This is a genomic window from Streptacidiphilus alkalitolerans, from assembly GCF_042511045.1.
Lineage (GTDB): Bacteria > Actinomycetota > Actinomycetes > Streptomycetales > Streptomycetaceae > Streptacidiphilus > Streptacidiphilus alkalitolerans.
Genome location: NZ_JBHEZX010000007.1, coordinates 108,463 through 334,288 on the forward strand (window position 1 = coordinate 108,463; position 225,826 = coordinate 334,288).

Here is a 225,826-nt window from a genome sequence, read left to right on the forward strand (position 1 = left end):
ATCCGCGCGGCCACCGGGATGACCGTGCTGGTCACCACCCACTACATGGACGAGGCCGAGCAGTACTGCGACCGGGTCGCGCTGATGCACAAGGGGCGGATCCGCGCCCTCGGCACTCCCGAACGACTCAAGGCGGACCTGGCCGACGTGCTGGAGTCGCCGACCCTCGAGGACGTGTTCCGCCACCACGCGGGCAGCGGCCTCCAGGGCAGCTCGTCCGACAACGCCGACGGAGAGGATTTCCGCGATGTCCGCCGCACCCGCCGCACCGCTACCCGTGTCGGCTGAGGCCGTGCCCGTGCCCGCATCGACCGCGACCGGCTCGCTGGCGCTGCTGCTCGCCCCGCCCAGGGCCCGTACCGGCTGGCGGATCGTCCCGGCCCGGGTCGGCGCGATGTGCATCGTGGAGCTGCAGAAGCTGCGCCACGACCGTACCGAGCTCTACACCCGGGCGGTGCAGCCGGCCCTGTGGCTGCTGATCTTCGGTGAGACCTTCAACCGGATCCATGCCATTCCCACCGGCAGCGTCCCCTATCTGGACTTCCTCGCGCCGGGGATCATCGCCCAGTCCGCGATGTTCATCGCCATCTTCTACGGCATCATGATCATCTGGGAACGGGACGCCGGAGTCCTCACCAAACTGCTGGTCACCCCCACCCCCAGGGCTGCCCTGGTCACCGGAAAGGCCTTCGCGGCCGGGGTGAAGGCGGTGATCCAGGCGCTGGTCGTGGTGGTGTTCGCGGCGATCCTCGGGGTCGGGATGACCTGGAACCCGCTGAAGCTGATCGGGGTGGCGGCCATCGTCATCCTCGGCGGGGCGTTCTTCTCCTGCCTCTCGATGACCATCGCCGGGGTCGTCCTGACCCGGGACCGGCTGATGGGCATCGGCCAGGCCATCACCATGCCGCTGTTCTTCAGCTCAAGCGCGCTCTACCCGGTCAGCATCATGCCCGGCTGGCTGCAGGCGATCAGCAAGGTCAACCCGCTCAGCTACCAGGTCGACGCCCTGCGCGGCCTGCTCCTGGGCACCCCGGCCCATCTGCTGACCGACTTCAGCGTCCTGGTGGTGGCCGCCGGCTGCGGCATCGCGGCGGCCTCGGCGCTGCTGGGACGCCTGGCGAAGTAGCCCGCACGGCGCGTCCGAGGACGCGCGGGGGTGCCCCGACGTACGGTTGCCCGCAGCAGGCGAACGGGCGATCGAGGACGGGGTACCCCAGGCGTGTCGCAGAAGCGGACGAAGCAGGAGAAGTCGGAGAAGCAGGGCAAGCCGGAGAAGCCAGTGGAACCGGCGAAGCTGGAGAAGCTGCCCAGGAAGCCCTACGAGGCTGAACTCGTCCGGCTGCAGGCCGAACTGGTGGTCCTTCAGGAGTGGGTGCGCAGCACCGGGGCCCGGGTGGTCGTGGTCTTCGAGGGGCGCGACGCCGCGGGCAAGGGCGGCGCGATCAAGCGGGTCACCGAGCACCTCAGCCCGCGGGTCGCCCGGGTCGCCGCACTGCCCGCGCCGACCGAGCGGCAGCGCAGCCAGTGGTACTTCCAGCGCTATGTCGAGCACCTGCCGGCGGCGGGGGAGGTGGTCCTGTTCGACCGCAGTTGGTACAACCGCGCCGGGGTCGAGCGGGTGATGGGCTTCTGCACCCAGGACGAGTACCACCGCTTCCTGCACCAGTGCCCGCTGTTCGAGCGGATGCTGGTCGAGGACGGGATCCATCTGCTGAAGTACTGGTTCTCCGTCAGCGACCATGAGCAGGAACGCCGGTTCCGGGCCCGCCGGGACGATCCGATGCGGCGCTGGAAGCTCTCGCCGATGGACCTGGAATCGATCACCCGCTGGGAGGACTACTCCCGGGCCAAGGACGAGATGTTCGTCCACACCGACATCCCCGAGGCCCGCTGGAACGTGGTCGAGAGCGAGGACAAGCGCCGGGCCCGGATCAATATGATCGCGCATCTGCTGTCGGCCGTCCCGTACCACGAGATCCCCACCATGGAGCTGGACTTTCCGAAGCGGCCGCCGTCCCGCGGCTACCAGCGCACCCCGCGCGAGGAGCAGCACTACGTCCCCGATCACGCAGGGACGCTCTCCACCCAGTAGAGCTGCTTGTGGCCGCGGGCCTCGAAGGCCTCGGCGGCGGCCGTCGCGTCGGCGTGCTCGGCGTAGCGGGCGACGACGTAGCGGTTGCCGTTGTCGTCCTGACGCATCAGCACAAAACCCGTCGCGGGCGCGGCGGCAGGCTTGGTTTCAGCATGGTCGGCGATGTCCGTGAGGTGGCGGATGTTGCGCTGGTCGTCGGCGTCCTCGCTCGGTGCGCCGGCGAACCAGGCGTCCAGGATCTCGACGAGCAGCGCCGCAGAGGTCAGCCGCAGGCTGAGGGCCAGCACATTGGCATCGTTCCAGCGGCGTGCCCCGTCGGCCGTGTACGCGTCGCCGCACAGCGCGGCCCGCGCGCCGGGGACCTTGTTGGCGGCGATGGACGCGCCCGTCCCGGTCCAGCAGCAGACCACGGCCTGGTCGGCCCGTCCCTCCAGCACGTCGCGGACGGCGGCCTCGGTGCAGTAGGCCCAGTCGTCGGTGCCCTCCTGCCCGGACGGTCGCAGCGCACCGTGGGCAAGTACCGAGTGGCCCCGGCGCCGCAGCTCTTCCGCGAGCAGCGGGGCCACACCCTCGTCCATGTCGGAGGAGATCGAGATACGCATGCGTCGAGCGTAGCGACGATCAGTCCGTGACCGTCAGTCCATGACCGTGCGGTAGTGGGTGGTCAGCCTGTTGTCCTCATCCAGGACGTGGAAGGCCACCGTCGGCGGATGGGAGGGGTCGAGCATGAACTCGGCGCCCTGCTCCCAGGGCAGGCGGAGGGTGCTCACCACGCCGGGGGCGACCAGCAGCGGGCGTCCGGCGAAGGTGGTCGCGGCGGCGGTGTGGGCGTGGCCGCAGAGCAGCCCGACCACATTGGGGTGCGCGGCGACCAGCGCGGCCAGCGGCTCGGTGTCGAACTGCCGGATGCCGTCGATGAACGGGTGGTGCAGCGTGGCCGGCGGATGGTGGAAGGCGATCAGGACCGGGGTGTCGGCGGGGGTCTCGTCCAGGACGTCGGCCAGCCAGGCGCAGGTGTCCTGGTCCAACCGGCCGGGGGAGGTCCCGGGCACGGTGGAGTCGCACAGCGCGATCACCGCCCTGCCGATCCGCCGGACCCGGTTGACCGGCGCGGCCGGGTCCTCGGCGGCGGGTTCGCCCAGCAGCACCTCGCGGTAGGCGGCGCGGTCGTCGTGGTTGCCGGGGCAGGTCAGCACCGGATGCCGGGAGGTCAGGATCCTCCGGGCCAGCTCGTACTCGCGCGGCAGCCCGTGGTCCGTGATGTCGCCGGTCACCAGCACCGCGTCCAGGTCGAACGGCAGTGCCTCCAGGTAGCGCAGCACCGACCGGGCCCGGGCCGCGCTGCGCGGCGAGTCGTCGATGTGGATGTCACTGAGATGAGCGAGCACCAGCACAGGTCACATCCGTTCGGGAGTGGAAAGGGATGTGGGCCCCTCCGCCAGGCGGAGGGGCCCACACGTCCGTGTCGTCGCCGTGCCGGACCGGTCGGTCAGATCGCGGCGGTCGTGGTGGCGCCGGAGGAGCTGCCGGCCAGCCACTGCGACCAGCTCAGGTCGAAGGAGGCGTAGCCGTTGTCACCGGCGGCCTTGCCGCGGGGGGAACCGGTGATGGTGATCGGGTCACCCTGCTTGACGTAGTTGTAGTACCACTTGGAGTCCGCCAGCGACAGGTGCACGCAGCCGTGCGAGCCGTAGCTGTGGCCCGGGTACGGGTCACCCGTGGAGTAGTGCACATAGGTGCCGGAGAAGGTGAGCTGGACGTCCCACGGCAGGGTGATGTCGTAGTAGTTGGGGTCGTTCTTGTCGCAGGCGATGCCGACGCTGCAGGAGCGCATCCGCACCTCGGGCGCCTTGCCGACGACCGCCATGGTGCCGTCCCAGGACGGGAAGCTCGGGCTGCCGGCGTCGATCGGCATGCTCTTCACGAGCTTTCCGTCGTTGTAGACCTTCATGGAGTGGCCGGGCACCGAGATCTTGGTCTCGATGTCGGAGCCGACGGTGAAGCTGTGCGTGTAGCTGTGGGTGCCGTAGCGGCCGTTGCCGTCGCCCACGTCGGTGAGGTCCGCGACGACCTTCACCTTGGTGCCGGGCGTCCAGTAGTTCTGCGGACGCCAGTCGACCCGCTGGCTGCTGAACCAGTGCCACGCGCCGGTGACCGGCGTCGAGGTGGTCACCTCGAGGTGCTGCTCGATCGCCTTGCGGGCGGACGTGGCCACGGCCTTGGTGAAGACGATGGAGATCGGCATCGCCACGCCGACCGTGCCACCGGTGGCCGGGGTGATCGAGTCCAGCAGCACCGGCGGCCCGGCCGGGTGCGTCGGCGTCGGGCTCGCAGTCGGACTCGGGCTGGAACTGGCGCTCGCGCTGCTGCCCGCACTGGAGCCGCTGCTCGAGCCTCCGCTCGCGCTGACGACGGGGGAGGTGTTCTGGCCCGAGGCCGAGGCATTGCCGCCACAGGCGCTCGCAGTCGCCAGAACGGCACCCGCCAGCAGTGCTATCCCGATGTTGTTCTTGATCCGACCCACGCGCCTGCTCCACTCACGTCACGTCATGCCATCCGAGGTCCGACGCCTCTAGGACTCGTCACCCCGTCCCGGCGGTTGCAGGGAGCATATAATTTAAAGGTCAAGATTCGGACTCGAAGAGCCCTGAGCAGCCCAGGACCCAGGGAGTTCCCAGAAACCTCGGGGCCTCAGGCGTCGAAACCTCGGGCCTCAGGCGTCCCATGCGGCGCCGAGCGCCAGCAGCCGTCCACGATACTCGATCACCTCGGTCCAGGCGTCCGGCCAGGCGTCCGCGCCCAGGTGCGCCCCGGCGAAGGCGCCGGCCAGGGCCGCGATCGAGTCCGAGTCCCCGGAGGAGAAGGCGCCCCGGCGGACCGCGTCCTGCGGGTCGTCCGGCAGCAGCAGGAAGCAGTAGAGGGCTGTGGCGAACGCCTCCTCGGCGATCCAGCCCGCCCCGGTGGCCAGGCAGGGGTCCGCGTCCAGGTCCGGCGCCGACGAGCCGGGGGTCCGGCCGAGCGCGGACTCCAGCCGGTCCAGCACCGCCAGGCACTCGTCCCAGCCGCGGGCGGAGAACCCGGCCCGGTCGGGGTCCTGCGCCTGTTCGGCCAGGTCACCGAGCCAGTCCTCTCGGTAGATCCCGCGGTTCTCCCGCGCGTGGTCACGCAGCAGCGGCAGCAGTTCGGACGGGGCGGTGCCCTGGGCGAGCAGCCAGACCGTGTGCGCGGTGAGGTCGCTGGCGGCCAGCGCGGTGGGGTGGCCGTGGGTCAGCGCGGACTGGAACTGCGCCGCCCCGGAGCGCTGCTCGGCGGTCAGGCCGGGGACCAGCCCGATCGGGGCGACCCGCATATTGGCGCCGCAGCCCTTGGAGCCGACCTGGCTGGCGGCCTGCCAGCGACCGCCCCGGCTCAGCAGCTCGCAGGCAGTGAGGCAGGTCATACCGGGAGCACGGTTGTTCTCGGGGGACCGCCACCAGTCGATGAACTCCGCGCGCACCGGGGCCTCCATCCGCTCGGCGGTCAGCGGTCCGGCCGCCAGCGCGGCGGCCAGGCCCTCGCCGAGGGCCAGCGTCATCTGGGTGTCGTCCGTCACATACGCCGTTCCGGACGAGACCGGGAAGGGGAGTCCGCGCCAGGTGCCGGCCCTCGCGGTGAGCTGCTCGATGGTGTTGAACTCGGTGGGGAAGCCCATCGCGTCCCCGATCGCCAGCCCCAGCAGCGACCCTGTCGCCGCCTGCCTGCCCGTCCCCGCGCCCGTCGTGGTCATCACGGCCCCCGTTCGTCGTTGTCGCGGATCCAATCATGACGCGCCGGGAATTCACCTGATCGGGCGGCCTGTCCCGGAGTCCATGGCCTGCCCCGGAACAGCGTCCTAGGGTCGGAGCCGATGTAGGACGAACGAAAGGCCAGACCGCAGACATGGCACAGCCGTTCACGCTCCCCGACTTCTACATGCCGTATCCGGCACGGATCAACCCCCATGTCGAGGAGGCCCGCGAGCACTCCAAGGCCTGGGCCCGTGAGATGACCATGATCGAGGGCTCCGGCATCTGGGACGAGGCCACCTTCGACGCCCACGACTACGCGCTGCTCTGCGCCTACACCCACCCCGACGCCGACGCGGCCGAACTCGCCCTGGTGACCGACTGGTACGTGTGGGTCTTCTTCTTCGACGACCACTTCCTGGACATCTTCAAACGCACCCAGGACATGGCCGGCGCCAAGGCCTACCTGGACCGGCTGCCGCTGTTCATGGCCGCGACCGGGACCCCGGAGCCGACCAACGCGGTCGAGCAGGGCCTGGCCGACCTGTGGGCCCGCACGGTCCCGGCCATGTCCGCGGACTGGGCCGCGCGCTTCCGGGAGAGCACCCGCGCGCTGCTGGAGGAGTCGCTCTGGGAGCTCAACAACATCAACGAGGGCCGGCTCTCCAACCCGGTCGAGTACATCGAGATGCGGCGCAAGGTCGGTGGCGCGCCCTGGTCGGCCGACCTGGTGGAGCACGCGGTGGGGGCCGAGGTCCCGGCGGCGATCGCCGCCAGCAGGCCGATGCAGGTGCTGAAGGACACCTTCGCCGACGGGGTGCACCTGCGCAACGACCTGTTCTCCTACCAGCGCGAGGTGGAGGACGAGGGCGAACTCGCCAACTGCGTCCTGGTGCTGGAGCAGTTCCTGGGCTGCGACACCCAGCAGGCCGCCGAATTGACCAACGACCTGCTGACCTCCCGGCTGCAGCAGTTCGAGCACACGGCGCTGACGGAGGTGCCGCCGCTGCTGCTGGAGAGCGGCCTCGACCCCAAGTCCTGCCTGGACGTGGGGCTGTATGTGAAGGGGCTGCAGGACTGGCAGTCCGGCGGCCACGAGTGGCACATGCGATCGAGCCGCTACATGAACGGCGCGGGCAGTGCGGGCAGTGCGGTTGGCGCGGGCGGCGCCGGGGCCCCGGCCGACCGCACGCCGGCGCAGCTGCTCGGCGGCCCGGTCGGGATCGGCACGTCCGCCGCCCGGCTGCTCGGCTCGCTGGTCGGCTCACTGCCGCGACGGGCCAGGCAGCACGGCAACGTCCCGCACCGGCCGGTCGGCCATCTCCCGCTGCCCGAGTTCCTGATGCCCTTCCCGCTCCGGCTCAGTCCGCACCTGGACGTCGCCCGCGAGCACCTGGTGGAGTGGGCGCGGCGGATGGGCATCCTGGACGTGGTTCCCGGCGTCCCCGGCTCGGGGGTGTGGAGCGAGGAGAAGATCCGCGACTACGACCTCCCGCTGTGCTCGGCCGGGATCCATCCGGACGCGAGCGTCGAGGAGTTGGACCTCACCAGCGGCTGGCTCGCCTGGGGCACCTACGGCGACGACCTCTACCCGGTGATCTTCGGCCGCACCCCGGACCTGGCCGCCGCGAAGGCCAGTACCGAACGGCTGTCCCTGTTCATGCCGCTGGACCCGGCGGATCCGGCGCCGCCGCCGAGCAGTCCGCTGGAACGCGCGCTGTCGGACCTCTGGACCCGGACCGCGGCGCCGCTGACCCCGGCCGACCGGCGCACCTTCAGGACCGCGATCGAGGACATGGCCGACAGCTGGCTCTGGGAACTGGCCAACCAGAGGCAGAACCGCATCCCGGATCCGGTCGACTATGTCGAGATGCGCCGCAAGACCTTCGGCTCGGACCTGACCATGAGCCTGTCCCGGCTGTCGCACGGCCTCAGCGTGCCGCCGGAGGTCTACCGCTCCCGGCCGATCCGCAACATGGAGAACTCGGCCGCCGACTACGCCTGTCTGCTCAACGACGTCTTCTCCTACCAGAAGGAGATCCAGTTCGAGGGGGAGATCCACAACGCGGTGCTGGTGGTCCAGAACTTCCTGGACTGCGAGCCGCCGGAGGCCCTGGTGGTCGTCAACAATCTGATGACGGCGAGGATGCAGCAGTTCCAGCACATCGTCGACCTGGAACTCCCGGCCCTCTACGACGACTTCGCCCTCCCGGAGCAGGCCAGGCGGGCCCTGGACGGCTACGCCGCCGAGCTGAAGGACTGGATGTCCGGCATCCTCAACTGGCACCGCGGCTGCTTCCGCTACGACGAGGCGAGCCTGATGCGGCACCACGGCTTCCTGCCGGTCGCCGACATCTGGCGGCCCGCCGCCCCGTCCGGCCTCGGCACCTCCGCGGCGCGGCTCGCCGAGGTGTTCAGCGGGGGCGGCGGCGGGAGCGGCGGAGGCGGCGGGGTGGGCGCCCCGGCGGGGATCCGGCTGCCCGCGCAGCGGACGCTGCCCCGCAGCAGCTCATCCCACTGAGAACGAGGAGGTCACGGCCAGCGTGCTTCCGCTGCCTGCGGATTGAGCGAGGAGAGAACATCCAGGACCCGGTCGGCGTCGGCGGAGGTGTTGTAGAGGTGGAAGGAGACCCGGAGGTTTCCGGCCCGGTTGGACACCACCACCTCGGCCTTGGCCAGCTCCGCCGCCGCCGTTCCCAGCCCGGGGACCGAGACGATGGCCGAGGTGCGCCCGGGCGTCGCGGCGTGCCCGAGCGCGGCCAGGCCGTCGCGGAAGCGGTCGGCCAGGGCCAGGTTGTGTGCGCCGATCCGCTCCGGGGTCAGTTCCTCCACCAGTGCCAGCGAGGCCGCCGCCCCCACGAACGGGGACCAGGCGGGGGAGGTGTCGAAGCGGCGGGCGGAGGCGGCGAACCCGACCGAGTCGTAGCAGTTCGCCCACGGGTCCTCGCCCGCGTACCAGCCGGGGGCGAGCGGGCGCAGCGTCGCCGCCGCCTCCGGGCCGACCGCGAGGAAGGAGGTGCCGCGCGGCGAGAGCAGCCACTTGTAGGGGGCGCAGACCAGGAAGTCGGCGTTGTCGGCGCGCACCGGGAGCCAGCCCGCGGACTGGGTGGCGTCCGCCAGCAGCCGTGCCCCGTGGACGGCGGTGGCGGCCCGCAGCGCGGCCAGGTCGGTGACCCGGCCGTCGGCCGACTGCACCACGCTGACCGCGACCAGCGCCGTGGCCGGGCCGACCGCCTCGGCCAGCCGCTCCAGCGGGACGGTCCTGACCACCAGGTCGTCCCGGCTCCGGAACGGCTGGGTCAGCGAGGTGAACTCGCCCTCGGCGAGCAGCACCTCGGCCCCACCGGGCAGTGCCGCCGCCACCAGCCCGACCAGGGCGGAGACCTGCCCGCCGATCGCCACCCGCTCCGGCACGGTGCCCACCAGCCGGGCGAACGAGGCCCTGGCCGCGCCGACCGGCACGTCGTAGCCGACCGGGTCGCAGCGGCCTGCCGCCCATTCCGCCAGATCGGCGCCGAGGGCCGCCCGGGTGCGGCCTGGAAGAAGTCCCATCGACGCGGTGTTGAGGTAGACGGTCTCGGGCGTGAACTCGGCGGGGGCGAGCGAGGGAATCAGGTCGGTGGTCATGGTGACCAGCATTCCTGTCGCCCTTCGGTAAGTCCACGGCGAATTGTGCGTCCGAAATCAAAGCAATGCTTATGAGTCAGTGCTCATGAGCCTTCTGCCACTGGAGAATCACCACCGATGACCACCACCATTGCCGCGTACGCAGCCCCCGCCGCGAAGGCCCCGCTGGAGCGCACCACCGTGCCGCGCCGCGAGGTCGGCCGGAACGACGTCCTCATCGACATCAAGTTCGCCGGGATCTGCCACTCGGACATCCACCAGGCGCGCGACGAGTGGGGCGAGGGCAACTTCCCGATGGTGCCCGGTCATGAGATCGCCGGCGTCGTGGCCGAGGTCGGCCCCGGCGTCACCCGCTACGCGGTCGGCGACCGGGTCGGCGTCGGCTGTTTTGTCGACTCCTGTCGTGAGTGCGCCAACTGCCTGGCCGGCGAGGAGCAGTACTGCCTCAACGGCATGGTCGGCACCTACAACTCCGTCGGCCGCGACGGCACCCCCACCTACGGCGGCTACAGCACCCAGGTCGTCGTGGACGAGAACTACGTCCTGGGCATCCCCGAGGGCCTCGGCCTCGACGCCGCTGCGCCGCTGCTCTGCGCCGGGATCACCCTCTTCTCGCCGCTGAAGCACTGGAACGCCGGGCCGGGCAAGAAGGTCGCCATCGTCGGCATGGGCGGCCTCGGCCACATGGGCGTCAAGATCGCCGCCGCCCTCGGCGCGGACGTCACCGTGCTCAGCCAGACCCTCGGCAAGCAGGCGGACGCGGAGCGGTTCGGCGCCCGGCACTACTACGCCACCCGCGAGGCCGGCACCTTCGAGGAGCTGGCGAACAGCTTCGACCTGATCATCAACACCGTCTCGGCCAACCTCGACCTGGACTCCTACCTCGGGCTGCTCGCCGTGGACGGCACCCTGGTCAACGTCGGCGCCCCGGAGCATCCGGTCTCGCTGAGCGTCTTCTCGCTCATCGGCTCGCGCCGCAGCCTGGCCGGTTCCATGATCGGCGGCATCCGGCAGACCCAGGAGATGCTGGACTTCTGCGCCGAGCACAACCTCGGCGCGGAGATCGAGGTGATCCCGGCCGACCGGATCAACGAGGCCTACGACCGCGTCGTCGCCAGCGACGTCCGCTACCGCTTCGTGATCGACACCTCCACCATCAACTAGCCCGCCACCGCTGCGGGGAGCCCCCGCCCACCCGGGCGGGGGCTTCCTGCTGTGGTCACAACCCCAGCAGCGCTGCTTCCTCGGGGTTTCGCGACCGCCAGGTCGCCGCATCGCGGTTGTCCCGGAACCAGCGCTCGCAGACCGCCCACTCGATGTGATTGCTGCCCGCGTCCTCCAACACCACGTCCGCGACCAGTGCCCCGCACTCTGCGGCGGCGCCGTGGGCGCTGCACACCGTCCTGGCGTTGGTATGCCGCGCAATGGTGGTGATCCGAGACGCCATCGCCCGGGGCTCCTCGACGTAGGTGCGGTCGAACCAGTCGATGAACTGGTGGACCGTGCCGACCTTGGCGACGCGGTCGTGCAGGGCCTTCTGGTCGTGGCCGGTCAGGAACCAGCCGAGAGTGACGGGGGCTCCGCACCCGCATCCGCACGTCCGTGCGGCATGGGGGGAGTCGAAATAGGTCACGGGATTGCGGACCGGTGCGATCGGCTGGGGCTTTCCGACGTAGGCGTCGTAGACCGGGTGTCCTGCTTCCAGGTACCGCCCCTCGATCGCCCGGCGCCCGCCCGGCACCTGGACCAGGCGATCGATCTCGATCGCCTGGCGCACAGTGCCCTCGGCGGACAGCAGGGCGTACTGCTCCCGGTCGGCCCGCTCGCCGAGTACCCAGCAGCCGCGGTTGGCGCGGAACAGCGCCGCGTCGTCCATGTGGGGGTCCCAGCCGACGTGGTCGCGGCCCAGTCCGTCCTGGTCGGGCTTGATGTAGCGCATCTTTCCGAGCGTGATGTGAATCATGCGTGCCCCCATAGCTAGATAGTCGGGTCGCCTTGCCCTGCGACTATCCACAGCCTGGCCTACGGGCTCGATACTTTCAACCCCTGGTCCCCCATGACTATCGGTCAAAAGTAAACTGGGGCAGGGGCCGCGCGGCCCCTGCCCCAGATGCTCGCTCGCTCCGCCCCGGGCTACTGCTTCAGGGCTTCGAGTTGGGCGGTGAGGGTGGGGACGTCGCGGAAGGTGAGGCCGAGGGCGGCCACGTGCTTCCAGCGGAGGGTGCCCTCGGCGTCGACGATGAAGACCGCGCGGCGCAGCATGCTGCCCAGGCCGATGCCGTAGGCGGCGACGGCCTCGCGCTCGGTGTCGGCGAGCAGCGGCATCCGCAGCTGGAACTTGCGGGCGAAGCTCTCATGGCTCTCGATGCCCTGCGGGCTGATCCCCCACACGGTCGCGCCGAGGTCGGTGAACGCCTCGAAGCCGGAGGAGTACGAGCACAGCTGCTTGGTGCAGACGGAGGTCTCGTCCCCGGGGTAGAAGGCGAGGACCACCGGGTGGCCGCGCTCCTCCGACAGGGTCAGGTCGGACCGGACCAGCTCGCCGTCGACGAGTTGGACGGCGGGCAGGGTGAAGTCGGGGGCGGCTTGGCCGACCTCGGGGGTTTTGGCCATCGGGGGGTCTCCTGGGCTGTGGGCGGCATCGGCATCGGTGGGGGACTGCGACGTGTGCCCACTATGCTCCCAGCCCGAAGGCGGTCCCGTACCCGGCCCCCGGTGCCGCGGAGGTGTCTCAGAGGTGTCTCAACGGCCGAAGGGGAGGTACAGGGCGAAGGACAGCACCGTGCCCACGACCGCTGCCAGCCCTGCCATCAGCCACGGCCGGAGCCGCCCGGACCCCTGGTCTTGATCTTCCATCCGAACCCCTGTGTGTGTCCGGCGCCGGCGCGCCCGCCTGGCCCCCGCCACTCAGGAGACGTCGGCCGTCCCGGCGGACAACAGAAATCCGCGCACAGGAGCCGGAAGTTTCTGTGATCCTGCGTGGACCGCACCGTCTCCTGTACAGAGCAACGCGGTACGGCAAGCGAGAGGATCCACGGCGAGATGCGCGCAACCGGTCGGAGCACAGCGGCCCGCAGGACCGCACTGAGCGGGGCGAACGCGGGGACGGTCCTGGCCGCCCGGGAGGGCGACCCCGAGGCCCTGGACGCACTGGTGGCCGCCTCGCTGCCGCTGGTCTACAACATCGTCGGACGGGCCCTCAACGGGCACCCCGATGTGGACGACGTGGTCCAGGAGACCCTGCTGCGGGTGGTCAGGGGCCTCGGCGAGCTGCGGCAGCCGGAGTCCTTCCGGTCCTGGCTGGTGGCCATCGCCGTCCGCCAGGTGCACGACCGGGAGCGGGAGCGGCAGAGTTCGCACACCCACCGCACCGACCTGGACGCCGCCGAGGAGATACCCGACCCGGCCTCCGACTTCGCCGGGCTCACCATCCTCCGGCTCGGGCTCACCGACCAGCGCCGCGAGCTGGCCGAGGCGACCCGCTGGCTGGACGAGGACGACCGGGCGCTGCTCGCGCTCTGGTGGCTGGAGGAGACCGGGGAGCTGCAGCGGGCCGAACTCGCCGACGCGCTCGGCCTCTCCGGACGCCATGCCGCGGTCCGGGTGCAGCGGATGAAGGAGCAGCTGGAGACGGCGCGCACCATCGTCCGCGCGCTCCAGCTGCAGTTCCGGGGCGAACAGCAGTGCGCCGACCTGGCGGAGCTGACCCGCGGCTGGGACGGTGTGCCCAGCCCGCTCTGGCGCAAGCGGCTGGCCCGGCATATCCGGGACTGCGGGCAGTGCGGCGAGCGCGGCGGGCTGCTCTACCCGATGGGGCAGCTGCTGGGCGGGCTGCCGCTGCTGGTCCCGCCGCCGCACCTGTTCCAGGCCGGGGCGAGCGTGATGTCCCTGGCCGGGGGCGGCGCCGGTGCCGGGGCCGGAGCGGCCAAGCACGCGGTGCACGCCCACCGGGCGGTCAAGGGCGGCCTCCGGCTCGCGCTGCACGGCGGGAAGGTGCTGCCGGTCTCGGCCGCCGCCGCTGCGGTGGCGACCGTCGCCGCCGCCGCGGTACTGGTGTCCGGTCTCGGCGGAAGCCCGCCGAAGCCGCGGCCGGCCGCCGCCGCTGCGGTCACCGGGCCCGCGCTGCCGAGCCCCACCGCCTCGCCCACCCCGACCCCCTCGCACAGCCCCTCCGCCACGCCCTCGCACAGCCCGAAGCCCACGCCCACGCACCCGGCGGTGCCGCCGCCGGCGCATGTGGCCACGGTGTCCTCGGCCAAGAAGGGGGTCAGCGTCTGGAGCTTCTCCGGCGTCAACACGGCCCTGACCGAGTCCGGGGCGAGCTGGTACTACACCTGGTCCACCACCCACTCCGGCATCAGCGCGCCGTCCCGGATCGGCTTCGTCCCGATGATCTGGGGCGCGGCCTCGGTCACCCCGACGGCGCTGGCGCAGGCCAAGGCCGCGGGCCCGTACCTGCTCGGGTTCAACGAGCCGGACATGTCGGCGCAGTCCAATATGACGGTCGATCAGGCCCTGTCGCTGTGGCCGAAGTTGATGGCCACGGGCAGCAAGCTCGGCAGCCCCGCCGTGGCCTACGGCGGTGACACCGCGGGCGGCTGGCTGGACCGCTTCATGAGCGGCGCCAAGGCCAAGGGCTACCGCGTCGACTTCATCACCCTGCACTGGTACGGCGGGGACTTCACCACCCCGGACGCGGTGAACCAGCTGCGCTCCTACATCCAGGCCGTCTACAACCGCTACCACCTGCCGATCTGGCTCACCGAGTACGCCCTGATCGACTTCTCCAACGGCACCCGATTCCCCACCGGGCCGCAGCAGGCGGCGTTCGTCACCGCCTCGACCAAGATGCTGCAGGGGCTGTCGTATGTGCAGCGCTACGCCTGGTTCGCGCTTCCGGCCTCGGACACGGCGGCCAGTACCGGCCTGTTCCGCAGCGGACCGGTGGCGACCGACGCGGGCAAGGCCTTCGAGGCCGCGGGCGGCTGAGACCATCGACTGACTCTTCGTCAACAACCTTTCACCGTACGAACGATCGGGCCCGGCCCTCCGCGCAGGAGGGCCGGGCCCGTTGCTTCTGCGACGGGGATCCCGTGCTGGATACCGGGCGGGATACCAGTAATCCGTTCGTCACACCGGTGACTCACGGCGGCAAACAGCGTCCCCGACAGTCTTCGCAACAGCACAGCGCAGTACCGCGCGACAGCGACGCACCGTTTGGCCCTATGCACCTCCCGTCCTTCACCGGAGGAGCCCCATGTCGGACCCGGTCAGCATTCCCGCGAACCCCGCACCCTTCCCGCTCGACCCGGGCGGCTTCGCCCTGGTCATCATCGATATGCAGCGCGACTTCCTGGAGCCCGGCGGCTTCGGTGAGAGCCTCGGCAATGACGTGGGCCAACTGCGGCGCACCATCCAGCCGTTGCGCGCCGTCCTGGACGCGACCCGGGCCCTCGGGCTGCCGGTCGTCCACACCAGGGAGGGCCATCTGCCCGACCTCTCCGACTGCCCGCCCAGCAAGCTCAACCGCGGCCTGCCCTCCCGGCGGATCGGCGATCCGGGGCCCAACGGCCGGATCCTGATCCGCGGCGAGTACGGCCACGACATCATCGACGAACTCGCGCCGGTCGCCGGCGAGGCCGTCGTCGACAAGCCCGGCAAGGGCGCCTTCTACGGCACCGGATTCGGCGACCTGCTGGTCGCGGCCGGGGTGAGCCAGCTCGTCGTCACCGGCGTCACCACCGAGGTGTGCGTGCACACCACGGTCCGTGAGGCCAACGACCGGGGCTACGACTGCCTGGTCCTGGAGGACTGCGTCGGCTCCTACTTCCCCGAGTTCCAGGCCGCCGGCCTGGCGATGATCGCCGCCCAGGGCGGCATCTTCGGCTGGACCGCGACCTCGGCCGACTACCTCAAGGCCCTCTCGGCGATCTGACCCGCGGTCGGCCCGGAGTCCGAACCACCATCTGACGTTCAGTCATGCACCGTCGGCACCACACCCCCACGGAGCCCGCCATGTCCCTCACCGCGCCGCCGCCATCGGCGGCCACCGCCGACACCGAAGCGCCGGTCACCATCCCCTGGTGGTCGCCCGGCGACACCAACGCCTTCTTCGGCCTCGGCTTCAACGTCCTGGTCAACGTCCTGGTCCTGACCGGTCTGGTGATCGGGGTGGTCAACATCCCCAGCCACGACGTCTACCACACCATCCTGCCCGCGCTCGGCGTCGAGCTGCTGATCGGCAACGTCTACTACACCTACCTGGCCCGGCGGTTGGCGCGCCGGGAGAACCGCACCGATGTCGCGGCGATGCCGTACGGCCCGTCCGTCCCGCACATGTTCATCGTCACCTTCGTCATCATGCTGCCGACCTACCTGGCCACCAAGGACCCGATCCGGGCCTGGGAAGCGGGCCTGGCCTGGGCGTTCGTGATCGGCTGCATCGTCATCGTCGGCGCCTTCGTCGGCCCGTACATCCGCCGCTGGACGCCGCGCGCGGCGCTGCTCGGCACCCTGGCGGGCATCTCGGTGGCGTTCATCTCGATGCGGCCCGCCGGGCAGATGTTCGAGGCGGCCTGGATCGCGCTGCCGGTGCTGGCGATCATCCTGATCGGCTTCTTCACCAACCTCAAACTGCCGTTCAACATCCCGATCGGGCTGGCCGCGCTGCTGGTCGGCACCGCCATCGGCTGGATCGGCGGCTACATGTCCGCGCCGGACGTCACCACGGCCGCCAAGGACATCGCCATCGCGCTACCCACGCTGCAGTTCCACCTGCTGTTCACCGGCATCAGCCACATCGGGCCGCTGCTCTCCACCGCCATCCCGCTCGGCATCTACAACTTCACCGAGGGCATGACCAACGTGGAGAGCGCCTCCGTCGCCGGTGACAGCTACAGCCTGCGCTCGGTGCTGCTCGCGGACGGCACCGGCGCGATCGTCGGGGCCGCGCTCGGCTCGCCGTTCCCGCCCGCCGTCTACATCGGCCACCCCGGCTGGAAGAAGGCCGGCGGCCGGACCGGCTACTCCATGGCCACCGGGGTGGTCATCGCGGTGCTGTGCTTCGCCGGGGTGTTCGGACTGCTCGGCGCGCTGCTGCCGATCCCGGCGATCGTGCCGATCCTGCTCTACATCGGCCTGCTGATCGGGGCTCAGGCCTTCCAGGCGGTGCCACGGGCGCACGCCGCGGCGGTGATGATCGCCATCATCCCCAATGTCGCCTCCTGGGCCCAGGGGCAGATGGCGGACGTGCTGTCCGCGGTCGGCTACCAGACCGTCGACTTCTCCAGCGGCGGGAAACTCATCCCGCCGGTCGGCGGGGCGCCGGGGACGGTGCCGGAGAGCGCGCTGGTCAACGCGGGGGTGATCTACAAGGGGCTGATGCTGCTCGGGGACGGCGCGGTGCTGGCCGGGCTGATCCTGGGCGCGATCGTGGTGTTCCTGATCGACCGCGACTTCAAGAAGGCCGCGATCTACTGCGCGGCCGGCGCGGTGCTGTCCTTCGTCGGGCTGATCCACGGCGCCAAGGTCGGCTGGGACGTGGACGGGCAGGTCGCGCTGGGGTACCTGCTGGCGGCGGTGGTCTGCGCGCTGTTCATGCTGAAGAAGGTGCCGCCGAGGGAACCCGACCCGGACGAGCAGTTCCTGGTCCCCGAGGGCGGTGAAGCGGCCCCGCGGGCCGTGGCGGTCGAGCCTGCTCCGGCGCCGGTGCCGGTCGCGTCGGTGGCCGCTGCCGCTGTCACCGCCGACGGCTGACCGGTCAGCCGCGGCCGGGCGCCGCCGACGCTCCGTCGGCCTCCGCGGCGGAGCGGTCGGCGGCCACCGCCCGGACCACCGCGGCGAGGGCCTCCGGCCGCTCCAGGTGCACGGCGTGGCCGCAGCCCTCCAGCACCCGGTAGGGCAGGCCGGTGAGGCCGCGCAGGGCCCGCGCCGCCGCGTGGCGGGCCGGCGGGGACTGCGCGCCGACCGTGGTCAGCAGCCGGGCCCCGGAGGTCCCGGACGCGGAGGTCCCGGAGGTCCGGGACTCGGGAGCGGGCAGCGGCGTGGGTTCGAAGGCCCGGAACATGGCGAAGTCCCTGCGCACCGCGTCCTCCTCGGCGGGGGCCATCGCCGGATCCCAGGCCGGTCCGTACAGCGCCGTCCCGAACCCGGGCACCCCGTGGGCCGCGTAGCCCTCGGCCACGTGGGCCAGCAGCCCGGGGACCAGGCTGCCCACGGCCGGCTCGTGCAGCACCGCCCCCGCCACCGGGACCCCGGCCGCCAGCAGCGCCAGGCCCAGCGTCGCCCCACCGCTCACACCCACCACGACCGCGCCCTCGGCCGGACCCGCCAGCGCGGCCAACTCGACCGCCAGCTCCCCGCTGTACGCACGCTGCGGCGCCACCACCTCCAGTCCCGGAAGGAGCCTGATGACACCCGACCAGACCGCGGCCGTCGTAGCCGCACCGTGGATGAGCAGAACACGCGTCGCAGCCATGCGCACCAGCCTAGAGGGGGTTCCATCGGGCCCGTAACGTCGGTGGAACAGGCGCGACTTGAGCGTGACACGACGGCTTCGGAGGATGGCCCCATGGATTCCGTACTGGATACGGCACCGGATCCCGCAGCGGATCCCGCGCCGCAGGCCGTGGCGAAGTCCTCGCCCAGCGAGGACGCGTACCGGCATTTGCGGGACCGGCTGCTGTCCGGATCGTTCCCGCTGACCCGGCGGCTCGCCGAGGGACGGTTGGCCGATCTGGTCGGCGTCTCCCGCACCCCGGTGCGGCACGCGCTGATCCGGCTGCACGGGGAGGGCCTGGTCAGCCGGCACCGGGACGGCGGCTACCGCCCCGCGGTGCCCGACCCCAACGACATCACCTGCCTCTACGAGACCCGGCGGACCCTGGAGATCGGCGCGCTGTGGCGTCCCGCCGAGATCGGCGCCACCCACCACCGCCCCACCCTGGACGCCCTGCGCGAGGACTGGGAGTCGCTGCGCCGGGAGCAGCCGCCCGCCGACGCCGGCTTCGTCGCCCTGGACGAGGACTTCCACGTCCGGCTCGCGCAGTCGGCCGGCAACGAGGTGATGGTGGACCTGCTGCGGTCCGTCAACGCCAGGATCCGGGTGATCAGGATCCATGACTTCCTCAGCGACGACCGGATCGAACAGACCATCAGCGAGCACCTGGAGATCCTCGGCGCGGTGCTGGTCGACGATCCGTCGACCGCCGAGCGGATCTTCCGGGCACATCTCGCCAAGTCCAAGGAAGTGGCCGAGGAACGCGCCCTGCGGGCCATCGCCCGGATGGCCACCCTCGACTGACGTTTCGTCATCCAGCGAGAGGCAGAACCGAGATGACCACGACCGCGACACCGACCGACACCGCGACACCGACCGACACCGCCGCCCCGCCTGCCGCCCCGACCGCCTTCGGCACCGTCGCCGCCGAGCCGTACCCCTGGCCCTACGACGGCGTGCTCGCCCCCGCCACCACCGCCCTGCTCTGCATCGACTGGCAGACCGACTTCTGCGGCCCCGGCGGTTACGTCGACACCATGGGCTACGACCTCGCGCTGACCCGGGCCCCGCTCGCCCCCACCGCCCGGGTGCTGGCCGCGGCCCGCGCGGTCGGGATGACGGTGATCCACACCCGGGAGGGCCACCGCGCGGACCTCGCCGACTGCCCGCCCAACAAGCTCTGGCGTTCCCGCCGGATCGGCGCCGGCATCGGCGACGCCGGGCCCTGCGGCCGGATCCTGGTCCGCGGCGAGCCGGGCTGGGAGATCGTCCCGGAGGCCGCGCCGCTGCCCGGGGAGCTGATCGTCGACAAGCCGGGCAAGGGCGCCTTCTACGCCACCGACCTGGACCTGCTGCTGCGCACTCGGGGGATCACCCATCTGATCCTCACCGGCATCACCACCGACGTCTGCGTCCACACCACCATGCGCGAGGCCAACGACCGCGGCTACGAGTGCCTGCTGCTCACCGACTGCACCGGCGCCACCGACCCGGCCAACCACGACGCGGCGGTCCGCATGGTCACCATGCAGGGCGGGGTCTTCGGCGCGGTCGCCCCGTCGTCGGCGCTGCTGGAGACCCTGACGTTCTGAGCCTTCCGAGCCGAGTTGCGATTCTCGCAACTGCGCGGTAGCGTGTGGTTATGGACGAGACCGTCACCGGCCGTGTCCGCGCGGTCATTCAAGCGGCCTCCCTCAGTCAGGCCGCCTTCGCGGACCACATCGAACTCACTCCCGACAAACTGTCCAAATCCCTCAGCGGCGTCCGCAGGTTCACCTCGCTCGAACTGGCCCTCATCGCCGAGGTGGGCCAGGTATCCGTCGACTGGCTGCTCAGCGGGCGCGAGCCGCTGCGGCCCGCGCTGGCCGCGCGGGCCAGGGCGGCCACCCTGGCCGGCTCCGCGCGCGAGAGCGTGGAGGAGTTGACCGAGCGCTTCACCTCGGCCTACGACGTCCTCGATCTGCTCGGGCGCAGCCCCGAACTGCCCGAACTGCCCGAGCTCCCCACGGTTCCCGCGTCGGCCTCCCCGGCCGACGCCGCCTCCGCCGGGCTGCCGCAGGCCGCCGAGCAGGGCGCCGCGCTGGCCGAGGCCGCCCGCGCGCTGCTGGTCGCGGGCGGTGCCGCGGCCGTCGACGCGCAGTCGGCCGACGATCTGCTGGCCTCCTGGGAACGCGCCTTCGGCGTGGACATCGCGGTCACCCGGCTGCCCTCGGGGGTGGACGGCCTGGCCTGGCAGAGCGACCACTTCCGGCTGATCCTGGTCAACCGCACCGACCGCTGGACCAGACAGCGCTTCACCATCGCCCATGAGCTGGGCCACATCCTGGCCAGGGACGCCCAGGACCTGCTGCTCGAAGCCGAGGTCGAGCCCGCCCGCCAGCACGAGGCCGACGAGATCCGCGCCAACTCCTTCGCCGCCCATCTGCTGCTCCCCGAGGACGAGGTACGCGCCGCCTGTCCCGACGGGCCGCCGACCGACGAGGCCTTCCGCATACTCGTCGTCAGGTTCCGGGTGTCGCCCAGCGCGCTGGCCGCCAGGCTCAGGGCCCTCGACCTGATGGACCGGCCGACCAGGGACCGGCTGCGCCGCCTCACCACCGCCGACTGCCATGCCGCGGTGGGGGCGATGCGCGGCTATCTGCAGCAGGCGACCAGGGCCGAGGCGGCCCGGCATCCGCTGCGGCTGGCCGGCGGCCTCTACGCCGGCTACCGCGACGGTGACACCACGCTGCGTCCGCTCGCAGCCCTGCTGGAGACGGACGTCGACGACCTGCACGACCTGTTGGAACCACCCACGCCCGACAGCGCCCTGGAAGGGGACCTGGTCTTTCAGCCATGAGCACCTGGTGGTTCCCCGACAACACCGTCCTGTGCAACTTCGCCGCCGTCGACCGCCTCGTGCTGCTCAGGGACGTCCTGGACGGGCGGGGGCGCTGGACCGAGGCCGTCGCCCGCGAGGCCCGGCTGTCGGCCCGTCACCTGCCGCGACTGGCCGTGCTGCCCGCCGAGGGCTGGCTGGGCGAGCCGATCGGGATCGACGACGAGGCGGAGCGCCAGGCCGTCGAGCGGCTGCGTCGCGCGGTCTTCAACGGCGACCGGCGGCATCCCACCCAGCACCTGGGCGAGGCCCAGTCCTGCGTGCTGATCACCACCCGCCGCGAGTTCCGCGGCGCGGTCTGGATCACCGACGACCGCTCCGCCGCCGCCTTCGCCAGACGCCGGGGCATACGCACCCTGGAGACCATGGACCTGGTGGCCGCGGCCGTCCGCCAGGGCCTGCTCACCCCGGCGGACGGCCACCGCCTGCTGCAGGCGATGACCGCCGCGGGCCGCCATCTGCACCGCACCAGTACCGGACCGGCGGACCTCAGCCGCTGATGCTGTCGTCACCGTCCTCGACGTGCCCGGTGAAGCGCTGCGACCAGGACGGGTCGAGGTCGCAGGTGGCGGTCACGTCGTACCAGCCGTGCGCCGAGCCGTTGACGGCGACGCTGTAGGAGGAACTGGTGCCCGGCTCCACCTTGTGGGTGTCCGGGTCGCCGGTGCGGTAGTTGTTCGCGGTGATGGTGAACACCGCCCGCTGCGTGCCGCTGTTGCCGAAGGAGAGGTAGAGGCCGCTGCCGGCGCTGCCCGCGCGCCGGTAGGACGCGGTGACCGAGAGCGTGGCGCCGATCGTGTCGGCGTTGCCCTGGAAGCGGCGCAGGAAGCGGTTGGGGCCGACCACGGTGAGGTCGTAGGCGCCGTCGCCGTAGCCGGCGCCGCAGTTGAAGAAGTCGCTGACCGTGCCGCCGGCCGGGACGGTGTACTGCCAGGGGCCGCCGCTGCGGTGGGCGTTGGCGTAGATGGAGAAGTGCGCGGCCCGGGTGGCCTGCGGGCCGGTGTTGTCCATGGCGATCCACACCTTGGCGACGCCGCCGGAGCCGAAGGTGTACTCGCTGACGTTGCCGTTCGGCTGGTACGGCAGGGCGCGGGCCGGACGGGTGCCGGGCTCCTGCGCCGGCAGCGCGTTGTCCACCGGCGCCGGGTTGGGCAGCGGGGCGCAGGCGGCGAGCCCGATGGTGGAGCCGGTGTCCGGCAGCGCGGGCATGCCGAAGACCGGCTTGGTGAAGTCCAGGGTGCTGGTGAGGTCGCCGCAGACGGCGCGGCGCCAGGCGCTGATGCTGGGACAGGTGGCGGGGGTGCCGATGGCCGCGGTCCACTGCTCCAGGAAGCGCAGCACCGAGGTGTGGTCGAACACCTCCGAGTTGACCCAGCCGCCGCGGCTCCAGGGCGAGATGACGGTCATCGGCACCCGGAAGCCGAGGCCGATGTTGGTTCCGCTGTAGAACTCGTCGGCCGTTCCGGCCGGCGCGGCCGGCGGCGGCACATGGTCGAAGAAGCCGTCGTTCTCGTCGTAGTTCAGAAAGAGGATGGTGGAGTTGAAGACGTCGGGGTCCGCGTTCAGGGCGTCCAGGACCAGGTGCACGAAGTGAGCGCCGTCCTGCGGGGTGGCGTAGGGGTGCTCGGAACTGGCCTGGTCCGAGACCACCCAGGAGACCTGCGGCAGGCTGCCGGCCAGCACGTCGGCGCGGATGGCGGCGGCGATGTCGTCCGGGGTGCGGCCGGTGGCGGGCGGCACGCTGCCCATGCCGAGCGAGCCCAGCGGGCTGCTGGCGGGGGCGGTGGTGAACTGCTTGAAGTAGGCCAGACCGTTGTCGCCGAAGTTGTCCTGGGCGTTCTGGTAGACCTTCCAGGTCACCCCGGCGTTCTGCAGCGACTCGGCGTAGGTCTGCCAGCGCAGGCCCGACTCGCTGCCGCCGTTGTAGGCGGGCCCGCCGGCCTTCCCGGCCGGGTCGATCATGCCGCTCCACAGATAGGTGCGGTTGGGGCCGGTCGCGCTGAGGATCGAGCAGTGGTACGCGTCGCAGATGGTCCAGTTGTCGGCCAGCGCGAAGTGGAACGGGATGTCCTCGCGCTTGAGGTGGCCGAGGGTGCGGACGTTCCCCTTGGCGGACACCCAGGAGTCGAGCTTGCCGTTGTTCCAGGCCGCGTGCTGGTCGGACCAGGAGTGCGCGAGGTCGCCGTTGCACTGGGCCAGCCGCTCCGGGTCCGCGCCCCCGGCCGCTTCGGTGGAGCTGAAGGCCCACGGGTACTGCCGCCCGCTCCCGTTGGGCTGCTCGAAGACGCTGTGGCCCCCGGCCAGCTGGATGGTGGCCCGGTCGCCGAAGCCGCGCACCCCGCGCAGTGTCCCGTAGTAGTGGTCGAAGCTGCGGTTCTCCTGCATCAGCACCACGATGTGCTTGGCGTCCTGCAGGGTGTGGGTGAGGCCCTTCTTCGAGGTCGCGGAGGTCGCGGAGGACACCGCGGCCGCGGCGGCCTGCGCCGGGAGCGGCGCCGCCTGCGCGTCGGACGCGGCCGCGACCACCCCGGCCCCGGCTGCCCCGACCACGGCGGCGGCACTGGCCGAGGCCGCGATGAAGGTGCGCCGGCTCCACCTGGGCTCGTCGGCACCGGGATTCTGGGCGGACGGTTGCTGCGACTGCTGGTCCATGCTGCCCACTGCTTTCTCCGATGGTGGCTCAGCTCAAGTTCGGCGGGAACTTGTCTGAACAAGTCGGAGCTCAGTAAGCCGGAATCCCATGGCCGCCCGATGAACGCGGAGCGACCGGTCAGCGGTCTCCGAACGAATCCCGGACGAGCGCCGGGCGCGGTCCGACCAGGGGCGCAGCGCTAGAATGCGGCCTCTGCTCCGCGAGCTCTGCCGCCCGAGACGAAGGTTCCGGAACCATGCGCTGGTCCCAGCTGTACGTGCCCACCCTCCGCCAGGATCCCGCCGACGCGGACGCGGTCAGCCACCGGCTGCTGCTGCGCGGCGGCTACATCCGCCAGCTGATGGCCGGTCACTACTCGCTGCTGCCGCTCGCGGTCCGCACCCGGGCGAAGATCATCGAGATCGTCCGCGAGGAACTGGCGGCGATCGGCGCGCAGGAGTTCATCCTGCCGACATTGCATCCCGCCGAGATCTGGCACAAGTCCGGCCGCTGGGAGGTCATGGGCGAGGAGATGTTCCGGCTCAAGGACCGCAAGGGCGCCGACCTCGCGCTGGGCATGACCCATGAGGAGATCTTCACGACGCTGGCCCAGGAGCTGCGCTCCTACCGGGACCTGCCGCAGATCTGGTACCAGTTCCAGACCAAGTACCGGGACGAGCCCCGCCCCAAGAGCGGGCTGATCCGGGTGCGCGAGTTCACCATGAAGGACTCCTACAGCTTCGACCTCGACCAGGCCGGCCTCGACGACGCCTTCGACCGCCACCATGCCGCCTACACCCGGATCTTCGCCCGCCTCGGCATCCCGGCGATCCCGGTGCAGGCGTCCAGCGGCAGCATGGGCGGCAGCGCCTCGATGGAGTTCATGTGCCCCTCCGACGCGGGCGAGGATCTGATCGTCCGCTGCACCGGCTGCGGCTACGCGGCCAATGTGGAGAAGGCCACCTCCCGGCCGGCCCCGGTCGCCGACCGGCCCGGCCTCGACGCCCCCGAGCCCTTCGACACCCCGGACGCCCGCACCATCGAGGAGCTGGCCCGGCAGCACGGCGTCCCGGCCGAACACCAGGTCAAGACCCTGGTCCAGGTGGTGGACGAGCAGTTGACGCTCATTCTGCTGCGCGGCGACCACGCCCTGGTCGAGCAGAAGCTGATCGACACCCTCGGCGCGAAGACCGTCCGCCCGGCGACCGTCGAGGAGATCCGGGCCGCGCTCGGCGCCTCTCCCGGCAGCCTGGGCGCGGTCGGGGTCCCCGCGGACCTGCCGGTGCTCGCCGACGACGCGTTGCGCGGACGCACCGGGATGACCACCGGCGCCAACCGCGACGGTGTGCACCTGCGCGGGGTGGACCTGGACCGCGACCTCTCCGTCGGCCGTTGGGCCGACCTGCGCGAGGTCACCGCGGGCGAGCCCTGCCCGAACTGCGGCACCGCGCTGGAGGTGGTGCGCACCGTGGAGATCGGCCACATCTTCAAGCTGGGCCGCAAGTACACCGAGACCCTGGGCGTGTCCGTGCTCGGCGCGGACGGCGACCGGGTGGTGCCGATCATGGGCAGCTACGGCATCGGCATCGAGCGGGCGCTGGCCTGCGTGGTCGAGTCGCACCACGACGACCGGGGCATCGTCTGGCCCACCGCGGTCGCCCCGTTCGAGGTCGCCCTGGTCACCCTGGGCAAGGGCGACCAGGCCGTCCTGGACGCCGGTCAGGAGCTCTACGACCGGCTCCGCCAGGAGCGGGTCGAGGTGCTCTGGGACGACCGTGACGAGCGCCCGGGCGTCAAGTTCAGCGACGTCGAGCTGATCGGCGTCCCGTACCGGATCACCGTCGGCGCGCGGGGCCTGGCGGCCGGCACGGTCGAGGTCACCGTCCGCGCCACCGGTGCGAGCAGCACCGTCCCGCTGGACGAGGCGGTGCAGCACATCCGTGCCCTGGTCGTAGGCCAGGCTCAGAGGTAGAGCCCGTCGCTGGGGGCGGACGGGGTCGGGAGCAGGATGCCCGGGCCCTGGCGGAGGGCGTAGAGCTCGGCCAGGGTGGCACCGCCGACCGGCGGGGCCACCGGGGTGTCCGCGAGCCAGCGGGCCGACTCCGGCTCGCTGAGCGGGCCGACCTCGACCCGGGACAGGCAGCGGCCGGGGCGGACCACCGCGGGGTGCAGCCGTTCCAGGTCCTCGTTGGTGGTGACCGCGACCAGCACCTTGCGGCCCTGCCCGAGCAGGCCGTCGGTCAGGTTGAGCAGCCGGGACAGGGCCTGTCCGGCCGCCCGCTTGGCGCCGCCGCGGATCAGCTCGTCGCAGTCCTCCAGCAGCAGCAGCCGCCACTGCTCCTCCGAGGCTTCCTCCTGCGGGTTGTGGTGCTGCCGCTGCGGACCGAGGGCCACCTCGATCAGGTAGCCGGGATCCGCGAACAGCCGCTCGGGATCGAGCACGCACTCCACGGTGCACCACTCCCGCCAGGCCCGGGCCAGGGTGCGCAGCGCGGTGGTCTTGCCGGTGCCGGGCGGGCCGTGCATCAGCAGCAGCCGACCGGTGACCTGGTCCGGCTTGAGGCTCATCAGCCCGTCGAAGGCGTCGACCACGGTGCGGGTGTAGTTGCCGCGCACCGACTCCCAGCCGGGGGCCTCGATCCGGCGCCGGGCCCGGACCGGCCCGCGGCCCGCGGCGAAGTGCCAGAAGCCCATGGCCACCACGTCCTCCTCGGTGGGCTTCTCCTCCTCCGCGCCGTCCACGGCCTGGGCCAGCACCCGCTTGGCGAGTTCGTCGTCGGCGGCGGTCACGGTGACGTCGGCGTTGACCGTGCCGCCGTTGCGCCACCAGGACGCCTTGAGGGTCCAGCCGGGGCCGTCGGCGAGCAGCACGGTGCGGTTGTCCGCCTCGCTGCGGCGGACCACCCTGGCGCCGGGCGGCAGCAGGGTCGCGTCCGGACGCGCCGGGCTGACCGAGGCCGACCGGGCCCAGGGCTGTGCCCCGGTGGTGAAGGAGGCCAGTGCCAGCGCGTCGACGACGTCGCCGGGGCCGTCGCCGTCGTCGAGGCTGATACGCAGCGGCAGCAGATCTGCGGGCTCGACCGAGGGGGCCGCCCCGTCGCCCGGTCCGGCCTGGTGCAGAAGAGTCATATCGGAGATGATCCGCTACGGAACGCGTCCGGCACAGCTTTTTTTGCGGGGACCGGGGTTGACACCCGCTCAGCCGGCGCTTCGAACAGCACGGGGGCGGCGCTTCGAGGGGCACGAAAAAGTGGTCCCCCCGCCCCTCAACGGGGGGACCGACGTGGGCGCCGAGGGGTGGCTCGGCTCACCGCGGTCCTTCAGGGCTTGGAGCCATGAGCGGGCAGCGGCGTTGGTACACATCAAGCCAGCCAGGTGACGTGGCGTCAAGAGCTGGGATACATTCAAAAGTTGAAGACAACATGGCCGATCTTCAGGCCATGGCGACACGTTCTGTCGCAAGCATCCGGTCCACCGCGACCGCCGCCGCGCGGCCGGCCCGGTTGGCGCCGACAGTGCTGGCAGAGGGCCCGTAGCCGACCAGATGGACCCGCCGGTCGGCCACCGCGGCGGTGCCGTCGAGCTGGATGCCCCCGCCCGGGGCGCGCAGGCCCAGCGGGGCGAGGTGCGCGATTTCCGGGCGGAAGCCGGTGGCCCAGACGACGGCGTCGAGCTGCTCGACGTGTCCGTCCGGCCAGACCGCGCCGTCCGCCGTCAGCCGTTCGAACATCGGCAGCCGTTCCAGCGCGCCCAGTTCGTGGGCCCGCAGCAGGGCGGGGGTGGGCGGCAGGCCGGTCACCGAGACCACGCTCGCCGGCGGCAGCCCGGCGCGCACCCGGCGGGCGACCATGGCGACGGCCTCCCGGCCGATCTCGGGGGTGAAGGCGGCCTCGCGGAACCGCGGCGGGCGCCGGGTCGCCCACAGCGTCCTGGCCACCTCGGCGGTCTCGGCCAGGATCTGGATCGCGGACGCCCCGCCGCCGACCACCAGCACCCGCTGCCCGGCGAACGCGGCCGGCCCGCCGTACTCGGAGCTGTGCAGCTGCCGGCCCCGGAACAGCTCCGCGCCGGGGTAGTAGGGGAGGAACGGCCGGGTCCAGGTGCCGGTGGCGTTGATCAGCGCCCTGGCGGTCCAGCGGCCCGCGTCCGACTCGACCAGCAGCCGTCCGTCGCCCGCCTCGCGCACCGCCCGGACGTGCACCGGCCGTCGCACCCTCAGGTCGTGGGTCCGCTCATAGGCGGCGAAGTACTCCGGCAGCGCGTCCCTGGCCGGGCGCTGCGCCGCGAACGGCGGCAGCGGCATCCCCGGCAGCTCGTGGAAGCCGTGCACGGCGGCCATGGTCAGCGTGGGCGGACGGTGCGCCCAGGCGCCGCCGGGGGAGTCGTCCGCGTCCAGGACGACAAAGCCCTCGCCGGGCTCGAACCCGCGCCGGCGGAGGTGGAACGCGGCCGAGAGCCCGGCCTGGCCGGCTCCGACCACCACCACGTCCACCTCCACCACGTCCACGTCGGCCGCCGGCACCGGGGCCGTCGGCACAGCTTCCGTTGCCTGTTCAACCATCACGGTCATGGAACACCGGGGGGTGACCCTGAGATTCCTGGGGGTCGGGGTGGCACCCAGGGCTGATCCCAGACATTGGACCGACTCCTACCTTGGTAGCCATGGATCAAGCAAGCATCGACCGACGAGTCCTGGCCCAGCGCGACGCGGACGGCTGGCTGTTTCTGACCGAGGCGGCGCAGAACGGTCTGTCCCTGCTGCGCACCGCCTGGCGCTCCCTCGTGCACGGGGACCAGCGACCTCCGCTGCCCGACGGCGAGCCGCGATGAACTGGATCCAGCACCTGCTGCTGCAACTGCCGCCGCCCGCCGTGTACGGGACGGTGGCCGCAGTGGTGCTGGCCGAGTCGGTGCTGCTGCTGGGGGCCCTGGCGCCGTCGCTGACCACGCTGCTCGCCGCGGGCTTTCTGGCGCGGACCGGCAGCGGCTCGGCGACGGTGCGGCTGCCGGTGGTGATCGCCGCCGCGGTCTGCGCGGTGGTGCTGGGCGACCTGCTGGCCCAGCGCACCGGACGCCGGCTGGGCCCCCGGCTCGGCACCGGTCTGATCGGGCGCAGGATCCCGCCCACACTGCTGCAGCGCACCTACCGGATCCTCGCCCGGCGCGGCGGGGCGGCGGTGTTCCTCTGCCGCTTCCTGCCGGTGCTGCGGACGCTGGCCCCGCACCTGGCCGGCGCCGCCGGGCTGCGCTACCGCAGGATCGCGCCCTACAGCCTGGCGGCGGCGCTGCTGTGGGCTTCGGCGGAGTCGGGCGCGGGCTATGCCCTGGGCGCCTCGTACACCGGACTCGCCTCGCAGGCCGGACCGGTGCTGGGCGGCGCGGCGGCGGTGGCGCTGCTGGCCGCCGCGGTGGTGCTGCGCCGCAGGGCGGCGACCCGCGAGCGCGGGGTGGCCACCGCCGTCCAGCTGCGGGAGACCGACGTCACGGTCGACCGCGAGTCCTGCCTCCGACACTGACGCACCATCAGATCAGTTCACTGACACGGAAGATGGGTACGACCCGGCCGACGGCTCCCCCTCAAGAGCCGTCGGCCGAGTCGAGTTCGGCGGGTGGTGCGGTCCAGCGGTGCGCCGGTGCTCCGGGTCTCAGGGACGCCGGAGCACCGGGTCTCAGGGACGCCGGGTCTCAGGCCCCGGGGTGCAGCCAGCAGGCGACCGAGCGCTCCTGCTCCGGGTGGTCGGCCGGGACCACCAGCGGCGGCAGGTCGGTCCGGCAGGGGTCGAACGCCTTGGGGCAGCGCGGGTGGAAGGCGCAGCCGGTGGGCATCGCGCGCAGGTCCGGCGGGGAGCCGGGGATGCCGCTGAGCTCCCGGCGCTCCCCGCGCAGCGGCGGGAAGGCGTTGAGCAGGCCGTCGCTGTACGGGTGCAGCGAGTCGCGGTAGAGCTTGGCCGAGGGGGCCTCCTCCACGATCCGGCCGCCGTACATGATGGCGATCCGGTCCGAGAACTCGACCAGCAGCGACAGGTCGTGGGTGATGAACACCACCGAGAAGCCCAGCCGCTCGCGCAGGTCCACCAGCTGGCGCAGGATCTGACGCTGCATCACCACGTCGAGCGCGGTGGTGGGTTCGTCCATGATGACGACCTGCGGCTCCAGTGCCAGGGCCATGCCGATCATGACCCGCTGGCGCATCCCGCCGGACAGCTGGTGCGGGTAGCTGTCGAGCCGGTCGGGGGCGATCCCGACCAGCCGCAGCAGTTCCCTGGCCCGGTCCTTCCTGGCCTCCCGGCTCATGTTCGGCTCGTGCGCGGCCAGCACGTCCATCAGCTGGGTGGCGACGGTGTGCACCGGGTTGAGCGAGTTCATCGCGCCCTGGAACACGATGGAGGTCTCGGCCCAGCGGAACCTGCGCAGGGCGGCGTTGTCCATCTGCAGCACGTCCACCGGCGGCTCGCCCGGCGGGTGGTAGATGACCTTGCCGCCGGTGATCACACCGGGCGGCGGCAGCAGCCGGGTCAGGCCGTAGGCCAGGGTGGACTTCCCGCTGCCGCTCTCCCCGGCCAGGCCGAGCACCTCGCCGCGGTGCAGGGTCAGGTTGACGTCGCGGACCGCCTGCACGGACTGCTCGCCGAGGCCGTAGTCGACGCAGAGGCCCTTGATCTCGAGTACCGGCTCCTTGCTCACTGCGACTCTTCCTTACTCGTGGACTCGACCAGGTCGGACTCCTCCACCGGCGAGATCCGGACCGGGGTGAAATCGGCCGGCTCGGGCTGCTCGGAGCGGGGGATGACCACCGGGGTGAAGCCGACCCGCATCTTCACCGGACGGCCGTCGGAGGACTTCGCCCCGCGCTCGCCGTTGTTGCGCAGCCGGGGGTTGACGAACTCGTCGATGCCGAAGTTCACCAGCGCCAGCGAGGTGCCGAGGATGGCGATCGCCAGACCGGCCGGGACGAACCACCACCAGGCGCCCTGGGCCAGCGCCTGCTGGCTCTGCGCCCAGTAGAGGATGGTGCCCCAGTTCCAGGCGGAGAGCCCGGGGACGCCGATGAAGGCCAGGGTGATCTCGCTCATCACCGCGTAGATCACGGTGCCGATGAAGCCGGAGATGATCACCGCACTGAGGTTGGGCAGCAGTTCGAAGATGATGATGCGCCAGGTCGACTCGCCGGTCGCCCGGGCCGCCTCGATGAAGTCCCGCCGTCGCAGCGACAGGGTCTGCGCCCGGACCACCCGGGCGCCCCAGGCCCACGAGGTGAAGCCGATGACCAGGGCGACCAGGGTCTCGCCGCCGCTGGGCAGGCTGGAGGTGATGATGATGATCAGCAGCAGCGCCGGGATCACCAGGAAGACGTTGGTGAGCGCCGAGAGCAGGTCCGAGGCGACCCCGCTGAGGTAGCCGGAAGTCACCCCGATCAGCACCGCGAGGGCGGTGGCGACCGCCCCGGCGATCAGGCCGACGTACATCACGCTGCGGGTGCCGACGATGACCTGGCTGAAGATGTCCTGGCCCAGGTGGGTGGTGCCGAACCAGTGCTTGGCCGAGGGGCCCTGCAGCAGGTCGCTGGTGCGCGCGGTCGGGTCGTGCGGGGCGATGAAGGTGCCGAAGATCGCCAGCAGCCCGAAGAAGATCAGGATGAAGCTGCCGGTGGCGGCCTTGGGGCTGGACAGGAAGCGCAGGTGCTGGCGCTTGGGCTTGCCCGACTCGGGTGCCGTGGCCTGCGGATCGGACGGAGCGATCGAGGTGATGTTGGATGCCGCGGTGGCCATCGCTCAGCCCTCCTTGCGCGTACGCGGGTCGAGGATCAGGTACGCGATGTCGGCCAGCAGGTTCGCCAGCAGCACCGCCAGCGTGATGAACAGGAAGATTCCCTGCATCAGCGGGTAGTCGGTCGATCCCACGGCCTGCAGCATCTCGAAGCCGATGCCCGGGTAGTTGAAGACGATCTCGACCAGCAGGGTGGAACCGAGGATCTGCCCCAGGGCCAGCGAGAGCCCGGAGACATTGGGCAGCAGCGCGTTGCGGGCCGCGTAGCTCAGCATCACCCGGCGGTCGCTCAGGCCCTTGGCGTGGGCCACGGTGATGTAGTCCTCGGCGCCGACGGTGACCATCATGTTGCGCATGCTGAGGATCCAGCCGCTCATGGTGGTGACCACCAGCACCGCCAGCGGCAGCCAGCTGTGCTTGAGCGCGCTGCTGATGAACTCGGTGTCGGTGCCCGGGATCAGCCCCGGGTCGTAGCCGCCGGAGACCGGGAACTGGCTGCCGACCGCGATCAGTCCGGCGATGGCCAGCAGGCCCAGCCAGAAGGCCGGGATGGAGGAGACGAAGGTGGTGCCCGGCAGCAGGAAGTCCAGCCGGGAGCCGCGCAGCCAGCCGGACAGCACACCCAGGAAGGTGCCGGTGGCGAAGCTGATGATGGTGGCCACGCCGGCCAGCGCCACCGTCCACGGCAGGCTCTGCACCAGGATGCTGGAGACCGGGGTCGGGAAGTTGGAGAAGGAGATCCCGAGGTCGCCGTGGGCCAGCTGGCTGAGGTAGGTGGTGTACTGCGACCACAGGCTCTGGTGCTTGTTGAGCCCGAACAGCACGTAGAGCGAGGCGATCGCCTTGGTGTCGATCTGGCCCCGGTTCTTGTTGATCAGGGCCATCACCGGGTCGCCCGGGATCAGCCGGGGGATGAAGAAGTTGACGGTGATCGCGGCCCACGCGGTGAGGAGGTAGAAGCCGAGCCGCTGCAGGAAGTACTTCACTGGGATGCCTCCGTCCCGGCCGGCGCGGTGCTGCCGCTGGTCCCGGTGCCGCCGTGGTTCTCGTCGAACAACCAGCAGGCTGCCCAGTGCGGGGATTCGCCGTCAATGGTTCCGGCCAGCACCGTCGCGCTCAGCTCGACCGGGACCGGTACGTCGAAGCGGGGCGGCAGCTCGCTGCGGCAGATGTCCATCGCGGACGGGCAGCGCGGGTTGAACCGGCAGCCGGCCGGCGGTTCGATCAGGCTGGGTGGCTCGCCGCCGCTGGTGTCCTCGGTGTCGTCCGGGGTGCCCAGGCCGAGGATCCGGTCCGGGTCCGGCGCCGAGCTGATCAGCAGCTGGGTGTAGGGGTGGGCCGGGTGCTGGGTTACGGCCTCGCTGGAACCGCCCTCCACCATCCGCCCGGCGTACATCACCATGGTGTCGTCCGCGAAGTAGCGGGCCGAGGCGATGTCGTGGGTGATGTAGAGGATGGCCAGGCTCAGCCGCTCCTTGAGGTCGCGCAGCAGGTTGAGCACACCGAGCCGGATCGACACGTCCAGCATGGAGACCGGCTCGTCGGCGAGCAGGGCGTCGGGATCGGCCGCGAGGGCACGGGCGATCGCTACGCGCTGGCGCTGTCCGCCGGAGAGCTCGTGCGGGAACTTGTCGAGGTAGCGGGCCGCCGGAGTGAGCTGCACCCGCTCCAGCAGCTGCTCCAGGGCCTGCTGCAGTTCGGCCGCGCCGGTCTTGCCGTGGCCGCTGCCGCCGTTGCCGTGGATCCGCAGCGCCCGGGTGAGGTGGTAGCGGATGGTGTGGACCGGGTTCAGTGAGGCGAACGGGTCCTGGAAGATCATCTGGACCTTGCGGTTGTACGCCCGGAAGCGCCGTCCCCCCTTGACCGTCACCGACTCCCCGTGCAGCCGGATGTCGCCGCCGGTGCGCGGGTACAGCTGCGCGAGCAGCCGTGCCACGGTGGACTTCCCGGAGCCCGACTCACCGACGAGAGCCGTGACACGTCCTCTGCGGAGCCTCAGGGTGACGTCGTCGACGGCGTGCACGACGCGTGGAGTACGCGTCAGCGCCTGCCGTCCGCTCTTGCGCACCGCGAAGTGCTTGGTGAGGCCGTCCGCCTCGAGAACCGTCTCGCTGTCCGGTGGCGCCGGTGGAGAGGACGTTTGGCTCAACGTCATGCCCGGTATCCCATCGTGATGTCAGTGCCCCCGGTCCTCCGCCCGGGTACGGGGCGGAGGACCGGGAAGCGGGGGGTGAGTGCTGTGGTGCGGTTACTTCCCGGATGCGGCTGTCGTGCGGGGTGCTACTTGGCCGACTTCAGGTGCAGCACCACGTTCAGCGCCTCGGGGATGGTCGGCTGGGCGCCGGCGTAGTTGTTGCTGTCGTCCGGCCATCCCACCCAGTTCTTGGTGGAGTACTCGGCGCCGTAGTTGCCGGCCGAGGTCGGGATCATCGGGGTCTGCTCGACCATGATGGTCTCGAGGGTGGTCAGCGCGGCGGTGCGGCTGGCGTCGTCGGGCGCGTTCGCGTAGTCCTTCAGCGCCTGGGTGGCCTGCGGGCTGGTGAAGCGGCCGTAGTTGCCGTTGGGGGAGTCGGTGCCGATCGGCTTCAGGTTGTCGCCGTTCATGATGTTCTCGTAGAAGTCGTACGGGGTGGCCCCGCCGTTGGTCCAGTGCATCGCGGCCTGGAAGTTGCCGGCGCCGATGTTCTTGGTCCAGGCGTTCTCGTCGGCCTTGTCGACCGTGGCCTTGATGCCGATCTTGGAGAAGTTGTCGGCGATGATGGTCAGGTCGGTCTGGTAGTCGGACCAGCCGGCCGGGTCGGTCAGGGTGATGGTGACCGGCTTGCCGGTCTTGTCCTTGAGCACGTTGTTGGCGTAGGTGTAGCCGGCCGCCTTGAGCTTGGCGAGCGCGCCTGCCACGTCGACCTTGGCGGTCTGGCCCTTGTACTTGTCGACGATGAAGGGGTCGCCGGCCGGGGTGGGCAGGCCGGTGACGCTGTCGACCAGCGGCTTGAAGTAGCCGGACTCACCCTGGTTGAAGATGTCGTCGCGGTTGATGACCATGGCCATCGCGCCACGCAGGGCCGGGTCGTCGAACGGCTTGACGGTGGTGTTGATCCACAGGCCGTCCGCGCTCAGGCTCGGCGGGAACCAGAGCTTGAAGTGGGCCGGGTCCTTGGCCACGAAGACCTGCTTGGCCTGCGGGATGAAGACGTAGCTCCACTCGGCCGCACCGCTGGTGAGCGCGGTGGTCATCGAGTCGTTGCCGGTGTACGAGGTGTAGAGCAGGGTCTGCACCTTGGGCAGCGCCTGCCAGTAGTCGCTGGTCCGGGCCTGCAGGGTGACGTTCTGGGTGGTGATCGACTTCAGCGTGTACGGGCCGGTGCCGACCGGGTTCGCCACGATGTCCTTGGTCGGGTCGACCATCTTCGACCAGATCGCCTTCGGGATGACGAAGGTCCGCAGCACCTTGGACTGGGTGACGAACTGCGAGTTGGTGAAGTTGACGGTGACCGTGTTGCCGCTGCTGCTGGTGCTGTCGATGGCCAGCGCGTTGTAGTTGAGGGCCGGCTGGTCCTTCAGGATCTGGAAGGAGTACGCCACGTCGGCCGCCGTCATCGCGGAGCCGTCGGAGAACTTGACGCCGTCACGCACGGTGAAGGTGACGGTCTTGTAGTTGTTGGTCCAGTCCCACTTGGTGGCGAGCCACGGCTGGGCCGGGTCGGCCGGCTTGGCCTCGTTCACCATGGCGAGGGGCTCGTAGATCATGAAGCGGTAGCCGAGGGCGGCGGCGGCCGAGGAGTTCAGGTACGGGTTGTTGTTCTTGGTGATCGCACCGTCGGGCATGCCGATCTTCAGTGCGGTGACCCCGGAGCCGCCCGAGCCGGTGGCCTTGTGACCCGCGTTGGTGCTGCTGCAGGCGGCGAGGCAGGTTATCGCCAGGCTGCCGGCGAACACTGCGGTGATGGTGCGATTGAGGCGCATGATTCCCCACTTCAGAGGTGTCAAGACGAGGATGTGGCTGGGTGGAGCCGGGTTCGATCGGGTGGTGCGGCTTCTTTCCGGGTGGTGCGGGGTGGTGCGGGTGGAGCTGTTGTGGTGCGGGTGGTGCGGCTTCGGGTGTGGTGCAGCGCGGCAGGGCGCGTACGCGCTCTGCCAGCGGCCGCCCCGGGGCGGCGGGGGAGGTGGTGCTCCGGGCCTACCGGGGGTCGGGCTGGAGCTGGGTCCGGATCAGGGAGGAGTCCCGGACGACCAGGTGGGTGGGGAGGACGCTGGCCGCGTTCGGCAGCGGGACCCCCTTGAAGTGCGCGAGCAGCATCCGGGCGGCTGCGTCGCCCATCTCGCGCAGCGGCTGGTGCACGGTGGTCAGCGCCGGGTCGCTGTAGGAGGCGAGCGGGACGTCGTCGAAACCGACCACGGCCACCTCCTCCGGCACACGGATCCCGGCCTCGCGCAGGGCGAGCAGCACGCCTGTCGCGGAGAGGTCGTTCTGGGCGAACACGGCGTCGAAGGTCATTCCCGTGCTCAGCATGGCGGTGACGGCGGCCCTCCCCTGTTCGAAGGTGAAGTCGCCGACCACGATCTGGTCGGGGAACAGCGGGTGCCCGTTCGCCGCGTAGGTGTCGGCGAATCCGGCCAGCCGTTCCTGGGTGCAGCCGAAGCTCTCCGGGCCGGTGATCACCACCGGGCGGTGCCTGCCGAGCTCCAGCAGGTGCTGGGCTGCCGACTCGCCGCCGCTCCGGTCGGTGGTGGCGACGGAGGGGAACAGCGGGCGGTGGCCGCGGTCGTCGATCAGGACGACCGGGAGGCCGGCTTCGTGCAGTTCGGTGATGTAGTCGAGGGTGCCCTCGGGTTCGATCACCAGGAGTCCGTCGAAGGACTTGGCGGACACCTGCTTGGCGAAGCGCCGCAGCGACTCCTCGCCGCGGTCGCAGGTGAAGAGCAGCAGCCCGAACCCCTCCGCCTCCACGACGTCGATCACGCCCTGGAGCACCTGGCCTATCCACGGCCAGGTCAGTGAGGGGACGAGCATCCCGACGATCTGGGTGCGCCCCCGGGCCAGGCCGACCGCTCCGGCGCTGGGGACGTAACCGAGCTCGGCGATCACCTGGCGGACCCGTGCGGCGGTGGCCGCGTTGAGCTCGCCCTTGCCGTTGAGGACCCGCGAGACCGTGGTCTTGCTCACCCCGGCATGTGCTGCCACATCGGCGATGGTGATCGGCACGTCCGCCTCCGTTCGTCATTGATCGGTGGTCGCTTTTGGGGTGTTTCAGTGGTACTTGCGGTTGTCTTGCGTTGTCTTGGATCTCAGTTCGGGAACCGGTTCCGCAACCGGTTCCGCCGCAGAGTCAACCAAGGTAATCTCCGTCACGTCAATCACGTTCCGGCAACAAAGAGTTAACTTGAGTCCAGAGCCTGGAGAGCGCTCTCTGCCTGCCGGGAGCTTGCCTCGGGGTGCGGTTGCTGTCAAGACTCGAAGTCAGCGACGTTGCAGGGATGTGACCTGTCTTCATCTCTCGCATGCAAACGACTGGTTCGACCGGGGCTCTTGACGCTCATGGAGGACTGGCGCGACACTCCACTGAGTGAGAGAGCGCTCTCTCTTGATCACTTGATCACTTCCGAAACCCAGCCCAGCCCAGCAGTCAGCGCAGCATCAGCCCGCCAACCGCCGTACCCCACTGGAGAACCATGACGACCAGCCTCGACCGTTCGTCCGCGCCCGAGCCGCGCGCCGACGTCGGCTCCCGCTTCCCCACGGACTTCCTGTGGGGCGTCGCCACCTCCGCGTACCAGATCGAGGGCGCCGCGTTCGAGGACGGCCGCACGGCCTCCATCTGGGACACCTTCAGCCGGGTCCCCGGTGCCACTTTCGGCGGCCACAACGGCGACACCGCCTGCGACCACTACCACCGGATGCCCGAGGACGTCGACCTGATCGCCGGCCTCGGGGTCGACTCGTACCGCTTCTCGCTGTCCTGGCCGCGGATCCAGCCGGGCGGGAAGGGCGCCGCCAACGCTCGCGGCCTGGCCTTCTACGACCGCCTGGTGGACCGGCTGCTGGCCCGCGGCGTGCTGCCCTGGGTCACCCTGTACCACTGGGACCTGCCGCAGGAGCTGGAGGACGCCGGCGGCTGGCCCGCCCGCGACACCGCGCACCGCTTCGCCGACTACGCCGAGATCGCGATGAACGCCCTCGGCGACCGGGTCAGCTGGTGGACCACCCTGAACGAGCCCTGGTGCTCCGCGGTGCTCGGCTACGAGACCGGCCGGCACGCGCCGGGCCGGCAGGACTTCGGCGACTCCATGTCCGCCGTGCACCACCTGCTGCTGGGCCACGGCCTGGCCTCGCAGCGGCTCAGGGAGACCGCCCCCGGGCCGATCCAGGTCGGCATCACCCTGAACACCGCGCACGCCGTGCCAGCCACCGAATCGGCCGCCGACCGGGCCGCCGCGCGCCGGGCCGACGGCCTCGGCACCCGGGTCTACACCGACCCGCTGGTCCACGGCAGCTACCCGCTCGACGTGGTCGACGACCTGGCCGCCCGCGGGGTGCACCTGCCGGTGCAGGACGGCGACCTCGCGGTGATCGCCCAGCCGCTGGACTTCCTCGGCGTCAACTACTACACCAGCCACTACTTCTCCGGCACCGACGAGGACGGCCGCGAGGAGGTGGACGGGCTGCCGGTGGTCCGCCAGGTGTTCCAGGGCCTCCCGGTCACCGCGATGGACTGGGAGATCACCCCCTACGGCTTCACCGAGCTGCTGGTCCGGCTGGGTCGCGACTACCCGGGCGTCCCGCTCTACGTCACCGAGAACGGCGCCGCCTTCGACGACGAGGTCGGCCCGGACGGCGAGGTCGACGACGCCGACCGCACCGCGTACTTCACCGAGCACCTGGCCGCCGTCGCCGACGCGCGCGAGGCGGGGGCGGACATCAGGGGCTACTTCGCCTGGTCGCTGATGGACAACTTCGAGTGGAGCTACGGCTACGACAAGCGCTTCGGTATCGTCCACGTCGACTACGAGACGCAGGCGCGGACGGTCAAGCGCAGCGGGCGCTGGTTCGCGGACGCGATCCTCCGCAACCGCGAGGCGCAGGGCGACTAGGAGGGGGACGGGACGGGTGGTGGCGGCTCTGACGCCACCACCCGTCCCTGGCCTGTTTTCCGGCCCCGGCGCCCGAGCCCCCCCGCGCGCCGGCGGCGCACACCGCACGTCACTTCCTGACTGAGCATCAGTCCCCCGCCCGAGAGGACCACCCCGTGCGCATCGAGCTCCGAGACGGCGTACTGCACACCGACGGCGCCCCCGGCCTGCTCGCCACCGCCGACTACCCGTACTACCGGGACGACCCGACGGTGTGGCGGGACCGGCTGCGCACCCTGCGCGACGAGACCGGCATCCGGGTCGTCACCAGCTACTTCCCCTGGCGGCACCACCAGCCCGACGCCGACTCACCGCCGGACTTCACCGGGGCCACCAGGCCGGACCGCGACCTGGTCGGCTACCTGCGGATCTGCGCCGAGCTCGGGCTCAGCGTGATCGCCAAGCCGGGCCCGTTCATCCACGCCGAGACCAACTACGGCGGCCTGCCGGACTGGATCTGCCCCGCGGTCAACCCGGAGGTCGAGGCCACCCTGGACGCCGAGGGCAACCCGGTGCTCTGGTCGGGATCCGTGCGCGGCCCGGACGGCCGGGTCGAGCGCCGGCCGCTGCCGGCCCCGCTGGGCGCCCACTTCGCGGTCCGGGTCGGCGACTGGATGCGCGCGGTCGACAAGGAGGTGCTGTCGGCCGCCACCACCCCGGACGGGCCGGTGGTGCTGGTCCAGATCGCCAACGAGGGACTGTTCACCGACGGCGCCCTGCCGCTCTGGGCCTATGACTACAGCGCCCCCGGGCTGGCCTTCTTCCGCGGCAAGCTGGCCGAGTACTACGGCAGCCTGGACGCCTACAACGAGGTCCACGGCACCGGCCACGGCGACTGGGCCGAGGTCGAGCCGCCGCGCGAGCGCCGGGTCGCCGAGAGCGTCCAGGAGCAGCTGGCCCGCGCCGACTGGGGCCGCTACCACTCCGACCTGCTGACCGAGGCGTACCACACCTGGACCGCGGCGCTGGCGCCCGGCGTCCCGGTGCTGGTCAACCTCAACCCGCCGGCCGAGCACCCGCACTCCTTCGACGGCTGGCTGGCCCGGGTCCGGCCCGAGCGCTGGGACGGCATCCACTACGGCTTCACCAACTGGATGGGCGTGGTCTCCACCGACCACACCTCGCACGCCCGCTACGTCGTCGCCGCCAAGCGGGCCCCGGGCCCCAACCTGGAGGAGAACTGGGGCTTCTCCGAGCTGTACGACCGGGCCTACGCGGCCGGGGCGACCAGCTTCCACCAGAGCCTGCTGGCGCTGGCCGCGGGCGCGACCGGGATCAACGTCTACACCGGCGTCGCCACCTCGGGCTGGGGCGACGACCTGGACGTCATGCACGCCCCGCCGTACCCGGACTGCCCCCCGATCGACGCGCAGGGCAACCCCACCGACAAGGCCGGCACGGTCCGGATGCTGGCGGACTTCTTCGAGGCCCACGGCGCCGAGTTCCTGGCGGCCACCCCGGCCGCGGGCTCCAGCTGGGGCCTCTACGCCCCGTACGCGGCGGTGGCGGCCTGGGCGCCGGACGACGACGACAGCGGCGCCGGCTGCGGGCGTCCGCTGCGCGACTTCCACGAGCGGATCCGGGCCGAGGGCGGCGACTACCGGATCGTCGACCTGGAGAGCGCGACCGCCGAGACCCTGGCCGGGCACCCCGACCTGGTACTGCACGGCGGCCCGTTCATGCACGAACGGGTGCAGCGGCTGCTCGCCGGGCACCTGGCGGCCGGGCACTCGGTGCGGCTCGGCGGGGAGGTGCCGCGGCTGGACGAACTGCTGCGACCGTGCACGGTGCTGGCCGAGGCGCTGGCGGCCGGGCCGGTCCCGGCGCCGGCCCGGGTGCTCACCCCGACGGTGGTCTCCGGCCACGCCGACGCCTACTGGCGCAGCGTCAGCCCGGACACCGGCTACCTCACCGTGCTGGTGCAGAGCGACAACGAGGGACCGGTCACGGTCTCCGTCCCGCTCGGCGGCGAGCAGGTGGCGACGGTGACCGTGGTGAGCGCCAAGGGCGGCGCGGCCCTGGTCCGCATCGTCGGCGGCGAGCTGGACGACTTCCTGGTCACCGGCCTGAACTCGTACCTGGACTCGGCGGTCACCCCGGTGGTCGGACTCGGCGAGGAGTCGGTCCGCGCGGACGGCGCCTCCGACCTGGCCCGGGTGAAGGGGGAGCTGCGCACACTGCGGCACTGACGCCGTGCCGGCTGTCGCCCCCACGGCCCCCGGTGCCGCGGTACCCGCACCGGGGGTGGCAGTGGGCTGCCGCCGGGCTACCAGCCGGCGCCCGGCACCAGTTCCCGTACGGCGGGGAGGGCGGCGTCCAGGACGGTGCCGAACCAGACCGAGAACGCCGTGGAGGCCCGCAGCTCGGCCAGCTCGGCCGCGGTGACCAGGCGGACCGCGGCGACCTCGTCGGGGTCCGGGGCCTGGTCGGCGGCGGCGAAACCGACGAAGAGGTGGTTGTACTCCTTCTCGACCAGCCCGGTGGCCTCGTCGGGGTGGTTGTAGGTGACCGTCCCGGCGGCCTGGAGCCGGACCGGGGCGGCGCCCAGCTCCTCCGCGGTGCGCCGGGCCGCCGCGGCGAAGGGGGTCTCACCGGGGTAGGGGTGCCCGCAGCAGGTGTTCGACCAGACGCCGGGGGAGTGGTACTTGCCCAGGGCCCGCTGCTGCAGCAGCATCCGGCCCTCGGTGTCGAAGAGGAACACGGAGAAGGCGCGGTGCAGCCGTCCGGGGGCCTGGTGGGCGGACAGCTTTTCCGCCGTCCCGATGGTCCGGCCCTGCTCGTCGACCAGTTCCAGCAGGATCTCGGTCGCGGTCAGGGGGGTCGCATCGTGGGTAATCGCAGCACTGGTCGAGGTCGACAAAATGCAGGACCTTTCGGGTGGTGTGGCGAACGCGGTCGGGGTCGCTGCCCCCGGCACGGTCGGCGGAGACCGCCAGCCCACAGTCTGCCGTATGGGACCCGTGGGAACTGCGAGAAGGACCCCATCGGGTGGCGGCGGACCCGCTCACCGGGCGGGCGCCGGGTCCGCGGGACCGGCGCGGCTTGTGGCCCGGCGTCACTGTCCGCAATGATGATCGTCCGACGACCACCAGTTCGTGCCGGGGAACGGCGTACCGGCCTCCGCGTGTCACCGGGCACCCGCAGTCGCCTACGATCGCCAGGGCAGCCCGCCTTTTTCCGGGACGCCCTGGCACGCCACGCACGCTAAAAAGAATCCGGAGAACCACATGATCGGCCTCGTTCTGGCCGCAGGCGCCGGACGCCGTCTGCGCCCGTACACCGACACCCTTCCCAAGGCCCTGGTGCCGGTGGACGGCGAGCGGACCATCCTCGACCTCACTCTGGGCAACTTCGCCGAGGTCGGCATCAAGGACGTCGCCATCGTGGTCGGCTACCGGGCCGAGGCCGTGTACGAGCGCCGGGCCGCGCTGGAGCAGAAGTACGGCCTCACCCTCACCCTGGTCGACAACGACAAGGCCGAGGTGTGGAACAACGCCTACTCCCTCTGGTGCGCCCGCGCCCTCTTCGCCGAGGGCCTGCTGCTGGCCAACGGCGACACCGTGCACCCGGCCTCGGTGCAGCGCACCATGCTGGACGCGAACGCCCGGCTGACCGCCGAGGGCAGCGCCCCCGGCATCCTGCTGGCGCTGGACACGGTGAAGAAGCTCGCCGACGAGGAGATGAAGGTCGTCGTCGACCCGGCCCTGGGCATGCGCCGGATCACCAAGCTGATGGACCCGGCCGAGGCGACCGGCGAGTACATCGGCCTGACCGTGATCAACCCCTCGGCCGCCGAGGACCTCGCCTCCGCGCTGCAGGCCACCTTCGAGCGCGACCCCGACCTGTACTACGAGGACGGCTACCAGGAGATGGTGAACCGGGGGCAGCGGGTGGACGTGCAGCCCATCGGCGAGGTCTCCTGGGTCGAGATCGACAACCACGAGGACCTGGCCAGGGGACGGGAGATCGCGTGCCGGTACTGACCCGACTCGTTCCCTCGCCGCTGGTCGTCGACATCCGCTCCGGCGCGCTGGAGGACCTCGGCGCCATCCTCGCCGACCAGCGGATCTCCGCCTCCGGGCGGCTCGCGGTCGCGGTCAGCGGGGGCTCCGGCGCGGCGCTGCGGGAGCGGCTGGCGCCGCAGCTGCCCGGCGCCGACTGGTACCCGGTGGCCGGCGGCACCCTGGACGCGGCCGTCACCCTGGCCGACCAGATGCGGGCGGGCCACTACGACGCGGTGGTCGGCCTCGGCGGCGGCAAGATCCTGGACGCCGCCAAGTACGCCGCGGCGCGGGTCGGACTGCCGATGGTCGCGGTGGCCACCAACCTGGCCCACGACGGGCTCTGCTCCCCGGTCTCCACCCTGGACAACGACGCGGGACGGGGCTCCTACGGGGTGCCCAGTCCGATCGGCATCATCGTGGACCTGGACGTGATCCGGCAGGCGCCGCCGCGCTTCGTCGCGGCCGGCATCGGCGACGTCATCTCCAACATCTCCGCCTGCGCCGACTGGGAGCTCTCCAAGCGCGAGACCGGTGAGCAGGTGGACGGCCTGGCCGTGGCGATGGCCCGCAGCGCCGGGGAACTGATGCTGCGCCACCCGGGCACCATCGCCGACGACACCCTGCTGATCGCGCTCGCCGAGTCCCTGGTACTGTCCGGCATCGCCATGAACATCAGCGGCAGCACCCGCCCCTCCAGCGGCGGCTGCCACGAGATCAGCCACGCCCTGGACATCCTGCACCCGGCCCGCGCCGCCCAGCACGGCGAGCAGTGCGGACTGGGCGCGGCGTTCGCCACGTACCTGCGCGGCGACATCGCGCTGTCCCAGCAGATGGCCGACGTCCTCCGCCGCCACGGCCTGCCCGTGACGGCAGCTCAGATCGGGTTCAGCGACGAGGAGTTCGTCGCCGCGGTGCACTACGCTCCGCAGACCCGACCAGGACGGTTCACCATCCTGGAACACCTCGACCTAGACCCCACAGCCATCCGGGACGCGTACACCGACTATGTCAAACACGTCAGCTCCTGAACGTACCCCTGCCAAGGGCGGCAAGCCCACGATCGCGGAGTTCCGCGCCGTGGCCCACCCCGAGGGCATGCTCGAACGGCGGTCCGGCGAGCACTGGGCCGGCCGGCTCTACATGCGGAAGATCTCGTCCCGGGTCACCCGGCACCTGATCGACGCGCCGGTCAGCCCCAACCAGCTGACCTGGCTGATGATGCTCACCGGCGTGCTCGGCGGCGCCGCGCTGCTGATCCCCGGCCTGACCGGGGCGGTGCTCGCGGCCCTGCTGATCCAGGCGTACCTGGGCCTGGACTGCGTCGACGGCGAACTGGCCCGCTGGCGCAAGCAGACCTCGACCACCGGGGTCTACCTGGACCGGGTGGGCCACTACCTGTCCGAGGCCGCGCTGCTCACCGGGGCCGGCCTGCGCGCCGCCGACCTGTTCAAGCACGGCGGCGGCACCAACTGGATGTGGGCCTTCCTCGGCACCGTCGCCGCCCTCGGCGCGATCCTGATCAAGGCCGAGACCGACCTGGTCGACGTGGCCCGGATCCGCCGCGGGCTGACCGCGGTGGAGGACTCCGCCTCGGTGCCGCGCGCCTCCGGGGTGGCCCTGGCCCGCAAGCTGGTGGCCTCGCTGAAGTTCCACCGGCTGATCGGCGGGGTCGAGGCCTCGCTGGTGCTGCTGGCGGCCGGGATCGCCGACTTCGCCCACGGCGACCTGTTCTTCACCCGGCTGGCGGTCGCGGTCCTGGCCGGCATCGCGGTGCTGCAGACCGTGCTGCACCTGGTCAGCATCGTCATGTCGAGCAGGCTGCGATGAGCGGTCGGACGGACGGTCAGGAGCTGCGGCTCGGCGCGGTGGTGCTCACCCAGGGCACCCGCCCGGTCGAGCTCAAGGCGCTGCTGGACTCGGTCGCGGTCCAGCGCGGCCCCGCCGTCGAGGTCGTGGTGGTGGCCAACGGCGTGCCGCTGCCGTCGCTGCCCGACGGCGTGCGCGGGGTCGAGACCCCGGAGAACCTCGGCATCCCCGGCGGTCGCAACGTCGGCATCGAGGCCTTCGGCAAGGACGGCTCGGACGTCGACGTGGTGCTCTTCCTCGACGACGACGGGCTGCTGCCGCAGGACGAGGACGCCGAGCGGATCCGCGCGGCGTTCGCCGCCGAGCCGCGCCTCGGCATCGTCAGCTTCCGGATCGCCGACCCGGAGACCGGCGAGACCCAGCGGCGCCACGTCCCCCGGCTCCGGGCCGCCGACCCGCTGCACTCGTCCAAGGTCACCACCTTCCTGGGCGGCGCCAGCGCGGTCCGCAGCGAGGTCTTCGCCACGGCCGGGCAGCTCCCCGCGGACTTCTTCTACGGCCACGAGGAGACCGACCTGGCCTGGCGGGCGCTGGACGCCGGCTGGGACATCGAGTACCGCGCGGACATCCTGCTGAACCACCCGAAGACCCCGCCGAGCAGGCACGCGGTCTACAACCACAACATCGCCAGGAACCGGGTCTGGCTGGCCCGGCGCAATCTGCCGGCCGTCGTCGTCCCGGTCTACCTGGGCGTCTGGATGCTGCTCACCCTGGCCCGGCGCCCGTCCGGACCGGCGCTCAAGGCCTGGTTCGCGGGCTTCGCCGACGGCTGGCGCACCCCCTGCGGGCCGCGCCGTCCGATCCGCTGGCGCACGGTGTGGCGGATGACCAGACTGGGGCGCCCGCCGGTGATCTGACGCTCTGCCGCGCCCGTTTTGGCGGTATATGTACTGCCGGGTCGCCGGGTTCGTGAGAACGTCGGTAAGTGACCCAGTACAGCGGTGGTGTTCCGGCTTCCGGGCTCGCGGAGCCGGGCCCCGTGCTCAGCCCCGCCGAGTTGGCGGCGAAGTACGGCCTCACGGTCAGCGGGCGCCGGCCGAGCCTCACCGAGTACACCCGGGACCTGTGGTCGCGGCGCCACTTCATCCTGGCGTACGCGACCGCACGGGTCGCCGCCCTCTACACCACGGCGCGGCTGGGCTCGGCCTGGCAGGTGGTGACCCCGCTGCTCAACGCGGCCGTCTACTACCTGATCTTCGGTGTGCTGCTGGGCACCAACAAGGGCATCCCCAACTTCATCGCGTACCTGTGCACCGGTGTCTTCGTGTTCCAGTTCACCCAGTCCGCGGTCATGGCCGGGACCCGGGCCATCGCCGACAACCTGAGCCTGGTGCGGGCGCTGCACTTCCCCCGGGCCTGCCTGCCGATCGCCACCACGGTGATCCAGCTGCAGCAGCTGCTGTTCTCCATGATCGTGCTCGGAGTGATCATCCTGGCCACCGGCGAGCCGCTCACCCTCCGCTGGCTCCTGGTCGTCCCGATCCTGCTGCTGCAGACGCTGTTCAACACCGGTCTCGCGCTGGTCCTGGCCAGGATCGGGTCCAGGACCACCGACCTGTCGCAGCTGATGCCGTTCATCATCCGCACCTGGATGTACAGCTCCGGCATCTTCTGGAGCGTCGGCAACATCACCGCCGGGCACGCGTCCTGGATCGCCACGCTGCTCAACCTCAACCCGGCGCTGCTGTTCAACGAACTGATGCGGTTCGCCCTGATGGACTCGGTGCCGGCCAGCGCCATCCCGCACCACTCCTGGATCGCCGTCCTCGGCTGGGCCCTGCTGGCCTCGATCGGCGGATTCGTCTTCTTCTGGAAGGCCGAGGCGGAGTACGGCCGTGGCTGACACCGGGCCGGGTGGGCGGACGCCCACGGTCGTCGTGGACGACGTCCACATCATCTACAAGATCTACGGCGCGGGCGCAGGCAAGGGCTCGGCCACCTCCGCGCTGTCCCGGATCGCCAACCGCAGGACCTCCCCGGCGCTGCGGGAGGTGCACGCGGTCAGAGGCATCAGCTTCACCGCGTACAAGGGGGAGGCGATCGGCCTGATCGGTTCCAACGGCTCGGGCAAGTCGACCACCCTGTCGGCGGTGGCCGGGCTGCTGCCGACCGCCTCCGGGGCGATCTACACCGACGGGCAGCCCTCGCTGCTGGGGGTGAACGCGGCGATGATGAGCGATCTGACCGGGGAGCGCAATGTGGTGCTCGGCTGCCTGGCGATGGGCATGTCCTACGCCGAGGTCCGGGCCAAGTACCAGGAGATCGTGGACTTCTCCGGGATCAACGCGCGCGGCGACTTCATCTCGCTGCCGATGCGGACCTACTCCTCGGGCATGGGGGCGCGGCTGCGGTTCTCGATCGCGGCGGCCAAGACCCACGACGTGCTGCTGATCGACGAGGCGCTGTCGACCGGCGACGCCTCGTTCCAGCGGCGCAGCGAAGCCCGGATCAAGGAGCTGCGCCGGGAGGCCGGGACGGTCTTCCTGGTCTCCCACAACAACGCGGCGATCAGGGACACCTGTGACCGCACGATCTGGCTGGAGCACGGCGTCATCCGGGCCGACGGTCCGACCGAGGACGTCGTGGACCTGTACGAGGACTTCATGAAGGGCCGGAACTAGGACCGTAGCGGTGGGCCAGGTTCGGGTCGTCCAGCCACCAGGGCCGCATGCCCTCCTCGGGCTCCAGCGCCGCGGGCTCGGCGGTCCGCGCCGTGCCGGTCTTGGCGGCTGCCGTCTCCTGGTCCAGCTGGAGGTCCACCTCGATGGTGCGGGCCCGCTCCTCGCGGATCACCCGGACGATCAGGGCGACCAGGAAGGGCACCCCGGCGATGTCGCCGAGCCCCCAGAGCACCGCGCCGCCCCAGGACTGGTCGGTCCGCGGGGACATGCCCCAGGGACGGCCCAGCTCGGCCCAGTAGTGCGGGACCAGCAGGGTGGAGCCGAACACCAGCACGAAGCCCAGGGCGGCGTCGAAGATCACCTCGGCCACCGTGATCGCCACCCCGAGCAGCGGGTGGTAGTGCCGGGCCACCGGGTCGATCTGCAGCCGGGGCCAGAAGTAGGCCAGCCCCAGCAGTACGAAGGCCACATGGAACAGGATGTTGAAACCGGTGCTGGTCAGCGACAGCCGGTACCAGGGGCTGAAGTACAGCAGCCACGGCGGCACGATCAGCAGCACCGTCGACACCAGCGGGAACATCAGCACCTGCGCGGCCCGGCCGCGCACCGCCGCGCGCAGCCGCTCCCGGCGGCCCTCGGGGGCGGCCTCGACCAGCACGGTCACCGGGGCGCCCATGGCCAGCAGCAGCGGGACGACCATCAGCAGCAGCACCGACTGCACCGCCCGGTCGGTGAACAGGACCTTCTCGTAGACGCCGAGTCCGGCGCAGGTGGTGAACACCCAGAGCGCCATGCCGAGCAGGAACGCCGCGGTACGGCCGACCGGCCAGGCGGTGCCCGCCCGGCGCAGCCGGGACACCCCGAACAGATAGCCGACGGTGCCGAGCAGCGCGATCGCCAGCACCACCGGCTCCAGCTGCCAGGAGCTGAAGACCCGGCCGAAGGTCCAGGCCGGGGGCCCGGAGTAGGCCGCTGCCAGCTGCGTGTGGATCATGCCGCAACTCTCTCTTGTCGTGCCGTGCCTGCCGTGCCGAGTCCGCCGTCCGATTGTGCTCCTGGGCGTGGAGCGATCTTCACGCGGGGCCGTTGTCGGTGCCGGGCGGTAGGTTATTGGTGTCCTAACGTCACCGCACGGAAGCAGTCGTCTGATGACCGTTCGCGTCGCTACCTGGAACATCAACTCGGTCAACGCCCGGCTGCCGAAGCTGGTCGAGTGGCTGGGCTCGGCCGCCCCCGACGTGCTGTGCCTGCAGGAGCTGAAGTGCGCCACCGACGCCTTCCCCTTCGACGCGGTGCGCGAGCTCGGCTACGAGACCGCCGCGCACGGCAACGGCCGCTGGAACGGTGTGGCGATCCTGTCGAAGATCGGCCTGGAGGACGTGGTGCGCGGCCTGCCGGACCAGCCCGGCTACCTCGCCGAGGCGACCGGCGCCGAGGACGCGCTGATCGCCCCCGAGCCGGAGCAGGAGGCCAGGGCCGTCGCCGCGACCTGCGGCCCGGTCCGGGTCTGGTCGGTGTACGTGCCCAACGGGCGCGAGGTCGACCACGCCCACTACGCCTACAAGCTGGAGTGGCTGGCCGCGCTGCGCGAGGCCGTCCGCGAGGACACCGCGGGCGGGCGCCCGTTCGCCGTCCTCGGCGACTTCAACGTGGCCCCGACCGACGAGGACGTCTGGGACGTCGCCAAGTTCGAGGGCCTCACCCATGTCACCCCCGCCGAGCGGGCCGCCCTGGCCGACCTGCGCGCGGTCGGCCTGGCCGACGTGTTCCCGCGGGCGCTGAAGTACGACCACCCCTACACCTTCTGGGACTACCGGGCGCTGGCCTTCCCCAAGAACTACGGCATGCGGATCGACCTGACCTACGCCAACAAGCCCTTCGTCGAGGCCGTCAGCGACTCCTACGTGGACCGCGAGGCCCGCAAGGGCAAGGGCACCTCGGACCACGCCCCGGTGGTCGTCGACCTGGCGCTCTGACCGCCGTCCCGGCTCCGCCGGACGATGCCGGTGGCCAACAGGTACTGGGCCGTCAGATAACTGGCCATCACCCAGAAGCCGGCCGCCGGCAGCTGCGGCCAGTCGGCCAGGTCGCTGGCGATCAGGCTGTCCGAGAGCAGGAAGAGGCCGCCGCCGATCCCGGTGCGCAGCCCCGCGCAGGCGGAGCTGACGGCGGTCGCGGTCAGCAGCAGGCTGTAGACCGCGAGCGGGATCCGCAGCCCGGCGTCCAGGTCCGGCCAGAGCATGGTGATCAGCACCGCCCAGACCACCGCGTACGGGGCCGCCGTCCGCAGCAGCCGGGCCCGGTTCCGCAGCGCGCCGGTGCGGACGAACCGCGTCACGTAGCAGGCATGGGCCACGGCGAAACCGCCCATGCCGACCAGGAACCAGCTGCCGCCGAAGATCAGGAACAGGTCCCCGGCGCAGGACGCCAGCAGCGCGCCGAGCAGCAGCCGCGGCGCGGCCGTCCCGACCGAGGCCGCCAGCACGAGCATCAGCAGCGGCTTGGTCAGATCCGCGCCCAGCGACAGCCCGGTCAGCAGGAAGACCAGGTGCAGCACGGACAGGGCCGCGTAGCCGACTGTCGTCGTACGGGCCGTCGGACGGGCCGTGGGACGGGACGGGGTCACGCGGCGACCTGCGCGTCCGCCCGCTGCGGCGTACCGGCCGCGGCCAGGTCGGCGGGGCGCCAGCCAGGGCCCCGGAACAGGTAGCCGGCCCGCTCGCGCCAGTTCCTGGCGGCGGCGAGGTCGCGGCCGATCGCGGCGTACTCGTGGGTGGCCACCCGCAGCGGGTTGTAGGTGGTGATGTTCTTGGTGAGGCCGTAGACCGGCCGGTCGGTCTCGGCGGTGAAGGAGCCGAACAGCCGGTCCCAGACGATGAGGATCCCGCCGAAGTTGCGGTCCAGGTAGCCGCCCTGCGAGGCGTGGTGCACCCGGTGGTGCGAGGGGGTGTTGAACAGCAACTCGAACGGCCGGGGCAGGGTGCCGATCCGCTCGGTGTGGATCCAGAACTGGTAGACCAGGTTGACGGAGGAGCAGAAGGCCACGGCGGCGGGGGAGACCCCGAGCAGGACCAGCGGCAGGTAGAAGACACCGAAGGTCAGATCGGTCCAGGGCTGCCGCAGCGCGGTGGAGAGGTTGTAGTGCCGGCTGGAGTGGTGCACCACGTGCTGCGCCCAGAGCAGCCGGATCCGGTGGGTCGAGCGGTGCGCCCAGTAGTAGCAGAGGTCCTGGCCGAGCAGCATCAGCGGCACCGTGGTCCACCAGTGCAGCGGCACCCGCAGCGGGGTGGCCGCGTAGAGCAGGTTGTAGAGCGCGAACGCCGGAAGCTTCCAGCCGAGGTTGGTCACCAGGCTTCCGAGCCCCATGCTGAGGCTGGTCGCGGTGTCCTTCTTCGCGTACCCCTGCTCGTCCTCGTCGGGGTGCACGAAGAAGGAGACGATCTCCACGATCGTCAACAGCACAAAGGCGGGGACGGACCACAGCACGGCATCGGGCAGGTTCGGCATGCTGGGGAGCGTAGAACGGGGAGACTTCCCTGCATAGAGGTTGTTACTCACCCGTAGGAAAATCTCCCCGTTCTGTGCTCCACCGCCCCGCCGCTACCAGACCCGCACCGAGCCGCCGGTGGCGAAGGCTGGGCTGGTGGCGCCCGGAGGGGGAGTGGGTAGGGGTTGGGCGACGTCGGAGACCAGGGGGCCGGTCTTGGCGGCCAGGGCGTCCAGGGCGGGGAGGTCGAAGCCGTAGACCCGGGCGGCGTTGCCGCCGACCATGGCCGCGACCTCGGCGTACGGCAGGCCGGCGTAGGCGGTGCGCAGTGCCTCGGTGGTGTAGGGGAAGGTGCCCTCGTCGTGGGGGAAGTCGCTGCCCCACATGATCTTGTCCAGGCCGATCCGCTCGCGCAGCGGCACCTCGTGCGCCCGCATGAAGCTGGCGCCGACGAAGCAGTTGCGCTCCCAGACCGCGCGCGGCCCCGCGCCCATCGCCTCGGCCAGCCCCGCGCCGAACTTGGACTCCGCGGTGGACGCCCTGGTGGCCGCGCCGACCAGCCGCTGATGGTAGTAGTCCAGCATGTCCAGCACGCCCGGGATCCAGCCCGAGCCCTGCTCGGTCAGCACCAGCCGGAGCCCGGGGAAGCGCCGGAACGCCCCGCCGAACACCAGGTGCCACAGCGCCCGGTGCGAGAACCAGGTGGTCTCCACCATGAACACCGCCCGCGCGGCCGGCTCCTCGCCCAGCACCGGGCCGGCCGAGCCGCCGTGGTGGTTCACCGGCACGTCCAGCTCCGCGCACACCGCCCACAGCGGGTCGTACGCCGCCGAGTAGAGCTCGGGGACCGGCGACCCCGGCGGGACGCCCGGCAGCACCACCCCGCCGGTCAGCCCGGCCGCCCGGCAGCGGCGGATCTCGGCGACCGCCGCGTCCAGGTCGCCCAGCAGGATCTGGATCGTCCCGGCCCGGCGGCCCGGGGCGAGCGAGCAGAAGTCCGCCATCCAGCGGTTGTGCGCCTGCAGCCCGGCCCAGCGCAGCTCGTACTCCTCGGCGGTGGGCTGGGCCGCCGTCAGCGAGGTGCTGGGGTAGAACGGCGGGACGGTGTTGGGGAACACCACCTCGGCGACGATGCCGTCCTGCTCCAGCTCGGCGAGCCGACGGCCGCTGTCCCAGTTGCGGTCGGCCTCGGGGGCCTGCAGGTCGGCGAAGGGGTTGGTGTAGGCGGCGGCCCAGGCGTCGAAGGCCCCGTGGTGGCGCGAGGCCAGGTAGGGGCGGTAGTCCCGCAGGTCCGCCCCGGCGTGGCAGTCGGCGGAGACGACGGTGTACCGCTCAGGTTCTTGACGGGGTGTCACAACGTGCTCCCTTCCGTGGGCGCGGCCGTGCCGATGAGGGGGAAGTCGTGGCCGGTCAGCCAGTGCCGTCCGACCTCGCGGGCGGGGGCCCAGGCCGCCTCGACCGCCGACTGGTCCTCCGGCTGGCCCAGTTCGGCCGGGGTCGGGCCGATCCTGCGGGCCACCGGTGCGAGCTTCGCCAGGTCGAAGCCGAACACCTCGGCGCAGGACAGCCCCAGCATCTGCCGGGTCTCGGCCACCGGCACGTCGTGGAAGGTGGTCCGCATCCACTGCCGGGTGTTCGGCCAGGTCCCCTCCGGGTGCGGGAAGTCGCTGCCCCAGCAGATGTTGCCGACGCCGATCTCGTAGCGCTGCGCCAGTTCGCGCCGCTTGGTATTGGTCGCGGCGATGAAGCAGTTGCGGTCGACGTAGGCGCTCGGGGCCATGGTCAGCTCCGAGAACGGCGAGAGCTTCTTGCCGCCGTGCGCGCCGAGGTAGAGCCGGTCCATGAACCACAGCAGGTTGGGCAGCCACCAGCAGCCCGACTCGGCCACCCCGAACCGCAGCCCGGGGAAGCGCTCGAACACCCCGGACCAGAGCAGGAACCAGAGCGGACGGGAGGGCCAGAAGGTGACCTCGGTGACGTAGATCCCCAGGTGGTCGCCGTACTCATGGCGCGGGGCCGCGCCGGAGTGGGTGAGCACCGGCATCCGCAGCTCCTGGCAGACCGCCCAGACCGGGTCGTAGCGGCGGTGGTGATAAGGCTCTTTGTCGACCCACATGGACGGGATCATCACGGCGCGCAGCCCCGAGGCGTGCGCCCGGCGCACCTCGGCGACGACCAGCTCCACCTCGCCGGTGATCGGCAGCAGCGCCACCCCGGCGTGCCGCTCGGGGGCGGCGCTGTCCGCGATGAACTCCGCCAGCCAGCGGTTGTGCGCCTTGGCCCCGGCCATGCCCAGCACCGGGTCCTGGTCCCCGCTCAGCCCGAGGCCGACGCCGAAGGGGGCGGCGGTGGTGCTGTCCACGGCGTCGGCGTCCGGGAACACCACCTCGCCGGCCACGCCGTCGCCGTCCAGCTCCTTGTCGCGCTGCGCCGCGTCCCAGCCGCCGCGCAGGCCCTCCTCGTGGTCCTCGAACCACTTCTGCGCGAAGGCCTCGTTGCGCACCCCGAGCCTGGTCGCCTGCTCGCGCCGCGCGGACGCCTCGGCGAGGAAGCCGTCGAAGGCGGCGTGGTGCGCCGACTCCAGGTAGGGCCGGTACTGCTCGGTCGGCAGCCCGGCATGGCAGTCTGACGAGATGATCAGATAGGGGTCCTGCTGCTGACTGCTGGTCATCACTCCTCCTCGAGGATGAAGTGTTCGAGGTAGGCCGGGTTGCCGCGGTCCAGCATCGACTGGGACCTGGCCCGGATCTGCCGGTCGCTGTGCTCGCTCGCGGGCAGCATCCAGAACCGGTCCGCGCGGATGCCGTCCACCACCGTCCCGGCCACGTCCTCGACCGGGGTGAACTCGATCTGCTGCCCCGCGGCCTCCATCGCCGCCTCCCACTGCGCCAGGCTGCGGTAGGGGGTGCGCCGGGGCTTCTCCTTGGCGAAGCGGTCCGGCCGGTTGCGGTGCGACTCCCACAGGCCGGTGCGCAGCATGTGCGGGCCGGGGAACAGCACGGACGCGCCGATCGGCGCCCCCTCGGCGCGCAGATGCGCGTACAGCGACTCGGTCATGGTGACCACGGCGGCCTTGGTCACCGCGTAGACCGAGGCGGTGGGCAGCGGCGCGATCCCGCCGTCCGCGGAGGAGGTGTTGACGATGTGTCCGGGCGCCCCGGCCGCCAGCATCCGCGGCACGAACGCCTGGATGCCGTGGAACACGCCCCAGACGTTGACCGCGAAGGCCCACTTCCAGTCGTTGGGCTCGTGCTCCCACATCCGGCCCTCGGCCCCGGAACCGACCCCGGCGTTGTTGCACAGCACGTGCACCGCGCCGAAGGCTCCGTACGCCGCGTCCGCCAGGGCGTCCACACCGGCCCGCTCGGAGACGTCCGTCAGTACGCCCACCGCGGCCGCGCCGCGCTCGCGCAGGCCGGCCACGGCCTTGTCCAGCGCGGGCTCCTCTACATCGGCGAGCACCACCTTCAGGCCCTCGGCGGCGAAGCGCTCGGCCATGGCCAGGCCGATCCCGCTCGCCGCCCCGGTGACCACGGCGACCTGTCCGGGCAGCAGCTCCATCACTCGCCCCCGGTCGGGACGGCGGGCGAGGCCGGCGCCGGCGGTGCGTCCAGCACCTGCATCGGGTCGTCGTAGCGCTGGTGGACGTACGGCAGCAGCGCCCGCGGGCTCACCCGCTCCACCACCCGGCCGCGCTGGTCGGAGGTCTTCTCACCGATGGTGATCTCCAGCAGCCGGTGCACCGGCAGGTCCGCCACCGGGTCGAACGGCGACTCGCGCAGCAGCACCTCGCCCTCGATCCGCTCCAGCCGCCGGACCCGCTCGTTCCGGGTGCAGTGCACCAGCACCGGGTCCAGGTCGAAGCCCTCGCCGTCCACGGCGGGCAGGAACTTGAAGTAGAAGTCCAGCTTCTCGACCGGCGCGGGCGGTGGCAGTTCGCCGGTGACCCGGCCGCCGACCTCGACGAAGGTGATGCCGTGCCGGGTCAGCGTGGCGCGCACCCGGTCGCCCTCCCGCTCGACCGCGACCTCGCCCAGCTTCTTGGGCTCGCCGAAGACCTCGCGTCCGCCGATCAGCGCCCGCTCGGTGCTCATCGGCATCACCAGCGGGTACCAGCCGGTGTGCGCGCCGTGCTGCGCGCCGACCGCGAAGGAGCCCGCGCCCAGCGGTGAGCCGAACAGGTCGACCTGGCTGATGTTCACCCGGACCAGCGCCTGCTCGGCCGGCTTCAGCGGCGGCGGCAGCACCTGGGCGACCGCGTCCGGGTCGGTGGTCCACACCGCGACCACGCCGGTCGACCAGATGTCGGGCAGCACCGCGCGGCTGCTCTTCGCCGCCGCGATGTCGGCCTCGGAGCGCGGGCCGTAACGTACTCGTGCCATGGCAGAACCACCCTCTCGTCGCTTCGGTCTGTAACACTGTTACTCCGAACAGCGCGAAGGGTAAAGAGAAGTGACAACCCATCAGCAGTTCAGTCGGGAGGCGGTGCTGACCGCCGCCGAGGAACTGGTCCGGACCCGGGGTCCGCAGGCGCTGACCATGCGCAGGCTCGCCGCCGAACTCGGCGCGGCCGTGACCGCGATCTACTGGCACGTCGGCAACCGCGAGGCGCTGCTGGACGAACTGGTGCAGCGCACGGTCCGGGAGATGGGGCAGATCCGGGCGCGCGGGGCGACTCCGGCGGCGCGCGCCGAGTCGGTCGCGCTGGCGCTGCGGCGCAAGCTCCGGGAGCGCCCGCACCTGATCGCGCTGGTGCACGAACGCGGCCTGACTGAGCTGATGATGCTGCCGGCCCAGCGCGCCCTGGTCCACGAGGCGCATGCGGCGGGGCTGCGCGGCGAGGCGGCGGCGCAGGCGGTGCGGGCGGTGCAGTTCCAGGTCGTCGGCTTCGTCCTGGTGGAGCGCAACCGCGAACGCGCGCCCCGCCAGCAGCCCGGCGAACCGGACCTCTGGGACGTGGAGACCGCGGAGCAGGACCCGGCCCTGGCCGCCGCCCTGGCCCGCACCCCCGACCCAGAACGCCTCTTCGCCGCCTCGATCCGCGCCCTGGTGGGCTCGCTCTGGGGAGCCGAGGCCGGCGGCTAGGACCCGCTGGGGAGCAGACCGGAGGGGATGATGTCGGTCGGGATCGCCGTCGGCAGCTCATTGGTCGGCAGGTCGGTCGGGAAATCGCTGGGCAGGTTGGTGGGCAGGCCACTGGGCAGCCCGGTGGGGAGCCCGGTCGGCAGTCCGCTGGGCAGCGCGGGGGTGGTGGCCGGCGACGTCGAACCACCGCCGCTGCTACCGGACTTGCACGCGCTGACGCCACCCAGCACGGCGACCGCCCCGAGCGTCGCGGTCAAGGCCAGCGCGACTCTGCGGGACATGCGGGATGGAGCGGGGTGCGGCATGGTGTGTCCTCCTCGGACGGACGTTTCGGACGGCGGGTTCGAACGGCTGGTTCGAACGGGGGGCGCGTCGGACCGGGACCCCCATCCGTGCGGATGGCCTTTCCGCCCGTGCTGGTTCCGGGCCCGGTGGGTTTCCGGGTTCATTCTGCCTCGAAGATCCGCCGGAGGGGTCCCGATCCCGAGAGGCCGGGCTGTTCCGGGGCCGCGCGTTGACGTGATCGGAGTGTGCCGAGCGCCTATTCTCGAAACGGCTGCCCATGGGGGCCCGCGCGGCTCCGACCTGCCCGGGCACGGGCGGGAAACATGAACGTCTTCGCCGTGTTACGACCGACGTATTGTCAGCCCGCCGCTGGTGGTCCTAGGTTCTACGCACGTAGACAGAAGCGGGAGCCACTGCTCTGCCGACAGTAGAAGGTGAGGGTGTGTCATGTCTCAACCCGCCAACTCCGCCGAACTCAACAGCTCCGCCGAGCCGACCCAGGTGGTCCGCGCCGCCCTCGTCCAGACCAAGTGGACCGGCGACAGCGCCTCCATGATCGACCTGCATGAGCAGTACGCCCGCGAGGCCGCCGCGCAGGGAGCGAAGATCATCGGCTTCCAGGAGGTGTTCAACGCCCCCTACTTCTGCCAGGTGCAGGAGGAGGAGCACTACCGCTGGGCCGAGGCCGTCCCGGACGGGCCCACCGTCACCCGGATGCGGGCCCTCGCCGCCGAGCTGGGCATGGTCATCGTCGTCCCGGTGTACGAGGTCGAGCAGCCCGGCGTGTACTACAACACCGCCGCCGTGATCGACGCCGACGGCAGCTACCTGGGCAAGTACCGCAAGCACCACATTCCGCAGGTCAAGGGCTTCTGGGAGAAGTTCTACTTCAAGCCGGGCAACCTGGGCTGGCCGGTCTTCGACACCGCGGTCGGCCGGGTCGGCGTCTACATCTGCTACGACCGGCACTTCCCCGAGGGCTGGCGGGCACTGGGCCTGGCCGGCGCGCAGATCGTCTACAACCCCTCCGCCACCAGCCGCGGCCTCTCCGCCTACCTCTGGCAGCTGGAGCAGCCGGCCGCCGCCGTCGCCAACGAGTACTTCGTCGCCGCGATCAACCGGGTCGGGGTCGAGGAGTACGGCGACAACGACTTCTACGGCACCAGCTACTTCGTGGACCCGCGCGGCCGGTTCGTCGGCGAGCCCGCCTCCGACAAGGAGGAGGAGCTGGTGGTCCGGGATCTGGACCTGGGCCTGATCGAGGAGGTACGCCACCAGTGGGCGTTCTACCGCGACCGCCGTCCGGACGCCTACGGCCCGCTCACCGAGGCCTGAGCCGGGGTAGTAAGCGGAGACAGGAGCTACGAGGGGAATGAGCCGCACATGAGCAACCCGTCCGAGCCGAGCAACCCGTCCGGGCCGTCCGAGCCGAGCAACCCGTCCGAGCTGATCCACCGTCACCGGGCGGTCACCCCGTCCTGGCTGGCCGTCTACTACGCCGAGCCGATCGAGCTGACCCACGGCGAGGGGCGCCACGTCTGGGACTCGCAGGGCCGCCGCTACCTGGACTTCTTCGGCGGCATCCTGACCACCATGACCGCCCACGCGCTGCCCGAGGTCACCAAGGCCGTGGCCGAGCAGGCGTCCCGCATCCTGCACAGCTCCACGCTCTACCTCTCCAGCTCCATGGTCGAGCTGGCCGAGCAGATCGCCGAGCTGTCCGGCATCCCCGACGCCAAGGTCTTCTTCACCACCTCCGGCACCGAGGCCAATGACGCCGCCCTGCTGCTCGCCACCAGCTACCGCCGGTCCAACCAGGTGCTGGCGATGCGCAACAGCTACCACGGGCGCTCGTTCACCACCATCGGCATCACCGGCAACAGCTCCTGGTCGCCCACCAGCCTCTCCCCGCTGCAGACCCTCTACGTCCACGGCGGGGTCCGCACCCGGGGCCCGTTCGCGGAGCTGTCCGACGCCGAGTTCATCGCCGCCTGCACCGCCGACCTGGAGGACCTGTTGGGCCAGGTCGGCGGGAACGTCGCCGCGCTGATCGCCGAGCCGATCCAGGGCGTCGGCGGATTCACCAGCGGTCCTGACGGACTGTTCGCCGCCTTCAAGCGGGTGCTCGACCGGCACGGCATCCTCTGGATCAGCGACGAGGTGCAGACCGGCTGGGGCCGCACCGGCGACCACTTCTGGGGCTGGCAGGCCCACGCCGAGGCCGGTCCGCCGGACATCCTGACCTTCGCCAAGGGCATCGGCAACGGCCTGTCCATGGGCGGAGTGGTGGCCCGCGCCGAGGTGATGGACTGCCTCGGCGCCAACTCCATCTCCACCTTCGGCGGCAGCCCGGTCACCACGGCCGGTGCCCTGGCCAATCTGCGCCACCTGCTCGACCACGACCTGCAGGGCAACTCCCGCAGGATCGGCGCGCTGCTCAGCGGTCTGCTGCGGGCCGCCGACCTGCCGATGGTGCGCGAGGTGCGCGGACGCGGGCTGATGATCGGCGTCGAGCTGGTCGACAGCAGCGGCGAGCCCTCGGCCGCCGCCGCGGCGTCCACGCTGGAGCACGCCCGGGAACTCGGCCTGCTGATCGGCAAGGGCGGCCTGGCCGGCAACGTCCTGCGGATCGCGCCGCCGCTGTCGCTCACCGCGGAGGAGGCGGCCGAGGGCGCCGAGCTGCTGATCGAGGCGCTGCGCCGGGCGCAGGCCGAATCCACCGACCGGGCCACCACTGATCCGAGCACCACTGATCCGAGCACGACCGACCGGAGCACCGCTGACCGGAGCCAGGAGCGCGATCCCGTATGACACTTCCCCGTACCGTCATCCGCAACGGCCTCGTCGTCACCGCCGCGGAGGAGGTGCACGCCGACGTCCTGATCGAGGGCGAGCGGATCGTCGCCCTGGCCGCGACCGGCAGCTCCGCCGCCCAGGCCTGGACCGCCGAGACCGAGTACGACGCCACCGGGCGCTATGTCGTCCCCGGCGGCGTCGACGCCCACACCCATATGGAGATGCCGTTCGGCGGCACCTACGCCGCCGACACCTTCGAGACCGGCACCCGCGCCGCCGCCTGGGGCGGCACCACCACCATCGTCGACTTCGCGATCCAGTCGGTGGGCGGCAGCCTGCGGGACGGCCTGGACGCCTGGCACGCCAAGGCCGAGGGCAACTGCGCCATCGACTACGGCCTGCACATGATCATGTCGGACGTCACCGAGTCCAGCCTCAAGGAGATGGACCTGCTGATCGAGGAGGGGGTGACCTCCTTCAAGCTGTTCATGGCCTACCCCGGCGTCTTCTACAGCGACGACGGCCGGATCCTGCGCGCCATGCAGCGGGCCGGGAGCAACGGCGGCCTGATCATGATGCACGCCGAGAACGGCATCGCCATCGACGTACTGGTGGAACAGGCGCTGGCGGCGGGCCGCACCGACCCCCGCTACCACGGCGAGGTCCGCCGCGAACTGCTGGAGGCCGAGGCCACCCACCGGGCCATCCAGCTCGCCCGGGTGGCCGGCGGCACGCCCCTCTACATCGTCCACGTCTCCGCGGAGCAGGCCGTCGCCGAGATCGCGGGTGCCCGCGACCTGGGGCTGAACGTCTTCGGCGAGACCTGTCCGCAGTACCTGTACCTCTCCACCGACAACCTCGCCGAACCTGATTTCGAAGGCGCCAAGTACGTGTGCAGCACGCCGCTGCGCCCGCGCGAGCACCAGGCCGCGCTGTGGCGCGGGCTGCGCACCAACGACCTGTCCGTGGTCTCCACCGACCACTGCCCGTTCTGCTTCAGCGGGCAGAAGGAACTCGGCCGCGGCGACTTCTCCAAGATCCCCAACGGGATGCCCGGGGTCGAGAACCGGATGGACCTGCTGCACCAGGCCGTCCTGGACGGCCACATCAGCCGCCGCCGCTGGATCGAGCTCGCCTGCGCCACCCCGGCCCGGATGTTCGGCCTCTACCCGCGCAAGGGCACCATCGCCCCCGGCGCCGACGCCGACGTGGTGATCTTCGACCCGCACGAGCGGTACACGATGTCCGCCGCCACCCACCACATGAACGTCGACTACTCCGCGTACGAGGGCAAGCAGATCACCGGGCGGGCCCGGACCGTCCTGTCCCGCGGCAGCGCGGTCGTCCACGAGGGCGAGTACCTCGGCCGGGCCGGCCACGGCGCGTTCCTGCCGCGCGGCACCAGCCAGTACTTGATCTGACGCAGCTTGATCTGAACGTTCGTCATTTTTCCAGGAAAGGAGCGCAGATGGACTTCGGCCTCGTGCTGCAGACCGACCCGCCGGCCCGGCTGCTCATCGACCGGATGAAGCGCGCCGAGGGCGCGGGCTTCACCCACGGATGGACCTTCGACTCCGTGGTGCTCTGGCAGGAGCCCTTCGTCGTCTACAGCCAGATCCTCGCCGAGACCGAGCGGCTGACGGTCGGTCCGATGGTCACCAACCCGTCCACCCGCACCTGGGAGGTCACCGCCTCCCTCTTCGCCACCCTCAACGACATGCACGGCAACCGCACCGTCTGCGGCATCGGCCGCGGCGACTCCGCGATGCGGGTCGCCGGACGCAAGCCGGCCACCCTGGCCCGGCTCGGCGAGGCCATGCACGCCATCAAGGAACTCGCCGAGGGGCGGGAGGCCGAGGTCGACGGCACCGCGATGCGGCTGTCCTGGGTGAAGAACGGCGCCCTCCCGGTCTGGATGGGCGCCTACGGTCCCAAGGCACTGGAGCTGACCGGGCGTCAGGCGGACGGCTTCATCCTGCAGTTGGCCGACCCCTTCCTGACCGAGTGGATGGTCAAGGCCGTCCGCACCGCCGCCGAGCAGGCCGGACGCGACCCCGACGCGATCACCATCTGCGTCGCCGCCCCGGCCTATGTCACCGACGGCAGCGCGGAAGGGCTGGCGCACGCCCGCGAGCAGTGCCGCTGGTTCGGCGGGATGGTCGGCAACCATGTCGCCGACCTGGTCGGACGCTACGGCGAGCACTCCGACCTGGTGCCGGAGGCGCTGACCGACTACATCAAGGAACGCCAGGGATACGACTACAGCCACCACGGCCGGGCCGGAAACCCCGACACCGCCTTCGTCCCCGACGAGATCGTCGACCGCTTCTGCCTGATCGGCCCGCCGTCGGTGCACCGCGAGCGGCTGGAGCAGCTGCGCGCCCTCGGCGTCGACCAGTTCGCCGTGTACGCGATGCACGACGCGGTCGAGAGCACCATCGACGCCTACGGCGCCGAGATCGTCCCCCGCTTCGGCTGAAGCCCTCCCCGCTCGGCTTCTGCCACGTACCTCCGCACTTCGCACCAGCTCCCGGCGGCGTGATGCCGCGCCGCCGGGTCCGTCCCGTACCCACGCGAGACCCGCGAACCGAGGTGGTCCCGATGTCCTCCGCCAGCTCCTCCATATCCGAACCCTCCACCGCGCAGCACAGCTATCCGGACGGCCGAGTCGCCCTCGCGGAGGCCGCCGTCCTGGACGATCCACGCTTCTCCAACGCCGACCTGGCCCCGGTCGCCATCGAGCGGAGGAACTGGACCACCTACAACTACCTGGCCCTGTGGGTCGGCATGGCCCACTGCATCCCGTCCTGGACGCTGGCCTCAGGGCTGGTCGCGCTGGGGATGGACTGGAAGCAGGCGGTGCTCACCATCGCGCTGGCGAATGTGATCGTGCTGATCCCGATGCTGCTGACCGGCCACGCGGGCACCAAGTACGGCATCCCGTTCCCGGTCTTCGCCCGCGCCTCCTTCGGCCTGCGCGGCGCCAACCTCCCGGCGATGGTGCGTGCGGCGGTGGCCTGTGCCTGGTTCGGCATCCAGACCTGGATCGGCGGCGAGGGGATCTTCCTGCTGGCCGGGAAGCTCTTCGGCGACAGCTGGCTGAACGCGAGCAAGATCCAGGGCACCGCCTGGACGCAGTGGCTGGCGTTCCTGGTGTTCTGGCTGATCGAGGTGCTGGTGATCACCCGCGGCATGGAGACCCTGCGCAAGTTCGAGAACTGGGCCGCGCCGCTGGTCATCGCGGGTGCGCTGGCACTGCTGGGATTCATGGCGTCCAAGGCGGGCGGCTTCGGCCCGCTGCTGGACCAGCCCTCGGCGCTGGGCTGGGGGAGCGGCTTCTGGAAGGTCTTCTTCCCGTCGCTGATGGGCATGATCGGCTTCTGGGCCACCCTGTCGCTGAACATCCCGGACTTCACCCGCTTCGGCGGCAGCCAGCGGGCCCAACTGCGCGGCCAGGCGCTGGGCCTGCCGACCACGATGACCCTGTTCGCGGTGCTGTCGGTGCTGGTGACCTCCGGCTCGCAGGCGGTCTACGGCGAGCCGATCTGGGACCCGATCGCGTTGACGGCGAAGATGAGCAATGTGGTCGGCGCGCTGTTCGCGCTGTTCATCGTGATGGTGGCGACCCTGTCGGTGAACATCGCGGCCAATGTCGTCTCGCCCGCCTACGACCTGTCCAACCTGCTCCCGCGGTTCATCAGCTTCCGGACCGGGGCGCTGATCACCGGCGTGGTCGGGATCGTGATCATGCCGTGGAAGCTGATCGCCAACCCGCACGTCTACATCTTCACCTGGCTCGGCGTCGTCGGCGGCCTGCTCGGCACCGTGGCCGGCATCCTGATCGCCGACTACTGGTTCATCCGCCGCACCGAACTCCACCTCGACGAGCTCTACAAGCCCGGCGGCCGGTACTGGTACACCGGCGGCTGGAACCTGCGCGCGGTGCTGTCCTTCGCCGTCGGCGGCCTGCTCGCCATCGGCGGCTCCTACTCCGCGCTGGACGCCCAGGGGGTCAAGCAGGGCCCCTTCCCGGTGCACGGGATGGTCCCCTTCCTGAAGCCCCTGGCCGACTACGGCTGGGCCGTCGGCCTGGCCTCCTCCTTCCTCCTCTACGCCGCCCTCAGCCTCACCGCCCGCCCCCGTCGCTGACCCACCGTCAGCCGGCCCTCCTACCGCTGCCGCCCCGCCTCGCCGTCGGGGCGGCAGCAGCGCGCCCAGGGGCTGTTCTGCGGCGCTTCAGTGCCCGTGGTGTCCAAGCTGGGCGAGGACGTCCTCGTGGAGGAGGCCGTTGGTGAACACGGCCGCACCCGAGGTGATACTGCGGCCTCCGTGCAGGTCGCTGAACCTGCCACCGGCCTCCTCCACGATCGGCACTGCCGCAGCGATGTCCCAAGGACCGGCAGCGAGGTGCAGGAAGACGTCCACCTCGCCGGTGGCGACCAGCATCGCTCCCTGGCATACGCCGCTCCAGTTCGACAGTGGTCCACCGTCGGCACAGCGACCGATCAGCTCGGTGGCGCCGGCCAGACGTCGCGCGGGGACGTGCGCGGCCACGGGCCACATCACCGCCGTGGCTTCGTCGAGCGCATTGGTCCGGCTGACCTCCAGCGTCTGACGCGCTCCCAGAACTCCCGCACGGCAGGTGCTGGTCCAGGCTCCGGCGGCGCGGGACGCCCACCAGCGGCGCTCCAGGGCCGGTGCGGTGATCATTCCGGTGACGACCTCACCGTCCGCCTCGACCGCGATGAGCGAACTCCACTCGGACCGGCCCGCGGCGAAGTTGGCGGTCCCGTCGATGGGATCGATGACCCATCGACGCGCAGCGGTTCCGTGGTTGCCGGACTCCTCGCCGATGAAGGAGTCCTGCGGACGAGCAACCGCGAGCCGAACGCGCAGCGCCTGCTCGACCTCCCGGTCGGCCTCCGTAACGGGACTGCCGTCCGGCTTCGCCTGCGTCGCCACGCCACCAGCGGAGAAGTACCCCATGGAGATGCCGTCGGCCACGTCCGCCAGCTGCTGGACCAGGGAAAGATCATCAATCGACGTCATACCGAGGGGAGCATAGGCGACCGGACCGCTACGCCGCCTGGCGGGGCGCGTCCGTGCGGGGCTGGGGTCGGGTCGGGAGCCTGGTGGGGAGGGGGTGCAGGGTGGCGGGGGTCGGCGTGGACGTGGGGAGGTCGTCGGGGCGCGGCTGGGCGGCGCTGTCGCGGTGGACGATCCGCAGTGGTGCGGTGCGACGCTTGCCGTCGACCGACCAGGTGACGGTGTTCTCGGTGTCGGCGCTGGTGCTCATGGCTGCCTCCGTGGTCCTGGTTGCGGCCCCGTCCGGGGCTTGTGTCACTACCGTGGGCGACGCGCATGTGGGGGCCATGAGAGGGGGCTGAACCCTGCATGGGATGTGTGGCCAGCTCGGGCGGAGGTCAGCCGATGGCGATGACCGGGTGCTGGGCGGGGTCGATCCACTTCATGATCTGGGTCATCACGCTCGCGGGCAGGGCCACGCAGCCCGCGGTGGGGGCGGAGGTGGTGCCGAGGTCGTGCAGGAAGATCCCGGCGCCGCGGCCCTTCACCACGGGCTTGGTGTTGTAGTTGATGACCAGGACGTTGTGGTACTGGACCGGGTGGTTGACGAGGTGTTCGCTGCCGTCGTCGCCGGCCTCGGTGAGGTGGAATCCGCCCTGCACGGAGGTGCGCATCTGGTTGTAGTAGGCGGAGGTGGGGTCCTCGACCCACCAGTCGACGCTGGTGACCCGGTGGTACGGCATCCTGGTGCCGGGGTCGGCGCCGAGGCCGAAGCCCTGGGTGACGGTGTAGCTCCCGGTGGGGGTGGTGTACGTCCCCTGCTTGCGCGTGGCACCGTTGACCAGGCCCTTGGCGCCGATCCTGGCGGCCTTGGTGGTGTACTTCGCGGCCCACTTGGTGCCGCTCTTCTGCCAGGCGGTCACCGTGGCCGTGGTGCCACTGGCCTTCACGGTGATCACCTGGGTGGCCCTGCCGAGGGCGACCGCCACCGGGAAGGGCGAGGCGGGCGGCTTGGCGGCGTAGGAGCCGGCCGGCAGCACGAGCTTCTCGCCGGGGCGGATCACATAGGGGGAGCCGATGTGGTTCCTCTTCGCCAGCGCGCTCCACCCGCCCGGCACGTGCTCGCGGGCGGCGATGCCCGACAGGGTGTCACCGGCCTTGACGGTATAGGTCAGCACGGCGCTGGTGGCGGCCTGCGCGGTGCCGCCGAGCAGGACGGAGACCAGGGCGGAGACCAGGGCGGCCGCGGTGCAGACCGCGGTGGTTGCCGCTCCCCGGCACGGGGTCGGCTTGCTGGGGCGGCGGGCCTGGCGCGGAGCTGGCGTGGACACGAGTGGTGGTCTCCGGAATGACGTCGTCGGGTGGCAGTGTGCGCCCCCAGGATGACGTATGAAAGCCTCAGTGTCCGTGCGTATCGTGGTCCGTCGGTTACCTCGGCCCGTCCGGGCCCGTCATAGCCGTGACGACATGTGCTCGGGGACTTCGGGGAAGGCGACGACGTGACCGGATCGGGCCCGGACAGGGCAGTGGCGGAGGCCTTCGAGCAGCAGCGGGGCCGCCTGGTGGCGGTGGCCCACCGGATGCTGGGTTCGCGGGCGGACGCCGAGGACGCGGTGCAGGAGGCCTGGCTGCGGTTGGCGCGTCAGGAGCCGGGCGCGGTCGACAACCTGGCCGGTTGGCTGACCACGGTGGTGGGCCGGGTCTGCATCGACGTGCTGCGTTCGCGCAGGGTCCGGCCCGAGGTGTCGTACGAGGACCGGCTGCCCGAGCTGGTGGTCACCGAGGAGGGCGGCGGCGCGCCCGAGGACGACGCGCTGCTCGCCGAGTCGGTCGGGCTGGCGCTGCTGGTGGTGCTCGAGACCCTGCGCCCCACCGAGCGGCTGGCGTTCGTGCTGCACGACATGTTCGCGGTGCCGTTCGCGGACATCGGCCCGATCATCGGCAGGTCCGCGGACGCCACCAAGATGCTGGCCAGCCGGGCCCGTCGGAAGGTGCAGGACACCCAACGTCCGACCGACGGGCGGAAGGAGCAGCGCGCGGTGGTCGACGCGTTCCTCGCGGCGGCCCGGAGCGGGGACTTCGAGGGGCTGCTGCGGGTGCTGGACCCGGACGTGGCCTGGCGCTCCTACACCGCGCGTGGTGTGCTCGTCAGGGTCGGGGCGGCCGAGGTGGCCGAGCGGGCCCAGCGCGGGGCCCGGGCCGCGGTCACCGCGCGTCCGGCCCTGGTCAACGGGGATGCCGGGGTCGTGGTGTGGGGCGCCAACGGCAGGCTGCTGGGTGTGATGGCGTGCACCGTGGTCGACGGCCGGATCGTCGAGGTGCTGTCCGTGAGCGACCCGCGGCGCCTCGCGTCCATGAACCTGCCGGTACGTCCGGAGTAGCACGGTACGTCCGGAGTAGCACCCGCCGAGGGAGATCTGATGAACACCGCACTGTGGATCGTCGCCGGATTCCTGACCGCCCTCTTCCTGCTCTCCGGCTTCGGCAAGGTGTTCGGGACGCGGGAGAAGCTGGCCGGGATGACGCCCGCCGCGGCTTGGGCGCTGGACTTCAGCCCCGGCGCGCTGAGGGCGATCGGAGCGGCGGAGGTCCTGGGCGCTGTCGGCCTGGTGCTGCCCGCCCTGCTCCGCATCGCGCCGATCCTGGTGCCGTTCGCCGCCCTCGGCCTGGCCCTGGTGATGGCCGGCGCCGTGACCGTGCGCCTCCGCCGCCACGAACTCCGCTACGCGCTCATGGACCTGGCCTACCTCGCCCTGGCCGCCTTCGTCGCGGTCGGCCGCTTCGGACCAGCGCCCATCACCACCTGACGGCCGGCCCGCCGCGGCGCGAATCCGGTGGCGGACGGGGCGCTGATCGCCGATGCTTCTTGGCATGTCGGAGAGCATCGGCGCAGAGCCCGGGCGGCGCTTCGGGTGGTCGAACATGTTCGTCAGCCCCGAGGAGGACCCGCGAACCGACGGCGGGTTCGCGGGTGAACGGGCCGTCCTCGTCGGGTACCTGCGCGACCAGCGGCTGACGCTCGAGCTGAAGTGCTCCGGTCTTGATCCGACTGCCCTGGCCCGTCGTTCGGTGGAGCCGTCGAATCTGTCCCTGCTGGGGCTGGTGCGCCACATGGCAGGGGTGGAGCAGAAGTGGTTCCGGCAGGTGATGGCTGGGCAGGACGTGCGGGTGCACTACCGCTCGGGCGGCGACCGGGACGGTGACTTCAACGGTGCCGTGCCCGATCCGGACGTCGTCGCGGAGGCCTGGGCCACGTGGCGGGCGGAAGTCGCGTTCGCGGAGCGGTTCGTGGCCGAGGCGTCCGACGTCGGCGTCACCGGCGCGATGGGCCAGGAGTCGATCCAACTCCGGGAGGTCCTGGTGCACATGATCGAGGAGTACGCCCGGCACAACGGGCACGCGGACTTCCTGCGTGAGCGGATCGACGGCCGGATCGGCCAGTAGCGGTCGGCGCCGGCCTGGTCATGCGTGGCCGATCCGGAAGCCCACGCCGCGGACGGTGGTGATCCAGGCGCTGCAGCCGAGCTTGCTGCGGAGGCTGCTCACATGGGTGTCGACGGTGCGCTGGGACCAGGAGTCGCCCCAGACCTCGTGCATGATCTGCTGGCGCGGAACCACGGTGTCCGGGCGGGAGGCCAGGAGCAGCAGCAGGTCGAACTCCTTGCGGGTCAGATCGATGCGCTGTCCACCTAATTCCACCTGACGGGAATTCGGGTCAATGGTGAGCAGTCCGTGCGAGATACCCCGAAAAGGTGTCGATTGCGGCCTTGCGCGGCGCATGACCGCTTCCATCCTGGCCAGCAGCTCGCGGAATCCGTACGGTTTGACGACATAGTCGTCCACTCCGGCTTGAAAGCCAAGAACCCGGTCCAATTCGGACCCGCGGGCGGTGACGGCAATGATCGGAATGTCGCAATCCGCCCGGATGATCCGACAGAGTTCCAGACCGTCCAAATCGGGCAGTTCCAGATCAAGCAGGACCATGTCGGAGTTTCTGTACGCGTCGAGCGCCTCGCTGCTGGTGCTCGCATTGTCGACGGTGTGGCCATTCCGCTGCAGGCCCCGGGTCAAGGCTTCCATGTCTTTGGCGCTGTTCTCGACCACCAGTACCCGGCGGGCCGCCATCGAATTCGTTGCAAAATCCGACCGTCTCGGACTGTGCGCCGTCTCGGTTGAATGTTTGACCATCATTGCGCTCCCCCTTGCACTGTTCCCATGCTAACCGGGCCCGGGCTGAGCCAGCCGGCATCCAAACGCCTCCAGGGTTTCGCCGACAGCGAACCGTCCGAGCCTATTGGATGGAGTGTTCGCCGAATAGCGATGGGCGACATCGGCAATATAGATGTAACAATGATGATCGACCCCCGTCGATTGCGTGCCACACTACGCCTTGCGAAATATCCTACTCGGTACGAATAAGGGGGGCGTGAATGAAGCCCCGCGCTTGTCGTAACCATACGGGTGTTCGCCGAAAACGATCGGGCCGACGGGCTGCGTCGGGCCGGCGGGTTGCGTCGGTGGGGCCGGGAACCCAGCGGCATCGGTGGACCCGGCGGGTGGGGGCGTGGTGTCGGAGAGCGCGGGGACGGCGTCCCGGGGCTGCCTCAGCGGGCGTCCCGGTGCGGTCGGGCTCGCAGCCGCAGCCGTACGCGAGAGCTCTCGTGTCTCACGCATCACTCTCCCCTGTCGGACGGACCCTGGGGCCTGCCGCCTCCGGCCGGCCCTGTGCAGTACGACTCTAGACTAGACTTGGTCTCCTCTGGTAACAAGGTTATTAGTTGTGACCATCATGGGTAGGCTGGGGGCATGGTTACCATCACCGACATCGCCTCACCTGAGGATTCTTCCGTCGACCCGTTCCGGGCGGGCTGCGAGCCGCGTGTCCTACTTCACACGGTGGGTGACAAGTGGGTGACCCTGGTGGTCAACATGCTGGGTGACGGGGATGCCCGGTTCTCCGAGCTGCAGCGGTCGGTCGGCGGCGTCAGCCGCAAGATGCTGGCGCAGACGCTGCGCACCCTCGAGCGCGACGGCCTGGTGGTCCGGACCGTCTACACCAACACCCCGCCGCGCGTGGTCTACTCGCTCACCCCGCTGGGGCGGACCCTGCTGGTGCCGCTGCGGGCGGTCCGCGCCTGGTGCGAGCAGTACGTCGACGCGGTCAGCGACGCGCAGGCCGAGTTCGACGGCCGCGGTGACGTCCAGCCCGCGGTGTCCGGAAGCATGCCCACGCCGGCCCGGTAGCCGGGCCGGCCGCCGTGGCCGGGGTCCATTCCGTTCAATCGACTCAAATCCCCCCGAACAATCCGCAGTCGTCTGGTAGATCTTGGTCAGGACTGTGTGAAACCAAGGTCAGAGGAACTGCATATTCTCCGTGCCGCATACCGCCCGCCAGCCGCGGACGGGATGCCCGCGCGTCTCCGCAGGCCCCTTCCGGGCGGATGTCCGGCCCGATGAACAGCCTCGGGCGGGCGACCTGACGAACTCGTCCCGCCGTTCGCCGAAGTGTTTCTGAAAGCGCGTGCTGACCAGCGCCTTCCTGGAATTCGTGCAAAGGGCAGCAATCGCCGCCGACGGCGAAGCGGAGAGCCGCAGAAGCGGCATTCTGGACTTATGCTGAGGCTGGCTCATTATTGATCGTTTGCCAATTCGATGACGCTCGGGCGCGCTCCCCTGCGCCGCCCGGGAGGCTGCGGAAGAAGCAATTCCGGGGTCCAGGAAGGAGCTTGTGCGCCGTCACGGCTCCATGCCACTCTGCTCCCGCGCCGACCGTAGGCCAGAGTTATTTATTACGGGGAGTCAGGTAAATGCCGGAGCAGGGCCATGAAGAGCAAGAGCTGGAACAAGAGCAGGAACCCGGGCCCGCGCAGGGGCGCGGCCTCACCCGCCGCAGAGTGACGGCCGGTGCCTTCTTCGGGGCACTGGCCCTGGGCACGGGAGCCGCCGCCATGAAGGCGGCGGCGGCGGATTCCGGAACGGCCGCGGACACGACGACGGAGGTCCTGGCCGCGTCGGTCAAACCGCGCACCGCACCGGTCGGGCCGAATTGGGGCCTGACGAAGTTTCTCGACCCGCTGCGAATACCGCCGGTGATCAAGCCGACGAATGGGTCGACCGTGCTCCCGATCAACGCGGTCGACACCCAGGTGCGGCTGCACTCGCAGCTGCCGCTGACCGACGTCTGGGCCTACAACGGGCAGTTCCCGGGGCCGACCATCGACATCGCCAGCGGCTCGCAGGTGCGGATCAGCTGGACCAACGCCGTCGACGGCACCATGCCGCTGGTTGCGGTGGAGGCGCCGGTCACCGCCGCGCCGACCAGCAGCCCCGGTTACAAGGACGCCACCGGCGCGCTGCTGCCGAACCACACGATCATCGACGGGGTGGCCGACCTCCCGGCGTGGACGGCGGTCCACCTGCACGGGGCGAACAACAACGCCGGCAACGACGGCTGGCCGCACAACGGCGGACTGCAGAACTCCAGCCAGCTGGTCCAGTACCAGAACCAGCAGCCCTCGACGACGCTCTTCTACCACGACCACGCGATGGCGATCACCCGGTTCAACTTCCACGCCGGGCTGATGGGCATGTACCTCATCCGCGACGCCGAGGAGACCGCGCTCGGACTGCCCACCGGCGCCCGGGAGATACCGCTGATCCTCAGCGACCGGAACCTCGACACGGTGCCCGCCACCGGGGCGCTGACCGGTCAGCTGCTGTTCAAGGTGCCCACCGTGCCGTACGGGGCCAACAACGTCCCGGCCGGCTTCTCAGGGCCCTTCAACGCCGTCAACGGGGGCATCTGGCCGCACCTGGACGTCCAGACCCGGTGGTACCGCTTCAGGCTGGTCAACGCGTGCAACGCGCGGATCTACACGCTCAACCTGGTGGACGACGCCGGGGTGAACCACAATGCCGCGATCCACCTGATCGGCACCGACGGCGGCCTGCTGCCGACCCCGGCGCCGGTGCCGGCCGGCGGGCTGATCGTCGCCCCGGCCGAGCGGTTCGACCTGCTGATCGACTTCCGGGCGCTGCAGGGGCTGAACGTCCGGTTCACCGACGCCAGGACCGCGCCCGGGACCACCGAGCCGGACCTGATCCAGTTCCGGGTGGAGAACCGCGACCGCGGCGACACCTACGCGCTGCCCTCGACCATCTCCTCGTCCTACGTCCGGGTCGCGGAGGGCGGCACGCTGCCGGCGGACCACGACAACGTGTGGGTCGGACTGGTGATGAACACCGAGGGCCACCCGGCCATGTGGGACCTGGAGGAGGTGGACACCGACCCCGGGGGCGAGGGGGTCATCCAGATCACCGACCCCGGCACCGGCGCCACCCGGACCTTCCGCCGGACGGCCGAGCTGTTCGACGACACGGTCCAGGTCTACATCAACCACAACCGCTGGGCGGTGTGGAACTTCATCCAGGTGGCGCCGATCGGACCGGCGCACCCGATGCACGTCCACCTGACCCGGTTCCAGGCGCTCTCCCGCCGGAGCTTCACCACGACCTTCGACATCCCCACGGCCAGGACCACGGCCCCGATCTCCGGGTTCACCAACGTCCCGCTGCAGCAGTGGGAGCAGGGCTGGAAGGACACGGTCCTGGTGAACCGGGGCGAGTGGGTCCAGGTCGCGGGCAAGTTCGACGGCGGGACCGGTGAATTCGTCTACCACTGCCACATCCTGGACCACGAGGACGACGGCATGATGCGGCCGTTCGTGGTGCACCCGCCCGAGGTGGCCATGTTCCACATGCGCTCGGGCGGCGGGGGCAACACGACGATGCCCGGCATGAAGATGTAGCCCGGACAGACCGAAGCGCCGGGACCCGGGGTCACGGGTCCCGGCGCACCGGGGAGCAGGAGGACGGTGTCAGTCCAGGTGGGTCACGCCGAAGAGCTCCTCGTAGAACGTGGTGCGCAGGTCGGCGCTCTTGGCCCGGGCGGTCATCTCCGCACCGAGCAGGCCGTGCGCCGGGGTGTAGCCCACGCCGCCGGTCGGGCCGATCGACAGGGCCATCATCGGGCCGCCGACCTGGTAGGTCGCCAGCTCGGTGCCGCCCTCGATCAGGGTGCGGATGTTGGCCGCGATCAGTTGGGCGTGGTCCTCGGCGGCCTTGGCCTTCTTGGGCTCGTCGATGCCGGTGATGTCACCGAGCGCGAACACCCGCTCCTGGCCCACCAGTTGCAGGGTGTCGCCGACGTCGACCAGACCGGAGGGCAGCCGGTTGCCGGCCAGCGAGCCGCCGGCCAGGTAGTCGGTGACCGGCGCGGCCCCGTAGCAGCGGAACCAGATGTCGGCCGACACCTCGGCGCCCGAGGTCAGGGCCACGGTGAAGGGCTTGACCTGTCCGGCCTCGGACACCGGCGGCTCCAGCAGGGACGTGCCCAGCAGGAGTTCGACCCCCAGCTCGGCCAGCTGGCGCTTGGCCTCGGCGCCCATCTCCGCGGGCATGGTGCTGAGGATCTCCTCGAACGGGTCCACGATGGTGATCTTCTTGTCCGGCCAGGCGGCCCTGATCTCGCCCGCGAACTCGAGCCCCACCGGGCCGGCGCCCAGCAGCAGCACCGAGTCCGCCGCGTCCAGGGCCGCCCGGGTCTCGGTCAGCCGGGCCTTGGCGCCGGCCGTGTCGAGGTCCCCGACCTTGGCCGGGAAGGGGTAGTCGGAACCGGTGGCCAGGACCACGAAGTCCGCCTCGACGCGTTCGCCTGAGGCGAGGGTGACCACGCCCGGCTCCACCAGCTCGGCGTGGCCGCGGACCACCCGTCCGCGGGCCAGCAGGCCCTCGTACGGCAGGAACATGCGGTCGGCCCAGGCCGGGTCGCCGACGGCCCGCAGCGACGCGACGTTGTGCACGAAGGCGTCTCGCTTCTCCACCAGGATCACCTCGGCCACGTCGTCCAGAGCCTTGGCGACGGTGGCGCCTCCGTACCCGCCGCCGACGACGACAACAGTCGAATTCACTCTTCCTCCAGGAAGTTCAGCACGGCCGAAGCCGAATTACCTTGCATCGATGCGCTGCTGGGCAGCCAGCGCGGCCGCCGGGAAGCGGCGGTCCGGACGAAGCGTGTGCTCGCGCAGGCACGCCTCGGTGAACTTGATGACGTGCTCGTCGCCGTGCTCCACGGCGCGTGCGCTGAGCTCGTCGAACGAGGGCAGGTCGCTCTCGGTCGCACGCTGGACGGCCTCCTGCTCGCCCCTGCGGTCCCTGGTGAAGGCCAGCAGGAAGGCGGTGTGCACGTGCCACAGCGCCGCGATGGAGGGCTCGTGCAGTTCGAGCGGAAGATGCGGCAGGACCAGGCGGACCGCGGCGGGCGCGGTGACGGCGTGGATCATCGGCACCGCGAAGATCTCGTCGTGGGCCAGGTAGACGCCGGCGAACTCCGCGGTCATCTCGCTGAGCAGCCACTGCGCCTGGTCCGGCGCCAGTGAGTCCAGGGCGGTGAAGTACCCCGGCATCCGGTCGAGCTGCTCCAGCCGCTTCCTGGCGACCGGGGGAGTCACCGGCACCTCGCCGCGCAGCCGGGGGAGTGCGGCCACCGCGGCGGCCACATCGTAGGAGCCGGTCAGCTGGGGCTTGCCGGGAAGCTGGGTGTACCGGGCCGCCCAGTACGCCAGCGCCCTTGCCAGCTCCGTCAGTTGCAGCGGAGTGGGCTTCGGTGCGGCGGCGATGCTGCGGACCGCGTGGGCGGTGCGGATGGGTCCGTGGGTCAGCCCTGCGAAGAGCCCCGGCAGCAGGCGCGGCCACCAGCGGGCCAGCACGGTCCGCCAGGGCGCCTCGGCCAGTTCCCGGCGGAAGAGCTGCTCCCAGTCCCCGGCCCGGTCGAACGCGCCCAGGGCGGGCCGCCATGACGACTCGTCAGCGGCGTCCAGGGCGAACCGGGGGGCGGGCGGCTCATGGTGCGGCATGACCTTGCGGTAGCCCTCGACCCAGCCGGCGACCTTGTCGCCGTGGCCGAGCACGGCCAGGGTCTCGGCGCCCATCGGGCCGTGGTTGGCCAGGTCGCCCTGCGCGCCGCGTTCGTATCCCAGATCGTCCAGGCGCTCGAGCGCGTCGTTGACCGCGTCCTCGTAGCTGACCTTGGTCATTCCGGGGCGCCCTCTCGCCTGGCCGAGACATGGGCGGTGACGGTGGCCAGCGGGTTGCCGCTGACGTCCCAGATGTTGGAGTCCCCGGAGCTGGTGAACGTCTCGCCGGTGAGGACCGCGTCCTGCTCGATGTCCACCCAGCCGGGCAGGCCGGGGATGCTGTTGAAGACCTCCTTCAACCGGTAGCTGAACCGGGAGTCCCCGGTCTGCGTCCAGGTGCCCTCCCCCGTGCTCACCGGGCTGGAGAGGCGGACCGTTCCGTTGTCCTCGAAGTCGAGCTGTGCTTCGTTCGACTTGTCGGCGAAGGCCACCGTGGCCGACCAATTGCCGAGGGGCGCAGTGGGCGCAGAGACAATTTCTTGTTCCATGGCTCCGACGCTAGCCGCAGCCAACTCCCGCCGGAAAGCACACTTTCGCCGAATTGACCGGGATCTGACACAGCCGTGACATTCGCCTGCAGAGGGCAGTGGAATCTTACGGGACATGACCAGGGCCTGAATCGGCCGGTCTTGAACAGTCCCACGGAAACACATCACTATGAATGGGGGTGCTGAGATGAGCAGACCGATAAACAGGACCGCACTCGTCACAGGATCGAGCCGAGGAATCGGACGCGCAATAGCCGAGCGGCTGGGACGTGAAGGCGTTCTGGTCGCGGTGCACTACGCAAGGAACGAGGAGGCGGCCGAACACACCGTCAAGAGCATCATCGCCGACGGCGGCCGGGCGTTTCAAGTACGGGCCGAGTTCGGCGTCCCCGGTGACGTCGACACCCTGCTGGAAGGGCTCAGGGCCGGCCTGGAGGAGCTCGCCGAGGACGTCGGGCTCGACATCCTGGTGAACAACGCCGCGATCATCACCAGCGGTACGGCACTGGAGGGCACCACGCCCGAACTGTTCGACCGCCTGATGGCGGTGAACGCGAGGGCGCCGTTCTTCCTGACCCAGCGGGCCCTGCCGCTGCTCCGGGACGGCGGACGGATCATCAACATCTCGTCCGGCCTCACCCGGTTCGCGAACCCGCAGGAAGTGGCGTACGCGATGAGCAAGGCCGCGCTGGAGATGATCGGCCTGCACTTCGCCCGCTATCTGGGACCGCGCCGGATCACCGTCAACACCGTGTCGCCCGGGATCACCGACACCGGCCATCCCTCCCTGCTGGTCCCGCAGATCAGGGAGGCCCTGTCGAACCTGGCCGCCTTCGGCCGGCTCGCCGAGCCGGCCGACATCGCCGATGTGGTGGCCTTCCTGGCCTCCGACGACGCCCGCTGGATCACCGGCAGCGTCATCGACGCCAGCGGCGGAACGATGCTCGGCGGCTAGGCCCCGAGGCCGGCCGTGCGAGACCACGCGAGAGGGGAAACCAGAAATTGGACACCGCCGAGCACGACCGTCCGCATGCGCCGCCGGTCGGCGTGACCGAGCTGCTCGAGCTGCGCCGCGCCGTCCGCGAGGGCGATCCCGGGGCCACCGAACGGCAGCGCGCCAAGGGCAAGCTGACCGCCCGTGAGCGGATCGACCTGCTGCTGGACGAGGGCTCCTTCAATGAGCTGGAGGCCCTGCGGCGGCACCGGGCCAGCGGCTTCGGCCTGGAGCAGAAGAAGCCGCACACCGACGGGGTGATCACCGGCTGGGGCACCGTCCACGGCCGGACCGTGTTCGTCTACGCCCATGACTTCCGGATCTTCGGGGGCGCCCTGGGTGAGGCCCACGCGCAGAAGATCCGCAAGATCATGGACCATGCCCTGGCCGCCGGCGCGCCGCTGGTGTCGCTGAACGACGGTGCGGGCGCCCGGATCCAGGAGGGCGTCACCGCGCTGGCCGGCTACGGCGGCATCTTCCTGCGCAACACCCGGGCCTCCGGGGTGATCCCGCAGATCAGCGTGATGCTGGGCCCGTGCGCGGGCGGGGCGGCCTACTCCCCGGCGCTCACCGACTTCGTGCTGATGGTTCGCAGCACCTCGCAGATGTTCATCACCGGTCCTGACGTGGTCCAGGCGGTGACCGGCGAGGTGATCACCCAGAACGGACTGGGCGGCGCCGATGTGCACGCGGAGACCTCCGGCGTCTGCCACATGGCCTTCGACGACGAGGAGAGCTGCCTGGAGGAGGTCCGCTACCTGCTCGCCATGCTGCCGCAGAACAACCGGGAGAACCCGCCGACGGCGACCGCCGAGTACCCGCCGGGCCGGCGCTGCGAGGGGCTGGCCGACATCGTCTCCCCGGACGGCAACCGCCCGTACGACATGCGCAGGGTGATCGAGGAGATCGTCGACGACGGCGAGTACCTGGAGATCCACGAGCGCTGGGCGACCAACATCATCTGTGCCCTGGCCAGGCTGGACGGCGAGGTGGTCGGGGTGGTCGCCAACCAGCCGATGTCCCTGGCCGGGGTGCTCGACATCAAGGCCTCGGAGAAGGCCGCGCGCTTCATCCAGATGTGCGACGCCTTCAACATCCCGCTGGTCACCCTGCTGGACGTACCGGGCTTCCTGCCCGGCGTGGACCAGGAGCACGGCGGCATCATCCGGCACGGCGCCAAGCTGCTCTACGCCTACTGCAACGCCACCGTGCCGCGCATCTCGGTGATCCTGCGCAAGGCCTACGGCGGCGCGTACATCGTGATGGACTCGCAGTCCGTGGGCGCCGACCTGACCTACGCCTGGCCCACCAACGAGATCGCGGTGATGGGCGCTGAGGGCGCGGCCAACGTCATCTTCCGCAAGCAGATCGCCGCCGCTGACGACCCCGAGGCGAAGCGGGCACAGATGGTCGCCGAGTACAAGGCGGAGCTGATGCATCCCTACTACGCCGCCGAGCGCGGCCTGGTGGACGACGTCATCGACCCCGCCGAGACCCGCAACGTCCTGGTCCGGGGCCTGGCCATGCTCCGCAACAAACACGCCGACCTGCCGGTGCGCAAGCACGGCAACCCACCGCAGTAGCCGAAGCGAAGGAGCTCACGATGACCGTGACCACAGTGGAGCAGGACGTTCCCGAGGCCGTGCTGCGGATCGAGAAGGGCAGCGTGGACGGGCACGAGCTGGCCGCCATCGCGGTGCTGCTGCTCGGCCGTGCGGCCTCCGGGGGGTCGGCGCCCCCGGAGCCCGCCGCCAGCGCGGCCGGCTGGCGGGCGCCCGGCTTCACCGGGGCCCGCAGCTGGAAGTACTGAGCGGCGGCGAGGCCCCACACGCCGGCGCCGCCCTGGTCCGAACCCCCGGACCAGGGCGGCGCTCTGTCGACGGGTCAGCGCGGGCGGCGCGGCGGCTCCACCTGCAGCACGCCGTCGACGTAGATGTCCACCTTGTAGAAGGCGACCAGTCCGGCCACCTTCTGGGACTCCGGCAGCGGCGTCCGGTACGACCAGACCAGGTCCTTGTGCACGGTGTCGCCGACCCGGATCGACCAGTACTCCGCGGTGCCCTTGTAGGGGCAGCGGGTGACCGTGTCGGTCCGCTCCAGCAGGTCCATCCGGACATGGGTCTTGGGCAGGTAGTAGCGGGTGGGCAGCCCGGTCTCGAACAGCAGGCGGGCGTTGCGGGACTCGGCGACGGTCACCCCGTCCACCTCGATCCGCACATGGCGGGAGCTGGGCAGCACGTCGATCCGGGTGTGCGGGTCGCGGACGTGGACGAAGATCTCCTCGTCCTCCTCGAACCAGGCGTCCATGGCCTCCCAGTCGAAGCGGAAGTGGCCGCGCAACTCCTCGATCGGCGACTCCTCGTAGAGCAGCGCCGCGCCGGCCGCCTCGGCCGGTCCGGCCTTGACGGTGAACTTCTGCGCGTCCCCGCGGCTGGGGGAGTGCGCGACTCCGTCGTCGGCGGTCAGCAGTTCCCGGTCGACGTCGGCGGCCGGGAAGTAGTAGGTCGGGTAGTGCGGTGATTCCCACACCAACAGGGGATTGCTGCTGTCGGCCACCGGACGCCCGCCCAGATATACCCTGACCCGCTTGGCGCTGGGCTCGGTGCGGATCAGTCCTCGGTTGGTCGTCATATGTGCCTGTCTTCTTGGGAGAATTGATCTGAATAGACGTCACCAGGATTGCAGCGAGGGCCGCTTGATTTCAAGACGGAACCGCGACGGCGAGCCGCAGCAGGCAGTCCTCGAAGAATCCCAGGCAGCTCAGATGGTAGGAACGGGCCGCCAGGCCCAGGCTGATGTTGTGTCCGGCCCCCGGCTGGCGCTCCATCAGCACCCGGGGCGAGGATGTCAGGTGCGACGCCAGTTCGGCGAGGGCGTCCCGGTCGTCGCACCACCATGATTCGTGCTCGGCGAAGGTGAACCGGACCGGTACCCGGACCCGGTCCGCCGCGGCGCTGAACATGGCCGGCCAGCGCAGGATGTCCCGCCGCTCCCGGGCCGGGGTGGGGGCGACGATGCCGCCGCTGGAGCGGAAGGTGTCCGGCGGATAGAGCCGCAGCGGCCCCCAGCTCCGCTTCCACTCCCGTTGGCTGTTGCTGTCGGCGTGGGCGCCGGGCGCGTAGCGGTGCCCGCAGCCGGAGATGTCCAGGCCGAGCAGCTCGGGCCGGTCCTGGTTCGCGGCGGTGAGCAGCGCGAGCTTGCCGCCGAAGGAGTGCGCCAGCAGGAACAGCCCGGCCCCGGTCGGGAACCGGGCGCCGAAGTCCCGCAGTGCCGCGGCCAGGGTGACCGCCTGCTCGGCCAGTGACTGCCCCTCGGCCAGTTGCGCCGCGGAGCGCCCGTAGCCGGGGCGGTCGACGGCCAGGACCGTGAACCCGAGCTTGGCCCCCAGCGCGAGCAGGGAGATGTCCGGGGCGGCCTGGCCGTCGAAGTAGCCGGCGTTCATGCCGGCGCCGTGCAGGGCGACCACGGTCGCCCGCGGCGGGGCCTCAGGACCCGTCCCCGGCGGTTCGCAGAGCAGGGCGGACAGCCGGACGCCCGCCCCGTCCAGGGTGATCCGCCGCACTCCGGGGGACAGGGCCGGATCCGCCGCCGCGACCCGGGTGTTCACGGGGTGGGCTCCAGGCCGGCCGGCGCGCCGAACCAGCGGTGCAGCGCGTCGTCGAGCCCGGCCGGGTCGTCCGGGCGGTCGCCGACCCAGGCCACGTAGCCGTCCGGGCGGACCAGCAGCGCGGCGGCGCCGCCGAAGGCCCCCGGGTCCTCCGGCGCGGCCACGGTGACGGCGACCCGGCCCTTCCAGCTCTCCGCGGCGGCGGAGAGTCCGCCGGCGGTGCCGGCCGGCCCGTCCTGGTCCAGCACCAGCAGCACGCCCTGGCCGCTGTGCAGCAGCTCGGTGGTGCTGGTCGGCCCGAGCGCGGTCCGCAGCCCGCGCGGCGGGATCCGGCGGCCGGACAGCGCGTGCTCCGGGTCGCCGACCTCGTAGCGGATGTCCAGACCGCTGACGATGCCGGAGAGGTGCCGCTTGACGTCGTCGTAGGCCAGCAGCTCGGTCAGCAGCTGCCGCAGCGGGTCGGACTCCTCGCCGCCCAGGAACACCGTGCCCTGGGCCCGGGTGTTCATCAGCAGCCGGGCCCCCACCGCGTGCCGCTCGCTGTGGTAGCTGTCCAGCAGTCCGGCGGGCGCCCAGCCCTGGACCGCGGCGGCGAGCTTCCAACCGAGGTTGGCGGCGTCCTGCACGCCGGTGCTGAGCCCCTGGCCGCCGGCCGGGAGGTGGATGTGGGCCGCGTCCCCGGCCAGCAGCACATGGCCGCGGCGGTACTCGCTCGCCTGCCGGGTGGCGTCGCTGAAGGAGCTGACCCAGTCCGCGCCGCCGCCGTGGATGGACTCTCCGGTGATCCGCTGCCAGGCGTCGGCGACCTCCTCGAAGTCCGGCGCCTCGGCGCGGTCGCCGGCCGGGGTGCCGTGCTCGCAGACGATGATCCGGTCCACGTTCTCCTTGAGCGGGGCCGCCATCACCATGCCGTTGGGCAGCCGCTCGCCGAGGAACCGGGGACGCAGCCCGCAGCCGACCACGTCGGCCAGGTACATGTCCCGGGTGGCCGGGGTGCCGGGGAAGTCGAACCCGGCCGCCCTGCGGACCGTGCTGTGGCCGCCGTCGCAGCCCACCAGGTAGGCGGCGCGCAGCTGTTGGACCCCGTCGGGGGTGTCCAGGGTGGCCAGCACGCCGTCCTCGCCGTCGGCCAGGGCCTGCAGCTCCCAGCCCCGGCGCAGGTCAGCGCCCAGCTCGACGGACCACTCCTCGAGCACCGCCTCGGTCTGCGACTGCGGGACGCCGCGGGCGCCGAAGTGCGAGTCCTCCAGCACCGTGTAGTCGAACTGGACCCCGCCGAAGTGGCCCAGCGGGCTCTTCTCCAGGGCGCCGAAGCGCGGCAGCAGCCCGCGCTGGTCGAAGATCTCCATGGCACGGGCGGTGAAGCCCAGGCCCCGGGACTGCCCGGTGGGCTCGGCCAGCCGCTCGGTCACGACGACCCGTACTCCGCCCAGGCGCAGCTCGCCCGCGAGCATCAGCCCGGTCGGCCCGGCGCCGACAATGATGACGTCCGTGTCCATCTGAATCATCCTTCGCTCGGTTGCTCGGGTCTGTGCCGTTGCTCGGGTCTGTGCCGCGGCGGCCCGAACCAGCGCCGCAGAGCGGAGGTGAGGGGCACGGCCTGCGCCGACTCGGCCCAGGCGGTGTGGCCGTCCGGCCGCACCAGCACGGCGCCGGTGCCCTCCGGCGGGGTCCCGGAGCCCCACTCGGCCGACAGGACACTGACCCGGTCGGCCCACGGTTCGGCGATCAGCCGCAGCGAGGCGGTCCAGTCGCCGGTGAAGTCCAGCAGCAGTCCCCGGCCGGTGCGCAGCAGCGCCGTGCTGCTGCTCGCGGACCCTTCCGGGGTGGTCACCGCCAGGTCCGGCAGCCGGGCGCCGAGCAGCGGGTGCGCGCCCTCGCCGACCGGGTAGCGGACGTCGAGGCCGCTGATCATTCCGGCCAGGGTGGCCCGGGTCGGCTCGGCGGTCATCAGTTCGGCCATCAGTGTGCGCAGCGGTTCCACCTCGGGACCGCCGAGCAGCAGCAGGGCCTGCGCCCTGATGTTCGCCAGCACCCGTTCGCCGACCGCGTGCCGTTCGTCGTGGTAGCTGTCCAGCAGGTCGTCGGCGGACCCGTGGCGCACCTGGATCGCCAGCTTCCAGCCGAGGTTGACCGCGTCCTGGAGGCCGAGGTTGAGCGCCTGGCCGCCGATGGGCATCTGCTGGTGCGCCGCGTCGCCGGCGAAGAGCACCCGGCCGGTCCGGTACGCGGACAGCTGGTGGTTGGCATCGCCGAAGGAGTTGACCCAGATCGGCTTCCCGGAGCTGAGGTCCTCCCCGACGACCCGCTTCCAGACGTCCACCACCTCGCCGAACTCCGGTTCCGTGGTGCGGGGTTGAGCGGTGCCCCCGAACTCGTGCACCATCACCCGGGTGACCCCCTCGGGGTTCCGGGCGGCCACAGCGAGCCCGTGCTCCAGGCGCTCGAACCGGCGGCCCGGGATGTCGATGCCGACCACGTCCGCCCGCAGCAGCTCACGGCCGGTGGGCTGACCGGGGAACTCCGCCCCGGTCAGCGCCCGTACCGTGCTGTCCTCCCCGTCGCAGGCGACCAGGTAGGCGCCGCGCACCCGGGAGGTGCCCCCGGGGTGCGCGGCGGTGACCTCGACGCTGTCGCCGTGGTCGGTCAGCTCCAGCACCTCCCAGGAGCGGCGGACGTCGGCCCCGAGGGCCACGGCCCACTCCTGCAGCAGCTGCTCGGTCCGGAACTGCGGCACCTTCCACTGCCCCGGACGGGTGCTTGGCAGGGTCAGGTCCATCGGGATCCCGCCGAAGTGGCCCCGGGGCTCGTTCGGCGGTTCACCGAGACCGAGCAGCAGGCCGCGGCTGTCGAAGATCTCCATGGTGCGGGCGTGCAGGGTGGAGGCACGTGACTCCGTGGTGGGCGTGGAGCGCCGCTCCAGCACCACCACCTGCGCGCCGCCGAGCCGCAGCTCGCCCGCGAGCATCAGCCCGACCGGCCCGGCGCCGACGACGATCACCTGGGTATCGGCGGCCATGGTCAGCGGGAGCTCTCGGCGTAGTCCTTGGCGTGGGTCAGAGTGGCCCGGCTGTTGGTGCTCAGCGCGCTGCGGACGTACGACCTGGCGTCGTCGACGGTGGCGTCGGGACCCAGGATCCGGGCGATGTTGGCGGTGTTCAGCACCACGGTGTGCTGGGAGGACGCGGTGGTGCCGTCCGGGCCCTCGGTGAAGGTCCAGTACCCGGTGTGCAGGGTCATCAGGGCAGGCAGGGTCACCTGCTTGTAGACGATCCGCTGGTGCGGGAAGGTCACCCGGTACGACTTGGTGGTGTGGGTGGACCCGTCCTTGGCGCGGGTGTCCATCTCCAGGGTCTGCAGGCCGGGGACGTCCTCGGTGAGCCGGACGGTCGCCACGTGCGGCAGCCGCTCGGACCACAGGTCGGCCTCGTTGATGAAGTCGTAGACGTCCTTGGCGGAGCCGTCGACCTGGACGCTGTCCTCGAACGAGAAGGTCAGCTCCTCGGCGCCGTGCACAAACTCGATATTGGTCTTCAGTGCGGCGAGTTCGGACCGGGAGTTGCGGTCGACCGCCTCCTCGATCCAGGCCAGGCCCTCGGGGTCGTCGTCGATCGCCCGGTAGTCGTGCAGCAGCCGCACCCGCGACTCGCCGGCGGAGAGCGGCTCGATCAGCCAGGTGCCGCCCATCGACGCGACCGGGGGAGCGGACACCTCCTGGCGGAACTCGATCCGCAGCTCGTCCGGGGAGAGGACGCGGCGCGAGGTCCAGTTCTTGGCCTCGCCGTTGGCGGTGGCCCAGATCCGGATGCGCTCCTCCCCGACCCCGGTCTCGACCTGGTCGACGTGGATGGTGGGCGGGAAGATCTGCGGCCAGTTCTCCACCTCGGCGATCAGCCGGTACACGGCTGCCGCCGGGGCGGAGATGACGATTTCGTGTTCGACGGAACGCTGTCCGGTGTTCGACACGCGGGACTCCTAGGAACGGGACGGGTGGGGATCAGAAGTTGCCCAGGCCGCCGCAGACGTTCAGGGCCTGCGCGGTGATGGAGGCGGCGGTGTCGGAGGCCAGGTAGCCGACCAGGCCGGCCACCTCCTCCGGGGTGGAGTAGCGGCCGAGCGGGATCTTCGCCTGGAACTTCTCCAGGATCGCCTCCTCGGTGGTGTCGTAGGCGGCGGCGTAGCCCTGCCGGACCCGCTGCGCCATCGGGGTCTCGACATATCCCGGGCACACCGCGTTGACGGTGACCCCGGTCGGCGCCAGCTCGTTGCCGAGGGCCTTGGTGAAGCCGACCACTCCGTGCTTGGACGCCGAGTACGGTGCGCCCAGGACGACGCCCTGCTTGCCCGCGGTGGACGCCACGTTGATGATCCGGCCGCGGCTCCTGGTGCGCATGCCACCGGTGTTGAGCACCTCGCGGGTCATCCGGAAGACGCTGTTGAGGTTGACGTCGATGACGTCCTCCCACAGCTCGTCGGTGATGTCCGCGGTGACGCCGCCGCCGCTGCGGCCGGCGTTGTTGACCAGGACGTCGATCGGCCCGAACCGGTCGACCGCGGCCTGGACGAACTCGTGCACCGCGGTGTTGGAGCGGACGTCCACGGCGCTGCCGTCCACGTCCAGCCCCTCCTCCTGGAGGTGCTTCACGGTCGAGACCACGTTCTCCGCGGTGCGCGCCCCGATGTAGACCCGGTGGTTCTGCGCGGCCAGGAGCCGGGCGACGGCGAGCCCGATCCCGCTGGTGGCTCCGGTGACCAGAGCGACCCGCTGACTCTGCTGTGGCATGGTCGTCATCTCCTGTGTAGGTGGTGCCAAGGGTGGTGCTGACGGTGGGTCAGACAGTGGCGGTGAGCAGGCCGTTGACGGACTCGATCAGTTCCCGCGGGGTGTCCGTGGCGGTCAGCGGGGAGTCGTCGAGCGAGATGCCGTACTGACGCTCGATCCGGCTGCTGATCTCCAGCAGGGTCAGCGAGTCGTAGCCGAGCGACTCGAAGTCCGTGTCGATCCCGGCGGCGAAGTCGACACTGTCGTCGCCGGCCGAGGCGACCAGGATGGGGGCGAGGTCGTCGAGTGTGAACGGGGTGCTGGACATGGCGGTGTGCCTCTCGGTTCGGTGTGCGACGAAGGGGGAACTGCCGTGCTGAGCTGGGCTACTGGCGTCCGCAGAGGACGTTCCTGACGACCATGGCCGAGTTGAAGCCGCCGTGGCCCCGGGCCAGCACCAGCACGGTGTCCACGCTGGCGGTGCGCGGCTGGCCGACCACCAGGTCGAGTTCGTAGCCGGGCGCGGGCTCGATGTTGATGGTCGGCGGGATCAGCCCGTCCTCGATGGCGAGGAAGGCGGTGGCCAGGTCCAGCGCCGCGGCGCCGGAGTAGAGTCGGCCGGTCATCGTCTTCGGGGCGGTGACCGGGACCCCGCGCGGTCCGAAGACCGCGGTGATCGCCTCGGCCTCGGCGCGGTCCAGGGTGGAGACGGCCGCCGCGTCCGCGAACACCACGTCCACCTCCTCCGGGCGCACCCGGGCGTCGGCGAGGGCGACCTCGATCGCCTTGCGCAGCCCGGGCGCCCGGCCGCTGCCCGGCTTGGGGTCGAAGGTCGCGCCGTAGCCGGCGATCTCCCCGTAGATCCGCGCGTCCCTGGCCCGGGCGTTCTCCAGCGACTCCACGATCAGGATCGCGCCGCCCTCGCCCGAGACATGGCCGCTCGCGGCGCTGTCGAAGGGGAGGTAGGCCGCGCTCGGCCGGTCGCTGGTGCTGAGCCGGTCGCTGGTGCACTGCGCCACCCAGCCCCAGGGGCAGATGGAGGCGTCCACGGCGCCGGAGACGATCAGGCCGGTGCCCTTGCGGATCTGCCGGCGCGCCTGCGCCACCGCGTCCAGGCCGCCGGCCTGGTCGCTGACCAGGACCCCGCTGGGGCCCTTCATCCCGTTGCGGATCGAGATCTGGCCGCTGTTGACGGCGTAGAACCAGGCGAAGGACTGGTACGCGCTGACGTACTGGCCGCCCTTGCTCCAGAGGTTCTGCAACTCGCCCTGGCCGAACTCGAATCCGCCGGCCGAGCTGGCGGTGATCACCCCCATGTCGAACTCGGGCAGGCTCTCCGGCCGGATGTCCGCGTCGGCCAGCGCCCAGTCGGTGGCCACCAGGGCCAGCCGGGTCATCCGGTCGGTCTGCGGCAGCAGCTTCTTCGGCAGGTGGTCCTCGGCGGCGAAGCCGGTGATCTCGCCGGCCAGCTTCGCCGGGTACTGGGACGGGTCGAAGCGGGTGACCCGGCCGATGCCGCTCCGGCCGGCCCGGGTGGCGGCCCGGAAGGCCTGCACCCCCAGCCCGTTGGGCGCTGCGATGCCGAGGCCGGACACCACTGCGGTGCTGCTCATACGTCGCTCCTGTCCGGTCGGGTCAGCACCATGGCGCTCTGGAAACCGCCGAAGCCGCTGCCGACGGTCAGCACGGTGTCGGTGGTGTGGGAACGGGCGGTGAGCGGCACGTAGTCGAGGTCGCACTCCGGGTCCGGAGTGTGCAGATTGGCGGTGGGCGGCACCACGTTGTTCTGGATTGCCAGCACCGAGGCCGCGATCTCGATCGAGCCGATCGCGCCGAGCGAGTGCCCGACCATCGACTTGATGGAGCTCACCGGCACGTGGTAAGCGTGCTCGCCCAACTGCCGCTTGAAGGCCGCGGTTTCATGCCGGTCGTTCTGCTTGGTGCCGGAGCCGTGGGCGTTGATGTAGTCGATGCTGTCGCCGTTCAGCCGGGCCTCGTCCAGGGCGAGCCGGATCGCCTCGGCCATCTCCGCGCCGTCCGGGCGCAGTCCGGTCATGTGGTAGGCGTTGCTGCGGGTGGCGTAGCCGGCGATCTCGGCGTAGATCGGGGCGCCGCGGCGCTTGGCGCTCTCCAACTCCTCCAGTACGAACACCGCGGAGCCCTCGCCGAGCACAAAGCCGTTGCGGGTCCCGTCGAACGGGCGCGAGGCGCACTCGGGGTCGTCCTCGCGGGGCGTGGTCGCCTTGATCGCGTCGAAGCAGGCCACGGTGATCGGCGAGATCGGGGCGTCGGAGGAGCCCGCGATCATGATGTCGGCGCTGCCCTCGCGGATCAGGTCCACCGCGTAGCCGACCGAGTCGATGCCGGAGGTGCAGCCGGTGGAGACCACGGTGCTCGGTCCCTCGGCGCCGACGGTCAGCGCCACCTCGGCCGCGAACGAGCTGGGGACCATGTAGTTGTACAGGTGCGGGACCGCGTAGTGGTGGTCCACCTGGTGCAGCCGGCCCGCGTCGCTGACGATCCGGTACTCCTCGTCGAGTCCCATGGTCGCGCCGACCGCGGTGCCGATGGTGACGCCGATCCGGTGCGGGTCGTAGCCGGCCAGGTCGATTCCGCTGTCGGCGACCGCGTTGCGCGCCGCGACCACGGCGAACTGGGCGGCCCGGTCCATCCGCCGGACCTCCTGCGGGGTCAGCCCGAACTCCTCGGGGTCGAAGTCGATCTCGGCGGCCACCCGGGACCGGAACGGGGAGGGGTCGAAGAAGGTGATCCGCCGGGTCGCGGTGCGGCCCTCGCTGATCAGGTTCCAGAAGTTCTTCGCCCCGATCCCGCCCGGCGCCAGCACCTCCATCCCGGTGATGCACACCCGGCGCCCCGTCATTCGGCGGCCTGCCAGTCGTAGAAGCGGGTGGCCATGGCGTCGGCGGGGGAACGCCAGGTCGCGGGGTCGTAGGCCTCGATGAACGGCTTCAGGTCGTTGCTGATCCCGATGAACCGCGGGTCGGTCTTGGCCCGTTCGATCAGCTCGCCGCCGTTGTCGGCGTCGAAGTCCTGCAGGTGGAAGTAGAGGCCCCGGTAGGAGAACAGCTGGCGCCGACGCGTGCCCATCAGATGGGGCATCTCGGTGGCGTCGAACTCCGTGAAGAGCTTGCTGACGTCCGCCGAGGAACCGAGGTCCATCCGGGCGACGATCAATGTGCTGTGCATGGTGTCTCATCTCCGGAACTGCCCGCTCTCGCGGTGCGTATTTCTTTGCCGATGAATTCCGCATGGGGATATCCGTCGCGGCGGATGTGTCCAATACTGTGGAGTCCGCGCAACGCCTACAAGACGAGTCATTCCAGGGTTCGGTCAGTTCTTGTAAGATCAAGTACGGAATTCTTCGGCGACCGTCATACGAGCGTCAGATCGGCTGCAGATTCACCAGGTGGGGCCGTGCGGTCAGAGCGCGGTGAGGATCCTGGGACCGTCCTGGGTGATGGCGACGGTGTGCTCGATGTGCGCGGCCCGGCTGCCGTCGACCGTGCGCAGGGTCCAGCCGTCCGGGTCGGTGCGGTAGCCGTTGCGACCGCCGGCCATCAGCATCGGTTCCAGCGCCAGGGTGAGGCCGTGCCGCAGCGGGAAGCCGCGGCCCGGGCGTCCGCTGTTGGGGACGTGCGGGTCCTCGTGCATCCGGCGGCCGATGCCGTGGCCGCCGAAGTCCTCGGGCATGCCGCAGCCCGCCTCGCGGGCGACGCTGCCGATGGCGTGCGAGATGTCCCCGAGCCGCTGTCCGACCACGGCGGCGGCGATCCCGGCGTCCAGGGCCCGCTGGGTGGCGGCGATGAGGGCCAGGTCCTCGGGACGCGGGGTGCCCACGGTGAAGCTGATCGCGGCGTCGCCGGTCCAGCCGCCGAGCTCGGCCCCGCAGTCGACGCTGACCAGGTCGCCGTCGCGGAGCCGGTAGTCGTCCGGGATGCCGTGCACCACCGCGTCATTGACGGAGGCGCAGATCACCGCCGGGAAGGGGGACGGGGCGAAGCCGGGCTGGTAGCCGAGGAACGGCGAGCGGGCCCCGGCCGCGTCCAGGACCGCGTGGGCGGCCCGGTCGAGCTCGCGCAGGGTGACCCCCACGGCCGCCGCCGCGCGGGCGGCTGCCAGCGCCCGGGCCACCACCCGCCCGGCTTCGCGCATCGCGTCCAGTGCTGTGTCGGTCTTGATCTCCACCATGGGTCGTCGGCTCCTGCGGGTGCGGTGTTCTCCAATACTTATACCGGTATTAGTATCACGGGTATGGTGAGAACTCCTTTGACTCCGCACGAGCGGCAGCGCGGTGAGCGCTTCGGGGCGCTGCTGCGCGAGGCCCGCGGGGACCGCAGCATGGTCGAGGTGGCGGCAGCGGCCGGCCTCTCCGCGGAGACGCTCCGCAAGATCGAGACCGGCCGGGCGCCGACCCCGGCCTTCTTCACCGTGGCGGCCCTGGCCGGCGCGCTGTCGCTGTCCCTGGACGACCTGGTCGCCGCCTGCGCCGAAGACCCGGCGGAGGACGGCTTCGGCGGCGAGGCACTGTCGGCCTGAGCCCGGCGCCGCCGGTCCGACTCCGGGTCAGCTGGGCGTCGAGGTCGCCCCGGGGGCCGGGGCGCCGGTGGGCAGCAGCGGCTTGCAGACCTTCAGCGCGGCGACGGTCTTGGTGTCGGTGCTGGAGGTGACCGAGCGCACCTGCTGGGTGGTCACCGTCACCCCGTTGTCCTTCATGCAGCTGATGAACGCCGTCAGCTGGGTGCTGCCGGACGCGCCGCCGCCGGGCCCGCCGGGTCCGCCGCCCTGGCCCGCGGGCCGGAGCGAGGCGCAGGCCTGCATGGCCGCGGCCTGGGACGGGTCCGCGGACGCGCCGCCGAAGCCGCCGAACCCTCCGCCACCGGGCGCTCCGCTGGGGCGGCCGGTGGTGTCCCCGCTGGGACGACCGCCGCTGGGACGGCTCCCGCTCGGGCGTCCGCTGGGCACGGAGACCCCGTGGGACTTCAGGCAGTCGGTGTACGCGGCGAACCCTGCCGCGCCGCTCGCACCGGCGGACGCGGAGCCGCCCGCGGCGGAGGCACTGGAGCCGGAGGAGCAACCGGCGAGCAGCAGAGCCCCGGAGGCGAGGAGGCCGGCGGTGGCGAGGACCTTGGGGGCACTCGCTCGGCTGATACCTGTGATCATGACCGGTGGTTCCTCCGTGGGATTGCGGATGTCTGATGGTGCGGCGACCCAACCGCACCGGCGTAGGGGCACCCTGGGCGAAAACTGCGGAGTTCCTGGGATTTGATTCGCGAAAGATGTGGCTTTCCGCCCGATAGCGCGGCTATGAGCGGACTTCGCAGCGGTGAACGGGCGCTTCCGGCGCACACCGGTCCCAGCGAACTCCCAGGTTCGTGCCAGGCACGGATAGGAACCTGGTCCAGGCTGTGGCAGCTATGAAGGCGCTTCCACGACGGCGCAGGGCCGTCCTGATCTATTCCGTAGCCGGCCTGGTACTGGTGGGCGGAGCGGGTGTCACCTATGCGGCGGTGAACGACTCCGGCAGCACCGGGGCCACGGCGGCGAAGACCGCGACCGTGGCCCAGGGGACGGTGCGGGCGACGGTCTCCGGCTCCGGGTCACTGGTCTCCCCGTCCAACGCCGGGCTCGACTTCGTCACCGGCGGCACGCTGAGCGAGGTCGATGTCGCGGTCGGCGCCAAGGTCACGGCCGGGGAGGTGCTGGCGAAGGTCGATCCGACCGACGCCGACGCGGCGCTCACCACCGCCCAGGCCACGCTGGCGACCGCCCAGGAGAACCTGGCCAGTGTCGAGGCGGGCAACGGCCCGACCAGCAGCTCCGGTTCGGGCGGCAGCTCGGGCACCGGCACCGGCTCCAGCGGCGGCTCGGGTTCCGGCAGTGCGGGGGGCGGCGGCACCGGGGGTACAGCGCCGACGACCGGCGCCTCGGGCGGCCGGTCCACCCAGCCGAGCACCGGCGGCAGCCCCAGCAGCACCCCGACCACCGGCACGCCCACGCCCACCAGCACAGCCACCCCCTCGGCCTCGGCCACCACCAGCGCCGCCGCCCGGCCCGCCTCCTACGTGGCGGAGACGACGACCACCACGGCCAGTGCGACGCCGAGCGTGAACCCGGCCGATCTGGCCCAGGCGGAGCAGCAGGTCACCACGGCGGAGAACGGCGTGGCCGACGCCCAGCGCGCGGTCGACGGGACGGTGCTGACCGCGCCCGAGAGCGGGACGGTGGCCTCGGTGGCCGGAAAGGTCGGCGACTCGGTCAGCGGCTCCTCGGCCTCCGCCACCAGTTCCTCGTCCACGCCGAGCGGCTTCGTGGTGATCACCAACCCCACCGGGATGGAGCTGTCCGCCGACTTCTCCGAGGCCGACGCCCTCAAGCTGAGGTCGGGTCAGAGCGCGGCGGTCACCCTGACCGCGGAGGCCGGCACGGCGCCGCTCACCGCCAAGGTGCTGTCGATCAGTTCGCTTCCGGTGAGCAGCAGTTCGTCCTCCTCCGGCGGCGGCGGTGGCGGTGGCGGGTCCTCGTCCTCGACCGCGGTGCAGTACGCGGTGCTGCTGGCGATCACCAGTGACACCAGCACGCTGCAGACCGGCCTGAGTGCCAGCGTCCAGGTGACCACCGCCGAGGCCACCGACGCCCTGTGGGTGCCGACCAGCGCGGTCACCGGTACCGGGACCGGCAGTTCGGTGACCGTGGTCGGCGCCAACGGTGCCACCACCCGGCAGCCGGTGACCGTGGGCGTGCAGGGCGACACCCAGGTGCAGATCACCAAGGGGGTCTCCCTGGGCCAGAAGGTCCAGCTGACCGTGGTCTCGGCCGGCGGCAGCAACGGCTTCCCCAGCGACGCGTTCCCGGGCGGCTCCTGAGGCGGCGTCAATCCCGCTGCGCAGCAGCCGCCCTGCGTGCCACATAGACGGTGTTGGCCGCCGTTCCCCCCTGCAGCGGGTTGTCGAAGTCGACGACATGGGCCGCCGATTCCGCGAAGACCCCGGCCAGCACCTCGCCGAACTCCGGGTCCGGCGGGTCGTTCGACCACAGCGCGAAGACGCCGTCGGGGTGCAGCAGTTGGGCCAGCGCGCGCAGGCCCGCGGGCAGGTAGAGCGCCGCGTGGCTCGGGTTCAGCACATGGCGCGGCGAGTGGTCCACGTCCAGCAGGATGGCGTGGAAGCGGCGGTGCGGCGTCTCGGGGTCCAAACCGAGCGGGCCGCCGGCCAGCGCGAAGAAGTCGCCCTGAACCAGGCGGCAGCGCGGGTCGGCGGCCAGTCCAGCGCCCAGCGGGACCAGCCCGCGCCGATGCCAGTCGATCACTTCGCCGATGGCGTCGACCACGATCAGTGAGCGCACCCGGGCGTCGTCCAGCGCCGCCCTGGCGGTGTAGCCCAGCCCGAGCCCGCCCACGGCGACGTCCAGTTCGGTGTCCGGCAGCTTCGCCAGGCCGAGCCGGGTGAGTGCGATCTCGCCCTCGGTGAAGAGACTGGACATCAGGAAGTCGTCACCGAGTTTCACCTCGTACACGTCCTCGCCCGAGGCCGGGTCGCGGCGCCGCCGGAGGCTGATGTCGCCCAGTGGTGTCGGGCGCCAGTCGATCTCCTCGAAACGCGCGCTCATCCGTTCACCCTCCTGGTGCGACCGGCGTCGACGCCTGCCGACACCGGTGCCAGCCTAGGGGGTGCGGAGGGGCCTGCTCCGCGTCACGCGCCGGACGCCCCCGGCCGCGGGGCTGCGGCCGGGGGCGCTCGGGTGGTGCCCTTCTCAGTGGCGCAGCCGCCAGCGGGCCTGCTGGGTGGTGAGCGCGGGATCCTTCGGGTTGTGCAGCTGCTGGACCAGCTCGGCGAGCTCCTCGACCGAGCGCTGGGCGGCGGCGGCGTGCAGCGCGTTGGCCGCCTGGGAGTCACCGAGCAGTGGGACCAGGGCGGCGAGGTCCGCGACCGGCCGCAGCGTCGCCGCGGTGGTGAGGATCGCCTGCGCGTGGGCGGGCTGGTCGCCCTGGTCCAGGATCATCATGAGCTGCGCCAGTTCGTACACCGGGCGCTGCAGGGCCACCGCCCGCAGCAGTGAGCCCGCGCCGCCGGCCGGCGGAGCCTGGGCGGGCTCCGGCAGGTCCTGGTCTTCGTTGAGTAGGTGTACGTCGTCTGCGGATATGGCGCGAGCCATCGGGTGCCTCCTGGTACTGGCGACTCGAGTGGACGAGTCCTTGCGGTGGAGGCCGCTCCATGTCGGCCTCCACCCACCAGCCTGCGAGTCCCGCGCGGCAGCGCCACCGGCATGGCGCATTCGGGCGACGGGGGCAGTCCCGCCAGTCACACGTGTACCAGGAGCACCATGCGGCTCGTCCGAGTCAGTCCTTGACGGTGAACTGGTGCTTGCTGCCGAGCGCCTGCAGCGACACCCGGCCGGGGATGCCGTTCACGTCCTCGCCGGTCCAGCCCAGGCCGTGCAGTTTGCTGTAGGCCTTCTGCCAGGCCGAGTACGCGGCGTAGGTGTCGCTCCCGTAGCTTCCGTCCACCCGGCCGGCCGCGAGCAGCCCCTCGGCGGCGAGGGCCTTCTCCACCGGCAGCACATCCGCCGGGTGCAGGGCGGAGCCCTGGGCGGCGGGGCGGTCGGCCTTGGCTGCGGCGATGACGTTCGCCAGCGACACCGAGACCGTGCCGGAGCCCGAGCCCGTGCCCGACGTCCCGCCCGGCGGGGTCGGCGAGGCGGTGGGGGACCAGCGCCAGGAGCCGACCGGATGCCCGCCGCGCGGGTCGGCGGGGTCCGCGGTGGGCGGGCAGACGCCGTCGGCGAACCTGGGCGCGAAGTAGCCGATGACGTAGGCGTCGCGGCGGGGGTGCGAGTGGGACCAGACCCCGTTGCCCTGGCCGTTGTCGACGGCGCCGGACTTCGCCGAGTTCCCGCCCTTGGTGTACACGGTGTGGGCGTCGAAGCCCACGACGAGTTCGCAGTGCCCGTTGCCGAAGTTGGTCCAGGCGCCGATCGACGGGTACTCGGACCACTGGCCGCGGGAGCGGGCCCAGTTGGAGAACACCACGACGTTGTCGACCTTCGGCACGATGCTGCCGAACCCGGCGTCGTGGTACTCGTCCCAGGCCCACTCCACGCACCAGGGGACCAGGTTCTCGCCGAACTCGCGGCCCCACTGGGTGTCGTTGTCCCAGCCGCCGTGGGGGTTCCAGTTCTCGTAGATGCGCTCGGGTACGGCTTCGACGTGGTCGATCAGGGTGCGCCACTGTGCCTTCATGAGGGTCTCCCAGTTCGGACGAGGGTGGTGGATACGTCGTGGGAAGGGCTTCAACTCTTCCGGAGGCCGGCGGGCTCATGGCTGAAATCAGTCGTAACTACGCATATCTGATGGCCGCCGGCGAGCCCGGAAGAGTAGACGGGACGGCCGACGGAAGAGTCACAGCGGTGCTTTCGCGGCATTTTGCCCTTCCTTTACAACCTGGGGAGGGGCTGCGTCGTCTCTCCGCACGATGTGCAGAACGGCCGGCGCGGTGCTCCAGTAACGGGTTCCGGCGGCCTCGGTAGAGAGAAGCCAGCCATGCGTATAAGCACACGTACCGTCGGCGCCCTGGTCTGCGCGGCGGCGGCCGTCGGGTTCGCCCCCGTCGCGGCGGTCGCCGCGACGCCCGCCCTGAGCAGCAGCTCCACCCCGATGTGCGCGACCTCGCAGCTCACGGCCAAGCTCGGCGGGGGTGACGCGGGGGCGGGCAACCTCTACCGCTACCTGGTGCTGACCAACCACAGCAGGACCACCTGCCATGTCACCGGCTTCCCGGGCCTGTCCATGCTGGACGCCAAGGGGAAGCAGATCGGCGCCCCCGCGACCTACCAGCGCATCGCTTACTCCCCGGTGGTGCTGCGTCCCGGCGCGTCCGCGAGCGACACCATCCACACCGCCAACCGGCAGACCAACAGCAGCACCGAATGCCTGCCCAGCTCCGCGGAGCTGCGGATCTACCCGCCCGGGAACAAGGCCTCGCTGGTCTTCCCCGGGAAGGTCACCAACTGCGACAAGCTGTTCAGCGTCACCCCGTTCGCGGCCGGCACCGGCGGCAACCCGTCCTCGCAGGTGGCCGCGAGCGGCGGCGCCCAGGTCACCGCCGTGCCCAAGGGCGCCCCCGACACCGGGCTGGCGCTCACCGCGCAGCCGGGCTCGGGCTCCGGGAGCACGGTGGCCGGGGCCGCGGTGGGCGGGGCGCTGCTGGTGGGAGCGCTGGGCCTGGTCGTGCTGCGGCCCAGGAGCCGGAGCCGGGCCGAGGCCCAGGTCCGGGCCGACCGTTGACCGCACGGACCGTACCGATCGCGCCGGGGCGGAGGGGCCGTCGCCGTCGCGCCGTGGTGCCGGCGGTCGCGCTGCTGATCGCCCTGGCCGGCTGCGCGGCACCGGCGACCCCGTCCGTATCCGCGCCCCCGTCGGCCTCGGCGTCGGGGCCCGGGTCCGCGACGGCCGCGGCGCCTGCGGCGCCGACCCCGCGGGCGACCGTGCCGCCCGCGGCGTCCGCGCTCGCGCGGTCCGTGCCGGTGCGGCTGAAGATCCCCGGCATCGGCGTGGACACTCCGGTCATGCAGCTGGGACTGGCCGCGGACGGCACCGTCGCCGTGCCGCCGATCGAGGCCCATGCCCCGGCCGGCTGGTACCGCGGCTCGCCGACGCCGGGTCAGGTCGGCCCCGCGGTGATCCTCGGCCATGTCACCGTCGGGCAGTTCGGCGACGGCGTCTTCCTGCACCTGGACCGGATGCGGGCCGGCGACCGCATCGTCGTGGTGCTCGAGGACGGGGTGTCCGCGACGTTCGCGGTGGACTCGGTGCAGACGGTCGCGAAGTCGCAGTTCCCGACCTCGTCCGTGTACGGGAACGTCGACCACCCCGCGCTGCGTCTCATTACCTGCGGCGGGGTCCGGGCCGCCGACGGAAGCGGGTACACGGACAACGTGGTCGTCTACGCCTCACTGCTCCCGGCCGGCTGAGGTGTCCGGTGGCCGCCGAGTTCCTACGAGCAACACAGGTGAGGAGAACGGTCATCCGGTCTCACGAAAGCGCGGCCTCCGAGCTGTTCGCGACCCTCTACCCGCGTCTCGCGGGCTGGTGCCGCGGCCTGGTGGACGACGACGGAACCGCGCATGAGATCGCCGCGGAGGCGTTCGCCCGGCTCTGGGCGCGCTGGAGCAAGGTCGAGGAACCCCGTGGCTTCCTCTTCGTCACCGCGGCCAACCTGGTGCGCGACCACTGGCAGAAACTGGAGCGTGAACGCCGGGCCTACCGGCGCGCCACCACGGAGGAACTCGTGAAACAGCAGCTGGAGGGAACGGCCGACCCCTCGGTGCGGCTGCTGGTGCAGTCGCTGCCGGAGCGGCTGCGCACCCCGGTCCTGCTGCACTACTACGCCGACCTGCCGGTCCGTGAGGTCGCCGCGCTGCTGGCCAGGAACGAAGGCACCGTCAAGTCGGACCTGCACACCGCCAGGGAACTGCTCCGCGCCAAGCTCGGAGGGCACCATGACCGGACCAACTGACGACGAGGAGCCGGGCGGCGGCCCTCCGGACCCGCTGGACGCGCTGCTCCGGCCGGTGATCCAGTTCCTGCCGGTGCCCGAGGGCTCGTTCGAGCGGATCCGCCGCACGGCGGCCAGGCGTCGGCGGGCCAAGGCCGCGGCCGGCGGCGGCCTGGTGGCGGTGCTGGTGGCCGGATCCCTGCTGCTGGGCGGTGCCTTCACCGCGCCCGGTCCCACCGTGGTGGTCACCCCGCCGGTCGCCAGCAGCGGGCTCACTCCGTCCCCGAGCGAACCGGGGCGTACCGCCCCGCCGTCGCCGAGCACTCCGGTGCCCAGCTCGTCCGTGAGCGGCGGGGCCGGCGGCAGCAGGCCGACCGGTACCGGCGGCGCCGCGGGCTCGGCCGCGCCCGGCGGCCCGAGTGCGACCAGCACGTCCGGCGCGGTGGCGGCCACCCCGATGTGCGCGACCTCGCAGCTCACGGCCAAGCTGGGCGGGGGTGACGCGGGAGCGGGCAATGTCTACCGCTACCTGGTGCTGACCAACCACAGCGGGACCACCTGCCATGTCACCGGCTTCCCCGGCCTGTCGCTGCTGAGCGCGGACGGTACGCAGATCGGCGCGCCCGCGACCGAGCAGAGCATCGCGCACGCCCCGGTGGTGCTGCGCCCGGGGGAGTCGGCGAGCGACACCGTCCACACCGCCAACCGGCAGACCAGCAGCAGCACCGAATGCCTGCCCAGCTCCGCCGAGTTGCGGATCTACCCGCCCGGGAACAGGGACCCGCTGGTCTTCCCCGGCCAGGTCACCAACTGTGACAATCTGTTCAGCGTCACCCCGTTCACCGCGGGCAGCACCGGCAATCCGCCGTCCTGACTCCGCCGTCCTGACTCCGCCGTCCTGACTTCTCCGGCCGACTTCTTCCCGCGATTTGTGTTGTCGCACCGGTACCGGCGCGGTCTCCGATACAGGGCCCGTCGGCAGGGGCGGGCACGGGGCGGTACCAGGAAGGCACGTACGTGACGGCACGAAGGCAGCGGCGGCAGCAGACAGGGCAACGGCAGCGGCATCGGGCGAGGTCCGGACGGGGGTGGCTGGCCGGGCTGCTCGCAGCCGCGGTCGCCGTCGTGATCATCTACTGGGCGACCTCGCCCGCCGACCCGGTCAGCCCGCAGGCGGCGAGCGGTCCGGCCGCCGCCGCGAGTTACGCCGCCGCGGCGTCCGCGGCTGCGGCGGGCACGGCCTCGCCGACCGCCACCGCCTCGGCCACTCCGCGGCCCAGCGCCTCGACCCCCACCCCCGGCGCGAGCGCCTCGACCCACCCGGCGGCGCCGCACACGACCAAGGCGGCGGCCTCCGGATCGGGCGGCTCGACCCAGGCGGCGGTGACCGGCACCCAGCGCAGCATCACCGTGGTCAACCACACCCAGCAGACCATCTGGGCCATCGTCACCAACACCACGGCGGCCTACCCCGACGGCAAGAAGCTGCTGCCCGGCCAGAGCGCCTCGCTCGCCGTGGCCAACAACTGGGGCGGACGGATCTGGGGCCGCACCGGCTGCGCCTCGACCGGCCGGGGCGTCTGCCTGACCGGGGACTGCACCACCGTGTGCTCGGGCCCGGTGACCCCCACGACGCTGGGCGAGTTCTCCTTCAACGCCTTCGACAACATGGACTTCTACGACGTCAGCATGGTCGACGGGTCCAACCTGCCGATGTACATCAATGTCTCGCACACCGTCACCACCGACCCGCTGAGCGCCTCCGGCTGCTACAAGGGCACCTGCACCTCACCGGTGAACTGCCCCAGCGCGATGAGGGCCATGAACGGCGGCCAGGTCATCGGCTGCAAGCCGCCCTGCGCGGCGTTCGGCGGGGACACCTACTGCTGCCGCGGGGCCTGGGCCGGGCGGGACAACTGCGTGCCGTCGAAGTGGCCGGTGGACTACACCCAGGTCTTCAAGAAGGCCGAGCCCTACGCCTACTCCTACGCCTTCGACGACGGGGCGACCATGGCCTGCAAGGGGCAGTGCTACTACCGGGTGACCTTCGGCACGACGGGGTAGCGCACAGCCCCGGTTTCCGCAGGTCAGGGGTCAGGGTCAGGGCTTGCGGGCGACGCCGCCGTACATCGCCACGTCGGCGTCGTCCAGGTCGTCCGCGGAGCCGTCCGGACGCCAGCGGTGGACCAGGACCACCCCGGGGTCGACCAGCTCCAGGCCCTCGAAGAAGGCCTCCACCTGCTTGTGGGTGCGTGCCGTGACATTGATCCCGCGGGCGTTGTACTCGCGCACCACGTCGCCGATCGCCGGGTTGGAGTCGACGGTGACCATGGACAGCGCCAGGAAGCTCCCGGAGGGCAGCGGCTCCAGCAGGCGCTGGATGATGCCGACCGGGTCCAGCTCGTCCGGGACGAACTGCAGCACCGCGATGACGGACAGCGCCACCGGCTGGTCCAGGTCGAAGGTGTCGTGCAACTGCGGTGCGCTGATGATGGCCTGGGGCTCGCGCATGTCCGCCTGGAGGTACGCGGTACGCCCCTCGGGCGAGCTGCTGAGCAGCGCGCGGGCGTGGACCAGCACCATCGGGTCGTTGTCCACGTAGACGATCTGGGACTCCGGGGCGATGCCCTGGGCGACCTGGTGCAGATTGGGCTCGGTCGGGATGCCGGTGCCGACGTCCAGGAACTGGCGGACGCCCTGCTCCGCGGCCAGGTGGCGGGTGACCCGGTGCATGAACGCCCGGCTCTGCCGCATGGAGGTGCGCAGGCTGGGCCAGCCGCGCAGCATCTGCTCGGCGGCCTCGCGGTCGGCCGGGAAGTTGTCCTTTCCACCGAGGACGTAGTCGTAGATCCGGGCCGAGTGCGGGATGTCGGTCCGCAGGTCGGTCTGCGGGACCGGGGGCTCCTGGAGCCGCGCCTTCATCCACTCCGCAGAGTCCGTCACCGAGCCCACCTGCCCTCTCGCCCGCTGTCGCGGAGATCACCTGATCCCGCAGACGCATCATAGGCGCTGGCAGCCATGTACTGCCGTGCCATGGATGGACGCTCCTCTCCCGCTTCGGCCGGGGTGCGCGCAGAGTGGGGGAAACGGGGCGCGATGTCCCCGTTGTCCGGTTCGCTGTGAGGAGTCCTGATGTCCGACCTGCCGCTTCCCGATCTCTCCGGGCGCACCGTGGTGGTGACCGGGGCCTCCAGCGGGCTCGGCGCGGTCACCGCCCGGGAACTGGCCGGTGCCGGGGCCCGGGTGGTGCTGGCCGTGCGCGACCCGGCCAAGGGGCAGGCGGTCGCCGACGGCATCGAGGGGGAGACCGAGGTCCGCCCCCTGGACCTGGGCGACCTGGCCTCGGTGCGGGCCTTCGCGAAGGACTGGTCCGGACCGCTGGACGTCCTGGTCAACAACGCCGGGATCATGGCCGTGCCGCAGGGGCGGACCGCCGACGGTTTCGAGCTGCAGATCGGCACCAACCACCTGGGCCACTTCGCGCTCACCCTGCTCCTGCTGCCGCGGCTCACCGACCGGGTCGTCACCGTCGCCTCGGGGCTGTCCAGGACCGGGCGGATCGACCTGGACGACCTCAACTGGGAGCGCCGCCGCTACCGGCCGATGGGCGCCTACGGGCAGTCCAAGCTCGCCAATCTGCTGTTCACGGTCGAACTGCAGCGCCGGCTCTCGGCGGCGGGAAGCCCGGTGCGGGCGCTGAGCGCCCACCCGGGGGTGGCCGCCACCGACCTGGACCGGCACCTGGGCGGCCTGCAGGGCAGGATGGTCCGGCTGATGTTCCCGTTCATCGCCCAGAAGCGGCCCGAGTTCGGCGCCCTGCCCACGCTCTACGCGGCCACCGCCCCGGACCTGCCGGGGGACTCCTACCTCGGCCCGGACGGCCGCGGCGGCGGGCGTCCGCGGGTGGAGAAGCGCACCGCGCGGGACAGCGACCCCGCCGTGGCCCGCGGCCTGTGGGAGCTGTCCGAGGAGCTCACCCAGGTCCGCTACCCCTGACCGGAGGTGCCGTGACCCGGCCGAAGGACCCACTGCGGAACAATGGACCGGTGGACCGATCCCAACTGGCCGAATTCCTGCGCCGCCGCCGCGAGGCCCTGCAGCCCGAGGACGTCGGGCTGGTCAAGGGCCCGCGCCGGCGCACCCCGGGCCTGCGCCGTGAGGACGTGGCGGCGCTGACCGGCATGTCGGTCGACTACTACGTGCGGCTGGAGCAGGAGCGCGGCCCGCAGCCCTCGGAGCAGATGACCGCGGCGCTGGCCCGGGGGCTGCGGCTGTCCCTGGACGAACGGGACCACCTGTTCCGGCTGGCCGGGCACCCGACCCCGGGCCGGGTCTCCCGCGCCGACCACATCAGCCCGGCGATGATGCGGGTGCTGGACCGGCTGGAGGACACCCCGGCGCAGATCGTCACCGACCTGGCCGAGGCCCTGGCCCAGACCCGTCCCGCCACCGCGCTGTTCGGCGACCAGACCCGGTTCACCGGGCCGGCCCGGAGCATGATCTACCGCTGGTTCGCCGAGACCGGCTCCCGCTCGATCTACCCCGAGGCCGACCACGACCTGCACAGCCGTACCTTCGCCTCCCAGCTGCGCACCGCGTACGTGCGCAGCGGGCAGAGCCCCCGCAGCAGCGCGCTGGTGCGGCAACTGCTGGCCGTCAGCCCGGAGTTCGCCGCCCTCTGGGGGCAGCACGAGGTAGGCCTGGCCTTCGACGAGAGCAAGACGATCGTTCACCCCGAACTGGGGGAGCTGTACCTGCACTGCCAGGCCCTGCTCGCCCCGGACCAGTCCCAGGCCCTGCTGGTCTTCACCGCGACCCCCGGCACGGAGAGCGCCGAGAAACTGAGAATGCTCTCCGTGCTGTACTGAAAGCGGACTCAGTACGAGGGCGTGGTGGCGGTGTACGTCTTGTCGACGGAGTAGAAGCTCCCCTTTGCGTACGAAGTGACGTTCAGGTCGTCCACCATGTTGGTCCAGCACGAGGTCTGACCGGGCGTCACCGAGCAGCCCTCCTCGGTCCCGTCGCTGTTGCGGTGGATCAGCGCGGAGGCGGTGTCGCAGCCCCAGGCCGGCGCGTGGCCGTTGCAGACCTGCAGCGGGCCGGTCAGCGTGAGCCGGGCCCAACCGGCGTGACAGCTGGTGTTGTAGCGCAGTTCCACCGTGCCCACGGTGGCCCCGTCGAGGCCGTGCACGGTGGCCGACTCCATGGTGACGGCGCCGGTGGCGCAACCGGTGGCGACCGGGTCGAGCCCGGTGTACGAGGTGGTCGCGCTCGCGGAGCCGGCCGATGCGATCAGGCCGAGTCCGAGCGTGGCGGCGAGCAGTCCGATACGGCTGATACGGACAAAGGATGACTTCATGGGATGCACTTCTCTTCGTGGTCGTTCGTTCGTGGCAGGAAACCGGGATCCCGAGGAATGGGAACGGGGTTGACCCGGCGAAAGGCGATCTTGTAGCCGCCCGGGTCGTGCGTCAACCGACCGACCGTGCGGCGGCGGGATCGTTCGTCGGCTTTGGGACGGCATGACCGCAAAGCCCTGGGACTGTTCGCGGACCGAGAGTGTTTTCTTACTCGCCGCTTACCTTGTGCCGCCCCGTAGGATCCGGCCCGTCGCGGTCGGGAATTGTGCCGGGCCGCAGGTCGGACGAGGGGTGGGGCGGATGCGACGCCGGTTCTGGATACCGCTGGGCGGCGTGGTGGTGGCGCTCGCGGTGGCCGCGGTGCTGTTCGAGGTGCTCGGCGGGAGCGGAAGGCCGGCCGCCCAGCCGCGGGCCCGGATCTACCGGGATGTGACGGTGTGCCTGCTGACCGACGCGCACGGCAGGTCCGGCTCCCAGGCCGCGCAGGTGTGGGCGGGAATGCAGGACGCCTCGCTGGCCGCGCACACCCAGGCGACCTCGCTGGCGGTGGTCGGGCCCGCCACGGTGGCGAACGCGCTGCCCTATGTGAACACCCTGCTCCAGCAGCGCTGCGCGGTGGTGCTGGCCGCGGGAGCGGTCCAGAGCGCCGCGGTGGAGCAGGTGGCGGCGGGTTCGCCCAAGGTCCGTTTTGTGGTGACGGACGGAGAGGCGACCGGGGCGAATGTCACGGCGGTCGCGCCGTCCGGGGATCTCCGGGCCGAGGTGACGCACCTCGTGCGCACTCTGGTCCATTAGCCCCCCAGTGCGGTGCAAACTCCCCGCTCGGGATCGGTCCTGACATATCCGCCCAGGTCAGTCCCATGATCGTAAGAGTTTGTTATGCGCATGGCAGCGGCTCTGGTGCCGCGGTGATCACGACTGCGAATGTTCGACGCGTTGCTGTGTCGACTCTGTCTGGAGCCTGTCATGCGTTCGCGCCTGTTCCGTCGTACCGCCCGGCAGTTGGCCACGCGCCGTCGTCGGCTGCGCGCGGTGGCCGTGGTGGTGCTCACGGCCCTGGCGGTCCTGTTCGTGGGACAGCCGATGTCGGCGATGGGCGCTTCGCTGCCGCCGCTGTCGCTGCCGAGGCTCTCCGGGCTGGTGGACTGGCTCACCGCGGGGCCGCCGCAGTGGGGCAAACTGCCGCACCAGGCGTCGGGGACGGCCGCGGGGCGCAGCGACCGCGCGTCCGCGGCCTCGACCAGGGCCAAGGGCGGTGCCGGGCACGCCCCCAAGCCGGGGCGCGGCGAGCTGCCGGCCTACGCGCCCTACGCGCGCAAGGTGGTCTCCGGCCCCAGCGCGAGCAGGCTCGGGTTCAACGCGCGCACCAGCAAGCGGGTGGCGGCGAAGTCCACGGCGACCTCCAACTACTTCCAGAACGCGGACGGCTCGTACACCCGCCAGTTGTTCCAGGGTGCGGTCAACTACCGTGACAGCTCCGGGAACTGGCAGGCGATCGACACCCGGGTGCAGCAGGGCGGCGACAAGCGCTGGCACGAGAAGGCCAACGGGATCGGCGCCGACTTCGCCCCCAGCGCGGCGGACCCGTCGCTGGCCCGGTTCAGCGTGGACCCGTCGCACAGCGTGGGCTGGAACCTGACCGGCGCGGCCCCGGTGGCCCCGGTGGTCTCCGGCGCCACCGCCACCTACCGGTCCGCGCTGCCGGACACCGACCTGGTGCTGGCGACCAGCACCACCGGTGTGAAGGAGTCGCTGCTGCTGAAGTCCGCCGCGGCGGCCGACTCCTGGACGTTCCCGCTGGCCCTGGAGGGGATGACCCCGGCGCTCACGGCGGACGGCTCGATCGACCTGCGCGACGCGGCCGGGAAGACCCGGGCGGTGATTCCGCCCGCCTACGCCTACGACTCCCGCATCGACCCGGTCTCGGGCGAGCCGGCCACCACCCACGCCGTGCACTACCGACTGGCCACCGAGGGCGGGCGGACCGTCCTCGAGGTGACCCTGGACCGGGCCTGGCTGGACGCCCCCGGACGGGTCTTCCCGGTCACCGTGGACCCGTCCACCTTCAACGCGCAGGCGCTGACCACCTACGCGGAGTCCACCAACCCGGGCGACCACTCGATGGAGCAGACCATCAAGGTCGGCTCCTACGACTCGGGCACCCATGACGCGGTGTCCTACCTGAAGTTCCCCAACCTCGGCCTGGACAACTCCAAGATCACCGTCTCGGCCGCCTCGCTGAGCCTGTTCGACCTGTGGTCCTCGACCTGCACCGCCGAGCGCTTCGACGTCGCCGCGGTGACCAAGGCCTGGACCCCGTCCGGGATCACCGCCTACCCGGGGCCGACCTACGGCGCCTCGATCGGCAACCTCACCCCGAGCACCCCGAACGGCTGCGCCAACACCACCGGCATCATGTCCAAGGGCGACAACATCAAGGTCACCCTGGCCCCGGCCACGTTCAACACCTGGGCCGCGGCGACCGGCGCGACCAACGACTACGGCCTGGCGATCTACGCGGCGACCACGGACGCCCTGCACTGGAAGCAGTTCGGGTCGATCTACAACCTGTACGGCGCGCCGTCGCTGTCGCTGACCTACACCGGCGCGCTGCTGCCGCAGGTCGTGGCGACCAGCCCGGCCAACAACGCCGGGGTGGGCACGCTGACCCCGCAGCTGACCGCGATCGGGCAGACCGACCCCAACCTGACCACCACCCCCAAGTACGACTTCCAGGTGTTCGACACCACCGGCGCCAAGCTCGCCGACTCCGGCCTGATCACCGCCAACTACTACAACGTCCCTGCGGGGAAGCTGAAGTGGGGTCAGACCTACGAGTGGGAGGCGCAGTCCTACGACGGCACCAACTACTCGCCCGGGCCGGACTGGCAGGCGCTGACCACCCAGGTGCCGCAGCCCGTGGTCACCTCGGGGCTCTCGCAGAACACCGACGGCCACGGCTACAGCCCGGCGATCGGCAACTACACCACCAGTGCCACCGACGCCAATGTCTCCACCCCCGGCCCCTCGCTGAACGTGGAGCGGGACTACAACTCCCGTGACCCGCGCACCACCGGCGCCTTCGGCGAGGGCTGGTCCAGCACCTTCGACTCCAGGGCGGCCGAGCAGTACGACGCCTCCGGCGCGGTGCAGAGCGTCCAGGTCACCTACCCGGACGGTTCGGCGGTGGGCTACGGGAAGAACTCGGACGGCAGCTTCTCGCCGCCGCAGGGGCGTTTCGCCACCTTCAAGAGCGTCACCGGCGGCTACACGCTGACCGACAAGAACGCCACCGTCTACAGCTTCACCCAGCTGCTGAGCACCGGTGTGTACGGCATCAGCTCGATCACCGACGCCAACGGCCGCCAGCTGACCTTCACCTGGACCGGCGGCCAGATCACCACGATGAAGTCCCTGGTCTCCAACCGCAGCCTGTACCTGACCTGGTCCACGCCCGCCGGGGCGACCAGCGCGCACGTCGCCACCGTCTACACCGACCCGGTCACGGCCGGGAACCCGTCCACCGCGCTGACCTGGACCTATACCTACACCGGCGACGAGCTCAGCAAGATGTGCTCGCCCACCGACACCACCAGCTGCACCCAGTACAGCTACACGGCCGGATCGCAGTACCCCAACCAGGTGCTGGACCAGGGCCCCAGCTCGTTCTGGCCGCTGTCCGAGGCGGCGGGCGCCACCACCGCGGCCAGCGCGGTGCTGGCCCGGGAGGGCGCGGACAACGGCACCTACAGCAATGTGACGCTGGGTCAGCCGGGACCGCTGGCCGGCGGCAGCACCACCGCGGCGGGCTTCAACGGCACCTCCTCCTCGGTGCAACTGCCCAACCTGGGCCTCGGCACCTCCTCCTCGCAGAGCATCTCGCTGTGGTTCAAGACCTCGACCAAGGCCGCCCAGGTCCTGTTCTCCTACTCCGACATGCCGATCAACGCCACCGCGACCCTCGGTGACTTCACCCCGTCGCTGTACATGGGAACGGACGGCGAACTCAAGGGCCTGTTCTGGTACGGCGAGACCACCACGCCGATCACCACGACCAAGTCCGAGGCCGACGGCGCCTGGCACCACGTGGTGCTGACCGGCTCCTGGACCACGCAGACCATGTACCTGGACGGCACCAAGATCGGCACCGCGCCCGGCTACGGCAGCTTCGGCTTCTCCGGCACCATGCCCTGGCTGTTCGACCAGGTCTACCTGGGCACCGGCTACCTCGGCTCCACCTGGCCGGACCAGCCGCACCTGAACTCCGCCACGGCGTACGCCAGTTACTTCAACGGCTCGATGGCCGACGTCTCCTTCTCCAACAAGCCGCTGGCCCAGGCCGACGTCACCGCGCTGCACCAGGCCGGGACCACCCCGGCCGGGCTGCTCAGCCAGGTCACCCGCCCCTCCGGCAAGATCTACTCCAAGGTGAGCTACGACCCCAAGACCACCGCGGTCAGCCACCTGACCGACGAGGTCGGCGGCAACTGGACCATGGCCGCCCCGACGGTCACCGGCTCCAGCCAGGTGTATCGTTCCGCGGTCATGGGCGCGGGTCCCGCGGCCTACCTGCGGCTGGGCGACAGCACCGGCGCGGCTACCGCGGCGGACGAGGTCAAGGCCGATCCCGCCGCCTACAGCGCGGTGACGCTGGGGGCGGCCGGGCCGTTCGCCGACCAGAAGGCGGCCTCCTTCAACGGCACCTCCTCGCAACTGGCGATACCCCCCTCGGTCTACGCCGGGGCCACCTCCGGCTCGGCCGAACTCTGGTTCTCCACCACCAGGACCACCGGCGGCATCCTGCTCGGAGCCACCAGCACCCCGCTGCTGTGGGTGGGCACCGACAGCAAACTGCACGGCGGCTTCTGGACCTCGGCCGGCTCCCCGCAGATCGCCTCCACCACCAATGTCACCGACGGCAAGTGGCACCATGTGCTGCTCACCGCGACCGCGACCAGCCAGTCGCTGTACCTGGACGGGGTGCTGGTCAAGACCACGGCCCTGGCCGGCGCCCTGCAGGTGCGGACCGGCCTGGCGGTCGGGGTCGGCACCACCGGCACCGGCTGGAACGGACTGCCCAGCTCGACCACCGTCTACTTCACCGGCTCCATCGCCGAGGCGGCCTTCTACCGCACCGCGCTGACCGGCCAGGACGACGCCGCGCACTACGCCGCAGGACTCAACTCGGGCGGCCTGTCCCCGCTGGAGACGGTGAAGGTCACCGACCCCGGCAACCACACGGTCACCGACCAGTACGACGTGCTCAACGGCTACCGGCTGGTGGCCGACACCGACGCCGCGGGCAGCCGGACCTCCTACGGCTACGACACCGGCGGCTTCGTCCACACCGTCACCGACGCCGACGGCGACGTGGACACCAGCGGGCACGACGTCCGCGGCAACACCGTCTCCCAGACCAGCTGCCAGAACCAGGCCGCACAGCTGTGCTCCACCAGCTACACCACCTTCCTGCCGGACGACACCACCGCCCAGCTGACCCCCAACCCGACCAACGACCTGGTGGCCACCTCCCGGGACGGGCGGTCCGCCTCGGCCACCGACAACACCTATCTGACCTCCTACAGCTATGACGCGGCCGGCAACCGCACCAAGGTGATCACGCCCCCGGTCCCGGGATTCCCGGCCGGGCGCACCACCGCGGTCAGCTACACCGACGGCAGCACCATCGCCGCGGCCGACGGCGGATTCGCCCCCAAGGGCCTGCCGTACAAGACCGTCTCGCCGGGCGGCGCCACCACGCTGGTCCAGTACTTCAAGGACGGCGACGTCGCCTCGATGACCGACCCGGACGGACTGGTCACCAGGTTCACCTACGACAACCTGGGCCGGGCGCTGACCAAGACCGAGGTCTCCGACACCTACCCGGCCGGGCTGACCACCAGCTACGTCAACGACGGTGAGTCGCAGGTGGTCGGCGAGACCGACCCGCCGACCACCGACCAGGTCAACGGCACGGTGCACCAGGCCAGTACCACCACGGTGTTCGACCCGGACGGGCAGGTCACCTCGCAGACGGTGGCGGACCTGACCGGCGGCGACGCCCCGCGCACCACCACCAGCACCTACAACGCCTACGACCAGCTGCAGACCTCGGTCGACTCGGCCGATCCGACCGCGGTCACCAGCTACACCTACGACGCCTTCGGCAACCAGGCGACCGTGCAGGACCCGAACGGGACCACCACGGCCTACGCCTACGACCCGGACGGGCGGCTGTTCACCCAGACCCTGAAGAACTACACCGCCGACCCGGTCAACCCCTCGGCGCCGGTGGACCTGGTGGAATCGTCGCGCAGCTACGACCCGGCCGGACGGCTGCAGTCGCTCACCGACGCGATGGGCAACAGCACCGCCTACACCTACACCGACAACGGGCTGACGGCGACGGTGACCCGGATCGACGGGCAGAATACAGCCAACCGCTTCGTCGAGCAGGCCGACACCTACGACGCGGCGGGCAACCTGGTCAAGCAGGTCACCAACAACGGAGCCACGGTCACCGACGACACCCTGGACGCGGCCGACCGGGTCACCGCCACCACCGTCGACCCGACCGGGGTGGACCGCACCACCACCGTCTCGTACACCCCCGACGACCGGGTCGCCACCAGCACCCTCAGTGACGCCACCGGGGCCACCCACACCACCCGGTCCACGTACGACCCGATGGGCAACGTCAGCAGCCGGTCGATCCAGGAGGACGGCAGCGGGCACCCGGTCGGCTGGTGGCCGCTGAACCAGACCGCCGGCAGCAATGTCACCGACGCCTCCGGGACCGGCAACACCGCCACCGCCACCGGGGTGACCTGGGGCAACGGCGCGGCCACCTTCGCCGGCAGCACCGGCCAGCAGATCGCCACCAACGGACCCGTGCTGAACACCGCGAGCGCCTACTCGGTGTCCGCCTGGGTCGACCTCTCCTCGCTGCCGACGCACAACGCGGCCGTGGTCGCCCAGTCCGGCACCGAGAACAGCGGATTCGTCCTCGCCTACCACTACCAGGCGTCCGGCCCGGTCTGGTCGCTGTGGAACACCAACCCCACCTCGACCAGCCCCGCGCAGGTGTTCGCCTCCTCGACCACCGCGGCCGTCGCGAACACCTGGACCCACCTGGTCGGCACCTACGACCCGTCCACCGGCGCGATGCAGCTCTACGTCAACGGGGCCTTGGCCGCCACCGGGAGCAACACCTCCTCCTGGTCCGCCACCGGCCCGCTGACCATCGGCAGCGACCAGTGGCTCGGCGCCGCCACCGACCTGCTGCCCGGCTCCGTCGCCAACGTCCAGGCCTACCCGCGGGTGCTCTCCGCCGCGGACATCGGCACCCTCTTCGGCGGCGGGCACTCCGGCGGCACCACCGCCTCCAGCACGCAGGCCACCACCAGTTGGGACCTGGACCAGCGCGGCCTGCCGCGCAGCATGACCGACGCCGACCAGCAGCTCACCGGCTACACCTTCGACGAGGCCGGCCACCTGGTCGCGACCAGTGAGCCCGCGGTCACCACCACCGCCCCCGACGGCAGCACCGCCACCGTGCACCCACTGACCCAGACCGGCTACGACACCTTCGGCGACGCGGTGGAGACCAAGGACGCCGACGGCAACACCGTCACCACCGCCTACGACGCCGACGGCCGGAAGACCAGCGTGGCCCTCCCCGCCTACACCCGTCCCGACACCGGGGCCACCATCACCGGTGCGGGCACCAGCTGGAGCTACGACAAGGCCGGCAACGTCACCGCGGTCACCGACGCGCTGAACCACTCCACCAGCTACCTCTACGACCAGCTGGGCGACACCGCGCAGGTCACCGACGCCGACAACGGCGTCAGCCACTCCGTCTACGACAAGAACGGCGAGGTCACCAGCTCCACCGACCCGGACGGGGTGCAGAGCCAGGCGGTCTACGACTACCTGGGCCGGCAGACCTCGTCCACGATCCTGGAGCGCTTCCCGAGCGCGAGCACCAGCACCACGACGCTGGACTACACCGCCTCGGCGGCCGACCCGGGCGGGGCGTTCCTGGCCAGGACCACCAGCCAGGACGGCGTCTCCACCAGCTTCGGCTACGACAACCTCGGGGAGCAGACCCAGTCCACCGACCCCTCAGGGCAGGTGACGACCACCCAGTACAACCTGGAGGGGCTGCCGGTCGACACCCGGCTGCCGGACGGCACCGCGTCCAGGACCAGCTACGACCAGCTCGGCGACCCGGTGTCGATGACGCAGACCGACACCGACGGCACGACCAGGCTGATCGGGCAGTCGGCCGGCTACGACGCCATGGGCCGGCTGATGTCCAGCACCGACGCCAACCAGCACACCACCACCTACACCCGCGACGCGCTCGGCCAGGTCTCCTCGGAGACCCAGCCCGTGGACGCCGGACACTCCATCACCACCTCGTTTGGCTACGACGCCGACGGCAACAAGACCCTGTTCCAGGACGGGCGCGGGAACGACTGGCACTACACCACCAACTCCTGGAACCTGCCCGAGAGCACCGTCGAACCGGCCGGCATCTCCAGCAGCTACTCCTACACCTCCGCCGCCGACTCGACCCAGACGGTCAGCTACGACGCCGCGGGCCGCGCGGTCACCCAGAACGCCCCCGGCGGGGTCACCGCGACCGTGGGCTACGACAACCTGGGCAACGTCACCTCGCAGTCCGGCACCGGGGCCGACGCACCGACCGCCACCCGCAGCTTCAGCTACGACCACGACGGCCGGATGCTGACCGCGGCCACCGCCGCCACCGCGAACACCCCGGACACCAGTTCCACCTTCAGCTACAACGACCGGGGCGCGCTGCTCAGCGCCACCGGCAGCGGGGGCAGCAGCTCCTTCAGCTACAACGCCGACGGCCTGCCGACCTCCATCACCGACGCGTCCGGGACCACCGGATTCGGCTACGACTCCGCGGACCGACTCAGCACCCTGAGCGACCCGGCCACCGGCACCCAGCTCAGCTACGGCTACAACCAGCTGAACCAGGTCAGCAGCATCGGCTACGGCACCGGCGGGGATACCCGCAGCTTCGGCTACGACCACCTGCACCGGCTGAGCAGCGACACCCTCAGCACGGCCGGCGGCGCCACCGTCGCCTCGATCGACTACGGCTACGACCCGAACGGCAACGAGACCAGCAAGAACACCACCGGCCTGGCCGGCACCGGAACCAACACCTACAGCTACGACTGGGCCGACCGGCTGCAGTCCTGGAACAACGGGACCAGCACCACCCAGTACTCCTACGACGACTCCGGGAACCGCACCCAGGTCGGCTCCAACGTCTACACCTACGACGCCCGCGACCAGCTCACCAGCGACGGCGTCAACACCTACAGCTACACCGCCCGCGGCACCCTGTCGCTGGAGGTCGGCAGCTCCGGCAGCGTCGCCTCCACCTCCGACGCCTACAACCAGCAGGCCAGCCAGGGCAACCAGAGCTACGTGGACGACGCGCTGGGCCGGCTGATCAGCGAGTCCGGCACGGCGGGCTCGCCGAGCAACACCTTCTCGTACAGCGGCGCCGGCAACACCCTGGCGTCCGACGGCACCTACACCTACACCCACACGACGGGCGGCGCCCTGGTCGCCACCGGGACGCCGGGCGGCAGCACCACCGACGCCACCCTGGACTACACCGACCAGCACGACGACGTGGTCGGCAGCTTCAGCCCCGGCGGCAGCACGCTGACCGGCTCGACCGCCTACGACCCGCTGGGCAACACCACGGCCGGTATCGGCGTGCTGCAGGGCCACCTGGGCTACCAGTCCGGCTGGACCGACAGCGCCACCGGCAAGGTCGACATGGCCGCCCGCTGGTACAACCCGGCCACCGGCCAGTTCATGAACAAGGACACCATGTCCTTGAACCCCACCCCCAACTCGGCCGCGGCCAACCCCTTCGCCTACGTCGACGACAACCCGCTCACCCGCACCGACCCCTCGGGACACGGCTTCTTCGGCGACGTCTGGAACGGCATCAAGAAGGGCGCCAGCTGGGTCGGCGGCGAGATCGAGTCCGGCGCCAAGTACGTGGCCAAGAAGGCCGTCGAGGCCTACGACTGGACCTCGAGCAAGGTCTCCGAGGGCATCAAGCTGGCCGAGCGGGCAGCTCAGTCGGTCGAGCGGGCCTTCGACGCCCAGATGGCCGCCCTCGACCGGGAGATCGCCCAGCTCAACCAGGAGATCAACGACGCCGAGAGAACGATCAGACGCAACGCGGCGAAAGCCTGGTCGGCGACGGTCAGCGCGGCCAGCCATCCGCTGAGGTCGCTCAAGGTGGCGGCCACCACCACGTACCACGCGGTCGCCAAGGCGGTGAACACCTCGGCGAACTTCGTGAAGAACCACGCCGCGGCGATCGCCTCCTTCGCCGCCTCGACCGTGGTCTTCATGGGCTGCGAGGCGTTCGTCACGGCCGGCAGCGCGGGCACCCTCAGCATCCCCGGCGCCATCGCCTGCGGCGCGCTCGCCGGCGAGGTCGGCGGGGCCGTCAACCAGGGCGTCGAATGCGCCAGCGGCAAGGGCTCCTGCTCGGTCAGCGCCTTCGCCGGATCCGTGGTCCTCGGCGGAATCGGCGGCGGCATCGGCGGCGGTATCGCCGGCCCGCTGGGCGGCAAGCTCGCCGACTCCTTCCTCGGCGGCGTGCTCCCGAAGATCGTCACCAACACCCTCGAGGGCGCGGCCATCGGCGGCCTCTCCGGCGGCGCGACCGGCGCCGCCGACTACGGGCTGACCTGCGAGGGCAGCTCGGGCGGCTGCTCCTGGTCCGGTCTCGGCAGCGCGGTGGCGAGCGGCGTCGAATCCGGCGCCATCGGCGGCGCGGCCGGCGGTGCGGCCTTCACCCTGGCCGGACCGGCCCTCGGCAAGCTGCTCGGCCCCGGCTGCACCGCCCACAGCTTCACCGGAGCCACCCCGGTGCTGATGGCGGACGGCTCGACCAAGGCCATCGACCGGATCAAGGTCGGCGACAAGATCCGCGACTCCGTCCCGGGCAAGAAGGGCACCGAGGTCCACACGGTCACCAAGGTCATCGTCACCACGACCGACCACGACTTCGTCGACGTCACCATCACCCCGACCACGCCGGGGGCCCCGGCTTCGACGGCCACGGCGGGCACGTCGGCCACGACGGGCACCCCGGCCGTCTCGGCGAAGGCCAAGCCGACTCAGGCCACACTCCCGCTCAGGACCCGCGTCATCCGCAAGGCCGGCCTCGGCCTCGCCGCCTCCGCGGCCGGCCTGACCGCCCTCCTCGGCCTCGGCCACCACCAGGCCCCGACCCCCACCGCCCAACCGCTGCCCGCAACCGCCCCGGTCGCGTCCGTCACCCCGCTCGCGCCGGTGACCCGGGCCGCGTCGGCGCACACCGCGGCGAGCACCCTCACCACCACCTTCCACCACCCCTTCTACGACGAGACCCAGAACTCCTTCGTCGACGCCCAGTACCTCCACACCGGCGACGTCCTGCAGACCCCCACCGGCACCGCCGAGGTCAGCACCGTCCGCCTCTACCACGCCGACACCACCACCTACGACCTCACCATCGGCGACCTCCACACGTACTACGTCGAGGCCGGGACGACGCCGGTCCTGGTGCACAACTGCAATCTTGCCCTTGGCTGGCGGACCAAGGGCACCGGCGAGTGGGCGGAAAAGCAAGGGTTTACCCATATGCTGAACAATCCGGACGACGGGTGGAAGGCCCCGACGGAGCGCCAGATCGGTGATCCCAACGTCACTCTCCATGTGAACCTGCACGGATGGGACGACTTCTCGGGCGCGGTCAGGTCAGGCCTCACCGGTGGCGGGAAGGCGACTGACCTCGAGATGAGTTGGATCGCCAGGGCGGTATCCAATGGCCAGCGTTCATGGGACTCTGTGAACTTCTACAACATGGGCGCCAAGGGAGATATCGTCCCAGTGCCTCGGCCCGACGAGCCCGACTGGTCTAGTTTTGGCAAACTTGATCCGGTGAAGAGCACCTTTACCATGTGCGGCTGCGAGGGGTCGGTTCCCTGGGATGAATAGCGACAGTGCGGCGGAGGGATCCGCAGGTCTGCAGGCGCTCTATCCGGACGTCGACATGGCTGACGGCCTGGCAGAGGCACTCAAGCGCATGGCTGTTGACCTAGGGTTTTCGCTTGAGGGGCTTGTGGACGGCTTCGGGCGGGCCGAGCTTGCCACTGGACGCGGGACCGCCTCGATCCGCCTCGGTGCCGAGGAGCGGCTCTTCCTCGTCGGAATATACGAGTCCGGCATCGAATGGGCGACGGGAGCGACTGCGGACGTTGGCCAGGCCCTTCGCGCGGTGGCTGCCTGGCAGGAGGGCGAACCTCTCGACGGCTATGTGTCAAGATTCCCATTCATGAGGCCCGGGGAATTGGCATACGCATTCGCGGAAGGGAATGTGGCACAAGCTCAATGGGAAATCCTGCTGGGCTCGGACCATCCTTCGGAGAGTCGGCAACTGCTCCTCCGTCTCGCTGGGTTCGGCGAGCTCCGGAGCCTGTTTCCGGAGATCAGCTACGGGAGTATCCGCTTCACTGCGCCTCCGCCTCGACGGGACGATCGAGTATTTTTCGTTCGAGGCGATGAGGAGCTGTATCGGGTGCAGGAATTTGGTGCGGAGCGTCGAGAGTACGCCCTTGGTGACATTGGCGAGGTCGTTCGCCGCCTTGTTGAATTCTTGGCCACCGGATGATGGACGCCTGTGCGGGGGCGATCGACCGTCCGGTCCAAGGCGGGGCTGTTTCCTCCCGTAGTTTGTCGGACCCCCGCGACTCGGCCGGGTCTGGCTGCGGTTCGTGATCCTCGGCACGGTTTTCGTCACACTCGAGTTCCTGGTGGACGGGACCGTGGGCGTGTTGGCGGGACGCATCGGAGACTGGTTCGGGCGGCGACAGGCGGCGCGGCGCCGGCTCGACGTCGCGACCGGCCAGCCCGAGGGCCTGGCTCGCAATGCCTCGGCGCCTGCCTCGGTACTGCTGCGGATCCTCGCCATGGATCCCTTGCCGGTGCAGGACGAGTGGCTGACGGAGCGGCGACTTCCCATGGACGTTGCGACCGCTGCGGTCCGCCATCCCGATGCCCGTGCGCGCAGCGCGGTCCTGCAGAACCGCTCCCCGCCAACGCTCCTCGGGTTCGGCGCGCCTGCGTCGTCCTGGCCGGTGAATACGGCGTGGAACTGCCCGACGACGCCCTGCAGGCCCTTGTGGCGGACGACAATGCCAAGATCCGCTACTGGACGACGGCGATTCCGGGCCTTTCATCGGCGCTGCGGCGCCGCCTCGCTGACGACCTCGCTCACCTGCGAGCTGTGGGACCAGCTCACGCGCTGGGAGCAGGAGCGCTTCCGAGCCGATCCCCATCCCCGGATCATCGCGGCGGTGCTGCGGGTCTCCGGTGGGGAGACGCCGCTTCCGTGCACGGTCCGCGACGGCGCCGGGCCGCGGCCCGGGCGGCGGTTGATCAGGCACTGGCCGAACTGCTGGCGGCGGACCCTGATTCGCGGATACGTGCGGCTGCGGCCGGCAACTGCCACGTGGCGACGGCGACCGCCCTCACCCTGGTCCACGACCCGGACGAGGAGGTGCGGCTCCAGCTCTCGCTGCGCGAGGACATCGACGAGGAGCAGCGCTCCACGATGAGCTGGACCGTGCCCCAGGGACGCCGTGAACCGGTGAGCTGGGTGAGCGAGAAGCACTCCGATGCGGCCGCGATGCGGTCGGCGGCCTCCTCTCTCTCCTGCCGACGCTCCTGGTCGAGGACGGGGGCCCGACGGCGGCGGCCATGAATCCCTCCCTCACCCCGGACCTCATGCACCTGCTCCTGGACGCCGCCGGTGTGCCTCGGTCAGAACCTGGAGTGCTCTGGTGAGGGGTGTCTTGCCATGCCCGGCGGGGGGAGATCAGGGAAACACGGCGGCGGGGACCGGGCTGCAGCCCGGTCCCCGCCGTCACATCACGCCACAGGTTATTCGCTGGAGGTCAGCCCAGTTCGGCTGCGAGGAAGCCCGCGCCGTTGTAGGAGCCCCAGCCGGTCACCTTGTCGTAGCCGGTCCCGGCGCTGTAGGCGCCGTTGCTGCCGGTCTTGACGTCGTGGAACGCGGAGCCGTAGCTGGACGACGCCGCCAGGGTGTAGATGGTGTTGTTGGCGTAGCCGAAGGCGGGCTTGGACTTGGCCCGCGCCTCGCTGTTGTAGATCGCGGTGAACGCGGCCCAGTTGGGCGCCGCCGCGCTGGTGCCGCCGAACTCGGCCCAGGAGCCCTCGGAGTAGACGGCCCAGCCGGTGCTGGGGCTCGCGTCCGCGGCCACGTCGGGGACCGAGCGCTTGCTGCCGGTGTTCACGCCGGTCTGGAAGGACGGGGTGGCGAAGTAGGAGGAGACGCCGCCGCCGCTGCCGTTCCAGGCGGTCTCCTTGCTCCAGGCGCCGGCCGAGGTCAGCGTCAGCGCGGTGCCACCGGTGCCGGTGACGTACGGGTCGCTGGCCGGGAAGTCGACCGAGGTGCCGCCGTTGCCGGCGTCGTCGGAGCCGCTGTCGCCGGAGGCCGCGAAGACGGACTGGCCCTGGGCCGCCGCCTCCTGGAAGTCGGTGTTCAGGGCGGTGCGGTTGGACGCGGTCTCGTCGGCCTCGTCGATGCCCCAGCTGGTGGAGACGCTGGGTACGTCGTTGCTGACGACCAGCGAGTAGAGGGCGATCTCGCCGGCGTCGCTGTTGGGCGCCTCGTAGACCTTGATGGTCGCGCCGGGGGCCAGCGCCTGGACCACCTCGATGTCCAGCTCCACCTCGTCCTCGCCGGACAGGTCGGTGGTGCCGCCGCCGGCCTTGACCACCGCCGGGGTGGGTGTGCTGAGCGAGAAGTAGTTGTCGTAGGTGGTGATGTTGCTCTGCTTGAAGGCGGAGAACTCCAGCAGCGCCACGGTCGAGCCGCTGCCGTTGTAGCCGGCGCTGATCGCGGAGGCGACGTTGTAGCCGGTGCGGGCCTTGGCCGGGGTGAGGCCGGTGACGGCCTTGGACGCGGCCGGCTTCGCGAGCCGGGTGCTGAAGTGGCTGTAGGTCGCGTAGTCGGACAGGCCGGCCACGTCGGTGACGGCCGCGGCGATGTTCGCCGGGAGCACCGGGGCGGCGGTGTTGGCGAAGAAGTCCCGCTTGCCGGCCGCGTCGTGGTAGGTCGCCAGGCTGGTGCCGAAGGCCTTCTGCACGGTGGCGGCGCTGCCGGTGGCCTGCAGCGACAGGTGGTTGGCGGTGGCCTGGCCGACGGTGAGGCCCTGCCCCTTCAGGTAGTCGGTGACCTGGGCGATGCTGCTCGCGGAGGCGCCGAAGCGGTCGGCGAACTGCTTCACCGTCAGGTAGTGCCGGTACTGCGCCGAGGCGGGGTCGGCGACCTGCTTCAGGAAGGCGGTGAGCCCGGCGGGGTCGCGCGGGGTCAGGCTGACCGTGACCGACAGCGAGCGGCCGGCCGGCACCGCGCCGACCCGGGCGGAGTGCCCGACCGCCTGGACCACGTCACCGCGCAGCGCCTGGGTGGCGGGCTTGGTGGCGGCCCCGGCCGGGACGGCCACCAGGGCGATGATCGGCAGCGGCGCGGCCAGCAGCCCGACGATGGGGCGTATGGGGAGCTTCACGAACGTCCTCCTGGGACGACAGGGAGAGGTTGGATCCGGCACTTCCGGCCCGGTGGGGCCGGTCCGGCGCGGAGCCTCAGCGGTCGTGATCCACGCTAGGAAGTCCGGACCCCCCTCATAAGAGGGGTATCCCTTGCCCGGTCGGTGAACAGTTCGTGTCCCCGTATGTCGGCAGCCCGGGCGAGACCGGTTCGTGAACGCACTCCGAGCTTGCGGTAGACCCGGGAGAGCGTTCCCTCCACGGTTTTGACGCTGACGAACAGTGCGGCGGCCACTTCGCGGTTGGTGGCGCCGGCGGAGACCAGATCGGCCACCCGCTGCTCACTGGCCGTCAGTTCCATGGCGGTGCGCACCCGTTCTCCGGGGGACAGCCGGTCGAGTTCCTCCTCGGCCCGCCGCAGCAGCGGTGCGGCGGCCAGCAGCCGACAGATCCCGGCGGCCTCGGTGAGCGCGGCCCGGGCCACCACCCGGTGCCGGGCCCGGCGTTCGGCCCCGCCCCAGGCGATCAGGGTGCGCACCAGCTCCAGCGGGAGCGGCAGTCCGCGCAGGCGTTCGGCCGAGGCGGACAGGGCGTCGGCAGCCGCTCCGATCCGGCCCAGGGCGGCCTGGACCAGGCCCTCGGCCCGTTCCAGCGCGGCCAGCGCGCCGCCGCCCCAGGGCGGGGTCCAGCCGGCGGTCAGACTCCTGGCCTCGGCCAGGACCTCGGCCGCCTCGGCGGTCTCGCCCAGCAGCGCCAGGGCCTCGGCGAGGTCAGCCAGCCGCCGGACCGTGTCCGGGTCGGCGAGTTCCATGGCGGCGCCCAGTTCCCTGGCCCGCTGCAGTGACTCCACCGCCGCTGCCGCGCCGTCCGGGCTTCCGGCCAGGAGCTGGGCGGTGCCGAGCGCGCCGAGGGCGCGGATCAGGAACAGCCGGTCGCCGTCCGCGGTGGAGCCGTCGACGGCGGCTCCGGCGGCGGCACGGGCCCGGTCCAGGGTGCCGGCCGCGGTCTCGGCGAGCGCGGCGGCGTAGGCGGCGAGCGGGGAGGGCAGATCGGCGTCGGTCAGCAGCCGGCCGCAGCGCTCGGCGGTGGCGAGTGCCTGCGCGCACTCGCCCCGGCGCACCTGGACCCGGACCAGGGCGACCAGGGTGGCCAGCGAGTCCTCGACCCCGGCCCGGGCCTGCGACCGTTCCAGCAGCGCGGTGATCCGGGCGTGCGCCTCGACCACCTGGTCGGCGTCCAGCTCGGCCAGGGCCTGACGGCGCATCAGACTGCGGTCGTCGGCGGGTCCGGCCAGGCTGTCGGCCGCGCTCAGCGCCAGGGCCAGGGTGTGTTCGGCGTCCCCGGGCGTGCCGCGCATGGCCTGGACGGTGGCCAGCAGGCCCAGCGCGGAGACCCTGGTGGAGCGGTCGTCGGCCAGGGCGGCCAGTTCCGCGGCGCGGGCGGCCTGCTCGGCCGCGGTCGCGGTGCTGCCGCCGAGCAGGGCCCTGACCGCGGCCCAGAGCCGCAGCCTGGCCTGCAGCCCGGCGTTGCCGATGGCGTCGGCGAGGCCCGCCTCGATCAGTCCGCGGGTGTCGCCGAGGGCCTGCCCCGCGGTCTCCAGCAGCACCAGCCGGGCCCGTACCCGCTGGTCCGGGTCGGCGGGCCCGGCCGGGGTGGCGAGCACCGACTCGGCGGCGCGGCGGGCCTCCTCGTGCATCCCGGCGTCCACGGCGAACCCGGCGGCGTCGAGCAGCCGGTCGGTACGGTCGGCGTGATGGCCGGCCGGGGTGCGCTCCACCGCGAGGACGGCCAGCTCATAGGCGGTGTCCGGCCTTCCGGCGGTCCTGGCGGAGGCGGCGGCCCCGGACAGCAGTTCGGCCAGGGCGGCGTCCTGGTAGGGGGTGGCGAGCGCCAGGTGCCGGGCCCGTTCGACCGGGTCGGGGACCAGCTCGGCCAGCACGGTGTGGGCGGCGAGGCGCTCCCGGGTGGTCGCGTCGTCCAGCAGCGCGGCCCGCTGCATGGGGTGTCCGAAGCGGACCGCTCCGTCGGCGTCGGTGCCGACCAGGCCGAGGCGTTCCGGCCCGGCCAGGACCGCGGCCGGGTCGGCGACACCGGCCGCGCGCAGCAGGTCGAGCGTGGGCCGGGCCGCGGTGGCCGCGAGCAGCAGCAGGGCGCGGGTCTGCGGCGGCAGCCCCGCCGCGGACGCCAGCAGCCGCCTGCGCAGCGCGCTCGGCACATACGGGCCGTCCGCGGCGCCCCGGCCTTCCGGGTGGCGGTCGTCGGGGTGACGGCTGCCGGGGTGGTGCGGGGCCAGCGCCAGGGCGTAGGACGGGTTGCCGCCGGAGACCTCGTGGATCTGCCGCAGCAGCCGGACCGGCAGGTCGGCCGCCCCCGGTCCGGCGTCCTGGGCCAGCAGCTGCTCCACACCGCTGAGCGAGAGCGGCGGCACGGCCAGCTCCAGCGTTCCCGGCGGATACAGCGGCGGCGGGTCCTCCCCGCTGCGCTCGGTGCTGACGATCCGTAGTCCCAACGGGTCGGCCCGGTGGGCGACATAGACCAGCAGCTCGGCGCTGGGGCGGTCGAGCCAGTGCACTCCGTCCAGCACCAGCAGCAGCGGGGCGCCGTCCGCGGTCAGGCCGCTCAGCAGCTCCACGACGGCGAGCCTGAGGGCCAGCCGGTCCCGGCCGTCCGTCGGCTCCGGGCCGCGCAGCAGCGCCGCGCGCAGGGCGGCCCGCGGTTCGGCCGGCAGCCGGGCCAGTGACTCCGGGCCGACCGGGGCGAGCAGGTCGACCAGGGCGCCGTAGGGGAGCAGACTGTCGTCCGGTCCTGGTGCGCAGCGCAGCGTGGTGACGCCCTGGGCCCGGGCCTCGTCGGCGAGGGCCTGGACCAGGGTGCTCTTCCCGATCCCGGCGGGCCCGGTGATCCGGAGCACGGGCCTGGAGCGCAGCGCGGCCCGGGCGGTGTCCAGGAACCCGTCCCGGTCGAGCGGGCGGATCGGGGGCGGGCCGGCGAGCAGGCGTGCGGTGGTGCGGACAGGGGTGGGGGTCATGCGGGAGTGCGCCCCTTTTCTCTGCTGAGCGGTACCTCCCGTGCATAGTGTCATGGGCCTGACATTCAAGACACCCCGCCAGACGGCTGTTCCCGGCCCCCCGTCCAGTGGACGGAAAGCCGGGAACGGTGAGCAGCGCCTCAGCCCTGGGCAGCGCCGACAGCAGCGGCCGTAGCCAGCGGGCTGTAGTGCGAGGCGTCGCCCTTGACGGAGTGGCTGCTGGTCCCGTCGATGCCGACCGGGACGTCGCCGGCCACCGTCACCCGGTTCAGCCGGCGCGGCAGGCCGTCGTAGTTGTCGATGGCGTAGTGCTGGGTGATCCGGTTGTCGAAGAGCACCAGCTGGTTCGGCGCCCAGCGCCAGCGCAGCACGTTCTCCGGCCGGGTCACATACGACTGGAGCTGCCGCAGCACGTCGCGCGACTCGCCCGCCGACAGGCCGACGATGCGCTGCGCGAAGCCGCCGATGTAGAGGCCGCGCTCGCCGGTGAGCGGGTGCACCCGCACCACCGGGTGCACGGTCTCGTAGGTGATCGAGGTGAACACCGAACGGCGCTGCCGCGCCTCCTCGTCCAGGCTCTCCGGGGCCACCGCGTAGTCGTAGTCGTTGGTGTGCACCGCCCACAGGTTGTCGGCGAAGGCACGCAGCGGTGCGGGCAGGTCCCGGTACGCCGCCGCCGAGTTGGCGATCAGCGTCTCGCCGCCGTAGGGCGGGACGACGATGCTGCGCAGGGTGCTGAGCTGCGGCGGGTTGAGCACGAAGGTGACGTCGGTGTGCCAGTGGTTGGCCACGCCGTTCTCGCTGTCCACCGGGAGCACGTTCGGCGTGCCCTCCTGGGACGGCACGGTCGGGTGCGCCGAGGTGAGCTCGCCGAAGTAGCGGGCGAAGCGCTCCTGCCCGGCGTCGTCCAGGTCCACGTCCCGGAAGACCAGCGCCTTGTGCTCGTTGACGGCGGCCCGCAGCGCGGCCACCGTGGCGTCGTCCAACTCCCGGTTCAGGTCGACGCCGGAGACCTCGGCGCCGATGCGGCCGGTGACCTTCCGGACGGTCAGGGCGGTCGTGGTGTCGATGGCGGTCATGGCTGTACCTCCTTGGTGGGTACGGACGTGGTGGATACGTCGTCCTCGACGCCCAGGGCGCTGAGCAGTTGCTCGCGGTACTCGCCGAGGTGCGGGTCGCGGTAGGAGCGCGGATGGGCCAGGTCGATGGTCAGGTCCAGGCTGAACCGGCCCTGGTCGAGCACCAGCACCCGGTCGGCGAGCACGATCGCCTCGTCCACGTCATGGGTGACCAGCAGTACCGAGGGCCGGTGGCGGTCCCACAGCTCGCGCAGCAGGGTGTGCATCCGGATCCTGGTGAGCGCGTCCAGGGCGCCGAACGGCTCGTCCGCCAGCAGCAGTTCCGGCTCCCAGACCAGGGAGCGGGCCAGCGCCGCGCGCTGCTGCTCGCCGCCGGACAGCTGGCTGGGCCAGGCCCGTTCGCGGCCGGCCAGGCCCACCTCGGCCAGCGCGGCCCGGCCGCGTTCGACCGGGTTCTTGCCCTGGGCGTCGGTGCCGCGGGCGCCGAGCACCACGTTCTGCAGCACCCGGCGCCAGGGCAGCAGCCGGGAGTCCTGGAACACCACCGAGATCCGCTGCGGGGCCCGCAGTTCGCCGGAGCCGGTGACATCGTGGTCCAGGTCCGCGATGGCCCGGAGCAGGGTGCTCTTGCCCGAGCCGCTGTGGCCGAGCAGGGCCACGAACTGGCCCGGCGGGATGTCCAGGTCGATGCCGTCCAGCACCGTCCGCCGGCCGAAGCCCCGGGTCAGGCCGCTGATGTGGACGGCGGGCCGGGTCAGTTGCTCAGTGAGCGGCGCCATGACAGCACCCTCCGTTCCAGGACGCGGACGACGGTGTCGGAGGCGAAGCCGAAGATCCCGTAGATCAGCAGGCCGAGCACGATCACATCGGTCTGGCCGTAGTTCTGCGCCTGGAACATCATGTAGCCCAGGCCACTGGTGGCATTGATCTGTTCGAGTACGACCAGGGAGAGCCAGGAGCCGGTCACACCCAGCCGCAGGCCGACGAAGAAGCCGGGCAGCGAGCCGGGGATGACGATGTCCCTGATGAATGCGAGGCGGCTGAGGCCGAGCACCTCGCCGAGTTCCACGAAGCGGTTGTCGATTCCCGACAGCGCCGAATAGAGATTGAGGTAGATCGGAATGTAGACGACGATCGCGATAATGGCGACCTTGAATGTCTCGCCGATGCCGAGCCACAGAATGAACAGCGGGATCAGACCGAGCGTCGGAATGGCCCGGTTGATCTGCACCGAGCCGTCGATGACGGCCTCGCCGATCCGGCTGAGCCCGGCGAGCAGGGCCAGCACCACGCCCGCCGCCAGGCCGATCAGGAAGCCCTGGGTGGCCCGCCAGAGCGAGGTGCCGATGTCGGTGCGCAGGGTGCCGGCGGTCCAGAGGTGGGCGCCGGTGTGCACCACGGTCCACGGTGCGGGCAGGGTGCGCGGATCGAGCGCCCCGGCCGCGGAGGCGACCGACCAGACCACCAGCAGCAGCACCGGTCCCAGCAGGCGGGCGTAGGGCAGGCGCCTGCCGGGGGCGAGCCGGCGCACCCGGCGCCGGGCCGGGGCGACGCCCGGACCGGCGGCGGCCCGGTCGACGGCACCGGGGTCGGCGGTGGTGGCGGCGGCGGTGGCGGGTCCGGTCGGGAGCGGTGGCGCGAGTTGTTCCGATGCGGTGTCAGTCACGGCAGTCAACTCCGGTACTCGGCGGCGACGGCTTGGGACGCGAGCGGCTCGAAGCGGCGGTCGAAGAGCACGTCCGCCTTGAAGGACTTGACGAAGCCGCCCGCCGCGAGCAGGTCCACCGTCTCCTGTTCCCAGGTGATCGCCTCGTCCCAACTCGGGGGGAAGAGAGGCTTGTTGGAGAGCGCGGTGATGCCCCTGGCCTGCTCCAGGGTGATGCTCTGGGTCTTGACGTAGTAGTCCTCGTTCCAGGTGTCCGGGTTCTCGTAGACCCAGACCAGGCCCTTGGCCCAGAGCGGGACGAAGGCGGCGACCGCGGCGGCCTTCGCCGGGTCGGAGAGCACCGAGGCGGGCGCCCAGAGCAGGTTGAGCAGGTCCACCACATCGGTGCTGATGGTGTGCGCGCCGTCGGTCCCGTAGCGGGTCAGATAGGCCGGCACCTGGGAGATGGCCAGCGGGGCGATGTCGACCTGGCCCGCCTCCAGCGCGGTGAGGAACTGATTGCTGGTCAGCGGGACCAGGGTGACGTCGGATTCCTTCAGGCCCGCCTGCTTCAGGGCCCGGAGCAGCACCACCCCCTGCGCCTGGCCCTGCGAGAACGCGAGCTTCCTGCCCTTGAAGCCGGCGACCGAGGAGATGTCGCTGTGCGGCTTGGTGGCGAACACATAGGTGGGCTTGCGGGTCAGGTTGATGGCGACGATCCGCGCGTCGTAGCCCTGGAAGTGGGCCTGGATCGGCGGGATCCCGGCGTTGTTGCCGATGTCCAGCGAGTGCGCCCGGAAGGCGTTGATCACATCGGGGCCCGCCCCGATGTTGGGCCACTCGGACACGGTGAACGGCAGGTTGTCGAGCAGTCCGGCCAGTTTGAGCTGCAGTTGCTCGGCCCCGAGTGCGGAGGCGATGCGCAGCGAGGTGCCCGGGGGCACCGTACTGGGCAGCGCCGCGGCGGTGGAGAGCGCCGGTCCGCTCGCGGCGGCACTGGTGCAGGCGCTCAGCCCGAGCGCGGCGGCGGTGCCGAGCAGGGTCTGCAGGAAGAGTCTCCGGTCCGGGCCGGCGGCAGGCGTCGAGGATGTGCTTCGCACAGGGGGAGTCCTTGTCCACGGGTACGCGCGAAAGATCGGCAAAATGGGCCTGCCGGTGTTCGTCGGCGAAGTCAGCAGCCGACGAACACCAGGGGCCTTGTCAGATCGAATCAGGGAGCGGAAATGAGTCGGCCGCGGCGGCTACATCGCCCCGCGCTCGGGCGGGCGCTTCGCGCCTGCTCCCCGAGGTTGCCGTGTGATCCCATATCCGAACCCTAGTCAGCGGTCCTCCGCACTGGCAATGTTTATTCCAGCGGTGGAAATAACTCCGCAGCCGCGTTCAGCAGCCTCGTTCAACAGCTGCGCAGAAAGCGGTCGAGCACCCGGGTGCCGAATTCCAGGGCCGCCACCGGCACCCGCTCGTCCACGCCGTGGAACAGCGCGGTGAAGTCCAGCTCCGGCGGCAGCCGCAGCGGGGCGAAGCCGAAGTGCCGGATGCCCAGCCGCTCGAAGGACTTGGCGTCGGTGCCGGCCGACAGCATGTACGGCAGGATCCGCGCGCCGGGGTCCTCCGCGCCGATGGCGAGGGCCATGGCGTCCACCAGCCGGCCGTCGAAGCTGGTCTGCACCGGCGGCAGGCTGTCCCAGTCGCTCTCGATGCCGGGGCCGAGGATCTCGGCCAGCTCGGCCTCGAAGGCCTTCTCCCGGCCGGGCAGGATCCGCGCGTCCACGGTCGCCCGGGCGGTGGAGGGCACCACATTGGCCTTGTAGCCGGCCTCGAACATGGTGACATTGGCGGTGTCGCGCAGGGTCGCGCCGATCATGCGGGACAGGTTGCCCAGCCGGGCCACCGCCGCCTCCGGGTCGTTCTCGTCGAACGGAATACCCGTCAACTCGGCGACGCCCTCCAGGAACTGACGGACCGGATCGGTGAGGATCAACGGGAAGCGGTGGCTGCCGAGCCGGGTCACCGCGGCGGCGAGTTTGGCGACGGCGTTGTCGGTGTGCAGCATCGAGCCGTGCCCAGCACTGCCGTTGGCCTTCAGCCGCAGCCACATCACCCCCTTCTCCGCGGTCTCGATCAGATAGGCCCTGGTGCCGCCGTCGAAGGTGACCGAGAAGCCGCCGACCTCGCTGATCGCCTCGGTGACCCCCTCGAACAGCTCCGGACGGTGGTCCACCAGCCAGCGCGCCCCGTAGAAGCCGCCGGCCTCCTCGTCGGCGACGAAGGCGAAGACCAGATCCCGCGGCGGCACCACCCCGTCCCGCTTGAACTGCCGGGCCACGGCCAGGGCCATGGCGACCATGCCCTTCATGTCGACCGCGCCCCGGCCCCACACATAGCCGTCCTTGACCTCGCCGGAGAACGGGTGCACCGACCATTCGGCCGGGTCGGCCGGGACCACGTCCAGGTGGCCGTGCACCAGCAGGGCGCCCCGGGAGGGGTCCGCGCCGGGGAGGCGCGCGACCACATTGCCGCGCCCGCGCGCCCCCGACTCGACGTAGGTCGTCTCGTACCCCACCTCGGCCAGCTTGGCGGCCACGTACTCGGCGGCGGCCCGCTCGGTGCCGAGCACCGTCGGGTCGCCGGTGCTGCTGGTGTCGATGGCGATCAACTCGGAGGCCAGGGACACGACTTCCTGCTCGGCCGTGGTCATCCGACGGACTCCGGGGCCGGCGCCGGCTCGTCCGTCGGCACCCGTACGCCGAGGAAGGTGACCTGGCGGCGCAGCCGGAAGCCCAGCGACTGGTACAGCCGGACGGCGTTGGTATTGCCCGCCGCCGCGTGCATGAACGGGGTCTCGCCGCGGGCCCTGATGCCGTGGGCGACCGCCAGCACCAGCCGGGTGGCCAGGCCCTGGCCCCGGTAGCTCTCGGCGGTGCAGACCGCGCTGATCTCGGTCCAGCCCGGCGGGTGCAGCCGCTCCCCGGCCATCGCCACCAGCTCGCCGCCGCGGCGGATGCCGAGGTAGTCGCCCATCTCCACGGTGCGGGGCAGGAACGGCCCCGGCTGGGCGTGGGCGACCAGGGCGAGCATCTCCGGCACGTCGGCCGGGCCCAGCCGGACCGCCTCGCTGTCGGGGGCCGCGGCGACGCCGTCGTCCACCAGCTGCACCCCGGCGCCGTTCAGCACGGTCTCCCAGCGCGCCGGAGGGGAGCCCTGCAGACCGGCCACCGGGACCACCGCGCCGGGGCCGAGCAGAGTGGCGACATCGCGCCAGGTCTGCTCGTCCGGCCGGTCCGGCAGAGCGACGAAGGGCGAGACGTCGGCCGGGTAGCGGAGCACGTCGCCCAGGCCCTCGGCGAAGTGCGCGTGCGGTCCGAGCAGCGAGGCCCGGGCCGGGTTGTCCAACGGGTGGCCGCCGCTGACCGGAGGCGCCTCGTCGGTGTGGATCGGTGACACGGTGGTTCCTTTCAGGCGGCTTCGAGCCGGCGGAATCCGCTGGCGTGGAAGACCAGCGGCGGTACGGCGTGGTCGGCGTCGAGCTCATGCACCCGGAGCAGCACGATGTCGTGGTCGCCGGCCCGGATCTGCTGCTCGACGCTGCAGTCCAGCCAGGCGCTGGCGTCCTCCACCAGTACCGCGCCGTCGGGGGTGGCCCGCCAGTCGAGGGCGGCGAACCGGTCCCCGTCCCTGGCCGCCAGCCGGCGGCAGGCCTGCTCCTGGTGGGCGCCGAGCACGCTGACCCCGAGCCGGGCCCGGTCGCGCAGGGCCGGCCAGGTGGTCGAGCTGTGCGCCACGCACACCGAGACCAGCGGCGGATCGAGCGAGACCGGGGTGAACGAGCTGGCGGCGAGCCCCACCGGGACGCCGTCGACCAGCGCGGCGATGGCGGTCACCCCGGTCGGGAAGGCGCCGAAGACCCGGCGCAGCTCGGTCGGGGCCAGGGCCTGGTCGCAGCTCATCCGACCGCTCCGATCGCTTGGCCGATCGCTTCGCCGTTCACCGTCGCCGCCAGCTGCGGGCGTGCCGACTTCAGCCACTTCTCCAGCTCCTCAGAGGCGGTGTAGTCCGAGTCAAGCAGGAACAGCCCCCGGCTGGGGACGGTGGCGCCCAGTTCCACCAGCAGCGGCTTGAGCAGCAGCTCCGCCGCCAGCGAGTGGCGCCAGTGGCCGCCCAGCATCAGCGGCACCGCGGTCACCCCGGCCAGGCCGCCGGAGGGGAGGCCGTCCAGGAAGAGCTTCAGCAGGCCGGTGTAGCCGGCCTTGTAGGTGGGGCTGGCGACCACCAGCAGGTCGGCGCCGGTGACCGCCCGCACGGCCTCGGCCACCCGCGGGTCGTCCGGGTCGAACAGCGCGGCGCCGAGCTCGGCGAGGTCCACCGTGCGGTCGGCCTGACGGCCGGTCAGCGACTCGGCGACCAGCTGGGCCGCCTGGTGGGTACGGGACTGCGGTCTCGGATTGCCGACGAGGACGACGACGCTCACAGTGCTCTCCTTGGCGACAGGTGCGACAGGTGCGGCGGGTAGGTGCGGTGCGGCGGTCGGCGGTCAGGCACGGCGGGCCCACTCCTCGGCGAGCAGCCGGTAGGAGGCGACCCGGTCGGCGTGGTCGTGGGTGATCGTGGTGACGATCACCTCGTCGGCGCCGGTGGCGTCGCGCAGGGTCTCCAGCTGGTCGGCGACCTGCTGCGGGGTGCCGACGAACTGGGTCTCCACCCGGTCCTGGACCAGGGTCCGGTCGGCGTCGCTCCAGACGTGGGCGCGGGCCTCGTCCGGGGTGGGGAACTGGATCGCGCCCGCGCCGCTGCGGATGCTGCGCACCCACAGGCCGTAGCCGGTGGCCAGCTCCCGGGCGGTGGCCTCGTCCTCGGCGACCACCACATCGGCGGAGACGCTGACGTAGGGGCGGTCCAGCACGGTGGACGGGACGAACGCGGCCCGGTAGCCCTCGGCGGCCTCGACCACGGTGGCCGGGCTGACGTGGTAGTTCGCGGCGAAGCGGAGCCCGTTGGCCCCGGCCACCTCGGCGCTGGTGCCGCCGCTGCTGCCGAGGATCCAGATCTGCAGGTCGGCGCCCTCGCCGGGCACCACATGGGCCTCCACCCCGTCGGCGGTGGCATAGGTCCCGGCGATCAGGGCGAGGATGTCGTCGATCTGCTCGGCGTAGTCCTGCGACTCCGCGTTCGGCAGCTGCAGCAGCTTCTTGTGCAGCGCGAAGCGCGGGGACTTCAGCAGAGGGGCGAAGTCGAACTTGGCGGGTATCCGCAGCCCGTTCGGGGTGTGCCCGTCGACCACGGCGGTCGCGCCGACCAGGGCGGGTTCCCTGGTGGCGGCGGGGGGACGGCCGCCGGAGCGGCCGAGGCCGAGGTCGAACCGGCCCGGGTGCAGCGCGTCCAGCAGGCCGAACTCCTCCACCGTGGAGAGCGCGGTGCGGTGCCCGAGCTGGACCGCGCCGGAGCCGAGCCGGATGGTCGAGGTCGCGGCGGCGGTCAGCGCCAGCACCACGGCGGGGGAGGTGCCGGCCACGCCGGGGTTGAGGTGGTGCTCGGCGAACCAGTAGCGGCTGTAGCCGAAGCGCTCGGTCTGCTGGGCCAGGTCGATGCTGCGACGCAGCGCTTCCGGCGCGGTCGAGCCGGAGCTGATCGGCACCAGGTCGAGGACCGCGAGGGGAGTGTTGGCCATGGTCATGCTCCTTGTCGGTCGGTCGCGGGGAGGACCGGGCCCCAGGCCCACGGCGGGTCCGGGATCTCGCGGCGCAGGGTCGGGGCGATGTCGGACTGGAACAGCTCCAGCGAGCTGCGGTGCTGGGCGTCGGTGAGGCCGCCGGCCTCGGCGTGCAGGTGCAGCACGCTGTGGCCGAACTGCTCGTGGTAGCGGTGCACCTTCTCGATCACCTGCTGCGGACTGCCGATCAGCGCGGAACTGCGCTCGACGAAGTCCTCCAGGGTCGGGAACACCGGCTCCACGCCGAGCTGCTTCTGGAAGGCGAGGTAGCCCTCGAACACCGGGCGGTAGTCGGCCAGGGCCTGCTGCGAGGTGGGCGTGGCGTAGTAGCCGGCCGTGCCCGCGCCGACCGCGGCCTGGGCCGGGTCGTGGCCGTAGTGCTCCCAGCGCTCCCGGTAGTAGCGGACCAGCTCGGCGTAGGGCTCGATCGGGTTGGTGACATTGGCGGAGAACAGCGGGTCGCCGTAGCGGGCGGCCAGGTCCACCGACTCCCGGCTGGTGGCGCTGCCGTGCCAGACCCGGACCGGCTGCTGCAGCGGCCGCGGCCAGACCTCGGCCTCGTGCAGCTCGGGGCGGAACTTGGGCGAGGCGGTGACCTTGTCGTTGCGCCAGATCTGCCGGAACAGCTCGTAGGACTCGGCGTTGCGGTCCCACTGGTCCTCGGGGGTGACCTGGAACAGCTCGCGCTGCGCCGTGCCGTTGCCCTTGCCGATGATCAGTTCCAGCCGGCCGCCGGAGAGGTGGTCCAGGGTGGCGTAGTCCTCGTGCGCCCGGACCGGGTCGAGCAGGCTGAGCGTGGTGACCGCGGTGAACAGCCGGATGTTCCGGGTCAGCGCCGCGATGTGGCTGAGCACCACCGGCGGTGAGGAGGAGATGAACGGGCGCTCGTGCCGCTCGCCGACGCCGAAGCCGTCGAAGCCCAGCTCCTCGGCCAGCAGCGCGCTGTCGACCACCTCGCGGAAGCGCTGCTGGGTGGAGACCTGGACCCCGGTGACCGGGTCGGGGCGGTGCACGATCAGGGTGATGCTGATGAACTTCACGAGGCCACCCGCTCCGCCGCCGCGCCGTCCCGGCCGGGCAGGGCCAGGCCCAGGTGGTCCCGCAGGGTGCTGCCGGCGTACTCGCTGCGGAACACCCCGCGCTCCTGCAGCAGCGGCACCACCGTGTCGGCGAAGGCGTCCAGGCCCTTCGGGGTGATGTGCGGGACCAGGATGAAGCCGTCGCTCGCGTCGGTCTGGACGAACTCGTTGATGGTCTCGGCGACGGTGGCGGGGGAGCCGACGAAGGTCTGCCGGCTGGTCGTCTCGATCACCAGGTCGCGGATCGAGAGGTGCTTGGCGGCGGCCTTCTCGCGCCACTCCCTGGCGGTGGCCAGCGGGTCGCGGAACATCCGGACGCTGGCCCGGCCCCGGGCGATGGTGTGCTCGCCGAGGTCGGGGTCGATCTCCGGGAGCGGCCCGTCCGGGTCGTAGGAGCTGAGGTCGCGGTTCCAGAGCTGCTCCAGGAACTTGATCGCGGTCTGCCCGCTGACCTGCGCCCGGCGCACCTCGCGGGCCTGCTCGACGGCCTCGGCGTCGGTGTCGCCGAGCACGAAGGTGGCGGCGGGCAGGATCAGCAGCTCGTCCCGGCCCCGGCCGTAGCGGGGTAGCCGGCCCTTGACGTCGGTGTAGAAGGCGCGGCCGGCGTCCAGGGTGCTGTGCCGGCTGAAGATGGCGTCGGCGGTGGAGGCGGCGAACTCGCGGCCCTCCTCCGAGTCGCCGGCCTGGAAGATCACCGGGCGCCCCTGCGGGCTGCGCGGGACGTTGAACCGCCCGGCGATGTCGAAGTGCTGGTCGTGGTGCTCGAAGCGGCCGGCCTCGGGGTCGCGGAGGAACTGCCCGGACTCCTGGTCGGCGAGGATCTCGCCGCCGTCCCAGGAGTCAAACAGCTCCTGGGTGGTCTGCAGGAACTGCTGGGCCCGGGAGTAGCGGTCCTCCTGCTTGAGGAAGCCGCCGCGGCGGAAGTTCTCGCCGGTGAAGGCGTCCCAGGAGGTGACCACGTTCCAGGCGGCCCGCCCGTCCGAGAGGTGGTCCAGCGAGGCGAACTGCCGGGCCACCTCGTAGGGCTCGTTGAAGGTGGAGTTGATGGTGCCGGTCAGGCCGATCCGCTCGGTGACGGCGGCCAGCGCGGCCAGCACGGTGAAGGTGTCGGGGCGGCCGACCACGTCCAGGTCGTAGATCTTCCCGCCCTGCTCGCGCAGCCGCAGGCCCTCGGCCAGGAAGAGGAAGTCGAACTTGGCGCGCTCGGCGGTCCTGGCGAAGTGGGCGAAGGAGCTGAACTCGATGTGGCTTCCGGCCTCGGGGTCGCTCCACACCGTGGTGTTGTTGACGCCGGGGAAGTGCGCCGCGAGGTGGATCTGCTTCAGTGGCTTGCTCATGGGTCGGACCTCTCCTCAGACGGCGGCGTAGCGGTTGGCGGGACGGGCCAGGCCCAGCAGCCCGCGCAGGGTGTCGGCCTCGTAGCCGGTGCGGAAGGCGCCGCGGCGCTGCAGCTCCGGCACCAGGCGGCGGGTGATCTGCTCCAGGTCGTGCGGGACGGCGGCGGGACGCAGCCGGAACCCGGTCAGACCGGCCTGCTGCCACTCCTGCAGCTGGTCCGCGAGCTGCGCGGCGGTCCCGGTGAACACCTGGGCGTCGCTGCTGTACGGGGCGCCGGCCAGCTGGTCCAGCCGGTCCCTGCGGGCGGCTGCCGCGTCGGCGTCGTCGTCCAGGAACACCACCAGGTCGCCGAAGACGTGCACGGTCTCCTCGGCCCGGCCGGCGGCGGCCTGTTCGGCGCGGATCTCGGCCAGGATGGCCCGGGCGTCCTCGGCGCCGCGCGGGGTGACGAAGCCGACGTCGGTGGAGCGGGCGACCAGCCGGTAGGGGATGGTCGCGTGCGCCAGGGCCGCGACCACCGGCTGTCCCTGCGGCGGGCGCGGGGTGATCGACGGCCCCTTGACGCTGAACCTCGCCCCCTCGAAGTCGATGTAGTGCAGCTTGTCGCGGTCCACGAAGCGGCCGGTGGCGGTGTCGCGGATCTCCGCGTCGTCCTCCCAGCTGTCCCAGAGCCGGCGGACCGCCTCGACGTAGTCGGCGGCCTCGTCGAACAGGTCCGCGACTAGCGCCTGGACCTGGGGCTGGTCGAAGTCCTCCAGCCGGAACGGCGGCACCGTGCGCCGGCCGAAGAGCTCGGCCTCGAAGGGGCGCCCGGAGACCTGGACCCGGAGGCCGGCCCGGCCGGTGCTGACGTAGTCCAGGGTGGCGATCGCCTTGGAGAGGTGGAACGGCTCGGTGTGGGTCGCCACCGCGGTCGGGATCAGCCCGATGTTGCTGGTCAGCGGTGCGATCCGGGCGGCGATCAGCACCGCGTCCAGTCGGCCGCGGACCTGGTCGGTGCGCCGGTCCTCGTCGAAGTGGCTGGAGGACTGCAGGCCGAGCGAGTCCTCGATGGTGACGAAGTCCAGCAGCCCCCGCTCGGCCTCGGCGACCAGGTCGGCCCAGTACGCCGCGGTGAGCAGGTCCTTCGGCCGGGCGGCCGGTTCGCGCCAGGCGGCGGGGTGCCAGCCGGCGCCGTCCAGGGCGACGGCGAGGTGGAGGGCAGGGTCTGGTTGAGGCATGGGGGGTGTCGCTTCCTGCTCGGGTGGGGGCTCCACCGGTGCGGAGGGCATGCCGAACGGAACCCGCGCCGGGACTGGCCCGGGGCGGCGTCGGCTGTGCGGGGAGGGAGGTAGGCGCGTTTACGACAGAGCGCTGCGGCTCAGGCCGAGTGACCGGCCGTACAGAGTGCGCTGGCGATGCGCTGAAGATCGATGTGTCGACGCGAGTACGTGCCGATGGCTCGACGCACCGCAGTCACCTCCGCCTTCAATCTCGCGCTTGCGGGGCCGGGTCCGGCACCGCCTGGTCGTCACCTGGAGCACCCCGCCGCGTCGGAGGGTTGCTGGTCAGCAAGCCAGGGCTTGTCGCTGACGCTCGTAACCTGGGGCTCACGGTAGCTCCGGTTGGGCGCCGAACACAATCCCCGGAGATCGACTCGCGTTCGAGCGAATACCAACTCCCTTGACCACAACACGGCTTGGCCGCGAAGTCTTCCCGCAGGCCGGGATCGCATCCCCATCAGATCCATAGGCATTGTCTAAAAGCCGCCGAGCGGTTAACGTAAGCCCTGGTTACGAGCGTCAGCGTCAAGCCCTGGCTTGCTGACCGGCAACCCTCCGACGCGGTGGGGTGCTCCAGGTGACGACCCGACAGGACGACAGTTCTCCTGTAAGCGCGAGGCCCCACGGGGCCGGAAGACGGTGAGGTGATCCACATGCAGGTACAGCGCTCGATGAGCACGCCGCGCCCGCAGGGGTCCTTCCAGTCGCGGGTCGCGCGGCGCCATGTCGACCTGCTTCGGGTGAGCAGCGCCCTTTGTCCGAGGACAGCCCCGGTCTGTTGACCGCGCTCGCGCCCTGCCGCGCCGAGATCTGACTCGACCACGCCCTCACCCTCGCCGTCACCCCGTCCCGCCCGCCGGGCCGCGGAGTGATGCTGCGCCCCCACGGGACGGAAAGCACACACCATGAGCCGTTCGGAAACCCCTGCGCGGATACCCGCGCCGCCGGAACCGCCGCCCTCGGACACCCCGAAGTCGGACGTCCAGCCCGCGCACCACGCGGTGCCGGACGAGCAGCTGCTCGCCGCGAAGCTGGTGCCGCTGCGCCGTCCGGGCCAGTGGGTCTCGGCGCTGGTGCTGCTGGTGCTGTTCGCCATGTTCGTGCACACGGTGTTCACCAACAGCCGGTTCCAGTGGGGCACGGTCGGCAGCTTCTTCCTGAGCGGCTCGATCCTGCGCGGCCTGGAGCTGACGCTCTGGCTCACCGCGGCGGTGATGGCCACCGGCTATGTGCTGGGCATCGGGGTGGCCGCGATGCGGCTGTCCAGGAACCCGGTGCTGCGCACGCTGAGCTTCGGCTTCGTCTGGCTGATCCGCTCGGTCCCGATCCTGGTGCAGCTGCTGTTCTGGTATGAACTGGCGTCGCTCTACCCGCAGTTGTCGCTGGGCATCCCGTTCGGCCCGGAGCTCGCGACGGTGCGGACCGCGCACCTGTTCAGCGGGATCCTGGCCGCCTTCATCGGGCTGACCCTGGACGTGGCCGCCTTCTCCTCCGAGATCGTCCGCGGCGGCATCCTCTCGGTCGAGCACGGCCAGACCGAGGCGGCCCAGGCGCTGGGCCTCGGCAACGCGCGGATCTTCCGCAGGATCGTGCTGCCGCAGGCGATGCCGGCCATCGTCCCGGCCTCCGGCAACCTGCTGATCGGGATGCTCAAGGCGACCTCGATCGTCAGCGTCATCGCGGTGCAGGACCTGCTCTACTCGTCCCAGCTGATCTACAACCAGAACTTCCTGATCATCCCGCTGCTGCTGGTGGCGACGCTCTGGTACGTCATCCTCACCACGCTGCTCTCGATCGGGCAGTACTTCGTCGAGCGCCACTACGCCAGGGGCAGCAACCGCCGTGGCGGAGAAGGCTTCTGGCGGGTGCTGCGCGGCAACATCCCGCTGCTGGGGCGGACCGGACGCGGTGCGGCGGTGCTCTCATGACCGGCACCGGGCAGCCGCTGGTCCGGATCCGTGGCCTGCGCAAGAGCTTCGGCGCCCACTTGGTGCTGGACGGGGTGGACCTGGACGTGGGCGAGGGCGAGGTGACCGTGCTGCTCGGCCCCTCGGGCTCGGGCAAGTCGACCCTGCTGCGCAGCATCAACCACCTGGAGAAGCCGGACGCCGGCTTCGTCGAGGTGGGCGGCGAGATCATCGGCTACCGCCACCAGGGCGGCAAGCTGCACGAGTTGGGGCACCGGACGATCACCCGGCAGCGGGCCAGGGTCGGGATGGTGTTCCAGCAGTTCAACCTGTTCCCGCACCTGACCGTGCTGGAGAACATCACCGAGGCCCCGGTCGCGGTCCGCGGCGCGTCCAGGAAGCAGGCCGCGGCCCGGGCCAGGGAGCTGCTGGAGCGGGTCGGCCTGGCCGGCCGGGAGGGCGCCTACCCCCGGCAGCTGTCCGGCGGCCAGCAGCAGCGGGTGGCCATCGCCCGCGCGCTGGCGATGGAACCGGACCTGCTGCTGTTCGACGAGCCCACCAGCGCGCTCGACCCCGAACTGGTCGGCGAGGTGCTCGCGGTGATGAAGGACCTCGCCCTCAGCGGGATGACGATGATCGTGGTCACCCATGAGATCGGCTTCGCCCGCGAGGTCGCCGACACCATGGTCTTCCTCGACGGCGGCCGGATCATCGAGTCGGGACCCCCGGCCGAGGTGCTGGCCAACCCGAGCCACGAACGAGCCAGGGCCTTTCTCTCAGCCGTCCTCTGACACCTCGTCAACTCACCCCTCTCCTTACCACCCCCATGCCGTTTCACCCTCCCCGAAAGGAACTTCCGTGACGACCGACGGACGCCCCGCCCGCCACGGCCACCGCTCGCGTACGGCTGCAGCCGCGCTTGCCGCCACCGCCGCTCTGGCTCTGCTCACCGCCTGCGGATCCAGCTCCGGCACGGCTGTCACCCCCGCCGCCGGCGGCGGCCCGACCGGCGCCTCGACGTCGAGTGCCCCGGCCCAGGCGGCGTCCACGGCGCTGCCGACCGAGGACGTGGTGTCCTCGATCCAGGCCGACCCGGCGCTGAAGGCCGAGCTGCCCGCGGCGGTACGGAGCCGCGGCTCGCTGATCCTCGGCACCAGCCAGGTGGTCGGCAGCTCCAACCTGCCGCACGGCGGCCAGGACGCGAGCGGCAAGACGGTCGGCCTCGACATCGACCTGCGCGACGCCGTCGCCAAGGTGCTGGGGGTCAGCTGGGACGTGCAGTACGGCACCTTCCCCACCGTCATCCCCGGTGTGCAGAACGGCAAGTACGACGTGGGCCAGGACAACTTCGGCGCCACCGCCGCCCGGGAGAAGGTGGTCGACTTCGCCACCTACCTCAACGACGGCCAGTCCTTCCTCGGCTCCAAGGACGTCAAGGCCGACAGCGTGACCGACCTCACCGGCCTGTGCGGCTACAACGTGGCGACCAGCCCGGGCTCCACCTTCCAGCAGATCCTGACCGACGGCGCCGGCAAGTGCGCCGCGGCCGGCAAGAGCCCCTACAAGGTGCAGTACTTCGCCGACACCGCGCCCATCTTCCTGGGCCTGGCCAACGGCAAGGTGGACATCTTCTTCGGCCCGACCCTGAGCCTGAAGTACGACTCCACCCACATCGCCGGCACCAAGTACCTGGGCCAGATCAGCTCCACCCCGGTCGGCTTCGTCACCGGGAAGAACTCGCCGATCTCCAAGGCGCTCAGCGACGCCGTCAACAAGCTCATCGCCGACGGGGACTACGCGAAGATCTTCGCCAAGTGGGGCGTTCCGGGCATCGGCCTCACCACCTCCGTCGTCAACCCGCCCACCACCTTCTGATCCGGCAGGAGTCGAACCGATGACAGAACCGCCCCTTCCCGCGGTCTCGACCGCGGAGAGACCGCCGGAGGACGCCGTACCGGGCGCTGCCTCCGCCCCGGCCGCCCCGTCGTCCGGGCCGTCCGAGTCGCAGCGCTCGCTCGCCGCGCAGCGGGTCATCCCGCTGCGGCACCCGGGCCGCTGGATCGCCACCCTGGTCGCGCTGGTGCTCGCCGCCCAGTTCGCCCACGGCCTGGTGAGCAACCCCTTCTACCAGTGGGACCGGTTCGGCTACTGGTTCCTGCGGCCGGTGCTGCTGCGCGGTCTGGTGATCACGCTGGAGGTGACCGCGCTGAGCGCGGTGCTCGGCCTGCTCGGCGGGATCGTGCTGGCGGTGTGCCGGCTGTCGAAGAACCCGGTGCTGCGCGGGCTCAGCTGGCTCTACATCTGGCTGTTCCGCTCGATCCCGCTGATCGTGATCCTGCTGATCCTGTTCAACTTCGGTGCGCTGTACCGGACGTTGAGCCTGGGTGTGCCGTTCGGCCCGGAGTTCTTCCGCTTCGACGAGTCCAAGCTGGCCGGCGAGCTGGTGGTGGCCACGGTCGGGCTGAGCCTGAGCGAGGCGGCCTACGCCGCCGAGGTGGTGCGCTCCGGGGTGCTGTCGGTGGACCAGGGCCAGCACGAGGCCGCCGCCGCACTGGGGCTGCCGAAGGGCTACCAGTTCCGCCGGATCGTGCTGCCGCAGGCGCTGCGCGCCATCGTCCCCACCTATGTCAACCAGCTGATCGGGCTGATCAAGGGCACCTCGCTGGTGTTCTACGTCTCGCTGCTCGACCTGTTCGGCGAGGTGGAGACGATGGGCAGCACCTACCCCGGCGACGTGGTGCCGCTGCTGCTGGTGGCCACCATCTGGTACGTGATCCTGACCAGCCTGGTGTCGATCGTGCAGTTCTACGTGGAGCGCTACTACTCCCGCGGAGCGCTGCGCACGATTCCGCCGACGCCCGTCCAGCGCCTGCGGGCCGGCCTGCGCCGGCTGCGCGAGCGCGCCGACCTCGGAACGGTGACCGGATGACCACACCCACCCTCACGACCACCGCCGCCGCGGTGGAGGTCCACGGCGCGCACAAGTGGTACGGCGCGCACCGGGTGCTCGACGGGGTCGACCTGACCGTGCAGCCCGGCCAGGTCGCGGTGATCCTCGGCCCGTCCGGCTCGGGCAAGTCGACCCTGCTGCGGGCGATCAACCACCTGGAGAAGCTGGACGTCGGACACGTCAGCATCAACGGCGAGCTGATCGGGGTGCGCCGGCACGGCGAGCGGCTCAAGGAGCTGAGCGAGCGGGCGATCCTGGCCCAGCGCAGCGGGATCGGCTTTGTGTTCCAGCAGTTCAACCTGTTCCCGCACCTGACCGCGATCGACAATGTGGCCGCCGCCCCGGTGGCCACCGGCCGGGCCGGCAAGGACGAGGCCCGGGCCCAGGCCCGGGAGCTGCTGGAACGGGTGGGGCTCGGCGACAAGGCCGACGCCTACCCGCGCCAGCTGTCCGGCGGCCAGCAGCAGCGGGTGGCCATCGCCCGGGCGCTGGCGCTGCGGCCCGGCGTGATCCTCTTCGACGAACCGACCTCCGCGCTCGACCCGGAGCTGGTCGGCGAGGTGCTGTCGGCCATCAAGGACCTGGCCAGCAGCGGCACCACCCTGATCGTGGTCACCCACGAGATCGGCTTCGCCCGTGAGGTCGCCGACCTCGTCGTCTTCCTCGACGGCGGAAGGATCGTCGAGCAGGGCACCCCCGCGGAGGTGCTGGACAATCCCCGGCACCCGCGTACCAGGGAGTTCCTGAGCAAGGTGCTCTGACTTTCACTGTTAAACCACCAGAGGAGAAGAACCATGTCCAGTTCCGCCTTCAGACGTGCCCGTCTCATCCCGCTGAGCGCCGCTCTGATAGCCCTGGCCGGCGGCCTGTCCGCCTGCGCCAGCAGCAGCGACTCCAAGACCACCCCCGCCGCGGCCGGGGCACCCGCCGGAAGCACCACCGTCGCCGTCGGCGCCCTGTCCAACGGCTCGGCGACCCCGGTGAGCATCACCGTGGCCCAGGTCGCCTCGATCCGGGCCGAGCTGCCCGCCGACGTGGTCAAGAGCGGTGAGCTGACCATCGGGCTCGGGCTGCTGCCCTCGGGCTCCCCGCCGCTGGGCTTCGTCGGCACCGACCAGAAGACCCTGACCGGCTCCGAACCCGACCTCGGCCGCCTGGTCGCCGCGGTCTTCGGACTGAAGCCGGTGATCAACAACGCGACCTGGGACAACCTGTTCGTGGGCCTCGACAGCGGCAAGAACGACCTGGGGTTCTCCAACATCACCGACACCGAGCAGCGCAAGACGAAGTACGATTTCGCCAGTTACCGACAGGACAACCTCGGCTTCGAGGCTCCGAAGAGCAGCACCTGGACCTTCACCGGCGACTACCACGTACTGGCCGGGAAGACCATCTCGGTGGGCGCGGGCACCAACCAGGAGAAGATCCTGCTGAAGTGGCAGAGCCAGCTCCAGGCCGAGGGCAAGAAGCTGACGATCAAGTACTTCCAGGACAACAACTCCGCCTACCTGGCCCTGGCCTCGGGGAAGATCGACGCCAACTTCGGCCCCAACCCCGGTGTCGTGTACCACGTCACGCAGACCGCGAAGACCCCCAACCCGACCCGCGACGCGGGTACGTTCTCCGGTGCCGGGGCCTCTCTGCAGGGGCTGATCGCGGCCACCACCAAGAAGGGGGACGGGCTGGCCCAGCCGACCGCGGACGCCATCAACTACCTGATCAAGAACGGTGACTACGCCAAGTGGCTGGCCGCCTGGAACCTCACCAACGAGGGGGTGACCAGCTCGCTGGTCAACCCGCCCGGACTGCCGCTGACCAACTCCTGACGGAGCGGCTCCGACCCCGCCGCCCGCCACGGCCACCATCCATGCGAAGAGGAGAACCACCGTCATGGCACATGTCGTCGTGGTGGGCGGCGGGGTCATGGGCTCCGCCGCCGCCTGGGAGCTCGCCTCCCGGGGCTTTGCCGTCACCCTGCTGGAGCGGTTCGCCCCCGGCCACACCGAGGGCAGCTCGCACGGCAGTTCACGGATCTTCCGGCTCGCCTACGCCGACCCCTTCTACGTCTCGCTGGCCGCCCGGGCGCTCCCGCTCTGGCGTCAGGTCGAGGAGGAGTCGGGCCAGGCGGTGCTGGAGCTGACCGGCGCGGTCGACCACGGCCCGCCGGAGGCGATCGACGCGCTCTACGCCGAGCTGCGCATCGCCGGCCACGCGGCCTGGGTGCTCACCCCGGAGCAGGCCGGGGAGCGCTGGCCCGGCCTGCGCTTCGACAGCAGCGTGCTCTTCCACGCCGCGGCCGGACGGGTGCACGCCGACCGCGCCGTGACCGCCTTCCAGCAGGCCGCCGCGGCCAGGGGCGCGGTGGTCCGGCACGGGGTGCGGGTGGAGAAGCTGCTCCGGCACGGCACCGACCGGGTCGAGGTGGTCACCGCCGACGGCGAGGTGCTGTCCGCGGACGCCGCGGTGGTCGCGGTCGGCGGCTGGGCCCCCGGCCTGGCGGCGCAGACCGTCGCCGGGATCCCGCCGCTGCGGGTCACCCAGGAGCAGCCGGTGCACTTCCCCGCCCGGCCCACCGCTCCTGACGCCCTGGTCTGGCCCAGCTTCATCCACCACCCGGGCGCGCGACTGACCGACCCCGCCGGGGTGTACGGACTGGGCAGCGCCGACGGGGTGAAGATCGGCTTTCACGCGGTCGGCCCGACCGTCGACCCGGACCGGCGCGACCGCAGCATCGACCCGGCCGCCCTGCGCCGGGTCCAGGACTACGCCGAGCGGTGGCTCCCCGGCGTCGACAGCACCGCGCCGACGGCCACCACCTGTCTCTACACCATCACCCCCGACCACGACTTCGTGGTGGACCGGGACGGCCCGGTCACCGTGCTGGCCGGATTCTCCGGCCACGGCTTCAAGTTCGCCCCGGCCATCGGCGCACTCGCCGCCGAACTGGTGACGGGCGCGCCCGGCGCCCGCAGATTCGCGCTGGGCCGGGAACGCACACCTGGAGAGGGGACAGAACTGTGACCACCACCAGGCCGGAGACGGCCTTCCACTGGTTCCTGCCGACCGGCGGCGACGGTCGCCGACTCGGCGGCTCGGTCCACGGCACCGGCATCGGCGCCACCGGCGGCGGATCCGCCGCCGGCGCCGGGGAGCGTCCGGCCACGCTGGCCTACCTCTCCCAACTCGCGGAAGCCGCGGACGACCTGGGCTACGAGGGAGTGCTCACCCCGACCGGGGCGCACTGCGAGGACGCCTGGATCGTCACGGCGGCGCTGATCGCCAGGACCCGGCGGCTGAAGTTCATGGTGGCCTTCCGCCCCGGCCTGGTCGAACCCGCGCTGGCCGCGCAGACGGCGGCCACCTTCCAGCGGCTGTCCGGGGGCCGCTTGCTGCTCAATGTGGTGGCCGGCGGCAGCGACGCCGAACAGCGCGGCTACGGCGACCAGTTGGGACACGACGAGCGCTACGCCAGGGCCGAGGAGTTCCTCGACGTGGTCCGGGCCTCCTGGACCGGCGAGTCCTTCGACTACCACGGCAAGCACTACCAGCTGGACGGCGCCCAGCTGCGCCGTCCGCCGGAACCGGCCCCCCGGGTCTACTTCGGCGGCTCCTCCGACCCGGCCCTCGACCTGGCCGCCCGGCACGCCGACACCTATCTGACCTGGGGCGAACCCGCCCCGCTGGTGGCCGAGAAGATCGCCGGGGTCCGCGCGAAGGCCGAGCAGCAGGGCCGCACCCTGCGGTTCGGGCTGCGGATCCACGTGGTCAGCCGGGACACCTCGGCCCAGGCCTGGCAGGCCGCCGAGGCACTGATCGCGGGCCTGGACGACGCCGAGATCGCCGCCGGGCAGCAGCGGCTGCAGGCACTGGAGTCGGTGGGCCAGCGCCGGATGCTGGAACTCCACGGCGGCTCCCGGGACCGGCTGCTGGTCGCCCCCAACCTCTGGGCCGGGATCGGCCTGGTCCGCGGCGGCGCGGGCACGGCCCTGGTCGGCAGCCACGACGAGGTCGCCGAGCGGATCGACGAGTACCGCGCGGCGGGCGTGGACGAGTTCGTACTCTCCGGCTACCCGCACCTGGAGGAGGCGTACACCTTCGCCGAGTGCGTCCGCCCACTGCTCTGATCCTTCGTCAGTTCGTCCATCCCGGCCCGGTCCTCGGCGGTGACCGGGGTGAACAGCAGGACCAGGGCCGACGGGTCGTCCACCGGGCGGAACGAGGACAGCGAAAGCCGGATCGGGCCCGGGCCCGCGGGCTCCACGGTGATCGTACGGGCCGTCAGCTCCGCCACCGAGTGGCATCCCCACCAGTGGCGGAGCTCCGGCGCGTCCTCGTCCAGGCGGCGGTAGACCTCGCCGGTGCGGGGAGCGCCGAGGGAGAGGCCGGCCTGGGCCCGGAAGTACTGGAACACGTTCATCGCCAGCGGCTGCCAGTCGTGCAGCACGCTGTGCAGCCGCGGGTCCGCCGCCATCAGCCACAACAGGTTGCGCCGGTCCGCGGGCACCGAGTCCGGTGAGCCCCACAGCGCGCTCCAGGCCGCGTTCCAGCTGAGCAGGTCGAAGCTCCGGTCCACCAGGACCGCCGGGCTGGTCGGCCAGGAGTCGAGCACCGGCTGCACGGCGTCGGCGAGCCGGGCGGTCGGCCCGTCCTCGGACGGCCCGACCGGCTCGTGGAACCCGGCCAGCCGCAGGGCGTGCCGCTGGGCGGCCGGGTCCAGCCGCAGCGCCCGCGCCACCGCCTCCAGCACCTGCCGGGAGGCGGTCACCCGGCCCTGCTCCAGCCAGGTGTACCAGGCCAGGCCCACGCCGGAGAGCGAGGCCACCTCCTCCCGGCGCAGGCCCGGCGTGCGCCGCCGGGCGGTGGCCACGAGGCCCACATCGGCGGGCTTGAGCAACTCCCGATGCGCCCGCAGAAACGCGCCGAGCTCCGGCCCGGCAAGGGGAGTTGGCATGACGCGAAGCCCTTCGGTGGACGGGGAGGAACGGGGCGGGGGAGCGGCCGGTGTGGGAGGCAGGGCACGGAGGGGCGGCTCTGCGTCCGCTGCAGGCGGAACGGCGTCAAGCTGACCCGGTCGCCCTGCCGCCGTCTCCGCGAGCCCGCTGCTCGCCTGCGGCGCGAAAGCTGGCCGCAGGTCCGCGGGGGGAGCCGCTGCCGCGGCACGTGCGTGCGGGTGAGCGTAGTTGGGCGTTTCGACGCAGGTCAAGGGCGCCACCGCGCTGATCCTATGACCGCTGCTACCCGCATGAACGCCTGACTGGCTACCGTCGGCCCGCCTCTGCGACCTTCATGGCATCCACCCCGTCCCGCCCCGTCCGGAAGGACTCCCATGCCCGCCCTCGGAGACACTCCGCGATGAGACGGTTTCTGCTGCGGCGACTGCTGCTCGCCGTGCCCACCCTGCTCGGGGTGACCGTCGTGGTCTTCGCCACCGTGGCCCTCGTGCCGGGCGACCCGGTGGGCAACTTCCTCGGGCCGGGCGCACCGCCCGCCGCCCGCGCGGCGCTGACCCGGCGGCTCGGCCTCGACCGGCCGCTGCCGGTCCGCTACGCGGTCTGGCTGTGGCACGCGCTCCGGGGCGACCTGGGGACCTCCATCTCCGCCCAGCGCCCGGTGTCCGACCTGCTGCTGCCCGCCTTCGGCCAGACCCTGCTGCTGGCAGCCTGCGCCTTCCTGCTGGTCCTGGTCGGCGGGGTGCTGCTCGGCGGCCTCGGCGCGGTCCGCCCGCAGGGCCCGGCCGGCCGGCTCTCCGGCGCGCTCAGCACCCTCGCGGTGTCGGCCCCGCAGTACTCGGTGTCGCTGCTGCTGATCGCCGTGTTCTCGGTCCAGCTGCGCTGGCTGCCGGCCGGTGGCACCCAGGACGCCTTCGGCAGCGGCGGGACCGCCGATCTGCTGCGCCATCTGCTGCTGCCCGCGGTCGCCGCCGCGGTGGTGCCGCTCGGGCTGACCGCCCGGGTGTTCCGCGCCGCGCTGGCCTCGGTGCTGTCCGGCGAGCTGGCCGAGAGCCTGCGGGCCCGCGGCCTGAGCCGGGCGGCGGTGCTGCGGCACTGCCTGCACAACGCCTCGCCCGCCCTGCTCACCATCGGCGGCCTGCAACTCGCCTACCTGCTGGAGGGAGTGGTGTTCGTGGAGACGCTGTTCTCCTGGCCCGGCGTCGGGCAGCTGCTCTACCACGCGCTGTCCGCCCGCGACCTGCCGGTGATCGAGGGCGGGGTGCTGCTGGTGGCGACCGCCTTCGTCGGCATCAACATCCTGGTCGACACCGCCCACGCCGCCATCGACCCACGGGTGCGGAACTGATGACACCCACCGTCCCGGGATCCGCGCTGCTGCGCCGTCAGATCGGGCTCGCCGTCCCGCTGGCGCTCGCGGTGCTGCTGGTCGGGCTGGCGCTGGCCGCGCCGCTGCTCGCCCGCTACGGCCCGACCACGGGCACGCTGCAGGCCCGGCTGCTGGACCCGGGCAGCCCGGGCCACCCGCTGGGCACCGACGGCCAGGGCCGGGACCTGCTCAGCCGGCTGATCTGGGGCGCCCGCCCCTCGCTGATCGGCGGCTTCGCCCCGGTGGCGATCGCCGCGGTGCTCGGCAGCGCGCTGGGCATCACCGCCGGACTCGGCGGCCGGGCCACCGAACAGGCCCTGCTGCGCTCGCTGGACGTGCTCTACGCCTTCCCCGGCATCCTGCTGGCGCTGGCGGTGGCCGCGATGCTCAGCAACGGACTCGGCGCGGTGGTGCTCTCGCTGTCGGTGGTGCTCACCCCGGCGGTGGCCCGGGTGGTCTTCACCGAGGTGCGCCGGATCCGCAGCGCCGAGTACTTGGAGGCCGCCCGGGTGAGCGGCGCCGGGCGGGTCGCCGTCGCGGTCCGCCAGGTGGTCCCGGTGGTCGCGCCGGTGGTCCTGGTCTACTGCTCCTCGCTGGTCGGCCTGTCCGTCGTCTACGCGGCCGGTCTGTCCTTCCTCGGCCTGGGGGTCAGCCCGCCGACCGCCGAATGGGGCGCGATGCTGGACGAGTTGCGTCCCGCCCTGCTGACCCACCCGGAGGTCGCCGCCGTACCGGCGCTGACGATCCTGGCCGTGTCGGTGGTCTTCAACTCCCTCGGCGAGGCACTGCGCAAGGGGATGCATCGATGAGTGTCCCGCTGCTGCAGGCACATGAATTGACGGTCCGTCACCCGAACCCCGGGGGAACGGTCCTGGCGGCGGACCGGATCTGCCTCTCGCTGGACCCCGGTGACGCGCTGGTGCTGCTCGGCGAGTCCGGCAGCGGCAAGACCACCGTCGCCAGGGCCGTGCTCGGCCTGCCCGGACGATCGGCGCGGGTCACCGGACGGATCCTGTTCGACGGCACCGACCTGCTCGGCCTGGACGAACGCGCGCTGTCGCGGATCCGGGGCCGCCGGATCGGCTATGTGCCGCAGGATCCCACCGCCTCGCTCGATCCGCTGCGCCGCATCGGGCCGCAGCTGACCGAGCTGCTGCGCCGGCACGGCAGCGCGGACGGTCGGCGGGCCGCCCGCGCCGCCGTGCCGGGCCTACTGGAGTCCGTCGGCGTCCCGGATCCGGACCGGGTGGCCCGGAGCTTTCCGCATGAGCTGTCGGGCGGGCTGCGGCAGCGGGCCGCGATCGCCCTGGCGATCAGTTGCGGGCCGGAGCTGCTGGTCGCCGACGAGCCGACCACCGCGCTCGACGCGCTGGTCCAGGCGCAGGTGCTGGAACTGCTGGCCCGGCTGCGACGCGAGCGGGGCATCGCCCTGCTGCTGGTCACCCACGACCTCGGCGTCGCCCGCAGGACCGGCGGGCGGATCGCGGTGATGCAGGACGGACGGATCGTCGAGACCGGTCCGGCCGAGCGACTGCTCTCCGCCCCCGGCCACCCGTTCACCGCCGCGCTGGTGGCCGCACAACCGGGAGCCCGCCGATGACCGTACCTCTGCTCTCGCTGGAGCAGGTGACCAAGATCTACCCCGGCGGGGTCACCGCCCTGGACCGGGTCAGCCTGCGGGTGGACCCCGGACGCACCACTGGCCTGGTGGGGGAGTCGGGCTCGGGCAAGTCGACGCTGGCCCGGCTGGCCCTCGGGCTGATCGCCCCCGACTCCGGTACGGTCCGCTTCGACGGCCAGGACCCGCACCGGCTGCGGGGCCGCGCGGCCCGGGGCACCCGGGCCCGGCTGCAATTCGTCCCGCAGCACCCGCGCGGCTCGCTCAACCCCGCCCTGCGGGCCGGAGCCGCGGTCTCCCTCGCGCTCGCCGCCCAGGGCGTCCCGCGGCGGGAGCGGGCCGAGCGGACGGCGGCGCTGTTCGGGCAGGTCGGGCTGGATCCCGGGCTGGCCCGCCGCTATCCGCGCGAGCTGTCCGGCGGCCAGGTGCAGCGGGTGGCCATCGCCCGGGCCCTGGCCACCGAACCCGACCTGGTGGTCTGCGACGAGCCCACCTCCGCGCTGGACCGGAGCGCCCAGGCCCGGATGCTCGACCTGCTGACGGAGCTTCAGCAGGACAGCGACCTGGCCTATCTGTTCATCTCCCACGATCTGGCCGTGGTCCGGCACCTCGCCGACCAGGTGTCCGTGCTGCGCCACGGCCGGGTCGTGGAGCACGGGCCGGCCGCCCGGCTCTGGGACGAACCGGCCCACCCCTACACCCGAGCACTGCTAGGGGGTGTCTGACGGATCTCCGCGGCGTCGCGTCGCCCGGCACGCACGCTCGCCGCGTTGCCGAACCGCCCTGGTAGCTCCGCTACAAGGGCGCTCCGCCGCCTTGCGACCGCACGCACCGGACACCGCTCCTTCATCCGCGGATATCCGTCAGACACCCCCTCTCCGCGTCCGTTCCCCCGCACTGAGAACCGAGGAGCCACCATGCCGTACCCCCGCCGTACCCGTGTCCGTTCCAGAGCGGTCGTGCTGACCGCGGCCCTCTGCCTCACTGCCCTCGCCGGCTGCGGCTCCGGCACCGCCCCGACCGGCCCCGCGGCCTCCGGGCGGGGCGGGACGCTGGTGGTCGGCGCGACCGGGACGCTGCCGAACCCCGACACCATCCTCGGCGGGGCCGGCTACGAGGGCACCAGCCTGGTCAGCTTCCAGATCTACGAGGGCCTGACCCGCTACGACCTCTCGGCCACCGACAAGCCCGCGCCAGTCACCACCGCCCTGGCCTCCTCCTGGAGCACCGCTCCGGACGGGAGGACCTGGACCTTCACCCTGCGCAAGGGCGTCACCTTCCAGGACGGCACCCCCTTCGACGCCGACGCCGTCATCTTCAACCTGGACCGCTACTTCAAGAAGGGCAGTCCTTACTACACCGACGCGCTGGGCGCCGCCGCGCAGGAGTACGGCGGCGACATCACCCAGTACCGCAAGCTGGACGCCGACCATGTGGTGCTGGTGACCAAGGCCGTCAACGGGCACTTCACCGACGACCTCACCCATCTGCTGATCGCCGGCCCCACCGCCGTACGGAAGTACGGAAACTCCGGCTTCGCCCAGCACCCGGTCGGCACCGGACCGTTCGCCTTCGCCTCGGAGCAGGGCGACCAGGAGATCGACCTGACCGCCAACAAGAGCTACTGGCGCGGGGCGCCCAAGCTCGACCGGCTGGTGGTCAAGTCCCTGCCCGACCCGGCGGCCCGCACCGCCGCGCTGCGCTCCGGCGACGTCAATCTGATCGACTACCCCAACCCGGACGACATCGACAGCCTGACCTCGGCCGGGGCGGTGGTGGACAGCAACAGCTACGACCACGTCTGGTACTGGATCCTGGACCAGTCCAAGGCCCCCTGGAACGACCTCCGGGTCCGCCGGGCCGCCAACTACGCGATCAACCGGCAGGCCATCGCCGACAACCTGCTGCACGGCACCGCGGGACCGGCCTACCAGGCCGCGCCCAAGGGCACCCTCGCCTACGACCCGGCCGGCAACCTCTACTCCTACGATCCGGCCAAGGCACGGCAGTTGCTCGCCCAGGCCGGTCTCGCACACGGATTCAGCACCACCGTCACGGTGCCCACCGCGGGGTCCGGCAACCTGCTGCCGGTGCCCATCAGCGAGGCGATCCAGCGGGACCTGGCGGCGGTCGGGATCACCGTGAAGATCCGCACCACCGACTGGTCCGGCCTGCTCGGCGCCGAGGCCAAGGGCAAGGTCGCGCTGGGATCGGACGCGCTGGCGCAGTCCACCACGCTGTTCCAGTCCGAGACCCTGCTGCCGCTGTTCCTCGGCAGCGGCAGCCCGTTCTGGACCGGGCACTACTCCGACCCCGCGGTGGACCGGCTGTTCGCGGCGGCCTCGTCCTCGCTGGACCAGGGCACCCGGCAGCGGGACTACACCCGGGCACTGGACCGGGTCACCGAGGACGCGCCCTGGCTCTTCGTGGTCAACGACCGCAACCCGAGGGCGCTCTCGCCCAAGGTCCACGGCTTCGTCCAGCCGCAGTCCTGGTTCCTCGACCTGACCTCGGTCTGGGTCCAGAAGTAGTCCGCCGACCCCGCAAGCAGTCCGCCGACCTGTCGCACAAGAGAACGGGAACCGCCATGACGGCCCTGTCCGACCCGCCGCCCCGCTGGGGACTCACCATCCCGCTCCCGGGACTCACCCTCGACCGGCACCGCTCCCTGGTCGAGCGGCTGCCCGACCTCGGCTACACCGACGTCTGGACCGCCGAGGGCGGCGGCACCGACGCCTTCACCCCGCTGGCCGCGGCGGCGGCCTGGTCGCCGTCGCTGCGGATCGGCACCGGCATCGTCCCGGTGCACACCCGCGGCCCTGCGGTACTCACCCAGACGGCCGCCACACTGGCCCAACTGGCGCCCGGCAGAGTGCTGTTCGGCCTCGGGTCCTCGGTCCCGGCGCATGTCGCCGACATCAACGGGATCCCCTTCGACGAACCCTTCAAGCGCACCAGGGACGTGCTGCGGTTCGTCACCCGGGCGCTGCGCGGGGAACATGTCTCCGGCGACTTCGACACCTTCTCGATCGCCGGCTACCAACTGCCGCACCCGCCGGTGGAACCGGTGAAGGTGATCCTCGGGGCGCTGCGCCCGGGCATGCTCCGGCTGGGCTTCACCGAGGGGGACGGGGCGATCACCAACCTGCTGTTCCCCGAGGACGTGCCGACCGTGCTGGACGCGGTCGGCCCGCAGCCGCCGGGGAAGGAGCTGGTGGTCAAGGTCTTCGTCTGCCCCACCGAGGACACCGGGTACGCGCGCCGGGCCACCCGTCCGTTCCTGGCCTGGATCCTCAACCGGGAGCCCTACCGCAAGTTCCACGAGTGGCTCGGCCACGGCGAACTGCTGCGGGAGTCGCATGAGTTGTGGGCCGCCGGCGATCCCGAGGGCGCGCAGCGGGCGCTGCCGGACGAGGTGGTGGACGGGCTGTTCGTCAGCGGCTCGCCGGAGCAGTGCCGGGAGCGCATCCTGCGCTACCACCGGCCCGGGGTCACCACCGTCCAGCTGTATGTGTCGCTGCCGCCCGAGGTCCTGGCCGACCGCGCCCGGCTGCTGGACACCCTGGCCAGGCTGGGGCCGGCCGCGCGCTGACCCAATTGTCGTGATGCGGCCCGGCCGCCGACCTGGCTGGGCTATCCTCACGCACATGACCGTCCTTGTCAGCCGCCGCCACGTGGACTACGGGCGTAGCACCAGCACCGGGTGTCGTACGCCCCGCTGACTCGACGGCGGATCCGGCCTCCTGGGCCGCCGCACCACTTCCTGTGCGGATCCGCAGTTTTGCCTCAACTCCCTTGACGTGAGCCATCTTTGGCGTACCCGCAGGTCCGTCCTGCGCTGCGTGCCGCCCACCCGTGACTGGAGTCATCCACGTGAGCTCTCCCACCGATTCCACCCCTGCCGACAGCTCCGGCTGGTCCTTCGAGACCAAGCAGGTGCACGCCGGCGCCGTGCCCGACCCGGCCACCGGCGCCCGCGCGGTACCGATCTACCAGACCACCTCCTTCGTCTTCCGCGACACCGCCCACGCGGCCGGGCTGTTCGCGCTGACCGAAGAGGGCAACATCTACACCCGGATCCACAACCCCACCCAGGACGTGCTGGAGCAGCGCATCGCCGCACTGGAGGGCGGCGTGGCCGCGGTGGCGACCGCCTCCGGCCAGGCGGCCGAGACCCTGGCGATCCTGACCCTGGCCGGCGCCGGCGACCACATCGTCTCCAGCACCTCCCTGTACGGCGGCACCTACAACCTGTTCCGGCACACCCTGCCGCGCTTCGGCATCGAGGTGGGCTTCGTCGACGACCCGGACGACCTGGACGCCTGGCGGGCCGCGATCCGGCCGAACACCAAGGCGCTGTTCGCGGAGACCCTGGGCAACCCGCGCGGCAATGTGCTGGACGTGCGCGGGGTCGCCGACGTGGCCCACGCCGCCGGGGTGCCGCTGATCGTGGACAACACCGTGCCCACCCCCTACCTGCTGCGCCCGATCGAGCACGGCGCCGACATCGTGGTGCACTCGGCGACCAAGTTCCTCGGCGGCCACGGCACCGCCATCGCCGGCGCGGTGGTGGACGGCGGCACCTTCGACTACGGGGTGCACGCCGACCGCTTCCCGGACTTCAACGAGCCCGACCCGTCCTACCACGGCCTGCGCTACTGGCCCGACCTGGGCGCCGCGGCGTTCGCGGTGAAACTGCGGGTGCAACTGCTGCGCGACCTCGGCCCGGCCATCGCCCCGCTGAACTCCTTCCTGGTGATCCAGGGCCTGGAGACGCTGTCGCTGCGGATCGAGCGGCACACCGCAAACGCCCAGGCCATCGCCGAGTGGCTGGAGGGCCGGGACGAGGTCACCGCGGTGCACTACCCGGGCCTGCCGTCCAGCCGCTGGTACCAGGCCGGGCAGCGCTACCTGCCGCGCGGCGCGGGCGCGGTGCTGGCGTTCGAACTGCGGGACGGGGTGGAGGCCGGCAAGCGCTTCGTGGACGGGGTGAGCCTGTTCAGCCACCTCGCCAACATCGGCGATGTGCGCAGCCTGATCATCCACCCGGCCTCCACCACCCACAGCCAGCTGGGCGAGGACGAGCTGACCGCGACCGGCGCCACGCCGGGCCTGGTCCGGCTCTCGGTCGGCATCGAGAACCTGGCCGACCTCAAGGCCGACCTGGAGGCCGGCTTCCGCGCCGCCAAGGGCGCCGTGGCCGCCGACTCCGCTCAGGGGACTGACGCTTGACCCTGCCCGCGCACTCGAAGGCCCCGCTGGCGGACGGCGCGCTGCCGCCCGCCACCGGGGCCTGGCAGCAGGGCGATCCGGTCGGACGGCGGCAGTGGGTCGCACCGCAGCGGCCGGTCGCCCTGGAGGCGGGCGGGGTGCTGCCGCAGGTCCGGATCGCCTATGAGACCTGGGGGCGGCTCGCGCCGGACCGCTCCAACGCGGTGCTGGTGCTGCACGCGCTGACCGGCGACAGCCATGTCGCGGGCGGGGTCGAACCGGGGCATCCCACGCCGGGCTGGTGGGACCGGCTGATCGGTCCCGGCCGGGCGGTGGACACCGACCGCTGGTTCGTGGTCGCGCCCAATGTGCTGGGCGGCTGCCAGGGCAGCACCGGTCCGTCCTCGCCCGGTCCCGGCGGCGCCCGTTGGGGCAGCCGCTTCCCGTTTCTGACGGTCCGTGACCAGGTGGACGCCGAGGCGCTGTTGGCCGATTCGCTGGGGATCGACCGCTGGGCCCTGGTGCTCGGCGGCTCGATGGGCGGAATGCGGGCGCTGGAGTGGGCGGTGGGCCGTCCGGACCGGGTCGGCGCGCTGCTGCTGGCGGCCTGCCCCGCGGCCTCCGACGCCGAGCAGATCGGCTGGGCCCACGCCCAACTGGCGGCCATCCGCGCCGATCCGGGCTGGCACGGCGGCGACTACCACGACGCCGGCCCAGGGCACGGGCCGCACCGCGGTCTCGGCACGGCGCGGCGGATCGCGCATCTCACCTACCGCGCCCCGGGCGAACTGCAGACCCGGTTCGGCTCGGCGGCCCAGCCGGGGGAGGACCCCTGGCACGGGGGCCGCTACGCGGTCGGCTCCTATCTGGACCACCACGCGGAGAAGCTGGTGCATCGCTTCGACGCCGGCAGCTATGTGGTGCTGACCGAGGCGATGAACAGCCACGACGTGGGGCGCGGACGCGGCGGCACGGTGGCCGCCCTGCGCCGCGCCACCATGCCCGCGCTGGTCGCCGGAGTGGACTCGGACCGACTCTATCCGCTGCGGTGGCAGCGCCAACTCGCCGACGCGCTCCCGGGCGCCGACCGCCTGCGGGTGGTCGAGTCGCCGTACGGGCACGACGCCTTCCTGATCGAGGTGGAGCAACTCGCACCCCTGGTAGGCCAGTTGCTGGCCTGAAGGGCGCAGCGGGCCGGCCTCACCCGTGCAGCCGCTGGTACGGGATCTTCTCCCCGGCCTCGACCGGGACCGGCAGCCGGTTCTCGGCGGGCGGCAGCGGGCAGGTCGCCAGATCGGTGTAGGCGCAGGGCAGGTTGGACGCCCGGTTGAAGTCGATGGTGACCGTTCCGTCCGCGTCGGGCGCCGCGACCGAGACGGTGCGGTTCGCCGCGTAGGTGGTCACCCCCGAGGTGGCGTCGGTGAACAGCACCTGGAGGCTGCCGGGCTGCCGGCCGTTGAACGCGGTCAGCCGGTAGCTGGCGCCGTCGAGCTCGAACTCCACCTGCCCGGGCGCGTCGTAGACATGCTGCAGGCCCTCGACCGATGCGCCCACGGTGGTCGGCCGGGGCGTCTCGAAGGGCAGGTAACGGCCGGTCAGGGACCAGCGCGGGTCCGGCTCGTAGGCCGGGGTGTGGGTGAAGCCGACCCGCAGCGGGTTCTCCGGGTGGCGCGGACGGATGATGTCGTGCCCTCCGCGCTTGGCGACCTCGATCACCGCGTCCCCGGCGGTGACGTAGACGCTGGCCCGCTCGGCGATCACACCGAAGCTGTGGTGGCCGTGGACCGCGGCACCGTCCACGACGAGTTCCTCGCCCTGGTCCAGCTGCACCTGCACGCCCTCTGCGGTGGTCGACCAGGCGCCGGGCGCGTCCGGGAAGCGGGTGGGCTCCTGGTCCAGCCAGCGCAGGCTGGTGATGGCGAGGAACCCGTGCGGGTCGGCCAGCACCTGCTCGTGGCCGCGGTGCCACTCCTCCCACCGCTGGACGAAGCCCACCCGGTCGATCTCCTGAACCGCCATGTCGACTCCTTAACGAGGGATCAGTTCTCGGGTATCGCCCATGATCCTGACGGACATGTGTGAACGGGGTACTGCGGCAGTGTGTCGCGATCCGGGAGGGCTTGACGCTGACCCGCGGGTCAGGGGTTAGCGTCACCGCGGCTTACGGCGACGCCCGTACGGCCACCGCGTCCGTCCCGATGGAGGAGCAGCACCGTGTCCGACCTTCCCCGTACCTCCCGTGAGATCAGGCTCACCGCGCTGCCCGAGCGGGGCCTGCCGCGGCCGGAGCACTTCGGCCTGGTGCAGGCCCCGCTGCCGGTCCCGGGGGAGGGGGAGGCGCTGGTGCGCAACCGGCTCTTCCACGTCCCGGCCGCGCTGCGGACGGTGATCGGCGGTGGTCTGACGGACACGCCGTTCCCGGCCCTGTTCCCCGGGGACACCCTGTTCGGAGCGGCCGTCGGCGAAGTGGTCTCCGCCCCGGCGGGGAGCGGACTGACCAGCGGTGAGCTGGTCTCGCACTGGCTGGGCTGGCGGGAGTACGCGGCCGTGCCGGTGGCCGGCTGCACCCCGCTGGGCGACCTGCTGCCGGATCCGGCGGCGCATCTGGCCCAGGGCTGGACCGCCTACGGTGCGCTCACCCGGGCGGCCGAGCTGCGGCCGGGCGACACCGTGCTGGTCACCGGCGGGGCCGGCGCGGTCGGCTCGCTGGCCGGCCAGATCGCCCGACTGCTGGGCGCGGGACGGTTGGTGGGCAGCACCGGTTCGCCGGAGAAGGCCGAGCGGATGGTCGCCGAGCTCGGCTACGACGCGGTGCTGGTGCGCGGCGCGGAGCCGTTCGCGGAGCAGCTGGCGAAGGCCGCGCCGGACGGCATCGACGTGCTGTTCGACAACGTCGGCGGCGAGCAGTTGCGGGCCGCTGTCGCGGCGGCCCGGCCGGGGGCCCGGTTCGCCCTGGTCGGAGCCCTGTCCGGGCAACTCGCGGCGGAGGGCGACGGCACCGCCGCGCCCGTCGAGATCGACTCGTTCCAGCTGATCCTCAAGCGGATCGCGGTCAGGGGCTACAGCGGGCTGGACCACCCGGACGTGCTGGAGGAGTGGAACTCCCGCTTCGGGGGCTGGCTGCGGTCCGGGGAGATCAGCTTTCCGCAGGTGCGGATCCAGGGCATCGAACGCGCCCCGCAGGCGTTGCACGAGGTGTTCGGCGGGCGGCATCTGGGCACTGTTGTCGTGGAGTTGTAGCGAACCGTGAGCGAACGAGGGGGAGCGCGGATGCGGATCGGCGATGCGGCGGCAGCGGCGGGGACCACACCCCGGGCCCTTCGGTTCTACGAGCAGCGCGGGCTGCTGCCCCCGCCCGCCCGTACCCCTACCGGCCAGCGGCTCTACGGGCCGACCGATGTGGCCCGGGTCAGGACCATCCGGCAGCTGCTGTCGCTGGGCATGACCATCGAGGACCTGCGCGGCTGCGCCGAGCGGCTGCACCTGCTGGACGCCGAGGACCTGCCGCCCTGCGGCGGGCCCGAGGGCGCCTGCACCTCGACCACGCCGGTGATCGAGCAGCGGCTGGCCGCATTCGACGCCGAGATCGCCCGCCTGGTCGAGCTGCGCGAACGGCTCGCGGCGAGGATCACCATGCGCCCTCCGGCGCTGGAGCGCGGGTCCGGGCGGGGCTGACCCCAGGGAATGCGGAGGCGTGCAGGGCCGACCCCCACCGGCGGCCCTGCACGCGGCTCCCTGCCCCCATCCTCGCCGGTGATTGTGAAGCGAGTGCTGCGGCAGGGTGTCGCGATCCCGGATCAGCGCCGACCGCTTCAGGTCCGGCCAGGCGCACTCGGACAGGGCGCGGCTGACCGATCTCGCCGCGCTGCTCAGCGGCGGGTCGGCGCGTCCTCGGTCCTCAGGTTGCGGAAGACGTCGCGGGCCTCGCTGCCGGGCGGGGCGAGGAAGACGAAGAGCAGCTGGTCCGGGTCGGGCAGGGCGAGGGTGGTGTACGGGAAGGTGTCGTGGTTCAGCTCGGGGTGCAGGATCTGCGCCACCCCCGCGCGCCGCGCGCCGGCCCGGTGCTGGGCCCACAGCGCGGCGAAGGCCGGGCTCTCCGCCGAGAGCCCGGCGACCAGGGCGGCGAGGTTCCGGTCGCCGGGCCGGTCGGCGTGGTGGGCGCGGAGCCCGGCCACCAGGTCGGCGCCGATGGAGTCGACCGCCTCCCGGTTGGCGGGCGTCCGCGCGCTGTAGGGGCAGCAGAAGACCTGCCAGAGCAGGTTGCGCTCATGGACCGGACGGGTGTCGAGGCCGCCCAGCAGCGCGCAGGCCAGCGAGTTCCAGGCGATCAGGTCGAAGCGGTGGTCGACCGCGAAGGCGGGGGTGCCGTCCAGGGTGTCCAGCAGGGCGCGGGTCACCGGGGAGACCGTCGCGGGGCCGGCCGGCCGCGGCCCGGGGCGGCCCTGCTGCCGGGCCAGCCGGTGCAGGTAGACCCGTTCGGCGTCGGCCAGCAGCAGTGCCGCGGCGAGCGCGTCCAGCACCGGTCCGGTGGGCACCCGCTGGCGGCCCTGTTCCAGCCGGGCGTAGTAGTCGGTGGAGATGCCCGCCCGCGCGGCCACCTCCTCCCGGCGCAGCCCGGGGGTGCGGCGGCGGCTCCCGGCCGGGAGGCCGGCCTCGGCCGGGGCCAGGCGTCGGCGGCGGGCGCGCAGGAACGCTCCCAGCGGGGTGTCGGACATGGCGCCCACGCTGCCACATCCGCCGGACGCCATCCAGGACCTGGCGTTCCCTGGATCCCAGGTCCGCGGAAGCCCCGGCCGCTGGTACCGGACGGTCCGTCAGGCCAAGCTCGCACCATGGGACTTCTGGACGACAAGGTCACGATCATCACCGGCGCCGGACGCGGCATCGGCGCCGCCGCGGCCCGGCTGTTCGCCGCCGAGGGCGCGCTGCTGGTGCTGACCGCCCGCACCGGCTCCGAGGTGCGGCGGCTCGCCGCCCAACTGCGGGCCACGGGCGGCACGGCGGTGGCGGTGGCGGCGGACATCAGTACCGCGGAGGGCGCCGAGGCCCCGGTCGAGGCCGCGCTCAAGGAGTACGGACGGTTGGACGCGGCCTTCGACAACGCCGGCTCCGGCCCCCTTCCGGCCCCGCTGGCCGACCGCACCGAGGCGGACTGGGACGCGGTGCACAGCGTCAACCTGCGCGGCAGCTGGCTCTCGCTGCGAGCGCAGCTGCGGGCCATGACCGCGGCCGGCCGGGGCGGTTCGATCGTCGTCAACAGCAGCGTCGGCGGGCTGCTCGGGGGTTTCGGCGACGGGACCCAGCAGGCCGCCAAGCACGGGCTGATCGGCCTGGTGCGGGCCGCGACCGCCGACTACGCGGCGCACGGCATCCGGACCAACGCCATCGCCCCCGGGGTGGCCAGGACCTCGGCCACCGAGGACTGGTTCGACGCCGGACCCGAGTTCGAGGCCGCGGTCTCCCGCGCGGTGCCGCTGGGGCGGACCGCGCGTCCGACCGAGATCGCCGAGGCGGCGGCGTGGCTGCTGAGCGACCGGGCCTCCTACGTCTCCGGGGTGGTCCTCCCGGTCGACGGCGGTCTGACCGCCGCGCGCAGCTTCCGCTGACCGCGGCTCGGCCGCCCCACCGCTGTAGCGTGGTGCCCGCAGACTCCGCCGACGGAGCGGAACCAGCGAGTGAGGGACGGAACGTCGAATGCTGCATGCCCCGGTGACTCCCGACGGCGATCTGCTGCGGTGGGTGGAGTTCCCCGGCAGCGAACCCGCCCGGGTGTACCTGCACGGTCTGGGCGCCAGCTCCGCCCCCTACTTCGCCGCCACGGCCGTGCACCCGGCGCTGGCCGGCCGGCGCACGCTGCTGCTGGACCTGCTGGGCCACGGCATCAGCGACCGCCCCACGGACTTCTCCTACACCCTGGAGGCGCACGCGGACGCGGTCGCCGCCGCGCTGGGCGCCGCAGGGGTGGCCGGGGCCGAGCTGATCGCCCACAGCATGGGCGGCGCGGTGGCGATCGTGCTGGCCGCCCGGCATCCCGAACTGGTGTCGCAACTCGTGCTGGTGGACGCCAATCTGGACCCGATCACGCCCGGGCCCGGCCCCGGCAGCGGCGGGATCGCCAGGTTCACCGAGCAGGAGTTCCTGGCCGACGGCTGGCGGGAGACCAGGGACGTGGTCGGGCCGCACTGGTGGGCGACCATGCGGCTGACCGACCGGGTGGCGCTGCACCGCAGCTCGGTGCACCTGACCCGGGGGACCGAGCCGACGATGCGGGCCCAACTCCTCGAACTGAAGATCCCGCGCAGCTTCCTGTACCCCGAGCGCCTCGGCGAACCGGCCGACGCGGCCGGGCTGCGGGCGGCGGGGGTCGCCGTGGTGCCGGTGCCGGACTGCGGACACAACATCATGCTGGAGAACCCCGACGGCTTCGCCGCCGCAGTCGCCGACGCCCTGAGCCCGAACGCAGGCTGAGTCGTCCCGCGGCACCAGCGCCGCGGGACGACTCAGCGAGAACCAGCTACGCCGCTTCGACCGGCACCGCCAGCTCGCGCACCGCGCTGCCCCGGCGGGTCCGCAGCCGCACCTGCTGGGCGCCCTCGGCCGAGGGCAGCTGCACGGTCCGCTCCTCGGTCCAGCCGGCCAGCCGGAACTCCTGCTCGCCCAGGTGGACCAGGGCGAAGGCCGGCTCGCCGTCCAGCAGCAGCACCGGGGAGCCGTCCCGCAGTTCCACCGCCGCCGCCAGCTGCTTCTGCGGGGTGAGGAACTCGCCGTCCGCCTCCTCCCAGTCGGTGAACGACTCGGGGACCTGGAACCGGACCGGGAGCCGGGCCGCGTCGGCCTGGTCCAGGGCCTGCGTCGGGCGGCCGATCAGGATCTGCTCCAGCACCTCGGGGGTGCGGAACTCCGCCGGGAACAGCTCCAGCAGCTCCCGGCTCGGCAGCGCGTCGATGACCAGGTGCACCCGGGTCTCGGTGCCGGTGTTCTCCACCTGGTGCATCCGGGTGAAGTCGCCGAACCAGAAGGTGCCGGGCTGCCACTGGTGCAGCTCGCCCTCGATGAACAGCTTGGCCTCGGGGTAGGTGACGATCGGGATGTGCATCCGCACGGTGCCCCAGGCCAGCCCGTACTTGTTGTCGAAGTGCACCCAGCTCTTCGCCCCGGGGCCGAGGGCCATCAGCCGCACCGCGCGCAGCTGGGCCGGCAGCCCGGCCAGGATCTCGGCGAGGTACGGGGCGTCGTCCAGCCAGCTGGAGTCCTGGAAGTCGCCGAGGCCGGGGCCGCCCGGGTCGGTGCGCTCGATCGAGCCGTCGATGCTGCGCAGCGGCAGGATCCGCCAGTCGACCTCGGCCACCGTGGTGACCCCGTCGGTGCCGTAGCTGCGCTGCCGGCTCCAGGTCTCGTGGCGCAGCCGGGCCAGGTCGGCCACCAGCCGGTCCACGTCGAAGCTCCGGTCGAGCCGTGCGGCGCCGGGAAGTCCGGCGAACGCGGGAATGACCATGCTCTCATCCATGATGTGCCTCTCCGTTCGGTTGCTGACGAAGTATCAGACGGCTGGTCGTGGTCATCCGTAGGCCCGGCGGAACTTGCCCATGATGTACTCGCCGGAGCGGACCGCCGGATGGCGCGGCGGGTTGCCGGGCCCCGCGCAGGTGGGAATGCACTCGATCAGCGCGCTGTAGTTCGGCTGGTGGAAGAACGGCACCGAGAACCGCTCCCGCGAGGACTGCTCCCGGGGCGGGTTCACCACCCGGTGGACCGTGCTGACCCAGCGGTCATTGGTCCAGATCGCCATCAGGTCGCCGATGTTGACGACGAAGGAGCCGTCCACGGCGGGGACGTCCAGCCACTCGCCCGCCTTGTCCAGCACCTGCAGCCCGCCGGGCGCGCCGTCCTGGTAGAGGATGGTCAGGCTGCCCCAGTCGCTGTGCTGGCCCTTGCGCAGCTGGCCGGGCTCGGGCGGAACGGCCTGGGCCGGGTAGTAGTTGGCGGTCAGATTGGTCATATGGTCGTCGATCTTGTCGTCGAACCAGGTCTCCGGCAGGTCCAGGGCCAGCGCGAAGAGCCGCATCACCTCCTGCGCCAGCTGCTCCATCGCGGCGTAGTAGCGCCGGTAGGCCTCGGCGAAGCCCGGCAGCTCCGGCCACTTGTTCGGTGTGGTCAGCAACGGGTCGGAACCGGGCGGCAGTTGGGCCGCGCCGGGCTCGCCGAGCCGGTTGTAGGTGAAGGTCTCGGACAGGTCGGGCAGCGCCCGCTCCTCGGCCACCGAGGCGTCCGGGTTGGACGCGGCGAGGCTGCCCTGACGTCCGAAGCCGCGCATCAGCGGGTCGTCGGCGCTGCTCGCCAGCGCGGTCTTCCGCGCGTTCGGGAGCGCGAAGAACTCCCTGGTGGCCCGGTACATCTCGGCGATGGTGCCGGCCGGGACGCCGTGTCCGACCACGGCGAGGAATCCGCTGGTCTCGCAGACCTCCCCGAGCGCCCGGGCGACGGACAGCCGGGCTTCGGCCCCGCCGCCGCGGGCACTGCTCAGGTCGATCACCGGGACGTAGCCCTCGACCAGGGTGACCACCGCGTCGGATGCCGAGGTACCGCTCGGCCGGGTGGCAGTGGGTGCCATCGGTTCTCTCCTCTCAGGCCCAGCGCGGGGCGGGCGGGGTCCAGCTGTCGACCAGTCGCAGCAGCTCCTCGGCGCTGTCGACCGCCACCAGCGAGGTGGCCTCCTCGGCGCCGATGAAGCCGGCCCGGGCCATCGCCTGAACGGCCGTCAGCAGCGGGTCCCAGTAGCCGGCGGTGTTGAGCAGGGCGACCGGCTTGCCGTGGTGGCCGAGGATCAGCCAGGCCCACGCCTCGAACAGCTCCTCGACCGTGCCGAGGCCGCCGGGCAGCGCCACGAAGCAGTCGGCCAGCCGGGCCATCTCGTTCTTGCGCTCGTGCATCGAGCCGACGACCTTGAGCTCGGTCAGCGACAGGTGGGCGACCTCGGCGTCCACCAGGGACTGCGGGATCACCCCGGTGACCCGGCCGCCAGCGGCGAGCACGGTGTCGGCGAGGACGCCCATCAGGCCCACGCTGCCGCCGCCGTAGACGATCTCGGCGCCGGCCGCCACCAGGTCGCGGGCGAAGAGCTCGGTCTCCTTGGCGAAGCGGGGATCGTTGCCGAGGGACGATCCGGCGTAGACGGTGACCGCCAGGCCGGTCACGGGCTGACCCGGCCGTGGGCCTCGTAGGCGGCGTGGGTCAGCGGCATCAGCTTCTGCAGCGAGTTCTCCATCTGCTCGGCGACGATCTCGATCTCGCGCTGCGGGTGGGACGGGTAGGTCGCGTCGGGGCGGGCCGTGCGCAGGCTCAGGAAGTGCATCAGCGCACGGGAGTTGCAGGTCGCGTAGACCGAGGAGTAGGTGGCCACCGGCAGCACCATCCGGGCGATCTCGCGGGCGATGCCGGCCTGCAGCATGCCGGTGTACTCCTGGTACGCCTTGGCGTACACCGCGGCCGAGGCCTCGGTCACCAGCTGGTGGTCGTCCCCGTCGCCGGCGACGTAGGTGTAGTGGCCCGGCTTGCCCTCCTGGCGCAGCAGCCGGTCGGCGTCCGGCACGTAGAACACCGGGCGCAGCTCGCGGTAGCGGGCGCTCTCCTCGTTGAAGGACCAGGTGCGGTGGCGCATCAGGTGCCGCACGGTGAAGATCGGCGCGGTGATCAGGAAGGTCAGGTAGTTGTGCTCGAAGGGGCTGCCGTGCCGGCTCTTCATCAGGTAGTCGATGAGGCCGGCGACATAGCCGTCGCCCTTGGTCTCGTACTGCGCGTCGTCGCCGACGGTGGAGACCCGGGCGGCGCGGACCACGCTCAGGTCGCTGGCCGAGTGGTCGACCAGGTCGACGCTGATGTCGCTGCGCAGTTCGAGGACCGGGGCGTCGGGGTCGGCGGGTATGCCCCTGGCGGGCAGGGTGGTGGTGTTCTCACTGGTCAGCACGATGGGATTCCGTTCTCTTGCGTGGGTGGCCCGAGCGGAAGGTGCGAGGGCAGGAGGAGGGAGGAGGATCAGCCGGAGACGGCCGCGAGCGCGGAGGAGGCGGGCGCGAGCAGCTGCCGCGTCTCCGCGAGCACGGCCGGGGTGAGCAGCCGGTACTGCCCGGTCAGCGCCCCGAGTTCGTCGGCCAGCGCCGCCGCGCCGTCGAAGGCGCAGGTCAGAACCATGTTGGCGTAGGTGTGCCCGTCGATGTGGAAGCTGCTGGCACGGACCAGGTCCAGCCTCCGGCCGAGCTCGGCCAGGAGTTCCGGGTCGAGCGGACGGGTCGGCACCTGGTACGCCAGTCGGCGCCGGGCGCCGAAGGAGCGGGCGGTGCCCGCCCATTCGCCGAGCAGCAGCTCGACCAGCCCGGCATAGGTGTTGTCACCGGAAGCGGCGATGGACAGGGTGGTGGAACCGGAGACCCGCGGATTGATCTCGATCACCTGGTAGGACTCGCCGTCGTGGATCATCTCGACCTCGACGGCGCCGTGCAGCTCCAGCCCGGCGCAGAGGTCCAGCAGGCGGTCCAGCACCGGCCGGAACTGCTCGTCCTGCAGCGGACGCGGGGCGGCGTAGCGGACCTGGCTGAAGGCGAAGGACGGCGCCCCGCCGGTGGGCCCCTTCCAGATCAGCGGCTGGGCGACGTAGTCGCCGGCGGTGCCGACGATCTCGACCGAGCAGAGCTCACCGGGCAGGCACTTCTCCAGCACGGTGTTGCCGTCGTACGGGGCGTCCAGGTAGGCGTCCAGCGCCCGGTCGTCCGGGAGGAAGCGGATGCCGGTGCCGAGGCAGTCCCACAGCGGCTTGCTCAGCAGCGGGAAGCCGAGCCGGTGCGCCTGCCGGCGCACATGGTCGTGGTACGCGGGGACCTTGACGTTGCGTTGGTTCAGCAGGTCCCCGTCGAGGTAGAGGCCCTCCGGGGTGGCGAGGCCGTGGCGCCGCACCGCCTGCTTGGTCTCCCACTTGTTGGCGAGCACGGTGGTCGCGTCCAGGCCGTGCATCACCATCGGGATGCCGTACTCGGCCAGGGACTCCCGGACCACCGCGTCGCGCACCGAGTTCTCGTCCGGGATGGACAGGGAGACCACCCCGTCCGCCCCCCAGTGGCGCAGCCGCTCGACGATCTCGGCGGGCGACACGTCGGCCGCCAGCTTCTCGGCCTCGCCGGGGAAGTCCTCGGGTCCGCATTCGCCGTCGGTGAAGAGCAGCTTGAAGGTCAGGCCGCGGTCGCGGGCGAGCAGCCGCAGCCGGTTCAGGTAGGGGTCGGTCTGCTGGACCTCGATCGAGCGCAGGAACGCGATGCGGCGCATGTCACTCCATCTCGATCGTGACCGCCGCGACGGCCTGGTCGGCGATCCGGTTGACCTCGGCCGCGGAGTCCGCCTTGAAGATCAGGTGGCCGATCCGGGCGATGTTGTCCTGGAGGTGCCCGAGCTCCTTCCCGGGCTCGATGTAGACCGCCTGGTCCACCACGGCCGGGGAGTCCGGCAGGTTGCCGATGCCGCGGAACACGCCGGCCCGGGGCGGGGTGAGGAAGCGGATGGCGGAGGCGTCCTTCGCGGTGGGCGTGGTGTCCGGGACCTGGCCGAGCGAGGTCTGGATGTACGCCCTGGCCTCGGAGATCCCGGTGGCGTTGCGGACCAGCTTCATGATGTGGTCGCCCGGGGGCCGGGCGCCGACCTCGATGATCTTCGCGGTGTGGTTCGGCAGCAGCTTCAGCTCGGTGTGCGCGACGCCGTAGCGGAAGCCCAGCGCGATCAGGCCCTGCTCGACCGTGTCGATGACCACGGCCCGCTGCTCGTCCGTCAGCTGGGCCGGCACGGTGTGCCCGACCTCGGCCCGGCTGGAGTCCTCGGTGGTGAACTTCTCGGTCACCGCCAGGTGCTGGAACTGCCGGTCGAAGGCGACCGTCTCGACGCTGAACTCCTTGCCGCCCACGTACTCCTGGATCACCAGGGTGGTCTCCAGCGGCGTCCCGTGCGGGAACTCGTTCGGCCAGCCCTGGGCGAAGCCGACCGCGCGGGGGAGCCCCTCCGCGGCGGCGACCACCGACACGCCCACCGAGCCGGCGTTCTCGCAGGGCTTGACCACCAGCGGGTAGCCCAGCCCGGCGTCGGCGATCGCGGCCCTGGCGCCCTCGAGGTCCGCGGCCACCAGCGTCCGCGGCGAGGGGACGCCGTGCTCGGCGAAGACCTCCGCCATGACCCGCTTGTTGCGGCAGGCGTCGGCCCTGGCCGGGTCGTGGCCGGGCAGCCCGAGCTCCGCCGCGAGCTGGGTCACCAGCGGCGAGAAGAACTCCCAGCCGGTGACCACGCCGTGCACACCGACCTTGCGGGAGAAGGCGAGCAGGTCCTCGAGGGCGGTCACCGGGTCGCCGAAGTCGGTGAACACCGTGCCGGCGATCTTCGACTTCAGCTCCGGGCGGTACTTCTCGTACAGGTCCTCGTGGGTGGCGACATGGACGGTCAGGCCGAGCTCGACCGCGGCCGTGAGCAGGTCCTCGCCCACGTTCCCATTGGCCTCGATGAGCAGGAGGTTCGTCATGTCAGTGCTCCTTGACTGGTTGTTGGTGGGGGACGGCCGGCAGGGTCGCTGGCCGTGGGGCGGCGCCGGTCCGCACGCGGGCCCGGACACCGAGCGCGGCTGCCGCGCCGAGGTTGAGGACGACCAGCAGCACCCAGGGCCACAGCGGTCCGACGGTGAGCAGCGAGGTGAAGACCACCGGTGCGATCGCACCGCCCAGGCCCCAGGAGAGCTGGAAGACGGCCTGGTAACGGCCCCTCAGCTGCTCCGGGGCGAGTTCCAGCGCCTGCCCGGAGACGACCGGGGACTGGATCATCTCGGCCGCGGTGTAGACCAGCATGGCCAGCACGAGCCCGGGCAGCACGGTCCAGGACGGCGCGTGCACCAGCAGCCCGAAGAGCAGGAAGGCCAGCACGTTGACCAGCGCCGCGAGGGCGATCACCCGTTGCGGGGGCCGGAGTTCGACCAGCCGTCCGACCGGTGTCTGGAACACCGCGACCAGCGCGGTGTTCAGGGTGAGCAGCGCACCCGCGGTCCAGACCGGCTGGTGCAGCGACTCGACGATGTACACCGCGAGCAGCACGCTCAGCACCATCGCGGCGAGCACGAACACCAGGTTGACCACGGCCATCCGCAGGAACGCGGTGTCCCGCAGCACGGCCCGGTAGCCGCCGGCCGGCTCCGGGCCGGCCGGCTCGGATGCGGCGGCGGACGGCGCCGGCTCCGCCGCCGGTTCCGCTGATCCGCGGTGGCGCCAACTGGCGATCAGCCAGGCCGAGAAGAGGTAGCTGACGATATTGCCGACCACCAGCCAGCGCAGTCCGGTGGTGCCGCCGGCGCCCAGGGCCAGTGCGGCGACCGCGCCGCCCAGCCCGACGCCGGCGTTGCGCAGCGCGTTGATCAGGCCGAACCAGCGGGTGCGCTGGTCCTGCTCCGCCGCCAGTCCCACCAGCGCGCCGCTGGAGGTCCAGTAGCCGCTGACCCCGATCTGCACGACCAGGCCGGCCGCCACGATCTGCCACGCCGAGTGCACCAGCAGGAATCCGCCGAACCCCGCCGCCGCCAGCAGGTTGCCGCCGGCCGCCACCAACCGGGGTCCGACCCGGTCGACCAGAGGGCCCAGCAGCGTCGGAGCGGGCAGCGAGAGCAGCTGAACCAGGGTCAGGGCGAGCCCGATGACCGGCAGGGCCAGCGAAGTTACCTTGACGAAATAGATCACTTGAAAGGCGTAGAAGAGCCCGCTTCCGATACTATCGACAGCGGCTGCCGTGAGCAGTTTGCTGCCGCCGTGCAGATCGGGCAGCCCCCACCGGTTCGGAGCAGATCGTCGGCGATCGGAGTGTGACGTCGTGTCAGGCATGATCGTTCATTCGCTTTCGCAGTGCGTCACTTTCACGGCCGTGCCGGAACGATGTCCCATTCCAGGTCCGCGCGGAGCTGTGTAGGTGCGTGGTTTCCCGCGGGGTTCCCGGCAGATTCCACATGGATGCCGACCGCGGCTGTGACGGCGATGACGGCGAGGAGCAGTCCGCTCATTCCGGTCAGGAGATGACGGCTGTTCATATTTCCTCAATCCTCCTGCAACGTTTCTCGGTCTCCGGCGGTCGACCGACCGCCGGAACCGATTCTTTTCCTGCCTGGATTGAGCTTCAAGGCCCGCTCCGGGCCATATCGATGAACCGCATGATGATGAGGGGTGGAAACACGGCATGGGGGAACAAACAGGACCCGACCGAATAGAGGACCTGCTTCCGGTACTGACCCCCGAGGCGAAGGCGACGTACACGCAGGCGCTGCTGGCGGGGTGGATCCCGGCGGCGGACGGCGCCTCGGACGGCAGGGCGCTGCTGTGCCGGCTCGGGCTCCTGGCCGCGGACCCGGCGGACAACTCCCGCCTGGTCCCGGTGGATCCGCAGATCGCCGCGGCGACCGTACGGCGCCGGCTGAACCGGCACACCGTCCGGCTGGAGGAGTACGGATCGGCGCTGGTCCGCGAACTGGCGGTGCTGTCCTCCTTCTACGAGCAGGTGCAGACCGCGCGCCCGGAGCCGCCGGTGGAGGACCTGGTCGGCCTGGAAGTGATCAACGAGGCGCTGGAGGAGGCGGTCGGCGAGTGCGAGGAGGAGGCGCTCACCGCGCAGCCGGGCAACCGGGGCAAGGAGGCCCTCGGCCGGGCGCTGGCCCGGGCCGAGTCGGTGCTCGGCCGGGGCGTCCGGATGCGCACGCTCTACCAGCACCCGGCCAGGTTCAGCGAGGCGACCAAGGAGTACGTCTCGGAGGCGACCTCGCTCGGCGCCGAGATCAGGACGCTGGACGAGATACCGAACCGACTGATGATCTTCGACCGCAGAATTGCGTTCCTGGCCGCCTCCAAGGACAGCAGGAATGCCGTCCTGGTGCGGCACCCGGCCCTGGTGAGTTTCCTGGTCGATTCCTTCGAGCGGGACTGGGGCCGGGCCAGCATGTACGACACCGGCTATCAGCGCCAGAAATCCGACGAGCAGCTCAACATGGTGCAGGAAAGCATCATGAGGCTGCTCGTGGAGGGGGCGAGCGACGATGTGATCGCCCGCCGCATGAATTTGAACGTACGGACCTGCCGCTCGCACATCGCGAAGATCCTCAAGGCCTACGGCGCCCAGAGCAGGGTACAGGCCGCCTATCTGATGGGGCGTTCGGAATCGCCGGTCAGTACCGGATGATGAAATTCCGGTGTTTATGACAGGCGACTGAACAAACCCTGAATTGCCCGTAGGGGCCCGGCACGTGGTGTGCCGGGCCCCTACGGGGTGGTCCGCCCAGGTTCTCCCCTGTCCGGTGCCTGGGCGCCGCGGGGTGGTGTGGGGGTTTCTAGTACCAGCTGTTGGCCTGCCAGAAGGCCCAGGCCTGGTTGGGGCTGCCGTAGGTGGTGTTCATGTAGTCCAGCGCCCAGCGGATCTGGGTGGCGGCGTCGGTCTGCCAGTCGGCGCCGGCGGAGGCCATCTTGTCGCCGGGCAGGGCCTGCGGCAGGCCGTAGGCGCCGGAGGACGGGTTGGTCGCGGTCACGTCCCAGCCGGACTCGTGCGAGATGATCTCGTCGAAGGAGGCCAGCTGGTCGGCGGGCACGATCTGCGCCGCGATCGACTGCGCGTCACCCGAGTACGAGGTGCTGGACGAGTCGCTGCTCGCGGCGGAGTCGTCCGAGACCGAACCGGTGCTCGCGCCGGAGTCGGTGGAGGCGGCGGCGCTGGAGTCGCTGGAGTCGGCGGAGGAGTCGCTGCTCGCGCTGCTGCTGTCGCCACCGGCCTGGTTGTAGGCGCCCTGGGCCAGCGAGTCGGCGCTGTCGGAGGCCGCGCCGGACGCGGTGGAGCCGCTGCCCGAGCTGGTGACCGGCGCGGAGGCGGCGCTCTTGGCGTTGGCCGCGTTGTAGGCCTGCTCCGCCAGGGTCTCGGCGCGGGCGTTCAGGTACGCCATCCGGGCGGCGGAGGCGGCGGCGGTCTGCGCGGCGGTCTTGGTGCTGCTGGCCGGCACGGCCGCGTGGGCGGCGGTGGTGGCGCTGGTCGGAGCGGTGTGGGTGACGGTGACAGCGGCCGGGGTGGCTGCCTGGGCGCTGGTGCCGACCGCCCCGAGGGTGGTCAGGCCGGCAGCGGCGGCAACGAGGACGGCGGAAGCACGCATTCGGGTGGAGAAGACAGACATGGGAGAGTACGACCTCAATCGGTTGGCGGTGCGCCCCGACACGGGAGTGACGGCGTCCGGACAGGGGACGCCGTCGGCATCGGGGCGGCGGGCACTCCGCTTGCGGTTAGTGCCGGTGGCGGTGGGGCAGCGGGACAGGTGCTGCGGCACCGGTTGACTCGGTCATTTGTAGCCGCCGGATCGAGTACGACCAAGGGCCCCGGATACTAGGCAGCCACGTAGTGGAACGCTGTTCGTGCGAGCGGACGCCGTGCGCTGCGACCGGCTCCCGAGGTCGGCTTCCGAGGCCCCGGGCCCGGCCGCCGGGAGGTCTCGGTGGTCAGTGCCCGGGCGGGCTGCGGACCGCCGCGCCGAGTCGGGTTTGTCCCCGCCCGCGGCATTCGGACAGCCGCCGAGGCGCACCGCGGCTGCCGCGGTTCGATCAACTACCCCCGGTCGTAGGCGGGATTTTGCTGTGGCGACCGTCACTCGACGCCCATCGCAATTGTCCGTTTCATCCCCGTGTGGGGCGGGTAACCCCTCGCGAATCCGCCGACAGACCGCCGACAGACCGCCCGCAAACCGCCGGTTCGACCCCGTCGGCGGCGGGTTCCCTCGCCGTGACGGCCGCAGGTGCGCGGCGTCGGCAGGCCCAGCACAGTGCGAGTAGGCATTCCCCGTCCCCAGGAGGAACCCATGCACGAGCTGCGCGCCGAGTACGACCCCGCGGTGTCCGCCGCGGACCACGAACGCCGCCCCTCGCTGGTCTGGCACATCATCGCCAGGGAGGCGGCCACCATGTGCGGACGCCTGCTGCACGCCTCCTGCGCGGCCCCGGCCGCCGCGCCGCAGGAGCCGGGGGAGGAGAGGTACTGCATGCCCTGCATGGACGCCTACCGCCAAGGGCAGCAGGGCGCGGGGCTGGACGGGTCGGCCGGATCCCTCGGGTCACCCGTGCGGAGGAGTGTCGAGCCGGGTCTCTTGCGGCCGGTGGCCGCCGGGGATTCCCTTGCGAATCGTGACACAAAGGCACCGAACGGAAGCTCCGGGTGAGCGGGTCCGGCGCCCGCCCACGCTGCGGGCGGTCCGGGCGGCCTGTCGGATGAGGGCAGTGGTCGATCCCCACCGGGGTGGATCGACAGCCTTCTGGAAGGTTGTTCCGTATGCGTGCTGCACGTCTGATAGCCGGGTCCGTACTGACGGTGGGCGCTCTGTCGCTGGCCGGTCCGGTCGCGTTCGCCGCTGACGGCGGGGGGACGGCGAGCAATGTGACGCCGTTCGCGTTCAAGATCTATCCGACGACGGTGAAGGCCGGTGGCAATATCGGTCTGGGGGTCTCTGGCTGTGACGCGACGTCGGCGACGGCGTCGTCGGGGGTGTTCGACACGGTGACGCTGCCCTCGACCGGTACCAAGGGTGAGTACGTGGGTGCGGCGACGGTGGACGCGGATGCCAAGCCGGGGGCGCAGTACGACGTGAAGTTCACCTGCGGCAGCTCGTCCGGCACCACCACGCTGACCGTGGCGAGTGGCACGAGCACCCCGACCACCTCGACCTCGGCGACGGCGGTGCCGACCGGTGCGGTGAAGACCGGTCTGGGCGGTGGCAACGGGTCGATGAGCCCGGCCGAGCTGGCCGCGGGTGGCGTGTTGGCCGTGCTGGCGCTGGGCGGGGTGGGCCTGGCGGTCCGCCGCCGCTCCGGCAACCACAGCTGACCGCTCCGTAGGAGCTCCGGCCCCCGGCCACCCGTCCCGAGCGGGTGGCCGGGGGCCGGCCACGTCCGGCACCGCTCCTTCATCGGCTGCTTCTGCGGAGGCCGCTTCCCTGGCGGCCGCGGTAGGGCAGGATGATCGGCATGGCTGGCATGATCCCTTCCCCCGCAGCGCCCCGCTCCGCCGTTCCGGACCGCCTCGGCGGGCTGAGCGCGACCGAGCAGCGGGTGTGGAGCGCCTTTCCGCTCGGGGAACTCGTCGATCTGCGCACCGGCGATCCCGCGCTGGACGATCCGGCCGAGGCCGACCACTGGTCCGCCGACCGCACCGTGCGCGGGGAGGTGCTGGCGGCGCTGCTGCTCGGCGCCTGCCCGGCGGCGCTGGGGGCGGTGGCGGCGGTCCGGCTGAGCGGGGCCAGGATCAGCGGTCAGCTGCGGATCGACCACGGCCTGGTCTCCGCCCTGCTGCAACTGCGCGGATGCCGGGTCGACGGGCAGATCGACCTCGACGGCGCCACCACCGGCGCGATCGACCTGCGCGGCTCCCGGCTGACCCGGATCAGCGCCTACGGCGCCATGGTGCAGGGCCAGTTGGACCTCAGCGACACGGTGATCACCGGCCTGAGCGAGGGGCCGGGACGCGGCCTGAGCGCCGTCCACGGCGACGGGGTCCGGATCGAGGGCGGCCTGTTCGCCTCGCGGGCCCGGGTGACCGGCTCGTTCTGCCTGATCAACGCCCAGGTCGCGGGCCAGCTGACGCTGGTCGACGCCAGGCTGTTCAACACCTTCGACGGGGGCAAGTCCTTCAACGGCGGCGGCATCAGGATCGGCCGCAGCCTGCTGGCCCAGGGGCTCTGGGCCCAGGGTGAGATGCGGCTTCCCGGCGCCCACATCGGCAGCGCGCTGGTACTGAACGGAGCCAGGCTGGACGGCCTCGGCGGGGTCGCGCTGCACGCCGACGACCTGCTGGTCGCCAGCGAGGCGGTCTTCCGCACCCGCACCAGGGGGCGGAGCACCCGCGCCTTCACCGCCGCCGGCACGGTGCGGCTGCCGTGGTCCCGCTTCGGCAACGACCTCGACCTGCGCGGCGCCCGGCTGACCCCGTCGCCGGACCAGCCCGCGCTGGAGGCCGAACGGATCCTGGTCGAGGGCAGCCTGCGGCTCGGCAGCCGCTTCAGGACCGGCGGTGAGATCCGGCTGACCGCCGCCCGGATCACCAGCCACCTCGACCTGACCGGCATGACCTCCCCTGACGCCCTGCTGACGCTCTACGCGGCCTGCGCCGAGGGCGGCATCCAGGAGGACCTGGGCTCCTGGCCGTGCCGGCTCAACCTGGACGGCTTCACCTACGGGTCCTTCACCGTCTACCAGGACGCCTCGGTCCGGCTGCCACTGATGGAGCGTCAGATCCGGCGCACCGACGACACCCGGGGCGGCGCCTACCGGGCCCAGCCCTACGAGCAGTTGGCCTCCTACTACCGCTCGCTCGGCGACGACGGCGAGGCCAGGACGGTGCTGCTGGCCAAGCAGCGGGCGCTGCGGGCCAAACTGCCCTGGTGGCGCCGGGTGCCGGGCCATGTGCTGGACGCCCTGGTCGGCTACGGCTACCGGCCGCTGCGGGCGATCGGCTGGGCGGTGGCGCTGCTCACCGCGAGCAGCGTGTACTTCAGCCGGGTGCGGCCGGACCATGTCGCCTCGGACGACCACTCGGTGTTCAACCCGGTGCTGTACTCCGCCGACCACCTGGTGCCGGTGATCCACTTCGGCCAGCCCGACGTATGGCAGTACCACGGCATCCCGGCCGTGGTCACCGTGCTGCTCACCATCCTCGGCTGGACCCTGGGCATCGCCATCGCGGCGGCGGCGTCCCGCACGCTCACCCGCAACTGACCGGCCCGGCCGGCCCGGTCAGGCGGGTTCCGGGCGGGGCTCCGGACGGGGTTCCGGGCGCACCCGGAGGCTGTCCCTGGTGACCTCCTCGCCGCAGTGCCGGCAGGTCATCCGGGCGTCCAGCGCGCTGCCGCAGGTGTGGGTGAAGGTGGGGGTGGCGCTGTCCAGCACCCACTTCTCGCCCCACTGCGCCAGCGCGAGCAGGATCGGCCGCGCCTCCTGCCCGGCCGGGGTGAGGTGGTACTCGAAGCGCGGGGGGTGCTCGGAGTACTGCCGCCGCTCCACCACCCCGGCGTCCTCCAGCTTGCGCAGCCGGTCGGCCAGGATGTCGCGGGAGGCGCCGGTGAACCGGGTGATCTGCTCGAAGCGGTGCACTCCGTAGCCCATCTCCCGGATGGCCAGCAGGGTCCACTTCTCGCCCAGGACCTGGAGCGAGGCGGCGGCCGGGCAGGGGCGCGGCGCGATGCGCCGGGTGGCCATCGACTCGATCGTGTTCTCCATGGCACCAGCATAGTCCGTTGTGTTTTCCAACGCACTCCTGCTACGGTCACGGAGTCCGTAGGAAATCACAACTGACTATGTGGGGTCGCGATGACCGCTACCAATCCCACCGCCGCCGCCGGCGCCGCCGCAGTGGCGGCCGACGCCCCGTCCCCGGCGGAGGACCCGGCCGCGCGCAGGCACGCGCTGGGGGTGCTGGCCCTGGGCAGCCTCGGGGTGTTCGTGGTCTTCCTCGACACCACGATCGTCAATATCGCCTTCCGGACCATCAGCCTCAGCTTCCACACCACCACCGGGCACCTGGCCTGGGTGCTCAACGCCTACAGCCTGGTCTTCGCGGCCATGCTGATCCCGGCCGGCCGACTGGCCGACCGCTACGGCCGCAAGCGGGTGTTCCTGACCGGGCTGGTCGGGTTCGCGCTGATGAGCGCGCTGTGCGGGCTGGCCCCCAGCGAGGGGGTGCTGGTCGCCGGACGGGCACTGCAGGCGGTCTTCGCCGCGCTGGTGGTGCCCACCTCACTGGCGCTGATCCTGCCCGAGTTCCCCGCCGCACGGCGCCATGTGGCGGTCGGCACCTGGGGCGCGATGGGCGCCGCGGCGGCGGCGCTCGGCCCGACCATCGGCGCGCTGCTCACCGAGTACGCCTCCTGGCGCTGGATCTTCCTGGTTAACGTCCCGATCTGCGCGGTGGTGGTGGTGTTCGGGCTGCGGCTGCTGAAGGAGTCCCGCGACCCCGGTGCCAGCGGCGTCCCGGACCCGATCGGCGTGCTGCTGGTCGCGGCCGTCCCGGCGATGCTCAGCCTGGGCATCATCGAGGGCCCGGACTGGGGCTGGTCGGACCCCCGGGTGATCGGCGCGCTGGTGCTCGCCGCGCTGCTGTTCCCGGTGTTCCTGTGGCGGACCACCGCCGCCGCCCGGCCGGTGCTCGACCTGGCGCTGTTCAAGGTGCGCCAGTTCCGCCTGGTCAACGCGGCGACCCTGCTCTTCGCCACCTCCTTCTACGGGATGCTGCTGAGCAATGTGCTCTTCCTGCAGACCGAGTGGCACTACTCGGTGCTGCGTTCGGCCCTCGCCAGCGCCCCCGGCCCGCTGCTGGTCACCGTGGTGGCCCGGCCGGCCAGTCGGCTGGCCGCCGCCATCGGCTACCGTCCGGTGCTGCTGGCGGGCGCGACCTCCTGGGCCCTCGGCGCGGCGGGCTACGCGCTCTGGGTCGGCAGCACCCCGCAGTGGACCACGCACTGGCTGCCCTGGATGCTGCTGATCGGCCTCGGCATCGGGCTGACCCTGCCGGTGCAGTCGGGCGCGGCGGCGCAGTCGCTGCCGCCCACCCGCTACGCCATCGGCTCGGCGGTCAACGCCAGCTTCCGGCAGCTCGGCGCGGTCATCGGCATCAGCGTCTTCGTCGCGGTGCTCGGCACCCCCACCCCGGCCACCGCCCTGGCCGACTTCGAGCGGGTCTGGTGGGTCTTCGCCGCGGTCGGCCTCGCCGCGGGCCTGGTCCTGCTGGTCCCGGCGCTGCGCCGGACCGAGCCCGCGGCTGCACCGGTGGTTGCCGCGGAGTAGCGGGGGCGGGCCCGCGCCGGTGCGGCTCGCGCCGGGAGGGCTCGCGCCGGGAGCGCCGGGGCGCGATCATAAACCGCGTTCCGGCCGGGCCCGCCGGCCGCCGCAGGAGGGCGCTCCCGATGACCCAGTTCGGCGACTACCAGACCGAGATCTACTTCAACGGGTTGTTCGGGGTGCAGCCGACGCTGCCGATGACCTTCGCCGGACTGGAGGCGGGGGCCGAGGCGGTGCTGCCGCCGTCGGTGGCGTCCTATGTCGCGGGCGGGGCCGGGGACGAGTTCACCCAGCGGGCCAACGTCCGGGCCTTCGAGCGCTGGGGTCTGGTCCCGCGGATGATGGTCGGGGCCGCGCAACGGGATCTGACGGTCGATCTGTTCGGAATGACCCTGCCCAGCCCGCTGTTCATGGCGCCGATCGGTGTGATCGGGCTCTGCGCCCAGGACGGCCACGGCGATCTGGCCACGGCCAGGGCGGCGGCGCGGACCGGGGTGCCGATGGTCGCGTCCACCCTCTCCATGGACCCGATGGAGGACGTGGCCGGGGAGTTCGGCGACACCCCCGGCTTCTTCCAGCTCTACACGCCGACCGACCGGAAGCTGGCCGAGAGCCTGGTGCACCGGGCCGAGGCGGCCGGGTTCCGGGGGATCGTGGTCACCCTGGACACCTGGATCACCGGCTGGCGGCCCCGCGACCTGGGCACCGGCAACTTCCCCCAACTGCGCGGCCACGCCCTGGCCAACTACACCTCGGACCCGGTCTTCCGGGCCCGGCTGCCGCACGCCCCCGAGGACGACCCGCGGGCCACCGCCCTGCACTGGGCCGGGATCTTCGGCAATCCGCTCACCTGGGACGACCTGCCCTGGCTGCGTTCGCTGACCTCACTGCCGCTGCTGCTCAAGGGCATCTGCCACCCCGACGACGTGCGCCGGGCCAGGGATCTGGGCGTCGACGGCATCTACTGCTCCAACCACGGTGGCCGGCAGGCCAACGGCGGCCTCGCCGCCCTGGACGCGCTGCCCGGTGTGGTGGCCGCAGCGGGCGACCTGCCGGTGCTGTTCGACTCCGGGGTGCGCAGCGGCGCCGACGTGGTCAAGGCGCTGGCGCTGGGTGCCACCGCCGTGGGCGTGGGCCGCCCGTACGCCTACGGACTCGCCCTCGGCGGGGTCGACGGGATCGTCCATGTGCTGCGCTCGCTGCTGGCCGAGGCGGATCTGATCATGGCCGTGGACGGCTATCCCAGCCTGGACCGGCTGACCCCGGAAGCCCTCATGGAATCTGCACGCGATTCGCGCACACCGGGCCTCTCCCGACTGGAAACCGGAATGTAATCTGTGATGTGATGGAATAACTCGGATGATTCCAATGCGATAGCAGCAGTGCAGATGCGGGGACTCGTGTACATGTCCGTCGGCCTCGCCGCTGCGGCCCTTGTGGTCGCACTGGTCCTGGGCACCCTACTCGCTCGCAGCCGGAGAACCGTTCGGCGGGACCGGGAGAAACAGGGCGAGCAGGAAGCCCACTACCAGCGACTCCGGTCGACGCAGTCCCAACTGGAGTACGAGCACCGTCAGCTCCAAGATCACTACGCTCAACTCGGCTCCGAGCGTGACGAGTTGGTCGCCGCTGCCAAGCAGCGGGAGCAGGAGGGCGGCGAGCTGCTGGTCAACCTGGCGCTGCGCAGCCTGAGCCTGGTCGAGCGTCAGCTCGGGCTGCTGGAAACCATGGAGGGGACCGAGGCCGACTCCGCGCGACTGGAGCAGCTCTACCGGCTGGACCACCTGGGCACCCGGATGCGCCGCAATAGCGAAAACATGCTGCTGCTCGGTGGTGCGAGTCATCAGCGACCCGGTGCGTCGCAGGCGCCGACGGCATTCCTGGACGTGCTGCGCGCGGCCCTTTCCGAGATCGAGCGCTATGAGCGGGTGCATCTCACCGCGATACCGCAACTCTGGGTCCGCCCCGACGTCGCCGAGGACCTCAGCCACCTCTTCGCCGAACTGCTGGAGAACGGGACCTCGTTCTCACCGCCGACCGAGCCGGTCACGGTCACCGCCTGGCAGTTGGACAGCGGGGAGCTGATGGTCTCGCTGGCCGACCGGGGCATCGGCCTGCCGGAGGAGCTGCTGCGCGAGGTCAACACCCGCCTGGCGACCGGGACTTCGACGGCCACCGAGACCGTGGCCAGGACCGGGCGGAGCATGGGGCTGCAGGTGGTGACCATCCTGGCGCTGCGGCACGGCCTGCGGGTGCAGCTGCGGGCCAGTCCGACCGCCGACGGCACCACCGCGCTGGTCGCCGTCCCGACCTGGGTGTTCGCCGCACCGCCGGCCCCGGCGCCGATGCCCGACCCGATGGCCGGCTGGGCCGCACCGGCCCACGAGGCCCACGGCTCCCAGGGCGTGCCGGGCGGTCAGGGCGGTCAGGGCGCAGGCCAGGTGACGCCCCGTTCGCTGAGCGCGGTGCCCGGGCCCGCACCCTCGGCGTCCCGGACCGGGCCCGGCGGACTGCCCAAGCGGGTCCCCGGCGAGAGCGGCCAACTCGCCCGCGCCGCAGCGGCCGAGGGTGAGAACGGTGACGGCGCGGGCGGCGCCGGCGGCGGGGCGCCCGAGCGTCCCGGGGCCGCGGCCGAGGAACTGCGCCGCCGACTGGGCGGCTTCCAGCACGGCGTCCGCGCCGCCGTGCCGATCCGCGGTGAGGGGGAAGGGACATGACGACCATGGTCCATGGAAGTGCCACTCCGGGGTCGACCCCGCTGCAGCGGCTGCGCTGGCTGCTGAGCGACGTCCTGATGAGCACCCCCGGCCTTCGCTCGCTGGCCCTGGTGTCCACCGACGGGCTGCCCCTGGTCACCGCGGACGAGGACTGCCCGTCCGACCAACTCGCCACGCTCGCAGCGGGGTTGAACGGACTTTCGAGCGGGCTCTCCACCCTGCTCGAGTTCGGCGGGCTGAAGCGCACCGTGATCACCCTGGACGACGGGACGCTGATCCTGATGTCCGTGGACGAGACCGCCTGCCTGACCGCGTACACCAGTGCCGACTGCGATCTGAGCGTGGCCGCCTACCAGTTGGCCCGCCTGGTCGAACGCGCCGGCCATGTGCTGACCACGCAACTCCGCGACGAGCTCCGGGGAACACCCGGGCAGGAGGCTCACCGGTGATCCCCCCGACACGCCGTTCCGCACGGGTCCGCCCGTACGCCCTGACCGGCGGGCGTACCCGCTTCGGGCAGGTGCTGCTGGTCGAGACCCTGATCTCGGCGCTGTACCAGCCCCCGGGCACCGCCGCGCCGACCTTCCCCGAGCTCGAGCGCATCTGCGAGCTGTGCCAGGGCCAGATGCGCTCCATCGCCGAGGTGTCCGCCCTGCTGCGGCTGCCGCTCGGGGTGGTCCGGGTGTGGGTCAGCGACCTGGTGGACGCCGGCCGGATCCGGGTGCACGGCAGCTCCGTCGCGACCCGCTCCGGCGGCGGTTCGTCCATTTCCGCTCCAGCACGACCGAACCGCCTGGTTCTTGAGAGGATCCTCGGTGGTCTCCGCGACCTCGCCTGACTCGTCCACCGCCCCCCAGTACGGCCCCGCTGCTCCGAACGGCTCCGCTGCTCCGAACGGCTCCGTGCCCGGGGGCATCCCGCTGACCGAACTCCCGGTCACCTCCGCCAAGATCGTCGTCGCGGGCGGCTTCGGCGTCGGCAAGACCACCCTGGTCGGGGCCGTCTCCGAGATCGCCCCGCTGCGCACCGAGGCGGTGATGACCGACGCCGGAACCGACACCGACCCGCTGCTCGACGGCAGCAGCAAGACCACCACCACCGTGGCGATGGACTTCGGCCGGCTGCACCTCGCGCCCGACCTGGTGCTGTTCATCTTCGGGGCGCCCGGGCAGCGCCGCTTCTGGTTCATGTGGGACGACCTGGCCCGCGGCGCGGTCGGCGCGGTGGTGCTGATCGACACCCGCCGCCTCGCCGACGGCTTCCCCGCGGTCGACTACTTCGAGAGCAGCGGGCTGCCGTTCGTGGTCGCGGTCAACCAGTTCGACGGCGCGCCGCACTACGAGGACATCGAGATCAGGGACGCGCTCAGCCTCGCCCCCGACGTCCCGCTGCTGCGCTGCGACGCGCGGAACCGGGCCTCGGCCGCGCGGACCCTGGCCGGGCTGGTCCAGCACACCCTGTCGCTGGAACCCAACTGACGCTCTGGCACCATCATCGTCGCGGGACCGCCCCCGTCCGAACCCACCTTTCCCCACCAAGGAGCCCCCTTTGGCGAAGATACTCGTCGTCGGCGCCGGCCAGGCCGGGCTGCAGCTCGCCCTCGGCCTGCAGTCCGACGGCCACGACGTCACCGTGATGACCGACCGCACCCCCGACGAGATCCGGGGCGGCCGGGTGCTCTCCACCCAGTGCATGTTCCGCACCGCCCTCGGCCAGGAGCGCGACCTCGGCCTCAACCTGTGGGAGAAGGAGGCGCCGCGGAGCGAGGGACTGGGCGTCTCGGTGAGCGGCCCCGAGGCGGCCAGGGTGATCGACTGGGTCGGCCGGCTCGACGACTACGCCCAGTCCGTGGACCAGCGGGTGAAGATGCCCGGCTGGCTGGAGCTCTTCGCCGAGCGCGGCGGCAAGGTGGTCGTCAACGGCGTCACCGTCTCCGACCTGGACCTGCTGGTGCGCGGCTACGACCTGACCCTGGTCGCGGCCGGCAAGGGCGAACTGGTGTCGATGTTCGCCCGCGACGCCGAGCGCTCCCCGTACACCGCCCCGCAACGCTCGCTGGCGGTCTCCTATGTGCACGGCCTCGGGCCGCGCCCCGAGCACGACTTCGCGGCGGTGCGCTGCAACCTGGTGCCCGGCGTCGGCGAACTCTTCGTCATCCCCGCGCTCACCCTGTCCGGGCCCTGCGACATCCTCTTCTGGGAGGGGGTCCCCGGCGGCCCGCTGGACGTCTTCGAGCCCGCGCTCGAACCCGAGGAGCAGCTGCGCCGCACCCTGGACCTGATGCGCACCTACACCCCCTGGGAGTACGAGCGCACCCTCGGCGGCGTGGAACTCACCGACGCCAAGGGCACCCTGGCCGGCCGCTACACCCCGGTGGTGCGCCGCCCGGTCGGCGAACTGCCCGGCGGCGGCCTGGTGCTGGGCGTGGCCGACGTGGTCGTCGCCAACGACCCGATCACCGGCCAGGGCTCCAACACCGCGGCCAAGTGCGCCACCAGCTACCTCGACTCCATCCGCGCCCACGGCGACCAGCCGTTCGACCGGGCCTTCATGGAGTCCGCCTTCGAGACCTTCTGGACCACCGCCGCGAGCGACGTCACCGCCTGGACCAACGCGATGCTCGCCCCGCCGCCCGAGCACGTGCTCCAGCTGATCGGCGCGGCCGGCCAGATCCCGGCCGTCGCCGACCGCTTCGCCAACGGCTTCGACAACCCGTCGGACTTCCCGAACTGGTTCTTCACCCCCGACGCCGCCAACGCCTACCTCGGTTCCCTCACCCCCCAGAGCTGACCGGCCCCACCACGGCACCCGGCCCCCTCCGGTCCCGGTTACGGGCGGAACTGGAGGACGGCGCGGGTGCCGCTGGTGCGCCAGCCGGGGTGGGACTCCAGGGCTGCCGCGGTGGCGGGGTCGAGGCCGACCACGACGTCGGACTTGACCGTGCGCAGGGCGGCGACCGGGCCGGGGAAGGCGGCGGTCACCGCGGCGAACGGGGTGGTGGCCGGCCAGTGGCGGTCCTCCACCAGGCGGCGGTAGTTGAGGTCGCCCTTGGTGAGGGTCAAGGTCGCGGACGCCAGTTCGGCGCGCAGGTCGTCCGGCATGTCCCGGAAGGGGAACGGCGCGCAGAAGAAGGCATGCGTGCTGACGGCCAGTCGGCCGCTGCCGACCGCCCGCCACAGCCGCGCGCCGGTCCGGCCGGCCGCCCCCGGGGCGTCGCGCAGCCGCCGCAGCGCGGCGAGGGTGTCGGCGACGGTGGCGTCCGACACGTAGCAGGGCTGCGGCTTGACGTAGAGGGTGGCGCTCGCCGCGAGGCCGGAACCGAGCAGGTGGTCCAGCAGGACCAGGTCCGGCAGCAGCTCGCGCGCGGCGTTGTCGGCGATCAGGCAGACCCGCCCCGGCGGCCGGTCGCGCAGGTGGGAGAGTACGGCGGCGCGGTCGTCCACCAGCAGCGCGCCCGGGGCGGACTCCTGGGCCGGCGGCCCGTCCGCCCGGTCGGCGGAGATCTCGAAGGAGAGGTCGGCGCGGTTGCCCCAGAGCGAGGACAGCAGCAGGGCACAGCTCAGCTCGGCCTGGTCCAGGCCCGCCAACCGGTCCAGCGCGGCCAGTTCCTGGTCCACCGCCGGGCCCAGCAGCTCGGCCTCCTTGAGCGGCGCGAACGGGTCCACCCCCCGCATCGGCCCGGGGCCGAAGTAGCCGGTCGCGGACAGCAGTCTGCGGTAGAAGTACACCTCGGCCCAGAGGAACGGCGGTTCGGTCCAGGGCAGGCCCAGGTAGGGGCGGGACCAGAGGTCCCAGTCGGCCCGGTCGTGCGCGCTCGGTTCGAGGGGGCCGATCACCCCGTGCACCGCCTCCGCCTCGAACTCCGCCAGCCGCCGCAGGGCGTCCGGAGGGTAGGGCAGCGCGTCCCGCAGTTGCTGGAACAGCAGCGGGTGGCGGTCGTGGAAGACGCTCCAGGGGAAGCCGGCCGGGTCGCTGCCCACGATCTCGGGCGCACGCGCAGGGCCCTCAGGTCGGTGGGGGACTGGCTGGTCGGTGCGCATCGTAGGGCTCCTCGTCACGGCGGCGTTCCTGGTCTGCACCAGGAATCCTGCCGGATGCGGGGAGGCGGACGGCGGGGACGCGGCCCGTCGCCGCGTCAGTTCCGGCTGTAGGCGACGAACAGGATGGACGCCACGGGTATCGCGAAGATGCCCTGGACCGTGTCGACGTAGAGCACGGATCCCTGCACGGCGACGCGGACGCCGGTGAGTCGGGAGAGGAGGCGGGCGGGGTTGTCCGGGGCCGGGATCATCTCGGCGATCAGGCACAGGTCTATCGCGGTACGCCACTGCAATGCGCTCAAAGTACACGTGCTCCTGGCATCAGGTACGGGCAGATCGGGTACGGGCACATCTAGGTGTGGCGAAGGCCCTGCCGCGCGGGGGCACAACAGGGCCTTGCGGCGATCATCGTAGGAAATCGGACGCATCTCGCACTACGCCCAAGACGGCATGAATCACTGTGTCATCGAATACTGTCAAGATCCATAGTTTTGTCCGTGAACATGTCCGACCACCTGCTGCTGCGTACCTGGGCGAAACAACTCGAGCGTTTACTGACCGAATGTCACCGGGCCGAGGAGACAGCGTGGTTGTGGCAGTCGGCGTCGAAGAGGAGTTCCACGTCGTGGACGTGGCGAGCAGGTCGCTGGTTCCCCGCGCCCGTGCGGTGCTGGACCGGCTGCCGGAGCGGGGGTTCACCACCGAGCTGCAGCAGTCCATCGTGGAGGCCAACAGCAGGCCGCACCGCGAACTGGCCGCGCTGCTCGAGGATCTGACCGCGTCCCGGCAGGCGCTGAACGCCGCGGCCGAGCCGCTCGGCCTGGCCGTGGTCGCCGCCGGGACGACCCCGCTGGCCAGTCTGGGCAGCATCGATCCCACCGACGATCCGCGCTACCGGCGGATGGCGGAGAACTACCGGGTGGTCGCCGAGGAGCAGCTGATCTGCGGCGCGCAGGTCCATGTCGACATCCCGGACCGGGACACCGGCGTGATCGCGATGGGGGTGCTGGCGCCCTGGCTGCCGGTGCTGCTGGCGCTGTCCGCCAGTTCCCCGTTCTGGCTGGGCTCGGACACCGGCTACGCCAGCTGGCGCACCCTGCTCTGGCAGCGCTGGCCCACCACCGGGCCGGCCGGCTCCTTCGGCTCCGCCGCCGAGTACGACGCCACCATCGCGGCGCTGGTCCGCTCCGGGGTGATCAGCGACACCGGGATGGTCTACTACGACGTCCGCCCCTCGGCCCATCTGCAGACGCTGGAGCTGCGGATCTGCGACGCCTGCCCGCGCGCGGAGACCGTGGTGATGATCGCCGGGCTGTTCCGGGCGCTGGTGATCGACGCCTGCGCCCAGGTCCGCTCGGGTGCCCGGGCCCCGAAGGGACGGCACGAGTGGCTGCGGGCCGCGACCTGGCGCGCGGCCCGCTCCGGACTGGAGGGCGATCTGATCGACCCGGCCGACGGCAGGCCGCTGCCGGCCCAGCGGGTGGTCCGCTCGATGCTGACCCGGCTGCGCCCGGCGCTGGAGCAGACCGGGGACTGGGAGACCGTGGTCGAGCTGTCCGAGGCCGCGCTCGGCCGGGGCAGCGCGGCGCACCGGCTGCGCCGGGAGGCGGCCGACGGTGGCCGCAGCGCCGCCGTGGACCTGCTGATCGCCGAGACCAGGGGCGAGCGGCAGGGACCGCGGACGGTTCCCGGCGGCACCCTGATGCGCGGCTACCGGGCCGAGCGGGACGAGGCGGTGACCAGCGCGGGCGAGGTCCGCGAGTCCTACCGCGCGGTGCTGGACGGACTGCAGCGGCAGGAGCTCGGCGGGCTGCGGGCCCGGGTCAGGGAGCGCGACGCCCGGCAGTGGCAGGAGGGGGTGACCTACCGGGCGGACGGCGAGGACCGGCCCCGGCTGTTCTCCTACGACGTGGTGCCCCGGCTGGTCGACGCCCAGGACTGGGCGCTGCTAGGGCGGGGCGTGGCGCAGCGGGTGCGCGCCCTGGAGGCGTTCGCCCACGACGCCTACGGCGAGCGCGCCGCGGTCCGGGACGGAGTGCTGCCGGCCCGTATGGTCGAGTTCTCGGCGGGGCTGCGCGAGGCCGGCCGGACGGTGCCCCGGGGCGCGGTGCGGATCGGTCTCGCGGGTATGGACCTGGTCCGCGACGCCGCGCGCGGCTGGCTGGTGCTGGAGGACAACCTCCGGGCCCCCGCCGGTATCGGCTACGCGCTGGCAGCCCGCCGCTTCGGCGTGCTGGAGCCCGGCCCCGGCATCGCCCCGCTGGACGGCGTCCCGGCGCTGCTGCTGCGCAGCCTGCGCGCCGCCGCGCCGCGCGGGGCCGCCGCCGACCCGGTGGTGGGTGTGGTCAGCGACGGCCCGGACAGCTCCACCTGGTACGAACACCTGCTGCTGGCCCGGGGGATGGGGGTGGCCCTGCACACCCCGGCGGACCTGGTGGTCGAGGACGGCGGCCTGGTGCGGGCCCGCCGCGCCAGCCGGACCGGGCCGGACGACGCCCCGGTCCCGACGCGTCCCTTCGACGTGCTCCACCGCAGGATCGACGAGGACGACCTGGCCAAGGCCACCGGCGCGGACGGCCGGCCGCTCTGGCCCGGGCTGCTCGCCGCGGTCGAGGGCGGCACCCTGGCCCTGGCCAACGCCCCGGGCAACGGCGTCGCCGACGACAAGGCGCTGTATGCCTGCGTCCCCCGGCTGATCCGCTACTACCTGGGCGAGGAACCGGAGTTGGAGCAGGTGCCGACGCTGCTGCCGAGCGAGCCCGGACGGATGGACGAGGTGCTGGACCGGCTCTCCGAACTGGTCGTCAAACCGGTGGACGGGCAGGGCGGGGCGGGCGTGGTGATCGGCCCCTACGCCTCGCCGGAGACGCTGGCCCGGCTGCGGGCCGCCCTGCTGGAGGCGCCCGACCGCTGGGTGGCCCAGGACGTCGTGGCGCTGACCAGCCATCCGACCTTCGACGGCGAGCTGCTGGAGCCCCGGGTGGTGGACCTCCGGATGTTCACCTGCGTGGAACGGGAGGGGGACGGCCCCGGCGCGGTCGGCCTGCGGCCGACGGTGCTGCCCGCCGCGCTGACCCGGGTGGCGGCGGGCGGCAGCCTGATCGTCAACTCCTCGCGCGGGGGCGGCGCCAAGGACACCTGGATACAACTGACGGACAGTCAGCCCGATTCTGACTAGGCCAGGGAGGTGTGCAGTCGGATGGTGGTGCCGGTGTCCGGGGCCGAGCGGATCTGCACCAGGTCGCACAACTGCTGCACCAGCCACATGCCGTGGCCGCCGATCTGGTCCGGGTCGGGCCGGACCCGGCCGATCAGCGGATCGGTGATGCAGCCGGAGTCGTGGAACTCGCAGACCAGGTCGGTCCGGTCGGCCCACACCCGCAGGGTGCCCCGGCCGCCGCCGTGGTTGATGCTGTTGGTGGCGACCTCGGTCACCGCGATCAGCAGTTCCCGCAGCCGCCCGCCGTCCAGGCCGCTGCGCGCGGCGCTGTCGGCGACCCGGTCCCGGACCTGTGCCAACTGCCCCGGGCCGTAGTCGAGTTCGTGGTGCGGGTGGCCAGGTTGGGGCAGCATCTCGAAGGCGTAGGGGCCGTCCTGGTAGCCGCTGTCCGCGCTGTGCGCGCCCGCGCTCCACCGCAGCGGGTGGCAGCGGGCGACCGCGTCCAGCACCGCCTGGCCGACGACCGCCGCGTCATAGGGGCAGAGCAGCCACCAGGCCGGGGACTGGACGAAGGCCCGGTTCAACAGCCATTCGTGGTACCGAAGTTCGGCGTCGTCCACTTCGGCCCGGTCGGTCCAGCGGGATTCGCCGATGCCGCGCACCGGGCGGCCGGTGCCGGTCCGCCCGGCGATCCAGTCCTGCCAGGCCGGGATCAGCCGGGCCGGGTTGCGGCCCAGCGCGTCCAGGTCCATGAAGGAGACGCCCGCCCTGGCGGCGGGGCTGTCCAACTGGTCGCGGAGCAGCCGCTGCTTGGGTGCGGCGACGGCGACCAGGACGGTCTCGTCCCCGGCCAGGGCGTCGTTGATGAAGGACAGCGCGCCGTCGAGGAACTCGTCCTCGCCCCGGTAGGCGTAGAACTCGTGCCGGAACCCTGGCTCGCTCATGGCGGAACCAACGGAACCAGCGGAACCAGAGGCCGCGGCCTCCCGGGTTCCACCACGCCGCTCACACTCCAGCCGTTCCGGTCCATGTCTTCCCGTCCTGTTTCCCTCCCGCACCCTCCCTGCCCGCTCGCGGCGGATGCACACCCGCCGCAGGCCGCGACCCGGGGAAGGGGGACTGACTCCGGGCAGCGCGGGTACGCGACCGACGAAGGATCGATTCTGCAGAGATCATGAGAAGGAAGAGGGAGCGGGGCGTGACCGACACCTATCGCCTGCCCGGGCCATTCCTGCACGAGTGGGGCTGGCAGGTGCGCGGCGCCTGCCGCGAGGCGGACAGCAGGATCTTCTTCCATCCGGCCGGCGAGCGCGGCGAAGCCCGGGAGAAGCGGGAGCAGGCGGCCAAGCGGGTCTGCGCCGGCTGCCCGGTGCTGCTCGCCTGCCGACGCTACGCGCTGGAGGCCGAGGAGCCGTACGGGGTCTGGGGCGGTCTGACCGAGGACGAGCGGCTGGCCCGCAACGGCGGCACCCGCCAGCACCGCCGCCGCCGCTCCCTGGCCGGCTGAGCGAACGGTTCACGCCCTGGCGGTGCCGTGCAGCAGGGTGTCCACCAGGACGTCCGCGGCCTGGCCCGGGTCGAGGCCGGGCAGTTCGTGCGAGGCCAGCTGCAACTGCTGCCGCAGCAGGCCGCCGACCCAGCCGGGCGGCAGATCGGCCCGCAGCAGGCCCTCGTCGACCGCGCGCTGCAGAAACGCGTCCACCTGCTCGACCAGTCGTCCGAGGCGTTCCCGGACGGTCGGGTCGGCGCGCATCCGGGTCGGCTCGACCGGCCAGGTGCGGTTGACCGCGATGATGCCCTCGGCGTACCGGCGCAGGGCCACCGGGACCGGGGCCTCGCGCAGCCGTGCGGTGTCCACGGCCTGCTCGACCGCTGCCAGCCGGGCCTGGTGGAGGGCGGCGAGTAACTCGTCCCGTGAGGCGAAGCGCCGGTAGACGGTGCGTCGGTCCACCCCGGCGGCTGCCGCGATGGCGGCGATGCTGGTGCCGGGGTCCTCCGCGAGCAGCCGGGCGGCCGTGGTCAGAACGGTTTCCAGATTGCGTACCGCGTCGGCTCTCACCGCTCCAGTCTGTCACCCGCTGATCAGGGCCGACCGCTGAGGCGCCGCCGCCCGCACCTCCAACTCCGCGGTGCGCGCACCCGGCAGGACCGGGGTGGGACCGTCCGGGCCGAGCAGGTGCAGCACGCCGTCGAGGACGCCGAGGGTGACCCGCGCGGGGCGGGACGGGAAGGACAGCTGCAGCCCGGTCCTGGCGAGGGTGAGGGTGCCGTCCGGGTCGGGGCGGACGGTCACGGCCACCGGTTCGGCCAGCGCCGGGGCCAGTTCCGGCAGCAGCAGCAGGCCCAGTGCGTGGGCCTGCGGATCCTCGGCCCTGGTCGAGCGGGTGATCCGGGAGTCGCGCTGCGCGGAGGCCAGCCAGGCCGCGAGGTCCGGGTCGGCCGCCAGGCTGTCCAGCAGCGGCTGCGGCAGCCCGGGGACGGCCGTGAGCACGGCCAGGTAGAGGCGGCGGGCGTCCTGGTCGGAGGTCTGCCGCAGCCGGCGCCGACACAGGTCCAGCAGCCGGCCGAGCGGCTGCTCGGGCGGCTGCTCGGACTGCGCCCCCTCCGGCGCCGCCACCGGCGACGAACTGCCGCCGACCGGAAGCTCCTTGACGGAGAGTCGGCTGCCCTCGCGGTCGCCGATCCGGGCCAGGGCCGGGTCGCGGAGCCGCTGCGGCAGGTCGTCGGCGATCAGCCCGCGCAGCGCCCGCTCCCGGGCCGCGGTGCTGCCGGGGCCGACCGGGAGCAGCGCCGACCAGCGCGGATCGTGCCGCAGCCCGTCCAGCAGCTGCGCCTGCAGCGCGTGCAGCGGGGTGGCCACGTTGAGGACCAGGCTGACGCTGGTGCTGTCGCCGTCCGACAGGCCCCAGTGGATCCAGGTGCTGGGGATGTAGAGCACGTCCCCGGCCCGGACCTGGAAGGCGAGCGCGGATTCGGGCACCGGGGCCGGGCCGAGGCCGGGCTCGCCGAGCACCCGCCGGCGCCGGTCGTCCGGGTCGATGCCGTCGGGTGGGCAGAGGAACCACTTCTTGTTGCCGGTGAGCTGGATGCTGAAGTTGTCGCTGCCGTCGTAGTGGCTGCCGATGGTGGACGGCCCGGCGGTGGCGAACACATCGCACCAGACGTCGTGCCACTCGAACAGCCGGCGGGTCCGGTCGACCACCTCGGCCAGGCCGGGCAGTCCTGCGGTGAGCCCTTCCAGGAACCACACGGTGGAGCCGTCGGTCTGGTGCGCCGCGCCGCCCTCGATCATCCCGAAGATCTGGTCCCTGGCCGGGGCCTGCGGCAGGAACGCCGCTGCGGCTCCGGGGAGGTGCAGTGGACGGCGGCGCCAGTAGTTGTCGAAGAAGTCCGCCGGCAGGTTGAACGCATCCACGGAAACCGTCCCCTCCAGGGCTGTCTGACGCTGCCTCATATGCCGCACCAGCGCGATGGTATGCCTGGCGGGCTGCCGCGAAAGGCGCTCCGAGCGGCAGTTTCGCACTGCCGCGGGGCCGCCCGGAACTGCCGCTCGCTCTGCCGCTCGGAGCCGGTCGGCGACCCTAGTCTTCTCGTCAGAAGCGCTTCACGGTTCCGGACGACGGTCAGTCCCACGATCAAACCAGGGAGTACACAATGGCTTTTGACGCTTTGGAAAAGCTCGCCGAGGCCGGCAACCAGGTGGACCTGCTCACCCCGGAGCAGCAGGACGTGGTGTCCCAGCTGACCGAGGAGGAGGTCACCATCCTGACCTCGGTCCAGGCCAAGATGAACGCCGTCGCCGGCGAGGACGTCGAGGGCCAGGACGTCAACATCTTCCGGATCGGCTAGGACTCCGGACAGAGCCCAGTTCCGTGCCCGGGGTGGCCGTGCCCGGACCGCCGCAGACCGCGGCCGTCCGGATCGGCCACCCCTGCAGCATGCATCCGGTGACAGTCAGGACAGGGAGGCAGGACGACCATGGAGCTTCAGGTATCCCCGCGCAGCCGCGCCCACCGGCCCGAGAACGCGGACCTGCCCTTTCTGCTGATCAATCCACCGCTGACCGACCCCACCTACCCGTACCACTCGATCTCCTACCTGGTGGCCAGTTGTGAGGAGTTCGGCTTCACCGGCCACCGCTGCGTCGACGCCAACATCGACGCGCTGAACCACCTGGCCCGCCCCGAGTACGTGGGGCCGCTGCTGGACGAGGCCGCCGAGTTCCGGGCCGCGATGGGCGGGCGCCCCTCGCTCACCCGCGCCGAGGAGCTGCGGTACCAGTCGGCGCTGGCCGGTGTGGGCGTGGCCACCGACTTCGTGCAGCGCGCGGTGCGGGTCTTCCGCAGCAGCGAGGACTTCCACCACTACCCGACGTACCGTCAGGCCACCCTGGCCGTGCAGCGCTGGATGAAGCTGCTGTCGCTCAGATCGCTCCCCGGCGCCTACAGCGGCTTCGGGCTGCGGACCAACGGACCGGTCAACTACCTGAGCCACCACGACCTTTCCGACCCCGACGTGCTGGACGCGGTCTGCGGCCCGTTCCTCGACTACATCGAGGGGCCGTTCCGGGAGCTGCTGCGCGGCAGCGACTGGCGGCTGGTCGGCCTCTCCGTCAACTACGCGGCCCAGCTGCCGTTCGCGCTGCGGATGGCGCGGGAGATCCGGGCCGTGCTGCCGGACGCGGTGGTGGTCTTCGGCGGCACCGAGATCTGCGACGACGTCAAGTACGCCAGGGACTCGGCCGACGTGTGGACCATGTTCCCCGACGCCGACCTGATCGTCCCGGGCGAGGGCGAGTCCCCGCTGGTCGACATCCTCTGCGCGGTCCGGGACGGGGCCCCGTTCGAGCGGATCGCCGGGGTGCTGACCCGGAGCGGCAGCCGCAAGGGCATGAAGCTCAACTACGAGCACGTGGGCCTGCTGCCGACCCCCAAGTACGACGTCTGGGACTGGGACGCCTACTGGTCCCCGGAGCCGGTGGTGCTCTACAGCCCGACCCGGGGCTGCTACTGGAACAAGTGCACCTTCTGCGACTACGGGCTGAACACCGACCGGCCCACCTCGCCCTCCCGGGAGCGCCCGGTGGAGCTGGTGCTGCGCGACCTGGACGCCATCTCGGCGCTGTCCCGCACCCTCTACTTCTCGGTCGACGCCATGTCGCCGCGCTACCTGCGCCGACTGGCCGAGGGCATGGCCGAGGCCGACCTCGGCTTCCGCTGGAGCGCCGAACTGCGGCTGGAGCGGACCTTCCCCAAGCGCGGCACCGCCGAGCTGCTGAAGAGCGCCGGCTGCGTCTCCATCGCCTTCGGCTACGAGTCGGCCACCCAGCGGATCCTGGACCTGATCGACAAGGGCGTCCGGATCGACGAAGTGCCGGAGATCCTGCGGCAGTTGGCGGGCGCGGACATCGGCGCCCAGCTGATGGGCTTCACCGGCTTCCCGTCCGAGACGCCGGAGGAGGCCGCCGAGACCTATGCCTTCCTGGCCCGGCACCGGGAGCTCTGGTCGCTGGCCGGGGTCGGCGAGTTCTCGCTCACCCCGGGCTCGATCGTGGCCAAGCAGCCGCAGCGCTTCGGCGTCGGGGTGATGGACCTGCCCGCGTCCCACGACATCGCCCGGGCGATGGGCTGGCGCGACCTGGCCACCGGCGCGGAGCACTGGCCCGGCGCCGAGGAGTCCGGTGTGGACGAGAGCCTGAAGGCGCAGGTGCGGCTCAAGCTGGCCGGGCGCCCGTTCGTGGGCGGCATCGACAGCAGCCACACCCTGCTCTACTTCAGCGAGAACGGCAGGGCGCTGCTCCCCGGCAACACCGCCGAGCAGCCCAGGGTGACCCTGGTGGACGAGCAGGTGCTCGGCGTCCCGTTCGCCTCGCTGGACGGGCTGACCAGCGTGGCCGACCTGGAGGCGGAGTACCTGCGCCGGCTGCAGACCGCGGCCGGTGTGGACCACCGGGCGATGGCTGCCTGGCTCAGCGGGGCCGGCGCCGGGGCGCCGGGGACCTCGCTGGCGATGGTGCTGCCGGGCGGCAGCCCGATGTCCCTGGACGCCGGGCCGGTGCGGGGCGACTTCGCCAAGATCCTCAGAAGCCTGCAGATCATGCAGAACCCGGGCGCCGCGAACCCGGGCGCCGCACGCCCGGACACCGTCGCTCCGGTCCTGGTCGGCGTCCATGACTAGCGCCGCTCCGCCCCGGCAGTGCGGCACCTGCGGCAGCGACTCGGTGGCCGAGAGCCGCTTCTGCTCCATGTGCGGGGCGTCGCTGGCGGCCGGTGCGCACGGCTCGGACATCCGCCGGCACGTGGTGATCCTCTTCGCCGACCTGGAGGGCTTCACCTCGCTCAGCGAGGGCCTGGACCCGGAGGTGCTGCGGGCGGTGATGGACCGTTACTTCCGGCTCTGCTCCCAGCTGATCTGGAACTACGGCGGCACCACCGAGAAGTTCATCGGCGACGCGGTCATGGCGGTCTTCGGCATCCCGCTTTCCCGGGAGGACGACGCGCTCCGCGCGGTCCGCTCGGCGGTCGGGATCGTGACCGAACTGCAGGAGCTGAACCGTGAGTTGATCTCCGAGTACGGCATCGACCTGAGCGTGCGGATCGGGGTGTTCTCCGGTCCGGTGTCCGCGTCCTACGACCTCGGCGGCGACTTCCGGATCGTCGGCGACACCGTCAACACGGCCAGCCGGCTGCAGTCCTCGGCCCGCCCCAACGAGGTGCTGGTGGGGGAGTCGGTGGCGCAGGTCGTCCGGGCCAGGATGGCGCTGGAGGAGGTGGACCCGCTCCGGGTGAAGGGCAAGGAGGCGCCGCTGCGCGCCTGGCGGGTGCTCTCCGACGGCCCGTCCGAGGAGGCGGTGGCGGTCCGTTCCGCCCCGCTGATCGGGCGCGACGCCGAGCTGCAGCAGCTGCGGCACACCTACGACAGCGCCCTGCTGCGCGGCCGGGGCTGCATGGTGACCCTGCTCGGACCGCCCGGGATCGGCAAGAGCCGGCTGGCCGCCGAGTTCCAGGAGTCCGTCGCGGACACCCCGGGCGGCGGGCCCACCGTGCTGCTCGGCCATGTGCACTCCTACGGCAAGGGCATGACCTACCGTCCGATCGCGGAGATGCTGGAGTCGGCGAAGGGCGCCTGGGCCGCCTTCCAGGTGAAGGGGGACAAGGACCCGGTGGCGCGGCAGGCGGCCGAGTACCTGCAGGGGATCTCCCGGCGGGACGACGGCCTGGCGCACGGCGCCGAGGTCGAGGACATCTCCTGGGCGCTGCGGGTCTTCCTCGGCTCGATCGCCGACCGCGGGCCGCTGGTCCTGGTCTGGGAGGACCTGCACTGGGCCGAGCCCACCCTGCTGGACGTGATCGAGTACCTCAGCGAGGAACTCGGCGACCTCCCGGTGATGCACATCTGCCTGGCCCGCTCCGAACTGCTGGAGCTGCGGCCGTCCTGGTCCGGCGGCCGGCCGGGCGCGGTCACCCTGGAACTGCTGCCGCTGAGCGAGGACGAGACCCGCTACCTGGTGTCCGAACTGGCCCGGGGCGGCAGCGAGGTCGAGGCGCAGGACCTGGACGACATCTGCGAACGGGTCGCGGTCGCCTGCGAGGGCAACCCGCTGTTCGCCGAACTGATGCTGGACGTGGTCGGCGAGGACCCGTCCAACCCCACCCCGGCCACCATCCAGGCGGTGCTGGCGGCCCGGCTGGACCGGCTGGACCCGGACGAGCGGCTGCTGCTGGAGATGGCCGCGGTCGCCGGGCGGGAGTTCGCGGTCGGCGAGGTCGAGGTGCTGCTGCAGGGCGACGCCAGGGCCGACGTCGACCTGGCCCGGCTGCTCGCCCAGCTGCGCCGCAGCCGGCTGGTCCAGGGCAGCGCGGCGGCCCGGCGGCTGCGCTTCGCCCAGGCCCTCGGCCGGGACACCGCCTATGAGTTGACGGCCAAACGGCACCGGCTGCGCTGGCACCTGGCGCTGGCCGACACCATCGAGCAGCGGCGCCGGGCCGAGCCTGCCGGATCCGCCGGAGAGCCGGACAACCTCACCTACCACCTGGAGTCGGCCTGGTCGCTGGCCCGGGAGCTGAGCCCGCACGGCAGGTCGTCCACCGAGATCGCCCACCGTGCCGCCGCCGCCCTCACCGCGGAGGCGATGCAGGCCATGGACCGCAAGGACCTCCCGGCCGCGGTCAGCCTGCTGGAGCGGGCCCACGCCATCCTCCCGGCGGACGCCCCGGGCCAGCCGCAGCTGGTGCTGCGGCTCTCGGACACCTGGGTCACCCTCCGCCGCCGGGAGGACGCCCTCGCCGTGATCGACGGGGTGGGCGGCGGCCCCGCCGCGGTCCCGGCCTGGCTGGAGATCCAGCGGCAGCTGGTCGAGCTGCGCTTCGGCACCCGTACCCCGGAGGACATCCTCGGTGTCGAGCAGGCCATCGAGGCCGGGCTGCCCGAGGACGACCAGTTGGCCTGGTGCCGGTTCCACCAGCTGCGCGCCCACCGCTTCCTGATGCAGGAGCGGATCGGACCGGCCGAGCGCAGCCTGCAGGCGGCGGCGGTCCGGGCCAGGGCGCTGGGGGACCGCTACGAGGAGGACCGGGTCCGCCGGGTGGCCGGCGAGCTGGCGCTCTGGGGGCCGACCCCGGTGGCCGAGGGGCTGGTGCTGTGCCGGGAACTGGGCGCGCTCTTCGCCGAGAGCCGGGTCTCACTGGTGCCGATCCTGGCCGCGACAGCCGGACTGCTGAGCCTGGACGGGCAGTTCGCCGAGTCCGCCGAACTGCTGGCCACCGCCTCCGCGTACACGGCGGAACTGCGGCTGGACAGCGCCGACGTCGGGGTGGCCCACATCTCCGGCTTCGCCGCCGCCTCGGCCGGCGACCATCAGGCCGCGCACGGCCACTTCGAGCACGCCAGGGAATTGCTCGCGGCGGCCGGGCAGCAGGGCGGCGCCACCCTGCTCGCCGCCTACGCCGCCCGGGAGCTGGTGGCCTCCGGCGGGCCGCTGCCCGACGCCTACCGGGGCATGTCCGAGGCCGAGTTGGCGGCGCTCACCGACCCGCGCACCGGGGTGCTGGTGCGGCTGCTCTGCGCCCGCGCGGCCGTCGAGGCGGCCGAGCCGGAACCGGCGCTGGCGCTGATGGACCAGGCCACCGCGCTGGCCGCGCGGATGGACGACAGCTACTTCCAGGGGACCGCCCAGGAGGACATCGCCGAGCTGCTGGAGCTGCTGGGCCTAGGCGAGCGTGCCTGCGCCGCCGCCGCCAGGGCCGCCGAGCGCTACCGCGCCAAGGGCGCCAGGGTGGCCCAGCAGCGGATGCACCGCACCGCGGCCCGGCTCGGCTGCCCGCAGCCGGCGCAGCCCGCAGCGACGCCCGCGACAGCAGAGGAGCAGTGACGATGCAGGAGCCGCCATGGCTGCGGCCGCGACCGCGGAAGTTCCCCGGGGTGCCGGCCTGGGGGGCGCCCACCTCCTCGATGGCCCTGGAGGAGTTCCGGGTCAGCGAGTTCCCCGAGATCACCCCGGAGTGGGCCTGGGGCGGTGCCGACGGCAGCGGCGTGCGGGTCTGCGTGGTGGACACCGGGGTGGACGCCGCCCATCCGGCCGTCGGCGGCCTGGAGCGGGCCGCGTCCGTGGTCATCGGCGACGACGGCACGGCCAGGGTCGAGGAGGGCGACGGCGAGGACCTGGCCGGCCACGGCACCGCCTGCGCCGGGATCATCCGCTCGTTGGCCCCGGCCGTCTCGCTCTCCTCGGTCCGGGTGCTCACCAAGGGCAAGTACGGCAGCGGCGGCGCCCTGCTGGCCGGGCTGACCTGGGCGGTGGAGCAGCGGTTCGACGTGGTCAACCTCAGCCTGTCGACCACCCTGCCGGCGCTGGAGCCGGCCCTGCGCGAGCTCGCCGACCTGGCCTACTTCCGGCGCTGCGCGCTGGTGGTGTCGGCCCACAACATGCCGGTGCAGAGCTACCCGTGGAACTTCTCCTCGGTGATCTCGGTGGCCAGCCACAATGAACCCGACCCGCTGCTCCACTACTACAACGCCGCTCCGCCGGTCGACTTCTTCGCACGCGGAGTGAAGGTCACCGTCCCCTGGACCGGGGGACGGGAGAAGGTCGGCACCGGGAACAGCTTCGCGGCTCCCCATGTCGCCGGGCTCTGCGCCCTGGTCCTCGGCAAGCACCGCTGGCTGACACCGTTCCAGCTGAAGACGGTCCTGTTCCACACCGCAAGAAACGTCACCGGAAACCTGGGAGGGTCACATGGACGGGAACGCGAGGGCGTCGATGCCGGAGTCGTCGATGTGGGGGTCTGAGTGTGAGATCAGCGGGCAGCAACTGCTCCAGTGCGTGGTCGAGGTCGCCCAGGCGGCGTTCCGCGCCGAGGCGTCCTCGGTCTTCCTGATCGACGAGGAGACCGGCGAGCTGGTCTTCGAGGCGGTGTCGGGACAGGGCGAGGAGCACCTGGTCGGCACCAGGTTCCCGGCCGGGACCGGCATCGCCGGCTGGGTCGCCGCCTGCGGCCAGCCGATGCTCGCGGACGACCTGGACGAGTCCGACCAGTTCTCCGGCGAGGCGGCGGAGTCCACCGGCTACGTGCCGCGCACCGTCGCCGCCGCCCCGCTGTTCCGCGCGGGGGAGTGCATCGGCGTGCTGGAGGTGCTCGACCGGGCCCAGGAGGACGAGGAGGAGCTGCGGACGCTGGAACTGCTCGGCCTGCTCGCCAGCCAGGCGGCGATGGGTCTGGAGCTGCTGCAGCGGCTGCGGCTGAGCAACCGTCAGGCCGCGGCGGCCAGTGCGGTGAGCTCCGGGGCCGCGGCCAACACCGAGGCCATCAACCGGATCTCGGCCGGACTGCAGCACCTCAACCCGGACGAGTCGCGGCTGCTCAGCCAGGTGCTGGAACTCGCCGGGGGCCTGGCCGACACCGCGTCCAACCGGGCCGGGCGGGGCCGCTGACCCATGCAGACGATCAGCAGCAGGCTCATCAACCGCAACTACGCCAGGCTCTGGTACGGCCACGCGGTCTCCACCGTCGGCGACTACGTCTTCGACACCACACTGGTGCTGTGGGTGGCCACGGTGCTGGCCAAGAACAGGTCCTGGGCGCCGGCCGCGGTGAGCGGGGTGCTGCTCGCCGTCGGCGCCGCGGTGCTGGTGGTCGGGCCGCTGGCCGGGGTCTTCGTCGACCGCTGGAACCGGCGCCGCACCATGCTGCGCACCGAGGTGATCCGCGCGGTGCTGGTCGGGATCCTCGCCGTGCTGTCCTTCCTGCCCACCAGCGCGCTGCCGGTCTACCTCTGGCTCGGCCTGGTCTACGCGGTGGTGTTCGGCGTCAACGCCACCGGGCAGTTCTTCGGCCCGGCCCGGTTCGCGGTGCTGGGCCAGATCGTCACCGGGGAGGCCGACCGGACCAGGGCGGCCGGCATCAGCCAGGCGACCACGGCGACCGCCGCCATCGTCGGCCCGCCGCTGGCCGCGCCGCTGCTGTTCACGGTCGGGGTGCAGTGGGCGCTGCTGATCAACGCGGTCTCCTATGTGTTCTCCTATGTGGCGATCCGCTCGGTCCGGATCGAGGAGCCGGAGCAGGCGCCCGCCGATCCGGCCGCCGCGCCGAGTGCCGCGCCCAGCGCGTCGTCCAGCCTGTTCAAGGAGTTCGGCGAGGGGCTGCGCTTCTTCGTCGGCAACCGGTTCCTGGTCGCGCTGCTCGCCATCGCCGTGATCGCCCAGTGCGGCACCGGGGCGATCAACTCGCTGGACGTCTTCTTCGTCACCGAGAACCTGCACACCGCCCCGCACCTGTACGGCTTCATGTCGATGGCGTTCGGCATCGGCGCCATCGCCGGATCGCTGTGGGCCGGACGGGTGGTCCGCCGGCTCGGCGCCAGGACCACCACCTGGGCGGCGCTGCTGATCACCGGACTGCTGGTGGTCGGCTACGCGCGGCAGACCGACTTCTGGAGCGGCCTGGCCTTCCTGGCCGCGTTCTCGATCCCGGTCGCCATGCTGAACACCGCGATGACCCCGCTGCTGCTGGAGGCCACCCCGCAGGAGTACCTGGGCCGGATGGTGGCGGTGTTCAACCCGGTCAACCAACTCGCCTCGATGCTCTCGGTGGTGGTGGCCGGCTGGCTGGCCAGCACGGTGCTGCGGAACTTCCACGGCCGCTTCGCCGGTATGCGCTTCGGCCGGATCGACACCCTCTTCGCGGTGGCCGGGCTGTTCATCGTGCTGGCCGCCGGATTCGCCTACCTGGTCCTGCCGCGCCAGGAGCAGCAGCAGGACGGCCCGCTGCCGGAACCGGAACTGGTGGCCCAGGGACCGGCCCAGGGAGCGGCCGAATGACCGCCCCGGCGACGCTGGTGGTCGACCCCGACCTGCTGCGGGCGGGCCGGGACGGGGCCAAGGACATCCTCTGGAACGCCAGGACCGGCCAGCAGGTGCTGCTCGGGCCGGGGGCGATGGGCCTGCTGGACCGGTTCGCCGTCCCGGCCGCCCCCGGCGAGGCCGCCTCGGCGCCGCTGCTGCGGCAGTTGGTCGACCTGGGCCTGCTGGTGCCCCACCCGGCGCCGGGTCCGGCGGCCGGGACCGAGCCGCCTGGGGAGGGCCTTTTCGGCGCCCGCCGGGTCGATCTGGCCGCCGCGCTCAGGGACAGCCGCTGCGACGTTGTCGTGGTCGGCATCCCCTACGACGTGGGCGTCACCGGCCGTCCCGGGGCCCGGTTCGGACCGCACTACCTGCGCAACGCCAGCCGCTCGCTGTTCCGGACGGCGGGGCTGGACGACGCCCCCGGCATGTTCGACCCGGTCCGCGGACGGCAGGTGCTGGCCGGTGTCCGGATCGCCGACGCCGGGAACATCACCGCCGATGTGCACACCCGCAACGGCGACTCGCTGCTCGCCCTGGAGCGGACCACCGCGGCCGTGGTCGGCGCCGGGAAGTTCCCGGTGGTGCTGGGCGGCGACCACTCGATCACCCTGCCCTCGGTGCGCGGGGTGCTCAGCGCCCGGCCGGAGGACGGCCCCGGCATCGGCATCATCCACTTCGACGCGCACCTGGACTTCGGCCGGCCGCGGCAGGGGGACTGGCGCCAGGAGTGCCACCACGGCAACTTCATGGACTGGCTGGTCGGCGACCCGAGGGTGGAGCGGCTGGTCCAGTTCGGCATCCGCCAGCTGATCACCCGTCAGCCCGACCCCTCGCCCAAGGTGTCGTCCTGGCCCGGGGTCAGCGCCGCGACGGCGGACCTGGAACGGGTGCTGGCCACGCTGCCGGGGGACATCCCGTACTACGTCACCATCGACGTCGACTTCCTGGACCCGCTGGTGATGCCCAGCACCGGCACCCCGGTGGCCGGCGGCTACAGCCATCTGCAGGCGGTGGAACTGGTCGAGGCACTGTGCGGCCGACGCGAGATCATCGGCCTCGACCTGGTCGAGTTCCTGCCCGACGGCAACAGCACGGCGGCGTCCACCGCGGCCGAACTCCTGCTGCGCGGCCTGGACGGAGCCTTCTCCGCCCGGCGCTAGATTCCGTCCTCGTCCTCGACCTCTGCCACCGGCTCCGGCGGCGCGCCGGCGGGGTCGGGTCTGCGCAGGCCCGGGGCCTGGGAGCGTTCGACGGCGATGGCGTAGCCGAGCTGGACCAGGGTGCTGACCTCCATCTGCGCCTTGATCGCGGCGATGTGGTCCTGGAAGGCGCGGGTCTTCAGCCCGACCCGCCGGGCGATCACCTCGCCGGTGTAGCCGGCCAGCAGCAGATCCTTGATCAGTTCCCGCACCCCCGGCACGACTTCGGTGGTGGCGCTGATCGGGTCGGTGGGCAGGAACTCGACGGCCCGGTCCCACATGTGCTCGAAGCTCTCCGCGAGGTAGCCGCACAGATCGGGCTGGGTGATCGCCAGCGCGGTGGTGCGGGACGGGTCGCCGGGGATGACGGCCACCTTGCGGTCGAAGACCATCAGCCGCTCGAAGTAGTGGTCCAGCGTGCGTATCTGCGCCCCGGCGTCCATCGCCGCGCGGACGTACTGCCTGGTCGCGCCGCTGACCCGGGCGGTGCTCTGGTAGAGCGTCCGGACGGCCACCCCGCGGTGCAGGCAGGCCAGTGTGTGCGGCAGCGAGGCTTCGAGCGAGGCGCTGGAGCGGGCGCCGCCGGGCTGCGCGGTGAGCGCCTCCACCCGGGCGTTGCCGACGGCGGTGCGGATGAAGGAGTTGATCGCCTGGTGCCCCTCCAGCCGCTCCAGGCCGGCCGAGCGGTCGATCTGCACCCCGGCCTGGCGGTAGGTCTCGGCCAGCGGGGCGAGCTGCCGCTCCAGCGTGCTCGCCTGCCAGTCGAGGGAGGCGGCCTGGGCCCGCCAGCGGGCGGTCAGCCCCTGCGCCACCAGCTTGGGATCGACGGCGATCACCCCGGAGCCGTCGGGGCCCGAGGTGATCAGGCCCAGTTCCCGCAGTTCAGCCAGGGCCCCCGGGGCATGGCCGGTCGCGGCGAGCGGGTTCCTGGCGATGTCGACATAGGCGTCCTGGGCGGCCTCGCTGAGGGAGAACTGTGTGGAGTCGTCCCAAATAACCTTCATGTGCCACCTGCAGTTTTGTGCGCGCGGGAAGATGCAGACCAGCGGATGGTACCCGTCCCACCCCGCATTCAGGGAGAGTGCATCCAGATGCCGACGCCGGCCGTACGGAGGCGCGGCACCTGCCCCTTTCTCCGAGAAAAGAGGGAAAATGCTGAACCGGACTGCGGCAGCCAGCTGTATTCGACGCGTTCTCATCCTGGGTGCGGCCGCCGCACTCGCCGTGGCCCCGGTGGTCGCCGGAGCCACAGCCGTCGCACGGGCATCCGTGCAGCACACAGCCGCAGGCGCCACGCCGAATGATTTCACCTGGGACGGAACCGGCCCCGGTCACTGATCCACCCGAATTCAACCCCCTATCGGTTTCCGGCGGCGCCGGCACGGCGTTCCGGATAACTTCCACGCGATGGCGGCGGTATGGAAACGTTGAGAAATAACAGCCGGTTCGGAGATATTCTCCGACGGCACCGTATTCGACGCGGCGTCACCCAGCGGCAGCTGGCCGACCTGTCGACCGTCAGCGTCCGGGCCATCCGCGATCTCGAACTGGGACGGGTGCACCGTCCGCGCGTCGAGACCGTGCGGCTCATCGGCGCGGGGCTCGGCCTCAGCGGGAACCAGCTGGCCGAGCTGGAGAGCAGCGCGAGGGTCGGTTCCGTCCCCGACCTCGACGGGCCGGAGCCCACCGGCCCCGAGGACGATCGGCTGGAGCGGTTCGCCCCGCCGCAGCCGCTGGACGCGCTGATCGGCCGGGCCGCCGAACTGGCCCTGCTCCGGGACCTGCTGGTGCCCGGAACCCATCGGCTCGGGGTGGTCACCGGCCTGCCGGGGGTCGGCAAGACCAGGCTGGCGCTGCAGACCGCCGCGCTGCTCCGCGGCTCCGCGGGCTTCGGCGTCCGCTGGAGCCCGCCGCTGGAGCCGGCACTGGAACCGCTGCTGGAACCCTTCACCGACCACGGGCGGCCCGGTCGACCGCTGCTGCTGGTCCTCGACGACGTGCGGCCGGGGGATTCCAGGCTGCCGCAGGCGATGGGCCTGCTGCGGAGCCGTCCGGAGCTGCGGGTGCTGTGCACGGCCCACAGCAGGCTCGGCATCCCCGGCGAACGGGTGCTCCCGCTCTGGCCGCTGGGCGTGCCCGACCGGCCCGACCGCACCGGCCCGCAGGACCCGGCCGCTCTGGCGGCCATGCCCTCGGTGCAACTGCTCTGCCGCAGCATCGACCTGGTCAGGGACGACTTCCGGATCGACCGGGACAACGCCGCCGCCGTCGCGGCCGTGGTCCGCCGGGTGGACGGCATCCCGGCCGCGCTGGAGGCGGTCGCCGCGCTGTTCCTGCTGCTCGACCCGGACACCGTGCTCGACTGCGTGGAGCACGACCTCTGGGGCAGCGCCGAGGACGGCCTGCTCGACCTGCTGACGCTGCTGCACGGCCGCACCACCGCCCTGGACCAGCCGGGGTCACGCGCCCTGCGGCTGCTGGCCGCGCACGGCCCGGACTGGTCCATCGGCGACGCGGTGCTGCTGACCGGGCTGCCGGCGGCGGCCTGCGCCCGTACGGTCCGGCAGTTCCTGGCCCAGGGCCTGGTGCGGCCGTCGCACGAGGGCTCCCGCTCCCGGTTCCAGGTGCTGGAGCTGGTCAGGGCGGTACTGGCGGGCAACGACGGCCGGGCGGCCCCGGCGCTGTCAGTACCGTTACCCCAGGCGGAACTGACCGCCGCTCAGGGCTGACCCGGCCGCGCGGGCAGCGGCGGCTCAGAGGTGTTCGGCCACCCGGGCGGTCAGCAGCTCGCCGCGGCCCGGCGCGGCGGGGGACGGCCGGCAGACCACCCAGCCCGCGTCGGCCAGCTCCTGCCGCAGCTCCTCGCCGGCGACCGGCCAGAGGTCGAACTCCTCCCGCTCCTCGCGCAGCAGTTCCCCGTCCCGGTGCACCTGGTAGGTGTACTCCAGATGGATGTGGTCGGTCTCCGGTGTCTCGCTGAGGAACCCGGAGTAGGTGTCGTCGCCCACCGGCACCTGCGGCAGCACCTTGGTACGGGGCGCCTCCGGCAGCGCGCACGGCGGCGGGTCCACCAGCAGCAGGCCCTGCGGGCCGACCAGCCGGGCCAGCGCCGCCCAGGTGCCGTGGCGCTGGCCCGGGTCCAGCGTGGCGATGACGTTGCTGCACACGGCCAGGTCCGCCTGCGGCACGTCCTGCCTCGGCCACAGCTCCTGCACCCGCTCGGGGTGGACGGTGACCCGGGCCCGGTGCTCGGTGGGCGCGGCGGCCAGCCGGGACATCAGCAGCGCCCGCATCGCCGGATTCGGCTCGATGGCGTGCACCGGCACGGTGGCCGCCCGCGCCAGCACCTGGGTCACCAGACCGGACCCGGCCCCGACCTCGACGATCCCGCTGCGGGCCCGCCGCGCGGGGGAGGCGAACAGCCTCTCGGCCCGCTCCCGCTCGTCCCGTCCCTGCAGCACGTCGTAGAACTCGGCCGAGACCGTGTACGCGTCCATCGGAACCGTCCCTCCTGTGGTCTGTTCCCTTCTGCTTACCTTCTTTATTGCTCATAAACCGGTCATGGACCACACGGGTCACACGCGTATCACCCACCGTGCCCGGCTCCGCCCGGTGTTGCGCATGCCAAAGCGGTCCGGCCCGCTCAGCGGGACCGGACCGGGGAAGGGGACCTGCTCAGGCCGCGACGGCGCTGTCCTCCGACGGCAGCGGACGGCAGCTGATCGGGCGGCGGGGGCGCTGCCGCACGCCGGTCGCGAGCACGCGGCACTCGCCCCGGTCGCTGATCTCGGCCCGGACGGCGCCGGTCTCGTCGCTGTAGATCGGGTGCCCGCCCGGGCCCTGCGCGGCGGTGCGGCGCACGATCACCGCGGTGGCCGGGGTCCGGTCGAGAGCCGACACCGGGAAGGTCAGTTCATAGTGCGTCGTCAACTGTGCTCACCCATCCTGCTCGGGAAACCTGGGGCCAGTGGGCCGGGAGAGCGTCTGCCCCGGGTTCGGCCGTTCAACCATCGGTATACGCAACAGTGGCGCACCCGAGGACCTCCCAGGTGCACCACCGTGTTACGTCTCTGTAATGCCGCTCCGCACGGCCCCGGCGTCCTCAGGCGTCGTCGCGCGGGTTCGCGGTCACCGTGTCCAGGAAGAAGGCGTCGATGCTCTGCACCGCATGGATGAACTCGTCCAGGTTCACCGGCTTGGTGATGTAGGCGTTGGCATGCCGCCGATACGCGTCGGACACGTCGCCGGGGGAGCTGGAGGTGGTCAGCACCACCACCGGGACGACCTTCAGCTGGGGGTCCTCCTTGAGCACCGCGAGCAGCTCCTTGCCGTTCATCCGCGGCATGTTGAGGTCCAGCACGATCACGTCGGGGACGGCCAGGTCCGGGTCGCGCAGATGTTCCAGGGCCTCGACGCCGTCCTGGACCAGGGTGATCGTCCGGGCCGCGCCGAGCTGCAGCAGGGCCTCCTCGATCAGCATGGCGTCGGCGGCGTCGTCCTCGACCAGCAGGATGTCGCGGGGGCGGGCGGGGGCGAGAGCGGCCATCAGTGGCTCCGGTCGATCGGGGCGGGGTGCTGCGTGGGGGAAACGGTCCTGCGGGTGGCGGGGGCACCGCCGGTGGTGACCAGTCCCGGCCAGCGCCGACGGGCGCCCTGGCGGCTCATCGCGCAGGCCTGGCCGAGCTGGGGGTAGCCGGCTCCGGCCCGCACCGCGAGCTCGGCGGCCCGGTCCTTCTGGCGTTCCACCGCCCGCTGCAGCTGCACCAGGGCGTGCAGCCGGGCCAGTGCCTCGCCGTCGACGATCTCGTGGCTGACGGTGTCGTGGCCGGCGGTGCCCGCGTCGTACAGCGGGCGGAAGGCCCGGTCGGCCAGCCTCCTGGCCAGGTCGGCGACGGCCGCGTCGGCGATCGCCGCCATCTCTTCTTCGGAGAGCACAAGGGTGCGCGGGGTGCCGGACATGGCTGAAGACTATGCGGTGACCCCACCCGTGGACAACAGAGGTTGTCGGTGCCGGGGTAGGGTGTCCCCCGCCCGCCGCACCGGACGCGGATCACGGGCGAGACCGGGAGAGAGGTCACGGACGTGGCAGTCCGCGCCACTACTGAGCAGCAGCGCCCCTGGCGCCGCTGGACCACGCGCCAGTGGCTGCGTACCGGGGTGCTCACCGCCCTCGTGGTCCTGCTGGTCCTCGGCAGCCTCGGCGGCTGGGTGCTGCAGCAGGCGTCCTCGGAGACCTCGACCATGGTCGACCACAGTTCTCCCGCGCTGATCGAGGCGGTCCGGCTGGAGGGGGCCCTGATCAACCAGGAGACCGGGGTCCGCGGCTACGGCCTGAGCGGACAGACGGACTTCCTGAAGCCCTACACCGAGGGGCTGGCCGACCAGAAGGACGCCGTGGCCAGGCTCCGCGTCCTGCTCGCGCACGACCGCACCGCCACCGCCGACCTGGACCAGGTGCTGGCCCGGGCCGAGAGCTGGCAGGCCACGGTGGCCCGTCCGGTCGCCGCGGCCCCGGCCGGGAAGGCGGTGCCGCTGGCCGTGCTGACGGCCGATCGGGGCAAGGCCGAGTTCGACGCCATCCGCACCGCGGCGGCGGTCCAGCAGAAGCACCTCCAGCAGGAGCGCGACACCGCCCGCGCCTCCCTGGACCGGATCGACACCCTGCGCAGCTGGATCTTCACCGCCATCGCCGTGGTCATCCTGCTGCTCGCCGCCCTGGTCTTCGAGGGCCTCCGACGCGGCGTCACCACCCCGCTGGAGGTGCTGTCCGAGGACGTCCGCCGGGTCAGCGGCGGCGACTTCGAGCACCCGGTCGACGCCGCCACCGGCCCGGCCGACCTCAGGCTGCTCGCCGCCGACGTCGAGGGCATGCGCAGGCGGCTGGCCGAGGAACTGGTCTTCGCCGACCGGGCCCGGCAACTGCTCGACGACCAGGCCGCGGACCTGCGCCGGTCCAACGCGGAACTGGAGCAGTTCGCCTACGTGGCCTCGCACGACCTGCAGGAGCCGCTGCGCAAGGTCGCCAGCTTCTGCCAGCTGCTGCAGCGCCGCTACGCGGACAAGCTGGACGAGCGCGCCGACCAGTACATCGCCTTCGCGGTGGACGGCGCCAACCGGATGCAGACCCTGATCAACGACCTGCTGGCGTTCTCCCGGGTGGGCCGGGTCAACACCTCCTACGCCGCGGTGGACCTCGGCGAGATCCTGGACCGGACCCTGGACGCGGTCGCCCTCGCGGTCGAGGAGTCCGGCGCCGAGATCACCCACGACCCGCTGCCCACCCTGACCGTGGACCCCACCCAGATGGGGATGCTGCTGCAGAACCTGATCACCAACGCGATCAAGTTCCGCGCCCCGGACCGCCCGCCGCGGATCCACGTCTCCGCCGAGCGCGGCGAGGACCTGTGGCGGTTCGCGGTCACCGACAACGGCATCGGCATCAGCCCCGAGTACGCGGACCGGGTGTTCGTGATCTTCCAGCGGCTGCACACCCGTGACGCCTATCCCGGCAACGGCATCGGACTGGCCATGTGCAAGAAGATCGTCGAGTACCACGGCGGCACCATCGAGGTCGACCCCGACCGCGCCTCCGGCACCCGGATCAGCTTCACCCTGCCGCTGGAACCGCCGGCGTCCCTGGTCGCCGCCACCGCCGAGCTCACCGGCGCCGCGGAGCCGCAGCCATGAGTTCCGACGCCCTCACCACACCGATCCGCACCCCCGGCAGCGACGCCGAGAACTACAGCATCCTGCTGGTCGAGGACGACCCCGGGGACGCCCTGCTGGTCGAGGAACTCCTCCGGGACACCGACATCGCCCACACCCTGAGCTGGAAGCAGACCATGGCCGAGGCCCTGGCCGAGCTGGCCAGGACCGCCCCCGACTGCGTCCTGCTCGACCTGCACCTGCCCGACGCCTCAGGGATCAGGGCGGTCCGCACCGTGGAGGAGGCCTGCCCCGGCGCCGCCGTGATCGTCCTCACCGGCCTCGCCGAATCCCGGGCCGGCGCCCTGGCGGTGGCCAACGGGGCCCAGGACTACCTGGTCAAGGGATCGGTCGGACCGGAACTGCTGCAGCGGGTGCTGCGCTACGCGGTGCACCGCAAGAACGCCGAGCGGGCCAGCGCCGAACTGCGCGAGAACCGGATCCACGCCCGGGAGAACGCCCGGCTCGAGCGCGGGCTGCTGCCCGCCCCGCTGCTGCGGACCGACGCGGTCGTGCCGACCAGCCGCTACCTGCCCGGCCGCGAACGGGCGCTGCTCGGCGGCGACTTCCTCGATGTGGTGCAGACCGCGGACGGCATCGTGCACGCGGTGATCGGCGACGTCAGCGGACACGGTCCGGACGAGGCCGCGCTCGGCGTCTGCCTGCGGATCGCCTGGCGGGCCCTGATCCTGGCCGGGCACCGCGGCGTGGACCTGCTGGACCTGCTGGAACAGGTACTGATCGCGGAGCGCCCGCGCAGCGAGATGTTCGCCACCTGCTCCACCGTCACCCTGGACCCGGCCGCGCGCTCCGCGGTGCTCTACCACGCCGGGCACCACGAGCCGCTGCTCATCGACTCCGCCGGGGCCCGGCCCCCGGAGGTGCGGCACGGCATCGCGCTCGGCCTGCTGCCCGGTGGCCGCAGCTGGAACGCCAGCGGGCTGCGCCTGCCCGAGGCGGGGGCGCTGATGCTCTTCACCGACGGCCTGATCGAGGGCTACGACGGCCTCGGCGACCACCGCCTGGGCACCGCCGGACTGGTCCGACTCGTGGACGGGGCCCGCGACCGCGCCGCCGAACCGCTGCTCGACCACCTGGTCCGCACCACCCAGCGGCTCAACGCCGGCCGCCACGCCGACGACCTCGCCATCCTCCACCTCGCCTGGGGCGCCAAGCCGGAAGCGTGAGCGGGACCGGCTCAGCCGTTCCCCTTGTGCCCTCGTCCCCGTAGCGGTATCAACGCTATGAACTGACGGAGCGTCAGAAGCGGTGGACGGGGTGGACCGTGATGCCTGGAACCGAGCGGCAGGCGACTCTGGTCGGGGCGATCCTGGCGCAACGCGGCCGGCACCGGCCCGGCCTGGTCGGCGAGGGCTTCACCCGAAGCCACGACGAGGTGTTCCGCGCCGCCTGCGCCCGGGCCGCGCTGGTCACCGCGCTGCTCGCCGACCGGCGCCGGCGCCACCCCGACGTGCGGCCCCATGTCGGCCTGCTGCTGGACAACACCCCCGAGTACGTCTACTGGCTCCAGGCCTGCGCCCTCGCCGGGGCCACCGCGGTCGGCATCAACCCCACCCGCCGCGGCCCGGACCTGCGCCGCGACATCCAGCACACCGACTGCGCCCTGGTGGTCACCGAGGCGGCCCGGCGCCCGCTGCTGGACGGCCTCGGCCTGCCGATGCCGGTGCTCGACAGCGACAGCCCCGACTACTCCGCCCTGCTCGCCGACCACCTGGACGCCGCCGCGCCGGCCCTGCCGCCCGCGCCGGAGACCCGGATCCTGCTCACCTTCACCTCCGGCAGCACCGGTGCCCCGAAGGCGGTCATCTGCAGCCAGCGGCGGCTGGCCCGGGCCGGGGAGAAGCTGTGCCAGATGTTCGGACTGACCGCCGAGGACACCGGCTACGCCTGCATGCCGCTGTTCCACGGCAACGCCACCATGGCCCTGTGGGCCCCGATGCTGCTGGCCGGCGGCACGGTCGCGCTCCGCCGCAGCTTCTCCGCCTCGCACTTCCTGGACGATGTGCGCCGCTACCGGGCCGGATACTTCACCTATGTCGGCCGCGCCGTCTCCTACGTCCTGGCCACCGACCCGCGCCCGGACGACGCCGAGAGCCCGCTGCGGCTCGGCTTCGGCACCGAGGCCGGGGCGGTGGACGCCGACCGCTTCCAGCGGCGCTTCGGCTGCCGCCTGGTCGAGGGCTACGGCTCCTCCGAGGGCGGCTGCAACCTGCGGCAGGACCCGGCCGCCCCGCCCGGCGCGGTCGGCCGGGCCGGTTCGGGCCCCGGTGACGACCTGGCCGTGGTGGACCCGGAGACCGGGGCCGAGTGCCCGCGCTCCCGCTTCGACGCCACCGGCCGCCTGGTCAACGGCGCCGAGGCGATCGGCGAACTGGTCAACCGCACCGCCCGGGCCGGCTTCGAGGGCTACTGGCGCAACCCCGAGGCGGGCGCGGCCCGTACCCGCGACGGCTGGTACTGGACCGGCGACCTGTTCCACCGCGACGCCGAGGGCTGGTTCCGCTTCGCCGGGCGCAGCGCCGACTGGCTCCGGGTGGACAGCGAGAACCTGGCCGTGGCCGACATCGAGAACATCCTCGGCCGCTGGGACGCCGCCGAGGCGGTCGCGGTCTACGCCGTCCCCGACCCGGTGGCGGGGGACCAGGTGATGGCCGCGGTACAGCTCCGCCCCGGGCACTCCGCCGGGCCCGCCGACGCCCCCGCCCTGGCCGCCGCGCTCGCGGAGTTCCTCGCCGCCCAGCCCGACCTGGGCACCAAGATGCCCCCGCGCTTCGTCCGCTTCGTCCGGACCATGCCCGCCACCGCGACCCACAAGACCGCCAAGGCGGAACTGCGGGCGGCCCGCTGGTCGCTGTCCGGCGACCTGGTGCTCTGGCGGCCCTACGGCGCGGCGCGCGCGACCTCGGCCGGGTACCGGCCGCTCACCGCCCAGGACGTGGAGAAGCTGCACGCCCGCTTCGCCGAGCACGGGCGCACCGAGCTGCTCAGCCCGGAGCGCTGACCGGCGACCCCACGGCGACCGCGGCGACCGTGCTGTACGGGGCCAGCACCAGCCGGATCACCTCCTCCAGCCGCAGATAGGCGTCGCCGAGCGTGCTGCGCCCGGTCACCCAGGCCACCAGCTCGCTCTGCCAGGCGGAGTCGATGATGTGCGGCAGCACGCTGCGCGCCGCGAGCGGCACCTCCGGCATCACCGCCAGCAGCGAGGCGCGTCCGGCGTTGGCCATCGCGTCCACCGCCTCGCTGGCGAACGGGTCGGTGGAGACGGTCACCGCCACCAGCAGATGGGCGAGGTGCGGCTGCCGCTGGAAGGCCCGCATGCCCCGGTGCACAAATCTGACCACCCGCTCGGTGCCGCCGAGCGGCGCGGAGGTCGCGCGCAGTTCGGCGGCCAGGTCGCTCATCAGCATGCCCCGCCAGTCGGACACGGCGGCGGCGAGCAGATGGTCCTTGGAGGAGAAGTACCGGTAGGTCGTCCCGAGGGCGACCCCTGAGCGTTCGCTCACCTGTTTCATCTGTACGCGCTCGACGCCGATCTCGGCGACCAGATCGATCGCGGCTCTGATCAGGTGTTTGCGGCGTTCCAATTGGCGGGGAGACATAGCCTCGACCGGCCGTGGGGACAGGTCTACCTTGGACACCCCGCCATGGTACCGGGAACGGTGTTGCAGGTGTATGACACCGGATCAGATCACCATACCGGTGTGGACCTGACATGCCGGTCCACACCGGTGAAACGGTGTTCTCGTTCCCTGGCGGAGCGGTCAGCGGGAGGGTCAGGAGGAGAGCGTGATCTCCCCGTTCGCCACGCTGATGGTCTCCGGCGCCAGCGGGGACGGGGCCGGACCGCGGGCCACCGTGCCGTCGGTGATGTGGTACTGGCTGCCGTGGCAGGGGCAGTTGATGGTGCCGCCGGAGACACTTCCGACGGTGCAGCCCATATGCGTACAGACCGCTGTGAACGCCTTGAACTCGCCGGCCTTCGGCTGGGTCACCACGACCTTCTCGGCGGTGAACACCTTGCCGCCGCCGACCGGCACCTCGGAGGTGGCCCCGAGCGCGGTTCCGCCGCCGCCGGCGGCGCTGCCGGCCGGGGCCGGCGCCGTGGACGGGGCCGAGTCGGCCGCGCTCGGTGACGCCTGGTCGGTCGGTGCCGCGGCGGTCGTGCTGCCCCCGCTCGAACCGCAGGCGGTGAGCGCGACACCGATTCCGGCGACTCCCACTCCGGCGAGGACGGTACGGCGGGGGTGGGTGATGACGCGGGGCGCTTCGTCGGACATGTCTACTCCCGGCAGAGCTGAGGGGGGAGGGGCGAGAGTTTCGCCCGTCCTCTGTCAAAGCCTTTGTACGCGTTCCGCCGCCGAAGGGTTCAGTGTGCCGCAGGATTCAGGCCACGGACCGACCCGGTCCAGCTCCCGGCCGGGTCGGTGCCGGGTCAGTGCTGCCGCTTCTCCCTGATCAGCGCCTCCTGCACCACAGAGGCCACCAGCAGCCCCTCCCGGGTGTAGAACTCGCCGTGCGCCAGCCCCCGTCCGTCCGAGGAGGTGGGGCTGCGCTGCGCGAACAGCAGCCACTCGTCCGCCCGGAACGGCCGGTGGAACCACATCGCGTGGTCCAGCGAGGCCAGGCTGACCGTCGGCGGCCCGGTGCGCCGGGAGCGGGGCAGCTGCAGGTGCAGCGCGGCGGTCGAGGCCAGCGTCAGGTCCGACAGGTAGGCCAGCGCGCACACATGCAGCAGCGGATCGTCCGCGGGCAGCTTGGACGCCGACTTCAGCCAGACGAACTGCTCCTCCACCCCCGCGGCCCGCCCGGGGAGCCCCTCGGAGCCCGGCGGCACGGTGCGCATCTCCAGGGTCAGCCGGCCGGTGGAGGCCCAGTAGTTCTCCGGGTCGGTGCTGCCGGCCTTGGCCCAGTCCGCATAGGGGTCGGGCAGCCGCTCCGGGTCGGGCAGCACCGGCATGGCCCGCTGCCGGTCCGGCCCCGGCTCCGGCTTCTTGAACGAGGCGGACAGGGTGAACACCGCCTCCCCGCGCTGGATCGCGGTCACCCGGCGGGTGGTGTAGGAATGACCGTCGCGCAGCCGCTCCACCTCGTAGACCAGCGGGCGGCGCGGATCGCCGGGGCGCATGAAGTAGCTGTGCAGCGAGTGCACCAGCCGTCCCGGTTCCACCGTCCGCCCGGCCGCGACCAGGGCCTGCGCCGCGACCTGGCCGCCGAAGGCCCGCAGCGGCGCGCCCGCGTGGCACCAGCCGCGGAACAGGTTGAGGTCGATGTCGTCCAACCGCAGCAGATCCACGAAGCCGGAGATCACCCCGGCCGCGTCGGGATGGTCGGCCTGCACTGCTTCGTCCATGCTGACATCGTTTCAGACCGCGGCACGGAAACCGCTGAAACCGCTGTGACCTGCGTTACCTTGTGAAGTCGCCGCTGAGTCTGGCGAAGTCCCAGCTGGTGAGGGTGTCCGGGTCCAGTCGCAGCCAGGCGTGCCGCCCGTCGTGGAACATCACCTCGCCGAACCCGTACTTCTCCGCGAAGAGCTTCTCCGCCCCGGCCAGGTCGGCCGCTCCCCGGTACGGGAGCCCGGTCCGCGGCACCTCGGCCACCTGCCGCACGCTGCCGGTCAGCTCCACCCCGCGGAGCTCCCCGTACTCCTCGCCGGCGTCGACCACGACGGCCACCCGGGGGTCGTGCTGCAACTCGGCCCAGCGCCGGCTCCTGGTGATCGAGTAGAGCCAGAGCGCGGACCCGTCCCAGACGAACCACAGCGGCGTCACATGCGGCCGCCCGTCCGCCGAGACCGTGGCGATCCGGCAGGTCCGCTGCCCGCGCAGGAACGCGTCCCGCTGCTCCGGGTCCATCATCACCCGCCGGCTGTGCCGCTGTTCGCGCATCCCCGCCCCTTCGCCCTTCGCTCTTCCCTCTGCCCCGGCAACCAAGTAGAACGTGTTCTGATTCTATCCGCCAGACCCGTGCGGCCAGACCCGTGCAGCAGCCACGACCGGAGGCCCCCGTGCCGTTCACGACCCTGCGCTACGAACTGCGCGACCACGTCGCCCAGGTCACCCTGGACCGGCCGGAGGTCCACAACGCCTTCGACCTGGCGATGATGCGCGAACTCCGCACCCTGTGGCGCGACTTGCGCGAGGACGACGAGGTCCGCGCGGTCGTGCTCACCGGCGCGGGCGACCGCGCCTTCTGCACCGGCGTCGACCGCACCGCGCTGGACGACCCCGACCTGCCGATCGGCACCCGCGGCGGCACCCCGCTGCACTTCGACGACCCGGGTGACTGGATCAGCCCCAAGACCGCGGGCGACCTCTGGAAGCCGGTTGTCGCCGCCGTCAACGGCATGGCCTGCGGCGGTGCGTTCTACCTGCTCGGACAGGTGGAGTTCATCATCGCCGCCGACCACGCCACCTTCTTCGACCCGCACACCAGCTACGGCATGGCCTCGGTCTTCGAGTCCATGGCGATGCTGCAGCGGATGCCGCTCGGCGAGGTGATGCGGATGCAGCTCACCGGCGCGTACGAGCGGCTGTCCGCGCAGCGGGCCCATCAGATCGGCCTGGTCCAGGAGGTGGTCCCGGCGGCCCAACTGCTGGACGCCGCCTGGCGGGTGGCCACCGCCATCGCCTCGCAGCCGCCGCTCGCGGTCCAGGCCACCCTGCGCGCCGTCTGGTACGCCCAGGAGCTGGGCTACCGGCAGGCGCTGGAGGTGGGCAAGACCCTGGTCCAGCTGGGCAACGACCCCGCCTCCCTGGCCGAGGGGCAGGCCGCCTTCGCCTCGGGTGTGCGCACTCCCTGGCGGCTGCGCTGACTGGGGGCCGCGCTGACTGGCGGCTGCGCCGGGTCGATTGACAGTCAAAGCTAATCGCATTAGCTTTATGGCTATCGGGACTCAGCAACGCAGTCCCGCACCCCGGAGGCCATCATGAGCAGCACCACCCAGTTCCTGGAGATCCCCCGCGCCGACGGCAGCACCGGCCGCATCGCCTACGACGACCAGGGCACCGGGCCGCTCGCCCTGCTGGCCCCCGGCATGGGCGACGTCCGTGCCACCTTCCGCTTCCTCACCCCGCTGCTGCTCGCGGCCGGCTACCGGGTGGTCACCACCGACTACCGCGGCATGGGCGAGTCCGACACCGGCTGGGCGGAGTACAGCTCCGAGGCCACCGGCCGGGACCTGGCCGCCCTGCTCCAGCACCTGGACGCCGGACCCGCGCTGCTCTACGGCAACAGCTACTCCGCCGCCTCCGCCGTGCACGTGGCCGCCGACCACCCCGAACTGCTGCGCGGCGTGGTGCTGGCCGGCGCCTTCGTCCGCGACGCGCCGGCCAATCTGACCGGGAGGATCGCCACCTTCCTGATCAGCCGTCCGCTGCTGACCCGGCCGGTCTGGTTCGCCTGGTGGCCGAACATGTTCCCGAAGCGCCCCGCCGACTACGCCGAGTACCTGGCCGCGGTGAAGGCGAACCTCAAGGAGCCCGGTCGCACCAAGGCCTACGCCCAGATGTGCGGCGGCACCCACAGCCCGGCCGAGGCGAAGCTGCCCGCGGCGAAGGGCTCCGGAGTGCCGGTGCTGGTGCTCATGGGCACCGCCGACAAGGACTTCCCCGACGCCGTGGCCGAGGCGAACTGGGTCGGCGAGCAGCTCGGCGCCCCGGTCGAACTGCTGGACGGCGGCGGCCACCACCCCCAGGTGGATGCTCCCGAGCAGGTCAGAGACCTTATCCTGGGTTTCGACCCGCAGTCTCCCGCTGCGGCGAAGTGAGGGCGGCCCGATGGCGAGGGCAGGACTGACCCCGACGATCGTGACCAGGTACGCGCTGGAGGTGCTGGACGACGCCGGCCCCGGCGGACTGACCCTCAAGGCCGTCGCCGAGCGCGCCGGGGTCGCCCCGCCTTCGCTCTACAAGCACGTACGCAGCCTCGACGACCTCCGCGCGCTGATGACCGTTCAGGTCCTGGAGCAGGCGTCCGACCGGATCGGCTCCGCGGTGATGGGCCTGGCCGGGGACGACGCCCTGCGGGCCTTCCTCGGCGCGTTCCGCGGCTACGCCGCCGAGTACCCGCACCGCCACGCGCTGATAGAGGCCCCGGTCGGCGGCGGCTCCCACAGCGACGAGGTGGAGGCCGCCGCCGGCCGGCTGGTGGAGATCGCCTTCGCCACCGTCCGCGGCTACGGCCTCGAAGGGGACGACCTGATCCACGCGGTCAGGGTGCTGCGGGCCACCATCGTCGGCTTCGTCGCCCTCGAACTCGGCCAGGGCTACCAGCTGCCCACCGACCTCGACGCCAGCTTCGCCTTCCTCACGGACCTGCTGGCCACCGGCCTCACCCGCCGCGCCGCGCGGGGCGACAGGCCCTGAGGCCCCGTCACTGCTGCGGGTTGTCCTGGGACGGGTTCCAGCCGACCGCGACCGCCCAGGTCACCCCGGAGTCGGCGGTGACGCTGAGCCGGGCCGAGGCCTGCGCGTCGGGCGACGTGTGGATGTCGACCTGTCCGCTCGGACGGGCTGAGCAATCGGCGGTGTAGGTGACGAATCCGGTGTCGACCGTCACGCGGCCGACGCCCTCGCACTCCATGGACACCTCGATCGTGCCCGGCGCGATCTTCTTCGGCAGGTCCTGCTGCCGTCCGCCGGTCTGCTTCCCGGTGCTGACCAGCACCTTGTCACCGCCCAGAGCCGCTGCGGGGTCGTGCCACCCGGCGTAGGCGACCGGGGCGGCCGACGCGGGGGCGTGGATCGCCCGGTGTGTCGGCGCGGAGGCGTGCGAGTGAGTGTGCGAACTGCAGCCGCTCAGCGCCATCGCTGCGGCGAGACAGCCGAGCAGTATCCGCCGAGGCCTGGTACCCGTCATCTGATCCCCCGTGAAAAACCGGTCCGGTGCTCCGGACCACTCTCCAGCGCAGGATCGCACAGCAACGATCCGGTCCGCTCAGGATTCGAGCAGGGAGCGCAGGAAGCGGTCCGGGGCCGCCAGGAATTCACGGGTGAGGCGTACCGGCAGGGCCTGGTCGAAGTCCACCCGCTCGATCGAGCCATCGTCGCCGATCTCCAGGATGGTGGCGCCGGGCAGCGCCAGCAGGACCGGGGAGTGGGTGGCGACCAGCAGTTGGCTGCCCTGGGCGACCAGCTCGTGCATCCGGGACAGCAGGGCCAGGCAGCCGCGCACCGACAGCGCCGCCTCCGGCTCGTCCAGCAGGTAGAGGCCCTCGGGGCCGAAGCGGTTGACCGCCAGGTCGAGGAAGGACTCGCCGTGCGAGCGCTCGTGCGGTGAGACGCCGCCGTAGGAGTCGAGCAGCGGCCGGCCGAATCCGCCGCCCTCGCGGTCGAGCCGCTCGATCTCGCTGGCGACGTTGTAGTACGACTCGGCCCGCAGAAAGAACTCGGTGCGTGGTTTGTGGACGCCCCAGGTCAGTCGGAGGTGCTCGCCGAGCGGTGACTCGCTGGCTCGGGTGGCGAAGCGGAAGTTCCTGCTGCCGCCCTCCGGGTTGAACCCGGCGGCCACGGCGACCGCCTCGACCAGGGTGGACTTGCCGGTGCCGTTCTCGCCGACCAGGAAGGTCACCCCCGGCCCGAGGACGACCCCGCCGGACCGGGCCAGCCCGGCGACGGCGGGCAGGGCGAAGGGGTAGCCGCCGGTCCGGGAGGCGTCCACGGCGTCGAGGCGGAACTGTCGGATGAACCTGCCTGGCGGACGCGTCATCCCCCGATGATCCCGTGGTGGGACGATGTCCGTCCAGGCAGGTCCGCCGCCTGGGGGCGTCAGCCGAGCGTGGCCAGGTGCGCCTTGAAGCCCGCGCCGTAGGCGGTGGCGGTTCCGTCGTAGCTGCTGATCAGGGACGGCCCCGAGCTGCAGTCCCAGGTGTTCCAGGTCCAGGCCAGGTACGAGGCGCCCTGGCTGTCCAGCCAGGGGAGCAGCGAGTCCAGGTAGCCGTGGGCGCAGTCGTTCTCGCCGAGCTCACCGGTCACCAGCGGGACCTTGGCGATCACCGGTGCGATCTGGCTGGTCCAGCAGGAGCTGTTGCCGCAGGTGTTGAAGTTGTAGGAGTGCCAGGAGGCGACCAGGTTGTGGTCCGGGTCGGTCGGCTCGTAGGCCAGCCACTGGGTGAGGTCGTTGGAGTAGGCGAGGCCGCCGAGCATCAGCACATTGTCGGCCCCGGTGCCGCGCACCGCGTTGACCATCGACTGCATGCCGGCCACCTGGTAGCTGATGCCGGGGCAGCTGCCGCCGTCGCGCCAGCAGGTCCAGGCCTGGGCGGCGGTGCTGGTGGCCCGGTCCGGGTAGGGCTCGTTGAAGAGGTCGAAGACGGTGGAGTCGTCACCCTTGAAGGTGTTGGCGACCGAGGTCCAGAACGGGATCGCCCCGGCGGCGTCCGGCATCGGCTTCTGGCAGGTCGCGGTGGCGCTGGTGCAGGCGGAGGAGTTGCCGGTGTAGACGCCGTCGGTCCAGTGCAGGTCCAGGATGGCGACCATGCCGTTCTGGTGCAGCAGCGAGACGTAGTTCTTGATCGCGGTGATGTAGTTGCTGCCCGCGTAGGCGGCCTGGACGTTGGACTCGGCCAGCCAGCAGTCCTCGTTCAGCGGCACCCGGACCGCCTTGACGTGCCAGGACGCCATCGCGGCGACGGACGCCTGGTCCACCGGGCCGTCGAAGATCCCGGTGCCCTGGACACAGGCGAACTCGGCGCCGGAGCGGTTCACCCCGTGCAGGGTGACGGTGCTGCCGGCGGCGTCCGCCAGTTTGTTGCCGGAGACGTGCAGCTGCGGCGCGCCGGTGGGGGTGGGCGTGCCGGTGGGAGTCGGCGTGGGCGTCGGCGTCGGGGTGGGTGTCGGAGTCGGAGTCGGTGTGGGTGTGGGCGTCGGGGTCGGGGTCGGCGTCGACTGCGGGCCGCAGGCCACACCGTTGACCGCGAACGAGGTCGGGGCCGAATTCGTCCCGGAATAGCCGAAGTTGGCGTCGGTGGTGTACTGGCCGCCGGCCGCGATACTGGCGGCCCAGCTCGGCGCGGTGACCGTGACATTCCGTCCGGACTGCGACCAGGTGCCGTTCCAGCCGCTCTGCAGCGTCTGGTTGCCGGTGGTGGTGTAGGTCAGGGTCCAGTTGCCGAGGGCGGTGGTTCCGGTGTCGCTGATGGTGACGGCGGCGGTGAAGCCGCTCTGCCAGTCGTTGCTGACGGCATAGCTGACGCTGCAGCTGGGGCCCGTGGCGGCGGAGGTGGAGGCTGCCAGGGGGATCAGCGCCGCGGTGAGCCCGAGGGCGGCGGCGGAGATGCCGAGCAGTGTGGTTCGGGATCGCATGGAGTGCACCCGTCTCTGTCTGGTGGTGGGGTGCGCTCACTGGTTGCCAGGCGCCAAGGTAGCTGACCGGGCCGCTTCGTGACAGCCCATCAGCTTGACTTTTCTGCTCATGGTCAAAGGTCTTGACGCGCCGTCGGAGCGAGCCCACTATCGGGAGCGCTCCCACTGGTTGCCGCCGTCCGTCGTGGCGTTCAGGTTGCTTTGCCATGCCGGACAGACAAGAGGGAGCAGGGATGTCCCCTGCCATGACTGGGAGCGCTCCCAGTCATTCCCACAGAAAGTGATCACGATCCACCCCACCCGAAAGGACCGTGAAGTGCCGCACCTGCCCCGCACCGCCAGCTCGAGAAGGTTCAGTACGGCGGGCCGCCTCCGAGCGGCTGCCGCCGTGACCGCCCTCGGCGCGGCCATGCTCGTCCCCATCGCCGCGACCCAGTCCGCGAACGCGGCGGTCGTCCATGTGGCCAACCCGTATGCGGGATCCACGCCCTACCTCAACCCCGACTACGTGGCCGAGGTGAACGCCCAGGCCAGTGCGGACGGCGGTACGACCGGTACGACCGAGGCCAAGGTGGCGAGCAGTCAGACCGCGATCTGGATGGACCATATCGGCGCCATCGCCGGCGACAGCACCCACCGGGGCCTGAAGGCCCAGCTGGACCTGGCCGAGTCCCAGGCCGCCGGCAGTTCCACCCCGGTGCTGTTCGAGGTGGTCATCTATGACCTCCCCGGACGCGACTGCGCCGCCCTGGCCTCCAACGGCGAGATCCCCGCCACCGCGGCCGGGCTGACCGAGTACGAGTCGCAGTACGTCGACCCGATCGCGGCGCTGCTGGGCAGCAGCACCTACAGCAACCTGCGGATCTCGACCATCATCGAGCCCGACTCGCTGCCCAACGCGGTCACCAACCAGAGCAAGCCGGCCTGTGCCACGGCCACCCCCTACTACGAGTCCGGGGTCGAGTACACGCTCAACAAGCTGCACGCCATCCCCAACGTCTACACCTACCTGGACATCGGCCACTCCGGCTGGCTCGGCTGGTCCAGCAACATGGGCCCGGCGGCGCAGGAGTTCGCCAAGGTCGCCAAGGCCACCACGGCGGGCTTCGCCAGCGTCGACGGCTTCATCAGCAACACGGCCAACACCACGCCCACCGATGAGCCGTTCCTCCCCAACACCACGCTCCAGGTCGGCGGCCAGCCGCTGGACTCGGCGAACTTCTACCAGTACAACCCGTACTTCGACGAGCACACCTACGACGAGGCCATGCATGCCTCGATGGTCTCGGCGGGCTTCCCGAGCTCGGTGGGCATGCTCATCGACACCTCGCGCAACGGCTGGGGCGGATCCGCCCGGCCGACCGCGCTGAACTCCACCCCGACCAATGTGAACGCCTATGTGGCGGCGAACAAGGTCGACCAGCGGCCGTTCCGCGGTGACTGGTGCAACGTCAACGGCGCCGGCATCGGCTACCGGCCGACGGCCCAGCCGTACGGGGCGAGCGACCCGATCATCGCCTATGTCTGGGTCAAGCCTCCGGGCGAGTCCGACGGCGACTACCCCAGCGGGACGCACACCCACGGCGACCCGCACTGCGACCCCAATGGCACGCAGACGGACGGCAACGGCGGCACCTACCCGACCGACGCCATCCCGGGTTACGACGTCCCGGCCGGCAACTGGTTCGCCGCGCAGTTCCAGCAGCTGGTCGCCAACGCCTACCCGGCGCTGGGCAGCACCGGCGGCGGCACCGACACCACCGCCCCGTCCGTCCCGACCGGCCTGCGGGTCACCGGGACGACCAGCAGCAGTGTCTCGCTGTCCTGGACGGCGTCGACCGACAATGTGGGTGTGACCGGGTACGCGGTGTACCGGGGCTCCACCAAGGTGGCCACGGTGACCTCGGGGACGACCTACACCGACACCGGGCTGACCGCGTCCACCGCGTACAGCTACACGGTGACCGCGCAGGACGCGGCGGGCAATGTCTCGGCGGCCTCCGCCGCGGTGACCGGCACCACCGCGAGCTCCGGCGGCGGCACGGACACCACCCCGCCCTCGGTTCCGGCGGGTCTGACCGTGACCGGGACGACCAGCAGCAGTGTGTCGCTGTCCTGGTCGGCATCGACCGACAATGTGGGTGTGACCGGGTACGCGGTGTACCGGGGCTCCACCAAGGTGGCCACGGTGACCTCGGGGACGACCTACACGGACACCGGGCTGACCGCGTCCACGGCGTACAGCTACACGGTGACCGCGCAGGACGCGGCCGGCAATGTCTCGGCGGCCTCCGCCGCGGTGACCGGTACCACCGCGAGCTCCGGCGGCGGCACCGGCAGCAGCGGCTGCACGGCGGTCTACAGCATCAGCAGTGACTGGGGCGCGGGCTTCAACGCCAATGTCACCGTCACCAACACCGGCACGGCCGCCACCCAGTCCTGGAAGGTCACCTGGACCTGGGCCGGCAACCAGGCGATCTCCAACATGTGGAACGCCAGTTACACCCAGTCCGGCAAGGCGGTGACGGCCAACAACGCCGCCTACAACAATGTGATCGCCCCCGGAGGGAACACCAGCTTCGGCTTCGGTGCCAACTACTCGGGCACCAACACCGCACCGACGCTGACCTGCACCGCGGGGTGAGCTGACGGCTGCCGGCAGGACCGGGGCCGGTACCGCGGGTGACCGCGGTACCGGCCCCACCGCATTTGTGCGGGCATGATCACGCGGATGCGGGAGTGCCGGGCGAGGGCGGATGTAGTGTGGGCCCCGCACACGGCCTCCCGGCCCCCGCGGCCGCTCAGGGAACTCAAGGGAATCTGCCCCGATGGAACTCGCGTACATCCCCAGCCCCTCGCAGGGCGTCTGGCACCTCGGACCGGTGCCGATCCGCGCGTACGCGCTGTGCATCCTCGCCGGGATCGCCGCCGCGATGTGGCTGACCCGGCGGCGCTGGGTGAAGCTCGGCGGTCGCGCCGACGACATCATCGACATCTGCCTGTGGGCCGTGCCCTTCGGCATCGTCGGCGGGCGGCTGTACCACCTGATCACCGACCCCGAGCTGTACTTCGAGTCCGGTGAGCAGCCGATCCGGGCCCTCTACATCTGGGACGGCGGCCTCGGCATCTGGGGCGCGGTGGCGCTGGGCGCGGTCGGCGCCTGGATCGGCTGCCGCCGCAAGGGCATCCCGCTGGCCTCCTTCGCGGACGCGCTCGCGCCGGGGCTGATCCTGGCCCAGGCCATCGGCCGCTGGGGCAACTACTTCAACCAGGAGCTGTACGGCGACGCCACCACGCTGCCCTGGGGCCTGAAGATCGACACGGTGGTGAACGGCACCGCGGTGCACGGGGTGTTCCAGCCGACCTTCCTCTACGAGTCGCTCTGGGACCTCGCCGTCTGCGGCCTGCTGCTCTTCGCCGACCGCCGCTGGAGCTTCCACTCCTTCCGGCTGTTCGCGCTCTATGTGGCGGCGTACACGGTGGGCCGGGGCTGGATCGAGTCGCTCCGCACCGACCACGCCAATGTGATCTTCGGGGTCCGGCTGAACGACTGGACCGCGCTGATCCTCTTCCTGGCCTCGGTCGGCTTCCTGATCGTCAGCCGCAACTGGCCGGAGCCCTCGCTGCAGCAGCGGCTGGGCGACTCGCTGCTGGTCGACCCCGAGCCCGAGGCCGACCCCGCGCCCGACGCAGAGTCAGAGGACGCGGAGCCCGAGAGCGTCGACGAGGACCCGAAGACGCAGAGCACCAGCAACAGCTGAAGGACACTGAGGCGTGGCCCCCGCGGGTGCCCCGCCACAGCCGGGTGCCGGCCCGCTCAGCTGCCGATCGGGTCCAGCTGCTCCGCGGCCGGACGCAGCAGCCAGATGTCGCCGCCGGGCTGCGCCGACAGCTCGGGCACCGCCCTGATCGCGGTCAGGTCGCCCTGGTCGGCCGCGGCGCGGATCACGTCATTGGCGGAGAACGCCTGGAAGTTGAGCTCGGGGTAGGTCCAGGCGGCGGCGCCGGTGGCCGCGGGCACCATGAAGTCGACCGACTTCAGCAGGTTGCCGCCGCTGGGCGTCCGGTAGTGCCAGAGGTCGACGCCGAGGTGCTGGCCGATCTGGGCCAGCCGGGTCAGCGCCAGCAGGTTGAAGTTGGAGTAGTGGTAGCTGGTGGTCCTGGCGAGCTCCAGCGGCTGGCTGCCGTCGGCGGCGAGCTGGACGTCAAGGCGCTTGGTCTCGGCGGTCTGCACAATGGTCTTCGCCAGCGACTTCTGCCCGGTGGCGAGGGCCAGCGCGGCCTCCTGCATGTCGAAGAAGCTGCCGTGGTTGTTGGTCGCGGCGGCCTCGTCGGCGCCGTTCTTGGTGGTCTGCATCCAGGTCAGGAACTGGCTGTCCCAGGTGGTCAGGCCGGTGCGGTCGGCGCTGGTCCAGCCGGGGGCGCCGGTGTCGAGGATGGCGGCGGCGTCCAGGACGTCGGTGAACTGCTGCGAGAAGTCGATGATGCCGATGCCCCGGCCGTCCACCTTGCAGGGGATGAACTGGGTGTAGTTCAGGCTGGGGTTCATCCGGGTCGCCGGGTCCACGAACCAGGTGCGCAGGTCGAGCGCGGCGCGCTGGGCGTAGGCGGGCTTCCCGGTGTAGTACCAGGCCAGGGTGAGGTCGTAGACGGCGTTGAACAGCTGGCCGCGCTCGGCGTGGTCGGTGATGGTGTCGATGGCCGGGTTCCGCACCCCGTCCTTCTGCACGTAGGGGCAGCCCCAGGGGTTGCTCGCGGTCAGCGGCTGGGTGGGCCACCAGTACGGCGCCTCGCTGATGTAGTCGTGCTTGTCGCCGCTGGGCGCGGTCTGCGGCTTGTCCATCACCGACCAGGGGCCCTGGGTCAGGTAGCCGTCGGCCGCGGTGGTGAGGGTCTTCAGCTCGCTGCGCAGCGCGGGCACTCCGGCCTTGGTGAGCAGCCGGGTCAGCGCCAGCCGGTTGCCGTCCAGGACGACGGTCTTCGGGACGGCCCCCGGCGCGCTGGTGGCGGACGCGGACGCGGACGCGGGGGCGAGCAGGGCCAGCACGGTGGCCGCGACGGCGGCGAGGCTGGCGGCGACACGGAATCTCATGGTTCTCCCGGTGCGGCTCGGAGTTTATGTATGTGAATGTGAATCACAAGTATGTCCGCAGCGAGAATAGATTCAGCCCTTGTCCGGGCACAATGGGGTGGACATGACGAGTTGTCAGTCCTCTTCGGCGGCGCCTTCTCCGGCCGTGTGCTCGCTCGAACTCGGGCCCGCGCTCGGGACCGCGTTCTCGGCGCGGTGGCGGCGGACGGCCCAGACGATCAGTGCGACCACCACGATCCCGCCGACCACCCCCGCCGCGGCCTCGCCGGCGATGCTGGCCACCCGCTTGTAGGCGGAGCCGGCCAGATAGCCGAGCAGGGTGTAGCCGACGCCCCAGACCAGCCCGCCGGCCGCGTTGAACAGCAGGAACCGGCGGTAGGGGAGCTGGGAGAGACCGGCCAGGGCCGGCACCATGGCCCGGAACAGGGCCACGAAGCGCCCCAGGAACACCGCGACCGGGCCGCGGTCGCGCATAAAGGCGCGCGAGCGCTCCACCCGGTCCTTGTGCTTGGTGGCGAAGCCGGTCGCCAGCAGCCGGGGCCCGAAGCGCCGGCCGATCTCGTAGCCGACCGAGTCACCGATCACCGCGGCGAGCACCACGACCAGCATCAGCACCGGCAGGTCCACCCCGTGGTGGGCGCTGGCGATCACCCCGCCGATCACCACCGCGGTCTCACCGGGCAGGACGAAGCCGAAGAAGAAGGCGTCCTCGCTGAACACCAGCGCCGCGACGACGAGGTAGACGAGTGGTCCGGACAGGTTCTGCAGCCAGTCGGTGATCGCCTGCATCAGCCCATCATAGGGACGGCTGCCCGACCGACGCGGGACGCGCCGGGCGGGAGTGCTCCAGATGGAGGTGCTCGACATGGTGGATCGCCTGGTCCAGCAGGGCCAGCACATGCGCGTCGTAGAGCGCGTACACCACGCTCCGGCCGCGGCGCTCGCCGGTGACCAGGCCCAGTTCGCGTAGCACCCGCAGCTGGTGCGAGCAGGCGGACTGCTCCATGCCGACCTCGGCGGCCAGTTCGGTCGCCGCGCAGGCCCCCTCGCGCAGCCGGGCCAGGATCATCAGCCGGGACGGGGTCGCCAGCGCCTGGAGCGTACCGGCCACGCGCGCCGCGCCGGCCGCGTCGAGCCTGCCCTGCCGCCCGCTGTCACCCATGCCGTCATGGTACTCAGCGGCCGACAGGGTTCGGTGCGGACCGCTGGCGGGCAGGCACTCCCGGTAACATCTTCCCGGGCAGCGCCATCACCGGCGGGACGTCCCGGAGGACGGTCCGGAGCAGCCGGAACAGTGGGAAGCAGGAAGGGGGAGGTCGGTGACACCGATGGCGATGCTGTCTGTGGTCTTCGCCGTGCTCGCAGCCGTGAGCAACGCCCTGGGCACAGTACTCCAGCGCCGGGCCGCGCTGATCGTCCCGCAGTCGGACGGGTTCCGGCTGCAGTTGATGTGGGACCTGCTGCGGACACCGGTGTGGGCCTTCGGCATCCTCGGCGTGATCATGGCGGCGATCTTCCAGGGGCTGGCCCTGGTGACCGGTCCGCTGGCCGTGGTGCAGCCGATCTTCGTCCTCGAACTCCCCTTCGCCCTGCTGATCTCCGGGCTCGTGTTCCGCAAGCGGATGCCCGGCCGGGGCTGGCTCTCGGTCGGCGGCATCGTGGTCGGCCTGGGCACCGCGCTGGCCGCCGCCGCGCCGAGCGGCGGGGAGTTGCAGCCGCCGATGGCGCTCTGGGTGCTGGCGCTGGCCAGCTGCGGCGGTGCCATAGTGCTGCTCGCGGGCGCGGCGCTGAAGCGGCCGATCGGCCCGGCCCGCGCCGCCTTCCTGGGCACCGCGGCGGCCATCGGCTACGCGCTGACCGCCGCGCTGATGAAGTCGGCCACCGACACCCTGGACCACCGCGGGGTCACCGCGTTCTTCCTCTCCTGGGAGACCTACGCCTTCGCCGCGGTCGGCGTCTGCGCGCTGTTCCTGCTGGAGAACGCGATGCAGGCGGGCCCGCTGGTGGCCTCCCAGCCCGCACTGACCCTCGGCGACGCGCTGATCAGCCTCTCGCTCGGGGTGACCCTCTACGCGGAGTCGGTGCGGACCGGCTGGTGGCTGGTCCCCGAGGTGTTCGGCACCGGCCTGGTGCTGCTCGGCGCGGTCGGCCTGTCCCGGCTGGAGACCCAGAACCAGTCCGAGGAGCCGGAGCCGGAGACGCAGCCGGAGCCTGTGGGACTGGACGCCGCGCCCTCCGCGGAAGACGCTTCGAGTCCGACCGCCGCACCTGGCAGAACCGCAAATCAGCAGAACTGAGGAGTACCGGATGTTCGAGTTGGGGACCGACGGGCCGGCCGTGATCGTGGTCGGCGTGGACGGCACCGAGTCCTCCATGCGCGCCGCCGCCTACGCGGCCGGTCTGGCGCGCAGGCAGGGGTCGCTGCTGGCGGTGGTCTACATCCAGCCGATGGGCACCCTGGGCGGGGCCGAGGTCGGCGTCGCGGTGGCCCAGGCCGGGCGCGAGGCCGCGGCCGAGTTGGAGCGGCAGCTCCGGGAGTCGGCCGAGCGGGCCAGCCACGGCACGCAGATACGGTGGGAGTTCCACACCGCCCAGGGTGACGCCTACGGCGGCATCGTCGAGCACGCGGACCGGCTGAAGGCCGACGCGGTGGTGATCGGCGCGTCCGAGAAGGCGGGGCACCGGTTCATCGGCTCGGTCGCGGTCCGGCTGGTGAAGGCCGGCCGCTGGCCGGTGACCGTGGTGCCCTAGGCCGTCGCTGCGGCCGGGCCGGTGCGCTGGATGTCGGGCTCCAGGTAGATGACCCGGGCGATCGGCACCGCGACCCTGATCCGGGCCTCGGCGGCGTCGATGGCCCGGGCCACCTCGGTCGCGCTGTCGTCGTGCTGCACCGCGATCTTCGCGGCCACCAGCAGCTCCTCGGGGCCGAGGTAGAGGGTGCGCATGTGGATCACACCGGTCACCACGTCGTCGTCCACGATCGCGGAGCGGATCGCGGCCACGTCGGCCGCCCCGGCGCCCTCGCCGAGCAGCAGGCTCTTGGTCTCGATGCCCAGCACCACGGCGATGACCACCAGCAGGGTGCCGATGCAGACGGTGCCGACGCCGTCCCAGACGCCGTCGCCGGTGGCCAGCGTCAGGCCCACCCCGAACAGGGCGAGCACCAGGCCGATCAGCGCGCCGAAGTCCTCCAGCAGCACGATCGGCAGCTCCGGGGCCTTCGCCCGGCGGATGAACTGCACCCAGCTCTGCTGGCCGCGCAGTTCGTTGGACTCGTGCACGGCGGTGCGGAAGGAGTAGCCCTCGGCGCAGATCGCGAACACCAGCACGCCCACCGGCCAGTACCAGTGGTCGAGTTCGTGCGGGTGCCGGATCTTGCTGTAGCCCTCGTAGAGGGCGAAGAGACCGCCGACCGAGAACAGCACGATGGAGACCAGGAAGCCGTAGACATAGCGCTCGCGGCCGTAGCCGAAGGGGTGCTCGTCGGTGGCGGCGCGCTTGGCCCGCTTTCCGCCGAGCAGCAGCAGCGCCTGGTTGCCCGAGTCGGCGACCGAGTGCACGCCTTCCGCGAGCATCGAGGACGAGCCGCTGAAGGCGAACGCCACGAACTTCGCCACCGCGATGGCCAGGTTGGCCCCCAGTGCCGCCACGATCGCCTTGCTACCACCGCTTGCACTCATGTGCGTCCGTCGTCCCCTCGAAGGTTGCCGCTCTGAAGATCGTTGTCTTACCCGGTCCTTAACGTACGCGATCCGCGCAGTCGCAAGGAGACTAGAGGGATGAATGCACTGAGGCACGCTGAACCGGTCATGGGGACGGTGGTGTCGTTCGACATCCGCGACGGCGGCTCCGGGGCGGCGGCCCGGGAGGCACTGCGGCAGGCGGTCCGCTGGCTGCACCGGGTGGACGCGGTGTTCTCCACCTACCGGCCCGACAGCCAGGTCAGCAGGCTGGGACGGGGCGAGCTGGCGCTCGCCGACTGCGACCCCGAGGTGGCCGAGGTGCTGGCCCTGGGGGAGCGGGCGGAGCGGGCCAGCGGGGGCTGGTTCAGCGTCAGGGCCGGGGCCGGCCTCGACCCGTCCGGAGTGGTCAAGGGCTGGGCGGTGGAACGGGCTTCGGCGATCCTGCGGGAGGCCGGATGCCTGCGGCACAGCGTCAACGGCGGCGGGGACATCCAGACCGCCGGGCGGCCCGAGCCCGAGCGCGACTGGCAGCTCGGGGTGGCGCACCCGCTGCACCCCGGCGCCTTCGCCACCGTGGTGCGGGGCAGCGGCATCGCCCTGGCGACCTCCGGCAGCGCCGAGCGCGGCGCGCACATCCTCGACCCGCACACCGGCGCCCCGGTCGACGGCGGCGGACTGGCCTCGGTCTCGGTGGTGGGCGCCTCGCTGACGGCGGCGGACATCGCGGCCACCGCCGCCTTCGCCATGGGCGGCGCGGCGGCCAGGGGCTGGCTGGAGCGGCAGCCGGGCCTGGAGGGCTTCGCGGTCACCCCGGACGGCCGGGCCTGGTGGACCTCCGGCTTCGGCCGCTACGCGGAACTGCCCGGCACCGGCTGAGGCCGGCGCCGGGCAGGACCGCGCGGGGGCAGTTCCACGCAGGGGACGGAACGTTACTGCTTGGCCGTCAGGGCGGCGGTGTGGGCCCGGATCTCGTCCTTGCTGAGGTACGAGTCGGTGTACTCGAAGTCCTTCAGCGTGGCCGGCTTCCCGCGCTGGAAGCCGGTGCGGACGAAGTCGTCGCCGGCCGTCGCGTTCAGCAGCCAGTTGGTCATCACCCTGACCTTGGCGACATTGGTCCGCAGCGCCATCAGGTGGTAGCCGCGGGCCACGCCCTGCGCGGCGACGCCGGTCAGTTCGACGCCCATCGGCTTGGACACCGCGTCCGCGCCGCCGAGGTCCACCACCAGGCCGAGGTCCTTGTGGAAGTACTCCTTCAGCGGCTGGCTGCGCAGCGAGGCGACCACGTTGTCGGCGGCCACCTTGCCCTGGCGCTGCGCGTGCTGCGCGGTGGGCGGGCAGACCGAGCCGTCGCCCTTGGCCAGGTCCGGCACCGCGGCGGCGTCGCCGAGCGCGAACACCCCGTCGAACTGGGGCACCCGCATCTCGGCGGTGGTGGCGACCCGCCCGCGCACGGTCTCCGCGTCCAGGGTGGCGATCAGCGGGCTGGCGGCGACGCCCGCGGTCCAGATCAGGGTCCGGCTGGGGATCACCCGGCCGTCGGTGAAGGTCACCGACTCCTCGCCGACCTCGGCGACCGAGACGCCGAGCGAGACCTCGATCCCGCGCTTGCGCAGCACGTCGAGCGCGGTGGCGCCGAGCTTGTCGCCGAGCTCCGGCATCAGCTTGGGGGCGATGTCGATCAGGTGCCACTTGATCAGGTTGGGGTTCAGCCGGGGGTAGCGCTTGACCGCCGAGGTGGTCACCCGCTGCAGGCAGGCCGCCGTCTCGGTGCCGGCGTAGCCGCCGCCGACGACCACGAACTGCAGCCGGGAGATCCGCTCGTCCCGGTCGGTCGCGGCGTCGGCCAGGTCCAGCTGGCTGATCACGTGGTCGCGTACGAAGGCCGCCTCGGCCAGCGTCTTCATACCGCGGGCGTGGTCGGTGAGGCCGGGGATGTCGAAGCTGCGGGTGATGCTGCCGGGGGCGAGCACCAGGTAGTCGTAGTGCTCGGCGACCACCTCGTCGGTGATCTTCCGGACGATGCAGACCTTGGCCTTGGGGTCCACCCCGATCGCCCCGCCGGGGATGATCCGGGTGCGGTGCAGCATCCGCCGCAGCGACACCGCGACCGACTGCGGCGTCAGCACTCCGGCGGCCACCTGCGGCAGCAGCGGGAGGTACAGCTCGTAGCTGAAGGGCGCGACGATGGCGATGTCCGCCTCACCGGGGACGAGCTTGCGTTCGAGCCTACGAGCGCACTCGACGCCGGCGAAACCGCCGCCGACCACCAGGATCCGAGGTCGTTCCATGGGTGCCATCCCTCACAGGTTCACAAATGTGCGTCGTCATGGGGCCGGGCTGCTCCTGCCCGCCACCCTGGCACGCACACCAGTGCTCTGCCACCGCAGTCGGCCAATTCGGTAGCGGGACCGGAGCGGGTTCCACGGTCGGTAGGGTGGGGCCCATGTTGTCTGAGCTGCGGGCTGTCCGGTATGTGACGCCGCTTCGGGAGGGCGGTTCGCTGCCGGGCCTGGTCGAGGCACGCGGCCCGGCCGGGACCGGGGACGGCGGCAGCGGTCGCGGCCTGTACGTGGCCAAGTTCACCGGGGCCGCGCAGGGGCGCAAGGCGCTGGTCGCCGAGGTGGTCGCGGGCGGTCTGGCCCGGCGGCTGCTGGTGCGGGACGGGCTGCGGGTGCCGGAGCTGGTGACCGTCGAGGTGGACCCGGTGATCGCGCTGGGGGAGCCGGACGAGCGGGTCCAGGCGCTGGTCAGGGCCTCCGGCGGGACCAACCTGGGGATGGCCTTCCTGCCGCGCGCACTCGGCTTCGACCCGCTGGCGTTCCCGGTGGACCCGCTGCGGGCCGGTCGTGTGCTCTGGTTCGACGCGCTGATCGGCAATGTCGACCGGTCCTGGCGCAACCCAAACCTGCTGGTGCGTCAGGGCGAGCTGTGGCTGATCGACCACGGCGCGAGCCTGATCTTCCATCACCACTGGCCGCGCGCGGCGGCTTCGGTGGACAAGCCGTACGACGCCTCCGACCACGCGCTGCTGCGCTTCGCCCCCGACCTCGCGGCGGCGGACGCGGCCCTGGCCGGGCTGGTGACCGAGGAACTGCTGCGGGAGGTGCTGGCGGACGTGCCCGAGGTCTGGTTGGCGGACGAGCCGGGGTTCGCCTCGGCGGCGGAGGTCCGCGAGGCGTATGTCGCGCAGCTGGCGGCCCGGGCCGGCGGCTCGCGGAACTGGCTGCCGGAGGTGGGCGCATGAGTGCCGAGGTGGTGTTCGAGTACGCCCTGGTGCGGGTGGTGCCGAGGGTGGAGCGCGGGGAGCGGATGAACGCCGGGGTGCTGGTCTACAGCCGCCAGGCGGGCCTGGTCCGGGCGGAGATCCACCTGGACCAGGCCCGGCTGCTGGCGCTCGACCCGGGCGCGGACGTGGACGGGGTGCGCCGGGCGCTGGCGGCGGTCGCCGACGTCTGCGCGGGCGGCCCGGCCGCCGGGCAGGCCGCCGAGGACGATCCGGGGCGGCGCTTCCGCTGGCTGACGGCGCCGCGCAGCACCGTGGTCCGGCCGGGCCCGGTGCACTGCGGCCTCACCGACGACCCGGAGGGCGAGGCGCGGCGGCTGCTGGAACTGCTGGTGCGCTGAAGACCCCTGCCGCCGCGCGGTAATCTTGGGGGATGACCGCACTCCCCGAGACCGCCGTCGAGCTCCGGGCCCAGGGCTGGCGTGCGCTGGCCTCGCTGCACGCCAGGATCGAGGGCGAGATCGAGCGCGCCCTGCAGGCCGGGCACCGGCTGAGCGTCAGCGAGTACTCGGTGCTCGACGTGCTGTCCCGGCAGGACGAGTGGCACATGCGGATGCAGCAGCTGGCCGAGGCCGTCGTGCTGAGCCAGAGCGCCACCACCCGGCTGGTCACCCGGCTGGAGGCGGACGGGCTGCTGTCGCGGCACCTCTGCGCCACCGACCGGCGCGGCATCTACACCGAGGTCACCCCGGCCGGGATGCTGCGGCTGGCGGAGGCCCGTCCCACCCATGACGCTGCGCTGGGCCGCGCGCTGGCCGCGGCCGGGTCGCTGCCGGAGCTGGCCCCGCTGGTGCGGGTGCTCGCCGAGGGCTGAGCCGGTCGGCGGGCCGACGGTCACGGGCTGGGCGCAGCAGCTCCGACCTGGACTGTTAGGCTTGCGCAGCGTGAGCGCGAAGCCGAACATCCCGAATGTCCTTGCCGCCCGATACGCCTCGGGCGAGCTGACCCGACTGTGGTCCCCCGAGCACAAGGTGATCCTGGAGCGGCAGCTGTGGCTGGCCGTCCTCAAGGCACAGGCCGACCTGGGGATCGATGTGCCCGAGGGCGCCGTCGCCGACTACGAGCGGGTGCTGGAGCAGGTGAACCTGGCCTCCATCGCCGAACGCGAGCGGGTCACCCGGCACGATGTGAAGGCCCGCATCGAGGAGTTCAGTGCGCTGGCCGGGCACGAGCAGATCCACAAGGGCATGACCTCGCGCGACCTCACCGAGAACGTCGAGCAGCTGCAGATCCGGCAGTCCCTTGAGCACGTCAGGGACCGTACCGTGGCGGTGCTGGTCCGGCTCGCGGCGCTGGCGGCCGAGCACAGCGAGCTGGTCATGACCGGCCGTTCGCACAATGTCGCGGCCCAGGCGACCACCCTCGGCAAGCGCTTCGCCTCGGCGGCGGACGAGATCCTGGTCGCCTTCCA

Annotated in this window: 207 protein-coding genes, 1 pseudogene and 2 riboswitches (2 of these 210 running past the window's edge); of the genes and pseudogenes, 109 read left to right on the plus strand and 99 right to left on the minus strand. The window is 71.9% G+C overall.

The genetic code is table 11. The annotated features are described in order from the left end of the window. The 3 genes from ACEZDG_RS17825 to ppk2 form a co-directional block, all read left to right on the plus strand. A protein-coding gene (locus ACEZDG_RS17825; protein ID WP_380510158.1) for an ABC transporter ATP-binding protein crosses the window boundary here: on the plus strand, window positions 1–288 show its end. Its footprint begins 648 nt before the window's first position; 288 of the gene's 936 nt are visible here — the last part of the coding sequence; its start codon lies off the left edge, out of view; its stop codon occupies window positions 286–288. Then, window positions 248–1,126 carry an ABC transporter permease gene (locus ACEZDG_RS17830; protein ID WP_380510161.1) on the plus strand — a complete coding sequence of 293 codons (879 nt, stop codon included), beginning with the start codon at window positions 248–250 and terminating at the stop codon, window positions 1,124–1,126. The genes ACEZDG_RS17825 and ACEZDG_RS17830 overlap by 41 nt, the downstream gene beginning before the upstream one ends. Before the next feature lie 153 nt (window positions 1,127–1,279). After that, complete coding sequence (gene ppk2 / locus ACEZDG_RS17835) at window positions 1,280–2,092, plus strand: polyphosphate kinase 2 (RefSeq protein ID WP_380510964.1); 813 nt, start codon at window positions 1,280–1,282, stop codon at window positions 2,090–2,092. A gap of 170 nt (window positions 2,093–2,262) precedes the next feature. On the opposite strand, the pseudogene ACEZDG_RS17840 reads toward ppk2, so the two are convergent. The 4 genes and pseudogenes from ACEZDG_RS17840 to ACEZDG_RS17855 all read right to left on the minus strand — a co-directional run. Further along, window positions 2,263–2,694 (minus strand): annotated as a pseudogene (locus tag ACEZDG_RS17840) (RpiB/LacA/LacB family sugar-phosphate isomerase); the annotation flags it as partial. A gap of 33 nt (window positions 2,695–2,727) precedes the next feature. Beyond that, window positions 2,728–3,486: a metallophosphoesterase gene (locus ACEZDG_RS17845; protein WP_380510164.1), complete on the minus strand. Its 759-nt coding sequence runs from the start codon at window positions 3,484–3,486 to the stop codon at window positions 2,728–2,730. A 95-nt stretch (window positions 3,487–3,581) separates the two neighbouring features. After that, on the minus strand, window positions 3,582–4,616 hold the full coding sequence (locus ACEZDG_RS17850; protein ID WP_380510167.1) for a L,D-transpeptidase: 1,035 nt from the start codon (window positions 4,614–4,616) through the stop codon (window positions 3,582–3,584). A gap of 189 nt (window positions 4,617–4,805) precedes the next feature. Further along, a complete protein-coding gene (locus tag ACEZDG_RS17855) occupies window positions 4,806–5,858 on the minus strand; it encodes an ADP-ribosylglycohydrolase family protein (protein ID WP_380510170.1) in 1,053 nt (350 codons plus the stop codon). 152 nt (window positions 5,859–6,010) lie between these two features. Between ACEZDG_RS17855 and ACEZDG_RS17860 the strand changes: the two genes are divergently transcribed. Further along, on the plus strand, window positions 6,011–8,377 hold the full coding sequence (locus ACEZDG_RS17860) for a family 2 encapsulin nanocompartment cargo protein terpene cyclase (RefSeq protein ID WP_380510173.1): 2,367 nt from the start codon (window positions 6,011–6,013) through the stop codon (window positions 8,375–8,377). Window positions 8,378–8,388: 11 nt separating this feature from the next. On the opposite strand, the gene ACEZDG_RS17865 is transcribed toward ACEZDG_RS17860, so the two are convergent. Continuing rightward, on the minus strand, window positions 8,389–9,483 hold the full coding sequence (locus ACEZDG_RS17865; RefSeq protein ID WP_380510176.1) for an aminotransferase class V-fold PLP-dependent enzyme: 1,095 nt from the start codon (window positions 9,481–9,483) through the stop codon (window positions 8,389–8,391). A gap of 117 nt (window positions 9,484–9,600) precedes the next feature. Between ACEZDG_RS17865 and ACEZDG_RS17870 the strand changes: the two genes are divergently transcribed. Beyond that, window positions 9,601–10,647: an NAD(P)-dependent alcohol dehydrogenase gene (locus tag ACEZDG_RS17870; protein ID WP_380510179.1), complete on the plus strand. Its 1,047-nt coding sequence runs from the start codon at window positions 9,601–9,603 to the stop codon at window positions 10,645–10,647. Between the two features lie 55 nt (window positions 10,648–10,702). On the opposite strand, the gene ACEZDG_RS17875 is transcribed toward ACEZDG_RS17870, so the two are convergent. Next, window positions 10,703–11,446 (minus strand): hypothetical protein, encoded by a 744-nt coding sequence (locus tag ACEZDG_RS17875; protein ID WP_380510182.1) that lies wholly within the window; start codon window positions 11,444–11,446, stop codon window positions 10,703–10,705. A gap of 170 nt (window positions 11,447–11,616) precedes the next feature. After that, complete coding sequence (locus ACEZDG_RS17880) at window positions 11,617–12,096, minus strand: peroxiredoxin (RefSeq protein WP_380510185.1); 480 nt, start codon at window positions 12,094–12,096, stop codon at window positions 11,617–11,619. A 429-nt stretch (window positions 12,097–12,525) separates the two neighbouring features. Between ACEZDG_RS17880 and ACEZDG_RS17885 the strand changes: the two genes are divergently transcribed. The 3 genes from ACEZDG_RS17885 to ACEZDG_RS17895 all read left to right on the plus strand — a co-directional run bounded on the left by ACEZDG_RS17885 (window position 12,526) and on the right by ACEZDG_RS17895 (window position 17,238). Continuing rightward, entirely contained in the window at window positions 12,526–14,472 is a 1,947-nt protein-coding gene (locus ACEZDG_RS17885; RefSeq protein ID WP_380510188.1) for a sigma-70 family RNA polymerase sigma factor, read from the plus strand. 268 nt (window positions 14,473–14,740) lie between these two features. After that, on the plus strand, window positions 14,741–15,418 hold the full coding sequence (locus ACEZDG_RS17890; RefSeq protein ID WP_380510191.1) for a cysteine hydrolase family protein: 678 nt from the start codon (window positions 14,741–14,743) through the stop codon (window positions 15,416–15,418). A gap of 80 nt (window positions 15,419–15,498) precedes the next feature. Beyond that, entirely contained in the window at window positions 15,499–17,238 is a 1,740-nt protein-coding gene (locus ACEZDG_RS17895) for a regulator (protein WP_380510194.1), read from the plus strand. Between the two features lie 4 nt (window positions 17,239–17,242). On the opposite strand, the gene ACEZDG_RS17900 is transcribed toward ACEZDG_RS17895, so the two are convergent. Continuing rightward, complete coding sequence (locus ACEZDG_RS17900) at window positions 17,243–17,959, minus strand: alpha/beta fold hydrolase (RefSeq protein WP_380510196.1); 717 nt, start codon at window positions 17,957–17,959, stop codon at window positions 17,243–17,245. Window positions 17,960–18,052: 93 nt separating this feature from the next. Here ACEZDG_RS17900 and ACEZDG_RS17905 point away from each other — a divergent pair, with 93 nt between their 5' ends. The 4 genes from ACEZDG_RS17905 to ACEZDG_RS17920 are packed head-to-tail and all read left to right on the plus strand — an operon-like array spanning window position 18,053 to window position 21,358. Beyond that, a complete protein-coding gene (locus ACEZDG_RS17905; protein ID WP_380510199.1) occupies window positions 18,053–18,784 on the plus strand; it encodes a GntR family transcriptional regulator in 732 nt (243 codons plus the stop codon). Window positions 18,785–18,816: 32 nt separating this feature from the next. Then, window positions 18,817–19,572: a biuret amidohydrolase gene (biuH, locus tag ACEZDG_RS17910; RefSeq protein WP_380510202.1), complete on the plus strand. Its 756-nt coding sequence runs from the start codon at window positions 18,817–18,819 to the stop codon at window positions 19,570–19,572. Between the two features lie 50 nt (window positions 19,573–19,622). Then, window positions 19,623–20,819 (plus strand): helix-turn-helix domain-containing protein, encoded by a 1,197-nt coding sequence (locus tag ACEZDG_RS17915; RefSeq protein WP_380510205.1) that lies wholly within the window; start codon window positions 19,623–19,625, stop codon window positions 20,817–20,819. Further along, window positions 20,816–21,358, plus strand: coding sequence for a hypothetical protein (locus tag ACEZDG_RS17920; protein ID WP_380510208.1), 543 nt, complete (start codon window positions 20,816–20,818; stop codon window positions 21,356–21,358). Before ACEZDG_RS17915 ends, ACEZDG_RS17920 begins: the two co-directional genes overlap by 4 nt. On the opposite strand, the gene ACEZDG_RS17925 is transcribed toward ACEZDG_RS17920, so the two are convergent. Further along, entirely contained in the window at window positions 21,348–23,510 is a 2,163-nt protein-coding gene (locus tag ACEZDG_RS17925) for a phosphocholine-specific phospholipase C (RefSeq protein WP_380510211.1), read from the minus strand. The two genes, ACEZDG_RS17920 and ACEZDG_RS17925, sit on opposite strands and share 11 nt — an antisense overlap. Window positions 23,511–23,746: 236 nt before the next feature. Between ACEZDG_RS17925 and ACEZDG_RS17930 the strand changes: the two genes are divergently transcribed. Beyond that, window positions 23,747–25,462 (plus strand): proline--tRNA ligase, encoded by a 1,716-nt coding sequence (locus ACEZDG_RS17930; RefSeq protein WP_380510214.1) that lies wholly within the window; start codon window positions 23,747–23,749, stop codon window positions 25,460–25,462. On the opposite strand, the gene ACEZDG_RS17935 is transcribed toward ACEZDG_RS17930, so the two are convergent. Then, the gene (locus tag ACEZDG_RS17935) at window positions 25,453–26,619 is read right to left on the minus strand and encodes a DUF5925 domain-containing protein (protein ID WP_380510217.1); all 1,167 of its coding nucleotides are present in this window, start codon (window positions 26,617–26,619) and stop codon (window positions 25,453–25,455) included. The genes ACEZDG_RS17930 and ACEZDG_RS17935 overlap by 10 nt on opposite strands. A 304-nt stretch (window positions 26,620–26,923) precedes the next feature. Next, entirely contained in the window at window positions 26,924–28,051 is a 1,128-nt protein-coding gene (locus ACEZDG_RS17940; RefSeq protein WP_380510220.1) for an FAD-dependent oxidoreductase, read from the minus strand. Between the two features lie 101 nt (window positions 28,052–28,152). On the opposite strand from ACEZDG_RS17940, the gene ACEZDG_RS17945 reads away from it, so the two are divergent. Both ACEZDG_RS17945 and ACEZDG_RS17950 read left to right on the plus strand, forming a co-directional pair. Then, a complete protein-coding gene (locus ACEZDG_RS17945; protein WP_380510223.1) occupies window positions 28,153–28,320 on the plus strand; it encodes a hypothetical protein in 168 nt (55 codons plus the stop codon). Beyond that, window positions 28,317–29,006 carry a DedA family protein gene (locus ACEZDG_RS17950; RefSeq protein ID WP_380510226.1) on the plus strand — a complete coding sequence of 230 codons (690 nt, stop codon included), beginning with the start codon at window positions 28,317–28,319 and terminating at the stop codon, window positions 29,004–29,006. Before ACEZDG_RS17945 ends, ACEZDG_RS17950 begins: the two co-directional genes overlap by 4 nt. 169 nt (window positions 29,007–29,175) lie before the next feature. Here the strand turns inward: ACEZDG_RS17950 and ACEZDG_RS17955 are convergent, their stop codons facing one another. The 6 genes from ACEZDG_RS17955 to ACEZDG_RS17980 form a co-directional block, all read right to left on the minus strand. Further along, window positions 29,176–30,174, minus strand: a complete 999-nt coding sequence (locus ACEZDG_RS17955; RefSeq protein WP_380510229.1) for an ABC transporter ATP-binding protein — start codon at window positions 30,172–30,174, stop codon at window positions 29,176–29,178. Next, window positions 30,171–31,259, minus strand: a complete 1,089-nt coding sequence (locus ACEZDG_RS17960; protein ID WP_380510232.1) for an ABC transporter permease — start codon at window positions 31,257–31,259, stop codon at window positions 30,171–30,173. Before ACEZDG_RS17960 ends, ACEZDG_RS17955 begins: the two co-directional genes overlap by 4 nt. Before the next feature lie 3 nt (window positions 31,260–31,262). Next, window positions 31,263–32,243 carry an ABC transporter permease gene (locus ACEZDG_RS17965; RefSeq protein ID WP_380510235.1) on the minus strand — a complete coding sequence of 327 codons (981 nt, stop codon included), beginning with the start codon at window positions 32,241–32,243 and terminating at the stop codon, window positions 31,263–31,265. Beyond that, complete coding sequence (locus tag ACEZDG_RS17970; protein ID WP_380510238.1) at window positions 32,240–33,412, minus strand: ABC transporter ATP-binding protein; 1,173 nt, start codon at window positions 33,410–33,412, stop codon at window positions 32,240–32,242. The genes ACEZDG_RS17965 and ACEZDG_RS17970 overlap by 4 nt, the downstream gene beginning before the upstream one ends. 125 nt (window positions 33,413–33,537) lie before the next feature. Next, a complete protein-coding gene (locus ACEZDG_RS17975) occupies window positions 33,538–35,220 on the minus strand; it encodes an ABC transporter substrate-binding protein (RefSeq protein WP_380510241.1) in 1,683 nt (560 codons plus the stop codon). 214 nt (window positions 35,221–35,434) lie between these two features. Beyond that, entirely contained in the window at window positions 35,435–36,460 is a 1,026-nt protein-coding gene (locus ACEZDG_RS17980) for a LacI family DNA-binding transcriptional regulator (protein ID WP_380510244.1), read from the minus strand. Between the two features lie 467 nt (window positions 36,461–36,927). Between ACEZDG_RS17980 and ACEZDG_RS17985 the strand changes: the two genes are divergently transcribed. Together ACEZDG_RS17985 and ACEZDG_RS17990 are read left to right on the plus strand one after the other, a co-directional pair. After that, the gene (locus ACEZDG_RS17985; RefSeq protein WP_380510247.1) at window positions 36,928–38,346 is read left to right on the plus strand and encodes a GH1 family beta-glucosidase; all 1,419 of its coding nucleotides are present in this window, start codon (window positions 36,928–36,930) and stop codon (window positions 38,344–38,346) included. Window positions 38,347–38,501: 155 nt separating this feature from the next. Continuing rightward, the gene (locus tag ACEZDG_RS17990; RefSeq protein ID WP_380510249.1) at window positions 38,502–40,574 is read left to right on the plus strand and encodes a beta-galactosidase; all 2,073 of its coding nucleotides are present in this window, start codon (window positions 38,502–38,504) and stop codon (window positions 40,572–40,574) included. A gap of 77 nt (window positions 40,575–40,651) precedes the next feature. On the opposite strand, the gene idi is transcribed toward ACEZDG_RS17990, so the two are convergent. Beyond that, window positions 40,652–41,245 carry an isopentenyl-diphosphate Delta-isomerase gene (gene idi, locus ACEZDG_RS17995; protein WP_380510252.1) on the minus strand — a complete coding sequence of 198 codons (594 nt, stop codon included), beginning with the start codon at window positions 41,243–41,245 and terminating at the stop codon, window positions 40,652–40,654. Window positions 41,246–41,612: 367 nt separating this feature from the next. Between idi and ACEZDG_RS18000 the strand changes: the two genes are divergently transcribed. The 6 genes from ACEZDG_RS18000 (at window position 41,613) to ACEZDG_RS18025 (ending at window position 46,876) form a co-directional block, all read left to right on the plus strand. Beyond that, window positions 41,613–42,368, plus strand: coding sequence for a phosphocholine cytidylyltransferase family protein (locus ACEZDG_RS18000; RefSeq protein WP_380510255.1), 756 nt, complete (start codon window positions 41,613–41,615; stop codon window positions 42,366–42,368). Then, the gene (locus tag ACEZDG_RS18005) at window positions 42,356–43,417 is read left to right on the plus strand and encodes an iron-containing alcohol dehydrogenase family protein (protein ID WP_380510258.1); all 1,062 of its coding nucleotides are present in this window, start codon (window positions 42,356–42,358) and stop codon (window positions 43,415–43,417) included. Before ACEZDG_RS18000 ends, ACEZDG_RS18005 begins: the two co-directional genes overlap by 13 nt. Window positions 43,418–43,484: 67 nt before the next feature. Further along, window positions 43,485–44,216 (plus strand): CDP-alcohol phosphatidyltransferase family protein, encoded by a 732-nt coding sequence (locus tag ACEZDG_RS18010; protein WP_380510967.1) that lies wholly within the window; start codon window positions 43,485–43,487, stop codon window positions 44,214–44,216. Between the two features lie 23 nt (window positions 44,217–44,239). Continuing rightward, entirely contained in the window at window positions 44,240–45,112 is an 873-nt protein-coding gene (locus ACEZDG_RS18015) for a glycosyltransferase family 2 protein (protein ID WP_380510970.1), read from the plus strand. Between the two features lie 122 nt (window positions 45,113–45,234). Next, the gene (locus tag ACEZDG_RS18020; RefSeq protein ID WP_380510261.1) at window positions 45,235–46,098 is read left to right on the plus strand and encodes an ABC transporter permease; all 864 of its coding nucleotides are present in this window, start codon (window positions 45,235–45,237) and stop codon (window positions 46,096–46,098) included. Further along, window positions 46,091–46,876, plus strand: a complete 786-nt coding sequence (locus ACEZDG_RS18025; RefSeq protein WP_380510264.1) for an ABC transporter ATP-binding protein — start codon at window positions 46,091–46,093, stop codon at window positions 46,874–46,876. Before ACEZDG_RS18020 ends, ACEZDG_RS18025 begins: the two co-directional genes overlap by 8 nt. Here ACEZDG_RS18025 and ACEZDG_RS18030 read toward each other — a convergent pair. Continuing rightward, on the minus strand, window positions 46,857–47,870 hold the full coding sequence (locus ACEZDG_RS18030; RefSeq protein WP_380510266.1) for a cytochrome c oxidase assembly protein: 1,014 nt from the start codon (window positions 47,868–47,870) through the stop codon (window positions 46,857–46,859). The genes ACEZDG_RS18025 and ACEZDG_RS18030 overlap by 20 nt on opposite strands. A 154-nt stretch (window positions 47,871–48,024) precedes the next feature. Between ACEZDG_RS18030 and ACEZDG_RS18035 the strand changes: the two genes are divergently transcribed. Further along, a complete protein-coding gene (locus ACEZDG_RS18035; RefSeq protein ID WP_380510269.1) occupies window positions 48,025–48,852 on the plus strand; it encodes an exodeoxyribonuclease III in 828 nt (275 codons plus the stop codon). Here ACEZDG_RS18035 and ACEZDG_RS18040 read toward each other — a convergent pair. The 6 genes from ACEZDG_RS18040 to ACEZDG_RS18065 all read right to left on the minus strand — a co-directional run bounded on the left by ACEZDG_RS18040 (window position 48,777) and on the right by ACEZDG_RS18065 (window position 54,745). Then, on the minus strand, window positions 48,777–49,502 hold the full coding sequence (locus ACEZDG_RS18040) for a lysoplasmalogenase (RefSeq protein ID WP_380510272.1): 726 nt from the start codon (window positions 49,500–49,502) through the stop codon (window positions 48,777–48,779). The genes ACEZDG_RS18035 and ACEZDG_RS18040 overlap by 76 nt on opposite strands. Then, complete coding sequence (locus ACEZDG_RS18045; protein WP_380510275.1) at window positions 49,499–50,383, minus strand: sterol desaturase family protein; 885 nt, start codon at window positions 50,381–50,383, stop codon at window positions 49,499–49,501. Before ACEZDG_RS18045 ends, ACEZDG_RS18040 begins: the two co-directional genes overlap by 4 nt. A 93-nt stretch (window positions 50,384–50,476) precedes the next feature. Then, the gene (locus ACEZDG_RS18050; protein WP_380510278.1) at window positions 50,477–51,718 is read right to left on the minus strand and encodes an amidohydrolase family protein; all 1,242 of its coding nucleotides are present in this window, start codon (window positions 51,716–51,718) and stop codon (window positions 50,477–50,479) included. Next, on the minus strand, window positions 51,715–53,034 hold the full coding sequence (locus ACEZDG_RS18055) for an amidohydrolase family protein (protein ID WP_380510281.1): 1,320 nt from the start codon (window positions 53,032–53,034) through the stop codon (window positions 51,715–51,717). The genes ACEZDG_RS18050 and ACEZDG_RS18055 overlap by 4 nt, the downstream gene beginning before the upstream one ends. Next, entirely contained in the window at window positions 53,034–53,924 is an 891-nt protein-coding gene (locus ACEZDG_RS18060; RefSeq protein ID WP_380510284.1) for an SDR family NAD(P)-dependent oxidoreductase, read from the minus strand. Before ACEZDG_RS18060 ends, ACEZDG_RS18055 begins: the two co-directional genes overlap by 1 nt. After that, complete coding sequence (locus ACEZDG_RS18065) at window positions 53,924–54,745, minus strand: acetoacetate decarboxylase family protein (RefSeq protein ID WP_380510287.1); 822 nt, start codon at window positions 54,743–54,745, stop codon at window positions 53,924–53,926. Before ACEZDG_RS18065 ends, ACEZDG_RS18060 begins: the two co-directional genes overlap by 1 nt. A gap of 70 nt (window positions 54,746–54,815) precedes the next feature. Here ACEZDG_RS18065 and ACEZDG_RS18070 point away from each other — a divergent pair, with 70 nt between their 5' ends. Further along, on the plus strand, window positions 54,816–55,448 hold the full coding sequence (locus tag ACEZDG_RS18070) for a TetR/AcrR family transcriptional regulator (RefSeq protein ID WP_380510290.1): 633 nt from the start codon (window positions 54,816–54,818) through the stop codon (window positions 55,446–55,448). Here the strand turns inward: ACEZDG_RS18070 and ACEZDG_RS18075 are convergent. After that, complete coding sequence (locus tag ACEZDG_RS18075; protein ID WP_380510293.1) at window positions 55,445–55,729, minus strand: hypothetical protein; 285 nt, start codon at window positions 55,727–55,729, stop codon at window positions 55,445–55,447. The two genes, ACEZDG_RS18070 and ACEZDG_RS18075, sit on opposite strands and share 4 nt — an antisense overlap. A gap of 451 nt (window positions 55,730–56,180) precedes the next feature. On the opposite strand from ACEZDG_RS18075, the gene ACEZDG_RS18080 reads away from it, so the two are divergent. From ACEZDG_RS18080 to ACEZDG_RS18100, 5 genes are all read left to right on the plus strand, one after another. Beyond that, the gene (locus tag ACEZDG_RS18080) at window positions 56,181–57,068 is read left to right on the plus strand and encodes a nitrilase-related carbon-nitrogen hydrolase (RefSeq protein ID WP_380510296.1); all 888 of its coding nucleotides are present in this window, start codon (window positions 56,181–56,183) and stop codon (window positions 57,066–57,068) included. A 48-nt stretch (window positions 57,069–57,116) separates the two neighbouring features. Beyond that, window positions 57,117–58,544, plus strand: coding sequence for an aspartate aminotransferase family protein (locus tag ACEZDG_RS18085; protein ID WP_380510299.1), 1,428 nt, complete (start codon window positions 57,117–57,119; stop codon window positions 58,542–58,544). Further along, window positions 58,541–59,950 (plus strand): dihydropyrimidinase, encoded by a 1,410-nt coding sequence (gene hydA / locus ACEZDG_RS18090; RefSeq protein WP_380510302.1) that lies wholly within the window; start codon window positions 58,541–58,543, stop codon window positions 59,948–59,950. Before ACEZDG_RS18085 ends, hydA begins: the two co-directional genes overlap by 4 nt. A gap of 47 nt (window positions 59,951–59,997) precedes the next feature. After that, the gene (locus ACEZDG_RS18095) at window positions 59,998–61,008 is read left to right on the plus strand and encodes a TIGR03842 family LLM class F420-dependent oxidoreductase (protein WP_380510305.1); all 1,011 of its coding nucleotides are present in this window, start codon (window positions 59,998–60,000) and stop codon (window positions 61,006–61,008) included. Between the two features lie 122 nt (window positions 61,009–61,130). Next, on the plus strand, window positions 61,131–62,678 hold the full coding sequence (locus ACEZDG_RS18100; RefSeq protein ID WP_380510308.1) for an NCS1 family nucleobase:cation symporter-1: 1,548 nt from the start codon (window positions 61,131–61,133) through the stop codon (window positions 62,676–62,678). Window positions 62,679–62,765: 87 nt separating this feature from the next. On the opposite strand, the gene ACEZDG_RS18105 is transcribed toward ACEZDG_RS18100, so the two are convergent. The 3 genes from ACEZDG_RS18105 to ACEZDG_RS18115 form a co-directional block, all read right to left on the minus strand. Next, on the minus strand, window positions 62,766–63,533 hold the full coding sequence (locus tag ACEZDG_RS18105) for an inositol monophosphatase family protein (RefSeq protein ID WP_380510311.1): 768 nt from the start codon (window positions 63,531–63,533) through the stop codon (window positions 62,766–62,768). A 73-nt stretch (window positions 63,534–63,606) separates the two neighbouring features. Further along, complete coding sequence (locus ACEZDG_RS18110; protein WP_380510314.1) at window positions 63,607–63,825, minus strand: hypothetical protein; 219 nt, start codon at window positions 63,823–63,825, stop codon at window positions 63,607–63,609. A 127-nt stretch (window positions 63,826–63,952) separates the two neighbouring features. After that, complete coding sequence (locus ACEZDG_RS18115; protein ID WP_380510316.1) at window positions 63,953–64,885, minus strand: LysM peptidoglycan-binding domain-containing protein; 933 nt, start codon at window positions 64,883–64,885, stop codon at window positions 63,953–63,955. Window positions 64,886–65,053: 168 nt separating this feature from the next. On the opposite strand from ACEZDG_RS18115, the gene ACEZDG_RS18120 reads away from it, so the two are divergent. From ACEZDG_RS18120 to ACEZDG_RS18130, 3 genes are all read left to right on the plus strand, one after another. Continuing rightward, entirely contained in the window at window positions 65,054–65,935 is an 882-nt protein-coding gene (locus ACEZDG_RS18120) for a sigma-70 family RNA polymerase sigma factor (protein WP_380510319.1), read from the plus strand. Between the two features lie 39 nt (window positions 65,936–65,974). Further along, a complete protein-coding gene (locus ACEZDG_RS18125) occupies window positions 65,975–66,361 on the plus strand; it encodes a DoxX family protein (RefSeq protein ID WP_380510322.1) in 387 nt (128 codons plus the stop codon). 64 nt (window positions 66,362–66,425) lie between these two features. Beyond that, window positions 66,426–66,998, plus strand: a complete 573-nt coding sequence (locus ACEZDG_RS18130) for a DinB family protein (protein ID WP_380510325.1) — start codon at window positions 66,426–66,428, stop codon at window positions 66,996–66,998. 18 nt (window positions 66,999–67,016) lie between these two features. On the opposite strand, the gene ACEZDG_RS18135 is transcribed toward ACEZDG_RS18130, so the two are convergent. After that, the gene (locus tag ACEZDG_RS18135; protein WP_380510328.1) at window positions 67,017–67,745 is read right to left on the minus strand and encodes a response regulator transcription factor; all 729 of its coding nucleotides are present in this window, start codon (window positions 67,743–67,745) and stop codon (window positions 67,017–67,019) included. Between the two features lie 615 nt (window positions 67,746–68,360). On the opposite strand from ACEZDG_RS18135, the gene ACEZDG_RS18140 reads away from it, so the two are divergent. Then, window positions 68,361–68,798, plus strand: a complete 438-nt coding sequence (locus tag ACEZDG_RS18140; RefSeq protein WP_380510331.1) for a winged helix-turn-helix transcriptional regulator — start codon at window positions 68,361–68,363, stop codon at window positions 68,796–68,798. A gap of 650 nt (window positions 68,799–69,448) precedes the next feature. Continuing rightward, window positions 69,449–71,362, plus strand: coding sequence for a multicopper oxidase family protein (locus ACEZDG_RS18145; protein WP_380510334.1), 1,914 nt, complete (start codon window positions 69,449–69,451; stop codon window positions 71,360–71,362). A gap of 69 nt (window positions 71,363–71,431) precedes the next feature. On the opposite strand, the gene ACEZDG_RS18150 is transcribed toward ACEZDG_RS18145, so the two are convergent. The 3 genes from ACEZDG_RS18150 to ACEZDG_RS18160 are packed head-to-tail and all read right to left on the minus strand — an operon-like array spanning window position 71,432 to window position 74,016. Next, window positions 71,432–72,523, minus strand: coding sequence for an FAD-dependent oxidoreductase (locus ACEZDG_RS18150; RefSeq protein ID WP_380510337.1), 1,092 nt, complete (start codon window positions 72,521–72,523; stop codon window positions 71,432–71,434). Between the two features lie 36 nt (window positions 72,524–72,559). After that, complete coding sequence (locus ACEZDG_RS18155) at window positions 72,560–73,648, minus strand: questin oxidase family protein (protein ID WP_380510340.1); 1,089 nt, start codon at window positions 73,646–73,648, stop codon at window positions 72,560–72,562. Continuing rightward, entirely contained in the window at window positions 73,645–74,016 is a 372-nt protein-coding gene (locus tag ACEZDG_RS18160) for a hypothetical protein (RefSeq protein WP_380510343.1), read from the minus strand. The genes ACEZDG_RS18155 and ACEZDG_RS18160 overlap by 4 nt, the downstream gene beginning before the upstream one ends. A gap of 187 nt (window positions 74,017–74,203) precedes the next feature. Between ACEZDG_RS18160 and ACEZDG_RS18165 the strand changes: the two genes are divergently transcribed. The 3 genes from ACEZDG_RS18165 (at window position 74,204) to ACEZDG_RS18175 (ending at window position 76,820) form a co-directional block, all read left to right on the plus strand. After that, the gene (locus ACEZDG_RS18165; RefSeq protein WP_380510346.1) at window positions 74,204–74,971 is read left to right on the plus strand and encodes an SDR family oxidoreductase; all 768 of its coding nucleotides are present in this window, start codon (window positions 74,204–74,206) and stop codon (window positions 74,969–74,971) included. 101 nt (window positions 74,972–75,072) lie between these two features. Further along, complete coding sequence (locus ACEZDG_RS18170) at window positions 75,073–76,593, plus strand: acyl-CoA carboxylase subunit beta (RefSeq protein ID WP_380510973.1); 1,521 nt, start codon at window positions 75,073–75,075, stop codon at window positions 76,591–76,593. Window positions 76,594–76,613: 20 nt separating this feature from the next. Further along, complete coding sequence (locus ACEZDG_RS18175; RefSeq protein WP_380510349.1) at window positions 76,614–76,820, plus strand: acyl-CoA carboxylase epsilon subunit; 207 nt, start codon at window positions 76,614–76,616, stop codon at window positions 76,818–76,820. A gap of 74 nt (window positions 76,821–76,894) precedes the next feature. Here ACEZDG_RS18175 and ACEZDG_RS18180 read toward each other — a convergent pair whose 3' ends face one another. The 11 genes from ACEZDG_RS18180 to map form a co-directional block, all read right to left on the minus strand. Beyond that, window positions 76,895–77,641, minus strand: a complete 747-nt coding sequence (locus tag ACEZDG_RS18180) for a DUF427 domain-containing protein (protein WP_380510352.1) — start codon at window positions 77,639–77,641, stop codon at window positions 76,895–76,897. A gap of 70 nt (window positions 77,642–77,711) precedes the next feature. Then, complete coding sequence (locus ACEZDG_RS18185) at window positions 77,712–78,617, minus strand: alpha/beta hydrolase (RefSeq protein ID WP_380510355.1); 906 nt, start codon at window positions 78,615–78,617, stop codon at window positions 77,712–77,714. Next, window positions 78,614–80,116: an FAD-dependent monooxygenase gene (locus tag ACEZDG_RS18190; protein ID WP_380510357.1), complete on the minus strand. Its 1,503-nt coding sequence runs from the start codon at window positions 80,114–80,116 to the stop codon at window positions 78,614–78,616. Before ACEZDG_RS18190 ends, ACEZDG_RS18185 begins: the two co-directional genes overlap by 4 nt. Before the next feature lie 5 nt (window positions 80,117–80,121). After that, window positions 80,122–81,636, minus strand: a complete 1,515-nt coding sequence (locus tag ACEZDG_RS18195) for an FAD-dependent monooxygenase (RefSeq protein ID WP_380510359.1) — start codon at window positions 81,634–81,636, stop codon at window positions 80,122–80,124. A gap of 2 nt (window positions 81,637–81,638) precedes the next feature. Beyond that, window positions 81,639–82,583, minus strand: coding sequence for an aromatase/cyclase (locus tag ACEZDG_RS18200; RefSeq protein WP_380510362.1), 945 nt, complete (start codon window positions 82,581–82,583; stop codon window positions 81,639–81,641). A 31-nt stretch (window positions 82,584–82,614) separates the two neighbouring features. After that, a complete protein-coding gene (fabG, locus tag ACEZDG_RS18205; RefSeq protein WP_380510365.1) occupies window positions 82,615–83,400 on the minus strand; it encodes a 3-oxoacyl-ACP reductase FabG in 786 nt (261 codons plus the stop codon). 49 nt (window positions 83,401–83,449) lie between these two features. Then, window positions 83,450–83,707, minus strand: coding sequence for an acyl carrier protein (locus tag ACEZDG_RS18210; protein ID WP_380510368.1), 258 nt, complete (start codon window positions 83,705–83,707; stop codon window positions 83,450–83,452). Between the two features lie 58 nt (window positions 83,708–83,765). Next, window positions 83,766–84,992 carry a ketosynthase chain-length factor gene (locus ACEZDG_RS18215; protein WP_380510371.1) on the minus strand — a complete coding sequence of 409 codons (1,227 nt, stop codon included), beginning with the start codon at window positions 84,990–84,992 and terminating at the stop codon, window positions 83,766–83,768. After that, window positions 84,989–86,260 (minus strand): beta-ketoacyl-[acyl-carrier-protein] synthase family protein, encoded by a 1,272-nt coding sequence (locus ACEZDG_RS18220; protein ID WP_380510373.1) that lies wholly within the window; start codon window positions 86,258–86,260, stop codon window positions 84,989–84,991. The genes ACEZDG_RS18215 and ACEZDG_RS18220 overlap by 4 nt, the downstream gene beginning before the upstream one ends. Continuing rightward, entirely contained in the window at window positions 86,257–86,586 is a 330-nt protein-coding gene (locus ACEZDG_RS18225; protein WP_380510376.1) for a TcmI family type II polyketide cyclase, read from the minus strand. The genes ACEZDG_RS18220 and ACEZDG_RS18225 overlap by 4 nt, the downstream gene beginning before the upstream one ends. A 234-nt stretch (window positions 86,587–86,820) precedes the next feature. Further along, window positions 86,821–87,588, minus strand: a complete 768-nt coding sequence (gene map / locus ACEZDG_RS18230; RefSeq protein ID WP_380510379.1) for a type I methionyl aminopeptidase — start codon at window positions 87,586–87,588, stop codon at window positions 86,821–86,823. A 63-nt stretch (window positions 87,589–87,651) separates the two neighbouring features. Here map and ACEZDG_RS18235 point away from each other — a divergent pair, with 63 nt between their 5' ends. Beyond that, the gene (locus ACEZDG_RS18235; RefSeq protein WP_380510382.1) at window positions 87,652–87,936 is read left to right on the plus strand and encodes a helix-turn-helix domain-containing protein; all 285 of its coding nucleotides are present in this window, start codon (window positions 87,652–87,654) and stop codon (window positions 87,934–87,936) included. Between the two features lie 27 nt (window positions 87,937–87,963). On the opposite strand, the gene ACEZDG_RS18240 is transcribed toward ACEZDG_RS18235, so the two are convergent. After that, window positions 87,964–88,560: a hypothetical protein gene (locus ACEZDG_RS18240; RefSeq protein ID WP_380510385.1), complete on the minus strand. Its 597-nt coding sequence runs from the start codon at window positions 88,558–88,560 to the stop codon at window positions 87,964–87,966. Window positions 88,561–88,814: 254 nt separating this feature from the next. On the opposite strand from ACEZDG_RS18240, the gene ACEZDG_RS18245 reads away from it, so the two are divergent. Beyond that, entirely contained in the window at window positions 88,815–90,263 is a 1,449-nt protein-coding gene (locus tag ACEZDG_RS18245; RefSeq protein WP_380510387.1) for an efflux RND transporter periplasmic adaptor subunit, read from the plus strand. Between the two features lie 7 nt (window positions 90,264–90,270). On the opposite strand, the gene ACEZDG_RS18250 is transcribed toward ACEZDG_RS18245, so the two are convergent. The 3 genes from ACEZDG_RS18250 to ACEZDG_RS18260 all read right to left on the minus strand — a co-directional run bounded on the left by ACEZDG_RS18250 (window position 90,271) and on the right by ACEZDG_RS18260 (window position 92,635). After that, window positions 90,271–91,005: a spermidine synthase gene (locus tag ACEZDG_RS18250; protein ID WP_380510390.1), complete on the minus strand. Its 735-nt coding sequence runs from the start codon at window positions 91,003–91,005 to the stop codon at window positions 90,271–90,273. A 144-nt stretch (window positions 91,006–91,149) separates the two neighbouring features. Then, on the minus strand, window positions 91,150–91,551 hold the full coding sequence (locus ACEZDG_RS18255) for a hypothetical protein (RefSeq protein WP_380510393.1): 402 nt from the start codon (window positions 91,549–91,551) through the stop codon (window positions 91,150–91,152). Window positions 91,552–91,735: 184 nt separating this feature from the next. Continuing rightward, entirely contained in the window at window positions 91,736–92,635 is a 900-nt protein-coding gene (locus tag ACEZDG_RS18260; protein ID WP_380510396.1) for a peptidoglycan-binding domain-containing protein, read from the minus strand. Between the two features lie 300 nt (window positions 92,636–92,935). On the opposite strand from ACEZDG_RS18260, the gene ACEZDG_RS18265 reads away from it, so the two are divergent. The 5 genes from ACEZDG_RS18265 to ACEZDG_RS18285 all read left to right on the plus strand — a co-directional run bounded on the left by ACEZDG_RS18265 (window position 92,936) and on the right by ACEZDG_RS18285 (window position 96,953). Beyond that, complete coding sequence (locus ACEZDG_RS18265; protein WP_380510399.1) at window positions 92,936–93,679, plus strand: DUF4232 domain-containing protein; 744 nt, start codon at window positions 92,936–92,938, stop codon at window positions 93,677–93,679. A gap of 53 nt (window positions 93,680–93,732) precedes the next feature. Beyond that, window positions 93,733–94,365 carry a class F sortase gene (locus ACEZDG_RS18270; protein ID WP_380510402.1) on the plus strand — a complete coding sequence of 211 codons (633 nt, stop codon included), beginning with the start codon at window positions 93,733–93,735 and terminating at the stop codon, window positions 94,363–94,365. A 38-nt stretch (window positions 94,366–94,403) separates the two neighbouring features. Further along, complete coding sequence (locus ACEZDG_RS18275; RefSeq protein WP_380510405.1) at window positions 94,404–94,910, plus strand: RNA polymerase sigma factor; 507 nt, start codon at window positions 94,404–94,406, stop codon at window positions 94,908–94,910. Continuing rightward, on the plus strand, window positions 94,894–95,763 hold the full coding sequence (locus ACEZDG_RS18280) for a DUF4232 domain-containing protein (RefSeq protein ID WP_380510408.1): 870 nt from the start codon (window positions 94,894–94,896) through the stop codon (window positions 95,761–95,763). Before ACEZDG_RS18275 ends, ACEZDG_RS18280 begins: the two co-directional genes overlap by 17 nt. 143 nt (window positions 95,764–95,906) lie before the next feature. Then, a complete protein-coding gene (locus ACEZDG_RS18285; protein ID WP_380510411.1) occupies window positions 95,907–96,953 on the plus strand; it encodes a thaumatin family protein in 1,047 nt (348 codons plus the stop codon). 36 nt (window positions 96,954–96,989) lie between these two features. Here ACEZDG_RS18285 and ACEZDG_RS18290 read toward each other — a convergent pair whose 3' ends face one another. After that, window positions 96,990–97,811, minus strand: coding sequence for an SAM-dependent methyltransferase (locus ACEZDG_RS18290; protein WP_380510976.1), 822 nt, complete (start codon window positions 97,809–97,811; stop codon window positions 96,990–96,992). 210 nt (window positions 97,812–98,021) lie between these two features. Here ACEZDG_RS18290 and ACEZDG_RS18295 point away from each other — a divergent pair, with 210 nt between their 5' ends. Together ACEZDG_RS18295 and ACEZDG_RS18300 are read left to right on the plus strand one after the other, a co-directional pair. Continuing rightward, entirely contained in the window at window positions 98,022–98,885 is an 864-nt protein-coding gene (locus ACEZDG_RS18295; RefSeq protein ID WP_380510415.1) for an oxidoreductase, read from the plus strand. Window positions 98,886–98,935: 50 nt separating this feature from the next. Further along, entirely contained in the window at window positions 98,936–99,757 is an 822-nt protein-coding gene (locus ACEZDG_RS18300) for a helix-turn-helix transcriptional regulator (RefSeq protein ID WP_380510417.1), read from the plus strand. 8 nt (window positions 99,758–99,765) lie between these two features. Here ACEZDG_RS18300 and ACEZDG_RS18305 read toward each other — a convergent pair whose 3' ends face one another. Further along, entirely contained in the window at window positions 99,766–100,248 is a 483-nt protein-coding gene (locus ACEZDG_RS18305) for a DUF2690 domain-containing protein (RefSeq protein WP_380510420.1), read from the minus strand. Between the two features lie 301 nt (window positions 100,249–100,549). Between ACEZDG_RS18305 and ACEZDG_RS18310 the strand changes: the two genes are divergently transcribed. The 4 genes from ACEZDG_RS18310 to ACEZDG_RS18325 all read left to right on the plus strand — a co-directional run bounded on the left by ACEZDG_RS18310 (window position 100,550) and on the right by ACEZDG_RS18325 (window position 114,074). Then, window positions 100,550–101,044 (plus strand): BMP family ABC transporter substrate-binding protein, encoded by a 495-nt coding sequence (locus tag ACEZDG_RS18310; protein WP_380510423.1) that lies wholly within the window; start codon window positions 100,550–100,552, stop codon window positions 101,042–101,044. A gap of 171 nt (window positions 101,045–101,215) precedes the next feature. Continuing rightward, the gene (locus ACEZDG_RS18315) at window positions 101,216–112,309 is read left to right on the plus strand and encodes a LamG-like jellyroll fold domain-containing protein (RefSeq protein WP_380510426.1); all 11,094 of its coding nucleotides are present in this window, start codon (window positions 101,216–101,218) and stop codon (window positions 112,307–112,309) included. Further along, a complete protein-coding gene (locus ACEZDG_RS18320; protein WP_380510429.1) occupies window positions 112,302–112,982 on the plus strand; it encodes a hypothetical protein in 681 nt (226 codons plus the stop codon). Before ACEZDG_RS18315 ends, ACEZDG_RS18320 begins: the two co-directional genes overlap by 8 nt. Before the next feature lie 720 nt (window positions 112,983–113,702). Beyond that, on the plus strand, window positions 113,703–114,074 hold the full coding sequence (locus tag ACEZDG_RS18325) for a hypothetical protein (protein ID WP_380510432.1): 372 nt from the start codon (window positions 113,703–113,705) through the stop codon (window positions 114,072–114,074). 193 nt (window positions 114,075–114,267) lie between these two features. Here ACEZDG_RS18325 and ACEZDG_RS18330 read toward each other — a convergent pair whose 3' ends face one another. The 15 genes from ACEZDG_RS18330 to ACEZDG_RS18400 form a co-directional block, all read right to left on the minus strand. Continuing rightward, window positions 114,268–115,905 (minus strand): S53 family peptidase, encoded by a 1,638-nt coding sequence (locus ACEZDG_RS18330; RefSeq protein ID WP_380510434.1) that lies wholly within the window; start codon window positions 115,903–115,905, stop codon window positions 114,268–114,270. A 95-nt stretch (window positions 115,906–116,000) separates the two neighbouring features. After that, on the minus strand, window positions 116,001–118,913 hold the full coding sequence (locus ACEZDG_RS18335) for an AAA family ATPase (RefSeq protein WP_380510436.1): 2,913 nt from the start codon (window positions 118,911–118,913) through the stop codon (window positions 116,001–116,003). A 140-nt stretch (window positions 118,914–119,053) separates the two neighbouring features. After that, complete coding sequence (locus ACEZDG_RS18340; RefSeq protein ID WP_380510439.1) at window positions 119,054–119,992, minus strand: TauD/TfdA dioxygenase family protein; 939 nt, start codon at window positions 119,990–119,992, stop codon at window positions 119,054–119,056. Next, on the minus strand, window positions 119,989–120,771 hold the full coding sequence (locus ACEZDG_RS18345) for an ABC transporter ATP-binding protein (RefSeq protein ID WP_380510441.1): 783 nt from the start codon (window positions 120,769–120,771) through the stop codon (window positions 119,989–119,991). The genes ACEZDG_RS18340 and ACEZDG_RS18345 overlap by 4 nt, the downstream gene beginning before the upstream one ends. Then, complete coding sequence (locus tag ACEZDG_RS18350) at window positions 120,747–121,658, minus strand: ABC transporter permease (RefSeq protein WP_380510444.1); 912 nt, start codon at window positions 121,656–121,658, stop codon at window positions 120,747–120,749. Before ACEZDG_RS18350 ends, ACEZDG_RS18345 begins: the two co-directional genes overlap by 25 nt. 5 nt (window positions 121,659–121,663) lie before the next feature. Beyond that, window positions 121,664–122,737, minus strand: coding sequence for an ABC transporter substrate-binding protein (locus tag ACEZDG_RS18355; RefSeq protein ID WP_380510447.1), 1,074 nt, complete (start codon window positions 122,735–122,737; stop codon window positions 121,664–121,666). A 293-nt stretch (window positions 122,738–123,030) separates the two neighbouring features. After that, window positions 123,031–124,335: a M20/M25/M40 family metallo-hydrolase gene (locus tag ACEZDG_RS18360; protein ID WP_380510450.1), complete on the minus strand. Its 1,305-nt coding sequence runs from the start codon at window positions 124,333–124,335 to the stop codon at window positions 123,031–123,033. Beyond that, window positions 124,332–125,081: a GNAT family N-acetyltransferase gene (locus tag ACEZDG_RS18365; RefSeq protein ID WP_380510453.1), complete on the minus strand. Its 750-nt coding sequence runs from the start codon at window positions 125,079–125,081 to the stop codon at window positions 124,332–124,334. Before ACEZDG_RS18365 ends, ACEZDG_RS18360 begins: the two co-directional genes overlap by 4 nt. A gap of 11 nt (window positions 125,082–125,092) precedes the next feature. Next, window positions 125,093–125,584 (minus strand): flavin reductase family protein, encoded by a 492-nt coding sequence (locus tag ACEZDG_RS18370; protein WP_380510456.1) that lies wholly within the window; start codon window positions 125,582–125,584, stop codon window positions 125,093–125,095. Continuing rightward, window positions 125,581–126,105, minus strand: coding sequence for an NADPH-dependent FMN reductase (locus ACEZDG_RS18375; protein ID WP_380510459.1), 525 nt, complete (start codon window positions 126,103–126,105; stop codon window positions 125,581–125,583). Before ACEZDG_RS18375 ends, ACEZDG_RS18370 begins: the two co-directional genes overlap by 4 nt. A 63-nt stretch (window positions 126,106–126,168) precedes the next feature. Then, window positions 126,169–127,302, minus strand: coding sequence for an LLM class flavin-dependent oxidoreductase (locus ACEZDG_RS18380; protein WP_380510462.1), 1,134 nt, complete (start codon window positions 127,300–127,302; stop codon window positions 126,169–126,171). 2 nt (window positions 127,303–127,304) lie between these two features. Further along, entirely contained in the window at window positions 127,305–128,384 is a 1,080-nt protein-coding gene (locus ACEZDG_RS18385; protein WP_380510465.1) for an LLM class flavin-dependent oxidoreductase, read from the minus strand. Further along, window positions 128,381–129,760, minus strand: a complete 1,380-nt coding sequence (locus ACEZDG_RS18390; RefSeq protein ID WP_380510468.1) for an NtaA/DmoA family FMN-dependent monooxygenase — start codon at window positions 129,758–129,760, stop codon at window positions 128,381–128,383. Before ACEZDG_RS18390 ends, ACEZDG_RS18385 begins: the two co-directional genes overlap by 4 nt. A gap of 15 nt (window positions 129,761–129,775) precedes the next feature. Next, a complete protein-coding gene (locus tag ACEZDG_RS18395; RefSeq protein WP_380510471.1) occupies window positions 129,776–130,981 on the minus strand; it encodes an LLM class flavin-dependent oxidoreductase in 1,206 nt (401 codons plus the stop codon). Window positions 130,982–131,121: 140 nt separating this feature from the next. Beyond that, window positions 131,122–131,220, minus strand: coding sequence for a putative leader peptide (locus tag ACEZDG_RS18400; RefSeq protein WP_380510474.1), 99 nt, complete (start codon window positions 131,218–131,220; stop codon window positions 131,122–131,124). 11 nt (window positions 131,221–131,231) lie between these two features. Beyond that, window positions 131,232–131,344, minus strand: a riboswitch (SAM riboswitch). A gap of 187 nt (window positions 131,345–131,531) precedes the next feature. Beyond that, window positions 131,532–131,643, plus strand: a riboswitch (SAM riboswitch). 51 nt (window positions 131,644–131,694) lie between these two features. Here ACEZDG_RS18400 and ACEZDG_RS18405 point away from each other — a divergent pair. The 9 genes from ACEZDG_RS18405 to ACEZDG_RS18445 all read left to right on the plus strand — a co-directional run bounded on the left by ACEZDG_RS18405 (window position 131,695) and on the right by ACEZDG_RS18445 (window position 140,004). Beyond that, window positions 131,695–131,805: a putative leader peptide gene (locus tag ACEZDG_RS18405; protein ID WP_380510979.1), complete on the plus strand. Its 111-nt coding sequence runs from the start codon at window positions 131,695–131,697 to the stop codon at window positions 131,803–131,805. 123 nt (window positions 131,806–131,928) lie between these two features. Then, window positions 131,929–132,951, plus strand: a complete 1,023-nt coding sequence (locus tag ACEZDG_RS18410; RefSeq protein ID WP_380510477.1) for an amino acid ABC transporter permease — start codon at window positions 131,929–131,931, stop codon at window positions 132,949–132,951. A gap of 17 nt (window positions 132,952–132,968) precedes the next feature. Further along, complete coding sequence (locus tag ACEZDG_RS18415) at window positions 132,969–133,721, plus strand: amino acid ABC transporter ATP-binding protein (RefSeq protein WP_380510982.1); 753 nt, start codon at window positions 132,969–132,971, stop codon at window positions 133,719–133,721. A 67-nt stretch (window positions 133,722–133,788) separates the two neighbouring features. Continuing rightward, the gene (locus tag ACEZDG_RS18420) at window positions 133,789–134,805 is read left to right on the plus strand and encodes a transporter substrate-binding domain-containing protein (RefSeq protein ID WP_380510480.1); all 1,017 of its coding nucleotides are present in this window, start codon (window positions 133,789–133,791) and stop codon (window positions 134,803–134,805) included. 19 nt (window positions 134,806–134,824) lie between these two features. Then, a complete protein-coding gene (locus ACEZDG_RS18425; protein WP_380510483.1) occupies window positions 134,825–135,859 on the plus strand; it encodes an amino acid ABC transporter permease in 1,035 nt (344 codons plus the stop codon). Then, window positions 135,856–136,641, plus strand: a complete 786-nt coding sequence (locus ACEZDG_RS18430; protein WP_380510486.1) for an amino acid ABC transporter ATP-binding protein — start codon at window positions 135,856–135,858, stop codon at window positions 136,639–136,641. The genes ACEZDG_RS18425 and ACEZDG_RS18430 overlap by 4 nt, the downstream gene beginning before the upstream one ends. A 33-nt stretch (window positions 136,642–136,674) precedes the next feature. After that, window positions 136,675–137,706, plus strand: coding sequence for a transporter substrate-binding domain-containing protein (locus ACEZDG_RS18435; protein WP_380510489.1), 1,032 nt, complete (start codon window positions 136,675–136,677; stop codon window positions 137,704–137,706). Between the two features lie 64 nt (window positions 137,707–137,770). After that, window positions 137,771–138,901 carry an FAD-dependent oxidoreductase gene (locus ACEZDG_RS18440; protein ID WP_380510492.1) on the plus strand — a complete coding sequence of 377 codons (1,131 nt, stop codon included), beginning with the start codon at window positions 137,771–137,773 and terminating at the stop codon, window positions 138,899–138,901. After that, window positions 138,898–140,004: an LLM class flavin-dependent oxidoreductase gene (locus tag ACEZDG_RS18445; RefSeq protein WP_380510495.1), complete on the plus strand. Its 1,107-nt coding sequence runs from the start codon at window positions 138,898–138,900 to the stop codon at window positions 140,002–140,004. Before ACEZDG_RS18440 ends, ACEZDG_RS18445 begins: the two co-directional genes overlap by 4 nt. On the opposite strand, the gene ACEZDG_RS18450 is transcribed toward ACEZDG_RS18445, so the two are convergent. After that, window positions 139,947–140,831: a helix-turn-helix domain-containing protein gene (locus ACEZDG_RS18450; protein ID WP_380510498.1), complete on the minus strand. Its 885-nt coding sequence runs from the start codon at window positions 140,829–140,831 to the stop codon at window positions 139,947–139,949. The genes ACEZDG_RS18445 and ACEZDG_RS18450 overlap by 58 nt on opposite strands. A gap of 401 nt (window positions 140,832–141,232) precedes the next feature. Here ACEZDG_RS18450 and ACEZDG_RS18455 point away from each other — a divergent pair, with 401 nt between their 5' ends. The 8 genes from ACEZDG_RS18455 (at window position 141,233) to metX (ending at window position 150,208) form a co-directional block, all read left to right on the plus strand. Beyond that, window positions 141,233–142,177 (plus strand): ABC transporter permease, encoded by a 945-nt coding sequence (locus ACEZDG_RS18455; protein WP_380510501.1) that lies wholly within the window; start codon window positions 141,233–141,235, stop codon window positions 142,175–142,177. Then, the gene (locus tag ACEZDG_RS18460; RefSeq protein WP_380510504.1) at window positions 142,177–143,007 is read left to right on the plus strand and encodes an ABC transporter permease; all 831 of its coding nucleotides are present in this window, start codon (window positions 142,177–142,179) and stop codon (window positions 143,005–143,007) included. Before ACEZDG_RS18455 ends, ACEZDG_RS18460 begins: the two co-directional genes overlap by 1 nt. Further along, on the plus strand, window positions 143,004–143,798 hold the full coding sequence (locus ACEZDG_RS18465) for an ABC transporter ATP-binding protein (protein ID WP_380510507.1): 795 nt from the start codon (window positions 143,004–143,006) through the stop codon (window positions 143,796–143,798). Before ACEZDG_RS18460 ends, ACEZDG_RS18465 begins: the two co-directional genes overlap by 4 nt. Then, a complete protein-coding gene (locus tag ACEZDG_RS18470; protein ID WP_380510510.1) occupies window positions 143,795–144,541 on the plus strand; it encodes an ABC transporter ATP-binding protein in 747 nt (248 codons plus the stop codon). Before ACEZDG_RS18465 ends, ACEZDG_RS18470 begins: the two co-directional genes overlap by 4 nt. Before the next feature lie 192 nt (window positions 144,542–144,733). Continuing rightward, a complete protein-coding gene (locus ACEZDG_RS18475; protein WP_380510512.1) occupies window positions 144,734–146,347 on the plus strand; it encodes an ABC transporter substrate-binding protein in 1,614 nt (537 codons plus the stop codon). Window positions 146,348–146,403: 56 nt separating this feature from the next. Then, window positions 146,404–147,408: an LLM class F420-dependent oxidoreductase gene (locus ACEZDG_RS18480; protein WP_380510515.1), complete on the plus strand. Its 1,005-nt coding sequence runs from the start codon at window positions 146,404–146,406 to the stop codon at window positions 147,406–147,408. A 281-nt stretch (window positions 147,409–147,689) separates the two neighbouring features. After that, a complete protein-coding gene (locus ACEZDG_RS18485) occupies window positions 147,690–149,048 on the plus strand; it encodes a bifunctional o-acetylhomoserine/o-acetylserine sulfhydrylase (protein WP_380510518.1) in 1,359 nt (452 codons plus the stop codon). After that, window positions 149,045–150,208, plus strand: coding sequence for a homoserine O-acetyltransferase MetX (gene metX / locus ACEZDG_RS18490; RefSeq protein WP_380510521.1), 1,164 nt, complete (start codon window positions 149,045–149,047; stop codon window positions 150,206–150,208). The genes ACEZDG_RS18485 and metX overlap by 4 nt, the downstream gene beginning before the upstream one ends. Window positions 150,209–150,227: 19 nt before the next feature. On the opposite strand, the gene ACEZDG_RS18495 is transcribed toward metX, so the two are convergent. Continuing rightward, complete coding sequence (locus ACEZDG_RS18495) at window positions 150,228–151,046, minus strand: DUF1684 domain-containing protein (RefSeq protein ID WP_380510524.1); 819 nt, start codon at window positions 151,044–151,046, stop codon at window positions 150,228–150,230. Window positions 151,047–151,241: 195 nt separating this feature from the next. Between ACEZDG_RS18495 and ACEZDG_RS18500 the strand changes: the two genes are divergently transcribed. Both ACEZDG_RS18500 and ACEZDG_RS18505 read left to right on the plus strand, forming a co-directional pair. Further along, a complete protein-coding gene (locus ACEZDG_RS18500) occupies window positions 151,242–152,267 on the plus strand; it encodes an MDR family NADP-dependent oxidoreductase (protein ID WP_380510527.1) in 1,026 nt (341 codons plus the stop codon). Window positions 152,268–152,297: 30 nt separating this feature from the next. After that, window positions 152,298–152,702, plus strand: a complete 405-nt coding sequence (locus ACEZDG_RS18505) for a MerR family transcriptional regulator (protein ID WP_380510528.1) — start codon at window positions 152,298–152,300, stop codon at window positions 152,700–152,702. Between the two features lie 194 nt (window positions 152,703–152,896). On the opposite strand, the gene ACEZDG_RS18510 is transcribed toward ACEZDG_RS18505, so the two are convergent. After that, a complete protein-coding gene (locus ACEZDG_RS18510; RefSeq protein WP_380510531.1) occupies window positions 152,897–153,742 on the minus strand; it encodes a helix-turn-helix domain-containing protein in 846 nt (281 codons plus the stop codon). A 117-nt stretch (window positions 153,743–153,859) separates the two neighbouring features. On the opposite strand from ACEZDG_RS18510, the gene ACEZDG_RS18515 reads away from it, so the two are divergent. Together ACEZDG_RS18515 and ACEZDG_RS18520 are read left to right on the plus strand one after the other, a co-directional pair. Further along, complete coding sequence (locus tag ACEZDG_RS18515; RefSeq protein ID WP_380510534.1) at window positions 153,860–154,633, plus strand: SDR family NAD(P)-dependent oxidoreductase; 774 nt, start codon at window positions 153,860–153,862, stop codon at window positions 154,631–154,633. An 88-nt stretch (window positions 154,634–154,721) separates the two neighbouring features. Then, window positions 154,722–155,495 carry an alpha/beta fold hydrolase gene (locus ACEZDG_RS18520; RefSeq protein WP_380510537.1) on the plus strand — a complete coding sequence of 258 codons (774 nt, stop codon included), beginning with the start codon at window positions 154,722–154,724 and terminating at the stop codon, window positions 155,493–155,495. 46 nt (window positions 155,496–155,541) lie between these two features. On the opposite strand, the gene ACEZDG_RS18525 is transcribed toward ACEZDG_RS18520, so the two are convergent. From ACEZDG_RS18525 to ACEZDG_RS18555, 7 genes are all read right to left on the minus strand, one after another. Continuing rightward, on the minus strand, window positions 155,542–156,534 hold the full coding sequence (locus ACEZDG_RS18525; protein WP_380510540.1) for an aspartyl/asparaginyl beta-hydroxylase domain-containing protein: 993 nt from the start codon (window positions 156,532–156,534) through the stop codon (window positions 155,542–155,544). A 51-nt stretch (window positions 156,535–156,585) separates the two neighbouring features. Beyond that, the gene (locus ACEZDG_RS18530; protein WP_380510543.1) at window positions 156,586–157,638 is read right to left on the minus strand and encodes an isopenicillin N synthase family dioxygenase; all 1,053 of its coding nucleotides are present in this window, start codon (window positions 157,636–157,638) and stop codon (window positions 156,586–156,588) included. A 13-nt stretch (window positions 157,639–157,651) separates the two neighbouring features. Next, window positions 157,652–158,221: an LOG family protein gene (locus tag ACEZDG_RS18535; protein WP_380510546.1), complete on the minus strand. Its 570-nt coding sequence runs from the start codon at window positions 158,219–158,221 to the stop codon at window positions 157,652–157,654. Continuing rightward, entirely contained in the window at window positions 158,218–158,988 is a 771-nt protein-coding gene (gene thyX / locus ACEZDG_RS18540; protein WP_380510985.1) for an FAD-dependent thymidylate synthase, read from the minus strand. The genes ACEZDG_RS18535 and thyX overlap by 4 nt, the downstream gene beginning before the upstream one ends. 71 nt (window positions 158,989–159,059) lie before the next feature. Continuing rightward, window positions 159,060–160,340, minus strand: a complete 1,281-nt coding sequence (locus ACEZDG_RS18545) for an ATP-grasp domain-containing protein (protein WP_380510548.1) — start codon at window positions 160,338–160,340, stop codon at window positions 159,060–159,062. A 1-nt stretch (window position 160,341) separates the two neighbouring features. Beyond that, window positions 160,342–161,574 carry an ATP-grasp domain-containing protein gene (locus tag ACEZDG_RS18550; RefSeq protein WP_380510551.1) on the minus strand — a complete coding sequence of 411 codons (1,233 nt, stop codon included), beginning with the start codon at window positions 161,572–161,574 and terminating at the stop codon, window positions 160,342–160,344. Window position 161,575: 1 nt separating this feature from the next. Beyond that, window positions 161,576–162,913: an MFS transporter gene (locus ACEZDG_RS18555; RefSeq protein WP_380510554.1), complete on the minus strand. Its 1,338-nt coding sequence runs from the start codon at window positions 162,911–162,913 to the stop codon at window positions 161,576–161,578. 122 nt (window positions 162,914–163,035) lie between these two features. On the opposite strand from ACEZDG_RS18555, the gene ACEZDG_RS18560 reads away from it, so the two are divergent. Continuing rightward, entirely contained in the window at window positions 163,036–163,293 is a 258-nt protein-coding gene (locus tag ACEZDG_RS18560) for a hypothetical protein (protein ID WP_380510556.1), read from the plus strand. Further along, entirely contained in the window at window positions 163,263–164,255 is a 993-nt protein-coding gene (locus ACEZDG_RS18565) for a LuxR C-terminal-related transcriptional regulator (RefSeq protein WP_380510559.1), read from the plus strand. Before ACEZDG_RS18560 ends, ACEZDG_RS18565 begins: the two co-directional genes overlap by 31 nt. Before the next feature lie 148 nt (window positions 164,256–164,403). On the opposite strand, the gene ACEZDG_RS18570 is transcribed toward ACEZDG_RS18565, so the two are convergent. Next, window positions 164,404–165,210 carry an aggregation-promoting factor C-terminal-like domain-containing protein gene (locus ACEZDG_RS18570; RefSeq protein ID WP_380510562.1) on the minus strand — a complete coding sequence of 269 codons (807 nt, stop codon included), beginning with the start codon at window positions 165,208–165,210 and terminating at the stop codon, window positions 164,404–164,406. Between the two features lie 696 nt (window positions 165,211–165,906). Here ACEZDG_RS18570 and ACEZDG_RS18575 point away from each other — a divergent pair. The 3 genes from ACEZDG_RS18575 (at window position 165,907) to ACEZDG_RS18585 (ending at window position 168,811) form a co-directional block, all read left to right on the plus strand. Continuing rightward, window positions 165,907–166,263: a hypothetical protein gene (locus tag ACEZDG_RS18575; protein ID WP_380510565.1), complete on the plus strand. Its 357-nt coding sequence runs from the start codon at window positions 165,907–165,909 to the stop codon at window positions 166,261–166,263. Between the two features lie 110 nt (window positions 166,264–166,373). Then, window positions 166,374–166,925 carry a hypothetical protein gene (locus ACEZDG_RS18580; RefSeq protein ID WP_380510568.1) on the plus strand — a complete coding sequence of 184 codons (552 nt, stop codon included), beginning with the start codon at window positions 166,374–166,376 and terminating at the stop codon, window positions 166,923–166,925. A 140-nt stretch (window positions 166,926–167,065) separates the two neighbouring features. Next, window positions 167,066–168,811 carry a hypothetical protein gene (locus ACEZDG_RS18585; RefSeq protein ID WP_380510571.1) on the plus strand — a complete coding sequence of 582 codons (1,746 nt, stop codon included), beginning with the start codon at window positions 167,066–167,068 and terminating at the stop codon, window positions 168,809–168,811. Window positions 168,812–168,829: 18 nt separating this feature from the next. Here the strand turns inward: ACEZDG_RS18585 and ACEZDG_RS18590 are convergent, their stop codons facing one another. Continuing rightward, complete coding sequence (locus ACEZDG_RS18590; RefSeq protein ID WP_380510574.1) at window positions 168,830–169,312, minus strand: winged helix-turn-helix transcriptional regulator; 483 nt, start codon at window positions 169,310–169,312, stop codon at window positions 168,830–168,832. A gap of 90 nt (window positions 169,313–169,402) precedes the next feature. On the opposite strand from ACEZDG_RS18590, the gene ACEZDG_RS18595 reads away from it, so the two are divergent. From ACEZDG_RS18595 to ACEZDG_RS18625, 7 genes are all read left to right on the plus strand, one after another. Then, window positions 169,403–170,875, plus strand: a complete 1,473-nt coding sequence (locus tag ACEZDG_RS18595) for an MFS transporter (protein ID WP_380510577.1) — start codon at window positions 169,403–169,405, stop codon at window positions 170,873–170,875. Window positions 170,876–170,994: 119 nt separating this feature from the next. Next, window positions 170,995–172,203, plus strand: a complete 1,209-nt coding sequence (locus ACEZDG_RS18600) for an alpha-hydroxy-acid oxidizing protein (RefSeq protein ID WP_380510580.1) — start codon at window positions 170,995–170,997, stop codon at window positions 172,201–172,203. Between the two features lie 285 nt (window positions 172,204–172,488). Continuing rightward, window positions 172,489–173,586, plus strand: coding sequence for a sensor histidine kinase (locus tag ACEZDG_RS18605; RefSeq protein WP_380510583.1), 1,098 nt, complete (start codon window positions 172,489–172,491; stop codon window positions 173,584–173,586). Beyond that, on the plus strand, window positions 173,583–174,035 hold the full coding sequence (locus ACEZDG_RS18610; RefSeq protein ID WP_380510586.1) for a roadblock/LC7 domain-containing protein: 453 nt from the start codon (window positions 173,583–173,585) through the stop codon (window positions 174,033–174,035). Before ACEZDG_RS18605 ends, ACEZDG_RS18610 begins: the two co-directional genes overlap by 4 nt. Then, window positions 174,032–174,424 (plus strand): DUF742 domain-containing protein, encoded by a 393-nt coding sequence (locus tag ACEZDG_RS18615; RefSeq protein WP_380510590.1) that lies wholly within the window; start codon window positions 174,032–174,034, stop codon window positions 174,422–174,424. Before ACEZDG_RS18610 ends, ACEZDG_RS18615 begins: the two co-directional genes overlap by 4 nt. Next, window positions 174,402–175,064: a GTP-binding protein gene (locus ACEZDG_RS18620; protein ID WP_380510593.1), complete on the plus strand. Its 663-nt coding sequence runs from the start codon at window positions 174,402–174,404 to the stop codon at window positions 175,062–175,064. The genes ACEZDG_RS18615 and ACEZDG_RS18620 overlap by 23 nt, the downstream gene beginning before the upstream one ends. A 70-nt stretch (window positions 175,065–175,134) precedes the next feature. Beyond that, window positions 175,135–176,376: a styrene monooxygenase/indole monooxygenase family protein gene (locus tag ACEZDG_RS18625; RefSeq protein WP_380510596.1), complete on the plus strand. Its 1,242-nt coding sequence runs from the start codon at window positions 175,135–175,137 to the stop codon at window positions 176,374–176,376. Between the two features lie 38 nt (window positions 176,377–176,414). Here the strand turns inward: ACEZDG_RS18625 and ACEZDG_RS18630 are convergent, their stop codons facing one another. Together ACEZDG_RS18630 and ACEZDG_RS18635 are read right to left on the minus strand one after the other, a co-directional pair. Further along, the gene (locus ACEZDG_RS18630; RefSeq protein ID WP_380510599.1) at window positions 176,415–177,626 is read right to left on the minus strand and encodes a damage-control phosphatase ARMT1 family protein; all 1,212 of its coding nucleotides are present in this window, start codon (window positions 177,624–177,626) and stop codon (window positions 176,415–176,417) included. 95 nt (window positions 177,627–177,721) lie between these two features. Next, window positions 177,722–177,928 carry a hypothetical protein gene (locus tag ACEZDG_RS18635; protein WP_380510602.1) on the minus strand — a complete coding sequence of 69 codons (207 nt, stop codon included), beginning with the start codon at window positions 177,926–177,928 and terminating at the stop codon, window positions 177,722–177,724. Window positions 177,929–178,212: 284 nt separating this feature from the next. On the opposite strand from ACEZDG_RS18635, the gene ACEZDG_RS18640 reads away from it, so the two are divergent. Then, the gene (locus tag ACEZDG_RS18640) at window positions 178,213–180,804 is read left to right on the plus strand and encodes a glutamate--cysteine ligase (RefSeq protein ID WP_380510605.1); all 2,592 of its coding nucleotides are present in this window, start codon (window positions 178,213–178,215) and stop codon (window positions 180,802–180,804) included. Here the strand turns inward: ACEZDG_RS18640 and ACEZDG_RS18645 are convergent. After that, window positions 180,801–181,730: an anti-sigma factor RsbA family regulatory protein gene (locus ACEZDG_RS18645; protein WP_380510608.1), complete on the minus strand. Its 930-nt coding sequence runs from the start codon at window positions 181,728–181,730 to the stop codon at window positions 180,801–180,803. The genes ACEZDG_RS18640 and ACEZDG_RS18645 overlap by 4 nt on opposite strands. 254 nt (window positions 181,731–181,984) lie before the next feature. Between ACEZDG_RS18645 and ACEZDG_RS18650 the strand changes: the two genes are divergently transcribed. Further along, window positions 181,985–182,293, plus strand: a complete 309-nt coding sequence (locus ACEZDG_RS18650; protein ID WP_380510611.1) for a WhiB family transcriptional regulator — start codon at window positions 181,985–181,987, stop codon at window positions 182,291–182,293. A 9-nt stretch (window positions 182,294–182,302) separates the two neighbouring features. On the opposite strand, the gene ACEZDG_RS18655 is transcribed toward ACEZDG_RS18650, so the two are convergent. After that, the gene (locus ACEZDG_RS18655; RefSeq protein ID WP_380510614.1) at window positions 182,303–182,845 is read right to left on the minus strand and encodes a TetR/AcrR family transcriptional regulator; all 543 of its coding nucleotides are present in this window, start codon (window positions 182,843–182,845) and stop codon (window positions 182,303–182,305) included. Window positions 182,846–182,857: 12 nt separating this feature from the next. Beyond that, on the minus strand, window positions 182,858–184,201 hold the full coding sequence (locus tag ACEZDG_RS18660; RefSeq protein WP_380510617.1) for a JmjC domain-containing protein: 1,344 nt from the start codon (window positions 184,199–184,201) through the stop codon (window positions 182,858–182,860). Window positions 184,202–184,440: 239 nt separating this feature from the next. On the opposite strand from ACEZDG_RS18660, the gene ACEZDG_RS18665 reads away from it, so the two are divergent. The 7 genes from ACEZDG_RS18665 to ACEZDG_RS18695 all read left to right on the plus strand — a co-directional run bounded on the left by ACEZDG_RS18665 (window position 184,441) and on the right by ACEZDG_RS18695 (window position 194,286). Beyond that, a complete protein-coding gene (locus tag ACEZDG_RS18665) occupies window positions 184,441–184,635 on the plus strand; it encodes an aroma-sacti cluster domain-containing protein (protein WP_380510620.1) in 195 nt (64 codons plus the stop codon). Window positions 184,636–184,764: 129 nt separating this feature from the next. After that, a complete protein-coding gene (locus tag ACEZDG_RS18670; RefSeq protein WP_380510622.1) occupies window positions 184,765–186,963 on the plus strand; it encodes a B12-binding domain-containing radical SAM protein in 2,199 nt (732 codons plus the stop codon). Further along, entirely contained in the window at window positions 186,956–190,156 is a 3,201-nt protein-coding gene (locus tag ACEZDG_RS18675) for an adenylate/guanylate cyclase domain-containing protein (protein WP_380510625.1), read from the plus strand. Before ACEZDG_RS18670 ends, ACEZDG_RS18675 begins: the two co-directional genes overlap by 8 nt. 2 nt (window positions 190,157–190,158) lie before the next feature. Further along, entirely contained in the window at window positions 190,159–191,073 is a 915-nt protein-coding gene (locus ACEZDG_RS18680) for a S8 family serine peptidase (RefSeq protein ID WP_380510627.1), read from the plus strand. Beyond that, window positions 191,060–191,716, plus strand: coding sequence for a GAF domain-containing protein (locus ACEZDG_RS18685; protein WP_380510630.1), 657 nt, complete (start codon window positions 191,060–191,062; stop codon window positions 191,714–191,716). Before ACEZDG_RS18680 ends, ACEZDG_RS18685 begins: the two co-directional genes overlap by 14 nt. Window positions 191,717–191,719: 3 nt before the next feature. Then, window positions 191,720–193,102, plus strand: coding sequence for an MFS transporter (locus tag ACEZDG_RS18690; RefSeq protein ID WP_380510633.1), 1,383 nt, complete (start codon window positions 191,720–191,722; stop codon window positions 193,100–193,102). Beyond that, the gene (locus ACEZDG_RS18695; RefSeq protein ID WP_380510636.1) at window positions 193,099–194,286 is read left to right on the plus strand and encodes an arginase family protein; all 1,188 of its coding nucleotides are present in this window, start codon (window positions 193,099–193,101) and stop codon (window positions 194,284–194,286) included. The genes ACEZDG_RS18690 and ACEZDG_RS18695 overlap by 4 nt, the downstream gene beginning before the upstream one ends. On the opposite strand, the gene ACEZDG_RS18700 is transcribed toward ACEZDG_RS18695, so the two are convergent. Then, on the minus strand, window positions 194,283–195,329 hold the full coding sequence (locus ACEZDG_RS18700; protein ID WP_380510639.1) for a hypothetical protein: 1,047 nt from the start codon (window positions 195,327–195,329) through the stop codon (window positions 194,283–194,285). The genes ACEZDG_RS18695 and ACEZDG_RS18700 overlap by 4 nt on opposite strands. 414 nt (window positions 195,330–195,743) lie before the next feature. Here ACEZDG_RS18700 and ACEZDG_RS18705 point away from each other — a divergent pair, with 414 nt between their 5' ends. Beyond that, a complete protein-coding gene (locus tag ACEZDG_RS18705) occupies window positions 195,744–197,054 on the plus strand; it encodes a helix-turn-helix domain-containing protein (protein WP_380510642.1) in 1,311 nt (436 codons plus the stop codon). Between the two features lie 24 nt (window positions 197,055–197,078). Here ACEZDG_RS18705 and ACEZDG_RS18710 read toward each other — a convergent pair whose 3' ends face one another. From ACEZDG_RS18710 to ACEZDG_RS18725, 4 genes are all read right to left on the minus strand, one after another. Further along, on the minus strand, window positions 197,079–197,822 hold the full coding sequence (locus ACEZDG_RS18710) for a class I SAM-dependent methyltransferase (protein WP_380510645.1): 744 nt from the start codon (window positions 197,820–197,822) through the stop codon (window positions 197,079–197,081). Window positions 197,823–198,000: 178 nt separating this feature from the next. After that, window positions 198,001–198,255, minus strand: a complete 255-nt coding sequence (locus ACEZDG_RS18715) for a DUF6296 family protein (protein WP_380510648.1) — start codon at window positions 198,253–198,255, stop codon at window positions 198,001–198,003. A gap of 172 nt (window positions 198,256–198,427) precedes the next feature. Then, on the minus strand, window positions 198,428–198,871 hold the full coding sequence (locus ACEZDG_RS18720) for a response regulator (RefSeq protein WP_380510651.1): 444 nt from the start codon (window positions 198,869–198,871) through the stop codon (window positions 198,428–198,430). Continuing rightward, the gene (locus ACEZDG_RS18725; protein ID WP_380510653.1) at window positions 198,871–199,284 is read right to left on the minus strand and encodes a hypothetical protein; all 414 of its coding nucleotides are present in this window, start codon (window positions 199,282–199,284) and stop codon (window positions 198,871–198,873) included. The genes ACEZDG_RS18720 and ACEZDG_RS18725 overlap by 1 nt, the downstream gene beginning before the upstream one ends. Window positions 199,285–199,407: 123 nt before the next feature. Between ACEZDG_RS18725 and ACEZDG_RS18730 the strand changes: the two genes are divergently transcribed. The 3 genes from ACEZDG_RS18730 to ACEZDG_RS18740 all read left to right on the plus strand — a co-directional run bounded on the left by ACEZDG_RS18730 (window position 199,408) and on the right by ACEZDG_RS18740 (window position 204,052). Then, window positions 199,408–201,012, plus strand: coding sequence for a sensor histidine kinase (locus ACEZDG_RS18730; RefSeq protein WP_380510656.1), 1,605 nt, complete (start codon window positions 199,408–199,410; stop codon window positions 201,010–201,012). After that, window positions 201,009–202,217 (plus strand): PP2C family protein-serine/threonine phosphatase, encoded by a 1,209-nt coding sequence (locus ACEZDG_RS18735; protein WP_380510659.1) that lies wholly within the window; start codon window positions 201,009–201,011, stop codon window positions 202,215–202,217. The genes ACEZDG_RS18730 and ACEZDG_RS18735 overlap by 4 nt, the downstream gene beginning before the upstream one ends. Before the next feature lie 101 nt (window positions 202,218–202,318). After that, on the plus strand, window positions 202,319–204,052 hold the full coding sequence (locus ACEZDG_RS18740) for an AMP-binding protein (RefSeq protein ID WP_380510662.1): 1,734 nt from the start codon (window positions 202,319–202,321) through the stop codon (window positions 204,050–204,052). On the opposite strand, the gene ACEZDG_RS18745 is transcribed toward ACEZDG_RS18740, so the two are convergent. From ACEZDG_RS18745 to ACEZDG_RS18760, 4 genes are all read right to left on the minus strand, one after another. Then, window positions 204,036–204,653, minus strand: a complete 618-nt coding sequence (locus ACEZDG_RS18745) for a TetR/AcrR family transcriptional regulator (protein ID WP_380510988.1) — start codon at window positions 204,651–204,653, stop codon at window positions 204,036–204,038. The genes ACEZDG_RS18740 and ACEZDG_RS18745 overlap by 17 nt on opposite strands. A 174-nt stretch (window positions 204,654–204,827) precedes the next feature. Further along, window positions 204,828–205,331, minus strand: a complete 504-nt coding sequence (locus tag ACEZDG_RS18750) for a Rieske (2Fe-2S) protein (protein WP_380510665.1) — start codon at window positions 205,329–205,331, stop codon at window positions 204,828–204,830. 155 nt (window positions 205,332–205,486) lie between these two features. Then, window positions 205,487–206,404, minus strand: coding sequence for an acyl-CoA thioesterase (locus ACEZDG_RS18755; protein ID WP_380510668.1), 918 nt, complete (start codon window positions 206,402–206,404; stop codon window positions 205,487–205,489). A 55-nt stretch (window positions 206,405–206,459) separates the two neighbouring features. Next, window positions 206,460–206,942 (minus strand): pyridoxamine 5'-phosphate oxidase family protein, encoded by a 483-nt coding sequence (locus tag ACEZDG_RS18760; protein ID WP_380510671.1) that lies wholly within the window; start codon window positions 206,940–206,942, stop codon window positions 206,460–206,462. Window positions 206,943–207,061: 119 nt separating this feature from the next. On the opposite strand from ACEZDG_RS18760, the gene ACEZDG_RS18765 reads away from it, so the two are divergent. From ACEZDG_RS18765 to ACEZDG_RS18775, 3 genes are all read left to right on the plus strand, one after another. Continuing rightward, window positions 207,062–207,868, plus strand: a complete 807-nt coding sequence (locus tag ACEZDG_RS18765; protein ID WP_380510674.1) for an enoyl-CoA hydratase/isomerase family protein — start codon at window positions 207,062–207,064, stop codon at window positions 207,866–207,868. A gap of 114 nt (window positions 207,869–207,982) precedes the next feature. Continuing rightward, window positions 207,983–208,822, plus strand: coding sequence for an alpha/beta fold hydrolase (locus ACEZDG_RS18770; protein WP_380510677.1), 840 nt, complete (start codon window positions 207,983–207,985; stop codon window positions 208,820–208,822). Between the two features lie 10 nt (window positions 208,823–208,832). Continuing rightward, on the plus strand, window positions 208,833–209,420 hold the full coding sequence (locus tag ACEZDG_RS18775; protein ID WP_380510680.1) for a TetR/AcrR family transcriptional regulator: 588 nt from the start codon (window positions 208,833–208,835) through the stop codon (window positions 209,418–209,420). Window positions 209,421–209,427: 7 nt separating this feature from the next. Here the strand turns inward: ACEZDG_RS18775 and ACEZDG_RS18780 are convergent, their stop codons facing one another. From ACEZDG_RS18780 to ACEZDG_RS18790, 3 genes are all read right to left on the minus strand, one after another. Beyond that, entirely contained in the window at window positions 209,428–209,913 is a 486-nt protein-coding gene (locus ACEZDG_RS18780; protein WP_380510683.1) for a hypothetical protein, read from the minus strand. A gap of 78 nt (window positions 209,914–209,991) precedes the next feature. Beyond that, on the minus strand, window positions 209,992–210,762 hold the full coding sequence (locus ACEZDG_RS18785) for an AAA family ATPase (RefSeq protein ID WP_380510686.1): 771 nt from the start codon (window positions 210,760–210,762) through the stop codon (window positions 209,992–209,994). Between the two features lie 59 nt (window positions 210,763–210,821). Further along, the gene (locus ACEZDG_RS18790) at window positions 210,822–212,357 is read right to left on the minus strand and encodes a cellulase family glycosylhydrolase (RefSeq protein ID WP_380510689.1); all 1,536 of its coding nucleotides are present in this window, start codon (window positions 212,355–212,357) and stop codon (window positions 210,822–210,824) included. A gap of 409 nt (window positions 212,358–212,766) precedes the next feature. Between ACEZDG_RS18790 and ACEZDG_RS18795 the strand changes: the two genes are divergently transcribed. After that, window positions 212,767–215,001, plus strand: a complete 2,235-nt coding sequence (locus ACEZDG_RS18795) for a glycoside hydrolase family 6 protein (protein WP_380510991.1) — start codon at window positions 212,767–212,769, stop codon at window positions 214,999–215,001. Window positions 215,002–215,185: 184 nt separating this feature from the next. Then, window positions 215,186–216,118: a prolipoprotein diacylglyceryl transferase gene (gene lgt / locus ACEZDG_RS18800; RefSeq protein WP_380510692.1), complete on the plus strand. Its 933-nt coding sequence runs from the start codon at window positions 215,186–215,188 to the stop codon at window positions 216,116–216,118. 56 nt (window positions 216,119–216,174) lie between these two features. On the opposite strand, the gene ACEZDG_RS18805 is transcribed toward lgt, so the two are convergent. The 3 genes from ACEZDG_RS18805 to ACEZDG_RS18815 form a co-directional block, all read right to left on the minus strand. Then, a complete protein-coding gene (locus tag ACEZDG_RS18805; RefSeq protein WP_380510695.1) occupies window positions 216,175–217,449 on the minus strand; it encodes an alginate lyase family protein in 1,275 nt (424 codons plus the stop codon). Window positions 217,450–217,563: 114 nt separating this feature from the next. Then, the gene (locus tag ACEZDG_RS18810; RefSeq protein WP_380510698.1) at window positions 217,564–218,238 is read right to left on the minus strand and encodes a DedA family protein; all 675 of its coding nucleotides are present in this window, start codon (window positions 218,236–218,238) and stop codon (window positions 217,564–217,566) included. A gap of 7 nt (window positions 218,239–218,245) precedes the next feature. Further along, window positions 218,246–218,611, minus strand: a complete 366-nt coding sequence (locus tag ACEZDG_RS18815) for an ArsR/SmtB family transcription factor (protein ID WP_380510701.1) — start codon at window positions 218,609–218,611, stop codon at window positions 218,246–218,248. A gap of 166 nt (window positions 218,612–218,777) precedes the next feature. On the opposite strand from ACEZDG_RS18815, the gene ACEZDG_RS18820 reads away from it, so the two are divergent. Then, entirely contained in the window at window positions 218,778–219,746 is a 969-nt protein-coding gene (locus tag ACEZDG_RS18820; protein ID WP_380510704.1) for a DMT family transporter, read from the plus strand. Between the two features lie 10 nt (window positions 219,747–219,756). Then, window positions 219,757–220,200: a universal stress protein gene (locus tag ACEZDG_RS18825; protein WP_380510707.1), complete on the plus strand. Its 444-nt coding sequence runs from the start codon at window positions 219,757–219,759 to the stop codon at window positions 220,198–220,200. Here ACEZDG_RS18825 and ACEZDG_RS18830 read toward each other — a convergent pair. Then, window positions 220,197–221,129, minus strand: a complete 933-nt coding sequence (locus ACEZDG_RS18830; RefSeq protein WP_380510710.1) for a cation diffusion facilitator family transporter — start codon at window positions 221,127–221,129, stop codon at window positions 220,197–220,199. The two genes, ACEZDG_RS18825 and ACEZDG_RS18830, sit on opposite strands and share 4 nt — an antisense overlap. Window positions 221,130–221,228: 99 nt before the next feature. Between ACEZDG_RS18830 and ACEZDG_RS18835 the strand changes: the two genes are divergently transcribed. Then, entirely contained in the window at window positions 221,229–222,008 is a 780-nt protein-coding gene (locus tag ACEZDG_RS18835) for an FAD:protein FMN transferase (protein WP_380510712.1), read from the plus strand. A gap of 53 nt (window positions 222,009–222,061) precedes the next feature. Here ACEZDG_RS18835 and ACEZDG_RS18840 read toward each other — a convergent pair whose 3' ends face one another. Further along, the gene (locus ACEZDG_RS18840) at window positions 222,062–223,420 is read right to left on the minus strand and encodes an NAD(P)/FAD-dependent oxidoreductase (protein WP_380510715.1); all 1,359 of its coding nucleotides are present in this window, start codon (window positions 223,418–223,420) and stop codon (window positions 222,062–222,064) included. 155 nt (window positions 223,421–223,575) lie between these two features. Here ACEZDG_RS18840 and ACEZDG_RS18845 point away from each other — a divergent pair, with 155 nt between their 5' ends. From ACEZDG_RS18845 to purB, 4 genes are all read left to right on the plus strand, one after another. Beyond that, entirely contained in the window at window positions 223,576–224,376 is an 801-nt protein-coding gene (locus ACEZDG_RS18845; RefSeq protein WP_380510718.1) for a HipA family kinase, read from the plus strand. Beyond that, window positions 224,373–224,756 carry a DUF3037 domain-containing protein gene (locus tag ACEZDG_RS18850; RefSeq protein ID WP_380510721.1) on the plus strand — a complete coding sequence of 128 codons (384 nt, stop codon included), beginning with the start codon at window positions 224,373–224,375 and terminating at the stop codon, window positions 224,754–224,756. Before ACEZDG_RS18845 ends, ACEZDG_RS18850 begins: the two co-directional genes overlap by 4 nt. Before the next feature lie 32 nt (window positions 224,757–224,788). Continuing rightward, window positions 224,789–225,229, plus strand: coding sequence for a MarR family winged helix-turn-helix transcriptional regulator (locus ACEZDG_RS18855; protein WP_380510724.1), 441 nt, complete (start codon window positions 224,789–224,791; stop codon window positions 225,227–225,229). Between the two features lie 61 nt (window positions 225,230–225,290). Beyond that, window positions 225,291–225,826: the beginning of an adenylosuccinate lyase gene (gene purB / locus ACEZDG_RS18860; RefSeq protein WP_380510727.1), read on the plus strand. Its footprint extends 904 nt past the window's final position; 536 of the gene's 1,440 nt are visible here — the first part of the coding sequence; its start codon is at window positions 225,291–225,293; its stop codon lies beyond the right edge, outside the window.

Bases quoted from the DNA above. Each gene is read 5' to 3' on its own strand.
- ACEZDG_RS17830 (WP_380510161.1), top strand. From the start codon at position 248: ATGTCCGCCGCACCCGCCGCACCGCTACCCGTGTCGGCTGAGGCCGTG.
- ACEZDG_RS17855 (WP_380510170.1), bottom strand. From the start codon at position 5,858: ATGACCACGACGGGCGCGGGGACGGGCAGGCAGGCGGCGACAGGGTCG.
- ACEZDG_RS17860 (WP_380510173.1), top strand. From the start codon at position 6,011: ATGGCACAGCCGTTCACGCTCCCCGACTTCTACATGCCGTATCCGGCA.
- ACEZDG_RS17865 (WP_380510176.1), bottom strand. From the start codon at position 9,483: ATGACCACCGACCTGATTCCCTCGCTCGCCCCCGCCGAGTTCACGCCC.
- ACEZDG_RS17870 (WP_380510179.1), top strand. From the start codon at position 9,601: ATGACCACCACCATTGCCGCGTACGCAGCCCCCGCCGCGAAGGCCCCG.
- ACEZDG_RS17875 (WP_380510182.1), bottom strand. From the start codon at position 11,446: ATGATTCACATCACGCTCGGAAAGATGCGCTACATCAAGCCCGACCAG.
- ACEZDG_RS17880 (WP_380510185.1), bottom strand. From the start codon at position 12,096: ATGGCCAAAACCCCCGAGGTCGGCCAAGCCGCCCCCGACTTCACCCTG.
- ACEZDG_RS17885 (WP_380510188.1), top strand. From the start codon at position 12,526: ATGCGCGCAACCGGTCGGAGCACAGCGGCCCGCAGGACCGCACTGAGC.
- ACEZDG_RS17890 (WP_380510191.1), top strand. From the start codon at position 14,741: ATGTCGGACCCGGTCAGCATTCCCGCGAACCCCGCACCCTTCCCGCTC.
- ACEZDG_RS17895 (WP_380510194.1), top strand. From the start codon at position 15,499: ATGTCCCTCACCGCGCCGCCGCCATCGGCGGCCACCGCCGACACCGAA.
- ACEZDG_RS17900 (WP_380510196.1), bottom strand. From the start codon at position 17,959: ATGGCTGCGACGCGTGTTCTGCTCATCCACGGTGCGGCTACGACGGCC.
- ACEZDG_RS17905 (WP_380510199.1), top strand. From the start codon at position 18,053: ATGGATTCCGTACTGGATACGGCACCGGATCCCGCAGCGGATCCCGCG.
- biuH (WP_380510202.1), top strand. From the start codon at position 18,817: ATGACCACGACCGCGACACCGACCGACACCGCGACACCGACCGACACC.
- ACEZDG_RS17915 (WP_380510205.1), top strand. From the start codon at position 19,623: ATGGACGAGACCGTCACCGGCCGTGTCCGCGCGGTCATTCAAGCGGCC.
- ACEZDG_RS17920 (WP_380510208.1), top strand. From the start codon at position 20,816: ATGAGCACCTGGTGGTTCCCCGACAACACCGTCCTGTGCAACTTCGCC.
- ACEZDG_RS17925 (WP_380510211.1), bottom strand. From the start codon at position 23,510: ATGGACCAGCAGTCGCAGCAACCGTCCGCCCAGAATCCCGGTGCCGAC.
- ACEZDG_RS17930 (WP_380510214.1), top strand. From the start codon at position 23,747: ATGCGCTGGTCCCAGCTGTACGTGCCCACCCTCCGCCAGGATCCCGCC.
- ACEZDG_RS17935 (WP_380510217.1), bottom strand. From the start codon at position 26,619: ATGACTCTTCTGCACCAGGCCGGACCGGGCGACGGGGCGGCCCCCTCG.
- ACEZDG_RS17940 (WP_380510220.1), bottom strand. From the start codon at position 28,051: ATGGTTGAACAGGCAACGGAAGCTGTGCCGACGGCCCCGGTGCCGGCG.
- ACEZDG_RS17945 (WP_380510223.1), top strand. From the start codon at position 28,153: ATGGATCAAGCAAGCATCGACCGACGAGTCCTGGCCCAGCGCGACGCG.
- ACEZDG_RS17950 (WP_380510226.1), top strand. From the start codon at position 28,317: ATGAACTGGATCCAGCACCTGCTGCTGCAACTGCCGCCGCCCGCCGTG.
- ACEZDG_RS17960 (WP_380510232.1), bottom strand. From the start codon at position 31,259: ATGGCCACCGCGGCATCCAACATCACCTCGATCGCTCCGTCCGATCCG.
- ACEZDG_RS17970 (WP_380510238.1), bottom strand. From the start codon at position 33,412: ATGACGTTGAGCCAAACGTCCTCTCCACCGGCGCCACCGGACAGCGAG.
- ACEZDG_RS17975 (WP_380510241.1), bottom strand. From the start codon at position 35,220: ATGCGCCTCAATCGCACCATCACCGCAGTGTTCGCCGGCAGCCTGGCG.
- ACEZDG_RS17985 (WP_380510247.1), top strand. From the start codon at position 36,928: ATGACGACCAGCCTCGACCGTTCGTCCGCGCCCGAGCCGCGCGCCGAC.
- ACEZDG_RS18000 (WP_380510255.1), top strand. From the start codon at position 41,613: ATGATCGGCCTCGTTCTGGCCGCAGGCGCCGGACGCCGTCTGCGCCCG.
- ACEZDG_RS18010 (WP_380510967.1), top strand. From the start codon at position 43,485: ATGCTCGAACGGCGGTCCGGCGAGCACTGGGCCGGCCGGCTCTACATG.
- ACEZDG_RS18030 (WP_380510266.1), bottom strand. From the start codon at position 47,870: ATGATCCACACGCAGCTGGCAGCGGCCTACTCCGGGCCCCCGGCCTGG.
- ACEZDG_RS18035 (WP_380510269.1), top strand. From the start codon at position 48,025: ATGACCGTTCGCGTCGCTACCTGGAACATCAACTCGGTCAACGCCCGG.
- ACEZDG_RS18045 (WP_380510275.1), bottom strand. From the start codon at position 50,383: ATGCCGAACCTGCCCGATGCCGTGCTGTGGTCCGTCCCCGCCTTTGTG.
- ACEZDG_RS18055 (WP_380510281.1), bottom strand. From the start codon at position 53,034: ATGACCAGCAGTCAGCAGCAGGACCCCTATCTGATCATCTCGTCAGAC.
- ACEZDG_RS18060 (WP_380510284.1), bottom strand. From the start codon at position 53,924: ATGGAGCTGCTGCCCGGACAGGTCGCCGTGGTCACCGGGGCGGCGAGC.
- ACEZDG_RS18065 (WP_380510287.1), bottom strand. From the start codon at position 54,745: ATGGCACGAGTACGTTACGGCCCGCGCTCCGAGGCCGACATCGCGGCG.
- ACEZDG_RS18075 (WP_380510293.1), bottom strand. From the start codon at position 55,729: ATGTCCCGCAGAGTCGCGCTGGCCTTGACCGCGACGCTCGGGGCGGTC.
- ACEZDG_RS18080 (WP_380510296.1), top strand. From the start codon at position 56,181: ATGTCTCAACCCGCCAACTCCGCCGAACTCAACAGCTCCGCCGAGCCG.
- ACEZDG_RS18085 (WP_380510299.1), top strand. From the start codon at position 57,117: ATGAGCAACCCGTCCGAGCCGAGCAACCCGTCCGGGCCGTCCGAGCCG.
- hydA (WP_380510302.1), top strand. From the start codon at position 58,541: ATGACACTTCCCCGTACCGTCATCCGCAACGGCCTCGTCGTCACCGCC.
- ACEZDG_RS18095 (WP_380510305.1), top strand. From the start codon at position 59,998: ATGGACTTCGGCCTCGTGCTGCAGACCGACCCGCCGGCCCGGCTGCTC.
- ACEZDG_RS18100 (WP_380510308.1), top strand. From the start codon at position 61,131: ATGTCCTCCGCCAGCTCCTCCATATCCGAACCCTCCACCGCGCAGCAC.
- ACEZDG_RS18110 (WP_380510314.1), bottom strand. From the start codon at position 63,825: ATGAGCACCAGCGCCGACACCGAGAACACCGTCACCTGGTCGGTCGAC.
- ACEZDG_RS18125 (WP_380510322.1), top strand. From the start codon at position 65,975: ATGAACACCGCACTGTGGATCGTCGCCGGATTCCTGACCGCCCTCTTC.
- ACEZDG_RS18130 (WP_380510325.1), top strand. From the start codon at position 66,426: ATGTCGGAGAGCATCGGCGCAGAGCCCGGGCGGCGCTTCGGGTGGTCG.
- ACEZDG_RS18135 (WP_380510328.1), bottom strand. From the start codon at position 67,745: ATGATGGTCAAACATTCAACCGAGACGGCGCACAGTCCGAGACGGTCG.
- ACEZDG_RS18140 (WP_380510331.1), top strand. From the start codon at position 68,361: ATGGTTACCATCACCGACATCGCCTCACCTGAGGATTCTTCCGTCGAC.
- ACEZDG_RS18155 (WP_380510340.1), bottom strand. From the start codon at position 73,648: ATGACCAAGGTCAGCTACGAGGACGCGGTCAACGACGCGCTCGAGCGC.
- ACEZDG_RS18160 (WP_380510343.1), bottom strand. From the start codon at position 74,016: ATGGAACAAGAAATTGTCTCTGCGCCCACTGCGCCCCTCGGCAATTGG.
- ACEZDG_RS18165 (WP_380510346.1), top strand. From the start codon at position 74,204: ATGAGCAGACCGATAAACAGGACCGCACTCGTCACAGGATCGAGCCGA.
- ACEZDG_RS18175 (WP_380510349.1), top strand. From the start codon at position 76,614: ATGACCGTGACCACAGTGGAGCAGGACGTTCCCGAGGCCGTGCTGCGG.
- ACEZDG_RS18180 (WP_380510352.1), bottom strand. From the start codon at position 77,641: ATGACGACCAACCGAGGACTGATCCGCACCGAGCCCAGCGCCAAGCGG.
- ACEZDG_RS18190 (WP_380510357.1), bottom strand. From the start codon at position 80,116: ATGGACACGGACGTCATCATTGTCGGCGCCGGGCCGACCGGGCTGATG.
- ACEZDG_RS18195 (WP_380510359.1), bottom strand. From the start codon at position 81,636: ATGGCCGCCGATACCCAGGTGATCGTCGTCGGCGCCGGGCCGGTCGGG.
- fabG (WP_380510365.1), bottom strand. From the start codon at position 83,400: ATGCCACAGCAGAGTCAGCGGGTCGCTCTGGTCACCGGAGCCACCAGC.
- ACEZDG_RS18210 (WP_380510368.1), bottom strand. From the start codon at position 83,707: ATGTCCAGCACCCCGTTCACACTCGACGACCTCGCCCCCATCCTGGTC.
- ACEZDG_RS18215 (WP_380510371.1), bottom strand. From the start codon at position 84,992: ATGAGCAGCACCGCAGTGGTGTCCGGCCTCGGCATCGCAGCGCCCAAC.
- ACEZDG_RS18220 (WP_380510373.1), bottom strand. From the start codon at position 86,260: ATGACGGGGCGCCGGGTGTGCATCACCGGGATGGAGGTGCTGGCGCCG.
- ACEZDG_RS18225 (WP_380510376.1), bottom strand. From the start codon at position 86,586: ATGCACAGCACATTGATCGTCGCCCGGATGGACCTCGGTTCCTCGGCG.
- map (WP_380510379.1), bottom strand. From the start codon at position 87,588: ATGGTGGAGATCAAGACCGACACAGCACTGGACGCGATGCGCGAAGCC.
- ACEZDG_RS18235 (WP_380510382.1), top strand. From the start codon at position 87,652: ATGGTGAGAACTCCTTTGACTCCGCACGAGCGGCAGCGCGGTGAGCGC.
- ACEZDG_RS18240 (WP_380510385.1), bottom strand. From the start codon at position 88,560: ATGATCACAGGTATCAGCCGAGCGAGTGCCCCCAAGGTCCTCGCCACC.
- ACEZDG_RS18245 (WP_380510387.1), top strand. From the start codon at position 88,815: ATGAAGGCGCTTCCACGACGGCGCAGGGCCGTCCTGATCTATTCCGTA.
- ACEZDG_RS18250 (WP_380510390.1), bottom strand. From the start codon at position 91,005: ATGAGCGCGCGTTTCGAGGAGATCGACTGGCGCCCGACACCACTGGGC.
- ACEZDG_RS18255 (WP_380510393.1), bottom strand. From the start codon at position 91,551: ATGGCTCGCGCCATATCCGCAGACGACGTACACCTACTCAACGAAGAC.
- ACEZDG_RS18260 (WP_380510396.1), bottom strand. From the start codon at position 92,635: ATGAAGGCACAGTGGCGCACCCTGATCGACCACGTCGAAGCCGTACCC.
- ACEZDG_RS18265 (WP_380510399.1), top strand. From the start codon at position 92,936: ATGCGTATAAGCACACGTACCGTCGGCGCCCTGGTCTGCGCGGCGGCG.
- ACEZDG_RS18280 (WP_380510408.1), top strand. From the start codon at position 94,894: ATGACCGGACCAACTGACGACGAGGAGCCGGGCGGCGGCCCTCCGGAC.
- ACEZDG_RS18290 (WP_380510976.1), bottom strand. From the start codon at position 97,811: ATGAAGGCGCGGCTCCAGGAGCCCCCGGTCCCGCAGACCGACCTGCGG.
- ACEZDG_RS18295 (WP_380510415.1), top strand. From the start codon at position 98,022: ATGTCCGACCTGCCGCTTCCCGATCTCTCCGGGCGCACCGTGGTGGTG.
- ACEZDG_RS18305 (WP_380510420.1), bottom strand. From the start codon at position 100,248: ATGAAGTCATCCTTTGTCCGTATCAGCCGTATCGGACTGCTCGCCGCC.
- ACEZDG_RS18310 (WP_380510423.1), top strand. From the start codon at position 100,550: ATGCGACGCCGGTTCTGGATACCGCTGGGCGGCGTGGTGGTGGCGCTC.
- ACEZDG_RS18315 (WP_380510426.1), top strand. From the start codon at position 101,216: ATGCGTTCGCGCCTGTTCCGTCGTACCGCCCGGCAGTTGGCCACGCGC.
- ACEZDG_RS18320 (WP_380510429.1), top strand. From the start codon at position 112,302: ATGAATAGCGACAGTGCGGCGGAGGGATCCGCAGGTCTGCAGGCGCTC.
- ACEZDG_RS18335 (WP_380510436.1), bottom strand. From the start codon at position 118,913: ATGACCCCCACCCCTGTCCGCACCACCGCACGCCTGCTCGCCGGCCCG.
- ACEZDG_RS18340 (WP_380510439.1), bottom strand. From the start codon at position 119,992: ATGACCGCCATCGACACCACGACCGCCCTGACCGTCCGGAAGGTCACC.
- ACEZDG_RS18345 (WP_380510441.1), bottom strand. From the start codon at position 120,771: ATGGCGCCGCTCACTGAGCAACTGACCCGGCCCGCCGTCCACATCAGC.
- ACEZDG_RS18360 (WP_380510450.1), bottom strand. From the start codon at position 124,335: ATGACCACGGCCGAGCAGGAAGTCGTGTCCCTGGCCTCCGAGTTGATC.
- ACEZDG_RS18370 (WP_380510456.1), bottom strand. From the start codon at position 125,584: ATGAGCTGCGACCAGGCCCTGGCCCCGACCGAGCTGCGCCGGGTCTTC.
- ACEZDG_RS18380 (WP_380510462.1), bottom strand. From the start codon at position 127,302: ATGGCCAACACTCCCCTCGCGGTCCTCGACCTGGTGCCGATCAGCTCC.
- ACEZDG_RS18390 (WP_380510468.1), bottom strand. From the start codon at position 129,760: ATGAGCAAGCCACTGAAGCAGATCCACCTCGCGGCGCACTTCCCCGGC.
- ACEZDG_RS18395 (WP_380510471.1), bottom strand. From the start codon at position 130,981: ATGCCTCAACCAGACCCTGCCCTCCACCTCGCCGTCGCCCTGGACGGC.
- ACEZDG_RS18405 (WP_380510979.1), top strand. From the start codon at position 131,695: ATGAGCACGCCGCGCCCGCAGGGGTCCTTCCAGTCGCGGGTCGCGCGG.
- ACEZDG_RS18410 (WP_380510477.1), top strand. From the start codon at position 131,929: ATGAGCCGTTCGGAAACCCCTGCGCGGATACCCGCGCCGCCGGAACCG.
- ACEZDG_RS18425 (WP_380510483.1), top strand. From the start codon at position 134,825: ATGACAGAACCGCCCCTTCCCGCGGTCTCGACCGCGGAGAGACCGCCG.
- ACEZDG_RS18430 (WP_380510486.1), top strand. From the start codon at position 135,856: ATGACCACACCCACCCTCACGACCACCGCCGCCGCGGTGGAGGTCCAC.
- ACEZDG_RS18435 (WP_380510489.1), top strand. From the start codon at position 136,675: ATGTCCAGTTCCGCCTTCAGACGTGCCCGTCTCATCCCGCTGAGCGCC.
- ACEZDG_RS18440 (WP_380510492.1), top strand. From the start codon at position 137,771: ATGGCACATGTCGTCGTGGTGGGCGGCGGGGTCATGGGCTCCGCCGCC.
- ACEZDG_RS18450 (WP_380510498.1), bottom strand. From the start codon at position 140,831: ATGCCAACTCCCCTTGCCGGGCCGGAGCTCGGCGCGTTTCTGCGGGCG.
- ACEZDG_RS18455 (WP_380510501.1), top strand. From the start codon at position 141,233: ATGAGACGGTTTCTGCTGCGGCGACTGCTGCTCGCCGTGCCCACCCTG.
- ACEZDG_RS18460 (WP_380510504.1), top strand. From the start codon at position 142,177: ATGACACCCACCGTCCCGGGATCCGCGCTGCTGCGCCGTCAGATCGGG.
- ACEZDG_RS18465 (WP_380510507.1), top strand. From the start codon at position 143,004: ATGAGTGTCCCGCTGCTGCAGGCACATGAATTGACGGTCCGTCACCCG.
- ACEZDG_RS18470 (WP_380510510.1), top strand. From the start codon at position 143,795: ATGACCGTACCTCTGCTCTCGCTGGAGCAGGTGACCAAGATCTACCCC.
- ACEZDG_RS18475 (WP_380510512.1), top strand. From the start codon at position 144,734: ATGCCGTACCCCCGCCGTACCCGTGTCCGTTCCAGAGCGGTCGTGCTG.
- ACEZDG_RS18480 (WP_380510515.1), top strand. From the start codon at position 146,404: ATGACGGCCCTGTCCGACCCGCCGCCCCGCTGGGGACTCACCATCCCG.
- ACEZDG_RS18495 (WP_380510524.1), bottom strand. From the start codon at position 151,046: ATGGCGGTTCAGGAGATCGACCGGGTGGGCTTCGTCCAGCGGTGGGAG.
- ACEZDG_RS18505 (WP_380510528.1), top strand. From the start codon at position 152,298: ATGCGGATCGGCGATGCGGCGGCAGCGGCGGGGACCACACCCCGGGCC.
- ACEZDG_RS18510 (WP_380510531.1), bottom strand. From the start codon at position 153,742: ATGTCCGACACCCCGCTGGGAGCGTTCCTGCGCGCCCGCCGCCGACGC.
- ACEZDG_RS18515 (WP_380510534.1), top strand. From the start codon at position 153,860: ATGGGACTTCTGGACGACAAGGTCACGATCATCACCGGCGCCGGACGC.
- ACEZDG_RS18520 (WP_380510537.1), top strand. From the start codon at position 154,722: ATGCTGCATGCCCCGGTGACTCCCGACGGCGATCTGCTGCGGTGGGTG.
- ACEZDG_RS18525 (WP_380510540.1), bottom strand. From the start codon at position 156,534: ATGGATGAGAGCATGGTCATTCCCGCGTTCGCCGGACTTCCCGGCGCC.
- ACEZDG_RS18530 (WP_380510543.1), bottom strand. From the start codon at position 157,638: ATGGCACCCACTGCCACCCGGCCGAGCGGTACCTCGGCATCCGACGCG.
- ACEZDG_RS18545 (WP_380510548.1), bottom strand. From the start codon at position 160,340: ATGCGCCGCATCGCGTTCCTGCGCTCGATCGAGGTCCAGCAGACCGAC.
- ACEZDG_RS18550 (WP_380510551.1), bottom strand. From the start codon at position 161,574: ATGACGAACCTCCTGCTCATCGAGGCCAATGGGAACGTGGGCGAGGAC.
- ACEZDG_RS18555 (WP_380510554.1), bottom strand. From the start codon at position 162,913: ATGCCTGACACGACGTCACACTCCGATCGCCGACGATCTGCTCCGAAC.
- ACEZDG_RS18560 (WP_380510556.1), top strand. From the start codon at position 163,036: ATGGATGCCGACCGCGGCTGTGACGGCGATGACGGCGAGGAGCAGTCC.
- ACEZDG_RS18565 (WP_380510559.1), top strand. From the start codon at position 163,263: ATGGGGGAACAAACAGGACCCGACCGAATAGAGGACCTGCTTCCGGTA.
- ACEZDG_RS18570 (WP_380510562.1), bottom strand. From the start codon at position 165,210: ATGCGTGCTTCCGCCGTCCTCGTTGCCGCCGCTGCCGGCCTGACCACC.
- ACEZDG_RS18575 (WP_380510565.1), top strand. From the start codon at position 165,907: ATGCACGAGCTGCGCGCCGAGTACGACCCCGCGGTGTCCGCCGCGGAC.
- ACEZDG_RS18580 (WP_380510568.1), top strand. From the start codon at position 166,374: ATGCGTGCTGCACGTCTGATAGCCGGGTCCGTACTGACGGTGGGCGCT.
- ACEZDG_RS18585 (WP_380510571.1), top strand. From the start codon at position 167,066: ATGGCTGGCATGATCCCTTCCCCCGCAGCGCCCCGCTCCGCCGTTCCG.
- ACEZDG_RS18590 (WP_380510574.1), bottom strand. From the start codon at position 169,312: ATGGAGAACACGATCGAGTCGATGGCCACCCGGCGCATCGCGCCGCGC.
- ACEZDG_RS18595 (WP_380510577.1), top strand. From the start codon at position 169,403: ATGACCGCTACCAATCCCACCGCCGCCGCCGGCGCCGCCGCAGTGGCG.
- ACEZDG_RS18600 (WP_380510580.1), top strand. From the start codon at position 170,995: ATGACCCAGTTCGGCGACTACCAGACCGAGATCTACTTCAACGGGTTG.
- ACEZDG_RS18610 (WP_380510586.1), top strand. From the start codon at position 173,583: ATGACGACCATGGTCCATGGAAGTGCCACTCCGGGGTCGACCCCGCTG.
- ACEZDG_RS18630 (WP_380510599.1), bottom strand. From the start codon at position 177,626: ATGCGCACCGACCAGCCAGTCCCCCACCGACCTGAGGGCCCTGCGCGT.
- ACEZDG_RS18645 (WP_380510608.1), bottom strand. From the start codon at position 181,730: ATGAGCGAGCCAGGGTTCCGGCACGAGTTCTACGCCTACCGGGGCGAG.
- ACEZDG_RS18665 (WP_380510620.1), top strand. From the start codon at position 184,441: ATGGCTTTTGACGCTTTGGAAAAGCTCGCCGAGGCCGGCAACCAGGTG.
- ACEZDG_RS18670 (WP_380510622.1), top strand. From the start codon at position 184,765: ATGGAGCTTCAGGTATCCCCGCGCAGCCGCGCCCACCGGCCCGAGAAC.
- ACEZDG_RS18675 (WP_380510625.1), top strand. From the start codon at position 186,956: ATGACTAGCGCCGCTCCGCCCCGGCAGTGCGGCACCTGCGGCAGCGAC.
- ACEZDG_RS18680 (WP_380510627.1), top strand. From the start codon at position 190,159: ATGCAGGAGCCGCCATGGCTGCGGCCGCGACCGCGGAAGTTCCCCGGG.
- ACEZDG_RS18685 (WP_380510630.1), top strand. From the start codon at position 191,060: ATGTGGGGGTCTGAGTGTGAGATCAGCGGGCAGCAACTGCTCCAGTGC.
- ACEZDG_RS18690 (WP_380510633.1), top strand. From the start codon at position 191,720: ATGCAGACGATCAGCAGCAGGCTCATCAACCGCAACTACGCCAGGCTC.
- ACEZDG_RS18695 (WP_380510636.1), top strand. From the start codon at position 193,099: ATGACCGCCCCGGCGACGCTGGTGGTCGACCCCGACCTGCTGCGGGCG.
- ACEZDG_RS18700 (WP_380510639.1), bottom strand. From the start codon at position 195,329: ATGAAGGTTATTTGGGACGACTCCACACAGTTCTCCCTCAGCGAGGCC.
- ACEZDG_RS18705 (WP_380510642.1), top strand. From the start codon at position 195,744: ATGGAAACGTTGAGAAATAACAGCCGGTTCGGAGATATTCTCCGACGG.
- ACEZDG_RS18710 (WP_380510645.1), bottom strand. From the start codon at position 197,822: ATGGACGCGTACACGGTCTCGGCCGAGTTCTACGACGTGCTGCAGGGA.
- ACEZDG_RS18720 (WP_380510651.1), bottom strand. From the start codon at position 198,871: ATGGCCGCTCTCGCCCCCGCCCGCCCCCGCGACATCCTGCTGGTCGAG.
- ACEZDG_RS18725 (WP_380510653.1), bottom strand. From the start codon at position 199,284: ATGTCCGGCACCCCGCGCACCCTTGTGCTCTCCGAAGAAGAGATGGCG.
- ACEZDG_RS18735 (WP_380510659.1), top strand. From the start codon at position 201,009: ATGAGTTCCGACGCCCTCACCACACCGATCCGCACCCCCGGCAGCGAC.
- ACEZDG_RS18740 (WP_380510662.1), top strand. From the start codon at position 202,319: ATGCCTGGAACCGAGCGGCAGGCGACTCTGGTCGGGGCGATCCTGGCG.
- ACEZDG_RS18745 (WP_380510988.1), bottom strand. From the start codon at position 204,653: ATGTCTCCCCGCCAATTGGAACGCCGCAAACACCTGATCAGAGCCGCG.
- ACEZDG_RS18750 (WP_380510665.1), bottom strand. From the start codon at position 205,331: ATGTCCGACGAAGCGCCCCGCGTCATCACCCACCCCCGCCGTACCGTC.
- ACEZDG_RS18755 (WP_380510668.1), bottom strand. From the start codon at position 206,404: ATGGACGAAGCAGTGCAGGCCGACCATCCCGACGCGGCCGGGGTGATC.
- ACEZDG_RS18760 (WP_380510671.1), bottom strand. From the start codon at position 206,942: ATGCGCGAACAGCGGCACAGCCGGCGGGTGATGATGGACCCGGAGCAG.
- ACEZDG_RS18770 (WP_380510677.1), top strand. From the start codon at position 207,983: ATGAGCAGCACCACCCAGTTCCTGGAGATCCCCCGCGCCGACGGCAGC.
- ACEZDG_RS18775 (WP_380510680.1), top strand. From the start codon at position 208,833: ATGGCGAGGGCAGGACTGACCCCGACGATCGTGACCAGGTACGCGCTG.
- ACEZDG_RS18780 (WP_380510683.1), bottom strand. From the start codon at position 209,913: ATGACGGGTACCAGGCCTCGGCGGATACTGCTCGGCTGTCTCGCCGCA.
- ACEZDG_RS18785 (WP_380510686.1), bottom strand. From the start codon at position 210,762: ATGACGCGTCCGCCAGGCAGGTTCATCCGACAGTTCCGCCTCGACGCC.
- ACEZDG_RS18790 (WP_380510689.1), bottom strand. From the start codon at position 212,357: ATGCGATCCCGAACCACACTGCTCGGCATCTCCGCCGCCGCCCTCGGG.
- ACEZDG_RS18795 (WP_380510991.1), top strand. From the start codon at position 212,767: ATGCTCGTCCCCATCGCCGCGACCCAGTCCGCGAACGCGGCGGTCGTC.
- lgt (WP_380510692.1), top strand. From the start codon at position 215,186: ATGGAACTCGCGTACATCCCCAGCCCCTCGCAGGGCGTCTGGCACCTC.
- ACEZDG_RS18805 (WP_380510695.1), bottom strand. From the start codon at position 217,449: ATGAGATTCCGTGTCGCCGCCAGCCTCGCCGCCGTCGCGGCCACCGTG.
- ACEZDG_RS18810 (WP_380510698.1), bottom strand. From the start codon at position 218,238: ATGCAGGCGATCACCGACTGGCTGCAGAACCTGTCCGGACCACTCGTC.
- ACEZDG_RS18815 (WP_380510701.1), bottom strand. From the start codon at position 218,611: ATGGGTGACAGCGGGCGGCAGGGCAGGCTCGACGCGGCCGGCGCGGCG.
- ACEZDG_RS18820 (WP_380510704.1), top strand. From the start codon at position 218,778: ATGGCGATGCTGTCTGTGGTCTTCGCCGTGCTCGCAGCCGTGAGCAAC.
- ACEZDG_RS18825 (WP_380510707.1), top strand. From the start codon at position 219,757: ATGTTCGAGTTGGGGACCGACGGGCCGGCCGTGATCGTGGTCGGCGTG.
- ACEZDG_RS18830 (WP_380510710.1), bottom strand. From the start codon at position 221,129: ATGAGTGCAAGCGGTGGTAGCAAGGCGATCGTGGCGGCACTGGGGGCC.
- ACEZDG_RS18835 (WP_380510712.1), top strand. From the start codon at position 221,229: ATGAATGCACTGAGGCACGCTGAACCGGTCATGGGGACGGTGGTGTCG.
- ACEZDG_RS18840 (WP_380510715.1), bottom strand. From the start codon at position 223,420: ATGGAACGACCTCGGATCCTGGTGGTCGGCGGCGGTTTCGCCGGCGTC.
- ACEZDG_RS18845 (WP_380510718.1), top strand. From the start codon at position 223,576: ATGTTGTCTGAGCTGCGGGCTGTCCGGTATGTGACGCCGCTTCGGGAG.
- ACEZDG_RS18850 (WP_380510721.1), top strand. From the start codon at position 224,373: ATGAGTGCCGAGGTGGTGTTCGAGTACGCCCTGGTGCGGGTGGTGCCG.
- ACEZDG_RS18855 (WP_380510724.1), top strand. From the start codon at position 224,789: ATGACCGCACTCCCCGAGACCGCCGTCGAGCTCCGGGCCCAGGGCTGG.